The sequence below is a fragment of the Paenibacillus sp. B46(2026) genome (assembly GCF_056786355.1).
Map to the genome: position 1 here is coordinate 1,845,488 of NZ_CM165907.1, position 230,686 is coordinate 2,076,173.

Here is a 230,686-nt window from a genome sequence, read left to right on the forward strand (position 1 = left end):
GGGTGCCGTTCTCACGTTATATATTCAATACGATATTTATTACAGGCATCGGTATCGTTGGCCATGTTTTGTTGGCTTCGGCAGCTGCCTACCCACTTGCCAAGCACAAGTTTCCGGGCAAAGTATTCATGTTCCAAGTGGTCGTACTGTCACTGATGTTCACACCTGCGGTAACGGCAATTCCGAACTATATGATCATGTCTTGGCTCGGATGGATCGACACCTACTGGGCCGTCATTATTCCGGCATTTGCCTATTCACTCGGGTTGTATCTGATGAAGCAGTTCATGGAGCAAATCCCGGATGCACTGCTGGAAGCGGCCAAGATTGATGGTGCCAGTGAATACCGGATCTTCTGGTCCATTGTCATGCCCAATGTGAAGCCAGCCTGGCTGACATTGATCATTCTGCTGTTCCAGATGTTATGGGGCAGTGATGGCAATGGATACATCTATAGTGAGCAGCTCAAGACCCTGCATTATGCAGCAGGTCAGATTATTCAGGGCGGAATATCCCGGGCAGGAGCGGGTGCTGCGGTAGCACTGATTTTGATGAGTGTGCCGATCACGCTATTTATTTTCTCTCAGAGCCGAATCATTGAGACGATGGCGAGTTCGGGCATGAAGGATTAAGGGGGAACGATATGGCACGCACAGTGAAAAGATGGTTTGTTCTCCTGGCGGCAGTATCTCTGCTGCTGGTGAATGCCATGCCTGCGGCAGCCTCCCCGGCGCCGTATGAGAGGTACAACTACAACTATTGGAAAGAGGCTGTTCCCTCACCGGATGCCTACCTGCCCGAGCGTACCCTATCAGGTCGTGACCTCGGCATTAGTGAGTTCAAAGACCCCGGTGATGTGAACGTTTCTCCCTCCGGGTTGATCTATATTTTGGATAGCGGTAACAGCCGGATTATCGTATTGGATACCGAATTTAAGCTGCTGCGCGTCATCGATGGATTCATGATGGATGGCAGCAAGGAGACCTTCAACCTTCCTGGCGGATTGTTTGTGGATGAAGAAGAACACATCTATGTCGCCGATACGGGGAACAGTCGTGTGGTGATTCTGGATGGAGAAGGAGCGCTGATTCATACGATCACGAAGCCCGAGTCGGATATCCTGTCGACCCAATTCCAGTTCCAGCCCTTGAAGCTGACGGTTGACCATGTGGGCCGAGTGTACGTTGTGGCACAGGGGGTCTACGAAGGGATTATGCAGTTTGACGAGAGTGGGAAATTTATCGGCTACGTCGGTACCAACAAAGTGGAGCGGGACTACGGTGAATATATCTGGCGCATGTTATCCACCAAAGCCCAGCGTGCACAGATGGTCTTGTTTGTCCCAACGGAGTTCTCCAATGCGGACATCGACCACAAAGGATTTGTGTATGCGACGAATATTGATCCCGGCTCAAATGAACCGATCAAACGCCTCAACCCGTCTGGCGAAGATGTACTGAAGCGGTTTGGTTATGTTGACGTCAAAGGCGATATCCGGTTTCGTAACAATCCGGGTCCATCCAAGCTGATTGATGTGAAAGTGTTGGGCAATGGCATGTACAGTGTACTGGATGCGACACAGAATAGGGTGTTCACGTACGACGATGAAGGTCATCTGCTCTACATATATGGTGGCAAAGGAAATCAGGTGGGTACGCTCAAAACGCCAGTCGCGATTGAGCAATCGGGTGAGCACCACTTGGTTCTGGACCGGGGGAAGAACAATCTTGTCGTCTATGAGCCAACCCGTTTTGGTTCCCGTGTGAATGAAGCGGTGGCAATCCACTATCGGGGCGAGGACACGGAGGCCGTGAATATATGGCGAGAAGTGCTGAAGCTGAATGCTAACTATGACATCGCCTATATTGGCATCGGCAAGTCCTTATTAATGGAGAAGAAAAACAAGGAGGCGCTGGGTTACTTCGAACTTGGGATGGACCGCAAGAGTTATTCTGTGGCATTTAAGCGGCATCGGCGGGAGATGATGAAGGAACATTTCGGTACATTCCTGACCGCTGTAATCGCGCTGATTGTCATTCTGCTCCTGACCCGAGTTGCGGTTAAATGGAGACGGAGGAGGCAGGTTGATCGTGAAGCAGGATTTCATTAAGTTTCCGCTGCATCTCATTTTTCACCCCATTGATGCATTCTGGGACCTCAAGTCCGATAACCGGGGACGGCTGCTCGTTGCTTTTGCAGCGCTCGTGCTCACCATTATCATGATGATTTTGCAAAAGCAGTACGCAGGATTTCTCGTCAATTACATCGATCCTCGTACGATTAACAGCATCATCGAGATCGCCACAGTTACAATCCCGTTCTTTCTATGGTGCACAGCCAATTGGGCGGTAACGACCTTGATGGAAGGGGAAGGGAAATTCAGAGAAATCGTTCTGGCGACAGGATACTCGCTCATTCCGGTTATTCTGATCTATGCCCCAATGATCGTGATCAGCCGCTTCATGGTTCAGGAAGAGACTGCTTTTTATTATCTTTTTAATAGCATCGCGTTCTTCTGGTTTGTGTTGCTTCTGTTCATTGGCATGATGACGGTTCACCAGTACACAGTGATTAAAACAATCATTACCATGGTGCTAACGCTCATTGTGATGGGCATTATCGTATTCCTTGGCGCCCTCGTCTTCAGCATGCTGCAACAGTTGTACGAATTCGGTTATAACATTTACCGTGAGTTGATTTTTCGGACCTAAAGGAGGCGGCATCCGTGAACAAAAGGCAACGACTATATACGGTGCTGGCTGGTGGTGCAGCTGTAATCATGATTGCAGCCGGGCTGCTGCATATAAACAACAGGGGGGTTCCTGCCGTGGAAGCCGCGGCTTATCTGGATACAACAACCCAAGCCATGCCCGTCACGGAGGAACCGTTGCAGTTCCTTGGCGACTCTTCGCAGGGGGTACCTGGTATGCAACTGGTCGCTGAAGATCAGGGATTGGCCCTGTACTACAACGAGGAGACAACAGAAATTGCAGTACGTGACGGAAACAGTGGAGAGATTTGGTATAGCAACCCGAAAGAACGGGATGGGGACAGTCTCGCTTCCGCATATGAAAAAGAAGTGCTGTCCTCCCAGCTGAACGTGTCTTTCCGGGATGCGATGGGCACACTGGAGAACTTCCCGAATTTCAGTTCCAGCATCAGCAACAAGCAATTCACTGTGGGGCAGATCGATCAGGGCATTCGAGTGAACTATACGCTTGGTGATACGTCGCTTGGCATTGACGCGCTGCCCAAACTGATCAGCAAGCAGCGCCTGGAGGAGAAAGTGCTTTCCAAACTGGACGCTACTGTCGCAAGATACACATCTGCCCGTTATTATCCAACCAAGAACAATCCGGATATTCTGGAACGGCTGGATGGACAGATCTCGAAGCAGCTTGTGCTGAACAAGATGTTGGGAGCTTTTGAGACGGCGGGTTACACGGCGGACGATCTTGCTTTTGACAATCAGGAGAACGGGGTCGAAGGCGCAGGTGTATCGGATAAGCCCAGCTTCGTGATTCCAGTGGAATACCGGCTGGATCAGGGCGCACTTGTCGTAACCGTCCCTTTGAGTCAAGTTCAGGAAAGTGGGCAATATCGTATTCGGAATGTTGATTTGCTCGCTTACTTTGGTGCTGCGGATACGAAGGGTGAGGGCTACATGCTCGTGCCTGATGGTTCAGGCAGCCTGATCCACCTGAACAACGGGAAAACCAAAGAAGAACAGTATGTGCAGCGCGTTTATGGCGCAGACCCAAATGATAATTCGCTTAGTCGTCCTCAGGTTAGTGAATCAGCGTATATGCCTGTGTTTGGTCTGAAGAACGGGGAGAATGCATGGTTTGCTGTGATTGAAAAAGGGGACGGCATTGCCAGTATTTCTGCAGATATTGGAGGCAGACAGAACAGTTACAACCATGTGCATGCGACCTTCTCCCTGCGGGGTGAGGATGAATTGGAGATGTATACCTCGCAGAAAATGCAGGAGATTCAGCTGCTTAGTGAAGAGCCTTTCCGTGGAGATATCCAGGTGCGTTATCATTTCCTTCATGGAGAAGATGCCAGTTACTCGGGCATGGCCCGCCTGTATCAGCAGCAATTGATAGAGCAGGATGTATTGAAGCCACTTGCAGAACAGACGGAGTTGCCATTCTATGTAGATGTACTTGGTGCGGTGGACAAAGAGGCTTCGTTCCTGGGCGTGCCATATCGTTCCACCTTAGCTATGACCACGTACGAACAGGCCACTGAAATGGCGGCGAAGTTGCAGCAGGAGGGTGTAAACCGCGTGCAAATGCGGTATCAGGGATGGTTTGGCGGTGGAATCAGTCATCATACGCCAACCCAGGTGAAGTTGGACAGTGAAGTAGGTAGTCGTTACGAACTTCAGGCGTTGTCCGCTAAGCTTGGGCAGTCTGGCGGAGCCTTGTTCCCGGATGTGGCTTTCCAGCACATTTATCACGATGATATGCGCTTTGCTCCCTCTTCGGATGCGGCACGCTTTGTAACGAAAGAGACAGCGGAACTGTATCCATACAGTCCTGCCCTTAATCGCATGGATCAGAGCAAGGACAGCTATTATCTGCTCTCAGCGGCCAAGCTCCCTTATGTGGTGACTGAGTTTGCCGATAAATTCAATACATTGGACCTCGGCGGATTATCCCTCCGTGATCTTGGGCAAGTCCTGACTTCCGATTATCGGGATAGTCGGGTAATTCATCGGGAGACGGCGAAGAACATTGTGAAGGAACAGCTGGGACAGCTGGAACAGTCCTATCCAAACCTGATGATATCTGGAGCAAATAGCTACGCTTGGGGAAGTGCACAACATGTTGTGAATGTACCCGCAGGGTCCAGTCGGTTCAATATTACCGATGAAGAAGTTCCTTTTTATGCGATGGTTATTCATGGATACATGAACTATGCTGCATCTCCAATGAATACGTCGGGGGATCAGGATCTCCGCAAACAATTGCTGCGCAGCCTGGAGCTTGGGGCAGCTCCGTATTTTCAATGGACCTATGAACCATCATCCAGGCTGAAACTTACGAATTATGATTCGGCCTACGCAACGGAGTACGGCTATTGGGTGGATGACGCTGTTGCCTTGTATAAGCAGGCCAATGAAGTGCTGGGAGAGCTGGAGAATGAACAGATCCTCAAGCATGAACGCATTCAGGATGGCGTGGTCCGGATCACCTATACTGGCGGTACATCCATCCTTGTGAATTACAATGTGGATTCAGTTACTGTTGGTGGAACAACTGTTGGCGGGACGGATTATGTGGTGGAAGGAGTGAACCGATGAGAACCATTCGATTATCGCTGAAGTCACGGAGAGCGCTGCTTGGACTTGCATTTATATCGCCGTGGCTGGTCGGCTTCATCTTCCTCTTTGCCACGCCACTCCTGCAATCCATCCGGTTCAGCCTGAGTAATCTGTCCGTTGCTCCGGGCGGATACGTCCTGGAATACGTTGGATTTAAAAATTTCAAGGATGCGCTTCTGGTTGACGCGACGTTCAACCGGATTCTGGTTGACTCGGTTGGAGCAATGCTGCTGAATGTGCCGATGATACTGTTTTTCAGTCTGTTCACGGCGACACTGCTTAACCAGAAGTTCAGAGGTAGAACGATGGCACGTGCAATCTTCTTTCTGCCGGTTATTCTGGCTTCCAGTGCTGTAGCAGCAGCCGAGTCTGCGGGATTAATCAATCTGATGGGGGATGCGAGTGCGGTCGATGCGTCTGCAGATGGCGGGGCTTCGTTCAATGTGGTATCCATTGTGCGGATGCTGGCGGATGTGGGATTGCCGATGGCCTATGTGGATTACATTGTAGAAGCCATCATGCGGATCTATGAGATTATTAGCAGCTCAGGTGTTCAGATTCTGATCTTCCTCGCCGCACTGCAATCGGTACCGGGATCGATGTATGAGGTTGCGAAGATCGAAGGGGCGACAGCTTATGAATCATTCTGGAAAATTACATTTCCCATGGTCAGTCCGTTGATTCTGACAAATGTCATCTATACGATCATTGATTCATTTGCCGGGAGTCCAGTCACACAGGCCATCTACCAAACTGCATTCAAAACCCAGAACTTTGGCTTAAGCTCGGCGATGTCTTGGCTGTATACACTGGTGATTGGCCTTGTACTGATCGTAGTGGGCTGGGTATTGTCACGGCGGGTTCATTACAACTGACGGTTAAGATTAAGGGAGGCTTCAGATTATGGCTGCGTCAGGAACAGATCGTATGGTGGTGGTTCCGAAACAGAATTATCACATGCATCGGGTGCGAAACAAAACATCGGACCTTATCTATTCTATATTCAGATATGCACTGGTCATCGGCATTTCATTTATTATTTTGTACCCGTTATTTCTCAAAGTGTCAGTTGCGTTCAAAGATAAACAGGATATCTACAACCCAACGATTTATATGATTCCTCAGCATTTTACGCTGGATAATATCCGGCTAGCAGCGCAAGTGATGGATTACCTGCCTTTGCTGGCGAACACGTTATTGTTCGTTACCATCACAACGCTTCTGACAGCGATATCCTGTGCACTTGCCGGATATGGCTTCGCCCGGTTTTCGTTTCCGGGTAGTAATGTGCTCTTCATCCTGGTGATTCTGACTATTCTGGTCCCGACAAGTACGCTCATGGTACCGATGTATCTGCATTTCCGCAGCTTCGACTTTATGGGCATCATCCAGTTGTTTACGGGGAAGAACGGGATTAACCTGCTTAATACGTACTGGCCTTCAATGATTACGGCTGCTACGGCAGGAGGGCTGAAGGCGGGGCTGTTCATCTATATCTTCCGGCAGTTCTTCAAGGGCATGCCGAAGGAAATCGAGGAGGCTGCCCTGATTGACGGCGCAGGTGGATTCAAGACATTTGCCCGTATCATGTTGCCCAATGCAATCTCGCCGCTGATTACGGTCATTCTGTTCTCGTTTGTGTGGCAGTACAATGATACATTTTATTCGGCACTGTTCATGAGCGAAAGTCCGCTGATTTCACTGAAAGTGGCTTCTTTACCGGCTCAGGCGAACCAATTGATTCCGCAACTGATGGGCTTTGGCTCGAACTCGGGCATCAAGGCTGATCCGAACTATGTGGCGATGATTGTGGATACAGGCATTTTACTGGCGATTGCACCGCTGATTATTCTGTACCTTTTTGTGCAACGTTATTTCGTGGAGAGTATTGAACGTTCCGGTGTTGTGGGTTAACTGGACTGTTATAAGGATCGCAGTACATTTGTGATCTGATAATGTTGTTGTTGTTGTTGTTGTTTCGAGAGATGGACATGGACAGGTAAAGCCAATTGGAGGTGTTAGCTATGACGGTACGTGAGATCAGCAGAGTTCCGGTGAATAAAGCAGCTACACCCGAAGCAAAAGAGCTGATGGCGTTCCTGGTCGAACGTTATCGAAAAGGGATGTTGTCAGGCCAGCAGGATTATAGCAATCTGAACTGGATTAATGAAAATACAGGTCGGAAGCCAGCTGTGATCGGCTTTGATCTCATGGAATATTCGCCATCAAGAACAGAGCGCGGTGCGGTCTCTCAGGAGATTCGGGATGCGATAGACTGGCACCGGCAAGGTGGAATCGTGACGCTGTGCTGGCACTGGAATGCACCAACTCATCTTATCAATGAACCGGGCAAGGAGTGGTGGCGGGGGTTCTATACGGATGCGACCACCTATGATATTGCCTCCGCGCTGGCTGATACTGAATCGGAAGCATATCAGTTATTGATCCGGGATATCGACGCGATTGCAGTTCACTTGCAAGAGTTGAAGGATGCTGGTGTACCTGTATTATTCCGACCGCTTCATGAAGCAGAAGGTGGGTGGTTCTGGTGGGGAGCGAAAGGCCCCGAACCTGCCATACAGTTATATCGTTTGTTGTATGATCGATTGGTTCAAGAGCATCAGCAGAACAATCTCATCTGGGTCTGGAACTCGGAAAAACCGGAATGGTATCCGGTGATGATGTCGTGGATATTGTCAGTGTGGATGTATACCCGGAAGCAGGAGATCACAGCCCGTTGGCTGCGCGTTACGCCAACCTGCGAGAGCTTGTACAGAACAGCAAAATCATTGCACTGGCCGAGAATGGCTCCATTCCAAACCCCAAGCAGATGAAGGAACAGGATGTACACTGGAGCTGGTTCTGTACCTGGACAGGTGGATTCCTGAGGGATGGGGCGCATAATGATGTGGCGTTTTTGAAGAAAGTGTATAACAGCGAAGAGGTTATTACGCTGGATCAGTTACCGAAGTGGAGTTGGTTATAAGAACTCCACTTCAAAGCTTGTATTGGAATCAGAGAAGCGTTAGTATTCGCTGTAAGAAATAATGCGAATACTAACGCTTTTTTGGTGGCGCTTATATGTAAGTGGAACCCCTCTTCCGAGAAACATGGGAATCCGGTTCGAACAATAATCTAGTTTGACGGGTGTAACATAGCTCGGATATTGGTATATAAATTCACGCTGGAAGTGAATAAAATGTACGATTGATTCACCGTGCGGATCAGAATCCTCTTGCTTGTGCCATTGACTGGACCGATCCGAATGGCGGATGGTTCGCTGCCACCGTACGTATCATCCAGGGTAACCGATGTGATATGTGCGATGGGAATTTCAATTTTGGAAAACTGCCACCGGATGACCAGTTGATCTTCTATTTTTTTCGCGTTAACACCAAACATAGGATGACCTCCTGTGGTGATTCAAATTGTTGAAATGATCTCGTATGTCCAGTTTATCATATTTTGGATAAAATTACCTTATTAATAAAGGGTGACGAAAACTATCTAATGATTTTAATAGTCCAGATCTATCCTGTACAAAGGAGGCAAAATGAATGAACACATGGAATGCCTATCATTATTTTGATAAACGTGTAGGCCCTTTCCGCAATCTCTCCAGTCTGTCCGAAGGGGAAGCAGAGGCTGTTGCTCGAGAAATCCGGCAAGAAGGTCGAAACTTTGCCAGTCGGCGACCAGTAGAATACATGACGATTCGGAGAACACTTGAGCAGAGAGCGTATGAGCAGTTTGTTGCTAAAGGCGGGAAGCCGATACAACCATACCCTCATTACCTAACGCTCGGTGCATGTGAATGGCTAAAATCATGGTATAGGGAACCCGACCAATTAATCATTTCGTGGGATGAACTGCCTGCCGAAGTTGTGAGCTTCACGTATGGAGACCTCTTTCCAACGATGCGTTATGCTGATGAGAAACCGTACCGTAAGCAGATTTATACCAAGGATGAAATCATAGAAGTCATTCAGTTCTATGGTTGGCCTCAGGAATGGAACCGTAAAGGTGATAAGGGTCCGGAACGATATATTGAGGTACAAGTGTGGGACGAACGTATCATCCAACCGTACACACGTGACTGAGCCTGATAAGAAGAAATTTGATTTTATCTGCTATCCAGAGAAGTAATCATGCCGAGACATCGGTGTACGATATCAAAGGTGGGGGATTTAGGTAAAACCTACAGGATTAGCCATGGTACATACCGAATACAAATAGAGAAATTAGAAAACTTAAACTCCAACACAAAGGGTGTGCCACATGACGAATCTATTCGAACAATGTTCAGGTCAAACATTATCTGCCAACCTGGGATGGCTGAACGAGCCAGCAGATTGGTCCATTGAAGACGGCAAAGTAACGATAACCGTTTCGCCGATCAGTGACTTTTTCATTGATCCGGGAGGTGAGCCGGTGAAAGCCTCAGCTCCATTTTTACATACGATAATCAAGGGAGATTTCAGCATCGTCACCGAAGTGCAGGTGGAGATGAAAGAACAGTATGATTCGGGCTGCCTGATGGTTATGGTGGACGATACGAACTGGGCTAAAGTTTGCTTTGAGTATTTCGAAGAACAGCCGTCCATTCTCAGTGTTGTTACTCGTGGTAACTCGGATGATTGTGTATCATCCCCTGTAGAGGTTAACAAGCCTTATTTACGTGTAGCCCGGGCAGGCAACAGCTTTGCTTTCCATTATTCTCAGGATGGAGAGAAGTGGAAGCTGGTTCGTTATTTCGGCCTTGACTGCCCGGAAGAGATCAAAGTTGGCATTGTGGCCCAATCCCCCATTGGGCAAGGGACAACGGTTACTTTTACAGACGTACAGCTTCAACATGGAGTGACCGGAAGTGTTCGGCGGGTAAAATAATCGGACAAACGAGAGCACAACAGGACAGGTTATTGCGTTGTTTTTCAGTTATATTAGACATCAAGGAGTGATTATCAGATGAACTGGATCAACGCATTACAGGTCGCTATTCAATATATGGAAGACCACTTGCTCGAAAATATGACGATGGAGCATATTGCAGCGCAGGCTCATATTTCTCCTTTTCATTTTCAACGTACCTTTGTCTTATTAACTGATGTTACTGTAGCCGAGTACATAAAACGCAGACGATTGACACTGGCGGCACATGAGCTACTGCAAAGTGATCACAAAATCATTGATCTGGCACTTAAATACGGTTATGACACACCGGAATCTTTCTCCAAAGCATTTCGTAGACAACATGGGATCGCACCCAGTGAGGCTCGAAAGAATAGTAACTCTGTAAAATCGTATAATCGCCTGGTGATTCAAGTGAGTCTACAAGGAGCAGAGCCGATGAATTACAAAATTGTTGAGCAAGACGAATTTACGTTGGTCGGAGTAAAGCAGACTTTCTCATATGCAGATGGAGAACATCTGCAAGGCATCGGGAAGATGTGGCAGGAAGCGTGGACGAGCGGTACAGAGGATCGTTTGTTTGAACTGAACAATGGGGATATACCAGGCTTACTTGGTGTCGTTGTGGATCAGAGTGAAATCCAGGAGAAACAGATGCAATACTGGATTGCTACAACTTACGATGGTGAAGTACCGGAAGGGTTATCAAGCTTCACCATGCCTGCTTCCAAATGGAGTGTGTTTGAAGTAGAAGGCCCGATGCCGGAGAGCATGCAGCTTCTGTGGAAGCGGATAATTTCGGAATGGTTTCCATCCAATCCTTATGAGCACGCGTATATGCCAGAGCTGGAAGTATACCCGGGACCAGATCAACCGCCACAAATCTGGATACCGATTAAATAAATTTTAACCGTTTCAAACTTGATCATTGTAGCCCGTAAACACTCGGATAACCGAAGCTGTTTATGGGTTATTTGGTTATGATTAATCAGAGATTCGAAGTTGTACAGAGGATGTTCAAGCGTTGTTCATTTTATTGCAGATAGGTAAACATGATATATTGGAACGAAGGTTAACAGCTATAAGAGGACAATGAGGTAAACCGCAGGAGGCAGATATGTTATATGAGAACCCATTCATTCAGACGATCATCAAACACGAGCAATTAATGCATGACCTGCGGAGAGTTCGTAGTCTCCATTTGCCTCAAAGTTACATAGGTGCAGGATATATTCGTAATTATATCTGGGATGTTCTGCATGGATATGATCTTCGTGAACTTCATAGCGATATTGATGTTGTCTATTATGATGCGTCAGACCTGCGTGAGGAACGAGACATCCAGTTGGAGCATCAGCTTCGTGAGTTGACAGGCAATGCCAAGTGGTCGGTCAAAAATCAGGCGAGAATGCATCTGCGCAATGGCACAGTTCCTTATCATTCTACTGAAGATGCTCTTCGCTATTGGCCGGAAGTTGTGACTGCTATAGGAGTACAGTTGGATGAAGAGGATCGGGTGAACCTCTGTGCTCCGCATGGTTTGCATGATCTGTATCATCTCTTAGTCCGCATAAGTCCGTTCTTCACGGATGCTGACTATTATAATCAGAGAGTACAGAAGAAGCGCTGGCAGGAACAATGGCCGAAACTAACGATAATAACAGCTTGAATAATAAGTCATTTGCGGAATAGTGGGTACAAGAAGGAGTGTCTACGGATTTGATAAAAAAGTTCTTACACAAAAATGGACTGATCATTGATCTTGTCCTGTTGGCATGTTTTGTGGCATTTCTGGCCTTCTGGGGCCAAAGGTTTGCAGTCATGTTTTTTGGAATGATCACGGTGGCTTTTATCGTGCTAAGGCGGATCGATTATCAGAAGCATGTTATTCTGAAACGGATTATCCTTACCGGATTTGGCGTGGTTGCCGTCTCTTTTGTCATTATTGAAGCACTTGTATTCACACAGCTTGGTGCGAATGATCCGGAAGAAGCGGACTATGTCATTATTCTGGGTTCGGGCATCAGAGGAACGGAATTGTCATTGACCCTGAAACAAAGGTTAGATGCCAGTCTGGACTATATTCGCAGTCACCCTCAGACACCCGTCATTGTATCGGGTGGGCAGGGACTTGGAGAATCCATTCCCGAAGCGCTCGCCATGAAAAACTATCTGATTGAACAGGGGATTAACCCTGCCCAAGTCATTATGGAAGATCGCTCCACAAGTACACAGGAGAATATGGCCTTTTCCAAAAAAATCATTCTTGAATCCGGGTTAGAGCACCCCGAGATCATGATTGTCACCAGTGACTATCATATGTTCCGCTCCAAGTATATCGCTGCCAAGAACGGTTTTGCGGCAGAATACGGCATATCCGCCCCGTCACCGGGATATTTGAAACCGGTCAACATGATTCGTGAATATTTTGCTACGATCAAGACATTTATCTAATATGTAAACAGGACGAAGCTCGAGATATATGCTTCGTCCTGTTTGCATATGTGGATGTTATTGTTCCTTAACGTTAGGTTACTTCTCTGAAGGAACAAGTACAGCTTCGGTGACCTGGGTCTCGGAAGGAACGGCTACGATTTCAGAAGAACTCCCAGTAGAACCCACAATAGAAGGAACTGTGGCTGATTCTGCAACTTCATCCTCGAAAGACTCGACAGTAGAAGGAGCTGGCACATTTTCAGAAACTTCATCCTTAGGGAGAGCCACGATCTCAGGCGGTTCGGAAGCAGCGGGAGCAGTTACAGCTTCGGAAACTCCGGCTGTAGAGGGAGAAGCTACAATCTCAGGTGTTTCAGATACTGAAGGAACAGGTACAGCTTCAGTAGCCTCGGACTCTACTTTGACTGTATGGTTTGATGCCCAGACTGCGGTGGAAGTACTTACTCCTGTAATAAGCAATAGGGCTCCCATACTTAACATCCAGTGTTTCTTTTTCAGTTTTTTTACATTAAACATAATCATCAATCTCCTTTTTAATTGTTTGCCTTCACCCGATAGGGATGCACAAAATTGAGCAGGCATTTCCTTGGTTCCCGCCATCACATTTAAAATCGTCTCACCATATCGTCTTCGCTCTTCATGCGACATCTCTTTCACCACATCTTCATCACAGGCCAACTCGCTCCAGGTATGAATGTCCCGGCGAATCATATGAATCAGGGGATTGAACCAGTGCAGGGCACTAACCCCCAAGGTCACAGCCTTGACCCACAGATCTTTATGTTCTAGATGTACCAACTCATGATGAATTACCATGCTGATGTCCATTTTCACCGTATTTTCGGGTGGCAGATATATCGTTGGTTTAAACAAGCCAACCAGTATAGGGCTTCGTACTAGAGTGCTGTGAGCAAGCGTAATATTGCGTTTGAGACCCAAAGCCTCTTTGATTAATGGTAGCTGTATAGCTGCTTCACTATGACAGAGGACTGGGGTACGTGTACGAGATAATTCATTCAGAAATCTTCGATAACAGTACACTTGCCATGCAGAAAAACCAATGACTCCAATGCCCCATACGCATAACAAGAACCAGGCTGTAGTTACCGAAATAGTTTGTTCCGGGATAAACGTTCCTGTAAGTTCACCCGAAGCTGCTGCATTCTCCGTACCCGGTACAGTTGATGTAGGAGGGAATGCAAAACCCAAAAGCCATGAAAGGCCAAGAGATACCGGGAGCAGATAGAACAAGAGAGCCATTTTACCGAGTCTGTAGAGCCACTTGGTCGGAAAAACAGACACGGGTATAAGTCGTAGTGCCAAAATACAAACAGAAACGATACTTCCCGCCATGGTCAGGCTGCACAGAATTTCAAAAAAGATGTTCATCATCTGCACCTACTTCTCCGAAAGCCATTTTTTCAGTTCTGAAATGTCATCGTCTGAAAGCTTGTCGCCATCATACATGGCCGAAACCAAATTCTTGACTGAACCTTGATACAGTCCATCAAGAACATGCTGCGTTTCCTGTAGTTTGTAATCTTCGGGCTTTAGAAGGGGCTCATAATCATTGGTTCGTCCACGTCTCGTGACGGTAAGTGCGCCTTTATCCACCAACCGTGACAAAAAAGTAGACATAGTCTGCGCTTTCCACGCTTTTCCTTTATCAGCGAAGATGTCTAATAGTTCTGTCGAGGTGACGGGTGGATCGCATGACCATATAACGACCATTAACTCCATTTCTGTTTCGGATAATTTTTGAATCTGGTTCACAGTGAACACTCCTTAACATCGTTATGCGTCCATAACGATCGTATTACTACACTACGTAGTACGTATAAACTACTACAACTCGTAGTGGATAGTCAAGTTATCCTGATAGATGATTGCCAAACCATGTTATAATATAGGTCATTAATAGAAGAACGATGTAGGAGTGAATGATCATTACAGCATATCAATTACCTGCTCTTTATGAGCAGAAGAAAGTTTCAATGCAAGAGATGGAAGAGATTGTACGCCTGCTGGCCCAAGCACCGCTACTATATGATGATGGACAGAGCATTCAGGTCCAGGATTACATGGGAGGATTGGAGATTGAACTTGAGCATAAGGTACGTCGTGCAGTGAACGAGTTGTATGAACTGGCTGTTCAGGCCTGCCGCGCCTTCGCTGATCCATTGGCGTACGAGCAACTTCAGGATGCGCTTGGGTTACAAGCCGAGTTATGGCAGGAGGAAGTGCTTACTCTTGCGAAGTGGATGGACTGGCTGAAGCAGATCAGTGAGGGAAAGAAAACACTGCCAGAGTACAACTTTACAGCGATGCTTGGGACTTTGCCGGACGGATTCATGATCCATGATTTTTATGATGAACTCCGATATCAGCTGGAACAAAACCCTGCAAACGCATGGGCCATCGAAGAGCGGGATCGCTTGTACGCAGCCCTGGGTGTGAATTAAATCAAACCAAATGGTCAGCGGCGGTGTTTAATCTAATATCTGCATTTTGCATGCATAGAAGCATTCCAATCTATATCTTGCGAATTCTTTACCCAGTATGGGAAATGAGGGGATACCGTGAAGAAGGTTGTATTGGCTGGTGGAACGGGATTTGTTGGACAGGATTTTGCCCAAAGGTTCAGAAAGCTGGGTTATGAGGTGTTGATCATCTCGCGTCAGCCCGGTCATATCGCCTGGGAAGATCGTGCTGGAATCATAGAGGCACTGGAAGAAGCAGAGATGCTGATTAATCTGGCGGGTAAATCGGTGAACTGCCGTTATACGGATGAGAATCGCAAAGTCATTCTGGAATCCAGAACCCGTACAACGCGCATTCTCGGCGAAGCTGTCCTGGCTTGTAATCATCCTCCCAAACTATGGATTAATTCGAGTACGGCGACCATATACAGACATGCTGAAGATCGTCCCATGACGGAAAAAGAGGGCGAGATTGGCTCCGGATTCTCGGTCGACGTTGCCAAGGCATGGGAACAGGCTTTCTTTGAATTCAGTCTGCCGTCTACGCGTCAGATTGCACTGCGGATTGCAATTGTGCTGGGCGAGGGCGGCGTGATGGTGCCCATGACGAACCTCGTCCGTTTTGGACTGGGAGGATCGCAAGGCGCAGGAACACAGCAGTTCAGCTGGATTCATATCGAGGATCTCTTCCGCATGGTAATTTATCTGCAAGAGCATCCACACTTGAATGGTGTGTTCAATGCGTCCTCTCCGCATCCGGTGACGAATCGGGAGTTAATGGCGCGTCTGAGAGAACAGATGGGTGTTCGGATCGGACTGCCTTCTCCTCGCTGGATGCTTGAACTGGGCGCACGTTTTATTCAGACCGAGACGGAACTGGTTCTCAAAAGTCGTTGGGTGATTCCCGAGCGAATGGAGAGGGAAGGATTCACGTTCACATACGGTACACTAGATGCCGCTCTTGCCGAGATTTTGAATAAGAAGAAATGACACTTTATACAAAAGAAAACACAACAGGAAGGGCAGAGGCATCTGCCCTTCTGTTATATTCTAAAGCCTTGTGAAATTGGCGTTTCGCCATTTTAGGTGGAGGATTCATTTTATATATATGTTCAACTAAACATTAACACGGTAACGGAGAGGGCAGAAATAACTTGAAGAAGCGAAGCGTGCGCCTAAAAGCTTTCTGAAAGAAAGCTGCATCGGAAGCATATGCTTATCCTCGGATTTTCCCTTTTTAAGAAGGGAATCAAGAAATCTGGGGATAACAGCGATCGGAAGGTTGTTCTGTCATCGGAGTATCCGTGTAATACTTATTAGCTGAACTTATAGAGGTTTTTCAAAAAGCCCGCTTTTGATTACGAAGGATGCCTATCGGCATCATCAGCATCGAATATGGAATTCAGCCGAAATAAGTGGGTGCTTACGAAGTATGTTTCCTTCGGAAACATTGCGGTTGCTCACGTAGTTTTCCTACGCTCCGCTACTCCATTTCTAGCTTCATCCCATCTTCTCGGTACTGAAAACCGGTCTTTTTGAATACGAACTTATATTAATCAGTCAGATGAACAGAAAGAGGTTGGGGAAATGCAACTTAGAAGAGTAAGGATCGCGGGAACAGGGAAATACCTGCCTGAAAAGGAAGTCACCGATGAGGAACTGGATCTCCGCTTGGGCGTGCCTGCTGGATGGGTCAACAAAGCAACAGGCGTAGGTGTACGCCATTATGCTACGGGTGAAGAAACGTCCTCTTTCATGGGCGCGAGGGCAGCCGAAGCTGCATTGGCGGATGCAGGACTGCAATTCGGAGATATCGACTGTCTGGTGTGTACCAGTGGCACGAAGGAACAACCTTTGCCCAGTACGGCGGTGTTTATCCAGCAGGCCATGGGGCAGCAAGATTCGGGCGTACCTGCCTTTGATATGGATGCAACCTGCCTTAGTTTCCTAAACGGACTGGATGTGATCTCCTATATGGTAGATGCCGGACGTTATCAGCGAGTACTGCTCGTTGCCACTGAGATTGCCTCAGCGGGACTAAATTGGTCGGATAAAGAGAGTTCGGCCCTGTTCGGAGATGGAGCGGCCGCCGTCATTATTGAACGTTCGCCTGAAGGATCATCGTCACAGATTGTCCATGCTTCCCTTCAAACCTACAGCCGAGGTGCTCGCTTCTCGGAGATTGCAGGTGGAGGTACACGGCTGCATGCTTCGAATTACAAGGCAGATCAGCCGGAGCCCTACCTATTTCATATGGATGGACAGGCCATCTTCCGCATGGCTTCCAGACTTTTGCCCGGATTCATCAGTGACATGTTGCAGGCGACCGGGAATCGGATGGAGGATTTCCAATTGGTTATTCCTCATCAGGGGAGTGCCATGGCGATGAGATTGATCCGTAAGAAGCTCAATATTGCTGAAGATCGGTTTATGGACATCACACGAAATCACGGCAATACGATAGCGGCATCCATCCCGATGGGTCTGCATGAAGCGATTAGACAACAGCGTATTCAGCGGGGAGATCGGGTGTTGATGATTGGCACGGCTGCCGGATTATCATTGGGAGGACTCATTTTTGACTACTAGATCTGGGGAAACCGGACATCGTCCATCTGCTTCTCTCCGTGTGCTGCTTACAGGCGGAAGGGCTCCCGTAACGCTCGATCTGGCACGCATGCTTCATCGGGCTGGCCATCGGGTCTATGTTGCGGAGAGTGCCGTACAGCATCTGACCAGATCATCCGGTGCAGTGGAACAGTGCGCTGTGGTCCCATCGCCGCGTCATGACACACGTGCTTATCTGGCGGAGCTGGAACGGTTGGTTCAGGATTGGCAGATCGACTTGTTGATCCCGATGTGTGAAGAAGTCTTTTATGTGGCTCAAGGGGCAGACAGACTGCGTTCATACTGTCGTGTTCTGGTTTCTACACTGGAGCAGCTGCATGAGCTGCATCATAAATATAACTTTATTCAGCTTGCAGGGTCACTCGGTCTTTCGGTTCCAGATACACGCCTGATCAATAGTCAGCAGGAATGGATGGAAGCTCAGTCTGTTCTGGAAACGATGGGAGATTGGGTATGGAAACCGGTGTATTCCCGCTTTGCCGCCAAAGTACGCATGCCGATATTCATCGCAGATGACATTGGGGCAGGGATTGATCACGAAGGTAACGCAAGCCAAAAGAGGTATCGACATTTACATAACGATCCTCCGGACGAAGGGCAATTATCCTCCATTTCGCCTTGGGTTGCACAGGCCTACATTCCCGGTCAGATGTTATGTACATACAGCATAGCTCACGAAGGGCAACTGGTTGCACATGCCACCTACGACAGCCGCTATCGTACAGGTAGCGTGGGAGCCAGTGTTTTTTTTGAACAGGTGGAACATGAAGATGCCCTTGTGTGGGTGAGACGATTTGTTGAGGCAACGGGTTTTAGCGGACAGATTGGGTTTGATTTTATAGAAGGTCCGGATGGGCAACTGTACGCGATTGAGTGTAATCCGAGGGCAACGAGTGGGATTCATCTGTTTCATCCCGGAGGTGACTTGGTACGTGCGCTGACTGAACCGGAGACGTTGGTCAAGGAAAGAAAAATGATCACGCCCTCACGGGGCAGTAAAGCCATGCTTATGCTTCCCATGCTGGGAAGCGGGGTGCAGCAGTTCTTCGGCAAAGGGAAGCTCCGTGCATGGATAGCTGCGTGGCGTGGCGCCAGGGATGTGGTCTATGTAGGGCAGGATATCCGGCCTTTATTGGAACAATTCGGAGTAGTGCTGGCCGCATGGCGTCTGGCAAGATCGCAGAAGTGCTCGCTGACTGAAGCTTTGACTCACGACATAGAATGGAACGGTGAACAACAATGAATAGAGCATTGGTTACAGGAGCTACGGGATGTCTGGGCAGGCACCTCGCGATACGACTTGCAAAAGAGGGATGGGAAGTCACCGGTATGGGCCGACAGCCAAAGGTTGGTGCAGAACTTGAGTTGGCAGGAATCCGATTCCTCAATGGAGATATACGCGATGAGGCAGCAGTAAGCGAAGCGTGTGAGGGGCAGGATATGGTGTTTCACTGTGCCGCTCTATCATCACCATGGGGCCAATATCGTGACTTTTATAGCAGTAATGTAGAAGGCACACAAAACCTCATGGATGGCTGCCTGCATAATGAGGTACAACGATTCATACATGTCTCGACTCCAAGTATATATTTTAACTACATACCGCGATATAACGTACATGAGAATGACCCGTTGCCATCCAAACCAGCCAATCATTATGCAGCCACGAAGCTTCTCGCTGAGCAGGTTGTGATGGAGGGGCATGCGAAGGGACTTCCGTCAATCATGATTCGACCGCGAGCCATTTTTGGTCCGTATGACCAGACGTTGTTTCCCAGAATTGTCGCAGCGAACGCAAAATCGGGCGTGCCCATGATCGGTGGTGGACAGGCGGTAATCGATCTGACATGTGTGGATAACGTGGTGGATGCCTTGTTGTTGTGCCGCGATGTGGATGCAACAGCACTCGGCAGAGCCTACAATATCTCCAATGGCGATCCGAGGGCGTTCGGTGAGTTGGTAAGCAGCCTGTTTGGCATGCTGGATATGCCTCTGCGTCGTCGAAACATTCCTTATCGGACGGCATATGGTGTGGCAGCATTGCTGGAGCGAGTTCATGGCTTTATTCCTGTGTTGGGTGAACCTCCATTAACACGGTATACAGTCGGCTCCTTATCCATTCCACAGACGTTGGATATTACGGATGCACGGGAGCGATTGGGGTATGTCCCTCGGGTGTCCATTGAACAGGGTTTACAACAATTTGCAGACTGGTGGAGGGCTGAATCATGCTGACGACAACTCCGGTAGAACTATATCTGGGTGCGGCGGGTTACTGCACACATCCAGAGTTTCTGACGCTGCGCGGTGGTCGGTTGAGCCCTGTGCCTTTCCCGGCAGGATTTGCCTGTATCATTCATCCCGTACATGGACCGATCCTGTTGGACACGGGATATAGCTCTCGTTTTTTTACGGAAACGGCTCATCTGCCTAACGCACTGTATCGTCACATTACACCAGTGATCTATCGTGAAGAGGATAGTGTCGTTCATTTTCTGGCTGGGCTTGGACTGAAAGCTTCGGATATTCGTTATATCATCCTCTCACATTTTCACGGTGATCATATCGCGGGTGTGCGTGATTTCCCGGAGGCACAGTTCATCTATCTGCCAAGAGCCTATGATGCTGTGCGCTCACTCGGTCCAATTGCGGCTGTAAAGGCAGGTTTTCTTGCCGGGCTGTTGCCCGAGGATTTTACGGCTAGGTCCTTGCCTGTTACGCGTCTTCCTGAGCATTGGACAAGAGCGGGGGAAGCGTTCCCTTTTGATGAGGTCTACGATATCTTTGGCGATGGCAGTCTGCTGGGGGTGGATGTATCCGGTCATGCGGAAGGCATGATGGGACTCCTGCTGCGTACAGAAGAACATGACTATTTTCTCTGCGCGGATGCGGTGTGGTCGAGTCGGGCTTTTCGTGAACAGCGCAGACCGAATATACTCGCTGGGATCATTATGTCGGATCGACAGGAGTATGGACGAAACTTTGACCGACTGGTTCAGCTGCATCAGCAGTTTCCCCACATTCGGATTGTGCCGAGTCATTGCCGAGAGGTACTGGATGCTTGGGGTGCAGGAGGGCAGAAACGATGAGTAATACCTTTCGTATTGTGGTTCATTATGCGCTTGCACGTGGACTGCGAACATGGAAAACGCGAGAACAACTTGAGCGCTGGCAAGAGCGCCGGATTATTCGGCATGTCCATCAGGTCCGTGCCCGATCCCCGTTTTACCGGAAGTGGTGGGGTCGCGTGGACGCATCCGACTGGAGAAGCTTTCCGTTGATTGACAAATCGATCATGATGCAGCATTTCGATACACTGAACACGGTGGGCATTACCAAGGACGAAGCGCTGGCTCTTGCAGGCGAAAGTGAAGAAACGCGTGACTTCAAACCATCCATTCAGGGAGTGACCGTTGGATTGTCCTCGGGTACATCAGGGAACCGGGGAATTTTTCTGGTAAGTGATGGGGAGCAGGATGCTTGGACGGGCACGGTGCTGGCCAAGTTGCTGCCTGGTGGACTGTGGAAACCTGCGAAGATTGCATTTTTCCTGCGGGCCAACAGCAATCTGTACGAATCGGTACAGCGTGGCAAATTGCAGTTTCAGTACTTTGATCTGCTGGAGCGTGTAGAGAACTTGGTGAAGCGGCTGGAAACTTACCAACCTACCGTGTGGGTGGCTCCCCCATCCATGCTGCGTCTGTTGGCGGACGCCTATGTGGCAGGCCACCTGACCGCTGTACCGGATAAAATCATTTCGGTTGCCGAGGTGCTGGACCCTCTGGATCGCAAAGTGCTGGAAAACGTCTTTGGACAGACCGTTCACCAGGTCTATCAGTGTACAGAAGGGTTCCTCGGTGCGACATGTCGCCATGGCACACTGCATTTGAATGAAGACATCGTGCATATTGAAAAAGAGTTCATTGATCCGGCCACCCGGCGGTTCGTGCCCATTATTACGGACTTCTCCAGAACATCACAGCCGATCATCCGGTATCGGCTGAATGATATTCTGACCGAAGCAGCGATGCCATGTGCCTGTGGTTCCCCGTTTACCGCCATTGAGCGGATTGAAGGCCGCTGTGATGACACGCTTAATTTTTCACAACTACATACGGGTGAGGCGGTACCGGTCTTTCCGGATTTCGTCACCCGTTCGGTCATCGCGGCCTCGCCGGATATTGAACATTATCGTGTGGTGCAGCAGGGGGACGGAACATTGGAGGTGTCCCTTCGGCTTGGCGGGAGCGCAATGGTAGATCAGGTTGAGGCTGGTGTGCTGGGGGAACTGATGAAGCTGGCCGCCCGGCTGGAATGTACGTTGCCTGAGATCAGATTTGTTCCGTATACGTTCGAACCGGGAATCACGAAGCTGCGGCGGGTGGAGAGAAAGCTTCATTAAGACAGCTGTTTAGAAGTGCGGTATGTACGAGATGAACAGCGGCGCAGGATTCCGTGGGTGAGTGAATACGCGGAATGGCAATCTATCAGGGGAGAGCAGGTGGCTGAAATGACAGTGGTGGCCTATAAGATAGGGGACGTACAGCAGGGGATGCGCACAGAGGATATAGGAAAAGAGGAGACGAGGGTAACCATACACTCCAATTTTGGTGAACATGACCCAGTGGCCCTCATTACAGGCACATCCAGTGGTTTCGGGTTGCTTACCGCGATCACTCTTGCCAAGCAGGGATATCTTGTCATTGCTACGATGCGTGACCTGAGTCGAAGACATGAATTAGCAAGCTTGGCTGAACAGGCGGGGATATCTGAACGATTGCAATATGTACAATTGGATGTAACCGATTCTGAATCCGTGCAGAGAGTGATTGGGACAGTACTGCACAACCATGGCCGAATCGACATGCTGGTGAACAATGCGGGATTTGCGGTGGGCGGGTTCATTGAGGAAGTATCAATGGAGGATTGGCGACGACAGATGGAGACCAATCTGTTTGGATTGATTGACGTTACACGTGCGGTCCTGCCTGTGATGCGTGAACAGAAGCAGGGATTGATTATTAACTTGTCCAGTGTTAGCGGTTTGTCTGGTTTTCCAGGATATGCTCCCTATGCTGCCTCCAAATTCGCTGTGGAGGGATTCACGGAAAGTCTGCGACATGAGATGTCTTCGTTTGGCGTTCGGGTGGTATTGGTTGAGCCAGGCGCTTATCGTACGCCGATCTGGAATAAAGGTTTGGGTGAGATTCACCGGAGCGAGGACTCTCCGTATAAGCATAAGCTGGATGCGGTTCTTCGTTATTCCAAACATGCGAGCGAGACGGCCCCTGATCCACAGGAGGTAGCAGATCTGATCGGTCGAATTGCACGGATGCGTGCACCAAGACTTCGATACGCGCTCGGAAAAGGTTCGCGTGTGCTCATCATAGGCAAAGCACTACTACCGTGGAAGTGGCTGGAGCGGATTATCGCCCGTGGATTAAAATAGAGATTAGACAGGAGCCGAAATTGTACAGTTTGCGAATGGGAGGGGTTAGACATATTCGAATTTATTGTCATTATTTTGCTTCTTATTATTGTGGCCCTGCTCCTTCATATCAATAGCAAGCTGCCAGCGCGTGACCGGGTGAAGGAAGCGTTGGAACGGGATCGGAATCAGCAACATAACCAGAATGCTCCAAATTAAAAAAGCGGAGGTTACCAATGAAAATTGCATTCGTTTTGTTTGATGGACTGACTTTTCTTGATTTTGCAGGATTTTATGATGTAATCAATCGGTTGAATTTCTTTGAACAAACCAAAGGAACGACGTGGGAAACCTGTGCCATGACAGATCAGGTCACGGATGAATCCGGTTTAACGTTGAAGGTGGACCGAGTGAAGCCTGACTTGGCGGAGTATGATCTCGTGTTTATCCCGGGAGGCATGGGAACACGTAAGCTTCGATATGACGAGGCATTCGTAGGTTGGCTGAGTCAGGCTGCGTCTGTACCTTTGAAGGTTTCGGTGTGCACAGGCTCACTGCTGCTGGGTGCAGCTGGTTTTTTATCCGGCAAAAAAGCAACGACACATCCTCATGCATATGATTTGCTTCAGCCTTATGTCGCTGAGGTGATTCCGAAGCGTATTGTAAAAGACGGAAATGTAATTACTGCCGGTGGGGTAGCAACATCTATTGATCTGGGGATTTATGTTGTTGGGTTGCTTGCAGGACAGGAAGCGGCAGCGAATGTAAAACTTCAGATCGATTACCCTTATCAGATGCAGGGAGTGGTCGAAGAATGAGCAAAGATGGCAAGCTAGAGACCTATATCATTCGTAATATTCAACGGGATGAAGCAGACGTATACTGGCCTTTGCGACTGGAAGCACTGAAAACACATCCTGAAGCCTTCGGGGCTTCGTTCGAATTGTCCATTCAGATCCCCATGAATGAAGTGCAGGAACGCATACATAATGAACCCGACGATTATATTCTAGGCGCATATACAACAGAAGGAACACTGGCGGGAATGATGGGGTTCAAAAGGGAACACGGCCTGAAACTCAGGCACAAAGGCATGATCTGGGGCGTCTATGTTGCTTCGCAATATCGGGGATGTGGGCTGGCTTCGCGCTTGCTCCGCGAGGTGCTGGATCGGGGAAGACATCTGGAGGGCATCAAGCAGATTAATCTGAGTGTAGTGACAACAAATGAATCAGCCCGACGTTTATACGAGCGATATGGATTTGAAGTTTATGGCATCGAGCGTAACGCATTGGAAGTCTACGGTCAGGGATATGATGAGGCGCATATGAATTACTTTTATACGGAGCATTCAACATTGAATGAAGATATCACAGCAGGTGGGGTCCTATGACAGATCAAGTTGAACTTGAGATCGGCGGTGTTTCCTTTGTCTTGAGAGAGTCTCATTCTTTTGATTGGTTGCAGCCCTTGGGTACGGTCTTTCGTGTATTCGATCAGCAGGATTCAGGTAATCTCTCCTTCGGTATTGTGCGAGAGGATGGAAAGAGATTGTTCGTTAAATATGCGGGAGCACATACCATTCATGCGAATCATACGGGAAGTCCCCCGGAAGCCATTCGTAATCTGAAATCATCTGTTTCCGTTTACGAAGATTTGGCGCATGACACGTTGATTCGACTAACGGATCATTTTGCAACGGTTGAGGGTTATGCCTGTGTATTCGATTGGGTGGATGGGGAGTGTCTACATTCCCACTGGTATTTTCCGCCTCCGGCCAAATATGAAGATCCGCGTTCGCCCTATTATCGGTTCAGACAGCTTCCAGTGGAGACACGCATTCGGGCGATGGAACAGATTCTGGATTTTCATATCGAGGTGGAACGGAGAGGTTATGTGGCTGTTGATTTGTATGATGGCAGTCTGATCTATGATTTTGACAGAAACTTTATGAAAATTTGTGATATCGACTTGTATCGAAAGGGCTCTTTCACCAATACCATGGGGCGTATGTGGGGATCTTCCCGCTTTATGTCTCCGGAGGAATTTGAGATGGGTGCACTCATAGATGCTATTACCAATGTATTCAATATAGGGGCCATGGCGTTCGGGTTGCTTGGTGGGGAGAAAGATCGTTCTTATGCGAGATGGGATGCTGGAGAAGCGTTGTATCAAGTTGTAAAGCGCGCGGTGAGTGCGGATCGGTCCGAGCGGTACGCAACGATTGCGGAACTTGGTGAGGCATGGAAAAAAGCTTCCATGCAAGGTCAATGAGTGGAGTGGCATAATTTTCGCAAATGTGCAAAATCAAGTCGTATCCGCACCGGAAATCCCGTATAATGGAAATTAATTAGGGGGTGCAGATGATGTGCAGATATGCCATGTCAGGACCATACAAAGACATCTATTCCTGTTTCAACTGTCGCAAATCATTTAAACAAGTTTCCAGATACGACGTGAGCCCTGAGGTGGCTGCAAAGCTTGAATATAAGTGTCCGCAATGTACCGCATCTATGATTAGCATGGGACAGGATTTCCAGGCTCCGAAGCAAAATGATACCAAACAATGGACCAAAGTGATGATGCTGTATCGTCATGGCTTTACCTATCATAATTGTGGGTGCGGGGCTGGATACCGCCCTGCTGATTTACGTGAATTGCCCGAATTTCTGGAGCAGCAGGAATCGGGTAAAGGCAGTGTAGGCGAACGATTATTGCAAAGGTTAACTTCATAGTTATGATTCTAAAATCGAACCTGTCGTCTATGGAGATGTTGAAGATACAGGCGAGCACATTGTATACAATCAACGAGCAACAGCGTCTCTTATGCATTAACGAGCCGGGTGGTGGGCAGGCTCCAGCCCTTTTTATTGGCATGACTTCTGCCGGTTCACTGATCTATTACCATGAGCAGTTACCGCCGGATCTAATGGATGAGTTGGGTAAGGATATCGAGCTTCCATTGGATATTCCGAAACTGATTCGAAAGGTGGAAACCTTTGAACCAGTCAACCGTGTGTGGATGGGACCAGCCTATGCTTTTCCTGAGACATCTGATGAGTGGAACATAAAAGTTCAGCTCATTGGTCAGGAGCAGTGTTATTTGCTGGCGGAGCATTTCCCGGAATTAGCAGATCACCTACATGAAAAAAGCCCTGTTGCCGCTTATGTTGTTGGGGATTCTGCTGTGGCAGTGTGCTGCTCTGCAAGGGTCTCCAGTCATGGTGCGGAAGCGAGTCTGTATACGGCACCCGGTTATAGAGGACATGGATATGCAGCGGAGACGGTAAAGTGCTGGCAGTATTATGTCAAGGAGCGTGGACGCATGCCGATCTACAGTACATCCTGGGATAATCTTGCTTCACAGCATGTTGCCCGTAAACTGGGGTTAATTCAGTTTGGTGTGGATTTCAGCATTACAACTCTGAATTTGAAGAAGGGCTGTGATGTCCAATGATCCGCAATTTCGTACAAAAGGACCTGCAATATGTCATTGAAGCGCATATCCGTATTTATCGAAATGAGTATAATTATGATCATAGCTTTGCTGAATTTATCACCCATGCGGTGAATTCGTTTGGACTTTCAGGCAATCACGCGAGGGAGATGTTATGGATTGTTGAGTTAGATCAGACAGCTTCCGGCTCCGTAGGTGTTACTCCGGTAAATGAATTTACGGCTCAACTGCGCTGGTTTCTGATTGAACCGGAAGCTCGTGGTGCAGGATGGGGCGGGAAGCTTATCGAACAGGCCGTTCTTTTTGCAAAAGAAAAGGGCTACACTTCTATTATCCTGTGGACCAACGACTCTTTGGATGGAGCCCACAGATTATATCAATCTGTGGGCTTTGAAGTGAAGGAAGTCCGCAAGCAGATGTTGTCAGGCCAGGAGCTTACCGAGGAGAAATGGGAACTTGCTCTATAACTGGAACAGGGGCTTGATTATAAAAGCCTGACTTGTTCCATTAACTCTCTTTGTTGAAAGGAGTGGCACAGTGAATCGTAGAAGACTGATTCTGGGTTTGTTATCCGTATGTACAGCAGTGACGGTAGCAGCGTGTTCGACTCGGACAGAAGACCAAGTATTATCAGCAACTACTGAAGGCAACTTGCAGCAGATGGTTAGCAACCCTGTCCTCCTGACCAGCAGCAATCCCAATGATTATATTGCTGGTAACCGGGAGGTTTACGAGGACATCCTGAATACGGGTGAGGCTGGACTGCATCTCCTGCTACAGCAGCTCGAATCCAGTCCGGATAATGGTCTCAAGGAATGGATCATGGCTCAGGCAAGTACTGAACTGCTTGGACAGCATAACCCTGTAGAGGCGTGGCATAGTGGCAAGGACTGGCTCAGGCAGTATAAAATGAACGTAGAGTAATGGTTTATCATCCATAGTATTTGACATAGCGGAAGTAATGGAGGGGGCGGAATCGATTCTGAAGAAGCGATCAGAAGAACGATCCGTAACCGGAATGGTTCCCGCAAGTCGTCAAGCACTGTAGTGTGTGATGAGCCGGAAGTACAAACCTCACCTCCAGTCAGCATGAGCAGCGTTGAGAGGTTCCTGGAACCCGAAAGAATACATTATAGAGGTGAAATCCTTGACTAAGAAAATTACATTTTTTGATTCAGGCATCGGTGGTTTAACCGTTTTGCATAAGGCCTTGCAACAATTCCCGGAAGAACAATTCCTGTATTATGCGGATACCCTGCATGTTCCTTATGGAACCAAGTCTGCGGATGAGGTCAGAGGCCATGTTTTTGATTGCGTGGAAGCAATCGTTCAGCAGGATGTTCAAGCCATTGTGATTGCTTGTAATACAGCGACCAGCCTGGCTGTTAAGGATCTGCGCGCCAAGTACGATATCCCGATCATTGGCATGGAGCCTGCGGTGAAACCAGCCGTAGAGATGAATCGCGATAGCGGGAAGAGAGTGCTTGTATTTGCTACGGCCCTCACCTTGAACCAATCCAAGTATAACGAACTGGTATCGCGTGTTGATGATCACCATAGTGTGGATTCCATTGCGCTGCCCGAACTTGTGGAGTGGTGTGAACACCTGGATTTTGATCCGAGCAAAATCGCTGATTATTTCCGGTTCAAGCTGGCAGATCTCGATCTTTATGGGTATGGCACAGTGGTGCTTGGCTGCACGCATTATCCATTCTATACGTCCATTCTGCGCACGGTTCTGCCAGATCATATACAGATTATTGATGGCAGTACAGGTACGGTGAACCATCTGAAGCAGCGGCTTGGACTGGTGGCTCAGCATGGAGACAGAACAGGGGAACAGGTCACTTTCCTCAGTTCATCAGGCCGACCGGAAGAGCAGGAGAAGATGTACAGTGCACTCCAATATCTTGAGAAGAACTCCATGTAGGTTACACCATAGGAGGTGATAGCTATGCAGTCCATTTATCTTATCCGTCACGCCAAGGCTACGGGGCAGGAACCCCATGCAGAGCTTACAGATGAAGGGATCAGGCAGGCCGAAAAACTTGCAGATATCCTGGCTCATCATTCCATATCGTATATTGTATCCAGTCCATGGAAAAGGGCCGTTCAGACAGCTATGCCACTGGGCATAGCAACGCTGCAACATATACATATGGATGAACGTCTCCAGGAGAGAATACTTAGCTCCGTTAATCTGCCTAACTGGATGGATGTGCTGAAACGTACATACGATGATGTGGATTGGGTGGAAGAGGGTGGGGAATCTTCCAGAACCGCGGCTGCAAGGGGAATCGCACTCCTGGAAGAGTTGTGGACCAGACCGGAACAGCACGGGGCCGTAGTTACACATGGGAACTTGTTATCCCTGCTTATTCGTGAGTATGAACCATCCTTTGGCTATGAAGAGTGGGCCAAACTTGCTAATCCGGATGTGTATGTGCTTGAGCGACAACGACCAGATACAGGACTGCCCACTATTCGCAGAATATGGACTGATTGAACAGCAAAAAGAGTGCTCCAGCGATTATTCATATCGGCCAGAACACTCTTTTCGTTTATTCATGGGGCATGTTTACAATGCGGCAATCATGATCATAACCCAGCCAGCCAAAAATGCGACTCCGCCGATCGGGGTAATGGCTCCCAATTTGCGAACACCTGTTACACTTAAAGCGTACAGGCTGCCAGAGAACAGGATGATTCCGGCGAACATCAGCCATCCGGCAAGCATGACGAGTGAAGAGGATTCGAGACGGTCTGCCAGCAGTCCGATCAGGATGATCCCAAGTCCGTGAGCGATATGATACTGAACACCGGTTTCGTAGATTTTGATCATGTCAGCGGATAATTTGCGCTTGAGCGCATGTGCGCCGAATGCACCCAAAGCGACAGCCAGGAACATCATCATACTGCCGAGGATAATCAGGGTTTGCAATGTGTTTTTCTCTCCTTTTAAGGGTAATTAGGTACAACACCAAAGTGTCGTCCTCCCCGAATGCTATTTACAATTTGCGTAATTGTATCTGCCCAATGGAGTGATCGGCTTCCTTTTTCAGAATCAATCTGGCCCGTCCTTTGGTGGGTAAAATGTTTTCATGCAGGTTTTTGGCATTGATATCCTGCCAGATCTGATTGGCTGTCTGAACGGTTTCCTCTTCATCGATATTGGCGAATCGTTGATGGAAAAAGGAATCCGTGTTCTGGAACGCTGTATTGCGGAGCAGCTTAAAGCGCTCAACGTACCAGTGTCTTATATGCTCTTCTTCCGCATCAATGTAGATGGAGAAATCGAAGAAATCACTAACCAGCAAAGGCGTTTCCTTTTTGATCTGAAGTACATTAATGCCTTCAATAATGAGAATATCCGGTTGACAGATCTGCTTCTCTTCCCCTTGAATGACATCGTAGGCGAGATGAGAGTACACCGGTGCTTTCACTTCGGGTTTGCCTGATTTCACATCGCCCATGAATTGAATCAGGGATTTAATATCATAGCTTTCCGGGAACCCCTTACGGTTCATGATGCCCTTCTCTTGCAGCACGGCATTGGGGTATAAAAAACCGTCGGTTGTGACAAGGTCAACCTTCGGGCTATTCTTGCCTCTGGCGAGCAGTGCCTGAAGCAAGCGGGCCGCTGTACTTTTGCCCACGGCAACACTTCCCCCGATTCCAATGATGTAGGGGGTGGGGAGAGCTTCTTTTTTCATAAAGGAGGCCGTTAGTTGATTCAGCTCTCGTGAAACTCTTGCATACAGGTCAATAAAGTGGGTAAGAGGCAAATATATATCTTCGACTTCTTGAATCGATACCTCTTCATTCAATCCCTTTAACTGTTCTAATTCGGCTTCCGTCAGTGGAAGAGTGGTCTGATGTTCTTTAAGTTCAGCCCATTCCTTGCGGTTAAACTCGATGTAAGGAGAGTATAAATTCATGAGATCCCGCTTTCTGTATGTAATATAATTGTGGACACAAGCTTTAGTGTACCAAATTTCAAGAAACTGACAACACTTTTACATTGTGCATTCCATAATGCCTTTCGTAAAATTGGAGCGAAAAGCAACTTATAGGAAAGTGTAACCCAATTTATGTTAAAGTCAACGTATACGATGCGGAAGGGTGACAGCAAATGATCTTATATGAGAGAGAGCATGATTTTGTTTTGACCGCACAGCATGAGCATGGATTAGTAGCCGGAGAGATGGCTTCCCACTGGAAAAATGAATTATTAGCCGATGCTGCGCATCGGGATGAATTGATTCTAGCGGCCAGAGAACATGACCGGGGCTGGATTGAACTGGATTCGTCTCCGTTCTGGAATGATTACAGTCAATCGCCGTATTCGTTTCGTGACTTTCCGTTGCGTCCGCGTTTTGTATTCTATCATAAAGGGATTGAAGAAGTTCGTCAGAAAAACCTCTACGCCGGATTATTGTGCAGCTTGATGTATACGGAGCTGTTTCAGAAAAATCTGGGGGCCAATGCTCAGGATGATGAAGACATCCGAGAGTATCTGCAGCAAGAACACGAACGTCAGCTGAGTTGGGAGAAACAGCTTGGTGGTGATGCTGAAGCACTGAAACAGAGGCTGCAAAGTGATGTGGAGATCATGCTTTTCTGTGATCAGCTCAGTTTGTTTCTCTGTATGGAGGAACCAGGAACACCTGCTGCGCGTTATGATTTTTTTGCAGAAGGGCTCAGTTGTACGTTTGATGCCTGTTCCAGACAACCGATTCAGGCGGAGTGGTTATCCAATGAAAAAGTAGGCCTGTCGTTTTTTCCGTTTGATGAGGACTTTACAGTCGTTTTGCCTTATAAATCGGTGCCAAAGGCAAGTATCCGCAAATTCGGTATGCAACAGGCTTATCGCCGGGCTGAATGGAAGGAACGCCGTGTGTTGATTACCGAATTGAACTGAAAACTGGAAACTCCAAGCTTGGGGAATGAGCAGCATAGAATATCACAAAACAGGCGGGCTTCTGATGTTACAGGGTGTCCGCCTTTCGTATGCACATATATTATCGTGGACGATACTGCGAGAACAGTGAAAATACCGATGAATCAGAGTGGGAATAAAGAAGGAAAACACAGGTTATTCCCAGAAATGTTAGTGTACAACTTAGAAAAGCACTTAGCGGGAGGGCAAATATGACTACCAGAATAGAGATATTAACGATGTGTATGGTCTGGGACAAAAAGAATGATCAGGTGTTATTGATGAATCGGCCGGATCGCAAAGGTTTTCCGGGATACATCGCTCCTGGGGGGAAGGTAGATTTTCCAGAGAGTATCGTGGATGGTGCTGTGCGGGAGGTTCTGGAGGAGACAGGGCTGGCGGTGAATGAGATTACATATAAAGGACTTGATGAGTTCTGTGATCCCGAACAAGGATTGAGGTATATGGTATTCAACTATCTAGCGACTTCATTCGAGGGCGAGTTATTGCAAGATCCGCCCGAAGGCGAACTGTTATGGGTGCCAATGAAGCAGGTGTCTGAGCTGCCTATGCAGGATTGGTTCGCTGAACGTCTCCCGCGTTTTTTCCAGGCGGGTACCTTTGAGCGGAGCGTGATCTGGGAGAAGTCATCTGGACGTACGCTTCAAGAGACATTTATGGTGTATAGCGATTCGGTTCTTGAACAGAGTGAGATCCGATAAGCTAAAACGTCAGAAGGAGGAAAAAAAATCATGGGATACCAGCATGCCCTGCAAGGATACATTGCGGCGACGAATACACATCAGTTTGATGAAGTCAGTAAATGGTTATCGCCACATGCCGTATATTGGTTTACGGAAACGACCTGTACTACCCCTAACGAAATTCGGGCTTATTTTGAGAACGCTTGGGAAACAGTCAAGGAAGAAGTGTACAGTGCTGAAGATGTTAAGTGGATTACGACTAGCAAAGATCAGGCAGTATGTATTTATACCTACCACTGGAAGGGAATTTATCAGGGAGAACCTGCTTATGGAAAGGGTCGGGCCACGAATGTGTTTGTTGCTGGGCTTGATGGGGAATGGAAATTAATCCATGAGCATTTAAGCTTGGGTTAGGATAAAAAGAATGCCTCATAATGTATCATCCATATCTATATATTTATATCCAAATATTATGATATAATGAAGTTTACTATTTTTATAGGAGATGACTAGTCTGTGGGTAATAGTGTGTGATTAATAGATTGAGTAAACTAGTTTGTTGAAATGAAGAATGATATATTTGTGGATTTGCCATACATAGGCTTCTGCAAACAGGACGTAAATGAATATTGTACGATGAAAAGGTGGAGATTGGCATGAAATTGTCGTTCCGGATTTTGGACTGGGAAGAAGAGAGACCCTACGAACTTTTATTGATGGCTGATCCTTCAAAAGCAATTGTGGATGAGTACCTGAGTCGGGGTGTTTGTTTTATTGCCGAATATGAAGGAGAGATGGTTGGGGAGTTCGTATTGTTGAAGACTCGTCCAGAGACTGCGGAGATTGTTAATATTGCCGTACAGGAAGAACTGCAGGGACAAGGTGTAGGCAAACACATGATTAAGGAAGCGATGGAAGCTGCACGTAGATTGGGCTGCCGGATTCTCGAGATCGGGACGGGCAACTCGAGCTTTCATCAATTGAAGTTATACCAACGTTGCGGTTTTCGCATTATCGGGGTTGATCGTGACTTCTTTGTGAGGCATTATGAGGAAGAGATTATAGAGGACGGTATCCGCTGTGTGGATATGATCCGTATGGCCATAGATCTGGATGCTGTTACAGAGGATGAAAACGAAAGGAAGAGCCCTTAAGTGAATCGGTATACACATATTGGGGTATATGGCTTGGTCGCTTGGGAGGACCGATTTCTATTGATTCATAAGGCCCGCGGAGCATATCAGGGGCAATGGGATTTACCAGGCGGAAGGCTGGAATTTGGCGAGCAGCCAGAGACTGCTCTTCATCGTGAGTTTGAAGAAGAGACGGGCCTGACCCATCTACAAGTGATGATTTGTTCTGCGGAGTCTACGGTACTGGAATGGGTGTATCAAGGTGAGCCGGAAGAGCTGCACCATATCGGGATGTTGTATGATGTTGTTTTGACCACAGCCAGTCAACCGGATCATATCAAAAAAGAACCCGATGGCGAAGATTCGCTGGGCGCGGATTGGTTTACACTGGAGCAGATTAGAGATCTTTCCTTAACGCCGTTTGCAGAGTATATGATTAACCAAAGTACATCTTGATGCGCATCCTCAACTTTATTGTTAACTTAAATTTGCTGAATCCAAAGAAGCTGCTCGGATAATTCATGTCTGGGCCTGCTTTTTGCTGCGGGTCTCCTGAAGAAAACCCCAATTATTTGTTGAATGTGACGTCAAATGGTTAATGTTTAACTTGACGGTTTGTTTTTGCACATAATGGACCACAATTCAATTAAGGAGGTAAAATGGGAGAACGTATGCCTATTTGGTTGTAATTAAGCGTTCGTTGTTCTACTCAAATTGATCGATTTATTCGATTCATCTAATTTATGCATCAATTGAACTAAAAATAGGAAATGCTCCTGAGCGTAAAAGTTTATAGAATAGATATTAGAACATGGACTTCACTTGAAGAAGAGGAGAAAGTGTAACCTTCGAACGGATCAGGACAGTATTCGACATCTGTGCGACGGTATATACAATCATTGTTTTACTTTGATTTTGAAAACGCAGACAAACCTTGACGGGAGCGTCGGACTAACGTTACTACCACCAACAGCACGATTATTGGACTTCATGAAAAATTTCGCTTAAAATGTTGAACGAACGCAAATTACGGCTTAGTCAATGATTTCCGTCAAAAACTTATGACTAAATCAAGACGGAGGGAACGTCGATGACGATCGTGGAAGGCAACAAGAAGCCCTGGGAAAGTTACTATGGCCCCAATATGGGATACGTACAGGAACAATATGAATTATTCACTCAAGACCCTGGTTCGGTTACACCGGCTTATCGTGAACTATTTGAACAATGGGGTGCACCGCCGATGTCTGGCAGGGATGCACGCACAACCTTGAATTCCGGCAACGCCCAATCGGCTTCCGGAAGCGTAGACATTCAACTATTACAGAAAGCGGTTACAGCGGGTAAACTGGTATGGAACATCCGTACCTATGGTCATCTTGCTGCAGATATAGATCCGCTTGGAATCAGTGAAGATACAGACACATCTTTGCTGGAACCTCAGCATTTTGAATTAAACGAAGAAGATCTGAAAGCTTTGCCTGCTTCCCTGATCTGGGAAGGTGCAGATGGGCAGACAGCAACCGGATGGGATGCAATCCAACGCTTGCGTCAGATATACACTGGACCCATGGCCTATGAATTCAGTCATGTGCACGAAGTTCAAGAGCGTGAGTGGCTGAATCGTCGTGCGGAATCCCGGACATCACCGGCTCCACTTACGCCGAAAGAACGTAAGGCTTTGCTGGAACGTTTGGTTGAAGTTGAGCAATTTGAAGATTATCTTCACAAAACATTTGTTGGGCAGAAACGTTTCTCCATCGAAGGTAACGATGTGCTTGTACCGATGCTGGATGAAGCTGTTCGCATCATGGCAGAAGCCGGATCAAGCCACATTCTGATGGGTATGGCCCACCGTGGACGGTTAAATGTACTGGCTCATGTTTTGGGCAAACCGTACAGCAAAATTTTCTCTGAATTTCATCATGCTCCGAACAAAGATTTGGTTCCATCGGAAGGTTCGACTGGAATCAACTACGGTTGGACGGGGGATGTCAAATATCATATGGGTGCCAACCGTTTTGTAAAAGATGGGGAAACTGTACAGGCACGCCTTACTCTGGCAAATAACCCGAGCCATCTGGAATACGTTAATCCGGTTGTACAAGGGTTTGCACGTGCGGCTCAGGATGACCGTCGTGACCCAGGATATCCGAAGCAGGACGTGACGAAGGCAGCTACTATTTTGATGCATGGTGACGCAGCATTCCCTGGAGAAGGGATCGTTGCGGAGACGCTCAACTTCAAGGCCTTGCCAGGTTATCAAAATGGCGGAACCATTCATATTATCGTCAACAACCGTCTGGGTTTCACTACAGATAGCAGTGATTCCCGTTCAACGTACTACGCAAGTGACCTTGCTAAAGGGTACGAAATTCCGATTGTACACGTGAATGCGGACAATCCGGAAGCTTGTATTGCAGCCATTCGCATGGCAGCAGAGTATCGTAATCGTTTCAAAAAGGATTTCCTGATCGACTTGATCGGTTACCGTCGTTACGGCCATAATGAGACCGATGATCCCGAAACGACGCAGCCTATCGTCTATGACAAGGTGAAGAACCATCCAACGGTAAGTCACTTGTATCAGGATCAGTTGAAGCAGGAATCCGTTATTGATGATGCTTCCATTACGAGCATTCGCGATGGAGTAATGAACAAATTAAAAGAAGCTTATGACCAGATGAAGAAAAATGAAGTACATGAATATTACCAGCGGAAAATCAGCGAGCCGGAAGCTGTTACAATTACGCCTACTGCGGTACCGCTTGAGAATCTGCGCAGCATTAATGCCGATCTGCTGAAATGGCCTGAGAATTTCAATGTGTATCCGAAGTTACAGCGGATTTTGCAGCGCCGGAGCACTTCCCTGAATGAAGGGGAAAAAGTGGATTGGAGCCTTGCGGAGACACTCGCATTTGCAACCATTCTGGCAGATGGCAAACCGATTCGGATCAGTGGACAGGATGCCGAGCGTGCTACATTCGCTCATCGGAATCTGGTACTGCATGACTCGGAGAACGGAGCAAAGTTCTGTCCGTTGCATCACTTGCCACAGGCAAAAGCATCTTTTGCGATCTATAACAGTCCGTTGTCCGAAGAATCCGTCGTTGGATTCGAATACGGCTATAACGTATATTCACCAGATACATTGGTCATTTGGGAAGCTCAATTTGGAGACTTTGCCAACTGTGCACAGGTTATATTTGACCAGTTTGTATCAGCGGGCCGTGCCAAGTGGTCTCAGAAGTCCAGTCTGGTGATGTTGTTGCCACATGCGAATGAGGGTCAGGGACCGGAGCATACAAGTGCTCGTCTGGAACGCTTCCTCCAACTGTGTGCAGAAGACAATATGACGGTTGCCAACTTGTCGAGTGCTTCCCAGTACTTCCACTTGTTGCGTCGTCAAGCCTCGTTGACTGAAACGGAAGATGCTCGTCCACTTGTGATGATGTCACCGAAAAGTCTCATTCGTAATCCGCGTGTTGCATCACCGGCAGTCGAATTCAGTGAAGGCAAGTTTGAGCTTGTACTGGAGCAAGCTGGACTGGGGACACAGCCGGATCGTGTAGAGCGAATTATTTTGTGCAGTGGCAAGATTGCCATCGACCTGGATGATGCTATTGAAAAAGATAAAGCAGATCGGTCATGGCTTCACATTATCCGTGTGGAACAGTTGTATCCGTTCCCGGCAGAAGAGATCAAACGTGTACTCGCACGTTTCAGTAATGTAAAAGAGTTAGTATGGGTACAGGAAGAGAACAAAAACATGGGTGCCTGGACATACATGGAGCCTCGTCTTCGTGAAGTCGCCCCGGAAGGCACAACCGTTAGATACGAAGGTCGCCCGGAACACGCAAGTCCTTCCAGCGGTTATCAGCTTGTGCATAGTATGGAACAACAACACATTATTACATCTGCGTTGAAGCAAACGACGAAGAATAATATTCCACTGGGGAGGTAACAGCTGTGAGTGAAATTAAAGTACCTGCAATGGGTGAGTCTATAACTGAGGGAACTGTATCCAGATGGATGGTCAAAGAAGGAGAACCCGTTAATCAGGGAGATGTGCTTCTTGAACTGGAAACGGATAAAGTAAATATTGAGATCAGCGCAGAAGAAAGTGGTGTGCTGGAGAAAATCATTCGTCAGGAAGGAGAGACGGTAGAGATCGGTGAAACGATCGGTACACTCTCCGCTGGATCGGGAGGAGGAAGCGGTGCACCCGCTTCCGAACCGACAGCAACGGAAGAGAAAAAGGCTGCTGCACCTGCACCTGAAGCTCCAACACCATCGGCACCTGTTGCCGCAGCGCCGGACTCATCTGATAGCGCCAAGACAGCTTCGCCGTCCGCCCGCAAGCTTGCACGTGAACGTGGTATCGAGCTGGATCAGGTTCAGAGCAAAGATCCGATTGGACGGGTATACCAGGATGATGTGAAGAGCCATAACAATCAGGCGCCTGCTCCTGCTGCTCCACCTGCGAGTAAAGCTCCAGCAGCACCAAGTGCTCCGGCAGCTGGAAGCTCCACCTATACCAAACCAGTGGAGCGTCAGCGGATGTCTCGCCGCCGTGCGACCATTGCCAAACGTCTGGTAGAGGCTCAGCAGACAGCGGCCATGCTGACTACGTTTAATGAAGTTGATATGACTGCGATCATGGATGTACGTAAACGCCGTAAGGACAAGTTCAAAGAGAAACATGAGATCAACCTGGGCTTCATGTCCTTCTTCACCAAAGCGGTTGTGGGAGCTTTGAAAAAATTCCCTACAATCAACGCAGAGATTGATGGTGAAGATGTTGTTCTCAAAAAGTATTATGATATCGGCATCGCCGTATCTGCGAAGGAAGGACTCGTTGTACCAGTTGTACGTGATGCCGATCGTCTGGGCTTTGCCGAGATCGAGAAGAGCATTGCAGACCTGGCATCCAAAGCCCGTTCCAACACGCTGGCGTTATCTGATCTACAAGGTGGAACGTTCACCATCACCAATGGTGGAACATTCGGTTCCTTGTTGTCTACGCCAATTCTGAATACACCTCAAGTGGGTATTCTGGGGATGCATAAGATTCAGCTTCGTCCAGTGGCGATTGATGCAGAACGGATGGAGAACCGTCCAATGATGTACATCGCGTTGTCCTACGATCACCGGATTATCGACGGTAGTGAAGCGGTACGTTTCCTTGTGACCGTGAAAGAACTGCTTGAAGACCCGGAATCGCTGTTAATTGAAGGTTAATCCATAAGTTATAACCTAGCTATTATTCATATCGTTTAACGAGAAAGCCCCTGAACTGGAGCGCAGCGTAAGCTGTACATCCAATTCAGGGGCTTCTTGTGTTTCGTTTTATTTGTTATGGAATGACTACTTACATAGATTCAGATATTGCAGCAGGGCTCACTGCACGGTGGTATTCACTAGAGTCAGGTGTATTCCGCTCCAGCCAGTTCAGAACGTGCTGGGCCACTTCGGCCCGGTTTGTCTCATGCAACATTTCGTGGCGTCCACCCGGATACAGGTGATACTCAATATTCTCCAAGTGAAGCTTCTTATACTGGGAGACCAGATTAAGAACACCTTTGCCATGAAGTCCAACAGGGTCTTTCTCGCCTGAGAACAGATATACGGGTTTATGTTTGGGGATGCGCTCCATATTGTGTGGGAGATGGACTTCAAGCAGTAATTTGAAGAAGTCGCGGAAAAAGCCTGCTGTACAGACCGCTCCGCACAGGGGATCATCAATGAACCGTTGAACTTCTTGCGAATCCCGTGACAGCCAATCAAACGGTGTCGTCGCAGGGCGAAAAGAGCGATTGAATCCACCAAATACGATCGCGTTGAGCAGCATGCTGGGATGACTGGCCCCCTGAATGCCACACTGCAAGAAAGCCAGTTTCTCCCCCAACCGTAGGAGACCGCGTCTGCCATTCGTTCCGGATAAAATAAAGGCATGGTACTGCTCATGACCAGCGTACATGAGATGCTGTACCAAGAACGAGCCCATACTGTGTCCCATTAGAAACAGGGGCACCCCAGGGTTCTCTTTGGCGGCAACTTCGCCCAGATTAATCATATCACTCGCCATCCAGCGGAAGGCATCGATACCAGCATTGCCAAGCAGATTGGGATTCTCGACAGTTTTGCCATGACCCCGATGGTCATTGGCATAGACCGCGTAGCCGTGTCTGGTGAGAAATTCGGCGAATTCGGCGTATCGGGCCGCAGTCTCACCCATGCCATGTGCAATTTGTACTACGCCCTTAACGTTACATTCCGGATCGGGAAGCCAGCGGTACACATGAATACGGGTACCTTCACTACCGACCAAGGCAAAGGTAGATTCCTGCATCTCGTGTAATTCCTCCTTCTCAGGTTACATATAAGCTTGATTTATGGCAGATAAGAGCGAAGAACAGTCGTATTCCCATCTAATGTATAAGAACCCAGATTGGCTGGCAAGAGATAACATTGTCCAGCCTTCAATTCAATGTTGTCTGATTCAGCATGAGCCCAAGAGAGTGTTCCGGCGCCTTCACAGACTACGAGAATCGTGAAGCTGTCAGGACTTGTAGAGAGTTCCCAACGTTCAGTTACAATCCCTTTTTCCACCACAAAATAAGGGCATTCCGCAAGCTTGAGCCATTCACCGGGAGTGGCGTTATTTGTTTTCATCGTTGAGGCACCTGCGCCCTCATAGGCGGTGACATTCAATGAGTCTTCAACATGCAACTCACGTGGTTTGCCATCCAGGCCTGGACGATTGTAATCGTATATCCGGTACGTCGTATCCGAGTTTTGCTGGATCTCAGCGACTACCACACCTGCACAGAGTGCATGTACTGTTCCCGCAGGGATAAAGAACGTATCTCCCGCCTCAACAGGCACCTGACGGAGGGTATCCATCACTGTACCGTTCTCCAATGCTTCTTTTAAAGTTGCACGATCCACGCCGTCATTCAAGCCATAGATGATATGTGCGCCCGGTTTTGCGTCGAGTACATACCACATTTCTGTTTTGCCAAGCTCGCCAGGAGGAAGTGCCTCATACTCGTCTGTTGGATGAACCTGAACGGACAGATCATCGTTGCAGTCAAGCAACTTAATCAGAAGGGGGAAACGGCCGCCTTTTTCGGAAACGCCTTTAGTTCCAAGCCATTCGGTGCCCAGTTGTTCACGAACTTCATCCAGACCCTTCCCAGCCAGGGCTCCATTTAATACCTTGGTTGTACCGTTGGGATGATCCGCAATCATCCATCCTTCTCCGATATGTCCTTCAGGGGGCGTAAGGCCGAATTGCTCCAGAGCACGACCGCCCCACACACGTTCTTTGAATTCAGGTTGGAATTGTAATGGATATGGCGTAGACATCAGTAATCTCTCCTCTAGTATATGAAATGGTGGATCGCTTTAATCAGTCATGGGCATGTAGTCGCCATGAACAAACAAGTGAATACGTTTGCATATGTTTATGTAGAACACAGATCGCATGAACGCTGCATGAACGAATAAAAGAGAATGCCGAGATTGGCTCTCCTCGCGATTGTGTCTAGTTTATTGTATTTGGTGTAGAAAGGAAATTATTTTTTCTCGATTCCGATCAGAAAAGGCGAGGTTTCTCGCTGCAACTGGCGATACATCACAACCTGTGCCTGTTCTACCGGCAGGGCAGAGGACCATTCCAATACGGCTTCCGCTTCCTGTGACCCTCCGTCATGACCGGGGTAGAGCACAACCGTAATAATTCCGCGAGGACGTAATAATGCCAGTGCAGCCTCAAGTGCAGCAATTGTGCTGTCTGTCTCGGTGATGATGGAGGAATCTGCACTTTCTGAAGGCAGATATCCCAGATTGAACATGACCGCACTAACTGCACCCACCCATGACTCAGGAACCGCTTCTGCCATTCGATCATGGCTTAGTTGAAGCATGGAGATGGAGCCAAGCTTGGCTTCGTCGTTTTGTTTCCGAATACGGGCCTGTGCCAGCGTGAGGGCTTCACTTTGAACATCGAATCCAATGACTTGACCACGTCTGCCGACTTGTTGTGCCAAAAATAGTGTGTCTGCTCCTGTGCCAACCGTTGCATCTATGGCCAGATCACCTGGCTGCAAACGGGAAGCAATCCACTGATGAGCACAGCTGAGAACCGAGAGAAAGCCCATCTATGAACGCCTCCAATACTTACCTTGCCATGAGTCCCGCTCTAGCAGCTCACGATCAATGGAATTCAACACTTCCCATTTGTTCAGAGACCACATCGGTCCAATCAGCAAATTACGAGGAGCGTCGCCTGTAAGACGGTGTACGATCATTTCCGGTGGAAGCATCTCCAGTGTATCTACGATCAGCTTGATGTACTCGTCCTGTTCCAGAAAACGTAGAAGTCCGGCTTCATATTGCTTCACCATCGGCGTTTTGCGCATCAGATGCAGCAGGTGAATCTTGATGCCCTGCACATCCATATTGGCGACTGCACGTCCGGTGTCCAGCATCATCTCGTGTGTCTCTTGAGGCAGACCATATATGATATGTGTACACACACGTATATTCCGTTTGCGGAGTTTCTCAACCGCTTCTTCGTAACACTTCGTGTCGTGCGCCCGATTAATCAATGTTGATGTGGAATCATGGATCGTTTGAAGGCCCATCTCAACCCACAGATAGGTGCGTTCGTTCAGTTCAGCCAAATAATCAACAACGTCATCTGGCAAACAGTCCGGTCGAGTGGCAATTGATAACCCAACAACACCGGGCTGCTGTAGAATTTCTTCAAAATATTCGCGCAGCTCCTCAACTGGAGCATACGTGTTCGTATAGGCTTGGAAGTAGCCAATATAATGGGCTGTAGGCCACTTTAGGTGCTGTTTATCTCGAATCGTATTGAACTGGGTGACCAGATCTTCACGTCTGCTGCCAGCAAAATCGCCTGATCCACGCGCACTGCAGAAGGTGCAACCACCTTTGGCGATGGAACCATCCCGGTTCGGACAGGTGAATCCGGCATCCAGCATCACTTTGAACACCTTATTGTTAAATTGGTCTCGCATCTCATAATTCCAGGTATGGAATCGTTTATCTCCCCACAACAGAGGGGACTGTAATGCAGGTGCATTCATCTTCAGGGTACTCCTTTGGCTGTCTAATTACAGTAATCATACGTGAACAAAAGAAGAAGCGCTATGCGATTTCCGTCATAGACGATCGATAGCGATTATAGGTGTCTTCATGAACTTTTATCATTGTATCAAAAAACTGAAAAAAAAGGGAATCGAAACGCAAAAATAGGCCGTGAAATCAAGGTTTTCTCCTTGCTATAGTTTACACCTTGTGTTATATTTAAATCAGCGTCAGACACCATCTAATGGGTACTATTCATCATAGCATTTGCATCAATGTTGACGTCATGGACCATACTATACCGTGAGGTGATATGAATGAATTCCCAAGTTAAAAACAATCAGTTGAATCATGTGTCTGTAGAACTGACGGCAGAAGAAGCGCTGGCTTTAACAGGTGTTCGTTTTAATGGAAATCCGAAAGTGAAAGCGGCTGCAAGACAAAAAGTTCGCGATGCTTTCGAAAAGACATTTGATTTTTCACACCAAGATAAGGTAGACTATGAACTACTAAAGTAGTTGGACCCCAATTCCAAATAAATCGAAGAGGGAATCTTTGAGATTTGCCCAAAGTGGCAGATCCGAAGATTCCCTTTTCATTGCTCTTTACAATTTGCCAGTTCTTCGGCAAAATAAGTCTGAGACAAGTATGGGACAAACGGAGGAATAAAATGCGTTTACGTGGCAGAAAAGGGATAAGAGAAAATCTGGAGCAGCAAGTCGATCTTGTTGTACTGGACCCCAAGCAGCACAAAGGAAAATGGTCTGAACTGTTTGGCAATGACCATCCGATCTTCGTGGAATTTGGTATGGGTAAAGGTCAATTTATCAGCCAAATGAGTTATAAATATCCGGAATTTAATTTCATCGGTATTGATATGTATGATGAACTGGTGCGTCGTGCCAGTGAGAAAGCTCGTAATGCGTGGAGTCAGGCTGATGTGGAGACGCCTCCGAACCTGAAGCTTGCGCTGGCGAACATCGAACAGATCGAGGAAGTTTTTGAACCGGAAGAACTGGAACGCATTTATTTGAACTTCAGCGATCCTTGGCCAAAAGCCAAGCATGCACGTCGTCGGTTGACGCACCCGCGCTTCCTGAAGAAATACACGGAATTGCTTAATCCCAAAGGACAGATTCATTTTAAAACCGATTCGGAGACGCTGTTTGATTTCTCACTCAACGCCATTTCTGATTTTGGCCTGCAAATGACAAACCTGTCTTTGAATCTGCACCGTGATGGATTGAACGAAGAACATGTGATGACGGAGTACGAGCAGAAATTCATGGGTAAAGGTATGAACATTCACCGGGTTGAAGTGATTGTGGGTGAAGAGGCCTTGCGTGAGTATCAGCAGACACGTTTGGACAAGTATAAAGTTCGTGAAGCTTCTGATGAGTCTGGTGAAGATCAGGAACAGGAATAAAATCTAACTTAAACTCATTAAAGAAGAGCGACACATGAGGTGAATGGTTTCATTCTCATAGGTCGCTCTTTTTTTGCATTAACAATCGATGTGCTATACTCCATAAACTCAAGTCTGGGATGATTTCAAAAGTTCTCTGAATGGAACTCTTTGCGGCGATAATCGTTCGGTGTGACGCCGTTGAACTTTTTGAACATGCGATAGAAGTATGAACTGTTGGTGAATCCGGTCCTTTCGGCAATATCGGCAACGGAGTTCTCTGTCTCCACCAGCAGATGCTGCGCCTTGGCTATGCGGGTTTCGTTAATCACGTCCGTGAGCCCTTTCAGGGTGAGCTGTTTGTAGAGCCTGCTCACATAGATGGGCGACATGCCCAACTCATCTGCAATGGAAGTTAGACAGAGATTGGGGTCCGCATAGTCCCGCTCAATAATGCCATTGATTTTACGAATCAACTCTTCATGCTTCAGTGTACGTTTCTCCTCAACTTTGGAGCCAAGCTCATGAAACATCCGATAGAAGTGTTCATGTACCTCACTGATGTCCTCAGCGTCTTTGACAGGCAGCATTAGACCATCTGAGGCTGAATCGAGTGTGAGCTGATTATTCTTCTTAAGGGTATTTCGTACATGATTCAGTGTCATTGTCAGATGGGATAAGGCTAGCTGGAACACGGTAAAAGGGTATGCGGCGGTCTCGCCGACAATGTCTGCATAGACTTGTTTGGCTTCTTTTGTCTTGCCTGTCATCAGGTAATCGACAAGTTGTCTTTCCTTACCAGCCGGGAATGCGTACTCCTTGGTGTGATAAGCCATGATGTCAGAGGTATAGATCAGACAGCCCGGTCCCATGAACAAACGATGAAGTGAGGCTTCGGCTGATCTGGTATAGGATGCAATACTGTCTTCCAAAGAATCTTCTTCCGTGCCGATCGTACAGGAGAAGGAGCATTTCAAATGTGTCATTACAGCAGCCTGCATCATACGTAGCAGCTCTTCGATCCGGTTATGAGCAGATTGCCCAAGTTCATAGCTTTCCGCTTTTTCATTGAAAATGAGTGTGATCAGATCACCGCCCATGTCCACAGCTTCCGCATTGTAGTGGAGATCGGCTGTCTCGGTGCATATGTTCATCATGGCGTATTTTACAAGCTGGGTCTCATCACGATACGTTTCACAGAATTCGGTAAAATGGTCAATACGCAGCAATACCAGTCTGGATGCACGCTGAACATCAATGGAGGAACCATAGAACTTCATCCGTTCTTCCAGCATACCTCCGGTTACTGTTTCGCGGCCCTGCAGGGCCCCTCGTAGAAAATCCTGCCGTAACAAATGAAGACTGCCACGTCGCTCTGCTTCCATGACACGCAATCGAACGAGCACCTTATCAATCGGATGATACAGTTTTCGGGACACAAGGTAGGAGAGCAGTAAACCCGCGATGAGAAGTCCAACACAAAATAGAACGGTATGTGTGCGCATACTCCGTATATCTGAGGTAATCAGATCATACGGTGTTATTCTCACATAACGCCAGCCTAAGTCATCGGGAGCGGTGTACGTAATGAGTGATTTTTCCCCATCGACCTTCTCGGTGAAGTAAGCGGACTGCTGCGTATCCTGCATAATCGGCTGCATAAAAGCTTCGCTGGAGAGATTTTTCATCAATGCACGGTCACCAAAGTCAGATAAAAGATCCCCATTCTCATTCACGATAAAGGTCTTGCCTGGTTGATCCACAGCATTCATATTTGGACTGAGCCAATCATCCTTGATATTAACGATGACAGCATAGTTTAGCTTCGCGTTGTCATTGATCGTGTCATAACAGAGGTAGGTGTAGCTGTTAACCTCTGTTGCTTCAGTAGAGCCGACTTGATAGGTACGCGGGATGGGCACAAAGGGTTTATAGTCATGGAAGCGTTGGAGAATGCTTGAAATCCCCTGATCGTCGATCTCTGAGCTGGATTGCTGCCCATTGCGTACTTCGTTGGAACTGATGAAGAATTCATTACTTTTAGAGTTAAATACATAGATGGATTCAATAAAGGGAAGGGACATGCGGTAGTTGTCGAGTTGCTCCATCGCCGATGTGATCTCATAAATATTTGGTTTGGAATAAAGTAGTAATGAAGAGATGGTGTAGTCCTGATAAATCTGATATGACAATGATTTCGCAGTCTCCGTCATTTTGGCCACTTCACGGCTGGTTTGAGTAAGACTGTTCATATCTGTACGATACACCTGGCGAAGCGCAATCCGATTATAGTTGACATACAAAATAGAAGAAGCCACAAGCAAGGTAGCGACCGTACTGATAATAATGCCGATCAGAATCCGTGTGAAGACCTTCTGACTGTCCTCCGAACGTTTACGCATTCTTCTTCCCCCTCGGACCTCCTGTTTTGGGTGAACAACATAGAACTTCATATACATACTTTAGGCTTCATATATGGATGAGCAGAAGAGCAAGAGTATCTTGAATTATATATTATGTATGCGTTTACATCAATGCTGGACAGGCTGTTTTGCCTGTTTTCTCTACAGAAAGTTCAACTTTCGCTGGATTGTTCACTAGGTGTAGCCTATGCACGATATCAATATTTGTGAACGGATGTGTGTGAATGTCTGTTCATTTCATGGTTCGTTCATTTTGTTCATAGTTCATTTCGCAGAATCGTTCATTTTCTGACGAGAAGCTTCAGTATCCGTGAGCGAAGAGAGCATCTACAATAAAAAGAGAGCTCCACCACGCAGCACCGCAAGAAATTCGGGAGGGATCGAGCCATGCTCAAAGAATTGAACAAAAACAAAATCATGTTTCTGATGTTGTTGCCCACGCTGATCTTTTTTCTGATTAACTCGTATTTTCCGATGGTCGGCATCTATTATGCGTTTACCCGGTATGATTTTGAAGGCGGATTATTTGGCAGTCCATTTGTCGGTCTGGAGAACTTTAAGTTCCTGTGGCAATCCGGAATGCTGTTGAAACTCACAACCAATACCGTGGGTTACAATCTCGCCTTCATTATATTGGGAAACGGTCTGGCGATCTTCTGTGCGATTATGCTTAGTGAAATCCGGGGCAGGTTATTCAAAAAAATTACGCAATCCGTCATGTTCTTGCCGTATTTCATCTCATTTGTACTATTAAGTGTAATCGCTTACAACATGTTTAACTATGAGTCAGGTTTCGTGAACACAGTGCTCAAACGTTTCGAGGCTGGCCCGGTCGACATTTATAACACACCCTGGATCTGGGTGTTTCTGATCATCATCTTTTATCTGTGGAAAAATCTTGGATACAGCATGGTCATCTATCTGGCTGCCATAACGGGGATCAGTGACGAGTATTATGAAGCCGCTCGAATCGACGGGGCCAATATTTTTCAGCGGATCTGGTACATTACGGTACCGATGCTGAAGCCAACCTTTGTCATCCTGCTGTTGTTCTCGCTCGGCAGCATTATGAAGGGGCAGTTTGACCTGTTCTATCAACTGATCGGCAACAACGGGGTGCTGTACAACGCAACAGATATTATTGATACGTATGTGTATCGTTCACTGAAAGTAACGTTTGATATCGGGATGGCAACGGCTGCTGGTCTGTATCAATCCTTGTTCGGATTCATTTTGATCATGACCGTCAACTATATTATCCGCAAAGTAAATGAGGACTACGCCTTGTTCTAGAACGCCCGCAGGGCAGGAGGGAGAACGATCATGAACACGCCAATGAATACTCACACGCGAACGAATACTCGTCTCAGAGATTCGGAATTCACTTTCATGTTTCAACTGATTTCCTACAGCTTCATCATCATTTTATCGATCATGTGCCTGCTGCCGTTTCTGCTGATTCTATCTGGTTCATTCAGCAGCAACGAGTCTATTGTGAGGGATGGCTATCACCTCTTTCCAACGGACTTTTCCCTGGAAGGCTATAAGATGGTGTTTACATTCCCTACAAAGGTACTCAAGGCTTATGGGGTAACGGTCTTTACAACGGTGGTGGGGACTACGCTTGGACTGTTCCTCATCACGATGGCCGGATTTGTGCTCCAGCGTAAGGACTTCAAATATCGGAACACATTCTCGTTTTTTATCTACTTCACAACCCTGTTTGGTGGGGGACTTGTGCCTTGGTACATTATGCTGGCGAACTACTTCAATCTCATGGATACGTACACCGTACTGATTTTCCCGGGGTTGATGACGCCATTCCTCATTATCCTGATGAAAAACTTCATTCGTTCGGCAGTGCCGGATGAGTTGATTGAGTCCGCCAAAATTGATGGAGCGAATGACTTCCGGATCTATTTCAGCATTGTGTTGAAACTGGCGATGCCTGGTATCGCAACCGTAGGTCTGTTTCTCGCACTGGGTTACTGGAATGACTGGTTCACCTCATCTCTCTTCATTAACAACCCGGATATGTACCAACTGCAATTTTATCTCTACAACACGATGAACACGATTACATTCATTGACCAGATGGCGATTGGCACAGGGATTACGCTCAGTCAGGATGTGCCTACTGAATCAACCAAGATGGCAATGGCGATCGTTGTAACGGGACCGATTTTGTTCCTGTATCCGTTTGTACAACGTTATTTTGTCAAAGGACTCACCATTGGTGCAGTGAAAGGTTAGAACGTGAACACGCTGTGGGTATCAGGCCATTGACATCATTTCCGGTCTGAAACATGGCGAGTCTGCGCTAACATATAAAGGTTCACCACAAAAAGGGAGGATGCGTATGCGTAACAAAACAATTCGGCACCTGTCTCTGGTACTTGCCCTGATGTTGTTCGCCGGGGTGCTTGCCGCGTGTAATAACGGTTCGGGGGGATCGACGCAAGGAAGCGAGCAGGGAGGAACATCCGAGAACAAAGGCGAGAAAGTCACGCTTCAATTTTACATGCTTGGGGATGCTCCGAAAGATCTGCCTGTCATTGAATCCGAGATCAATAAGCTGGCGGAGGCTGATCTGAACGTCAATGTGAAATTCAACTACACCTCCTGGACCGACTGGGATCAAAAATATAAACTGCTGCTGTCTTCCGGACAGCCGATCGATCTGATCTTCACAGCGGATTGGACATTCTACCAGTCCTATGCCAAGAAGGGTGCGTTCCTGCCATTGGATGAAATGCTGCCAACAGCATCACCAGCACTGAAGGCTCATGTACCTGAGGATATGTGGAATGCTGTCAAAATCAATGACAAAATCTATACAGTTCCATCAACTTGGATTGAGTATGTAACCGAGGGAATTGCGTACCGCGAAGACTTGCGCGAGAAGTACAATCTTCCGAAGCCAGAATCGTTGGAGACGCTCGAAGCGTATCTGGAAGGCATCAAGGCTAACGAACCTAATATGATTCCGATTGCGGATAGTAATGCCAACCATACCCATGGTATTCGTCAATTGACATCCAAGCTGGTTAATACAGCAGGTCAACTTCCATATGGACTGGATATTATGTATGATACACCATCAACCGTGACGTCCTATTGGGGATCGGCGCAACATCTGGAAGACCTGAAAACATACAAACGCTGGATGGACAAAGGTTTATTCCCGAAAAACGTACTGAATGTAAAAGATACCTCCAACTCACTGCTGCAAAATGGAAAAGCGGCTGTTGTTCTGTCCGGGGAGAACCCCAACAAATTTAATGCAGATGTAATCAAGGTTCAGTCTACGCATCCAGATTGGAAACTGGCTTATTTCCCTTACCCGAATGCGAAAGGGTTTGCACAACCGGTTCACCCGATCCACAATGGTTTTGCGATTCCGCGTAGCAGCAAAAACCCGGAAAAAGCATTGGCATTTTATGAGAAACTTGTGACAGACAAACGATATAATTGGTTGACTGAATACGGCGTTGAGGGCAAAAACTTCGAGGTAGATAATGGATACTACAAAATGATGGGTGATGCACAAACGAACGGCTTCCCACGTGAGGGTATGAATGGCTGGGCATGGCGTAATCCGGAATTCATGCTCTATGATAAAACCTTTGATGACGTGTTGACCATGTTTGAAGATCTCGACAAAATCAAAAAGCCTGATATTTATACCGGATTTGCGGAAGACTGGACACCGTACCAAGCCGAGAAGGCTGCATTGGAACAAGTGGAAAAACAATATTTGTATCCGCTTAATGTAGGTTTGGTGGCAGACGTAGAGGCTGGACTGAACACATTTATGGAGAAGGCAAAACAAGCAGGATTGGAAAAAATTCAGGCAGAATACACCAAGCAGTGGCAGGAGTACTTGAAGTCAGCTGGCATTCAATAGTTTGTACTTTCCTTCATAAGAAAAGGTGCCTTCCGATTCGAAGGCACCTTTTCGATGTGGTTGCAGGCTTGTTTGAAGTCGTTGGTTAGAGGCGTGATTGGATGAAGTCAGCCGGAAGCAGCATCCTGTTCGGATAAATTCATAAACGGGCCTCTTCTGCGGATGAAGGACGAACGTCCTCCAGCAGGTCAATAATACTTTGAGCGCTCTCCATCGGATGAACTTTGGCGATTTCCGACAGATGGCGTTTTCGTTTACGTACGATATCCGGATAGTGATGCAGCAGCTTGTTCATCCATTTGACCACTACGTCGAGCGAAGTTATGGGTTCTCCCAAACCTCTTGCGGTAAAATAATGGACGTTTTCTTCTTCCTGACCAGGTATAGGGTTGTGGAACAACATTGGAATTCCTTTGGCCAAGCCTTCGCTGCATGTCATTCCCCCAGGCTTGGTGATCAGCAGGTCGGATACTTCCATCAATTTGTCGACTTCGTTGGTGTACCCAATAATATGGATGTTTTCTTTGCGATACATCGAGTTCTGTTCCATGCTGATCCGTGCTTTATCATTGTGACCGAGACAGAAAATGATCTGAATATCTTCATGCCAGCGTGTCAGTAGCGGATGGACCAACTTGTCACTGAGCATCCCCCAACCCCCACCCATTACCAGTACAGTGGGCATGTTTTTGAGATTAAATCTGCTTCGGATCTCATCTCGACCGGGATGCTCCCAGAAGTTTGGATGTACGGGAATGCCTGTGACTCGAATTTTGTCTTTAGGTACGCCACGCAACATTAGTTTGGACTTAACCTCATCTGAAGAAACCAGGTAAAGGTCTACTTCACGGTTAATCCATGTCCCATGTGCATCATAATCGGTAATGACTGTGCAAAGGGGAACCTGTACACCCAGTCGCTTCAGTCTGGATATCACAGCACTTGGGATCGGATGGGTGCAGACGATCGCATTGGGACGTAACTGACGCACGACGCTACGTGTATGTGTATAGAACAGTTTATGCAGCGCTAGCGTTGTAAGCCGGTTCAATGATTTTTTATATTGATGCCTGTATACGTACCCGACGAGTTTGGGCTGGTTAGTAACCGTTTTTTTGTATGCCGTTATAATAAGAGGTGCAACCTTGGGATTTAAGAAACTTCCCAGTTCAAGCACTTTCGTCTGCACGTCTGGCGACAGCTTTCGCAAATGGCTGGACAGTGCATAGGCGGCTTGAGTATGACCCGTACCAAAGCCTTCAGATAATAGTAATATTCTTTTTTTCTCCACGCTTGCTTCACCTGTTCCTGCTAGGTTTTTCTGAGTCTAACATATCGGCTTTAAGACCAGAATGCAACTGTTGCAAGTGCGACTAAAGTACCTATTGTGGCACCTGCCAGAACATCGGAAGGATAGTGTAATCCCAGATAAATTCGAGAGAATCCGACAATAAGGGCCACAGGCAGCAATGTTAGCAATAAGATCGGTTCAGTGGTCATAAATGGAACCGTGACCGAAAAAATGGCAGTCGTGTGTCCTGAAGGAAACGAGTGGTCCGTCAGGGGATTACGGAATGTAATGGTATCCGGCAAGGCCAGATAAGGCCGAATGCGAGGATACAATTTTTTCGCGATGGCTACAGGAATATGGCTGACCGCAAGAGCGATACAAGCCTGAAGTCCTGTTGTGCTCCATGGAGCTGGAGCCAGCAGCCAGATTAACAAGGATACTGCGATAGAAGAAGTTGCCCCACCCAGATGGGTGAAATAATACAGCCAAAAATTCATAAAACGATTATGAAGTCGGCCGTTAATCCACATAAAAACATTTCGATCATAATCTTGAAACTTTAAGAATAAACGGCTCATATTGGCCTCCTGCCAGTCAGGCCGCCCGTAATGGCGGCAGTATTTCCGGTGAATTTCTGCATCCGGTTTCGTCCTGATTAGTATATAACCGTTTTTCGCGAACTTGAGGTTATTTCAGGTATATGTTTATCATATTTTTAAATGTTGTCCTTTTCAAGAAGAACCCATGTAAAGAACGTAAAATTCATGTTAAAGAGTGGATAGATATCCATCTTAACATTTTGACTTGAGTCAGCCAAAAAAGATACAATGATTCAATATGACTGAAATGAGGTAAAAAAAAGTGAGTTTTGTTTTAAACTTTTTGAGGTCTGTTTGCGTTATTTGTTATAGAGCCTCTGACGAAGAATAACATGCTGATGAAAAAAGCAGGGACCTCAGAAATAAAAATCAAGGAAACGGCTGAAAATAAGATATAACAGGCATGAATGCGAGGTTGTGGTATCACAAAGTGTTTATTCAGCGTTTAAAGATCACATTTCTGCTTTAGAAAGTGGAATTGGGGTTTTGACAAATGACTGAAAAGAATACAGAATCGATAAAGCAGCCAACTGATAGCTACCAAGCTTTGAAACATTGCCTGAACTATTCGCGTAGTACACAAAAGAACAGGGTCATATTCTGCAGATCAAAAAAAAATAACTTGCAGAATCAGGAAGAGAAATGCTTTAGTAAACTGGGTTTCGAAAAAAAGGGGGTAACAGAGAACGATGTTGGACGCTATATTCGTCACGATGCAGGTCATTCTGGCACTGCTAGCCGTGTACCAATTCACGTTTTCGCTGTTCGGTCTGATTAAGAAAAAGAAAAAGAAACATTATCCGGCGACAAAATCTTTCGCTGTACTCGTCGCAGCACACAATGAGGAACAGGTCATTGGTGCCTTGATGGAGAACTTGAAACAACTTGATTATCCGGAAGATCTGTATGATGTGTTTGTCATCTGTGACAACTGTACGGATGGAACGGCACAGATTGTCAGAGAACATGGGTTAAATGCCTGTGTGCGTACCAATGCCGATCTAAGAGGTAAAGGGTATGCCATCGAATGGATGCTTAAGTACCTGTGGAAATTGCCACGTCAGTATGACGCAGTTGTCATGTTTGACGCGGATAACCTGGTTGACCGTAACTTTTTGCTTGAGATGAATGATGACTTGAACAATGGTTCGCGCGTTATCCAAGGATACATTGATACGAAAAATCCGGAGGATTCCTGGATTACTGCAGCATACGGTGTATCTTACTGGTACATCAACCGTTTGTGGCAGTTGTCTCGTCATAACTTGAATATGGCGAATTTCCTCGGAGGAACCGGAATGTGCTTCGAGACCAACCTGTTGAAGGAAATTGGCTGGGGCGCAACAAGTCTGGTTGAGGATCTGGAGTTTACGATGCGCAGTGTGCAGCGTAATGTGTACCCTGTTTTCAACTATGACGCCAAAGTATTTGATGAGAAGCCATTAACATTCAAAGCTTCAGCGAGACAACGTCTGCGCTGGATGCAAGGTCACTTTACAGTTGCGCGTAGATACTTCTTCCCACTGCTCTGGCAGTCCATTAAGGAAAGAAGCCTGGTGAAATTTGACCTTGCTATCTATGGAGCCAATGTCTATGTTGTGTTGCTTACGTTCCTGATGACGGCTGTGATGTGGGTAGACATGGCTATATTCAGTGGTCCGCACATCGCTAATATTTATGGGTACTTCCCGCTATGGGTTGGATTTGTGGCTATTGGTCTGAATATCCTGACGTTCCTGTTGTCGATGGCGTTAGAGAAGGTTACCTTTGCCAAAGTTTATCTATATCTGATCTTGTTCCCGATTTACCTGTTGTCATGGTACCCGATCACGTTCTACGCTTTTTTCACACAGAACAACAAACAGTGGAGCCACACGCAGCATACGCGTGTTGTGCGATTGGATGAGGTACAGAGCAAACAAGGGTAAGGAATACGCGTGCGAGACTTTGTCGACATCAGATATAACAAATGTATATTTAGAAAAAAGTTGTGAAGATGTTGACAAGGTATGTCGTGGATGTTATAGTATTCAAGTGCGTTAAAACGAATAGCGAATGGAATCACAAGTAGAAGTCCGACTTCTCACCTGATCAACACTATGTTGGCTGGTCAACGATCCCAATAATTTATGAAGTGTATACTCATGAAGAATTGTGTTGATTACAGGGATGTCGGTAGCTAGACCGGCATCCCTTTTATTTTTGTGTAACAGGATATTCAAAATGACCTGGAGGTGGATAGTTATTAGTAAAGATCACATGATTAATGATGAGATTCGGGCGAAGGAAGTGCGCCTTGTCGGAGCTGAAGGAGAACAAATTGGGATTACGCCCATTCGCGAAGCACTGCAAATGGCAATTGATCTGAATTTGGATCTGGTCAATGTGGCACCACAGGCTAAACCGCCGGTGTGTCGCATCATGGACTATGGCAAATTCCGCTATGAGCAACAAAAGAAAGACAAAGAAGCCCGTAAGAACCAGAAAATTGTTGATATTAAAGAAGTATGGTTCCGTTCCAATATTGAGGAGCACGATTATCAAACGAAGCTTCGTAATGTAGTTAAGTTTTTGAACGAAGGCGACAAAGTGAAATGTTCTGTTCGTTACCGCGGACGTGAAATTGCACATGCCGCGATTGGTCAACGGATTTTGGAACGCGTTAAGGTAGAAGTTGCAGAACTTTGTACTATTGAACGTCAACCGAAATTGGAAGGCCGCAGTATGATCATGATTTTGGCTCCTAAAGCCTGATAACATTGGAGGAGGAAACACAAAATGCCTAAAATGAAAACACACAGCAGTTTGAAAGGACGCTTCAAAATTACCGGTTCCGGTAAAGTCCTTCGTTACAAAGCTCACAAAAACCACTTGCTTTCCCACAAATCTAAACGTGCTAAGCGCGTTCTGAACGGTAACCCAGTTATGGCTGCCGGGGATGTTAGACGTTTGAAACAAGGTTTGGCTAACCTTAAAGGCTAAATTTAATTAGTACATTCCGTATGGGGGATCGGCTACGGCCGTACACATACCACGGATACATTTATATTTATTTGGGAGGTTCTTTAATATGGCAAGAGTAAAAGGCGGTTTTGTAGTACGTCGTCGTCATAAAAAGGTTTTGAAACTGGCAAGAGGTTATTTCGGTTCCAAACACCGTATCTTTAAAACAGCAAACGAGCAAGTAATGAAATCCCTGGTATACGCATACCGTGACCGTCGCAACACGAAACGTAACTTCCGCAGACTGTGGATCGTTCGTATCAATGCAGCAGCACGCATGAATGGTTTGTCTTACAACAAACTGATCCATGGTTTGAAACTTGCTGGTGTAGACATGAACCGCAAAATGTTGGCTGATCTGGCCGTTAACGACATCAATGCGTTCAACTCTTTGGCTACTGTAGCTAAAGGCAAAATCAACGCTTAAATTGTATGATACAAGCCGCCGTACCTATATGGCGGCTTTTTTTACGGCTTTGAGGGAATTCGGAGATGAATCTCTGAAGGAGTAGAACGAATAGGCTATAGTCTGGAAGGGAACAATGAGACCAGACAACTGATGAATAACAGACTATGGGAATACATAAAATACGAACGGTGGAATAATACAAATGAAAACAGGTAAAATCCACATATCACTAAAGTTAACGGCATGTTTTTGTTACATAACATCACATTGTTGTGACGTTAGTGTGTTAAAACGCTAAATTATTAAGCGTTTTCAATAAAAAAAGAACGAAAATATGTGATATTTGGTGATGAAACATCTGGATTTTAACACTGGTTGATTGTATAATCACCTCTAGTAGGCTAGTCCTAATTTTTCTCTCCATGTCATAATGTTTGGTTTTTCGACAGATGCTTGGATGCTTCAAGGGTGAGAATGCGCTTTTAATGTCGAAGAAACCATACATTCTGCATAAAAGTCATTCCTGCTATCTGTTAACCGTGCAATTGTAGGCTGGATTGGAATGAGGATATATCATTAAGGGGGAAAAAGAGAAAATGAAAAAGATGCTCAGCTTGTCTTTGGTAATGTTGCTGGCGGTATCGGTTATGCTCGCAGGTTGCGGTAGCAAACCGAAAGAAGAAACAAATGCCGGAGGAGATACAGGTGGCACACCCACTGAAGCGAAATCCGATCTCAAAATCGGTATGGTTACTGACGTAGGTGGAGTTAATGACAAATCCTTTAACCAATCCGCTTGGGAAGCTCTGCAAGCGACTGAAACAGAAACAGGTACTGCAGTTAAATACCTGCAAAGTAAATCCGATGAAGAGTACATTCCTAACTTGAACGAATTCGTTAAAGGCGGATATGACCTGACTTGGGGTATCGGTTTCCAATTGGCTGATGCAATCAAGACGGTTGCTGAGCAAAACACGGAAGCTAAACTTGCGATCATTGACAGTGTAGTTGATGTTCCTAACGTTAAATCCGTAACATTTGCTGAAGAAGAAGGATCTTACCTGGTTGGTGTTGTAGCTGGTCTGACAACGAAATCCAACAAAATCGGTTTTGTTGGCGGTATGGACAGCCCACTGATCAAGAAGTTTGAAGTAGGTTTCAGAGAAGGCGTTAAAGCTGTTAATCCTGATGCTGAGTTCATCTCCAACTACACAGGTGCTTTTGATAAACCTGACCTTGGCAAAGCAGCAGCTGCTACAATGTACAACCAAGGCGTAGATATTATCTTCCACGCTTCCGGTGCTACAGGTAACGGTGTGTTCAACGAAGCAATCGCTCGTAAGAAACAAGGTCAAGAAGTATGGGTTATCGGTGTTGACAAAGACCAATCTCTTGAGTTTGGTGATGAAGTAACACTGACTTCCATGATCAAAAAAGTTGACGAAGCTGTTAAGCGTGTTAACCAGGAAGTAATCGACGGTACATTTGCTGGCGGTTCCGAGAACCTGACATTGAAAGAAAACGGCGTAGGTATTGCTGATACTTCTACTGCTAACGTATCTGCTGATACACTTGCAAAAGTGGATGAGTACAAAGAAAAAATCATCAGCGGCGAAATCAAAGTACCTACTGAGTAATTTGATCCTAGTCGCATAAAAATAAATCATCAGGGCCGGTCTTGACCGGCCTTATGATTGCAAGAACAGGAACATTTGATCAAGTCATCATAACAATTGTACAAGGTCACTGTGTATCAACGCTCCGGTAGGAGCTTTTCTTTCGTTTGCGGAACCACACTATATCAGTTATAAGGGTGATTACATGGGTGCAGCAACCCCCGTCGTTGAGTTAAAACAAATTACGAAGCGTTTCCCAGGCATTGTTGCCAACGACGCCATCAGCCTTCAGCTTCGTAAAGGCGAGATCCATGCGCTACTGGGCGAAAACGGCGCTGGTAAGTCAACGTTGATGAATATTGTATTTGGTCTCTATCAGCCAGATGAAGGTTCCATTGAAGTGAATGGCAAGCCTGTCATCATCGACAGCCCTAACCGAGCGATCGATCTTGGCATCGGCATGGTGCATCAGCACTTTAAGCTTGTACAGCCGTTCACGGTAACAGAGAACATTATTTTGGGATCTGAACCAACGAAGGGTCTCAATATTAACTATAAAAAAGCAGCCGCTGAAGTGCAGCGTCTGTCTGAACAGTATGGACTCAAGGTGAATCCACATGCCAAGATTCATGATATCTCTGTCGGAATGCAGCAGCGTGTAGAGATTGTTAAAACGTTGTATCGCGGTGCAGACATTCTGATTTTTGACGAGCCTACAGCCGTATTGACTCCTCAAGAGATCAAAGAACTGATGATCATCATGAAGAAGCTTGTAGCAGAAGGCAAATCGATTATTTTGATCACGCACAAACTGAAAGAGATCATGGAAATCTCCGATACGGTAACGATCATCCGTCGGGGGAAAGTCATTGATTCGGTCAAAACATCGGAAACCAATCCCAATGAACTGGCAGAGAAAATGGTAGGTCGGAATGTCACATTCAAAGTGGACAAAAAACCGGCTACACCTGGAGCTAATGTGCTTGAAGTTAGTAAATTAACGGCCAAGAATAAAGAAGGTATTTCGGTTCTGAACCAACTTAACCTGAACGTACGTGCAGGAGAGATTGTCGGAATCGCAGGCGTGGATGGTAACGGGCAGAGCGAACTGATTGAAGCTCTTACCGGCCTTCGCAAAGTAGAGAGCGGTTCGATTCTTTTGGAGGGCAAGGAGTTGTCCAATCATTCTCCGCGTCATATTTCGGAGTCGGGTGTAGCCCACATTCCGGAAGATCGACATAAACACGGACTTGTCCTTGATTTTTCAGTGAGTGAAAATATCGTTCTGGAATCGTACTATAAAGCACCATACACCCGTAAAGGGTTCCTTAACTTCGATGCGATCAAAAAGCAGGCGAAGCGGCTTGTGGAGGCATTTGACGTGCGTACACCAAGCATCGAGACCAAAGCTCGTTCCTTGTCCGGAGGAAACCAGCAGAAGGCCATTATCGCCCGTGAGGTGGATAAAAACCCTGAACTGCTTATTGCTGCGCAGCCAACCCGTGGTTTGGACGTAGGGGCTATTGAGTTCGTGCAAAAGCAATTGATCGCACAACGCGATCAAGGCAAGGCTGTTCTGCTGATTTCATTTGAGCTTGATGAGATTATCAATGTATCTGACCGAATTGCTGTCATCTATGAAGGTCAGATCGTTGGCGAGGTGCTGCCGGAAGAAACCAATGACAGGGAGCTCGGCTTGATGATGGCGGGCAGCACCCAAAAGAGAGGTACTGCGCATGAATAACGTATTGAAATGGTTTACCCGAGATTCATTTATTTTGCCTGTAGTAGCCATTGTTATGGGTCTGATTCTCGGTGGGGTTGTCATGCTGATCGGCGGCTACAATCCGATTGAAGCCTATGGCGCATTATTCACCAAGGTGTTTGGAGACATGTACAACTTTGGTGAAGCCGTACGGGAAATGACACCACTGATCATGACTGGACTTGCATTTGCATTTGCATCACGTGCAGGGCTGTTCAACATCGGGGGAGAAGGTCAATTTCTCGTTGGTATGACTGCTGCAACGTTTGTTGGCGTGAAATTTGCAGGTTTGCCGATCTACCTCCATGCGCCTCTGGCTTTGATTGCCGGAGCACTGTTTGGTGGTCTTTGGGCAGCTATTGCTGGTTATCTGAAAGCGACACGTGGGGTCAATGAAGTTATCAGTAGTATCATGTTGAACTGGATTGGTCTGTACCTGGCCAACCTTATCGTTCGCCAATTCTTGCTGTTGAAGGGCGAGAATCGTTCCGTGGATATCAGCGAATCGGCTTCGATTAGTCTGACATGGCTCTCTGAACTTATGGGCAACTCCCGTGTACACATGGGGACGTTGATTGCCCTTGTGATGGCTGTGCTCTTTTATATCTATATGTGGAAAACAAAACAGGGTTATGAAATCCGTGCGGTAGGTTACAACCCTAATGCAGCTGAATATGCAGGTATGCATGTTAACCGGAATATCGTTAAAGCCATGTTCATCTCTGGTATGCTTGCCGGTCTTGGTGGTGCATTCCAGGTACTTGGGGTGTTCCAATACCAAACCGTAATGTCCGGTTCGCCGGGAACAGGTTTTGACGGAATTGCGGTTGCCCTGATTGGCTTGAATCATCCGTTTGGGGTGTTACTGGGTGCAGTGCTGTTCGGTACCCTCACGTACGGATCTGCAGGTATGAGTTTTGCTGCGGATGTTCCGCCTGAGATTATTCGGATTGTGATCGGTTCGATTATCTTTTTCATTGCGGCACAAGGCATCGTGCGCTGGATACTTAAACCGTTCTATTCGAAGCGTAAGAAAGAGAAGGTGTTGTAGATGGACTTGTTGACAATTGGGCAAATTATCAATACGACGCTTGTCTTTGCTACGGCATTGATTTTTGCATCACTCGGCGGAATCTTTTCTGAAAAATCAGGTGTAACCAACCTTGGACTTGAGGGTTTTATGGTCTTTGGTGCTTTTGCAGCTGGAATCGGGGCACATTATGCGCAAGAAGCGGGCATGGGTGGAACAACATCGGCCTGGATGGGTATTTTGCTCGCGATTGTATTGGGCGTACTGGTATCGCTGATTCATGCCGTTGCGTCTATCACATTTAAGGCAGACCAGATTATCAGTGGTATCGTCATTAACTTTTTGGCAGCAGGAAGTACGTTGTACTTGGTTAAATTGTTGTTTGAAGGTTCTGGTGATTCCCCGTTGGTGCAAGGGTTCAGCAAGTTTGATGTGCCGTTCTTGAAAGATATTCCTTTGCTTGGAGAAGCCTTCTTCAAGAACGTGTATCCAACGACATATCTGGCCATTCTATTCGTATTCCTGACGTATTACATCATGTTCAAAACTCCATTTGGTCTGCGCCTTCGTTCTGTAGGTGAACATCCAAGTGCGGCAGATACGGTTGGTGTTAAAGTGCGTCGTTATCGCTATGTTGCCGTTATGATCAGTGGTGCGCTTGCGGCCATTGGTGGAGCTGCGATCACGTTGACGACTACAGGTACATTCTCACACAATACGGTTTCCGGCCAAGGTTATATTGCCATTGCAGCTATGATCTTTGGTAAGTGGAATCCGATTGGGGCCTTTGGTGCGGCTGTGTTCTTTGGATTCTCTCAAGCGATCCGGAACTATGTGCAGTTGTTTGAATGGTCACAAAGTATTCCCCAGGAAATTATTTATATGCTGCCATACCTGCTTACCATCATCGTTCTCGTTGCTGCGGTTGGACGCTCTTCGGCTCCGTCTGCACTCGGTGAAGCATATGATCCGGGTAAAAGGTAACAACCTTCAGCATATCAAGTTAGATATCCAATGATTTGATAAAAGGGTCCGCCTTGTGCGGGCCTTCTTTTGTTTTCCTGAAATGCCCATCCACTTTATCACGCTTACCTTGGTTCTCGTGCAAATACCCATATTTTCAGGTAGGGACAAAGAAACAGGCGAATCCAGTCATGGACGAATACACTGTTTTGAACGATCCGAGGAGGAGGGGGAAGTATGAAACAACAAGTTACGCGTGATGAAGCGATGAAATTAATAGGCAAAAATATTGTTGCAATCAAAAAAGACGGCACTCGGGTTACGGGAAAGCTGTTGAAAGTATCGGGTAACAAACTGGTACTGAAGCGTCTGAATGGCAAAAAAGTACGTACAAAAGCGATTCTGCCACTGGTATTATTTGATCTGCTCGCTATTGCCACACTGCCTTATGCTTATGGTCCTGGCCCCGGCTTTGGTCCCGGATATGGACCTGGACCGAAGCCAGGCCCTGGATATGGTCCGGGTTACGGACCGGGATATGGACCTGGAGGACCTGGAGGACCTGGGGGTGGATTTGGACCGGGTCCTGGATTCGGCCCTTATGGTCCAGGTCCACGTCCACCAGGATTTTTCTAGGACATTCTATAATCTTTTTTCCATTTCGTAGCAGCGGCTTATCATAATGTATCGAATCGCACTATAGCCATTTTTTTGATAAAACTGAAGGCCTTTGGTATTGCCTTCATCCACCATCACTTTCGATCTTCTACAACCCCGGGAAGCCGCAAAGCTCTCTGCTTTGAACAGCAAAGTCTGGCCGAAACGTTTGCGTTGCTCTTTCGGACTAACAGCCATCATATCAACATAGAGCAGTTCACCATGCATGAGAAAATGGATGAATGCAACAGCAGCTTTGTCTGGCTCCGGCGAGACAACAAAGGTCATGCCCCTGTTCATTCGCAGGGGTATTTCTTTGCGGATTTTATTAATTTCTTTTTCACTCATGTGAGAGAGAGGCACAAGTTGAGTGTCAATCAGCTTCATGATGGCGCCATCATCCAGCTTGGATGCGCGTTGCCGAATCACCATGCGGAGCCTCCTTTCAGGACCAGTCGTGCTGCTCGTATATCCTATGCCCGAAGGAAGATAAAAGGTGACTGAATGAAGCGCTGAGTTTAGGGAAACCTTATAGGCTGAAGAGGGCGGAAGGAAGGTTCTCTGAATTTTTATGCAAAACAGGTATTGACTTATCGGTTGGAGGAATCATATAATGTTCCTAACATTTAACGAGAATATTTCATCGGCTATGAAGAGGACGAAGTTTTAAGGGCTCTTTTGCTCAGAGAGTGGCTGGAATTGCTGAAACCACCACCATTATCCCTTATATACGAGCTCACCTCGGAGCTGTTTTCCTGAAAAGCACTGGATGTCACTCCTTTCGCGTATTAGGGAAAATCGTATGTCTGCGTTACAGACAACAGGTATGGGAAACGACTATGTTCGTTTGAGCTATCGTTTTGTTGTACCTGGTAAGGTCCGTTATTGCGAAATTTCGGACAAAGTTGGGTGGTACCACGGAAGCAATAACCTTTCGTCCCTCGCAAGCATGAACTTGTTTGCAGGGATGGAAGGTTTTTTTTGTAACTTTAAATGTCAGAATGATGTAAATTCCGAGAGGAGGATGACTGATGGGAGCTCAAATTCCAGAAGTACGGTCAACAGATGAATTACGTGAAAAATGGATGAAGCCGGAGGTCATTAGCGGATCAGAAATTCTGCTGAGAAGCTTGTTGCTTGAAGGTGTAGATTGTGTATTTGGTTACCCGGGCGGTGCAGTGTTGTACATTTACGATGCGATGTATGGTTTCGAGGATTTCAAACACGTTCTCACTCGTCACGAACAAGGTGCAATACATGCAGCTGACGGATATGCACGTGCAAGCGGCAAAGTGGGTGTCTGCATCGCTACCTCCGGACCAGGAGCAACGAATCTGGTTACCGGTATTGCAACAGCGTATATGGATTCAGTACCACTCGTAGTCATTACGGGGAACGTCATTTCGAGCCTGATCGGTTCAGATGCATTCCAGGAAGCGGATATTACCGGGATTACCATGCCAATTACCAAACACAGTTACTTGGTGAAAGATGTAAAAGATCTGTCCAGCGTAATTCATGAGGCGTTCCATATTGCCAACACGGGTCGTAAAGGTCCTGTACTGATCGACATCCCGAAAGATGTATCAGCGAACAAAACATTGTTTGAACCGACAACTGAACCTGTTATATTGAGAGGGTACAATCCACGGACAGTACCGAACAAACTGCAGGTTGACCGTTTGGCTCAGGCCATTCAGGAAGCGGAACGTCCAATGATTCTGGCCGGTGGCGGTGTGGTATACTCGGGTGGACATGAAGAACTGTTCGAGTTTGTTGAGAAGACAGGCATTCCAATTACAACTACACTTCTTGGTCTTGGCGCATTCCCGAGCGGTCATGAATTATGGACGGGTATGCCAGGTATGCACGGAACGTACACCTCCAATCAGGCCATTCAAAAAGCGGATCTGCTGATTAACATCGGCGCACGATTCGATGATCGGGTAACAGGCAAGCTGGATGGATTTGCTCCACATGCCAAAATCGTTCATATCGATATTGATCCGGCTGAGATTGGTAAAAACATCGCAACGGATATTCCAATCGTTGGTGATGTGAAGACGGTACTGGAGATAGCCAACAAAGAAGTTAAGCGTGCAGAGCGTGCAGATGCATGGAGAGACCAGATCAAACAGTGGAAACAAGAGAAGCCTTACAGCTATACGGACTCAGACGAAGTGCTGAAACCTCAGTGGGTTGTTGAAATGCTGAATGATACAACCAAAGGTGAAGCGATTGTGACTACGGATGTGGGACAACATCAGATGTGGGCAGCACAATATTACAAGTTTAATCAACCACGTTCATGGGTCACTTCGGGTGGTCTCGGAACGATGGGCTTTGGATTCCCTTCTGCCATTGGTGCTCAGATGGCCAATCCGGACAGACTCGTTATCTCCATTAACGGTGATGGCGGAATGCAGATGTGTTCCCAAGAACTCGCGATCTGTGCCATTAACAATATACCGGTAAAAATTGTGATCATTAACAATCAGGTACTTGGAATGGTTCGCCAATGGCAGGAACTCATCTATGAGAACCGTTACAGCCACATTGACCTGGCAGGAAGTCCGGATTTTGTAAAACTGGCTGAAGCATATGGCGTGAAAGGGTTGCGTGCAACGAATAAAGAAGAAGCGGCGCGGGCGTGGCAGGAAGCTCTGGATACACCAGGACCAGTCGTTGTAGAATTCGTGGTACGCAAGGAAGAGAATGTGTATCCAATGGTTCCGCAGGGAGCAACAATTGATCAAATGCTGATGGGGGATGCTGAGGAATGATTAGACATACGATTTCAATATTGGTTAACGATCAGCCAGGCGTCCTTCAGCGGGTATCAGGGTTGTTCGGTCGACGCGGATTTAACATTGAAAGTATTACAGTGGGTCAATCGGAAGAACCAGGACTCTCCCGGATGGTTATTGTCACCATTGGTGACGATAAAACGCTGGAGCAGATTGAGAAACAATTGTACAAAATCATCGATGTCATTAAAGTGGTTGATTTCAGTCTGAAACCGATGGTAGCTCGTGAACTCGCCCTGATCAAAGTGAAGGCAGAGCCTTCCGAGCGTCCAGAAATTCTGGGTGTGGTGGAAACATTCCGCGCATCCGTTGTAGATGTTGGTCCAGGCAGCCTGATTGTGCAGGTGGTCGGAGATACGGACAAAATTGATGCGATGATTGAATTGCTCAAGCCATACGGCATTCGCGAATTGTCCCGTACAGGCATAACTGCATTGGTACGAGGCAACGTATAAGACTATAATGAATGAAGAGGGGACGACAGATAGCTAACATATACAGTTGATCTTATGTGAGAGTGTCAGTCCCTTAACAGTTTTAATCTAACATTTTAGTGATGTAACGCTTGAAAATATAGCTACATTCCCGCATTAATGGGCGGGTGTCTGAACGGATCGGATCAGACCAAAAGACGCTTTCGACATTCCAAGTGAGCCGGTCCCTTGAGACACCCGCTCATTAATGAAGGGTTCTTTACAATACAAAGGAGGACTTATAAACATGCCAGTAACTACTTATTATGAACAGGATGCAGAGCTTAACGTATTGAAAGGAAAAACGATCGCGGTAATCGGTTATGGTAGCCAGGGCCACGCCCAAGCCCAAAACCTTCGTGATAGCGGATTGAACGTAGTCATCGGACTTCGTGAAGGTAAATCCTTCGACACTGCAAAAAATGACGGATTTGAAGTTCTGTCCCCGGCTGAAGCAACAAGCCGCGCAGATGTAGTTCAAATCTTGCTTCCTGACGAAACACAAGCTTCTGTATACAAAAACGAAATCGAACCAAACCTGAAAGAAGGCGCTGCATTGCTCTTCTCCCACGGTTTCAACGTTCATTTCGGTCAAATCGTTGCTCCAAAAAACAGCGATGTATTGCTGGTAGCTCCTAAGTCCCCTGGTCACATGGTACGTCGTACTTATGTGGAAGGTTTTGGTGTACCGGGCCTGATCGCGATCGAGCAAGATGCAACGGGTAAAGCGAAAGAAATCGGTTTGGCATATGCTAAAGGTATCGGTTGTACACGCGCAGGGGTTATCGAAACTTCCTTCCGTGAAGAAACAGAAACAGATCTGTTCGGTGAGCAAGCTGTTCTGTGTGGTGGCGTGAGTGCGTTGGTAAAAGCTGGATTCGAAACATTGACAGAAGCGGGTTACGCTCCTGAAATGGCATACTTCGAATGTCTGCACGAACTGAAGCTGATCGTTGACATGATGTATGAAGGCGGACTCTCAAGCATGCGTGATTCCATCAGTAACACAGCTGAGTACGGTGACTATGTAACTGGACCTCGCGTGGTAACTGAAGATACGAAGAAAGCAATGAAAGAAGTGCTGACGGATATCCAACAAGGTAAATTCGCACGCGACTTCATTCTGGAAAACCAATCCGGACGTGCATTCTTGACAGCAACTCGTCGTAACGAAGCTGAACACCCAATCGAAGTGGTTGGCGGACAATTGCGTGAGATGATGCACTGGATCAAGAAGTAAGCATTAACTTTTAGAACATGCACTTTAAGGTATTGAAGCAAACTTAGAGCTTTAACTGGGAATAGCGGCCGTGCTTATGCGTGAGCCGCTATTGCTGGTTCAGAGAAACATTATAATACAAGTACAGGAGGTGCGAAGCGTGCGTAAAATCTATGTATTTGACACAACGCTGCGTGATGGAGAGCAATCCCCGGGAGTCAATCTGAACACTCGTGAAAAGGTGGAAATTGCCCATCAGCTCGAGCGGCTTGGCATTGACCGGATGGAAGCGGGTTTCCCGGCGGCATCTCCAGGTGACCTGGCAGCTGTCAATGCAGTAGCAAAAGCGGTCAAAAATGTGACCGTAATTGGCTTGTCCCGTTCCAGAGAGCAAGACATTGATGCGGTTAAGGAAGCACTTAAAGGCGCACAGGACCCGTGCATTCACGTTTTCCTGGCAACTTCGCCTATTCACCGCCAACATAAATTGCGCATGGACAAAGGGCAGGTCCTGGATACGGCTCGTTCCGCGATTCGTTATGCAAAGAAAACATTCTCGAAGATCGAATTCTCACTTGAGGATGCAGGTCGTACCGAGTATGATTTCCTCGTGGAAATGGTGAATATGGCTGTTGAAGAAGGTGCAGCCGTTGTGAATATTCCGGATACGGTTGGCTACCTGAGCCCATATGAATACGGAAACATTTTCAAACATCTCAAGGAGAACGTACACGGCATTGAGAAGGTACAGCTGAGTGCCCACTGTCATAATGACCTGGGGATGGCGACAGCCAATACACTTGCAGCCATTCTCAACGGAGCCGATCAGATCGAAGGCACGATTAATGGCATTGGTGAACGTGCAGGGAACACGGCGATCGAGGAAATTGCTATGGCGCTGGAGACACGTCAGGAATTTTTTCAGGCGAAAACATCGCTGCAGTTATCTGAGATTGCACGGACCAGTCGTTTGGTTAGCCGTTTGACAGGTATGGTGGTGCCTGGAAACAAAGCCATTGTTGGGGCGAACGCCTTCGCACATGAATCAGGAATTCACCAGGACGGCATGCTGAAGGAAAAAACAACGTATGAGATTATGACTCCAGAGTCCATCGGTCTGAAGGAAAGCAAGCTTGTACTGGGTAAACATTCCGGTCGTCATGCCTTCCGTGAACGTTTGATTGATCTAGGATATGAGCTGGAAGAAGAAGCATTGAATCGGGCTTTTGCCCAGTTCAAAGAACTGGCTGATAAGAAGAAAGAAGTTACGGACGAAGATCTGCTTGCCGTAATTGAAGAGAAATTGCAGGATGCACCTGAGGTGTATAAACTGGAATCGATCTTTGTTACGTACGGAGATGAATCGGTACCAACGGCCAAAGTCCGCATTGCGACGCTTGACGGGGATACGGTTGAGAAGCAAGCAGAGGGTAATGGATCGGTAGATGCAATCTACAATGCGATTGACCAAGTGAGTGGGGAAGAGGTAACGTTGTCTGACTATTCTATCAAATCGGTAACACATGGTAAGGATGCATTGGGCGAAGTACATGTTGTGCTGACTCAAAATCAGGTTTCGGTACAAGGACGTGGCGTAAGCACAGATATATTGGGTGCAAGTGCACGTGCCTATGTGGACGGTCTAAACCAACTGATTGAGAAACGTAAAACATACACGAATCGTGTAAACGTGAACCTGTAGGTTCCGGTGCAGCCAGCACAAACCCTTCATTGAACTGAACTTCAAGCTGGAACGCATGTAAACTGGGAGGATGGTCTATCTTAATCTTAATGGATATAGTAGATCGTTCGGCCTGCTTTGTCCCGTTCAGTGAGGCACGTAAAGAGTCTGACTCTCCTGTGGAGGGTCAGACTCTTTGCTTGAATTTATATAATTATGGCAGTGAAACACAGTACATTTTCTACGATTACCTATGGCATTGGCTTACGCTATCAAGTTATTACCACGCGTATGCATTAGGTGCATGTCCACCTGGACCCGGGAAAATCTCATCCAGACGTTTGAGCACAGCTTCATCCAAAGTCACGTCCAGACATTTGAGTGCGGTCTCAAACTGTTCCAGCGTACGTGGTCCGATAATTGGGGCAGTCACTGCAGGATTGGCTGCAACCCACGCCAAAGCCACCGTATCCTGTGGTTCACCGAGATCACGACAGAGTGCTGCGAAGTCTTCAAGCTGAGTCTGTTGCTGCTCAATCCGTCCCGCGATGCCGCCGCTGCGTGTTCCTTCCAGCTTCTGCAGCGCATTACGTCCCAGTAATCCACCATCCAGTGGACTCCATGGAATGACACCGAGGCCAAGCTCTTTGGCGGCAGGCAGTACTTCCAGCTCAGGCAAACGACAGTTGAGGCTATATTTATGTTGTTCGGATACCAGGCCGAGGAAATGGCGATTCTTGGCTTCACTTTGAGCGATTGCTATCTGCCATGCCGCAAAGTTACTTGACCCTACATAACCGATTTTACCTTGATGAACGGCATTCTCGAATGCGCCCCATAGTTCGTTCCACGATATGGCAGGGTCCACGTGGTGCATCTGATACAGCTCGATATGATCGGTCTGCAAGCGGCGGAGGGAACCCTCCAGATGACGTCTGATTTTGTAGGCGGATAATCCGGCTTCGTTGTTGGGGCCATCTGTATCATCATGCATGGAGCCATAGACCTTGGTCGCCAGAACCACTTTTTCACGTCTGCCACCACCTTGACTGAACCAGCGTCCGATAATTTCTTCGGTAAGACCGGAATTTTCACCCCAGCCGTAGATGTTAGCGGTATCAAAAAAGTTCACGCCTGCATCGAGTGCTGCGTCCATAATGCGGAAAGCTTCTTTTTCGTCTGTAGCAGGCCCGAAATTCATGGTACCGAGACAGATTCGGCTGACCTTGAGACCTGATTTACCCAAATACGAATATTGCATGTTGCTTATCCCTCCTGCGTACCTGATTTGAATTCAGCTATAGTTTAACCCAGCCGGGAGGTCAGAACAACTTGTGAAGGCTAATCTCTATTGGCTTATAGGTAAAATCTATTAAAGTCATAGATTGTATATCTTGGTCAAATGACCTTGGAATATGATACAAAAGAGAGAGTTAATATGAGACGTTACTTTTATGAATAATTAATGAATGAAATATAAGGAGTGGACAACCCATGGCAGACGTGAAAAAAATTGCAGTTATCGCAGGTGACGGAATCGGCCCTGAAGTCGTAGCTGAGGCTGAGAAAGTTCTTAAACGTATGGAGGAAGTATTCGGTTATCGTTTTGAGACAGAGCATGCGCTGTTTGGTGGAATTGCGATTGATGAGAAGGGTACACCTCTTCCTGAAGAAACGCTGACAGTATGTAAAAGTGCAGATGCGGTCCTGCTTGGAGCAGTTGGCGGTCCGAAATGGGATAACAACAGCAAGGAGCTTCGTCCGGAAACGGGCCTGCTGGGTATTCGCAAAGCACTTGGATTGTTCTCGAACCTGCGTCCGGCTGTCGTATTTGATTGCCTGAAGGATGCTTCAACTCTGAAGCCTGAAGTACTTGAAGGTACAGATCTGATGGTGGTACGTGAGTTGACAGGTGGCATCTACTTCGGAGAGAAGTTCAGACGTGAAAGTGCACAGGGCGAAGAGGCTGTGGATACGTGTGCATATAATGTAACGGAAGTGGAGCGGATCGTTCGTCAGGCATTCGAAATTGCACAAGGACGTGGCAAAAAGCTGGCTTCTGTAGACAAAGCCAACGTATTGGAAACGTCCCGTCTCTGGCGTGAAGTCGTGAACCGGGTAGCACCGGATTATCCGGATGTTGAACTGGAGCATGTTCTTGTAGACAACTGCGCGATGCAATTGCTGCGTCGCCCAGCCAGCTTCGATGTTATTGTAACGGAAAACATGTTCGGAGATATCTTGAGTGATGAAGCAGCGATGTTGACAGGCTCCATCGGCATGCTGGCATCTGCATCATTGGGAGAAGGCAGCTTCGGACTCTATGAGCCGGTACACGGTTCTGCACCGGATATCGCAGGTCAAGGCCTTGCTAATCCGATTGCAACCATTCTCTCTTTGGCGCTGATGTTCCGTACAACCTTTGGTTATGCAGAAGGCGCGGACGCCATTGAAGCAGCTGTGTCGGATGTATTGAACGCAGGACACCGCACGAGTGATATTGCTGTAGACAAGAGCACAGCGATCAGCACGACCGAAATGGGCGATTTGATCGTCGCGGCTATTCAAAAACAAGCGTAATTATAGGAGCAACAACAAGACAGCCCTTTGTTTCCAATTATGGAATGTACAGAGGGCTGTTCCTTTATGATTTTGCCACGAAAAATCCTTATTTATAATGATTATAAAAAAATAATGTTTATAATCTTGACTTTGGGAAGTCCGGATGATAACATTTTACTTGTACTTGTTATCAAGTATCAAATCATTTTATTACAGGAAAAGCGTTCGCGTTTTTCTTGATGATGAGCAATCCGTATGGATGCTTACATAATCCCAAAGGAGGAATTTTTAGTTATGGCAGAACGTTTGGTTGGTAGACCAGCACCAGATTTCGCAATGGAAACAGTATCGGGAGACGGACAAGACTTTGGTTCCGTTAAACTGTCCGATTATCGTGGCAAATGGCTTGTATTCTTCTTTTATCCTTTGGACTTCACATTTGTGTGCCCAACTGAAATTACAGCTTTGAGCGTTGCTTCTGAGCAATTCAAAGCTTTGGATACTGAAATCCTTGGCGTAAGTGTAGACTCCGTACACAGCCACAAAGCATGGATTAACACACCTGTAGACAGCAATGGTTTGGGTCAATTGAACTTCCCACTGGCTTCCGATATCACGAAGCAAGTGGCTAAAGATTACGGCGTTCTGATCGAAGAAGAAGGCGTAGCATTGCGCGGTCTGTTCATCATCGATCCAGAAGGCGAACTGAAATATCAAGTGGTTAACCACAACGATGTAGGCCGTAGTGTTGAAGAAACACTTCGCGTACTGCAAGCACTGCAATCCGGCGGATTGTGTGCAATGAACTGGAAACCAGGCGACACTAACCTGTAAGCCAGATTAACTTGAACGGTTTTTGTTCAAGCCCTCATCCCGTTAGGGATTGAGGGCTTTTTGCACCCTTTTGCCGGAAGTGATCACGAAGTTAATCAAAAGTGTTTGAACAAGCAGCTAAACGTGTTAATAATATATTAGAAGAAAGTCTTGTTTTTATCTGTTGAAAGAGGAATTGATGGCCTTCAAGGCGAATAGGGTATGGAAACCCGGTAAATATTCCGGTGCTCTGCATTTATAATCTGTACATGAATGTGATACACTGATGGAACTATTCCTTTTTGGAAGTGCTGGAAGTGTACGGGATGGCATGTTTAACAAAAAAGTCCCGGCACGTAATAAGGAGGGTGAACAAAAATGAGTTACTGTTGTGGGGCAAGTATGGTTGGAACGAAGGGCACGCTGAAGCATTACCGCACCCAGGTTCATAATGTTCCCCTGCTGTTTTGCCCGGTGTGTCATCGGGTTGAGGTACATTATAAAGTTGAAAATGAATATGAAATTCTGGCTGAATATGCGCATGGAGACGGTGCATCCGAGATCGATTTTCAAGATTATGTAACAGAAGATGAGGATGCGATCTTCGAAAACTGTGTAAACCGTGAGAGTGAGGATGCCATGGTCATTGTGCAGCGCCAGATTGATATGGCTCTGGATTTGCTCAGGCTCGCGAAAGAAACCAAAGACGAGAAGTGGGAAAGTGAACTTAAACGTCGATTAGCTGTGATGAGTCAGCGCAGACTGAAAATTCAGCATAATAAGACCGGACTATAGATGATCTCGGATATATCATAAAGTAGAGATAATAAAAACGAAGCTGATTTGCCTATTGGGTGAAACGGCTTCGTTTTTGTGCTTTATTCTGGAACTAATTCGAGGTTTTTTTTAAAATAATTTCCATTCGACACTTTCTCCGATTGACTCTCTTCTATAAACTTGTCTATGATAAAAACAGACTTGCAAAAGAGGCGGAGCAAAAAATGTTCGTGTTTGGGAATAGGAGAAGGTCAGAATGGAACAAACGTATATGATTTTCCGGATCGATTGTTGGTTACCGGGAATAGACCAGCTTGAGTTCCGGACATGCCATCCATATTTTCGGCTCAGCCCCCCCAACGAAAGGGCACCGGTAATGAACAATAAAATCGGCCCTTCCTGTTTCTGTGATGATATGATGTCCGAATGGCAAGTTTATCATTTACGTGAAAAGGAGGAACCTGACATGATTAGTGAATTTCAGGATACAGTGCCTCAACCAACGGATGGATTCCCGCCTGTGCATCTGGATTACAACAAGTACGAGAATGTACTCGAGCATCTGGATAGCGGTATTATGTTGTTTGACAGTCACGGTGTATTGACGTTTATTAACGTTCAGATGGCAAAGTTGTTGGAGCTTCCAAGAAGTCTGTTGAGCGGCTGCACCCTGATGCAAATGCTGCATCATCCGCAGATGAGCCGATTCAAGAAAAAGAAAATTTTACGTATCTATCGGGAAACCATTTTTCATCGTAAGCGCTATCATGAGTTGATTGATGAATACGGAAGGCATTGGCTGGTTACTGTGACGTACGGTGATCAGATGGATGGCGACTTTTTATTCAGCGTCAAAGATGTATCTGATTATAAACAAATTGAACAAACTGCTTATCAAAATGACAAACTTGCGATGCTGGGGCGGATTTCAGCATCTATTGCTCATGAAATTCGTAATCCGTTGACTGCAATCCGTGGGTTCATCCAATTGCTCAGGCCCCATTTGCTGCAGCTCGGCAAAGACGAGTACGCTCGAATCATACTGACGGAGATTGATCGGGCGAACGACATCATCTACGAATTTTTGAATTCTTCCAAACCGTCAGCACCACAGAAGACCGTGATGTCCGTCGACTCTTTGCTCAAAGAGGTGGTCTTGCTGACAGAAAGCGAAGGTTTGATGAAGGGATGCGAGATCATACTGGATGAAGGGGATGCCCCGCTGAATGTGTCCATTGATGTCAAACAGATTAAGCAGGTTATTTTGAATATGGTGAAAAATGCAATGGATGCCATTGAGGAAGTTGGCGAAGAACATACGGGTCTAATTCGAATATCTACCGCCACGGAAAACAAGTTTGTGCAGATCTCCATCGCGGATAATGGTCATGGGATGGACCATAACACGCTTGTGCGTCTGTTTGATCCATTCTTTACGACCAAGGAGAGCGGAACAGGGCTCGGACTCTCGGTGAGTTATCGCATTATCAAGAACCATGGAGGTACCATCTCGGTAGATAGCAAAAAAAGCGAAGGTACGCGGTTTAAGATTATGTTACCCTTGGTTTTTTGAGAATAATGATGAGTAAAGGAGTCGGCCAATGGCCGTCTCCTTTGTTTTTTGTTGCCACTTAAGGTTATAGTTAGTAATGAATGCGAATACATAAGCTCCATTAACGGAAGGATGGGAATGCGATGGATATCCAAGGAATGGAACAAATGAATCAACAATTGATGAATCATGTGGGAAAAATCATTGTGGGGAAAGAGCATACCATAGAACTGGTGATGACCGCGATCATAGCGTCAGGACATGTATTGCTGGAGGACGTGCCAGGTACCGGAAAAACGATGCTTGCCAAATCGGTAGCCTCTTCATTGGACTGCACATTCCAGCGTATACAGTTTACACCAGACTTGCTTCCATCTGATTTGACAGGTATTCATTTCTTTAATCAAAAAGATGGAGATTTTGAATTCCGACCTGGCCCATTGTTCGCCAATCTTGTACTGGCCGATGAGATTAACCGGGCTACGCCGCGTACTCAATCAAGCTTGCTGGAGTGCATGGAAGAGCGTCAGATCAGTATCGATGGTTCAACGCGACAACTGGAACGGCCATTTATCGTTATAGCCACTCAGAATCCCTTAGATAACCAGGGAACTTTTCCGCTACCTGAGGCACAGATGGATCGTTTTATGATGAAAATTCGTATGGGTTATCCAAGCAGTGAAGAGAGTGTAGAAATTCTGAGACGCACGGTGGCAAGCCGCTCTGTTGACGATTTGTCGGCTGTGATCAGCCGTGAAGAACTTTTGAAGGCACAGGATATGTATAAAACAGTTCAAATCAACGAAGATTTGCTACGATATATTATTCAGTTAACCGAAGCGACAAGACAACATCCGGAGCTCTCGCTTGGCGTAAGTCCACGAGGGGCTCAGGCATTACTCAAGGCAAGTCAGGCCTGGGCTGCACTGCATGGCAGAGACTTTGTTTTGCCAGATGATATTAAAGTTCTGGCGGAACCTGTGCTGGCCCACCGACTTGTATTCCGTAACCGGGTCAGACAACAAGAGGGCTTGGCGGAGCGTATCATCCAGGAGCTTCTGAATCAGATAGAAGTACCCACAGAGAATCTCGCTACAAGCGGGCGCTAGTCTTATGGCATTATTATGGCTTGTCCTTGTTGGAGGCATTGTCGTTGGGATACACGGTGTATGGTTCGGACGACCTGCACTACGAAAGCTCAAGTACAGCAGACAATTCAGCAAGCTGCGTTGTTACGCTGGAGATGAACTTGAGATGGTGGAGACGATAACGAATGAAAAACGAGTCTCCGTACCGTGGCTCAGACTTGAATCGATGATGCCTGTGTCGTTTGTATTTCGTTCCGGCTCGGGTATGGATATTAGCCAAGGAGAGATTTATCAGAATCATAAGAGCATTTTTACACTGAAACCTTTTACTCGTATTACACGCAAGCATCCGTTTGTATGTACTCAGCGTGGGATCTATCCACTCAATACAGCAAGCATGACAGGGGGAGATCTCTTTGGCATATGGCGCTCCACCAAACCGATTCCTTTGCATATGTCCATGGTCGTGTATCCTTCATTAATGAATACAGAGGATCTTCCGGCGATCTATCAAGTGTGGCAGGGGGAAGTGGAAGTGTCGCGATGGATCGTCGAAGATCCGTTCCTGATTCTGGGTGTTCGTCCCTACGGTGCAGGCGATCCCATGAATCGCATTCACTGGAAAGCGAGCGCACGTACGGGTGAATTACAAGTCTACAAGCAAGGATGGACAGCAGATCCGCAATCCTGGATTGTAGTCAACATTCAGGAGTCGGCAGATATGTGGAGTGTGGTCACTCGTCCGGAAAAGATTGAACGGGCACTTCGTTACGCGGCCACGGCTGCAGTGGATGCCATCGGAAGAGGGTTACCTGCAGGCTTCGCCCATAATGGTTATCATGTGGGTGGAGGTCGGGATGCACTTCGAATTGAGCCGGATTATGGTACACCTCATCTGGAGAGGCTACTGGAGGCTATGGCAGAGACAGAGTTGAAATGTATGGTGCCGATGGAGCAATTCCTGAATGATGAAGTACGTCTGAATGAAGAAGCGCAGCAAATCCGCAGCTATCTGTTGATTACATCCTATGTATCTGCCGCTATGGAGCACGAGATTGCACGTCTGCACGAACAAGGACATCGCGTGACGATTCTGCCCGTAGAGGACATGAAGGGCGATACGAAGGCGGTGAGTGCATGAGGGACAGACATACAGCGACTATCAAGGCGCTCATAGCGATGATGGCTGTCATGATGGCGGGCATATACCTTTTTCCAATATTTACACTCGCTTCATTCTACGCAATGGAACATTTGCCGTACACATTATTCATCCTGGTTGTTCTCGCGGGTTGGTTGGGACAATTCATTCAGCATAAAATTCCGGGTTATCGTGAGAAAAGTACATTCATTCGTGGAGTAACGGCACTCGTCATAGGATTTCTCTTCGCACTCTTTATTGGGATGAGCCTCATTCTCCCGTTGCCGGATATCATCACACTGGCACTGTGTGGAGTCATCTCGGTTTATGCAGGTCTGACCTTCGAGCCAGCCTTTCATTCTGTTTTGTTATGGCGCTTGCAGATTATGGGGATAATCAGTGCGATCGTGCTTACGGTTGCTTCGAGCCAGTTGCAATTCATGCAGCCATTGCAAGCCTACACGATATGGATCTATATTGCTGGAGTGATCAGCTTTGCCTTCTGGCTGGTTGGACGATATATGCTACAACTGGACCGGGCAATACTCAATGACGGCAAGCGTAAATTAGTACTGCGCGATTTTGCGCGTGCGAATCATCAGCGCTTCATGTGGATGTTTATCGTGATTGTCGCCATTGGTGCTTTTCCAAGTCTGGCTGCCTGGTTAGCACCGCTACGAGACCGGCTGCTCGCATGGATCAGGGCATGGTTTGGCCCGATTTCCAGCGAGGAGCCACGACTACCCATGGACGACCCCAATCAGCCGTTAAATATCCCGAAGGAGTGGAGAGAGCCGCCCTCAGAGCCCTCAATCTTCTGGAACATCCTCGGATGGGTAGTGATGTGTGCTGTAGCAGGAGCAATCCTGTGGCTGCTTCTGAGATTGGGACAAAAGGCGATAAACAGACTTATGGATCGATTCAAGGGGATGTTACAACCCGGTGAAAAGAAGGCAGAACCACGGACGGAGTATATCGATGTCAGTGAGACGCTTGATGCGCCAGCAAAAGTCCGAAAGAATTGGTTTCGGAAGAAAGAAGCGCCACCAGTACAGGATGCTGAACGTATCCGATATTACTATCGGACATGGATGGACAGGGCTGCTCACCGAGGAGTGGGAATACAGGGGACGTATACTCCGCTGGAGGCTGCACAGACCATTATTCAGAATGGTGTGAAGCCGGAAGAAGATGAGTTGTCTAAGAGACTGCCAGATACGTATAATGCCGTTCGTTATGGAGAGAAAGCTCCTGATGGCAACGATATGGTTGAGATTGATCGAATCTGGAAATCTTATCGAAGTAAATAAGGCCGGAATCCCTTTACTTTTCTTGTCACGTTCAAGTATCATGAGAGGAATACACAAGTTGGTCAGAAAAGGAGCAGACATTAATGAAGACAAATCATTGCAAAATTGTAGATTGTACGATCCGTGATGGCGGATTGGTGAATAATTGGGACTTTAGCGTGGACTTTGTTCAACAGCTGTATGCTGGATTGAATGAAGCTGGCGTTGATTATATGGAAATTGGATATAAGAACTCTCCGAAGTTGCTGAAAGGTGCTGAGGAAGCAGGACCTTGGCGTTTCCTGAATGATGATTTCCTACGTAAAGTTATTCCTCAAAAAGGCAATACCAAACTGTCTGCACTGGTTGACGTTGGACGTGTGGACGAGAATGATATCTTGCCTCGCAGTGAAAGCATGCTGGATCTGATCCGGGTTGCGTGCTACAGCAAAGATGTAGACAAGGCACTTGCACTGGTTCAAACATTCCATGATCGTGGTTATGAAACAACACTTAATATTATGGCCCTCTCCAATGTTATGGAGAATGAGTTGCTGGAAGCTTTTGAATTGATCAAAGAAAGCGCTGTGGATGTTGTCTACATTGTAGATTCGTACGGTAGCCTGGACCATAATGATGTGAAATACCTGGTAGAGAAGTTCAAGACCCACTTGCCTAACAAGCGTCTTGGCGTTCACACACATAACAACATGCAACTTGCGTTTTCTAATACATTGGTTGCGGCGGAACTTGGCGTTGAACTGCTTGATGCTTCTGTGTATGGTATGGGACGTGCGGCAGGTAACTGCCCAACGGAATTACTCGTAGCTCATCTGAAAGGTACGAAATACAATTTGCGCCCAGTACTTGGTGTATTGGAACAGTTGATGGTACCCCTCAGAGAAAAAGAAGAATGGGGTTACATTCTTCCTTACATGATTACAGGTACATTGGACGAGCATCCACGTTCGGCCATGGCGCTTCGTTCATCGGAAGACAAGGATAAGGTTGTTGATTTCTATGATAAATTAACAACACCTGAAGTGAATTTCGATAAGTAATATAGTTATAAATACAGTTGCAAACTAGGAAAACATGGACTCCACCTGGAGATCCATGTTTTTTTAGTTCTTAATGCCTTGTTTTTCTCCATTTTTATGAATAAATATTCCTAGGAGTAACTATTTTTTAGTTCACGTATACAGAATTAAATGTTATTATGTACCAGATAGCATGTGAATGCATGTGAATTGAACGTTGGTAAATATGTTTTTTGTCGAATTGTGTAGAAGGTTTGGTAAGATTGGTTAATGTAATTCAGGATAGGTGATCCCGGGAAGGAAAACACGGCATGAAGGTTAATCTGCAAGATCAGAGAAAAATGGGTTGGGTCGCTATATGCGGCTTATTGTGTTTCCTCGCAAGTCAATGGTTTCGTTCTTCTTCAAGCCCTGATCTGATCATATCGGGTTACCCGGTTTTGACACTCTTGAGTGGGTTCGCTGCGGCGGCGGCTTGTATCGGCATTTATAATCAAAGCTGGTTGTTTCGGACACAGAAGCTGACCCTTCGGAGGGTGTTATTAACAACACTCTTTTTACTAATTGGTCTGTTTGAAGTGGTTCATATCGTTTCATTTGCAGAAGAGATTCCTAACGGAGCGATGATGGAATCAGAGTTCTCCTTGATGATGTCAACTATAGGATCTTTGGTATGTTCAGTAGGTTTGCTGTTCGTGTATACCTTAAATGAGAAGGAAATTGCATTACCGCGCAAATTCTTACTGTTCAGTGGGACATTAGGTACCTTTGTTATTTTATACACCTTGGCTATTCAGGAATGGAGCATGCTGCCCAACATGCTTGAGGGTGAAGTGTTAGGTGGATTTTTCACCCGGGTTCATTTTATGGTCGGATTGCTGTATGGCATTACCGCAGTTATTTTGTTTGTACAATGGAAAAAAACCAGAGATGGTGACTTGCCATCTATTCTATGTGGCATTCTGTGTTTCTTCTATGGTGAATGTTATTTTATTTCCGCAACTGGAGTGAACGATCTCAATCTGCTGTTGGGATTGCTCAGTAACTGTATGGCCTATTTTTTCATCCAAAAAGGGTTGTACACGTCCGTGGTGGACACGCCGTTCCTGCAGCAGCAGGTTGCTGAAGCCAAGATGAATTATATTGCTCATCATGATGATGTGACAGGGCTTCCGAACCGCCGTCGCCTTTCACAGCGGTTAAAAATGATGATGGATGATGCCGTGGTACAGGAACAGCTTGTTGGTGTGCTGGTTCTGAATATTAATCGTTTCAAGACCATTAATGATTCGCTTGGACAGCAAGCAGCAAACCGGGTTCTGCGTCAGGTTGGTCAACGTCTGAAACATTTGTCACTTCCAGGAGAAGAGGTATTTGGCTTGGGAAGAGATGAGTTTGCATTGACGATGACAGATTTCAGTACAACAGATACAGCATTGCGGCGGACAAGATCCATTCTGCAACTTTTTGAGAAGCCGGTCCTGGTTGATGGCAATGAGTATCATCTTACGCTTGGAATCGGCATAGCGATTTTCCCACACGATGGTGAGTCACCACAGGAGATTATTCAGAATGCCGATACAGCGCTGCATAATGCCAAAGAACAGGGAATGGAATTAAATCGTTATGCCCATGCGATGCAGATGAAAGCCCAGGAGCGTTTGCAGCTTGAGAACGATCTGCGCAAGGCATTGGAACGAGGCCAATTCTACCTGGTCTATCAGCCGCAGGTTAATCTGCAAAGTGGGCTGATTGTCGGCATGGAAGCACTGGTACGCTGGCAGCACCCGCAACGGGGCTCGGTATCTCCGGCGGAATTCATTCCCCTGGCAGAAGAGAGTGGGCTGATTGTGCCGCTTGGCGAATGGGTGCTTCGTGAAGCTTGTGCCCAGAACAAGCTATGGCAGGAAGCCGGTTATCGTAAACTGTGTGTTTCGGTGAATCTGTCCATGAGACAGTTCAGGCATTCTCATCTATTGGACAATATCAATGGCATTCTCAAGGAGACAGGGCTTGAGCCTGTATGGCTAGAACTGGAGATCACGGAGAGTATGACATTTGATAAAGATCGGGCATTTGAGCAGTTGCGTAAAATTAAAGAAATTGGTGTGCATATCAGTATTGATGATTTTGGAACGGGATACAGCTCGTTACATTATCTGAAGGACCTGCCGATTGATCGGCTCAAGATTGACCGTTCGTTCGTTAATGAAGTCATGGAGGACAGCAATAACGCTGCGATTGTATCTACCATTACTTCAATGGCGCATCATTTACACCTGAAAGTGACAGCTGAGGGCGTGGAGAACGAAGACCAGATGGTCTTTCTTCGCAATCAACATTGTCATGAGGCTCAGGGGTATTTCTTCAGTAAACCGATTGAGGCCGCTGATTTTGAGGAGAAGTTTTTAAGAGATGTGGATAAACCCACAGGATAGCGAACAGCGGGGGCGCGTGAGTGCTCCTGCTTTTTTTAATATGGATGCGTAATAAAAAAATGGTAAATACGACTTGCATGCTATGAAGGATCATGGTATATTATTCTTTGTAAAATCACTGTTAACTTCCTAATGGAAATTAACCTTAAATCGTCATTCATGCGGGTGTAGTTCAATGGTAGAACTTTAGCCTTCCAAGCTAATAGCGTGGGTTCGATTCCCATCACCCGCTTAATTAAGCAGTTTCAAAGCCCTTGCGATGCAGGGGCTTTTTCTTTTGCTATAAAGAAATCTGAGGGTAACAGCGATCAGAAGATTGTTCTGTCATCAGAGTGGCCAGTGTAAGAATTTAATAGTTCTGATTATATAACCTTTGCTTTTTTACAATGATCTGGTACAATAACGGAGAAATTGATACTACACATGAATGAGAGGTAACCATACGTCCCATGAAGTAAAACACATGAATTAAACCCCAGTTAACTGCAGACGGTTTTATAACGCAGTCAGCCAGAGCGGCTGAGCAATGAGGGGATTCGTGTGTCCAAATTCAGCTATGGGATCAGGTATGGAACCAGTAAGCCTTTGAGGTTTACGTGTACCCTGTATTTGGGGTTTCTTTGTTCATGCCGTAGCTTACCTTAGATCTGTCTTTGAATGCTTGATCCAACCCTGAATTGCCAAACCGCCGGCTGATGCCAGCGGTTTTTTTTGTTCAGCAAAAAGGATGCAGGAAGGATGAGGCCTCATGATGACATTGGTACGCTTACATGAAGTATCAAAAGAGTGGAACGGCAAAGAATTGTTTACAGGATTGAATCTGGAGATTAATGAGGGCGAGCGGCTCGCCATTCTAGGTCGCAACGGATGCGGCAAGACAACGTTGTTACGTATCATTTTGGGTGAAGAGCATGGTGGTGGACGGATTGAACGTCATATCCCGCAGCAGGAATGGGGGTTCATGCGTCAGCGCTCGGAGATTGAGACGGGGATGAATGTATTGGATGCGGTCCGACGTGAGAGCGGTCAGATCTATGAAGTGAAACGGGAACTGGAGGAACTGGAACAACGCTTGAGCATCAGCAGTGAGGCTGATGATGAGCTGCTTGCAGCCTATACACAAGTGACGGGGCAATATGAACAGTTGAACGGTTATATGTGGGAGACCGAAGTAGAGAAGGTACTGACACGCCTTGGATTGTCCGCAGAACATTGGAACAGACCCTATCATTCCTTAAGCGGTGGGCAAAAAACAAAGGCCCGTTTGGCGGGTCTGCTTGTCAGCAAGCCCAAATTCCTGATCCTGGATGAACCGACGAATCATCTGGATGAGGGAAGCATGCGCTGGCTGGAAGAGTGGTTGTCCTCATATGAAGGTACGCTGTTATTTGTATCTCACGATCGTACGTTTATTGATCAGGTAGCCACAGGAGTCATTGAGTTTAGTGCAGAGTCTCTAACCAAATACAAGGGCGGATACTCCGACTATAAGATCCACAAAGAGCGTGAATTACGGGAACAGGAAACGATCTACCGCAGGCAGGAGTTGGAACGTAAGGCGCTGGAAGAGACGATTCGAAATTATCAGGAATGGTTCCATAAAGCGCATAACTCTGCGACTGATGTGGAAGTGAAGATTACCCAGAGCTTCTACAAAGCCAAAGCCAACAAAAATATTTCACGTTACCATGCCAAACAAAAACAGTTGGAACGATTGGAGCAGGAACGGGTGGATAAACCTCGTGAAGCTGCCAAGTTGAACATGGAACTACAGATGAGCACACTGGCTGCACGCCAGCTGCTTGCGCTGGAAGAGGTGAGTTTTTCGTATACAAGTAACCAGCCATTGCTTCGCGACCTTCGAATCACTGTGGAACGCGGAGATCGGCTTGCTGTACGGGGCCCTAATGGAACGGGCAAGACGACACTGCTGAAGTTGATGATTGATGAGCTGGAACCCTCGCAAGGCAAGGTAACACGGCATCCACAGCTGAAAATCGGTTACTTTTCACAGGAACTGGAAGGACTTCCCGAGGATCAGACGCTTCTGGATAGCTTGCTTACCCTTCCATCCATGACACAAAGTGCGGCACGGACCATTCTGGGATGTTTTCTGTTTTCCAGGGGTGATGTTTTCAAGCGGATCGGGGATTTGAGCATGGGGGAAAAGTGCAGAGTGGCGTTTCTGAGGCTATACTTTGGCGGAGCCAATCTGCTGGTGCTGGATGAACCGACCAACTATCTGGACATTGATACCCAGGAAGTTATGGAGAATGTATTGAAACAGGCTTCTGGTGCTTTGGTGCTTGTATCTCATGACCGGATGCTGACGAAGTCACTCGCGAATCGGTTGTGCGATCTGGAGACTGGTGGCACAGCAACGCTGTTCGAAGGAGGTGTATCCGATTGGGAGCAGTCCAGCAAACTTCGGGAGCAGGCGCTGGAGACCCGGGAATCCGATGACGAGCGGTTGCGATTGGAGATGCGCTTATCCGAGTTACTTTCTCCTGTGAGCACTGCTGGAAAAGACAGTCTGACACAGCCCGAGCATTCGAATGAGCGAGCAGTCGAGGCAGCTGAGATTCGCGAAATCCAGCAGCGCCTGAAACAATTGAAAGATAAGGGTGCAAGCATAAAATAGAACATGGACGGCTTGCTATTTCGATCTATTTTGCATATAATTATGAACGATCATCGATGATTACATCGATATGGGTATAACAAGCAAACGTGATGATGGAGATAAGTAAGCAGTGCCTCTGGACAGGGAGGAAGCGCCGTAGATTGAGAGCGTTTCTGTAGAACAAGGCTGCCGAAATTCACTCCGAAGCGGTTCCCTGAACCTGTTTGAGTGTAAACACAGACAACAGTAGGGGCAAACGGTTAACGGTCGTTATTCCGTACAAAGTGAGACAGAACAAGTTGCAGACCGAATGAGTCGTGCAGCAATGGATGTCTAACAAGGGTGGTACCACGGTCTTTTCGTCCCTTCAGGGGAGAGAAGGCCTTTTTTTGTTGCAAAAACACCACAAAAAGGGGGCAATTACACATGAAAGAACGTTTAGAGGCATTGAAGATCGAAGCGCTGGAGCAGTTGTCTGGTGTGAATGATCCGCAGACGCTCAGTGATCTGCGTGTGAAGTATTTGGGGAAAAAGGGTGCATTGACTGAAATTTTGCGCGGTATGGGTGCGCTTAGTGCGGAGGAACGTCCAGTTATTGGTCAAGTAGCCAATGATGTGCGGGCTGCCATTGAGGAAGTGATCGACAGCAAGCAGGATCAATTCCAGAAGGAAGAGACGGCGAAGCGTCTGCAATCCGAGAAAATTGATGTGACTCTGCCAGGACGTCGTGGACGTCAAGGCGGACTGCATCCACTAACCAAAGTGGTACAGGAGATCGAAGATATTTTCATCGGCATGGGATACCGCGTTGCGGAAGGTCCTGAAGTCGAAATGGATTATTACAACTTTGAAGCATTGAATCTGCCGAAGAATCACCCGGCGCGCGATATGCAGGATTCTTTCTATGTTACAGAAGACTTGTTGATGCGTACCCATACATCTCCGGTTCAAGTACGTACCATGCAGAGCATGAAGGGCGAAGTGCCTGTCAAAGTCATCTGCCCAGGTAAAGTATACCGCCGTGATGACGACGATGCGACGCACTCTTTCCAATTCAACCAGGTTGAAGGATTGGTCATCAGCGAAAACATTCGTATGAGCGATCTGAAAGGAACCCTGCTGCAATTCGTGCGCGAAATGTTCGGTTCCCACACGGAAATTCGTCTGCGTCCAAGCTTCTTCCCGTTCACGGAGCCAAGTGCGGAAGTGGATGTAACTTGTGTGCAATGCGGCGGTAGCGGGTGTCGGGTATGTAAGCAAACAGGCTGGCTTGAAATTCTGGGCGGCGGCATGGTTCACCCGAAAGTGCTTGAGATGGGTGGATATGATCCTGAGAAATACAGTGGTTTCGCATTCGGAATGGGCGTAGAACGTATCGCGATGCTGAAGTATGGTGTTGATGACATCCGTCACTTCTACAACAGTGATCTGACCTTCCTGAAGCAATTTGGACGGCTGTAACTTTACAATAAATAGATCTGCATTCATAGAGCAAGTGTTAGGAGCGGCAACACTAATTTATAGATTAAGGAAGTGAACGTCCATGAGAGTATCGACAGATTGGCTGTCTGATTATATTTCCCTTGAAGGTGTGACGCCACAGGAATTGGCAGAGAAGATCACCCGTGCGGGAGTCGAGATTGATGTAGTGGAGAACCGCAACAAGGGTGTAAATAAAGTCGTTGTGGGTTATGTGAAGAGCAAGGAGAAACACCCGGATGCTGACAAACTGAATGTATGTGTCATTGATGCGGGCCAGGAAGAAGATCTGCAGATCGTGTGTGGTGCGAAAAATGTGGATGCAGGCCAAAAAGTAGTCGTAGCTCTGGTTGGAGCGAAGCTCCCAGGTGGATTGGATATCAAAAAAGCCAAACTGCGCGGCGTTGTCTCCCTTGGCATGATCTGTTCCGCCAAAGAACTGGGCATGAACGATAAATTGCTGCCAAAAGATCAGCAGGAAGGTATTCTCGTTCTGCCGGAACAAACGGAGATTGGCATGCCAATCAGCCAGGTTCTTGGTCTTGACGACCATGTGCTTGAACTGGATCTGACACCGAACCGTTCCGACTGTCTCAGCATGCGTGGGGCGGCTTATGAAGTGGGTGCCATCCTGGGTCGTGAAGTGAAGCTGCCGAGTCCCAAAGACCAACTGGTTGAAGCTCGTGACGCAGCTGCGAATCATATCTCTGTAGAGATTAAGGCGCAGGAGCAATGCAGTCACTATGCAGCTCGTTATGTAACTGGCATTAAGCTGAGTGCTTCCCCGCTGTGGATGCAAAACCGTCTGATGGCAGCAGGTGTTCGTCCAATCAACAACATCGTTGATATCACGAACTATGTCATGCTGGAATACGGTCAACCGTTGCATGCATTTGATGCGGATAAGCTGGAGAAAGGCCATATTGAAGTGCGGATGGCCAACGAAGGTGAAACGATTGTTACGCTGGATGGCCAGGAGCGCAAGCTGGAGCCGCACATGTTGCTCATCACAGATGGCGTGAAGCCTGTAGCCATCGCTGGGGTTATGGGTGGCGAGAATTCCGAGGTATCGGAAGGCACGGTGAATCTGTTGCTGGAGTCCGCCAAGTTCGACGGCGGCACCGTTCGGAAAACGTCGCGCCAACTGGGGCTGCGTTCCGAAGCAAGCATGCGTTTTGAGAAGGAAGTAGATCCGGGTGCGGTCATTACGGCTTTGGATCGTGCGGCTGAACTGATTCAGCGTTATGCTGAAGGTGAAGTGCACCAAGGAATCGTGGAAGCTGGCGCAGAAGCTGCGGAGAAACGTGTAATTCAATTGTCGCTGGATAGACTGAATCGTTATCTGGGAACCGATCTGTCTTTGCTTGAGGTGAAAACCATCTTCGCTCGTTTGCACTTTGCATGTGGTGATGCTGATCAAGGATTGCTGGATGTGGAAGTACCAACACGCAGAGGGGATATTACGCTCGATGTAGACTTGTTTGAAGAGATTGCACGCCTGTACGGATACGACAACATTCCAACCACATGGATTGAAGGACCGACGACTCCAGGGGCATATACACGCTCTCAAGCGATGCGTCGCACCATTCGTGGATTGCTCTCAGGCAGTGGCTGGCAGGAAATGATCAGTTACTCCTTTGTACACCCGGATAAAGCGACACTGTTCCCGGCATTGACACAAGGCAGTAAAGCCGTGAAACTCGCGATGCCTATGAGTGAGGACCGCAGTGTGCTTCGTACGAGTATTTTGCCGCAAATGCTGGATGCAGCGGTGTATAACATGAACCGTAAACAGGACTCACTGGCTGTATTTGAAGTGGGCAATGTGTTCTTCACTGAAGAAGATCAGTTGACCAAGCAACCACATGAGATTCCGGTACTGGGCTTGTTGCTCACTGGGAATCGTGCAACTCAGCAGTGGAATGTTGGAGCGGAGAAAGTAGACTTCTTCGATCTGAAAGGTGCCCTTGAGCATCTGTTCGCCTATGTGGGTCTGGAACAGCGCATTCGTTTGGTAGCAAACAGCCCTGAAGGATTCCATCCGGGACGTTCCGCATCGGTTTATCTGGAAGGGAAGGATGGCGGGGAAGGTACATTGATCGGTACATTGGGTCAATTGCATCCGGAACTGCAACAGCAGTATGATCTGAATGATGTATATATCGCAGAGATTGCACTTGAATCAATCTACAGTGAAGCGGACGCTGACATTCGTTATCGTGAACTTCCGCGTTTCCCGGCCATGGAACGTGATATCGCGGTTGTTGTGAGTGAGGATATTGAAGCTGGGGATATGCTGCGCGCCATTCGTGAATCGGCGGGTGAATTGTTACAATACGTACAGGTATTCGATGTGTTTACTGGCAGTAAACTGGGTGAAAACAAGAAAAGCGTGGCGATGGCACTGGTGTACCGGAATCGTGAACGTACACTCACCGATGAGGAAGTTACTGAAGTTCACGCCCGTGTAGTGGCTCGTCTGGAAGAGCAATTCGGAGCGGAATTGCGTAAATAGGACAGAAGAAGATTTTTTGAACAAAGATTAGCAGGAATTGTTTGAAGTCACATCGAATCCTTAGCATTAGAGGATCGATGTGACTTTTTTGTGATTACAGCTTAGAATCAACATACAGACTTGAAGGAGGGCACAACTGTGACTACACCTGATCGTACACGCGTCACCGTAGAGATCTACGGGACTTCCTATAAACTGGTTGGCAGCAGTGCCGACTATATGAAACAAGTAGCTAACCTGGTAGATGAGCGTATGAGCGCGATCTCCAAGCAAAATTCCCGTCTGGATACTCCGCGTATTGCGGTACTGGCGGCTGTACATATGGCTGAACAGTCTCTTCAGACTCAGGAAATCCGGAATGAACTGAAGATGCTTACTGGAGAACGTACAGAACTGAGAAACGAATTGAATCGGTTGAACGCCATACAAAATGAACATCAACAAGAATTGGAACGGCGAGACCAGTCTTTTGCTGAATTGCAGAAGCTGAAGCTCGAAGCCGAACAGGCCCTGCAAAAGGCCGAAACGGACAAGCAAGCAGAAATGGCCAAGTTAAACAAACTGCTTGAGCAGGAGCGTGCCCAGGCAACGGAGCGATTGCAGAAGTTGCAGGCTCAAACTACGGCACAACTCAAAGAAGCAGAAGCCAAGGGAACGAGACAGCTCAAGGAAATGGAAGAAAAAGCGGCAAATCAGCTTAAAACTGCACAGGCACAGGCCGCTTCTCAGCTAAAAGAAGCTCAGAACCGTTCTGCAGCGGAATTGCAGCAGGCGCAGGCCAAAGCTGCGGCGCAATATAAAGAGTTGCAGGACAAGAGTGCAGCTCAATTAAAAGAAGCCGAAAGCCGTGCCGTTGCAGAACGTCAACAGATTGAAGCCAAGGCTGCGCAGCAGGTTCAGACAGCCAAGGAAGAAGCCGAGTCGGCCATTTTGTCCGAGTTGGAGCAGGCAGAGAGCAATCTGAAGAAAGCTCAGGAAGAAGCGGCACTGCGATATCATGAACTTCAGCAACAGATGGAACTTCGTCTTCAACAGGCTGAAGAAAAAGCGCTGCAACAGACACAAGAGCTCACGGATCAGGCGAATCAGGAACGGGCTGACTTGCAGGAACAAGCGGAGCAAAAGCGCCTGACTGAGATAAATCAGTTAAATGCGGAGTTCAAGGCGTTATCCGAGCAGTTGGAACTCGAATGGATGGAGAAAGAAGCAGCCCTCGAGGAACAATTGCAGCAAGCCAAGGAAGCAGCAGCGTCCCAGGCAACAGAAGCCGCAGCGGCGGCAGAGGCCTTATTGCAAGAAGAACGGGGCAAGCTCAAGCAGCAGCTTGAGGAACAACGTAAACAGGCGGAGACTAAACTATTAGATGTCGAAGAGCAATTAGAAGAAGTGATGACCCAGCTCATCAGTGCACAGGACATGGTTGCAGAGCAAGAACAGCAGCTTCAGCACGAGCGTGGTCAATTGGAATCGTTACGTCATGAGCATGGGGTCCGTAAACAGGAGCAGGAAGTTCAGACTCGCCGAATTACGGAACTGGAGCAGCAACTGGAACAGTTGAAAGAGGATCGTTCCCAGTTACAGGAGCTTCTCCGTGAAACGGAACAGGCTGCCCAGCAATCTCGTGATGCACAGCAACAATGGAAGCAGAAGTATAATGAAACTGTGGATAGAGAATCCTCTCTCACGGCCCAGCTACGCAAACTTCAGGAGCAACATGCACAGCTTGAACAGGAAGCTCAAAAGCTTCGTGAGGCTGAAGTGAAGTCGGAAGAGGAACAGCGCAGACTGCAAAAAGTGCTTGAACAGGCTCATGCTGCGGTGCGTACATTGCAGCATGAGATTGGCACACTTACGGAACGTGAGCAGTCCTGGAAGGACCTTGCTGAGCAGCGATTGGCTGAGATCGGAGACCTGGAGAATCAGATTCTTGAAGTTGCTGAACAAAATGAAACGTTGGAGTCTGGTGTGCAATCCCTCCATGATGAATTGTCGGTGGTGAAGGAAGAGTCTCGTTTCAACCATGAAGAGGCTGTGCAATACCAGAAGGATGCAGAGCTTTTGGAAGAGAAACGCAAACAGCTTGAAGTTGAGCTAAATGTTGTTCGGGAAGAGCTGAACCAACTTCAGGATAATTATAAACAAATCCGTAACGATTACAGTGATGCATTACAACGGGAAGAGAATTACAGTTCCAAGCTGGATGAATTGAGTACGGAGAAGCAAGAGATTGTGAGCGCACTTGAAGAAGCAAGACAGACTTCAGCGAAACTTTCCGAGCGCTACTCCGAGCAAGAGAGCCGGCTGGCCCAGACCGAGGAAGAAGCATTGGAGTGGCAGATCAAACACGAAGAACTGTCAGTCAAACAGGCTGAGTTGGCATCCCGTGTGGAGCAGTTGACGAGACGTGAAGAAGAACTTCGCTCAAGCGTTGAACAAGCAGAGCAGAACGACCAGGTGTGGCAACGCCGTGCAGATGAATGGGCTGCTCAGGAACAATCCTGGCAGGAACGCTGGGCTGCACTTGAGAATGAACTGACGGTTTGGAAGAGAGAAAGTGCGGCAAGTAGCGAGTTGCTGGAGGGACTGGAGCAAGAACGACAGCAGCTGGACAAGTTACGTGCAGAAGCAACCCTGGAGAAACAGACCATGGAAAATGAACTGCTTGAGATGGGAGAGCGTTACGAACTAGCGGCCAATCAATTACGTTTGTTACAGGTTGAACGCGAAATGGAGCAGGAAAAGGCAGAGCATCTGAATAAGGAATATCGTCAGTTGCATGATGAATATACGAAATTGCAGACGGAATATAACGAATGGATTGAATTGATTGAACAGGACCAGACCTAGCGGATTGATTGTAGCAGAACTGGCTCGTGTGCAACGCACTCTGGTACAATTTGTTATACTAAAGAAGGAGCTCCCGTCGCTGCGGGGGCTCCTTGTCTTGAATACTATTCTTCAACGATAATTTTGGAGATCATGCTACTGTGTCCGGAACCACAGAAGACCGAACAGGACATTTCAAATTCACCGACTTTGTCCGGGGTGATCACTTTGGAACTATTTTTGGTGTCGAGCATAAGATTCAGCTCCGGCACGAGTATACCGTGATTTCCGTTTACATTTTCATAAACAATGTTAACCGGGACACCTTTTTTAAGATGGTACTCGGGTTGATCAAATTCGTAGTTGCTTGCCTTGATCACCAGTTCTTCACTGGCTGTAACTCCAGCATCCGATCCGTTGCTGTCAGAGTCTGCGGACTGATTTGCTCCTCCGCATGCAGTGAGGACCAGAATTAACATACAGGCAGCAAGCCATGTTATGCCTTTCTTCATCATGTGCCTCCTTAGGGTAATATGGATAAGATGTGAATGATTGCTCCAGTCATCATACCGCAATATGTGGATGCCTGTACACGCTGCGTATGTCGTTTTTTTGAAAATTGTATGTGTTTGTTGCACTATCGTTACGGTCCGAATGAAATAAACCTCTTCCGGCATAGGCCTTCAGAGGTTTAGGAGTATTCATGGGTACGAAAAGGAGAAGCTGGTATTAGCTTTTGGAGCTTCGTCCGGCATCAAAAGGGGTGGATACGGGAATGAACAGATCGATAATCCCGATAACCAGCGCAGCGAGAATGGCACCGAGCAGGCTGACTTCAACATGATCTACAACATATTGACCAAGCCAAATCACCAGTGCGCTAACGATAAATCCGACAATACCACGACCAAACGGGTTGACCCTTTTGCCGAAGATACCTTCAACGATCCAGCCAAGCAGGGCAATGACAAGAGCAAGCAGCAGAGCGCTCCAGAAGCCACCAACGGCGAATCCGGGAACGATCCAGCTGACCACCATTAATACAATTGCTGCGATGACAAATCGCACGACATGTCCCAGGAAATTCATGGTGTTTACCTCCTTTTATTCGGATTGAACTGAGCAGGGCAACTCCATGGGGCTGGAGAGGTTGCACAATCCTGACACCTGTAGTTTGTGGTGCTATGGTTGAAGTTATGTGTGGAAGGATTCGTTAAATAGCGTAAGAAAGTTTCTTTCGTTATAATACAGATATAGTTTGGAAGGAGTTGTACACTTGGACACGAAAATTTTACACACACTGGAATATCGCAAGATTTTAAATACATTGCTTAGCTTTGCCCAGACGACAATGGGCAAAAAGAAAGCGGAGCAACTTGAACCGATCAGTGAACTTGAAGAAGTGAAGCGGTTGCTGCAGCAAACCGATGAAGCATTCACATTTGATCGTCTGAAAGGCTCGCCATCTTTTGGAGGGATTGTAGATATTACGGCCTCGATCAAACGTGCTGAAATTGGAGGAACGCTTAATCCTCACGAACTTTTGGGAATATCCAATACGACCTTTGCTGCACGGCGATTGAAACGCCTGATTGCCACTCTGCATGAAGATGAGACGATTGAATCCTTGTTTTATATCAGCGATCAACTGTCAGAGCAAAAAACGCTTGAGGATGCCATCAAAATCTGTATCGACGATAATGCAGAAGTTGCCGACAGTGCAAGCGTAACGTTGGCGCAGATTCGTCGTGAGCTTAGAGGTGGAGAAGCACGGATTCGTGAGAAACTGGATTCCATGATTCGATCCTCTACCGTATCCAAGATGCTGCAGGATCAGCTCATTACGATCAGAGGGGATCGTTTTGTTATCCCGGTGAAAGCGGAATATCGTTCATACTTCGGTGGGATTGTACATGATCAATCCGGTTCAGGCGCAACATTGTTCATCGAGCCGGAATCTATTGTTGCAATGAACAACAAATTGCGCGAGACCCGTATTCGGGAAGAACGTGAAATAGAAATTATTTTGCAGAAATTGACGGCACTTGTCAGCGAACAGGGAGAATGGCTGCTGTATGATGTCGACTTGCTGGGATCGCTTGATTTTATCTTTGCCAAAGCACGTCTGGCTCGTGAGCTGAAGGCAACGTTGCCCCGCATGAATGACCGCGGATTCATCAAACTCAAAAAAGGGCGTCATCCGCTGATTCCGATTGAAAATGTGGTCCCAATTGACATTGAGCTGGGTAATGATTACACATCCATCATCGTGACAGGTCCGAATACGGGGGGTAAGACGGTAACGCTCAAAACAATTGGATTGCTGAGTCTGATGGCGATGTCCGGTTTATTCGTTCCGGCAGAGGATGGCAGTCAGTTATGTGTATTTGATGCGATCTATGCAGACATTGGGGACGAGCAGAGTATCGAGCAGAATCTGAGTACCTTCTCCAGTCATATGACAAACATCATTCGCATTCTGAAAAACATGACACCGAAAAGCTTGGTATTGCTCGATGAACTTGGAGCAGGAACAGACCCGGCTGAAGGTTCCGCACTGGCAATCTCTATGCTGGAGCATATGCACCGGACGGGCTGTCGCATGGTTGCAACTACCCATTACAGTGAACTGAAAGCATACGCATACGAGCGTAAAGGCGTCATTAATGCCAGTATGGAATTTGACATTAATACACTGAGTCCAACCTATCGCCTTCTGGTGGGTGTACCTGGACGAAGTAATGCATTTGCCATTGCAGAGCGTCTGGGGCTGCCGGGTTACATTCTCGACTACGCTCGTGGCGAAGTGAAGGAAGAGGATCAACGGATCGAGCACATGATTGCTTCTCTTGAAGAGAACCGACTTACCGCAGAGCAAGAGCGTGAGAAGGCGGAGATCTTGCGTCAGGACATGGAGAAATTACGCAGTCGTCACCAGACTGAACTGGAAAAGCTGGAACAGCAGCGTGATCGTCGGATTGAGAAAGCAGAAGAAGATGCACGGGGCATTGTGGACAAGGCTCGTGCGGAAGCGGAGAAGATTATAGCAGATCTTCGCCAGTTGGCTATGGAAGAAGGTGCTTCCGTGAAGGAGCACAAACTCATTGCTGCCCGCAAACAGCTGGATGAAGCTGAACCGGAGAAACGCAGGAAAATCGTCAAGAAGACGGCAGCAGCACCGAAGACTCGTGCCATCGGCCCTGGTGATGAAGTGCTGGTCTATAGTTTGAATCAAAAAGGCCATGTTGTGGAGATGTCGGGTAGCAAAGACGCGATGGTGCAGCTGGGGATTATGAAAATGAAAGTATCCCTGGATGACTTGGAACTGCAGCAATCAGCTCCCGCAGCCAAACCGAAACAAAAACCGGTAACTGGCATGAAACGCACGCGTGATGACAATGTGAAGAGTGAACTGGATCTGCGTGGTACCAACCTGGAAGAAGCCCTCATGGAGACAGACCGTTTCATTGATGAAGCTTTCCTCGCCAATTTGGGCCAAGTGTATATTATTCATGGTAAAGGTACAGGGATTTTGCGTTCCGGTATTCAGGATTACCTGCGTAAGCATAAACATATTAAAAGTTACCGGCTGGGCAATTACGGAGAAGGCGGGAACGGTGTGACCGTCGCAGAATTGGAATAGCCGGACCATGAATCAATGATATTCTGCGGCCTTATTCATGAAGGTCGCAGATGGAGAGAGGGGAACGGTGCGTGAAAGAAAGCATTGACCAATTGCTGTCTCATCCCTTGGGGATGGTACTCGGTTTTTTCTCGGTAGCGATTATGGAGCTGCTTATATTTCTGGCTTGCTTCGAACTGGTGACCAAATATAAATGCTGGACGGAGATCAAGAAGGGCAATATGGCCGTTGCCATGGCGACAGGAGGAAAGATCTTCGGGATCTGTAACGTACTGCGTTTCAGCATACAGTCTAAATCTTCGGTGTATGAAGCCATGACATGGTCGTTTGTCGGATTTATTCTTCTGCTCGTTGCCTATTTTCTGTTCGAATTCCTGACACCCGTCTTCTCCATTGATAAGGAGATCGAAGCGGGTAACCGAGCTGTCGGATTGATATCCATGATTATTTCCGTCTCATTGTCGTTTGTTATTGGCGCGAGCATTATCTAGGAGGACCGTCATGAAGATATTGATACGGATTCTGTTTGCAGCATCGATTGTGTTCTTTGCCATCGGTGTCATCTATGTAATGAATACATGATTATTTGAAAGAGAAAGGTTGATTCAATATGGAAACAACAGTATGCCCTTGGTGTCACACGGAGATTGTATGGGATGAGGAACTCGGTCCTGAAGAAGAGTGTCCATATTGCCACAATGAATTGAAGGGATATCGTACGCTCAACATTGACATCGGTGATGAAGAGCATGATGAAGCTGACGATGACATTTATGATGTGAACCATGCAAACGATGAGAAACAGACTACGGATCTTTCAGATCTGTGGGGGGATGAAGTTGAGCTTAAATTGCCTGAGTTGCGAACGTTAACCAAATACGCGGATGAAGGTAATGACCTGATTCAATATGAACAAGGTGTCCAGAAGCAACTTGATCATCAGGAAGAAGTGCCGGAGTGCCCGAATTGTCGGGAATTCATGATTCTCACTGGCACTCAAGCTGCAACGCAGGATAACTTTACTCCAGTTGCTAACGCAGCTTCGGGTGAAGGCTCCCTATTATCACCACCATTTACGGTTCAAACTTATGTGTGCTCGGGATGTTTCCAAGTGCAATACAGTCTGTCTGAGAATGACCGCCTGCGTCTGATTAAGAACCTGAGTGCGCATAAATAGATAGCATTCGGAAATGCATACCAATTTCAAAGCAATCTTGAAGATTCATCATGTTTTCCTCTAGCTTGGGGCACGTTAACCCTGAGACCTACCTGTATACAGTTCACTTCAGGTGGATTAAGGAGGAGCAGATGAAGATTACTTTAGGCCGACAATCCATTCTGCTTTTGGGCGTGAATGGATTGTTTGCGTTAGCCGGAGCGCTGTCGGGAACCTTTTTGAATGTGTTTCTGTGGAAAACCCGTCCGGATTATGCCATGTTGGGTTGGTTCACCATCAGTCAGCAATTGGCCATTGGACTCACGTTCTGGCTTGCTGGCAAATGGGTCAAGGAACACAATAAAATGAGTGCTTTACGACTAGGTACTGCACTGTCCGGGCTTTTCTATATGGTTGTCCTCTGGGCCGGTTCCAAAGCTGTAGACTGGATTTGGCCTCTGGGCATACTACTGGGTTGTTCTCTGGGGCTATTCTGGATCGCATTTAATGTCGTGTATTTTGAAATAACGGATCGGGAAAACAGAGATCTATTCAATGGCTGGGTCGGATTACTTGGCTCGCTGACAGGAATTATAGGTCCATGGTTCTCCGGTCTAATTATTACCCGAATGACGGACAATACAGGGTATCGGCTCATATTTACGGTATCACTCGTCATTTATGTTATCGCGGTAGTCTTTAGTTTTTTTCTCAAAAAGAGAAAGGTAAGCGGAACATACCGCTGGTCTGAACCCTGGATACAGCTATCCAAACCGGATAGCCCCTGGAGGACCTTGGCTTTGGGTTTGTTCGCTCAGGGTGCGCGGGAAGGTGTCTTTGCCTTTTTGATTGCTCTGCTTGTATACGTGGCTACTGCACAGGAGTACAAGTTGGGACAGTTCTCACTCATCACTTCTGCCGTGGCATTACTAAGTTATTGGGCAGTGGGGAAATGGTTTAAACCACAGTATAGATCGAGAGGGATGTTCATCGGAGCTCTGATTCTGCTGATTGTGCTGATTCCTCTTCTGTGGAAAGTGACCTATGTTACGCTGTTAATCATGGGGATTGGAAGTGCAGTTGCGATGCCATTGTATATTTTACCTATGATATCAGCGGGATTCGACATGATGGGTACGAGTGGCGAAAATGTGGAGAAAAGGGTTGAACTTGTCGTATTGAGAGAGTTATGTCTGATGGTTGGCCGACTTTTCGGGTTGATCATATTTATTATAACGGTCATGAATACTCCGTCTCTACGCATGTTAACCTGGCTTATTATCGTTCTGGGTGCTTTTCCGCTGATCGGATGGTTCTTTATGCGTAAATTATTGAATCGGACGGAAGGTCAAGAGTCGTCGGGTTAGCAGCCTTTCAATACTTAAACAGGGTACAATGCAGGGAAAGAGAGAACTTTCCTTGTACTGCGTACCCTGTTTGTATTTGTATTGGTTCAGTTGTTGGTTATACAGGAGATGGTTTACTTGTACGTGTAAGTGAGAATAGATCCATATCAGGGTTCTGCTTGCCCGTAATGGCATCCACAATCAGGGAGGCAGCAATCATACTGTATACGGTACCATTGCCTCCATACCCTTCCACAAAGTACGAATTCGGATAATCTGGGTGTGGACCGATTAACGGAAGACCATCATGGGTGCTGCCAAAGGCAGCTTCCCAAGCGTAATCAACTTCGAGATCAGGTAATGGAAAATACTCGGCAATCTTCTGCAACAAAATCTCACCTTTGTGAACCGCCTTGATGGCCCGTTGCTCTTCTCGAGGACGATTCTCATCCAGTCCACCAGCAATAATTCTTCCGTCTGGAGTCGTGCGCATATATAGATAAGGTCGTTCCGTCTCCCATATCATGCATCGCTTATACCAGCTGCTCAGATCCTGTAGTGGCTTGGTAGCGATGGCATATGTGCTTAGCAGGTATGCGCCTCTGTCCTTTTTGATTTCTTGTGTTTCATAGCCTGTTGCGAAAATAACATGTTTGGCACGTACAGTGCCATGAGGTGTGTAACATAGGACACCATTTTCATCGTAATCACAGTGGGTGAATTCACTATGAGTATAGACTTTAGCTCCTTGACGTGAGGCTGAGTCGAATAGTGAATGAACCAAACGATACGGATTAACCTCAGCATCCCCGCTTGTGTATAGTGCAGCGCGTTTGCTGAACGGGAACAATGAACTGATTTTTTCCTGATCCCACAGCTCTACATCAAATCCATAATGTTTCAGGTTACGATATTCTTCCTCCAGCAACGGTACATCTTCCTCGTGACTGGCGCAATACAGACTTGTGCGAGGCACAAACCAAGGATCAATCTCAAGCTTCGATGAAATCTGTTCAAGATGGTGCATGGCATCACGGCATAATTCGTAGAATCGAACACCGCGTTCTTCTCCAAATGTCTGGATACAAGAGGTGAGCGTTTTGTCGTTCGCATATTGGAGCAGGCCCATATTTGCCATGCTGCTGCCATGACCGATATCTCTTTTGTCAATAACAACGGTATCAATCCCCTGATCTATCAGAAGCTTGGCAGAGAGTGCGCCTCCCATTCCACCACCGATAACTAGGCAATCACAGGACAGATTTTCTTTCAAAACAGGATAATGAGGATGAGAATCAAAGGTGGTTGGCCAGAACGTTTCCCCGTTAATAAGTTCCACAATTAATCACCTCTGTAGAATGTAGTTGAAGTATACTTTTTCAGGTTAGGGTAACAATAAATTCGCAATAACTTTAGATTAAGGAGGTCAGACATACATGCAAAACTCACAAATGCAAGCCCTGAGCCCGAAGGAACTGAACTATATCGCGGATTCAATTTCCAATGAGGAAATGCTGATCAAACAATGTGCAGCTACAGCCTCCATCACACATAATCCGCAAATTCAACAGGCACTGAATCATTATGTTCGCTCACATGAACAGCATCTGAACACGCTTGTCAATGCACTGCAGCAACATCAATCACTTGCACCAGCGCAATCGCAGTAAAGCTCAAAACAATGACAAGTCATTCCAAAGCATAGGAGGAAAATACGTGTACACTCAATCTTTGTCATCTGGTGGGAATTTTATGCAAGAACAAGATTTGTTGAAGTCGATTCTTGCAGATTTAAGACGAACTTCACGTGAATATACAACAGCAACTACTGAATCTTCCTGCCCCACGACCCGTAGAATGTTCAATGATTTAACGAACGATACATTAAGATTGCAAGGTGAGCTGTTCAATCTGATGCAACAAAACAACATGTATTCTGCATCGTCCAAAGCACTTCGACAGGATGTGGATAAACAAATCCAGTCGGCACACCAGACCCAACAGAAGTGTCAGCAATTCATTCAAGAAAAGAACACGCAGAACAGTTCATATAGCCAAGCCCCTAATGTGCCTCAGCATCAGCCGAATTACGGTAACCCTTATTACATGTAACCAGTGGAAAAGAGGTTTGAAGCACCTAACGACCCAGGACCATACCACCGCTTGCCTGAATTCAGGGCAGGCGGTCTTTTGTCTTTGCATCAACGTTAAATTCATGTAATATAAGTATTAATTCATTTTCAGGAACCTGGATGACGCTGGAGGGAAAACCATGAAAGATTTGAACGATCTGCAATTAAAAGTTCTGGATCTGCTAAAGGAAGACGCGAGAAGGACTCCCGCACTGCTGTCGACGCTGCTGGGGGAGTCGGAAGGCAAGATCAAGAACGCCGTGGCACAGCTTGAACAAGACCACGTCATCGTGAAATACGCAACCGTCGTGAACTGGAGTAAAATAGATGATGAGAAAGTAACGGCCCTGATTGAGGTGCAGATTACGCCGGAGCGTGGTCGTGGCTTTGAAGGGATTGCTGAGCGCATTTATCTATACCCGCAAGTGAAGTCCGTATATCTCATGTCAGGTGCATACGATCTGCTCGTTGAAGTGGAAGGTGGCAACCTGCGTGAAGTCGCTAATTTTGTGTCGGAGAAATTGTCTCCGATTGACTCTGTACTTTCAACCAAAACGAATTTTATTCTTAAAAAATATAAGCAGGACGGGATTATCTTTGAAGACCATCAGGAAGACAACCGTCTCATGATCTCGCCGTAAAGGAAGATGTGTCATGATAGTGAATGAACAGACAACCGGGAACAACAAGAATATGACATCTTATCTGGCACCTCTCGTGCAGCAGATACCTCCATCCGGAATTCGCAAATTTTTCGATCTGGTTGGAGACAACAAGGATATTATCACATTGGGCGTGGGTGAACCTGACTTTGTTACACCTTGGCATATGCGTGAAGCCTGTGTATACTCGCTGGAAAGAGGTATGACCAGCTACACATCCAACGCAGGCATGCCGAAGCTGAGAGAAGCCATCAGCGATTATCTGGATACTCAGTTTGATACCAAATACGATCCAAAAGATGAGATTATTGTTACCGTGGGTGGCAGTGAAGCGATTGATCTGGCTTTGCGCGCATTAATTGTACCTGGCGACGAGATTCTCATTCCTGAACCTTCGTACGTGGCCTATTCACCAATCGCTTCGATTGGTGGAGGTATACCGGTCGGTGTTGAAACCTATGCGAAAGATCAGTTCAAGCTAACGGCTGAAGCCCTTGAAGCAGGCATCACACCGAAGTCGAAAGTGGTTATTCTGTGTTATCCGAGTAATCCAACAGGGGCCATCATGACCTATGAAGAGTGGCTGCCCATTGCTGAGGTGATTAAAAAGCATGATCTGATCGTGATCGCGGATGAAATATATGCTGAATTAACCTATACGCAAAAGCATGTCAGCTTTGCAGCTATTCCTGACATGAAGGAGCGGACCATTCTCGTAAGCGGATTTTCGAAAGCTTTTGCAATGACAGGTTGGCGGATCGGTTACATGTGTGGTCACCCTGAACTTATTGCAGCCATGCTCAAAATCCATCAGTATACGGTAATGTGTGCGCCGGCCATGGGCCAGGTTGCTGCACTTGAGGCATTGACGAACGGTCTGGGTGAGAAAGACCGGATGGTAGAATCGTATAATCAGCGCAGACGTTTAATTGTGCAGGGATTTCGGGATATCGGACTCGATTGTCATGAACCTCAGGGAGCATTCTATGCATTCCCGAGTATTCAAAAGACAGGCATGAGTTCGGACCTGTTTGCCGAGCGATTGTTAACGGAGAATAAAGTTGCTGCTGTTCCTGGGAATGTTTTTGGCCCTCAAGGTGAAGGCTTCTTGCGCTGCTCGTATGCTACTTCCGTAACCCAATTGAATGAAGCATTGGAACGAATCGGAAACTTTGTTTACAAAGTGCAAAAAGAGGGGTAATACTAAAATAGAATCTTTTAACAGATGTGATATTGTTAACTCTGGAAAAAAATAACTTTCTTTTACAAAATATTGTGATATAATTTCAATTTGAAATAAGTTTTCATATATTTGGAAACCATTTTTCCAAGGAGGGGTTGGCTTTGTTTTGTGTTGAATATGATTTACCGACTAATCGTGGGCACTATCTGGCAGAAGGCGATCATGGCGACCGATGGTCGGTGAAACCTGATCACGCATCTTTGCATGACATTTCCTTGGAAGATGAGATTCATATGCTTCGTCGCAAGATGGAACAGATCTTCCTTGAAGAGAAATCATTCACATCCGATATTGTAATTGAAATCAGCAGTTTGCTTGATTTAAAGATTAATGAATACATGAAGGCTAATCCGATTAAAGGGAAATGACGTTTTCGCTGGATTTGAAACGTTTCATTAATCGAGTTAGAACAGGAGACCTGAGAGGGTCTTCTTTTTTGTGTGTAGAGCAAGGGGTATCCCCCGATAAGCCAGGTTATTTTTTTGCGTGGAACAATTGTGATATATTGGACATAGGAGACTAAAGGGGGAACTGGAATGAAGAGATTTTGGGGGCTTACAGCGATCATTTCTGTTATTTTTTTGTTGGCTGGTTGTGGGGGTAAGGATGGATTTTCTGTTTTTATCATTGATAACCAAGGAAATCCATCTGTGATCTCGGAGCAGTTGCAGGCCAATCTGCAACAAAAACTGGGCGAGGAGCCCAAGGTGGAAGTGATCACCAGTGCGATGTATGATGTTCAGAAAATAATGGTAGAGTATGCGGCTGGGGGACATGATATCTTCATATTGCCTGAATCCGACATGAAACAATACGGAAGTAATGGTTCCAATGTTCCGCTTGATGATACCTTTGATCCCAAGAAGTATGAACGTGGTGTATTTGAAGGCGGGGTCTTAGTGGAGCAAGGTGAAGGAGATGCAGGTTCAGATCTCAAGCAAGAATCACATCTTTACGGCATTCCACTCGAAGACATGAAGATGTTTAAAGATGTAGAATATGCTGCAAGTAATCTATTTGCCACCATTCCGGTATCAGCTTCCAATGTCGAAGAATCCAAAAAAGTGCTGAAGGCGCTAACAGAGTAAACGAAATACAGAATGGCTATGGAAGGAGGGAAGCGGATTGTTGATTACGGTCACAGGCGGCATAGGTAGTGGTAAAACCCGGTTTGCCCTCAAGTACGCAGCCGGGATTAGCCGGGAGGGTGTATATTTATCCACTGGTGATCATGATCCCGTTATTCCCGAATTGCCATCCGCTCATTATCGTGCCATTCATGCCGGGAACGGTCAGCATCTGACAGAGGTGATCACCCAGATTAATCGGGAATCCAATCTGTTTTTGGCGGATCAGCGAATTGTAATTGTAGACAGTCTTACCTCCTGGATGGCTGCCGGCTTCAGGGCCACAGAGGATCTGAATCACCAGCGTGCAGAGACACAGCTTCTGCTTGATGCATTATTGTCTTATCAGGGGAAGTTGCTTGTGATTACCAATGAAATGCATGGCACATTGCATCCTACAGAGGAAGAACGAATATTTACAGCGAGAATGGCTTCGGTTAACCGGATGCTGCAGACACATGCTGAAAAGATGTACATGCTGGTATCCGGTCTGGCTATCGATCTTAAGCGTCAGGGAATGCGAGATGAAGATGAACGGTAACGAGATGACATAAACGGGTGATATGAAGAAGCCTCCTCGACCACGAAATGGTGGCGAGGAGGCTTTATTTATTTAGTCTATCCTTCTTTTATTTCTACTTTTTGCTACGTCTGATCCACCAGATGATACATCCGATGACAATGATGGCCAAAATAACATACACGATAATGGAATAGACGTCCATAAAGTGCAAAATGCTCGCCCATGATGCGCCGAGCGCAGCGCCAACGGAGACAAGAATAACATTCCAGATCAATGTACCAATGGTTGTAAAGAGAAGGAATAAACCAAATTTCATATTGGACATGCCTGCGGGAATGGAGATAAGACTACGGACGAGGGGAACCATTCGGCAGAATAATACGGTCCACATGCCATATTTGTCAAACCATGCATCGACACGGTGAATATCCTCTTTTTTGATGCGCAGAACATGTCCCCAGCGTTCCACAATTTTTTCAAGGCGTTCGACGTCAATGAGTAGACCAATACCATACAGGATCACAGCACCAAGGACGGAGCCGATGGTAGCCGCAATAATAACACCTGGAAGGGTGAGACTGGTATAGGTGGTCATGAATCCGCCAAACGGCAAGATGATTTCAGATGGAATTGGGGGAAATACGTTCTCAAGAGCAATAATGAGTGCAATGCCTATGTAGCCGTATTGTTCCATGAAATCGGTTATCCAGTTTTGCATAATCGTCTCCTTTACTTTTGGTTTCCTTCGATTTGTCGTATACTCGGCAGAGCACACCAATTCTTATATACGTGTAAAGCGATAGACGGGTTTCTGAAAAAATGGCATTCCCGTATTCATTATTATATTACCAATTGGAGGGATAACGATGGGCATATATACACGAACAGGTGACGAAGGACAGACTTCGGTCATCGGTGGACGCGTCATCAAGGATGATGACCGAGTTGAGGCTTATGGCACGATTGATGAGTTGAACTGTTTTGTTGGCCAGGCGATCAGCCTTATTGACTCTGCTCAGGGGCAATTTGAAGATCTGCGTGAACATTTGCTGGAAGTCCAGCAGGAACTGTTTGATTGCGGGTCGGATCTGGCCTTTGTGCGAATTAGTGAGACCAAATATAAGGTGAGAGATGAAATGGTCACGCGTTTGGAACAATGGATCGACCAGTATGATGCTGAGAATCCAAAAGTGGAACGATTCATTATTCCTGGTGGCAGTCAGCTGTCTTCTGCTCTTCATGTGTGCCGTACTGTATGTCGTCGCGCAGAGCGTCGCACGGTAACACTCGGACAACATACAGATATTAATCCGTCTGTACGACGGTATCTAAACCGACTGTCTGATTACTTCTTCGTGGTTGCACGGACGGCCAATGCGAGACAACAGGTGGCGGACATTGAATATGTGCGGAGCAAAAAAGTATTCCGCCGCAAAGAATGAGCCACTACTATTCGCCGATTGTCTACACGGTGACCGAACAAGAGGATGGCTGGCTGCTGAAGACCGTGCTTCAGCGCCGGTTGCTGGTGTCGCGCAAGCTTTTATCCAAAATCAAGCTGACCGAGCAAGGTGTCATGCTTAATGGAGAACGTGTATACATTAGCGTCAAGGTAGCTGCGGGTGATGTCGTTGAAGTTCGGATGGAGCAAGAGGAATCGGATGATATATTGCCCGAACCTATTCCTTTTACCATTCTGTATGAAGACGAGCACTTGCTTGTTGTAAACAAGGATGCGGGCATCATCGTTCATCCGACACATGGACACTATACAGGTACTTTGGCGAATGGCGTTGTTCATTACTGGAAATCCAAGGGCGAGCGCTTCCGGTTCAGACCGATTCATCGGCTTGATCAAGAGACGTCAGGAGTGCTGGCGATAGCCAAGAATCCTTATGTGCATCAGCATGTGTCTGAACAGATGATTGCTGGAACGGTGGACAAGAAATATATTGCACTTGTGCACGGCAGCCCTGTCCCGAAACAGGGATCAGTGGATGGCCCGATTGATCGTGATCCTGAACAGCCACACCGCAGAATCGTGACACCTGATGGTTACGCTGCAAGAACCTTGTACACAACCTTAACACGTTGGGCAGAAGGCAGCGCCAGTGCGATAAGTCTCAAGCTGGAGAGCGGGAGAACCCATCAGATCCGGGTACATTTGACGTCCATCGGCTGCCCATTAATCGGTGATCGAATGTACAAGACACTACCTGTGCACGAGATCGATGAGCAGACCATGGCTGTTCGGGAAGAACGGGACAGCTGGATCGAACGCCAGGCATTGCATGCTTGTGAATTGACGTTTGAACATCCAATTCTACAGGAACGCATAACGTTCCAGGCTCCTTTTCCACCAGATATGGCTGCGCTAGAGAAGCGTTTGAATGATAAGGCAGCTCCCAGAGAAGAACTGTAGGAAGCTGCGACGAGAGCCTTAGTTCTACACACTGTGTCGAAGTTTCCTTCACTGCCCGTCCTGCTTGGGAGCAACAATGATTGGCTATTCCATGTGAGGGGGGCTTAAGGCACCCGAACAACATGCCGTAGGCTAATCTTTATGGTTCTATGGTTAATGTATTGATGTTTAGCATTTTCATGTTAAATCTTTTGAGATTTCAAATCTTTCAAATCTTTTGAAGCTTTTAAAGATATTAAAGCTGTAAGATTTTGATCCCAAAAAATATAGCGAATGAGTGTTTTTGATCTCATTCGCAAAAATCAGTAAAATTACATGGCGATGGTATCGATTTGGAGCGACTTTTGGATTTGCGAAGCAAACCAAGGGAAGCGACAAGTCGAGACCATCGCCACAGGAGGCAAATCAATGAGCAACTTAAAAGTATATCAATATGCCAAATGCGGCACATGCCGCAAAGCTGTAAAATGGCTTGAAGCTCAAGGACACGAGCTGGAGCTAATCCCTATTTTTGATACGCCGCCATCGGAAGCGGAATTAACCGAGCTGATCCAACAGAGCGGACTGGAAGTGAAGAAGTTTTTTAATACGAGTGGGGAAGTATATAAAGAACAACAATTGAAGGACAAGCTGCCAGGTATGTCAGCCGATGAACAGATTCGTTTACTGGCTTCCAATGGTCGTCTGATCAAACGTCCAATCGTTACGGATGGAGAAAAGGTGACGGTTGGTTTCAAGGAAGAAACGTATGAGCAGGAATGGAATAACGCATAAATATGCTGAATATCAGCCTTGAATTGTTCAAAATTCAGGGCTTTTTTGGCTGAACGATGCTTGGCTGAACTATGCTATAATGATAGAATTAGTTTCGATAATTTATATGCTAGATTTAGATAGGAGAGAACAAATTCAAGTGAATCAACGTAATGAACCTACTTTGTTACTGGTAGACGGTATGGCGGTGTTGTTCCGTGCTTTTTATGCGACATCTGCGAGCGGATATATCAGACGTACAAAGGCAGGATTGCCTACCAACGCAGTCTACGGATTTATCCGTTATTTCTGGGATGCGGTTCAGACTTTTGGGCCAAGTCATGTTGTATGTTGTTGGGATATGGGCGGTAAGACGTTCCGCGGTGAAGAATATGCAGCTTACAAAGGCAACCGGGCCGAAGCTCCGGATGACCTGATTCCCCAGTTTGCCCTGATCCGTGAAGTGATGGATAGCTTGGGTATTCCGAATATAGGTGCACAAGGATTCGAAGCCGACGATTGCATCGGAACGCTTGCTAAGTATTACACCGAAGAGACAGATATGAATGTCATGGTACTGACGGGTGACCATGACATGCTGCAACTGATTAATGACCGCACGAGTATCATTATTATGAAAAAAGGCCATGGCAACTACATGGTGTACAACCCCGAAACGCTCATGGCAGAGAAACAACTTACACCTCGTCAAGTCATTGACATGAAGGGTCTGATGGGAGATGCCAGCGACAATTATCCCGGAGTACGGGGAATTGGTGAGAAAACAGCGTTGAAGCTTGTACAGGAATACGGCTCCATTGAAGGGATTTTGAGCAACATGGATAAACTGACCCCTTCGGTGCGTAACAAGATTGAGAATGATCTGGACATGCTTCATCTGTCCCGCAAACTGGCAGAGATTCATTGTGCTGTTCCGGTTGCCTGTGCGCTGGATATCTGTGAATTGCGTCTTGATCCGGATATGGTGATGGACAAGTTTGAACAACTTGAGATGAAGAGCCTTGGCTCTTGGATGGGAGTGGCAATAGGGTGAGCAACAAGCAGAACGTACGAACAGGCAAAAAGTGGTGGACAGGGGCTATGGCCCTCGTCCTGGCCTTGCCTGTGATTCTTTCGGGAGCAGTAAGTGCGCCACAGACAGTGGATGCCAAAGCAGCAATTAGCACCAAAGTACAGAAAGTAAAAGCAGCAGGACGCAATTTTACCGTGCAGACGGTTACGATTCCAAAAGGAACACCGGTTACTGTGGGACTGGCGAAGAAACAAGTTGGCCAGACGGCAACACTGCCATCGATTGTGAAAGCCTATGGCGCACAAGCAGCCATTAACGGAGCATTTTTTGAAGCGTATAACGGAGCACCAGATCCATATGGCATGTTAATAGCAAATGGCAAGGTCATACATATTGGAAGATACGGAACATCCATCGGATTTAAGGAAGACGGCTCGGCGATCATGGATTCACTTCAGGTGAGCCTGACAGGTAAAGTGACAGATACGAAAGGCAAATCACGCAGTTGGTATGCGACCTTTATTAATCGAACACCTTCAGCGAATGCCAGCATTACAATGTTGTATACGCCTGAACGAGGTGCGACAGTCGGTTTCAAAGGTGGTACTGCGGTTGTCATGGAAAACGGCATTGTGACCAAAAAGGTGCCAAACACCAATGTAGCGATTCCTAAGAATGGCTCGGTATTGGTCTTCACCGGCAATCAGAAGTCTTCTTCGGACCGTTTCACTGTTGGTTCAACCGTAGAAATGAATTATAAGTATACGAACGCAGCAGGCAAAGAGATCCCTTGGCAAGATGTAGTGACCGCTGTTGGAGCAGGACCACGTCTGGTGAAAGACGGCAAGGTAGCTGTAAATCCGGCGAGCGAAGGTTTCAAGGATGCCAAGATTCTTACCGCGTCCGGAGCCAGAAGTGGTATCGCGATCATGGCGGACGGTTCTGTTATGCTGGCTACCGTTTCCGGAGCGACAGTTAAGGAGTGGGCAGCGGTGATGCAGAAACTTGGTGCCAAACAGGCCATGAATCTGGATGGAGGTGCATCCTCAGGCATGTATGCCGGGGGTAAAATGCTGACTTCTCCGGGCCGACTCTTAAGTAATACGCTGGTATTTGGTGGCTCTGTGCGTTAAAAGAAAGTGATTATGGGAGGTATGATGCAAATGACACTCACATCTGATCAAAAGCTGGGGGAAGGCAACACAGCTGTTCTGGCCATTAATGTAGGACTGCCGCGGCCGCTTCCTGGCCAAAAGCGTGAAGTGATGAGCGGCATTGTGAAACATCCTGTATCCGGCGCGGTTTTCCTGTCATTCACTGGAATGACAGGGGATGCGCAGGCGGACCTGGTGCATCATGGCGGACCTGACAAGGCCGTTTGTGTATACGATTACAGTCGTTATCCGACGCTCGAACAACGGATGGATCGCAAGCTGGACTGGGGAGCTTGTGGTGAAAATTTGACGGTTGAGGGCTGTGCCGAAGAAGATGTCCGGATTGGTGACGTGTACGAGTTGGGCGAAGCCACAGTGCAGGTCAGTCAGCCCAGACAACCTTGCTTCAAGCTGGGTGCGCGGTATGATTATAAGGAGCTGCCTGTTTATTTTCAGGAGAGCGGACATACCGGCTTTTACTTTCGTGTATTGCAAGAAGGGGAGGTACGGCCTTCGTCGATATTTCGACGAATCAGCACCGATCCTTCATCCATGACAGTTCTTGAAGCCAATCGAATTATGCATCAGGGGAAAGAAGATGCCGAAGGTATTCGGGCGCTGTTGGCCATTCCTGCGCTGTCAGATAGTTGGAGGCAGACGTTAATGAAACGATTGTCCAAGCTGGGGATGGAGTAGCAGGATAATTATAGTGTCATCAAGTATAGCAATATCAATTCCTTATAAACTAACTTGGGAGTGTGACTAACATGACGATCTTAGGCGCAATTGAAGCAGGCGGAACCAAATTTGTATGTGGTATTGGCACGGAAAATGGAGAAGTTCTTGAACGCGTAAGTTTTCCAACGACAACACCGGAAGAGACAATGTCTCAAGTGATTTCTTTTTTTGAAGGCAAAGGCATTGAAGCTTTGGGCGTAGGTTCATTTGGCCCGATTGATCCGATTGAAGGAAGCCCAACGTATGGTTATATCACAACAACACCCAAACCACATTGGGGACAGTACAACCTGATTGGCAAGCTCAAGGAGCATTTTGATGTACCGATGACATTTGACACGGATGTGAATGGTGCGGCACTTGGAGAAGCAACCTGGGGCGCTGCACAAGGTCTTGAAAGCTGTTTGTATATCACTGTGGGCACAGGCATTGGTGCAGGCGCTGTGGTTGGCGGCAAAATGGTCCATGGATTGTCACATCCAGAGATGGGACATATCATTGTGCGCAGACATCCGGAGGATACATACGAGGGTTTCTGTCCGTATCATGGGGACTGCCTCGAAGGTCTTGCAGCTGGCCCGGCCATTAACAAACGTTGGGAGCAACCGGCTTATGAACTGCCCGCAGATCATAAAGCATGGGAGATCGAAGCACATTACCTGGCACATGCACTGATGAATTATGTTCTGATTCTCTCTCCGCAGAAAATCGTAATGGGTGGCGGAGTAATGAAGCAGGAGCATCTGTTCCCGATGGTTCGTAGCAAACTGCAAGAGTTGCTTGCTGGATACGTTCAGCATCCGGCACTTCAATCTGACATTGACCAGTATGTTGTTTCACCAGGACTTGGTGACAATGCAGGGCTGTGTGGTTCGCTGGCGCTTGCCAAATTGGCGTTGAACAAGTAGAGCAATAAGGGATTGACGAATTTTACCATTGTGGTATGATATGGGCAACAGCATAGCACGGTTAATGAGGAAGCACCTCTCTTGCATGGATTTTGCAGGAGAGGTGTTTTTTGTGCTGCCTGCAGGTAGCATATCTAACTCGTATAAGCTGAATATTCAAAGGGAGGGAACGAAAATGGAAGTCATTTTTATGAACAGATTGTCCAGAATGTCAGATCAGAACGCAGAGTATGCGCAGCTATGGATTGGGGAAGAGGAAGATAGCTGGCAGCTGGGATGGAGCCGCTATGAGGAAGGGGAGCGCGAGGACAGCATCTGGTACGAAGGGACCTCTTGGGAGGAGCTGCTTCATATTTACCGTCATCAGCTTGCCATACAGATGAGTGAGGGGTACCGACCGCAGTTGCAGGGGTTATTTCACGAGAATGATGATCTGAAGTCACGCAGTTATGGTGGGCAGCGACTCCATTGTTACAGTGAACTATACGGCAATGAGCAGTTATACACGGATCTGTGCACATGGCGCAGGAAGAGAGCTGTATCTGATCGGAAGGCACCGTATTTTATTGCAACGAACCGTCTGTTGCGTTTGATCAGTGCCTTTGTTCCGCAGTCGATGGATGAACTGATGCAGCTGCCCGGCGTAGGGGAGAGCAAAGCAACCGAGTATGGTGCGGAATGGATGGAGATTACGAACGGGTTGGAGCGTTCAACGACATTCCCACTGGACTGGGTATACACGGCTCTGAAGGAAGAAGAGTATGAGAGCTGGTTATACAAGCAGAGAGAGCAGAAGTACAAGCAGGAACTCGACAAGTTCACCACGCGCAAGCAGGTGCTTGAAGGCATGAAGGAAGGGTATACGTTAGAAGAGATTGCTAATCGATCCGGATTATCCCGACGCGAATTGATAGAGCTGTTGGAGACACTGGATCTCGAAGGTTATGACACCGATTGTCTTCTTGATGTAGAACTGGCAGTTATGCCTGAGAACGAACAAGAGGCCGTATGGAGTGCGTATGAGGAGCTGGGAGATACGTTCCTGAAGCCGGTATTACATAAGGTGTATGGAGGAGAGAAGCCCGACGGAGGAAGTCTGGAGCAGGTCTATGAAAGATTGCGTATGATTCGAATCCGCTTTCGTCGGCATGCAGAGACAGAGCAGAATGTAGGTTAGGTGTAGGATATAAAAAAAGACGAGGCGGATCTCCAACAGGAGTGCTTCGTCTTTGTTATTTCATACGGGTTCATACCCAGTCTTTCTTGCGGAAAATGAAGAACATGCTCAGACCCAGCGTAACCATCAGGCCAATCACAACAAAATAGCCGTATTTCCAGTTAAGTTCTGGCATATTCGTAAAGTTCATACCGTATATCCCTGTAATGACCGTAAGCGGCATGAAGACCGTAGTAATGGCGGTAAACACACGCATGATCTCATTCGCCCGGTTTGCAATACTGGATTGATAGGCTTCTCGCAAGTTGCCCATCAGGTCGCGGTATGTTTCAAAGGTTTCAGATATTTTGACGGCATTCTCATAGATGTCACTGAAATACTTTTGCAGTTGATCATCAATGAGACGCAGATCTTTTTTGTTCAGTGTGTTAATGACCTCTTTCTGAGGTCCAAGGACTTTCTTCAGCCACAGAATCTCACTGCGTAGCCCGATGATTTCATTCAAATGTGATTTTTTGGTGTGCATCAGAATGTCTTCCTCAAGCTTCTCAATTCGAGCTTCTATTCGGTCACCTACGGTGAAATAATTATCAACAATCAAGTCAACCAGCAAATACAGCAGACGATCGGGTGTACTGATTTCCTGTTCCCACAGGATTGGTTTCAGTGTGCGCAATTCGCTGACCTTCTGTTTCGTAACACTTATAATGAAATGTCTGCCGAGGAACAGGTTGACCGCACGTAGAAAAATCTCTTCATCATCGAAACGAATGCTATTAATCACAATAAAATAATGGTTCTCATAAATTTCAATCTTCGGACGTTGTTCTTCGTCACTGAGACAGTCTTCCACAGCCAGATCATGCATCAAGAACAGCGGCTGAAGTACCGCCAAATCGTCTACATCTGCATCAATCCAGTAAAATCCTTCCGCTGGTGGAGTCAGCGCCTGCTGAATGTCGTCCACCGGAATAAATACACCGTTGTTTACCAACCGGATTTTCATCGTTAATCTACTCCTTCTGCACCCGCCAAGCTGGCGGATATTATCATTATGGGCGCAAAAAGAACAAATCAGCCGGTCGGCAGCGGAGCCTGGAGATCAGGGCTGCGTTCACTTTATAATCAAACGGAAGTTACGTCCCGCTGCCGGCATGCTGATGTCAATTCTCTATGCAGTTTGTCGGAATTCGGCTGCCAGTCAGGCCTCGGGTCGCCATCCATTTAATATGTCACCTCTCACATAAGGGTTTATAACACCTTGTTTAGTATACCGCTGGTACAAGGTGCTTTCAAGCGCAAAAATGTGTCTATTTCGCGCTCTGAGGCAGTGTATGACAACAGATGATGAACGGTTCCGATCTGGAAAGCAGACATTGAACTGCACCTTGACGTGAGGGCATTAATGTAATAAAGTAGACGGTGAACCATATTCAATTACAATCTAATACAGCGAAATCTTATCAAGAGTAGGTGGAGGGACTGGCCCGATGAAACCCGGCAACCGGCGGTATACCGCACGGTGCTAATTCTTGCAGCGACCAAGTGCCCAATTGGCACTGTTGTAACTGAGAGATGAGAGAGGCGCATATCTATTTACATATGACCTTTCTCGAAATCCGAGGAAGGTCTTTGTCATATGCCCCGACTTCTCAGCAGTGATTTTCGCTAAGGAACTTGAGGTTGTCTGTAACTTTCTTTGGATGGACGTGTAATCCAATATATGTAGACAAACTCATGGCAGCCTATAACTGTATTGATGTGGACACATCAAGCCAGCGGTAGCTGCATCTATCAATGCACAAGGAGGAGTTAGACTTACCATGCCAATCAAAATACCTGATACTCTGCCAGCAAAAGAAGTACTTGAAGGAGAGAATATCTTCGTCATGGATGAAACTTCTGCTTACCAGCAGGATATTCGTCCACTCCGTATCGCTATATTAAACCTGATGCCTACAAAGGAAACGACGGAAACACAATTGCTTCGTCTGGTGGGAAATACACCCATTCAGGTGGATGTCGTTCTGGTACATCCCAAATCCCATACGTCAAAGAATACGTCTCAGGAATATTTGGATTTGTTCTATAAAACCTTCGATGAGATTGAGCACCGCCGTTTCGATGGCATGATTATTACGGGTGCCCCAGTGGAACAGATGGATTTCGAAGACGTGAACTATTGGAATGAAATCCAGGAGATCTTCGAATGGACCAAAACCAATGTGACTTCAACCCTGCACATATGTTGGGCTTCCCAGGCAGGTTTATACCATCATTTTAACGTACCCAAGGTTGCACTTGATGAAAAGTGTTTTGGCGTTTTCCCACATACCATCAACAAACCCCATGTTCCGTTGTTGCGTGGATTCGATGAAGTATTCAACGTCCCACATTCCCGTCATACGGAAGTGAGACGCGAAGATATTGAAAAGAATGAGAATTTAGAGATCTTGGCTGAATCCGAGGAAGCCGGTATCTTCCTGGTTGCCACCAAAGACGGCAAACAAATTTTTGCCACAGGACATGCCGAATATGACCCATTCTCATTAAAGTGGGAGTATGACCGGGATGCAGCGAAGGGTTTGGATATCGCATTGCCTAGACATTATTATCCGAATGACGATCCTTCCCGTGTGCCACCGGCTACTTGGCGCGCTCATGCCAACTTATTATTCTCTAACTGGCTCAATTACTATGTGTATCAAGAAACACCTTACGATATTGGCCCGCAAATTTAATCGAAATTACAGGAGGATGCAGCAATGGAAGACAACAGCAAGTTGAAAATCGAAAGCCGCTTAGCACAAATTGGGTCCATCAATGAACCGGTAACAGGCGCCATTAACTTTCCGATCTATCAATCCACTGCGTTTCGCCACCCGAAGCTTGGACAAAGCACGGGATTTGATTATATTCGTACGACCAACCCAACTCGCAAAGTGTTGGAAGAAGCGGCCGCAGCGCTGGAGTCCGGTGATGCAGGGTTTGCCTGTAGCTCGGGTATGGCCGCGCTGCAAACCATCTTTGCCATGTTTGGTCAAGGAGATCATCTGATTGTATCGCTGGATCTGTATGGCGGAACGTATCGTCTGTTGGAACGTATTCTGTCTCGTTTCGGCGTAACGGCAAGCTATGTGGACACGAATGACCTTGCAGCATTGGAGAATGTTCGTCAGCCGAATACCAAAGCTGTATTCATTGAGACACCAACGAATCCACTGATGATGATCACCGATGTGGAAGCCGTCGCTTCCTGGGCGAAAAGCTACAACCTGTTGACCATTGTTGACAACACGTTGTTGACTCCATTTTTCCAGCGTCCGATTGAACTGGGTGCTGATATCATCATTCATAGTGCTACCAAATATCTGGGCGGACACAATGATGTGCTGGCCGGATTAATCATAACCAAGGGTGAGGCATTATCTGCAGAAATGGCGTTCCTTCATAATTCCATTGGAGCGGTATTGTCTCCAAGTGACTCTTATCAGTTGATGAAAGGCATGAAAACGCTAGCTCTTCGCATGGAGCGTCATCAGCACAATGCACTTACCATTGCCAAATACTTGCTTGAGCATCCGGCGGTGGTTGAAGTGTATCATCCAGGCCTATCCGATCATCCGGGGTATGAAATACAGAATAAACAATCCAGCGGTAACACAGGTATCTTCTCTTTCAAAGTGAAGGATGCACGTTATGTTGAACCGTTGCTGCGTCATATCAAACTCATTGCTTTTGCTGAAAGTCTCGGCGGAGTGGAATCACTCATGACTTACCCGGCAGTACAAACTCATGCGGATATACCGCTTGAAATTCGTGACGCTGTAGGTGTGGATGACCGCCTGCTTCGGTTCTCCGTAGGTATTGAACATGCGGATGATCTGATTGCAGATCTCGGCAATGCGCTGACAGCAGCGCAACAGGAAATTGAAGGAGGCGTGCACTCATGAGTGAGTCCAACAACAAGCCGAATTCCGAGCTGAAATTTGATACGAAATTGCTCCATTTCGGCGATGAGATCGACAAAACGACTGGGGCCTCCAGTGTACCGATCTATCAAGCATCCACATTCCATCATTTTGATATTTTTAATCCGCCTCAACATGATTACAGTCGTTCGGGTAATCCGACACGTCAGGCATTGGAAGATTACATCACACTGCTGGAAGGTGGAGCACGAGGATTCGCCTATTCATCCGGGATGGCTGCAATCTCCAGCGTGTTCATGATGTTCTCCGCAGGGGACCACATGATTGTAACGGAAGATGTATATGGAGGTACGTATCGGTTGCTTACTTCCATATTAAGCCGTATGCAGATTGAGACGACCTTTGTAGACATGACCAATATAGATGAAGTAAAAGCGGCACTCAAGCCGAACACCAAGGCAGTTTATATGGAAACACCGTCTAACCCGACCCTGCGTATTACGGATATCGCTGCCGTGACTGACTGGTCGAAGGAACATGACCTGATCACGATTCTGGATAACACCTTTATGACACCGTACTATCAGCGTCCAATTGAGCTTGGCGTGGATATTGTCGTACATAGTGCTACCAAGTTTCTCGGGGGTCACAGTGATGTGTTAGCGGGGTTAGCTGTTGCTCGCACGGAATCACTTGGCGTACAACTGAAACAGTTGCAAAATGGACTCGGAACTGTACTCGGGGCACAAGAATCCTGGCTTCTGATGCGCGGGATGAAAACCTTGGGGGCTCGTATGGCTCATAGTGAACAGAGCACAGCCAAACTGGCCGCATGGCTTAATGAGCGCAGTGATATTGCCGCTGTCTTTTATCCTGGGCTGGAGGATCATCCGGGCCGCGAGGCACATGAGCGCCAGTCAACAGGATATGGAGCTGTCGTTTCATTTGACGTCGGTTCAGGCGATCGCGCAAAAGCGGTTCTTAACCGGGTGAAGTTACCCATTGTTGCTGTAAGCTTGGGAGCTGTGGAGAGTATTCTGTCCTACCCAGCGATGATGTCTCATGCGGCAATGCCGGCTGAGGTTCGCCGTGACCGTGGCATTACAGATGGATTACTTCGTTTCTCGGTAGGTCTGGAAGACATTGATGATCTGATTGCCGATTTGGAACAAGCACTTCAGGAATCCTAAAAAAGTGGGCAATCGATTACGCCTATGCGTATCGTTTAATATCAAATCAATTTGATTTCATATGTAAACATTTTTACTTATTTTTAAAGCACCTGTTCATAAGGTGCTTTTTTTCACATGTAACCTGTGTTACGATATGTGGAGTACAGAAATGCGATGTTGCCACCTGAACTTGCTTCTCTTGAGCAAGTTGGGACGGATCGTTATATAATTTCTCTTCATGAGGGAGGCTTTTTTACGATGAGTACGGTAGACCGTATCTTAGATAAAGCCCTTCGGGGCGAACGTTTGGACTTGGAAGACACGATTCAGCTATTTGAATCGAATGAAGTGGACAAAATCGGGGCAGCTGCTAATGTCATTATGAAACGCATGCACCCTGAACCATACAGAACATTCGTAATTGGGCGTAACGTCAACTACACGAACGTGTGTGATGTGTACTGCCGTTTTTGTGCTTTCTACCGCAGACCTGGTTCGGAGGAAGGATATGTTCTTCCAGATGAGGTCATTTTCCAGAAAATTCAGGAAACAGAAGATGTGAATGGTACCGAGATTCTGATGCAAGGTGGAACAAATCCGAATTTGCCTTTCAGCTATTACACAGACCTCTTGAAAGCCATCAAGGAGCGTTTTCCGAACATCACGATGCACTCTTTCTCACCAGCTGAGATTATGAAAATGGTTGAAGTATCCGATGGTCTTACATTGGAAGAGGTTGTACGTGCCATTCACGAAGCTGGACTGGATTCCTTGCCTGGCGGCGGCGCTGAAATTCTGGATGACCGCACTCGTCGGAAGATCAGCCGCTTGAAAGGTTCATGGCGGGATTGGATGGACGTTATGCAAACTGCACACCGCATCGGCATGAACACCACCGCAACGATGGTTATTGGCCTTGGTGAATCGATGGAAGAGCGTGCATTGCACTTGCTCCGTGTACGTGAAGCTCAGGACGAATGTATTGCGAACAAGTATGATTCCGAAGGTTTCCTGGCGTTCATTCCTTGGACTTTCCAGCCAGACAATACAAACCTTAAGCTGGAGCGTCAGACTCCGGAAGAGTACTTGAAGACTGTAGCCATCAGCCGCCTGGTGCTGGATAATATCAAGAACATTCAATCCTCTTGGGTAACGATGGGTCCTGAGATCGGTAAGAAGTCGCTTGAATTTGGCTGTAATGACTTCGGTAGCACCATGATTGAAGAGAATGTTGTATCTGCTGCTGGTGCAACTTACAAAGTTAACATTGAATCCATTCTGCGTTTGATTCGAGAGTCGGGTTATATTCCGGCACAACGTAACACCCGATACGAGATTATGCGCATGTTCGACGAAGAGAATTCCGTGCATGAAGATTTCGTAATGCAGAACTAATCCTGATTATTTAAATACTACTTCCATAACTGCTGATCGTTAGATAAGTATTTATGAAGCTAAGCCCGCTGACTACTCCGTTTGGAGAGACGGTGGGTTTTTTGATTTCTTTCTGCGGTTCAAGGTCATCAAACAGTACATGTTACGCAATTGGCGATATTTTATATTGAAATCGAACTGTTACAATGAAAGGGAACTTGTGTAGTCAGACACGCTGGAAGGGGTAAACCAATGAAGAGAAGAACACTTGGAAAGACGGAACTGGACGTACCTGTATTGAGCTTTGGAGCATCCTCACTCGGTTCTGTATTTCGTGACATTGACCGGGACGAAGGGATTCGCACTGTGCATGCGGCCGTAGATGCGGGGATGAATTACATAGACGTTTCGCCGTACTATGGACAGACGAAGGCAGAGTCGGTGTTGGGTGAGGCCATTCGCAGTTTGCCGCGCAGTTCGTATATTTTATCTACCAAAGCCGGACGGTATGGAGAAAATGAATTTGATTTTTCTCGTCAGCGGATTCAGGATAGCGTGCAAGAGAGTTTGAACCGACTGCATACTGATTATATTGATATTCTTTTCCTGCATGATATTGAATTTGTACCGGCTGACATCATCGTAGAAGAAGCCTTTCCAACGTTGCTACGTTTGAAAGAGCATGGAGTTATTCGTCATGCGGGGATCTGCGGATTGCCGTTGCCGTTGTTCGAGAAGGTTCTGCCACAGATCGATGCGGACGCCATTATCTCGTACTGTCATTACTCATTGAATGATAACTCATTGTTATCGTTGTTGCCTTTGTTGGAAAAGAAAGACATTGGCCTCGTGAATGCTTCGCCTCTCTCTATGGGCTTGTTAAGTACCCGAGGGGCTCCTGTCTGGCATCCGGCAGATGAACGGGTGAAACAGCTCTGTCTGAAGGCTGCCCGCTTCTGCGCAGACCAAGGCAGTGACATTGCCAAGCTGGCCGTGCAGTTCTCTACGGCGAATGAACGAATTCCAACAACACTGGTCAGCAGTGCCTCTCAGCGTAATATTGTCAATAACGCAGCTTGGATTGAAGAACCGATTGATCAGAGTCTGCTGGAAGAAGTGTTGCGCATTCTGGCTCCACTGCACAATGAGACGTGGTCAAGCGGACGTCCTGAATATAATGCGAAGTACAGCACATGACATCAGAAGCATCCAAGGGGGAACAACGATGAGAGCTATTGTATGTGAAGAAATAGATCAATTGAAGCTCCAGGACCTGCCTCAAGCGGAACGAGCAGAAGGAGAGGCGTTGGTTGCCATTCGGCGGATTGGTATCTGTGGAACGGATCTGCATGCGTACAAAGGCAACCAGCCATTCTTTACCTATCCCCGCGTTCTGGGTCATGAACTGGCGGGTATTATTGAAGAGATCGGTCCGAACGATGCCGGGTTACAGCCTGGGGATCAGGTAAGCATAATTCCGTATCTGCACTGCGGCCACTGTGTTGCATGCCGCAGTGGAAAAAGTAATTGCTGTGTGTCCATGCAAGTCATGGGTGTGCACGTAGACGGAGGTATGAGAGAAAAAATCAGCGTGCCTGTCTCACATCTGCTCTCAGCAGAAGGCTTGACGCTGGATGAGACGGCAATGGTAGAACCATTAAGCATTGGAGCCCATGCCGTCAGGAGAGCAGGAATCAAGCCTGGTGAGCATGTGGTTGTGATTGGAGCAGGCCCCATTGGACTTGGTGTGATGGCATTCGCCAAACAGGCGGGGGCGCGTGTTATTGCCGTTGATCGGAATCTGGACAGACTGGAGCTTAGCCGGACTTGGGCTGGAGCGGCTGACTTGGTTCAGGCCAATGAACTGACTGTGCAGCAAGTGGCTGAAATCACGGGAGGTGACTATGCTACAGCTGTCTTCGATGCAACAGGTAACGTGAATTCCATGAATGAGGCCATTCAATATGTGGCGCATAGTGGTCAACTCATTTTCGTGGGACTGGTGAAAGCGGATATTACCTTTCATGACCCCGAATTTCACAAGCGCGAGATGAGCATACTGGGCAGCCGAAACGCAACCCGTGAAGATTTTGAACATGTACTGTCGAGCTTGCGTCAAAAGAAATTAAGCATGGATGGTTATATCACACACCGAGTGGAATTTGATGAGTTACCTACTGCAATAGACCAATGGCTATTGCCAGATTCACATGTAGTCAAAGCCATCGTTGAACTATAATAACAAGTAAGTCTGATAACAGAAAAAACGCTCTCTGACCTTGTTGGACAAAACTGTTCATCCATAGGGTAAGAGAGCGTTTTTTTGTGTTTTTTATTTTTCCGGATTCGTCACAATGCCTGCGTGTGGATCAATGTGACGTACAATGGATTTTAACCAGATCATCTCCAGGAAGTGAACTTCATAATAAAGTGCACCCGGGATCTGCTTGATCCACCCTTCAGCCACACCGAGTTGTGTTGAGTCAGAAGCTGCTTCCAGCGTTCCAGGTTCACGGCGCAGCCGTTTGCGTACAGCTTTTTGAACTTGAGAGCTTTGTGTGGTCAAAATGCATATTTTGCGTTTGGAAGAGAAGCCCCTGAACGCGATGTACACCATTTCATAAGCAATAAGGTAGGCGATTACGGAATACATCGCTTGGTCCCAGCCAAACACAACACCAGCGGCTGTCAGTATCAACAAGTTAAGAAGCATGATTATTTTTTCGATAAGCATCCGTTTCCCGCTAAATACACGTTCAGGTGGACGGGAGGACGGATCACCGATTTCCAGCGTATCCAGTGTTCCACCATACCGCACGACAAGCCCGATTCCGAGACCGAGGCATAATCCGCCAAACATGGCGGCAGTCAGAGGGTGCTCTACAAGAGGCGGCATGGGATGAAGCACAATGGCACCGATCGAAAAGACAACCAGACCCAGAACAGTAACCAGTACAAATTTCTTCTGCACAATTTTGTAGGACAGAAATATAAACGGAACATTGAATAGGAATAGGAACAATCCAATCCTCATTTCGGTCCAATGGGCGAACAGTGAGGATATGCCTGTAATGCCTCCAATAATGATCTTATTGGGGTGTAAGAACAATTCAAGTCCCACGGAGGCCAGAATTCCGCCCGCGATCACGAGTAGTAGGTTCAACCAGCGGCGGGTAGACGTTATTCTGGTCTTGGCGGTGTTTGGCACCGGATTAGCCGATATCAGAGGTGCTTTCATAGGTCATCCTCCTTTGTGCGGCTTTCGAGCGATTCTCTCCTGGGTTAATCACAGAAAGCTCGGCGTGGAGCCGCGAGGTACGATTGTATGCGTGTTCTGTACCGCATAGTAATTATCCTTCTTTCTGCAAAACCTTCGGCGCTTCTTTCTTTTTCCGATTATCTTTGAACTTGAATATTTTATCTAAGATTCGGAATACATGCTTGGACTCTTTGGTTAATAAAGGACCTAGAATGGCCAGAATCAGGACATACAAGGCAGCAAACGGTTGAATCAGTGGCAACAGTCCTCCGGCTTTACCCATGTTGGCCAAGATGATGGAGAATTCACCCCGTGACACAATGGTTAATCCAATATTGGCCGACGCTTTAGGAGATAGTCCTGCACTGCGTCCAGCCAGCATGCCTGCCAGGAAGTTACCGAACAATGTAATAACAACAGCAATCAGAGCCAGCCATACGGCTTCGCCACCTAAGGACAACGGATCAATGGACAATCCAAAGCTGAAGAAGAAGATGGCTCCGAAGAAGTCACGGAATGGCAGAATCAAGTGCTCAATCCGTTTCGAATGTTCCGTTTCAGCTAGCACAAGTCCGACCAGCAATGCACCGATGGCTTCAGCAACATGAATGGTCTCAGAGAAACCAGCTACCAGGAACAAGGCTCCGAACACAACGAGTGAGAATAATTCGTTTGATCGAATCTTAAGCAATTTATTGAGTAGCGGTGTTGCTTTACGTCCAAGGATAATAACAATGAGCATGAATCCGAGGGCAATAAGTGCGGACATGATGACGCCTCCGATGGAGGATGAACTACTGAGTACAAGTCCGGACAAGATCGAGATATATACAGCGAGGAATACATCTTCGAACATAATGATACCCAGTATCATTTCTGTTTCGGGATTGGCCGTTCGTTTCAAATCAACCAGTACCTTGGCGACGATGGCGCTGGAAGATATGGTGGTTATACCAGCGATAATGAGTGCTTCCGCAACCGGGAAACCTGAAGCAAAACCAAAAATCAGTCCCAGTGTAAAGTTGATCCCGATATAGATCGAGCCGCCAACAGCAATAGAGCGGCCCGATTTAATCAAACGACCTACTGAGAATTCAAGTCCGAGGTAGAAGAGAAGGAACAAAATACCGATCCGACCCATAAATTCAATAAAAGGCTGACTTTCAATAAAACGGAAGTCCAGATGCCATATGTGCATGGCATGTGGCCCAACAGCCATTCCGATCAGAATATAAAACGGAACGACCGAGAATCTTAATTTTGCCGATAAAAGGCCGGCTGCCGCAATAAGCACAAGAGCCAGACCTACTTCGAATATCAGATGATCCATCTATTTACCCCCTTCCAGTCAGGAGGAGGGATTTAAACAGTTTCTGTTGATTGCGTTCGCCAACGGCTACTACCGTAGATTCTGCACTGATAACTACCTCCGGACCTGGGCTGATATGTTTTTTGTGATTTTTCTCTACAACGGCAATTACCGTTGCCCCAGAGTTTTGACGCACGTCCAGTTCACCGATGGATTTACCGATAGATCCAAAGGATGGTTCGATTTTGTACCACTCGATAATCAGGTCGTCAAACGTAACTTCGATATTCTCAAGCTGCTTTGGTTTGTAAGTGAGTCCACCAACAATGGCAGCAATCTGTCTTGCTTCGTAATCGTCAAGCGTAATCATGGAGATGCTTTGATCGGGATCATCGTACTCGAAGTGGTACATTTCCCGGCGACCGTCATCGTGAATAATAATGACAATTTTATCACCGCTGCTTGTTTCAATCTGAAATTTTTTGCCGATTCCCGGCAAGTCTGTTTCGCGTACATCCATGGATAGTGCCTCCTTATAATTAGGGGCTGGCCACAGAAGACAGGCTTATTTCCCGAAAAAGAGTAATCTGCTGCTCAAAGGAACACAAATGATGCGGGTAAACAGAGCCAGAAATTCCTGACACAGCCATATGATTTGAGTTAAGTCGGTAAAGTGGGTATAACAAAATAGGTGTTGTCTTAAATAATGGTTTATCTAACGTGTGCTAAAAGGGTTATAAGTTATGCACAAGCACACCGTCTTAATTACAGAGGTGTCTCCATGCAAAAGCAACCTGTAAATACGTCGTAACGGCTAGCGAAGAGCGCTTACGTATTTTGGTGCCATAGGAGTGAGGGATACATACATGCTGGTGAACTTAATAGGCAGCAGAAATAATCGGCGTTTAAACAGACAATACCACGGTTTAAAGGATAGACCAATTGTTGGAATTCGCAATATCAACAATAAAGAAGTAACAAGAAAGACAGGCTTGTTATGCGTGATCGCAATAAGCTTGGACATAACTTGTGGATATTTGCGAATGACAGGTTTCTGCTGAGATTCGTGGATTTGCAACAGAACTTCCTTATTGGAAGTAGCATCAACAGACACCCCAACGGCAGATTCGGACTGCATTGGAATAGGGATGCACAAGGCTTGGAAAACGCACAAAATGATAATAATGGTGTAGTGGAGTATTCTAGGTTGTTGTCTCATTTTGGCTTCCCCCCTTTTCCGTGAAACATACTGTTATTAAAATAATAACACATTTTTGTCTTAACTCCAAACCTCTTCATAATATACTGAGAAATCATGACACGCTTTCCATCAATCCGCTTCGTATATCCCCATCGGCCTTGCCATATACTTTGAACAGGAAGGAAAGGAGTGATTCTTGTGGAACTGTTCGCCGTATGGACCGATGTATCGGGGCAAGAGGAAGCAGATCAATTTTATCGTTGTGTCAAGGAAAAAACTAAAGGTTTACATATAAGTAAAAGAGGATTTCGGCTCACCTTCAAACATAATGATGGAAGAGCAACCTGGTTGTGCAGAGGGAATGAGAATCACGAAGAATTCCAGCAATGGCTTCCCCGAATCAGTGATCTTCTCTCCCTTGGACTCGCCGACTTCATTATGGATACACAAGAACGGAACATGGTGGAAAATATGATCGCCAAAGCGTGTTCTGTCATGGATGAGCATGAGGTGGAAAAAGTCAATCGGATCTGCATGCCTCTACTATTAAATGGTGATCTGGATCAGCCTGGACTTCGGGAACGCCGCCGTACTACGTTGGCAAGTGGACTACGGCAGGATCTGGAAGATGTTCACTTTTTTCACCTTGAAGGCATTATCAATTTTCGCATACAGCCATATAAGCAGGAGCTTCAGGAATTAGTGGAGTATGCGCTGGATGAGTTCTGGATGGATCGGCAGTATGAAGAGTTTATGGGACTGTTAAAATATTTTGTATTCTTTCAGGAAGCCAAAGTACCTCTGGTCCATCTTGTACACAAGGGCATGCATGAATTTCAGGTGCTTGATGCTGGACTTAATCTGTTACCCGTGCAAAAGGATGAGCAGGTTGTCGTGGAGATGCCGGGTCTGGAACTTGAAATGGATATCGAAGATATGATTGTGAGTACACTCATCTCGATCTCTCCTGAGAAAGTTATGCTGCATACGCGTACCCCCGATCTGCCGATTATCTCGACCATATGCCAGATCTTTGAAGACAAGGTACAAATATGTCATCAATGTCCGGAATGCGAAGTGCTGCGCTCAGGATTGTTGGCAGGTCTTGACGCAAGTGATCTCGGCAATTATAATAACTGTTGATCCATGAATTTTTCATGTGTACCATTGAACCAAAAGCGTTGACAAAGACAACAACCACACGCAAGATCGGTGCAGAGAGAGGAACCCAGGCTGAAATTTCCTCCGGATATCACGTATGGTTTACCCCTTTGTAGCTGCAATTTTGAAAGTGGAGTTAGAATATCGCCTTTATTGGGGATTATCCGCGAGTAAGGATCTGCCGGGTCATGCCCGTTATCGTCATGCCAATGAGGGCTGTATTTCCGAATAGGAATGAATCAGCTGAATTAGGGTGGAACCACGAGTATATGTCACTCGTCCCTTTGCCGGGACGGGTGTTTTTTGCGTTCCTTTGCAAAATGACTGGAATAGCAATAGATCATCAGTCCAAGAACATCTGGACACGAAGGTTACATTTACAGGAGGAATGAGATAAATGGCAGTGAACATTAAATTACCGGATGGTTCGGTACGGGAGTATGCAGATGGCAGCAGCATTGAGGATGTAGCGGCTTCGATTAGCAGCGGATTGCGCAAAAATGCCGTAGCCGGCAAGCTGGATGGGATTGTGGTGGACTTGTCCACAACGCTTCATGAAGGAGCATTGGTGGAGATCGTAACTTTGGATTCACCAGAAGGACTTGAAGTAATGCGTCATAGTACAGCTCACTTGATGGCTCAAGCAGTGAAGCGTTTATATGGTAACAAAGAGGTACGCCTTGGCATTGGCCCTGTCATCGAAGATGGTTTCTACTATGATATGGACCTCGAACACCCGCTTAATCCTGAAGATCTGCAAAAGATTGAGAAGGAAATGGAACGTATTGTGAACGAGAACTTGCCGATTGTACGTAAGGAAGTTAGCCGCGAGGACGCGATTAAAACGTTTGAAGAAGTAGGCGATCCGTACAAACTTGAGTTGATTCGTGACTTGCCGGAAGACAGCGTAATTACCATTTATGAGCAAGGTGAATTCTTCGACTTGTGTCGTGGTCCTCACGTACCATCGACTAGCAAAATCAAAGTGTTCAAACTGATGAATGTGGCTGGTGCATACTGGCGTGGAGATAGCAAAAACAAAATGCTTCAACGTATCTATGGTACGGCTTTTGTGAAGAAAGCACAGCTGGACGAGCATCTGCACTTCCTTGAAGAAGCTCGCAAACGCGACCACCGTAAGCTCGGTAAAGAGTTGGAAATGTTCACATTCTCCCAACTGGTCGGTCAAGGCCTGCCAATCTGGTTGCCTAACGGTGCAAAACTGCGCCGGACTTTGGAGCGTTACATTGTGGATCTGGAAGAAAGCCTTGGATATCAGCATGTTTACACACCGGTTCTGGGTAACGTGGAATTGTACAAAACATCCGGACACTGGGAGCACTACCAGGAAGATATGTTCCCGAAAATGGTTATGGATAACGAGGAACTCGTTCTCCGTCCAATGAACTGTCCTCACCATATGATGGTGTACAAGTCCAGCATGCACAGCTACCGTGATCTGCCAATCCGGATTGCCGAGCTTGGCATGATGCACCGTTACGAGATGTCGGGGGCGTTAACAGGTCTGCATCGTGTACGTGCTATGACTCTGAACGACTCACACATTTTTGCACGCCCGGATCAGATCAAGGAAGAGTTTGCTCGTGTTATCGAGTTGATTCAAACGGTATACAAGGATTTCGGGATCAACGAATATCGTTTCCGTCTGTCCTATCGCGATCCGAAGGATACCGAGAAATACTTCCAGAACGACGAGATGTGGGAGATGTCCCAACGCATGCTGCGTGAAGTTGTGGAAGAACTTGACCTTCCATTCTATGAAGCAGAAGGTGAAGCCGCGTTCTATGGTCCGAAACTGGATGTGCAGATCAAAACAGCACTGGGCAAAGAAGAGACATTGTCTACGGTTCAACTGGACTTCCTGTTGCCTGAGCGCTTTGAACTTGAATATGTGGGAGATGACGGACAGAAACATCGTCCGGTCGTTATTCATCGCGGTGTAATTAGTACAATGGAACGTTTCACAGCATTCTTGCTGGAGAACTTTGCAGGAGCTTTCCCGCTGTGGTTGTCTCCGGTTCAGGCAAAAGTGATCCCGGTATCCGGAAACTTCGACGATTATGCGCGTGAAGTAGAAGCGAAGCTGAAACGTGCGGGAATCTCTGCTGAAGCTGATCTGCGGAATGAGAAGCTTGGATATAAGATCCGTGAGGCGCAGCTTGAGAAAATGCCTTATATGTTTGTTGTTGGTGAGAATGAGCGTAATGCAGAAGCAGTATCCGTGCGTAAGCGTGGGGAAGGCGATTTGGGCATGAAACCGGTCGATGAGATTATCGCTCAACTGAAAGAGGAAATTGCAACACGTTTGGTGTAATTGAACAAATGCTCTATCAGATAACCAGTGCATAAGTTGCGCTGATCAATCAGAAAAACGCCTGAGTGACATGGGATTGACCTATGTTATTCAGGCGTTTTTTCGTAGTGTTCGCTGTCAAAAGTATAGATTAATTGCTTTTTGGAAAACCTTTGCAGTGAGGGGGAGGTTATACAATGAAAAAGCAATTCTCAATTCAAAAGAAAACTATACGGAGTTTACTGGTTGGCTGTGTAATGTTCGCCGGAATGATGGTCACCCTGAATCAGGCGGATGCTTATACATTTGAAGAGGAAAGTGCAGTACTGCATGTCGAGAGTCGGAGCAATGAGGCTTCGATTGAAACTTTGAGCAAGTCTGATCAAGAATTTCCGGAACAGATCAGCGATCAATACAGCGATGAGGCCCAGCTGACAACCATGGTGTATATGGCTTTACTATGGTCACCGCAACCAATGGTCATTCCAAGGCCTGAGCTTCCCGAGAAACAAGTGACTGATTCAGCTATGCCGGTGCTTGCTCCGCGTTCAGAACAAGTACTGGGTACACAAAAGGTGACAGCAACGGGATATACGGCAGGGGTCGAGTCTACAGGAAAAGGACCTAAACACCCACAATACGGAATTACGTATTCCGGTGTAAAAGTACGTCGTGATAAAGAAACAGTTTCCACGATTGCAGCTGATCCAAAATTATTCCCAATGGGCTCCATTCTGTATATTCCGGGCTACGGATACGGGATTGTTGCAGATACCGGTTCAGCGATCAAAGGCAATAAGATTGATCTGTATTTCCCGACAACCAAGCAAGTGTACAAGGAATGGGGCAAAAAGGATGTTGAGGTACAAGTGATCAGACAAGGTGCTGGGAAGTGCACAGAAAAAATGCTGAACGAGTTGGCAGATGCGATCGACGTGTACAAATCCGTACCGGACTCTTGGCTGGACAAGGCCATATAATTTCACATGGTCACATGAATAACTGAAGTGCTCTCTTCACATAATACTGACTGGGGACGAACCCCGCGGTGCAGTAATGCAGCGTAAATATGAAGAGAGAGGTGATTCGTTGTGGCTAAGAAATCACAAGGGTACCAAACGCCGAACGAGAAGTACAATGCTGAGTTCGGAGAAGAGAATGCAACAGCTAAAGTGAAACAATCCGCTCAACACAAAGTACAAGATCATTTCCAAACACCTGATGAAAAATACAATGCCGAGTTTGCTGTAGAAAACACAGGCCAAACAAGCCAAGGCAAAGCAGGAAAATTCAAAAAATAATTAAAGATTCATTAAGCAAATAATGATTCAGCACCCTGGAGCAAAAGCTCCGGGGTGTTTTACATATGTGAATTTTTTACATAATTATCCTCCTATCTCAGTCTCGAGACCGAGATAACTTCCATCTGCCGCCGCTGTTCTCATTGTCCTGTCTGAGTTACACTGGATACATAATACAGACGAAGGAGACATGAGCGATGAAACGATCTACGCGTGACCGCTGGTGGGTTGGCATACCTCTTATTGCTATTGGTGCGATGATCTTGTTCAGACAATTGGGATATGACATTGATGTAGGATATATTTTCAGAACATATTGGCCGTTATTTCTGATCTGGTGGGGGGTCAAAGGAATATCCGAGATTCGTCGCAATGGGGGTTACGCCTTCATTGGACCGGTAATTGTACTGGCGATCGGTGGTTACTTTCTAGCCCGTAACCTTGGATGGATTGATTACTCTATGGGGGAGTTCATCCGTTATCTGATTCCGGTTATGCTGATTGGCGGAGGATTGTTTGTACTGATTGGGCCACGACGTCGTGATCGGAAACATCATGACAAGATGCAGCCACCTCCAGCACCTGAGCAACCTTATAAACCGTTGTCTCCGGAGGATCTGGAGATGCCATCGTCGTTTGACGAACAATTCGAGAAAACATTTGGCAAACCGAAACAGGAACAGAAGAACGATTCACATGGCCCTCTTTTCACAGGATCAACGGATTCATCATCACAAGGGCAACAGTATAAGAAGAAATATCAATCGTATAACTCTAACGATACCGAATATGGAGAACATTATGATGATGGCTGCGGAAATGGTTATGGGGATTATGGGAGTGGCAATACCATTAATAAATCGGCGTTCATCGGTGATCTGTACATGGGGCAGGAAGTATTCTCGTTGAAACCCATGAACATCTCGGCTTTTATCGGAGATACCGTAATTGATTTGACCAAAGCACAGATTCCTTACGGTGAGACGAAGATTGTCATTTCTTCATTTATTGGGGATGTGAAAGTATTTGTTCCAGAAGATATGGATCTGGGTGTGACAGTAACGACGAATTCATTCATTGGAGACATGTCATTGTTGAACCAGAAACGCGGCGGATTCCTGAGTAGTGCCCAGGCTGAAACTGCCCATTATCGTGAAGCAAGCAAAAAGGTACGGATTATTGTGAGTGTGTTTATCGGAGACGTCAAAGTCAATAAGGTGGGTTAACGCATGATTCGAACGATTCTCAAGGCAAACAAATGGGAACTGATGATGTATTTTGCGCTAACCGGTCTGATTACGCTGGGCGGATTCTATCTATTGTATGGAGAGGTACTAATGGGGGCTGGACGTCAGCGGGCGTGGACCTATGTCGCCGTTGTGGTGCTGGCCACCGTTATCACCGGGTACATCGCTGCTTTGCGGCTTCAGCGCAAGATCGATCTGCTGGATCTCAATATGTTGAAAGTGTCCAAGGGCAATCTGGCGGTTCGCATGCCTGAAGCGGACGATGCTTCGTTTGGTCGTGTGTATCAGGAGTTCAATGTCATGATGGATTCGATTGAGAAAAAGATGAGACTGCTTCAGCGCCTTGGTGAGCAGGAAGTCATTGAGAAGGAGCAAGCCTCGGAGCGGGCGGTGCTGGAAGAACGTAAACGTATGGCAAGGGATCTCCATGATACGGTTAGCCAGCAGCTGTTCGCGATGCATATGTCGGCTTCGTCCTTGCCACGTCTGCTGGAGATGAACCCGGAACATGGCGGTAAAGTACTGGATCAGTTGATTCAGATGTCACATATTGCACAGCGTCAGATGCGTGGACTTATTGCCCAACTTCGACCGGTGGAGCTGGAGGGGCGAGATCTCTCCGCGGCACTGGATAGCTGGTTTCCTGATTATTGCAGGCAGAATGGTCTTAAAGGTGTGAAAGAGCTGGAACTGGATGGCGGAATTTCGGATGCCATTGAGCACCAGCTGTTTCTTGTTATCCAGGAGGCCGTTGCCAATGTAGTGAAGCATGCAGAGGCTGGGCTGGTCAGTCTGTCCATACGGGAAAGTGAACATCAGATCAGTATGAGCATAAGCGATGATGGCCAGGGATTTTTGCAGCAGGCGGAGCGTCCGGGGTCATACGGGTTATCCACCATGCGTGAACGGGCGGAGAAGCTTGGGGGGCAAGTTCAGATTATATCGAAGCCGGGAGCGGGAACGACGGTACGGGTATTCATCCCGAAATTCCCGAACGTTCCTGAGTGAACCAGAGGGGGAGACGGAATGAGTGGTAAAGTAAACGTGATGATTGTGGATGACCATGATATGGTACGCATGGGATTGAAAACGTATCTGATGCTGGAGCCTACTTTTCATGTGATGGGGGAAGCGAGCCATGGGCAGGATGCTCTTGATCAGTTGCGTAAGTTAAATGATAGTGAAATGCCGGACTTGATCCTGATGGATCTGATGATGCCAATAATGAATGGTGCTGAAGCAACAAAAGCCATTATGACTGAATTTCCGAAGATGAAGATTGTGATGCTCACCAGTTTCCTGGAGGATGATCTTGTTGTTCAAGCGATTGAGGCGGGTGCGGTCAGTTATGTGCTGAAGACGGTATCGGCCGAAGAACTGATCTATGCTCTTCAAGGGGCTTACAGAGGCATGCCTGTGATGACAGGTGATGTGTCGCAGGCATTAACTCGGGGAATCAGACAGCGTACAGCGAGAGAGAGCGAATCAGGTCTGACTGAACGAGAGAAGGAAGTGCTGTTGCTTATTGCAGAGGGAAAGACCAACAAGGACATTGGAGAAGAATTACATATCAGTATCAAAACCGTCAAAACACATGTGAGCAACCTGCTGATGAAATGCGAGATGGATGATCGTACACAATTGGCTATCTATGCGCATCGTCAGGGCTGGGTGAAAACAAAAGGGTAAATGCTGTCATGACGGGGTAAATAATCTATTCTTACGTGCTTTTATCTCCTTTTTAATTGTTTTTAAGGTACGGTTAAGGTTTAAAGTACAAAATAAGGACAGTTAAAGAATATCTCTTGCGAATAAGAGATTGGGAGGTAGAGAGGCATGGACGAACGTAATTATAGATCGAACCGTCAAGACGAGGAAAACGAAGCTAATCATACGGAGAATCGCAATTCTTCCGGAACGGACGAATCCTCCTATTATTATTCTTATGGACCTTTTCAGTCCGTTAATCAGGAAGATACAGCAAATCACAGGGGAAGCAATAATCAGCGTGAAGAAGGTAATGTAGAGATTACAAGACCTGATCCGGTGAGACCCGTACCTACTTACTATAACAGCGAATCATCCGAGCAAGCGAAAAGATCGTCCGGGGGCGGCGGAAACGGAGATCAAGGGAATGGCGGCAAAGGCAACTGGAATTATAATAACCGCAAGCCACGCTCTTCCGTAAGATCACTTCTATTTTCCTTCATTGCCGGGATGTTGGTCATTACCGTTCTCATGTACACAGCCGACAGAACGAACATGTTCACACCGGAGACAGCACTTACGAACGCGGACAATCAAAGCTCGGGACAGGAAACATCCACGAACACAGGCGGAGGCAACAATGTAACAGCGTCGTTACTGCCAACAGGCAAAGAAGATGTTTCTTCCGTAGTAACAAGTACAAGTCCGGCTGTCGTCAAAATCGAAACACTCGCGAAGCAGTCCTCACGCACAGGTGCTGGTCAGGGTGGATCGAATACAAGTGATCCGCTGTACCAATACTTTTTCGGTAATGGCGGCGGAACGGAAGGCAATCAAGGGCAAAGCCAGCAACCACAAAGCAGTAATCAGCTTGTGCCTATGGGCATTGGTTCCGGGTTCATTTTTGACAAAGAAGGATATATTCTGACGAACCAGCACGTGGTTCAGGGTGCAGATGTGATTCAGGTTACACTGGAAAACAACAGCAAGCCTTATGAAGCCAAATTACTGGGAAGCAGCTTTGATCTGGATCTCGCCGTATTGAAAATTGAGAAAAATAGTGGTGACGATGCTTTCCCTGTAGCTCCACTGGGCGATTCCAACAGTACTCAAGTCGGTGAATGGCTTGTAGCTATCGGTAATCCTGAAGGATTTGAACACACCGTTACAGCAGGTGTACTGAGTGCCAAAGAACGTACGATCAGCATTCCGGATGAAGAAACAGGCAAAACACGTGAATATAGCCACTTGCTGCAAACGGATGCTTCCATTAACCCAGGTAATTCCGGTGGTCCGTTGCTTAACCTGAACGGGGAAGTTATTGGTATGAACGTTGCAGTAAGCGCAGATGCACAAGGGATAGGTTTTGCGATTCCATCGAGCGTCATCTCTGAAGCGGTTAAATATCTTAAAGAGAACAAAGAAGTTCCTAAAGAGCCAGTACCCTTTATCGGTGCATCTCTGATGGCCCTCACACCTGAAGTCGCTAAACAAATGGGAACAGATGTGACCGAAGGTTCAGTCGTAGCTAGCACGATCTTCCAATCGCCGGCTTACCAAGCAGATCTTCGTGCATATGACATCATCACAGGTGCGAACGGTACGCCGTACGCCACAAGTCAGGATCTGATTGATTTTATCAAGAAACAGGAAATCGGCAGTGAAGTGACATTGAATGTTGTGCGTGATGGTAAGAAGATGGATCTGAAGATCAAAATTGGAAACAAAAATGATTTTGATACTTCACAAACCACAGAACAACAGCAACGATAATATATCGGGTTAAAGATGGACAGAGCGGAAGGGTTTGTAGGCCCTTCCGTTTTTTTGCCCTCATGAAGCGGGAGAAGAAGCAGTAGGCATGGATGGAGACTCGTGCTTGAAGATGCAGATTGTGCTTCTGCCTGTTACAATGGGATAAAACGTTAGGATAAAGGAGAAAGACCATGCGCTCAACTATTTTAATTGTCGATGATGACGAAAAAATTGTGTCCATGCTCCGCCGGGGGCTGGCTTTTGAAGGATATGAGGTGCAGACCGCTTCCAATGGAGCCGAAGGCCTTAGCAAACTGATGGATAAAGAGCCGGACATCGTTGTACTTGATGTTATGATGCCGCAGATTGACGGATTTGAGGTATGTCGCAGACTGAGAGAATCAGGCAGCAAAGTGCCTGTGCTAATGCTGACGGCTAAGGATGAAGTGCAGAGCCGGGTGACCGGATTGGATACAGGGGCCGACGACTATCTCGTGAAGCCTTTTGCGTTGGAAGAATTATTGGCACGTGTTCGTGCATTGCTGCGTCGCAAGTCAGACATCGCGGGCACGCCGGACAATCGCCTGATGTATGAGGATATTATTCTGGACAATGACTCACATGAAGTATTACGAGATGGGCAACGTCTGGAACTGACTGCCAAGGAATTCGAACTGTTGAATCTGTTTTTGCAAAATCCGAGACGGGTACTATCCCGCGATCTGATTATGGATAAAATCTGGGGTTATGATTACAGCGGTGAGTCTAACGTGCTTGAAGTGTACATTGCCATGCTCAGACAGAAGACCGAAGAATACGGTGGCAAACGTCTAATCCAGACCATCCGGGGAGCCGGCTATATTCTGAGAGGTGACTCCTGACATGTCCATCCGGTTAAGATTAACCGCATGGTATTCTGGTATCCTGGCCGCCGTGCTTATTTTTTGGGGCGTTGTCATCTATGCCTTTGTGTATTTTAACTCCTATCAGGAAGTAGAACAGCAATTGAAGGTGAAGAGTGCCCGGATAACGGAGCAGATCGGTGTAAATCCTCTTTCGCAGTCGTTGGATCTGGATCCATTTACAGAGAGCCAGCTTCAGGAGGCACAAATTTATATTCAACTCTGGGATTATCAGAGTCGTTCAGGCAGAATTTCCGGTAACATGGAGAAACTGGGGATTCAGTTTCCGGTATTGAAATCTAATGAAATTCTTGAAAAGCGTGGCATATCCAAGATCTATGTGGATGGAACGCCATTTCTGGTCAACCAACTGCCTCTGTCTCTGCAGGGAACCAACGAAGTTAGAGGAATTCTTCAGGTGGGCGCCAATGTAAGTTCACAGGAGCGCTTGCTGGAAGCGTTGCTTAATATTTTGGTTTTTGGCTGGCTGGTAGCGATGGCCCTCGCTATTACCTCAGGTCTTGTTCTGGCCCGCAAGTCGATGCGTCCGCTTGTGAATGTCATTGATGCCGCGAATCAGATTCAATCGGGAGATGACTTAAGTGTACGCATTCAATATGCGGGGCCGAAGGATGAGATCGGGCGTTTGATTGAAACGGTGAATAATATGCTTGAGCGTACAGAACTGTCTTTCCGCGGGTTGGAAGAGACGAATGCTGCCCAGCGCAGATTTGTATCTGATGCATCACATGAACTTCGCACACCACTGACCACCATTCGTGGGAACGTAGACTTCCTGAAGAAACTGTGGGATCAGGAGGGAACCGACCGACCGAATCTGGATGAAGAAACGGTAAGGCAGATGTCCGTCGAAGCGTTGGAGGACATGGCTGATGAGGGCAAGCGTATGAGCAGATTGATCAGTGACATGTTGTCATTGGCGAGAGCGGATACAGGGCAGAAAATTGAACTGAATCCGATACCACTGCAGATATTGGTACAGGAAGTAGCGCGAAGATCACAATTCCTGGATCATCATGCCGACTGGCGTCCGGGTGATCTGTCGATTCTCAGTGGTATCTATGTGAACGGCAGCAAGGATTATCTGCAACAGATGCTGTTTATTTTCATCGAAAATGCATTTAAATACACGCCGGAAGGCTCTGTGACACTTGATGCTGTATTGTATAAAGGTCAGGTGGGATTACGTATAAGCGATACCGGTATCGGAATGGATCGGGATGAAGTACCGTTCATCTTTGATCGTTTCTATCGTGCAGATGAATCCCGCGGGGCTACACCGGGCATAGGTCTGGGACTTTCGATTGCGAAGTGGATTATTGAGGAACACCATGGATCGGTCGAGGTTGTAACTAGACGTGGAGAAGGAACGACCTTTATTATCTGGTTGCCGGTTGTCTTTGCTCCGCCTATCGAATAAAGGTATAATAGACAGGACTGCAATTACATCGGCAACGTTGCCGAGAAAGAAAGCGGGTGGCTACCAAGTGGAAGTACTGCGAATTTCGCCGCGTGGATATTGTTACGGCGTTGTGGATGCGATGGTGCTCGCGCGTCAAGCGGCACGCAATCTGGATTTACCACGGCCTATTTATATATTAGGGATGATTGTGCATAACCAACATGTGACGGATTCCTTTGAAGATGAAGGCATTATTACATTGGATGGTCCGAACCGGATGGATATTTTGAGCCAAGTGGAGAGTGGCACGATTATTTTTACAGCTCACGGTGTATCTCCTGAAGTGCGTAAACTGGCAAGGGATAAAGGATTGACAACAGTGGATGCAACATGCCCTGATGTCACCAAGACACATGATCTCATTCGGGAGAAGACGGCAGAAGGTTATCAGATCATCTATATCGGCAAAAAGAATCACCCTGAACCAGAAGGTGCCGTAGGCGTTGCACCAGATCTCGTTCATCTGATCGAGAAGGAAGAAGAGATCGAAGAACTGAACGTACCTTCAGGCAAAATCCTTATTACGAATCAGACAACCATGAGCCAGTGGGATATCAAACACATTATGAGCCGTCTGCTGGAGAAGTTTCCAGGCGCAGAGATTCATAATGAGATTTGCCTCGCGACTCAGGTTCGTCAGGAAGCTGTCGCTGAACAGGCAGGTCAAGCAGATCTGGTTATCGTTGTGGGTGATCCTCGCAGCAATAACTCCAACCGTCTGGCACAAGTGTCGGAGGAGATTGCGGGTGTTACGGCCTACCGTGTATCCGATGTCTCAGAAATTCAGCAAGAATGGCTGAAAGGTGTAAACAAGGTGGCGGTTACTTCGGGTGCTTCAACTCCAACACCGATTACGAAGGAAGTCATCCTTTATCTGGAGCAGTATGAACATGACAAGCCGGAGACGTGGGAAATCAAGCGTACCGTGAACATGAGCAAATTGCTGCCGCCAGTCAGAGAAAAAACACGTACACCGTAGGGCAACGAAATGTAAGTGAGCGACAAAGACTTTAATCAATAAGATGTTAATTGAGAAGAACCCTGGTACACAGAACCGAATTCGGAGCCTGTGTACCGGGGTTCTTTTTGTATATGGATAAGGAATGTGGACCTTGACGCAAAAAGGGAACTATGATATATTCACTTTAGTGGATAAAAGCTTAAAAGCGAACAAGCGTTTAAGCGTGACAGAGTTTTATATTTAATCAGACGCACGTTAAGAAAGTATTGTGCTCTCATACAAGGAAGGATGGGAATTGATATGATCGTTATTGCAGGCAAAGCTACTCCGGAGGAACAGATTCAGGATATCGTTGCAGTTATCGAAAAAGAAGGGCTTCAGGTGCATATCTCTCGCGGAGAGGATCGTACCATCATTGGTCTAATTGGCAAAGTTGAACCTAAAATGCAAGAGCATCTTCGCCAAATGAAGGGTGTTGAGAATGTCGTTAAGATTTCAAAGTCCTACAAATTGGCGAGCCGTGACTTCCATCCGGAAGATACGGTGATCTCCATCAAAGGTGTAGATATCGGCGGAAAAGAACTTGTTGTCATGGGCGGACCATGTGCGGTTGAATCCGCTGCACAGATTGATGAGATTGCCGGGCTTGTGAAAGCTGCTGGCGGGCAAGTGTTACGTGGAGGTGCATTCAAGCCGCGTACAGGTCCTTACAGCTTCCAGGGAACGGGCGTAGAGGGATTGATCATGATGGCGGAAGCAGGCAAGAAACATGATCTGCTGACCATTACAGAAGTCATGACACCTGAGTATGTGGATATTTGCGCCGAGTACGCCGATATTCTGCAAGTAGGTACACGTAACATGCAGAACTTTGACCTGCTCCGCAAATTGGGCGAGTGTGGCAAACCGGTATTGTTGAAACGTGGCTTCAGTGCGACATACGATGAATTGTTGAATGCGGCTGAATACATTCTTGCAGGCGGTAACCCGAATGTCATGCTGTGTGAGCGTGGTATTCGTACGTTTGAATCCTACACACGAAATACGCTTGATCTGTCAGCGATCCCTGTTCTGCAGTCTCTGAGCCATTTGCCGGTTATTTCTGACCCGAGTCATGGTACTGGACGCCGTGAACTGGTGGAACCGATGACAAAAGCTTCCGTTGCTGCGGGTGCCAATGGTCTGATTATTGAAATGCATACCGATCCGGATAACTCCATGACAGGAGATGGTGTGCAGTCCTTGTTCCCTGATCAATTCGCCAACCTGCTGCAGGATCTGGAGAAATTGGCACCAATCGTGGGTAAATCATTCAGCACAGCCAAACAACCGGCAGAGTTTTTCCCGGCTCGTGTAGGCGTATAATTTAAGAATCATAGTCAAGAGTCTGGATCAATTCCGGGCATCTCCTGTGGTCGTGTTCATTGCGACGGAAGCAGGTGGATGTCCGGTTTTTTGTACATTTTGCAGTTTTGAACGTATTTATTAATCAATGGTGATAAGAAATATTTATGATGTGAAGTTTTTTCCATGATTTAGGATGTGAAAGGGGTCACTTTACCGCATTAAACCGGTTAAATGTATAGTAATTATGTTGTTATATGAATTTATCATATTTATAAAATGTGAGTATATCTAACATACTCACAAAAAATACCTTACATAAGTGTTGACGATGTCATGTTTCAGAATTTATAATGACGACAGAAAAAAATTCGAATTTAGACATTTTCTTAGTGGGGTTGTTTAATGTTCGGAATATTTGGGAGGACGAATACATGTCGGTTGAAAACGTATTGAAATCAATTCAAGAGAACAACATCGAGTGGGTAGATTTTCGTTTTGTAGATTTAGCTGGTCGTGCACATCACATCTCGTTGCCAGCTTCGGCTGTTGATGCAGACACGTTCGTAAATGGAGTAGCTTTTGACGGTTCTTCTATCCAAGGTTTCCGCGGAATTGAAGAGTCCGATATGGTTATGATGCCAGATCCTGAAGCGACTTATGTCGATCCGTTCACTGCACACCCTACATTGAATGTTATGTGTGATATCTTCACTCCGGATGGCGAGCGTTATGAGCGTGACCCACGTAGCATCGCTGTTAAAGCAGAAGCTTACTTGCAAGAGAGCGGTGTAGGTACAGCGGCATTCTTCGCACCTGAATCCGAGTTCTTCATCTTCGACGATGTACGTTATGAGAGCGGTACGAATAGCTCTTCCTACTATGTAGATTCTGAAGAAGCTTCATGGAACACGAACCGCAAAGAAGAAGGCGGTAACCTTGGCTTCAAAGTTCGCACTAAAGGCGGATATGTTCCAGTAGCTCCAGTCGATACACAACAAGATATTCGTAGCGAGATGTGTCGTCTTTTAGAGGAAGCTGGCCTGTCCATCGAGCGTCATCACCATGAAGTGGCGACAGCGGGTCAAGCCGAAATCAACTTCCGTTTTGATACACTGAAGAAAACAGCAGATAACCTGCTTGCATACAAATACATCGTGCACAACACTGCACGTCAATATGGTAAAGTTGCTACATTTATGCCAAAACCATTGTTTGGTGATAATGGTAGCGGAATGCACGTTCACCAATCCATCTTCGATGGCGATTCCCCATTGTTCTATGACAAAGCGGGATATGCTAACCTGAGTGAAATGGCTCTGCACTACATCGGAGGTATCCTGTACCATGCTCCGGCACTGATCGCTTTGACTAACCCTAGTACGAACTCGTTCAAACGTCTCGTACCTGGTTACGAAGCACCGGTAAACCTGGTTTACTCCAAAGGTAACCGTTCCGCAGCAGTTCGTATTCCGGTTGCAGCTGTGACACCAAAAGGTTGTCGTATCGAGTTCCGTACACCGGACTCCACAGCTAACCCGTACTTGGCATTCTCCGCAATGCTGATGGCTGGTCTGGATGGAATCAAACGTAAAATCAACCCAACTGAACTTGGATATGGTCCGCTCGATAAAAACATCTATGACCTGTCTGATGCAGATAAAGAAAACATCCGCAGTGTGCCAGCTTCTCTCGAAGAAGCACTGGATGCATTGGCAGCTGATAACGAGTTCTTGACTGAAGGCGGCGTATTCACAAAAGAATTCATTGAAAACTACATCAACCTCAAGCGTGATGAAGCAAAAGCAGTAGCCATTCGCATTCATCCGCACGAGTACAGCCTCTACTTCGACTGCTAATCGGTCGAGGTCGGAACAGTTCTTGTTCCAACTTAAAGCCTCCGGGACACGCTCTCGGAGGCTTTTCCTTGAATTAAACAATGTAGTGCTTTAACTTTGCAGGGTGATAAAGGAATTTGATGGCCTGAATTGAACACTTCAGTGCATATTGCCCTTGAAGCAGATAGAGAATACTGATATCATAGCGATAATATTTACTTTGAGTGCATTTTGCACAAATCCATAGAGCGACTTCCAATAAGTAAGATATAGATCGAAATGATTCAATTCGTCTATACGTTGGTTGGATCAGGATGCTTCTTCCTGTCCAACTCTTATACCCGTGAGCGATTCTAATCGAATTGTGTAAAATGCTGTTTGTATGTCAGTACGGATGGAAAGGGCGGGGGATTTTATGACAAAGAGAGCGTATAATTTTAATGCAGGACCTGCGGCGTTGCCACTTGAGGTACTGGAGCGTGCACAGGCGGAATTTGTAGATTTTCGTAACACAGGCATGTCGATTATGGAGATGTCTCACCGTGGAGCGGTGTACGAGTCTGTACATAATGAAGCTCAGGAGCGCTTGTTGTCGCTTCTAGGCAATCCAAAAGGTTACAAGGTTCTATTTCTGCAGGGCGGTGCAAGCACTCAGTTCGCGATGCTACCAATGAACCTGCTCGGGGAAGGGCAGACTGCAAGTTACGTGATGACTGGCAGCTGGGCCAAGAAGGCTCTGTCTGAGGCGAAGTTGATCGGCGAGACGCATGTTGCTGCATCTTCAGAAGCAGAGAAGTTCATGAAATTGCCGGATGTTTCAAATCTGAGTTTGCCGGAACGTACGGCTTATGTGCATCTCACTTCCAACGAAACAATCGAAGGTACGCAATTTAAGTCGTTCCCGGATACTGGTTCTGTACCTCTGATTGCGGACATGTCGAGTGACATCTTCTGTAAACCATTTGATCTCAATCAATTTGGCATGATCTACGCGGGTGCGCAGAAGAACTTGGGTCCATCCGGAATCACGGTTGTTATTGCTCGTGAGGAACTGGTGGGCGAATCACCCAAAACGATTCCAACGATGCTTCGTTACAGCACGCATGTAGATAATAACTCCCTATATAACACGCCACCTTCCTTCTCGGTATATATGGTGAATGAAGTGTTGAAATGGATTGAAGAACAGGGCGGATTGGCTGGTATGGAGCAAAAAAATAAGAAAAAAGCGGAATTGCTCTATAACACGATTGATTCTTCCGGTGATTTCTACCGTGGTTGTGTCGAACCAGAAGATCGTTCCCTGATGAATGTAACCTTCCGCCTTGCTTCTGAGGAACTGGAGAAGAAGTTCATCAAGGCATCGGAGGAAGAAGGATTCGTAGGTCTGAAAGGACATCGCAGTGTGGGTGGTCTTCGTGCCTCCATATACAATGCTGCTCCTTATGAGAGTGTTAAGGCGCTCACAGACTTCATGAACCACTTTCAGAAGACAAATGGATAACAGTATAGGTACTGTGTCATAGACCTTAGTGTCTAATCCTGTGCCTTACCAGAGCCTTCCACATTGACGTGTGGAGGGCTTTTCTTTAAGATTAGAGGGTTGTCGTCAACATGAAATGAAAAGGAGATTGAACACATATGGCTTTACACATCGTTCTGGTTGAACCAGAAATTCCGGCAAACACAGGAAATATTTCTCGTACTTGTGCGGCAACCGGCACCCATCTGCATCTCGTGCGTCCACTTGGATTTCGAACAGATGATGCTACATTGAAACGGGCAGGGCTGGACTACTGGCATGCCGTTCATATTGAATACCACGACTCGTTCGCCGAGGTTCAGGAAAAATATTCGGAAGGTCGTTTCTTCTACGCAACTACGAAGGCGAAGAACCGATACAGTGATTTTAATTTTCAGGATGGGGATTTCCTCGTCTTTGGTAAAGAGACTAAAGGCCTGCCGCCTGAATTAATTGCTGCCAATCCCGATACATGTATGAAAATGCCAATGACTGGTGATGTTAGATCATTAAATCTGTCGAATTCGGCAGCCATTATTGTGTATGAAGCATTACGCCAGCTCAATTTTCCGGGGTTAGAGGGATAAATTCAGGTTATTCATGCCGACTAGAATTCGGTAAAAAAACATTTTTCAAAAAAAAGTACAAAAAATGTTTATTTCCAGCAGGATTCGACAAAATCTTGGCGAATCTATAAACATAGTACAAATGTACCTAGAAATTTAGAGTAAGATAGGAGAGGTGTGCCGTAGCTATGAAGCCAGCTGGAGTAGTTCGCAAAGTTGACCAATTAGGTAGGATCGTATTGCCTAAATCTTTGCGTAAAAGGTATCAAATGAATGAGGGAGATCCTGTAGAGATTTTAGTACAAGGGGACCATATTATCTTGGAGAGATATCGTCCAAAATGTATTTTCTGCGGATCCATCGAGGAAGTCAACGAGTTCAAAGAGCGTTACATATGCGCACAATGTTTAGATGAAATGACTCAGCTTCCACAGCACGGGTAAGAAGTAACGCCATGGGGTTTTATGACTCCATGGCGTTTTTTTGTTTTAATATCTAGCGGATAGCATAATCTCAAAATGATAAAAAGATAAAATACGTAGACTAACGCTAGTTGTAAAGAGGTAAAACCTCATTCCATACGGTATTCAGGATGCCTTGCATATTCTCTTCCTCACTATTAATACATATGACAGCTTCCTTTGAGGGAACGACGACACACAATTGACCATAAGCTCCATCGGCGCGGTAAGCGCCATGAGAACACAACCAGAACTGATATCCGTATCCTTCTCCCCAATCACCACCTCCAGTCGTTTCGATCTGCCGGGACGTAGCCTGTCTGATCCAATCCGCAGGTACAAGCTGTGTGCCTTCCCAGAGGCCCTCCTGCAGCATTAACTGTCCAAATCGACTTAGTTCCTCATTGCTTATCCATAGACCAGCACAGCCGAGCGTTACACCGAGTGGAGAGGTTTCCCACTCTACATCATGAATGCCAAGCGGCTCAAATAACCGTGGAGTCAGGTAATCTTTCACGGTTTGGCCGGTAGCAGCCTGCAGCATGGCCGAGATCATAAAGGTATCACCACTGCTATATGTAAATTGTTCTCCAGGCATCCGGTCCAGAGGCAGAGACATGTAATATTTTGCCCAGTCCTTCTCGGTCAAAGAAGCGCGTTCATCAGCCCAAAGAGGCGGCGAGTCATGGCCTGAAGACATTCGGAGAAGATCGCGTAACTTTAGTTCCTTCGGAGAGGGGAGATTGTGCTGTGCAATGGGTATATCATTATAGGCGAAATAATCACCAAGTGTAGCATCCAGATGTAACAGACCTTCTTCAATCGCAAGACCAACGGCCATGCTGGTGAAGGATTTACTGATGGAATGTTGTACCCGTCGCTGATCCCCGTCCCTGTCCCAATGGGCAAGCAAATGCCCTTTTTGTAATATGCGAATGGAGAAAACGTTCAATTGTTGTTCTGTAATTGTTTGAACGAAGCCTTTGAGTTGTATAGACATATTAACCTCCCTAATATCAGGTGAAACCTGAGTAAAATCGGTTGGTGAAACGTTTCCGTAATTTGAGTGTAAAATCAGAACCCATGTTAGTATAAACCTGGTTGGGTGTCAATTAGAGTTGTAATAGCACTGACTAAAATTTCATTTTTTCGCAATAATAGTGTCTTTGGGCGCAAATTTAGACTTGAAAAAGCATTTTTTCGAGAAAATAACGCGAAATTTGTAAAAAGGTTATTGACAGGATTTACTCATCGGGCTTATGATTTATTCGAAACGATTCGAAGAAATCGCTTCCACATTAAAAGTGTTGTAATGAAGTCCACGTGGATCAACGTTGGCTATGTTTTGAAACGATTCGAGAAAATCGTTTCGATAACCCATCGTAATACAAGGGAATCTACAACAGCCTGCAATCCAACGCCAGAGAAGCGAGTGAGTAAAGACAGCAGGCGATGATGAGAGGGGTTACATTATGGCGCATATAACGATCGAAACCGGATCGCCAACCTTATGCATGAATACCAGCATACATGTTGTGTCCAGTGACTCCGGAGAGACTTCAGGCGGTACACTATATCTGTTGCACGGGGCAGGCGATAATGCGAGTACCTGGCAGCGGTTAACCACAATTGAGATGTATGCAGCGCAATATGGCTGTACTATCATTATGCCGGAAGCGAATCGAAGCTATTACACCGATATGGAATACGGCCTGAATTACTTCCACTACATCACTCAGGAGTTACCTGAAATATGCAAGCGTCTGCTCAATCTGAATCCTGATCCGGAGAAAACATACGTCGCCGGTTTATCCATGGGTGGATATGGTGCACTGAAATGTGGACTAACTTATCCAGAGCGATATCGCAAAGTAGTGTCTCTATCCGGCGTAACGGATATCCAGACACGACTTCGTGATCCCCATATGCCAGCGACCATGATCAAGGAAATGAAAGCGGTTTTTGGAGAACGTTTACAGGTGAAAGCCGATCAGGATATTTACGCGCTGTCGGCCAAGCTGCTTGAACAGGGTGTTCCTTTACCGGATATCCTCAGTTGCTGTGGCGATAGTGACCCCTTCGTAGAGATGAATCGCGACTATGCGAAATACATGCAGGGGACTACCTTTGATTTTCGGTATGTGGAGACGCCGGGGGCTCATGAATGGAGATTTTGGGAGCACCACCTGAGAACGATGTTTGATTTTCTGTACAACGACAAGACCATAGTAGAGTGAGGAGATGCAATGTGAAACCTGCAGCCGAAGGACCTAGCAAAAAGCTGAAGGGAAACGTGAAGGGCAATTCGCTCTGGACTGAAATCTGGAAGCACCGAATGACATACACCCTGCTTATTCCGGGGCTTGTCTGGCTAATCCTGTTTGCCTACATGCCAATGGGCGGCCTGTCTCTGGCGTTCAAAGATTACAAGGCTAATCTGGGAATCTGGGGAAGTCCATGGAGCGGATTCGAGAACTTCAAATATGTTTTCCGTGATCCAACCTTTATCGACGCAGTATGGCGTACGCTGTACATCAATATTCTAAAGCTGATTATCCAATTCCCGTTCCCGATTATTCTGGCGTTGTTGCTGAATGAACTGCGGATGCGCAGAGGGAAAAAGTGGTTCCAAACCGTACTTACGTTCCCGCACTTCCTGTCCTGGATCATCGTATCCGGGGTAGTCATCAATGTGCTGGCATATGACGGACTGGTAAACAGCGCGCTCGGATTACTCGGATTGCCAACGATTAACTTCCTGGGGTCTGAATCCAACTTTGTACCAATGTTGCTGTTGACTGATATTTGGAAATCAAGTGGATGGGGCGCGATTATATTCCTAGCTGCCATTTCCGGTATTGATCAGGATCAGTATGAATCAGCACAGATTGACGGGGCTTCCCGTATGCAACAGATGTTCAAAATTACTTTACCGAACATCCTTCCAACCATCACAATCATGTTTATTCTGTCGGTTGGTGGATTGATGTCTTCCGGGTTTGACCAGATCTTCAACTTGGCAAATGCCGCTACCAAAAATGTATCGGAAGTACTCGATGTATATATCTATCGGATTACGTTCCAGTCATCAACCGATTTCTCATTCTCGACAGCGGTCAGCTTGTTCCGTTCCCTGGTGAATATGGCCTTGCTGCTTCTTGCTGACAGATTTGCCAAGTGGCTTGGCGGAGACGGTTTGTTCCGATAAGAGAGGAGGAAAAATGAGATGAGCAAGAAAGCTAACAAAAAACCGAGAATTGGTACAGAAAAAATGACACTTCTCGATTACATTATTTTTGCCGTATTACTAGTGCTTGCCCTGATGATCCTGATTCCGTTCTGGAATGTCATCATGATCTCGTTTGCAACACAAAAAGAATATGCTGACAATCCATTTTTGATGTTCCCTAAAGAATGGACATTGGATTCCTACAAGGCATTGTTCGCTGACGGAACGATTCTGTCGGGGTACAAAAATACAATTATATTGCTAGTCATTGGCTTGCCACTCAGCTTGTTCCTGACAACAAGCATGGCATATGGCCTTAGTCGTAACAAATTTCCGTTTAAGAAATTTCTCTTTTTCCTGGTACTGTTCACCATGATCTTTAATGGTGGTATCGTACCACTGTACCTGATCATGAAATCACTTCATCTTACAGGTACGCTGTGGTCCGTTATCCTGGCGGGAAGCTTCAGTGCTTTTAACATGATTCTGATGATGAACTACTTCTACACCTTGCCTGAATCACTCATGGAATCGGCGAGACTGGATGGAGCCGGAGAGTGGAGAATTTTGTTCTCTGTTGTTCTTCCGCTGGCTACACCAATTATGGCTACAATCACGTTGTTCTACGGTGTGGCTTACTGGAACAGTTGGTATGATGCGATGATATTCCTTCGAAAAGCGGATCAGTTACCGCTCCAGAATGTACTCAGAAACATTATCGTGACATCTCAGACGAATGCATCCAATGCATCCAGTGTGGATGCAGCCCAGGCAAGCAACTTCTCAATGGGCATGAAGATGGCAGCCGTATTTGTCACCATGGTACCAATTATGTGTTTCTTCCCAATGCTGCAAAAACACTTTGCCAAAGGGGTATTAACAGGGGCAATCAAGACCTGATATACGTATAGGATTTTGCAATAAAATTCTACTAAAAAACATGGGGGTAAAACATGAAAACGAACAAAAAGTTGTCAGTAAGAGCTCTCTTTGCCATCACGCTTAGTGTAGTTATGCTGATGGTGACCGCTTGTTCCAGCCAAGGAGCTTCAGGTGGTAACGAAAAAGATGCAGAGGGAAATTACAAAGACAACCTGACCATCTCTGTAGCTAACCTGACAGAAATCAAAAACGGGAACCTGGATAATGACTTCCACAAGTTCTGGACAGACAAATTTAATTTAACATGGGACTACAACTATATCGATTGGGATTCATGGGGCGAGAAGCTTCGTCTGTGGATTAACTCTGGTGACTTGCCGGATGTAGCGGTATGGAACTACGTACATGGCGATGCCATTAACAGCATTGAACAAGGTTTGTTCTACAAATTCCCGGATGACTGGAAGGAACGTTGGCCTAACGTGGCGGCAGCTTACAATTTGACGGGTCTTGGAGACAAGTTGGAAGAATTGACGGGTGGAACATATGTCCTGCCTAGACCAATCTACTTCGAGAACAAACCAGCTGACCCACTGACGAACCAAATTGGTGTCATTGCGCTTCGTAAAGACTGGGCTGAAGCGGTTGGTTTTGAACTGAAAGATGCTTATACAACAACCGAATTGAACGAATATGCTGCGCTAGTGAAAGAAAAAGATCCAGGCAAAGTGGGTAACAAACTTGTACCTCTGTCCTACAATGCGGCAGATGCCATGACAAACATGATTATGCCGAACAGTGTGCATGCCATGACTGACTCTCCATTCTACAAAGGTGAAGATGGCCAGTTCCACTGGGGGCCTTCGGATCCTGAGACACTTACAGGTCTGAAATTGATGCAAAAAGCATATAAAGATGGACTGCTTAACCCTGAGTTCTACACTTGGAAAAACAATGAAGGTCAAAATAACTTCAAAGTAACAGGTACAGCTGCAGTTACAAGTCTGGGCGGACTGGCTTCGTACAGACAAGGTCTGGACTCGGATATGAAGAAAAATCTGGGTGTGAGCAGTGATGATTTGGTCCACACAGCAATTGTTCTTGGAGACGACGGAAAATACCGTAACTTGGAGCAAGCAAACTTCTGGTCCGCACTGATCTTCAACCCTGAAATCAGCGATGAGAAATTCGAACGGATCATGGATCTGATCGATTACTCCGCAACAAAAGAAGGACAGTTGCTCATCAACATGGGCTTTGAAGGAACAGATTGGAAATACGATGAGAACCAGGAACTGGTTAGCTTGTTGCCAGAAGGAACAGTATTGGAAGACAAATATCCAGCACGTTTCGAAGGTCTGTACCTGCTCGGTGACGACTTCAGTGTTGTAAACCCTGCAATCAAAAAAGATTACCGTGATAGAGCCGTGAAATTGTTCGAAGAAAAAGCAAAACTCGGTACAGAAGGCAAATCACTTGCAGCATATGATTGGGATGTCAACCTGTACGATTCCAAAGCTAAGAGTCAAGCTTCATTCGATTACCAGAACGAATATGCCAACCTGATCCTGAAAAGCGGAGATCTGGAGGCGAACTGGAAAGAATGGGTGAACAGTAAAATGTCCCTGGTTCAACCTTATCTGGATGAGCTAAACGAGAAATTCTAGTAATCGTTCAGTAATTAATTTTGAACCCGGTGCGCGGTCTCTCCCCGAACGCAGCCGGGTTCTTTATTTCAACAACATGTAGTGGAGGATGTTATTAATGAATAACGAGCAGTTGCTAGACCTGGTGAAACAGATGACATTGGAGGAAAAAACAGCACAGCTTCTTCAGTTGACCGCCAACTTTTATGAAGGAACGAATGTTGAAGGTCAGATCACAGGACCGATGGAAGAGATGGGAATCACGGAGCAGTCCGTGGATGCCAGTGGCTCCATTCTGGGGTTGTCCGGTGCACAGGCCATCATTGATGTACAGCAAGCTTATTTGAAGAAAAGTCGTCTGGGCATTCCACTCTTGTTCATGGCTGACGTTGTACATGGATTTAAAACCATTTTCCCGATTCCGCTGGCGATTGGTTGCTCATGGGATACCGAACTCGCTGAGAAAAGCGCTGAAATTGCAGCACGTGAATCGGCTGTATCCGGTTTGCATGTAACCTTTGCACCAATGGTGGATCTGGTTCGTGACCCGCGCTGGGGCCGTGTCATGGAGACGACAGGAGAAGATCCTTATCTGAACAGTTTGTTTGCGGCTGCGTTCGTACGTGGGTATCAAGGAGATAGCTTGAAAGATGAGCCGGAGCGTCTTGCAGCTTGTGTTAAACATTTTGCAGCTTATGGAGCGGCTGAGGGTGGTCGGGATTACAATACGGTGGATATGTCCGAGCGTAACCTGCGTGAGTACTATTTGCCAGCGTACAAAGCAGCATTGGATGCGGGTGTGGAAATGGTCATGACTTCGTTCAATACAGTCGACGGTATTCCGGCGAGCGGCAACGAAAAGCTGATGCGCGGTATATTGCGTGACGAGTGGGGCTTTGATGGCGTACTGATCTCGGATTGGGCTTCCATTCGCGAGATGATTGCCCATGGCGCTGCGGAAGATGACCGTGAAGCGGCATATCGTGCCATTCGCGCAGGGGTGGATATGGAGATGATGACACCTTGTTATGTGCATCATCTGCCTGAGCTGATTGAGAGCGGTGAAGTGGAAGAGGAGCTCATTGATGAAGCCGTTCTGCGAATTTTGCAACTGAAAGAAAAGCTGGGATTGTTCGACAACCCACTGCGTGCAGCTGATCCGGAACGTGAGCGCGAGATTGTGTTCTCCAAAGAGCACCGTCAGGTATCGTATGAACTGGCAACGAAATCAGCTGTTCTGTTGAAAAATGATGGCGACGTTCTTCCGCTTCAGCCGGAAGCTAATGTAGCCCTTATTGGTCCTTTTGCACAGAGTCCAGACATTCTGGGTTGGTGGTCCTGTGAAGGAGTTAAGGAAGATGCAGTCAAGCTGGGAACAGCTCTGCAAGAGCGTCTGACGGGTGGGAAAGTTCAATTTGCCCAAGGCAGTGATGTTCATACCATTACAGCTGAGCAGATTGCTGAAGCTCTGGAAGTGGCAAGCAAAGCAGATTTAATTGTTCTCGCTCTGGGTGAAGACTCCGAGATGAGCGGAGAAGGTGGCTCACGTACGGATATTCTTTTGCCAGCGGCCCAATTGGAATTGGTTAAACAGCTCAAAACAGCAGGGAAACCTATTGCCACCGTTATTTTCAATGGCCGTCCATTGGATCTGCATGGTGTAATCGATGAATCGGATGCTGTTCTTGAAGCCTGGTTCCCGGGTAGTGAAGGCGGAGCTGCGATTGCAGATGTTCTGACAGGTGTAGTGAATCCATCTGCACGTCTGACCATGTCCTTCCCGCAATCCGTAGGTCAGATTCCGGTCTATTACAACCATTTCAATACAGGCCGTCCACTGAACCCGGAGAAGACGGAAGAACGTTATGTATCCAAATACATTGACAGCCCCAATGAACCTTTGCTTCCATTCGGTTATGGTCTCTCGTACACTTCATTCGCTTATGGTGATCTTGAAGTCTCAAGTAACGAGTTGACTGTTAATGAGTCTTTGAGTATCCAGGTACGTGTAACGAACACAGGTGAGCGCGCAGGAGTGGAGACTGTTCAGTTGTATGTTCGTGATGTAACGGGGGAGGTGGTTCGTCCTATGCGTGAGTTGAAAGGATATGTGAAACTTGCACTTGCGCCAGGCGAGAGTGGTACAGCCACGTTTACATTAAATGAAGAACAGCTTCGTTATCACCATTCCGACTTAAGTCATCGCAGTGATCGAGGCGAATTCCATATTCTTGTTGGTCCGAACAGCAGGGATACCCAAAAGAAATCATTCCGACTCGTGTAATCCGATGGATGGAAAGAGTAATGTGTCAGGCCTTTCGCTACGGAAGGCCTGATAAACATAACAGGGGAGCGAAGAATGTGGTCAGTATCAAGGATATCGCCAAAAAGGCGGGAGTTTCTATCTCCACCGTGTCATATGCGCTGAATGGCAGCAACAAAGTAACCGATGAGACGAGTTCCAAAATTTTGGCCATTGCCAAAGAGTTGAACTATGTTCCAAATGCTGCTGCAAGAACACTGAAGAAGAGGGAATCCAAAATTCTGGGTGTATTCTTGACCGATTTTAGCGGAGATGTATATGGGGACTTGCTGAGTGGCATGAAAGCCGTATGTAATGCTCAAGGTTATGACCTGATCGTGTGCAGCGGTAAACAATCCCATCGCATGCTTCCGGAACGGATGATTGATGGTGCGATCATTCTGGATCATACGTTTGCAAGTGAGGAACTGATGCAGTATGCCGATCGAGGGCACAAAATCGTTGTACTGGATCGGGAGATGGATCATCCCAACATTAATCAGGTTCTGCTGGATAACAAAGCCGGGGCGACACTTGCCATGGAGCATTTGATTGAACAGGGACATAAGAAGATCTATGTGGTGACAGGACCGGAAGGTTCGTTTGACTCTGTGCAGCGGTTGAAGGCTGTAAGACAGGTCGCGGAACGGGAAGCTGATGTGGAATGGATTGAGATCACGGGGGATTTTGAGAAGAGTGGTGGAGAACGAGCCGCTGATCAGATTGTACAGGTATATGATGGACCTGCAGCTGTATTCTGCCTCAATGATGAGATGGCTATTGGCCTGTGTGATCGTCTGGCAGAAAGTGTACTTGGTGTTGGTCAGGAGATTGATGTCATCGGATTCGACAATATTGAACTGAGCAAATACGTACAGCCGAGATTGGCAAGCATTGATTATTCCAAACGCAAGTGGGGATCACTCGCTGCTGAACAATTAATCAAGATTATTGCTGGAGAACCCGTCGACCATGAACGGATTTACGTGACACTGGTTGAGGGTGGGTCGGTGAGTGGACCCAATCAGTCTGATTCTGTGATACCAATGCGGAATGACCGGGCGGTTAGCTATTGATCCCGAGTTTGCGTCTCGTGACAGGATTGATATATCAACCGGTACAGCAAGAGACAAGGCTTAGAAGAATTGAAGCATTCTTTTAAGCCTTGTCTCTTGCTATTTCAAGGATAAAGCATTAAAAAAAGCCTCTCCGGAGAGAGGCTTGGCCTTTACAAGCCTTTTGTCTTGTCATTGTTGTAGGATGAAGTGAGAATGCCTGTAATGAAGAGAGTCAAAACGATTGCAATAATCCAGAATGTCAGTGAAAATGACATACCCTTCGCACCTCCTGCACAAGCTCATTTTCTTCTATTATAACCATTATAGGTAGAAAAGAAATGCTTCGTTCTATTATTTGTAAAATAAAAAGTGAGTAGGCACCGGTCTGAGGCTGCCATCCGAAGGGTTATTCACAACCCGATTATTCAGAATAAGCGAGGAAGATCCACCGCCATCCAGATTATACGCATCGATGACCCCAAGCTTGTACATCCGTCCTTGCAACTCTTCAAGGGTAGCACCGGAACTTCCGCCTTCATTATATCCATCGACCACAATGATCAATAACTGGTCGTCCTTATAATTGCCGATGACCGTACGTGGTGCTCGTTTGGGTGATACCTTCCACTTGTCCGGAATCGCGGTTTTGTGTCCATTCTGTAGCAGCACCGGTACAAACGTAGCCCCAAATTGCGGTTGCAGGCGATCAAGGGAGTTTTTGTCGAAGAACTTGCCTCCGACCAGCTTGCCGGCATCGTTAAGTCCTACAAAGAACAGATCTTTGAAACTGGCTTGAAACCCGTTTACGTATTTTCCGTCCATAACGGTTGTGCTAAGTGGATAACGTTTGCCGCCACTGTCAGCAAATCCGCCTGCGTTGATCCCGGCAATTGCACCGTTACGCTTCACAGCTTGCATGGTCGTCTCAGACCGTCCAGATTCGCTATCCAGAGCCATTTGCATGGCCGTAGGATCTTTTAGTTTGATCTTCATGGCATAGCCCTTATAGCTGCCAGGATTCACTCGGTACATTTCAATTGTCAGCCGATCACTGTCTACCCGTTCAAATGGAACGCCCAGCTTGGCTGAGATTCGCTTGTTATAAATGGCTTCTGGGCGATCCGCCTGAGCAGTAGCCTTCTGCACAAGTGTAGACATCGTACTCGTTGTTTTATTATAGAGCTGTGTCGTTCTTTTAATAGAAGAAGAAGTCTGGACAGCAGCGTCTTTTGCCCCCGCAAGCTCTTGGCTAATTGCTTGGGTCCGGGGTGTAATTGTATCCTCTGACAGTTCGGCAGGAATCAAACCTCCGGGTTCAAGCGGAGGACGAAGCAGCAGCAGACATAATATCAATCCAACAAAAGGAGCGAGTGCAAGCATAAAAAAACGATTAACCTGTTTGACGGGTGTAATCATTTGAGCAGGTCCATCTTTTTCTGGAGAGTCTCCAGTTGTTTTTTGACTTCGCTCAGCTGGGTATACAGTTTGTTGCTGTTATCTGTTTTGTCACTTGCATTATCCTTGGTAAAAGTCAGCAATTCATTGAAGGATTGCACCTGTCCTTGCAGGTCCGCGACTTCCTTCGATATCGTTGTTAGCTGCTTTTCGTAGTCGGTTTTTAGTGCTGCAATCTGCTGCTGATTATGTGCTTGAAGCTGGTTAATCATCTGTTGCTGGAGATGGTTACTATAATAGTATGTTCCAACGACTCCTAGTGCAATGAGAACAATCCACATTACCAGAAACAGCTTGATTGAAGATCCGGCCTTGCCTTTGGCGCTCCGGGTGTGATGGATGTCAGAGGGCGGGGCAGATGGTTTCATATCATCACTCCTGGTCATTTATAGGTACAAAAAATTTTCCAGTCCTCATTCTATCATGCCCCTATTGATTACGCAAAAATGAAATTCTTTACTTAATAGAGTAAAAAGAGATTGCATCGGAAGGAAGTCCTAGGATACAATTTCTTATAGATGCAATAAGTAGGAACTTTGGGCAGGTTTTTCGACTTTTTTAGATAGAAATGCAGGAAATTTATACTATATTTTGACCTTTTCGGGTATGGGAAGATGAACGTCATGGTGTTTTTATAACAAAATACAGTGAGAATAGAGCTTTTTTATCGGCTGCATCCTGTGTTTTTCTGTTTTTCGACATAATCCGACCTATGCTTCTTCTATACTCGGACTGTCGCATAGACGATGGAATCATCATGACAGAAGCTAGAAGTTATTTGTCCAATACATAACAGGGGGAACAACAATGAAAAAAGTATGGCAGGTGGTCATCGTAGATATCCACCCCACCAGCATGCTCGGTACAAAATTGATTTTGGAAGAGCAGCAAGATCTGACGGTACGTGGTATGACTTCGACCGGAACAGAAGGGCTCGATCTGGTGAATATTCACCAGCCTGATCTGATTCTGATGGATTATCGTCTTCCGGAGGGCCAGGCAGATCAATATATTGCCCAGATGAAGAATCTGTCGGCTCACAGTCACATCATCATTTTGACGGATGAAGACAATGTGAAGCTGTTTCGTCATCTGATGAGTCTTGGTGCAAGCGGCATGTTATCCAAACAGGCTTCCCCTAGCCAGCTGATTCATCTGATCTCTGGGTTACGTGAGGGCCATGTATCCATTCCATTGTCGTGGTTAAACAGTGCGGAGTGGGCGCAACCCGTGGAGTCTCCGACAGAAGCACGTGTAATTGAATTAACAGAAACCGAAACTTTTATCATGGAAAGAATTGTTCAGGGTGTAACCTATGATAAAATAGCGAATGAGATCAACGTTAGCAGACGTTCCATTGATAATTATCTGCGTAAAATATACGTGAAGCTGGAAGTAAACAGTAGAGCACAGGCCATTGAACGTTATGCCTTGCATGCAAGACAAACGAAGACGGGATCCTGACGAACCAGGTATGTTCTTCTAACATCACAACAGGTCAGGTGTGCATCCGGTCATATTCGATGGCAAGCAGGAATAGGTTGTAGGGCTGCGGACTGCGAGTTCAGTTTCGATAGGGATGAAAGGGGATCGGATCGATGAAATATTTCTTTGCTTCCCGTACCAACAGGCTGTTGTCATCACCGCTGAGGGATATACGTGAGATGTCTGGCAGGGATTATTTCATTTCTCTGGCAGAGGAATTGCCTGCGGAGGAGTTGTTTCCTTTCAAATTGCTGGAAGAAGCAGCGGTGTCTGTCTTTAGTTCAGGCCCTTCTGCATTGCAATATGGAGAGCCTGCAGGCTACACACCCTTAAGAGAGTGGCTGAACAAAGACTGGAATGCACGCAAAGGCATACGAACGGTACCCGAGCAAATTCTGTTGACCACTGGTACCCAGCAGGCCATCGATCTGGTGATGCGTCTATTGCTTGAGCCAGGGGACTCCGTACTGGTTGAACATCCTACATCTCCAGGCTGTCTTGAGGTTCTGGAAATGCAAGGAGCCAAGATCGTGCCCGTGATGGGTGATCGGGACGGGATACTGCCTGACCTTTTGGAGCATCACATGCAGCAGGTGAGACCGAAGCTGCTTTTTGCTGCACCCAGTTTCTCGAATCCGACCGGTGCTTTGTGGAGTATGGAGCGGCGGGAGGCTGTCCTTGAGCTATGTTCGCGTTATGGTGTACTGCTTGTGGAAGATGATTCTTACGGAGAGCTCCATTTCGATGGCCTTGAGCCAACGGAATTCTATCGTAAATATCCTTCACTCTTTGCACTGGATACTGCAGATCAGGGTGGACATGTTCTCTACATTGGTTCGTTCAGCAAAACGGTAGCGCCCGCTCTTCGAACCGGATGGGCCGCTGGACATCCCGTGTTAATTCAGGCTATGGCCTCAGTTAAACGGATTGCAGATGGTCAGTCCAGTCCGATGAATCAGCGGCTGTTGTATCAGTTGCTTGCCCATTCCCCTTTTCGTTGGAGTGATCACCTATCGATGTTGAATCGGGAGTATAAAACAAGACTCAAACTGATGCTTGAACTGTTGAAGAGACCGGGCTGGAAAGGGTGTCAGTACAACATCCCTGAGGGTGGAATGTATCTGTGGGTACAGTTGCCGGAAGGATTGGATAGTGGCGCTCTGCTTAAGGCTGCTCTGCCCAAAGGTGTATCTTTTCTTCCTGGATCGCTATGCTCCACAGGTGTACAGGATCAACGCTACATTCGATTGAACTTTAGCCATCCGGGCAGGGATGAATTGCTGCTCGGCATGAACCTGATCAGTGAATCCATATCCGAATTTACGGCTCGCAGCTGAGTCGGATCAAAATAGATTGTAGCAAAATTCAAATGAGTTTATGAACATAGTGATTACGTTATTGCATCCACTAACATTTTTATATATAATATGAATTAATGAGTTGTTGGTTTCTTTATATAAGCTGCAATTGTGGTGAGTTCAGAAAAAACACTCATATATTTTATCTAACGGGGGAAAATTCAACATGTCTAATATTTTATTCGTAAAAGCAAATGACCGTCCTGCAGATCAAGCAGTCAGCGTTAAATTGTACGATGCATTCTTGAGCGCATACAAAGAGTCCCACCCAGGTGACACAGTTACTGAGTTGGATCTCTACAATACAGATATTCCTTACTACGGCAACACTGTAATTATGGGTGGCTACAAAGCAGCAAATGGCATTGAAGCTACTGCAGAAGAGCAAAAAGCTGCAGCATTGGCTGCACAATTGCAAGATCAATTCCTTGCAGCTGATAAAGTGGTATTTGCATTCCCGCTCTGGAACTTCACTGTTCCTGCTCCACTGGTGAACTACATTTCCTACCTGAGCCAAGCTGGTAAAATGTTTAAATACACAGCTGAAGGCCCTGTAGGTCTCGTAGGCGACAAAAAAGTGGCATTGCTGAACGCACGTGGTGGCGTTTATTCCGTAGAGCCAATGGCTTCTGTTGAAATGTCTGTTAAATATGTAACTAACGTATTGGCTTTCTGGGGTATCCAAAACCCTGAGCTGGTTATCGTTGAAGGACATAACGCTGCTGCAGATCGTGCTGAAGAAATCGTTACTGCTGGTCTGAAATTGGCTTCCGAAGTAGCTGCAAGCTTCTAATAGCAATCATCTATAGAACACACAAAAAACACCTGTAGTCTCCAGTGGAGATTACAGGTGTTTTTGCATTCTCATTTTTTCGCATCCGTCACTTCGGATGATTCCGGATCAGATATGGCCTGTATTTTTCAAGTACAACTCCGCTGCTTCAGCAATGTGTGAAAGGTCGTCCTTATTTTCACCAGATACGGAATACGTTACATCAAGTTCATTAATGGTTCGTTCGATCATATCATTATCCTCAAGCATGTGTGTATGCTCGGTTAACGCCTGTACTCCCTTAATCGTCAGAATATACTTTCCACGAGAGAGGCGTTCAAACCAGCCATAATAATTCTTTTGCAGAATCGCCGCTGCAGAACCTACGCCTGTCTGTCTGGCAAGGTTGGCGGGAGAGGCTTCTCCGTTCGTTCGTAGAGCGGATGCGACGCGTAAGGCCTTCTCACGATATGCCGTGACCAGCTGTCTTCGTGTGCTGCCTCCCGTATTGTAGTCTCCGCTGCGTTCGTCGAATTCCTTGAGCAATCGTTTCCGCCGAACACCGCTTTTGCGAGCAACTTGATTGCGGCTAGTAGGGGGTGTCAGGGCGGATGGTTCGCACAGTACGTCAATCAGGGGTGATTTGGTTTTGTAAAATGTGACAGTCAGCAGCCCCAAACCAAGTTGCCTGCATAGTGCAGTCAGTTCACTCCAGCGTTGGTTCACAGCTCCGCGTTTGCTGCGATTGCGCTCGACGGCCAGATACACGAATGGACTAAGCTTCAAGCGCTGCATGCCCTGCAACAACAGGGAGAGGTTGAATGTTTTTTTCATCTCCACAATCAGTGGTTCGTCCTGATCCGATCTGACCCCTACGAGGTCACAATGTCTGACTTCCGCCTTGACGTCGAAGCCACGCTGCTCGAAGAAAGCCTTCACAGGCGAATATAATTCGGTTTCGTATTTCACTGCCATCGTCCGTGCTCCTTTCCTGAAGTGGCCTGTCTCTGGCCATACGTTGTCCGGTTTCCTGAATTTAGAACCCTCATTATATCATATTCGTTCTTTTTTTTCTGAAGGCACAAGATGTCTGATAGAACAGGGGAAAGCCAAAATTCGAAACCTTGGATTGAAAAAAAGAGGTCAACTTATCCGAATTGCCGCATAGGTATGTAATACACTTTTCACAACAAAACAAGACGTTTGGACAGAGGGTGGCGGGACTACACAGGACCGTAAGATTGGTATTCAAGCAGGAGCCGCGATTCTATTGATTTCTTCATACCATTCGGAATGGTTGACAATCACACTAAAGGAGCCATGGGAGGTACCAAGCATGAATATTTTTGAACGCGTTGCGGAACATCGGGCAGAGAGTGACCGTTTGACATGGAACGGAACATTTGAAGATTATATTGAACTGCTGAGAGAGGACCCGACTCCGGCAATGACGGCTCACGCCAGAGTGTATGAAATGATTGAATCGTTTGGCGTGGAAGAAGTTGGTGGGCATAAGCGGTACAAGTTTTTTGAGCAGGAGATCTTTGGATTGGATCGATCCATTGAAAAGTTGGTCGAAGAATACTTCCACTCAGCAGCACGTCGTCTGGATGTACGGAAAAGGATCTTGCTCCTGATGGGCCCTGTAAGCGGAGGGAAATCGACGCTGGTGACGCTGCTGAAACGGGGGCTTGAACAGTTCTCTCGGACAGAGAAAGGTGCCATATACGCCATTGATGGATGCCCGATGCATGAGGAGCCACTACATCTGATTCCACTGGAGCTTCGTCCTGAAGTGGAAAAGGAAATTGGTGTCCGTATTGAGGGTAACCTTTGCCCATCTTGCCAAATGAGACTCCGTACCGAATATGGCGGTGATATCAGCAAGGTGCCGGTGGAACGGGTCATTGTTTCCGAAGATAACCGCGTGGGAATAGGAACGTTCAGTCCATCCGATCCGAAATCGCAGGATATTGCCGATCTGACCGGCAGTATCGACTTCTCCACCATTACCGAGTTTGGTTCTGAATCCGATCCACGTGCCTATCGTTTTGATGGGGAGTTGAACAAGGCGAACCGTGGGTTGATGGAGTTCCAGGAGATGTTGAAATGTGATGAGAAATTCCTGTGGAACCTCCTGTCGCTCACGCAGGAAGGTAACTTCAAAGCAGGACGCTTCGCCTTAATCAGTGCGGATGAAATGATTGTGGCGCATACGAATGAATCGGAGTATAAGTCTTTTATCTCCAACAAGAAGAATGAGGCACTGCAATCCCGGATGATTGTCATGCCGATTCCGTACAACTTGAAGGTATCCGAGGAAGAGAAAATCTATGCCAAGCTTATTCAGCAAAGTGACATGAAGCATGTTCATATTGCACCGCATGCACTGCGGACTGCAGCCATTTTTTCCATACTTACCCGCTTGAAGGAAACGAAGAAACAAGGCATGGATCTCGTTAAAAAGATGCGCATGTATGATGGTGAAGAAGTGGAAGGATACAAAGAAGCCGATCTGCGCGAGATGCAAAATGAGTATTTGGATGAAGGGATGTCCGGCATTGATCCACGGTATGTCATTAACCGGATCTCCAGTGCTTTGATCAAGCAAAATCTTCAGTGCATTAACGCGCTGGACATTCTGCGGGCGATCAAGGATGGTCTGGACCAACATGCCTCGATCACGAAGGAAGAGCGGGAGCGTTATCTGAACTTTATCGCTCTTGCACGCAAGGAGTATGATGAACTGGCCAAGAAGGAAGTGCAGAAAGCATTTGTGTACTCATTCGAGGAATCCGCAAGAACGTTATTCGAGAATTACCTCGATAACATTGAAGCATTCTGCAACTGGTCCAAGATTCGTGACCCGCTCACGGATGAAGAGATGGACCCGGATGAGCGTCTGATGCGATCCATTGAGGAACAGATCGGGATCTCCGAGAATGCAAAGAAAGCGTTCAGAGAAGAGATTCTGATCCGAATCTCGGCATACTCCCGCAAGGAGCGCAAGTTCGAATACAGCAGCCATGACCGTTTGCGTGAAGCGATTGAGAAGAAGTTGTTCACCGATCTGAAAGACATCGTCAAGATCACAACCTCAACCAAAACACCAGATGCAACACAATTGAAACGTATGAATGAAGTCATTAAACGCTTAATTGAGGAACATGGATACACCGCAGCCAGTGCCAATGAACTGTTACGTTATGTGGGCAGTCTGCTTAATCGCTAGTCGGCAACGAACCATTCCGGATCAGGCTTCTGATGTCTGCTGTGAGGCTCCTTCACAGCAGAGTCAGAGCCTTTTTAATTCTATGAAGGTCATATTAATCTAAAAGCTGACAAATAAGGTTAATTTTTAAGAAAATTAGTTCTAATGGTATATGCATATTTAGGTATTTTAGTCTATAATCAATACATATATTTACAATTTAAAGTAATTTAGTGTTTATTAAGGAGCTGACTGAACCAGATATGAGCAGTATTTCCGCAACAAGACAGAAGCAACTTGATTACATGGGATTAACCGCAGGGGATCTAACATTGCTTGCTGAACATCGGCCTGTTTTTAAAAAAGTCGTTAATGAAGTGGTGGACCATTTCTACAATCATGTGGGGAATTATCCTGATCTGGTAGATCTGATCGCAAGATTCTCTTCCATTGAACGTTTAAAAGAGACACAGAAGATGTACTGGTTATCGATGACGGATGGAATCGTGGACGACGCATATATTGAGCAACGGATTGCGATTGGACTTGTACATTCACGGATTGGTCTGTCTGAAGATTATTATCTGGGTACCTATATGGTCTACCTAGATATTGCAACGAGCATATTCCAGCAGGTTATCCCTGATTCCTGGCATCTTGTCATTCAAGCGCTCAGCAAAATGTTCAATCTGGATTCACAGCTTGTCCTTGAAGCCTATGAGAAGAAAGAAAAAGAAAAGTTACATCAGCTTGCCGATGACCAACAACATACATTGCAGGCGATTACGCAGATTACCCAAGAGCTTACAGGCATGATTAGTGAATTAAATGAAAGTGCAATGGCTATATCGAGTGTAGCCAAAGAAACAGCGGCTTCTCAGGATCAGGCTCAAGTTCTGCTCACGGAATTGACAGGGGAGATCCAGCAGATCGGAAAAATGGGTGAACTCATTCGCGAGATATCGGATCAGAGTCATCTTGTCGGCCTAAATGCAGCAATTGAAGCTGCTCATGCAGGAGAGTTCGGACGTGGCTTCGAAGTAGTTGCCAGTGAGGTGCGCAAGCTTGCAGCCAGTTCTCGGGATGCCCAGGGGAAAATTCAGTCTAATCTGGAGCAGATCATGAAGAAACTAAGCAGTGTGCAGCAGGAGTCGGATCATACGTCTCGCGGAGCACGGAGCCAAGCTTCACGCTCGGCTGAACTCGCTGTATTTGCAACAACAATGGAGAAACTGTCTCTGGATTTGAAGAATCTGGAACAGCAGGAATAGAGCTTAAAAGCATTAGGAACCTTCCATACCGTTTCAGGCTGTTTTAAGCTATAATGGGTAGACAAACCTGCCGATGTTATAGAAAATGCAGCCGGAGACAGGGGATTTGAAAGAGGTTGAGGTGATCAGATGGCTTCTATCCATGATGTAGCCAAGGAAGCGGGAGTATCTGTTGCAACCGTTTCCAAAGTGATAAACGATTATCCTGATGTAAGTGAAAAAACACGCAAAAAAGTCAATATAGCCATCGAATTATTGAAATATCAACCCAATGTGGTCGCACGTGGACTTGTCAAACGCCGTTCATGGACGGTGGGAGTACTGTTAACGGTTCCGTTTACGAACCCTTTTGTGTCGGAGTTGCTGGAAGGGATCAAGACAGCGCTGGAGAACAGTGGATATGATCTTGTCCGGTTGTCTACTCGATTCGATGATCCGGCGTACTCGTTTATCAAACATTGCCGCAGTCGTAATGTCGATGGTGTTGTGGTATTCGGGGAAGGCAGAGAAAACGCGAGTATTCAGGAACTGGTGGATGCAGAGATTCCAACGATGTTTATCGATACGGATATGTTGGGCAAGCGTGCCGGTTACATTACTACGGATAACGCAAACGGGATCTCGATGGGTGTCAAACATCTGCATGAGCTTGGGCACCGCAAGATTGCCTATATTTCAGGGACGTTAGGACCTGCCGTAGCTAATCTGCGATTGGAAGGATATCGGGAAGGGCTGCGAGAATGCGGCATCCCGTATTCTACGGTATATCTGGAAGTCTGCGATTACTCATTCGACGGGGGAAGCAAGGCTGCCCGGAGATTGCTGGCACTTCAGGATCAACCAACGGGAATTGTCTGTGCATCAGACATGTCTGCTTTTGGTGCGATTCATGAAATTGAAAAGCATGGACTGAGTGTACCAGAAGATATCTCGGTTGTCGGGTTCGATAACACGTATTATGCTGAGGTATTCAAACCCGGACTGACCACGGTGAATCAGAATATCTATTCCATTGGCATTAAGTCCATCGAATATCTGATTGCCATGATCGAGAATCCGGCTTATTCTCCTCCCGTCGTTACGGAACCTTCCAATCTGGTGATCCGTCAGACGACAGCACCTTTAAAAGCGTAAATTTGTAATGACGTTAACACGGAGCACAGCTAATAAGCTGTGCTTTTTGTCGTTCTATATCTTATTTGGAAACATATGGTTTATGAAATAGGGAATCCTCTTCTGTCATTGTGAGTGGATATTACATGTTATTTAAGCAGAAGCTCCCTAAATATCTTTATAAATATTTTAGTGCAAGTCCTATAGTTTAACGGGTAAACAAAGTCTGCTGGCAATCGTATAATGAAAGTGCTTACAACTTTCTGTTGAATAATGTCTATCCAATCCTGCACAACGATCTTGTAACGGGCTGGCACATGACAGAACAAAGGTTACTCTTCACAAACAACCAACCAAGGAGGAGATCGGATGCATTTGAGAAAATGGTGGAGCTTGTGCTTGTCGGCTGTATTGATCTTCAGTTTGTTCCCAAGTGTGGGAACAGGAGGGACACGTGCTGCGGCTGCGGACGTTAAGACTGGCGATGATGAAGTACTGTTCGAGGCTAATTTTGAAGATGGTGTGTTGGGACAATGGCGTCCACGTGCGAGTGAGAAGCTCGATATTGTGACGGAAGTGGGTCACGACAGTACACGCAGCCTGAGAACCTCTTCCCGTACCGAAACGTTCCATGGACCCTTAATTGAAGTAATAGACCATGTACAGAAGGGCAGCACGGTTCATATTTCGTTTTGGGCCATGTATGATGAAGGACCGGACAGTCAGGTCATTAACGGTTCACTGGAGAAAGAGTACAATAACGACGCTTCGAGTCGAGAATATGCTACGTTTGCCTCTGCAACTCTGAACAAAGGACAGTGGAAAAAAATCGAGGCAGATGTGGTGATCCCTGGAGAAAATAGCGGCATCACCGGATTCCGCATGTATGCAGAGACACCTTGGAAGACGTCAGCGGAAGTGACGCCGGCTGATACGATTACTTTTTACGTGGATGATGTTCTGATTACGGAAGCCGAAAAAATTGAAATAGAGCCGAACATTCCGAATCTAGTGGATGTTGTGGGACAACACTATGCAATGGGAGCGGCAATCGACCAGTCTGCACTGGATTCGGATGATCCGCATTCCCAGCTGTTGACGAAACATTTTAATAGTATTACAGCTGGAAACTTTATGAAAATGGATGCGATGCAGCCTCAGGAAGGACAGTTTGTCTGGTCAGAAGCGGATCGTCTGGTGAACTTTGCTGAAGCCAATGACATGGAGGTCAGAGGGCATACGTTGTTATGGCATAGCCAGGTGCCAGAATGGTTCTTTACAGATCCAAACGATGCATCGAAACCTGCCACGCGGGAACAGTTGCTTGCTCGGATGAAAACACATATTCAGACCATCGTGACCCGGTACAAAGGAAAGGTTCATACATGGGATGTCGTCAATGAAGTCATCTCAGACGGAGGCGGCTTGCGGAATGAGGCCAGTAATTCCAAGTGGAGAGATATTATTGGGGATGTGGATGGCGACGGAGATGACAGTGATTACATTGAGCTGGCTTTCCGATATGCACGCGAGGCTGACCCTGATGCAGTATTGGTAATTAATGACTATGGACTGGAGGGCAGTGCAAGCAAGCTGAACGATATGGTGAAGCTTGTAGAGAAACTGCTGGCGAAAGGGACACCCATTGATGCGGTTGGGTTCCAGATGCATGTGTCGATGTATGGACCGGATGTAAAGCTCATTCGTGAGGCTTTTGAGAAAGTGATCGCTCTTGGTGTGAATGTACAGGTTACAGAGCTGGACGTTTCGATCTATTCAAGTAATTCCGAACTGGAGATGCCTGTCACAGATGAATTAATGCTGCAACAGGCTTATCGTTATCGTGAACTGTTCGACCTGTTTGAAGATTTGGGAAAACGCGGCGTAATGGACAGTGTCACAGTCTGGGGACTTGCCGATGATGGGACATGGCTTGACAATCATCCGGTCAAAGGACGTAAAGATGCACCGTTGCTGTTTGATCGTAAATTGAAAGCGAAACCAGCCTATTGGGCATTGGTGGATCCTACCACTCTTCCGATCTATCGAAATGAATGGACAGCGCCTAAGGCTAGCCCTTCTCTCCCAGATCGCAAAGGACAGGAAGATATTCTTTGGGGTGCTGTGAAAGGACTTGAAATTAATCATCTGGCAGATGGTACATCCGTGGTTACGGGTGAGGCTCGTGTGATGTGGGATGCCAAAAAGGTGAATTTGCGAGTGGAAGTGAAGGATGCCACACGTCGCAAAGGTGATCAGGTGCAGGTTTTCCTCGCGGAAGAAGTCAAGGGGACGGGCGCTGCAACTTCTAAAGCTGATCTATCTGCCAAGAAGAAAAATCCACCGCCTGCAAATGGTCAATATACGTTCAAACGGGAGGGCGGTAAAGGCAAGGATAAAAATGCTTACAGCGTAAAGGAGACCAAAACGGGATATATCGTATATGCCACCCTGCCTTTGTCAGCCGCTTTATTAACAGAGGGGCAGGTGCTGTCTCTGGATTTTCGAATTATGGACGAATATGCTGCTGGAAAGACAGCCACGATTGTATGGAACGATATTTCCAATCAGCAGCCCAATAAACCTGCCAATCGGGGTAAACTGAAGCTGGGTTCCGCCCTGAAGCACGCGAAGGTCACTTATGGCACGCCGGTTGTAGACGGTCAGAAGGATCGAGTCTGGAAAAAGGCAACATCGATCTCCACAGATGTATGGGTGCTTGGAAATTCCGGTGCAACGGCAACAGCACAGCTGCTATGGGATGAACAGTATGTATATGTGCTGGCAGACGTCAAAGATCCTTTGCGAAGCAAGTTAAGTTCCAATGCACATGAGCAGGATTCAATCGAGATTTTTATCGACCCAAGCAAAGACCAGACAACATACTACCAGGAGGATGACGCCCAGTACCGGGTTAACTTTGATAATGAGACTTCTTTTGGAGGAAATGCACGGAAAGATAGCTTCAAATCAGCCACCCGATTAACAAGTGGAGGATATACAGTTGAAGTGGCAATACCACTGGAGAGTGTTCTGGCTGAAGGAAAAAGATGGATTGGATTTGATCTCCAGGTTAATGATGATGGAGCCGGGGACGGCAAGCGAAGCAGTGTCTCCATCTGGAGTGATTCATCAGGTAATTCGTATCAAGACACTTCCGGTTTTGGCAGTCTGTTACTGACTCGCAAATAAATTATTCAGATCTGTATTTGGATGTGCCAATGTCAGGTATTAAACATCCGTGTTTCTGGAAAAAAGTGTTGATTTTCAATCCTGGGACGTTTAGACTATATACATTGATATTAAACGGGTTCCGATGTATGACACTGGCTTGAACTAAGTCCGTGTTCACAAGTCAAATGATGCGGAGGGAGTGCCTGTCATCCAGACAGTGCACTCGCTTCTTTTTTACATTTTTGCATACATATGAGGCATTTCCCGGTTGAAAGGACAGAGTGAGTGGAGCACCTACATGGTACGTACAACTTAGAACTTGTTATTTTATCCTATATCATTGCATCGTTAGCTTCTTATGCAGCGCTTGACCTTGCAGGCCGTGTAAGTCAGGCTAGCGGGGTAGCGCGGAATGTATGGCTTACCTGCGGTGCAGTCTCCATGGGTCTGGGAATCTGGTCCATGCATTTCGTGGGTATGCTGGCTTTTGTTCTGCCTACGCAAGTCTCCTATTCCACGGGTAAGGTTGTTTTATCTGTTCTACTCGCTATTGTCGCATCCGGGGTGGCCTTGAACATTGCGGGCAGACAATCCGGCAAGATCAGCAAGCTCATGATTGCTGGAGTACTCATGACTGCCGGGATCAGCTCGATGCATTATGTGGGCATGGCTGCGATGTCCACTCCTGTTACGTATGAACCAGGCATAGTGGTGTTGTCCATTCTGATTGCAGCAGTTGCTTCATTCGCGGCATTGTGGCTCATGTTTTTTTTCCGTTATCGTCAATCCAGACATACCTGGGTTTACAAGATGGGCAGCGGTCTTATTATGGGCATCGGAATCTCAGGAATGCATTATACCGGGATGTCAGCCGCACAGTTCCATCATTCACATGGCTCTATGGCAAGTTCAGACATGCAGATTGAGCCAGGCATTCTCGCCTATTTGATTGCATCAGGTACATTTATTGCATTGGGCTTAACGTTGTTCGGCATATTTATCAATCAACGAATGTCTCAGAAGGATCAACGGATTCATGAGAATGAGCAGTGGTATCAGGCCCTGTATCATAACCATTCCGATGCCATAATTTCAGTGGACAAGGAAGGTATCGTCAAAGGCATTAATGCTGCTGTAACGACGATCACCGGATACCCTGAAAAAGAGGTCATGGATCGTACCATTGATGAGATCGCTCAGCAGATCGATATCGAGTGGATAAGTGAATTTGATTCCATCGATTGGGATGATCATGGGTTGGAGCAGGCGCACTACATGGCCAAGATGAGAGACGTACAGGGTGAACTTCTGGACCTTAGTATTGTTGTAGTTCCTGTTGTCATTGATGGTACACATGTGGGAAGCCACATTTTGATCAAAGATATAACGGAAGAGAAGAAGGCTCAGGAGAGCATTCGTCACCAAGCTCTGCATGATCCGCTGACGGGGCTGCCGAATCGGCGCAAGTTGGATGACGTGCTGGCTTACACGATCCAAGCTTCGGAGGAAAAAGGGAATTCTTTTGCCGTTATGGTGATGGATATTGACCGTTTCAAAATGATTAATGATTCACTGGGACATTCCATTGGGGATGTATTTCTAAAAGAAGTCAGCAGCCGAATCATGGCAGCGATCAAAGCTTCTGATCCAAAAGCCATGGAGAATGTCATGCTGGCCCGTATGGGCGGTGACGAATTCACATTGGTGGTAACCCATGATCAAGCGACTGAGGTTCGGGTGGCCGAACTTGCGAAACAGATTGTAGAAGCCATACAGCTACCTTACCGATTAAAGGAAAATGACTTTTACGTGACAGCCAGTATCGGGATTGCGATGTATCCACACCATGGAGCAGGAGCAGATTCTTTGCTGAAACATGCGGACACCGCCATGTATGAAGTGAAGAAGAACGGCAAGAATGGTTTCCAATTCTACACCGCCCAACTGGACTTGGAGCTATATGAACGCATTGAACTGGAGGGTTACCTGCGTAAAGCATTGGAGCGCGATGAGATGGTTCTATACTATCAACCGCAGATTCGTACCGAGGATAGCCGCATGATTGGTGTGGAGGCACTTATTCGTTGGAATCATCCACTCAAAGGTCTGCTCGCACCCAATGTGTTCATCCCGCTTGCAGAAGAGACGGGCATGATCTATGAGATTGGTAACTGGACGCTACGGGAAGCGTGCAGGCAGATGAAGCTCTGGCATGTCAGTGGTGGACCGCTCATTCCGGTATCGGTTAACTTGTCCAGCCAGCAGTTCCATCAATCCAACTTGGTGGAACAGGTCAAGAATGCCCTCCATGCGACTGGGCTAGAAGCCCGGTACCTGGAGCTGGAAATTACAGAGAGCATGATGATGGATGCAACGGTATCCACGGCGATCCTGAATGAACTCACGGCACTGGGTGTCAAAATCAGCCTGGATGATTTCGGTACGGGATACAGTTCACTGAGTTATCTGAAGCATTTCCCGATTCACAAGCTCAAGATTGATCGTTCATTCGTGACGGATATTACAGAGAGCCACAGCGATCAGGCTATTGTAGCGACCATTATATCGATGGCACAGAATCTCAAGATGGAAGTCATTGCGGAAGGTATTGAGACGAAAGACCAACTGGATATTCTGATGCAGAATGACTGCCATGAGATTCAGGGATATTATTTCAGTCGTCCGCTGCCGGCTAGTGAAGTCGAGCATGACTTTTTTGTACCGCTGCGATTACAGGGTAATGGAACACCAACGGTACAATCAGAGTAAGTATATGCCAAGCGGCAAGTCCCCAGGTATGTCGGGAACTTGCCGCTTTTTTGTGTCTTATCTTTTGATGATCTTATTCACAACCTCACATAAACTTGCGGTGGTGCTTCTTGCCATCATACGTAAACCAGATCGGTTTATCCTCGACACGTGTTTCCACATGTACCGTACGTCCCCAGAGGCGATACAGATAAGGCATGGTGCGTTCCATATATTTCAGGTCCAGCTCAATGCCTTCATATTGATGCTTCAGTACGAGTTCCCCGGTCCGCAGATAGTCGGCATCTTGCACGACCAGATAAGGTGAACCCCCGTTGACACGTGAAAATACGAGTTGATCCCGTATGTTTTCCCAGGACTTGTCGGTAATTTTCCAGTCCGGGCCTTTTTTCTCAAAGACGTAGAGGTCGAGGTCCTCGGTTAATTGTTTGGTCATGTAATTGCGGATAAATGAGGTATCGGAGTCAAATTCACGCACCTCGAACATTTTGGCACGACCTTGCCCCGGTTTGCGGCCCCAACGTTCCTGTTCTTCCCGGGTTGGGTTATCCCAGCGCCGTTCAATATCCTCGAAAATCTTCAGTCCCAGATAATATGGATTCAGACTTTGTTTGGATGGCTGCACCACGGAGGAGTTGAGCTTCGCGAATTCAATCGTATCCTCACTGTTCAGATCGAGCTCGCGTATAATGCGTTGATGCCAGTAGGAGGCCCAACCTTCGTTCATGATTTTTGTTTCCATCTGTGGCCAGAAATACAACATCTCTTCACGCATCATACTCATGATATCCCGCTGCCAGTCGGTCAACACTTCCGAGAATTCCTGAATAAACCACATGACATCCTTCTCCGGTTCAGGCGGAAAGTGATGGACCTGAATACCTTCGGCTGGTGCTTCTTCGGTCTTCACATCATCAAGGGACCATAAATCATCATAGCGGCCTTCCGGCTTGGGTGCTTTCTCACCACGCTGCTCCCGCATTTTCATCTCCATATAGCGTTGTTTGTCCAAATGGCGGGGTTTAATCAGCTGTGGGTCCACATGTTCCTGAATCGCGATCACGGCATCGATAAAGGCTTCAACCGCTTCGGTACCATACTCCATCTCATAATTGCTGATGCGATCCGCCGTAGCAGCCATGCTTTCGACCATATTCCGGTTGGATTTGGAGAAGCGGGCATTGTTTTTGAAAAAATCGCAGTGGGCCAGTACGTGGGCTACGATCAATTTGTTCTGAATCAGGGAATTGCCATCCAGCAGGAAGGCATAACAAGGGTTGGAGTTGATGACAAGCTCATAAATTTTGCTGAGTCCAAAATCATATTGCATTTTCATCTTATGAAATGTTTTGCCGAAGCTCCAGTGACTAAACCTTGTCGGCATGCCGTAGGCTCCAAAGGTATAAATGATATCCGACGGGCAGATTTCGTACCGCATGGGATAATAATCCAGACCGAATCCATCGGCAATCTCCATAATCTCGGCAATGGCGTATTCGAGGTCGCGGATCTCATCTGTCATCTAACGCTGCCTCCTTCCCGTTTCTGGAAAAAGCTGCGCAAAGCTTTGTACACTTCGCCTTTTTCTTTGATCACATAATACATGAACTGATCCATCTTGATATGACGGTAAGCCGACATCAGTGTGCTGCTGCGGTTGTACTGATTCACCTCGCCGTACCCAAACATGTTGCTGCGTTTCATCAACTCGCCGATCAGCTTCACACACCGCTCGTTATCCGAGGTCAGATTATCCCCGTCAGAGAAGTGGAATGGATAGATATTGTAACTGGAAGGTGGGTATCGGCTGTCAATAATATCCAGAGCCTTCATATATACAGAGGAGCAGATCGTGCCTCCGCTCTCGCCACGGGTAAAGAACTCTTCTTCGGTCACTTCTTTGGCTTCCGTATGATGGGCGAGGAAAACAATCTCAACTTTCTCATACTGACGGCGTAGAAAACGGGTCATCCAGAAGAAGAAGCTGCGCGCGCAGTATTTCTCAAACGAACCCATGGACCCGGATGTATCCATCATGGCAATAATAACGGCGTTGGATTGTGGGATAATTTTGTCTTCCCATGTCTTGTAGCGCAGGTCATCCGGACTGATATGATGGATGCCTGGCGTACCGGTCGTAGCATTACGGCGCAGATTCTCCAGAATGGTACGTTTCTTGTCAATATTGGACTGCATGCCTTTTTTACGAATATCGTTGAATACCACCGTATGTGTCTCAATCAGGTCTTTGTCCTTCTGCTTCAGATCGGGTAATTCCAGCTCAGCGAAGAGCATATCTTCCAGTTCCTCAATACTAACTTCGGCTTCCACAATATCATGACCAGGCTGATCACCAGCTTTTTCGCCTTTGCCGGGTTTCTGCGAAGCAGCGGGATCACGACCGATGACGTCTCCGACCTGACTGTCACCGTCTCCTTGACCGACATGCTTTTGCTTCTGGTAGTTATACACAAAACGGTACTCATCCAGACTGCGGATTGGTACCTTGATGATTTGTTTTCCATCAGACATGATGATGTTTTCTTCCGTGATTAAATCAGGCAGATTCTGCTTGATGACATCTTTCACCTTTTGCTGATGGCGCTGCTGGTCCTGGTACCCTTTGCGGTGAAGCGACCAATCTTCCCGGGATACGACGAACGAGTAAGGCTGGTGTGAATTTGACATGTAGGCACCCCCCATTGATTACGCGGCACAGTTTGGCCTGTCGGTAATTAAGTATATTCACGGGCGAGGACGATATGTGATGAGAGCGGATATAAAATGATACAATTACGCAAGTTCACTTTGGAGGTAAGGTGAGTTGTAAGAACAGAACTGCTCCATTTTTTACAGAAACAGTGAACAAGTGTGATATCCTTCCTATACAATAGGAGAAAGACATCAATCATTTAATAGAGATGCATGAAAAGGAAGGATTTATGTGAATAAAAAGGCGATCAAGGCTTGGATTATGTATGATTGGGCCAACTCGGCTTACGCGACAACTGTGCTGGCCGCAGTACTGCCTGTATTCTATGCTTCGGTGGCTGCAGCAACGTTGGATACGGATACCGCCGCCTCCTATCTGGCCTATACCCATTCCATTGGCATGTTGTGCGTAGCTCTGCTAACACCGTTGCTAGGCACGCTGGCTGATTTGTCTGGACGGAAAGGCGACTTCCTGCGTGTATTTGCAATTATAGGCGTCCTTGCCACATTGGGATTCAGCGCAATCGGTGAAGGGGACTGGTTCTTTGCTTCCGCGTTGCTGGTCATATCTACGATTGGTTTTGCGGGTGGTAACACCTTTTACGATGCAATGCTGCCGGATCTGGTACCTGTGGAACGAAGAGACATGATATCCTCCAAAGGTTATGCCTATGGTTATATTGGAGGAGGTTTGCTGCTTGCGGTGAACCTGCTGATGATTCAGCAACCGGGCTGGTTCGGGATGAGCAGTACACTGGCAGGCACAAGACTTGCTTTTATCTCCGTATCGTTGTGGTGGTTGCTGTTCTCGATACCGATCTTTCGCCATGCTCCGAGACGGCCTGCATCACCGGATCTGCCTGGATCCTGGAAAGGGTATGCTGCGGTGGGAGTTCGCAGACTGCGACAGACCTTTCGTCAGATGCGGCGTTTTCCCCAGTTAATCCGCATGCTGGTGGCTTTCTGGTTTTTTAATGACGGCATTAATACCATCATTCTGATGGCTACCATCTATGGGACAAGTATAGGCATAGGCACAGCCGACTTGATGCTCGCACTACTGTTAACCCAGTTCATCGGTTTCCCATGCACTTTGTTACTGGGAGCATGGGCGCAGCGTTGGGGAGCAAAGCAGGTATTAATCGTTAGCTTATCCGTATACATATGTATCGTGATTCTGGGTTATTTCATGACACAAGCGATCCACTTCTATGTGCTCGCCGGGTTGGTTGGAGTCGTGCAGGGTGTGAGTCAATCCACAGCTCGTTCCCTGTTTAGCAATCTGATGCCGGCAGGGAGAACAGGAGAGTATTTTGGTTTTGTGAATATTACAGGCAAATTCTCTTCGATCTTCGGTCCATTTGTGTTTGGTTATGTCGGACAGATCACGGGTTCCACGCGTTGGGGCATTCTGTCGCTTATCTTCTTCTTCGTCGCGGGCATTGCTGTATTGTTAAGTGTGAAGGTACAGAAGGGAATGCAGGATGCTACACTGGCGGATCAGGAAGAAGGGCGAAATGGGAGCTTCGGAGCTCCTGGGAAAAGTTAGAATGTAAGGTTCACCTGATGATTGTTCAACGGTTTTCATATTAAGCTTCTCAACGGATTACGCATGGCTTCAGGCATTGTTCCTCACAGAACATGTTTGGAGCTTATTCGCGTTTGTGCAATCAGAACATAATTGATCATGAAATAGTGCTTAAAAGACAGACAGCAGAATACAGTGAAAGAGTAAGAATTTATGAAAAGGTGAAAATAAAAGATTGACATGATACATTTTGTATCATAGAGTAAAACTATGAATACATATTGTATCTGAGAGTTGTCGAAAGAATACATGTATTTTGCATCACTCTCGGGTAAGGTTCCGACGGAATATTGCAAAATGCTGACCTAATAGTTTGCGTAGTAATCGTTTTGCCAAACACAAAAGTAGAGTCTGGTCTATCCCGGCTGCATGCTTATTTTATTGAACAGAGGAGAGGCTGCCATTGATCGACGCTCAAGGTAACGGACTTGTTTTCTTACTATGTGTTCCCCGCAGTGGTAGTTCATTATCCACAGTCATGCTGCAAAATCACAGTCGTATATTTGCCACCCAGGAAATGTGGTTTCTGATGAGTCTTGTCGATCTGCCAAAAACGGATTCACGCGCTTATGGTGGCAGCTCCATCATGCGTCAGTTCTACAATGCCATGGTATCCGAGGATGTCTTCGAAAAGGCATGCAGAAGTTTTGCTCTTGAGATCTACAATGGATTCCTGGAAGGGAGCGGAGCAGACTTCATCGTTGATAAATCTCCGCGTTATTATTACATGCTTGAATGGCTGGATCGTCTGTTTCCACAGTCCAAGCGCATTCATCTCCAGCGAAATCCTCTGGCCATAGCAGCATCATTCAAAAAGGTAAACCGCCATACAGGTGAAAGATTCGACCTGACTCATAGTCTGCAGAGCTCCAAATTAAATATGAAATCTGTAGATCTCACACTTGGTATGCTCCGCTTGAATGATTATTTTGCCGAACCGCATGCGAATGCATATGAATTGCAATATGAACAATTGGTCGCCAGACCTCAAGAAGAACTTGAGAAATTATGCTCATTCTTGGGAATTCGATATGAACAGGGTATGGAGCAGTATGGACAGTTTCTGGACAGTGCAAAATCTGACATGTTCTACAGTATGGGCGTGGGGGATCCATTCCTCTCTTCACATCAAGAGGCTCATCAGGGTTCCGTTAACAACTGGAAAAACATATTGGAATCCCAAGAAGTTGAACTGTATTGCCGTGTGATGGGAGCGGATCTGTTCCATCGGATGGGGTACAGTGACCAGTTGGCGGAAGCTGAACAATGGACGGGGGTTCGTTATGAAGCAAGTCCGGATCAAGAGGTCATTCAGCGAATCACGCATCAGTTGACGACAGCGACCGGTTGCGAGTGGCAGCAGCACTATCGGATGCAGCCAGTTGATTCTCTCGTTCATGATTCCCATGGTAATCGGAATGATTCAGTTCTCGAAGAACCGGAAAAGATAGATCCCACACTGGCTGCACTGGCAACGATCAGGCAGCTGCAGGCCGCACTACGGGCGGCAGATCATCGTCTGGAACGGGGATACAGTGAGCGGGAACGCTTGAAAGTCCAGCTGGCCGCTGCTCAAAGCAAAATACAGCGCATTAAATCATGGGTACCATTCGGTCATCAGATCAGCGCTTGGGCTTCACAGCGCAAGATACTTCGGGGAGGAAAGTCATGAGCGCCATAGCAGGAATTGTTCACAACGATGGTCAGCAGGCGTTATGGGAAGATAGCTGGCGCTTGTACGCAAGCCTGGGGCATGTCCCTGCAGATACGACAGGGGTATGGAAAGGTAATGGGGCGTTCCTTAGCTGTCATGCCCAATGGATTACACCGGAATCGGTTAGCGAGAAGTTGCCTTTATATGATGAAGAGAGTGGTCTGACCATCACGGCAGATGCCATTCTGGATAATCGGGAACAACTGGCAGATCAATTACAGATATCCAGAGCTGAACTGGCTTTGTTGGCGGATAGTGAACTGATCCTGCGTGCCTATCAACGCTGGGGAGACGATGTGGCTGTCCGATTGCTAGGGGATTTTGTATTTGCCATCTGGGATGATCGTAATCGCAAATTGTATGCAGCGAGAGACATTACAGGCATGAGATCTTTTTATTATCGACATGATGGTTCACGTTTTGCTTTCTGCACACTCATGAATCCGTTGCTCGGGCTTGAAGGGGTACATAAAGAACTTGACGAGACCTGGTTGTCTGAGTTCCTTGCCATTCCTGACATGCATGATTCAGCAGATATCAACTCGACCGTATATCAGGGAATAAGCCAGCTGCCTTCTGCACACATACTTGTCTTCCGGGACGGGAGGCTGGAACTGAAGCAGTATCATCGCTGGGATGAAGTGGAGCCTCTAAGGCTTAAATCCGATGGTGAGTATGTAGAAGCGTTTCGAGAGGTCTTTGGGCAGGCGGTCGGATCACGACTACGAACTCACAGGCAGGTGGCTGCTGCATTAAGTGGCGGGCTAGACTCGGGAGCCGTGGTTGGTTTTGCTTCCGGAACACTGAGAAGTCAGGGCAAACGGCTGCATGCTTATAGTTATGTTCCCGTGCGAGATTTCACGGATTACACGTCGAAAACGTTGCTCGCTGACGAGAGACCATTCATACGTTCGACCATTAATCACGTCGGTAATATCACAGAGAACTATCTTGATTTTGAAGGCAGAAGTCCCCTCAGTGAAGTGGACACCTGGCTCGACATTATGGAAATGCCCTATAAATACTTTGAAAATTCGTTCTGGATACGTGGTTTCTATGAAAAAGCGAGCCAGCAGGATGCAGGCATTCTGCTCACAGGAGCACGCGGTAACTTCACCATCTCCTGGGGGCCAGCTCTGGATTATTACGCCAGTTTACTGAAAAGTGGCCGTTGGTACCGCTGGTTCCGTGAGATGCAGCAGTATAGTGAGCGGACCGGGATGCCTTTCTCCCGTATTGCCAAGATCACAGGGCGAAAGGCATATCCCGAATTCTTCAAAACAATGTCCAAGGGAGCCAGTCAGGCCTCATCCGTACAATTGATCCATCCTGATTTTGCTCAAAGAACAGGTGTACTGGAACGACTCAAATCCATTATTGTTCTGCAGGGTGGTGCCCAGGCTGATGCACTCAAAGTACGTGCCGAGAAATTCAATAACCTGGCCATTGCGAACAAAAACGGCGCTGTAGCCACAAAATGTTCTCTCCGTTATCGGGCTTGGGAACGTGATCCGACGAGTGATGCCAGAGTCATTCGATTCTGTCTGTCCGTACCGATTGAACAATATGTGAGACAAGGGACGGATCGTTCATTGATTCGCCGCGCTACTTCACCGGAGTTGCCTGACAAGGTCAGACTGAATCAGCGGGTACGGGGTGTACAGCCTGCCGATTGGCTGCATCGCATCATCCCGAATTGGGATGCATTCACTGCTGAGTTGCGTGCCTTGTGTTCTGACAGCAAGGTTGCTGGCATATTAAACACGGAGCGCATCAAGTCTGCCCTGGCGAATTTTCCAAGTCCGAGACCGGAGCTAGCTTCCCACCCGGATTTACGGTTGATGATGCATAGTCTGATTGTATATCGATTCATTCGAAAATTCTGAATGATTGCACTTGAAAGGAGGTGAATACGATGCAAATGGAAAAAAAGGAATGGCAAGCACCAGCTCTTGAAGTGTTGGAAGTCAATCAAACGATGGCCGGTACTGGCTACAGACAAATTGACTGGATCACGGTTCACGATGCGGATCTGTACGATCCAACTTCCTAAGTTATTAAGTTTTATGAAGTGTCATCATACTTAAAGGGCGGAAATGGAACCAATCCAGTTTCGCCTCCGCCCTTATATTGAGCAACATGAATATAAGGGTTTTTTTTACATTTTATTACGAAGGAGGCGTCTTTCATTGTTGCCTGTGCATTATGTAGCGTATGGCTTGCGCTGGTCGAGCCAAATTCCGATGCCTGAACTGCAGTGCGTACCCGAGGGTGCAGAGCACAATGCTGATGCCGTAGATGTACACATTGAGTCTTCAGATCTGAACCCATTGTGGGAGAGCTGGGATGTTGGCAATGACAACTTTGTGGCGCGGGAAGGCAGCCTTTTTTTCAAAATCGAAGATGCAGGCCTGTTTCTAATGGAGCATGGAAAGCGTATCGTTGTATCCCCTCCGCCAGGAGCGGATGAGAAAAAGGTCAGATTATTCATCCTGGGCACCTGTATGGCGGTCATTATGATGCAGCGTGGCATCCTTCCATTGCATGGTAGTGCAGTGGTTATTGATGGCTGGGCTTACGCATTTGTCGGACATTCGGGGGCAGGTAAATCGACGTTGTCGGCTGCACTGGCATCACGCGGATATCCGCTTCTTACCGATGATGTTGTCGCACTGACCTGGGATGCCGGAGGAAGAGCTATCGTATCACCTGGTTACCCGCAACAGAAGTTATGGCAACCCAGTCTGGATGGCTTCGGCATGAAGGAGCAGGATTATGCAACGGTTCACGCGGAGATTACGAAGTATGCGATACCTGTTCAGCATTATTTTCATGGAATGGCCGTGCCACTAGCGGGGGTATTCGAACTTGCTCCACAACCGGAAGAAGACCATACGTCCGTTCAACTGGTTGAAGTGACGGGGCTGGAACGATTGCATGTATTGTGCTCTCATACGTTCCGTGGTGGACTGGTTGCAAGACAAGGGCTGGCACAGTGGCTGTTCGAGACCGCCTCCAGACTCTCGGTAAGTGTGGAAATTGGCAGATTGACCAGAACTGGTGCTGAATTTACAGCATTTGAGATGGTGGATCGGATCACAGATCATATACGTAAAGGAGTGCATTCAGGACAATGACAGCGACTACGCCGATGAATGTGGAAGACCGGGTAACCCGGAAGGAAGGCAATCTGGTTAGTGATATGGGTAGTGAGAAAGTCATGATGAGCATTACCACTGGAAAATATTATAATCTCGGGAGTACCGGTGGGCGAATCTGGGATCTGATCGCAGAGGAGCGGACGCTGGGTGAAGTTGTTGAGGTGCTTGCTGCGGAGTATGAGATTGAGCCAGATGTATGTCGTGAGCAGGTGGTGCAATTCCTGGAACACCTCTCCCGTGAAGGATTAATCGACGTTACTCGCGGAGTATAGAACATGCTGCGAAAAATAAAGGCTTATTTCTCGCTCCCTCGCGCGATACGTCGACTGGTATGGGAGGCCTATATCCTCCTTGGCTGGGCACGCATACAGAAGGCTATGCCATTCGCCAAAATTGCACCAGGGCTGGGGACGCCTATGGTTGAAACACCGATGACCGGGCTGGATCGCAGTGAGGTGATCGCTATACGGAATATTTCCAAGGCGATTATGATCGCCAGCAAATATACGCTATGGGAAAGCCGCTGCCTTGTAATGGCGATTGCCGGGATGAAGATGCTTGAGCGACGCAAGATAGGGAGCACGTTATATATGGGGACTGCACGGAATAAGCAAGGACATATGATGGCTCATGCCTGGCTACGAAGTGGGAAATTGATCGTGACCGGAGCTGATACTATGGACCAATATACGGTTGTCGGCGTGTTTGGCAAACGTTGTCCGGAGAAGGGATCTGGGGAGATTGTCTATGACACATGAAATTGAACTCTATTCATCAGGATTTCCGAAGGAGCTTAAGCTGATTTTGAGCATGATTAGAGGTGATCTGACGGCTCTAACCCCTGAAGAACTCCAGATGCGTTTGCAGGGAACGGATTGGCAGCTTTTTCTGCGGCTTGTGTATCATCACCGCTTGTACTCTATCCTCTACTTGAAAATGAAAGAAAAGAACTCTTCGATTTTTCCGGCAGATGTTATGGAGAGTCTGAGACAACAATACACGGCCAATACGTTCCGTATGTTACATCTGACAGCAGAGATGGAGCAGGTGTGCGGAGCATTCCGAGAACGTGGCATCCGCAATATTACCCTGAAGGGACCAGCGCTGGCTCATGATCTCTATGGGGATGTATCCATGCGAACCTCGAAAGATCTGGATATCCTGATTCCATTGGCTGATGTGGAAGCGGCCGAAGGTATTCTTACGACTCTTGGTTACGTGTGCAAGGATGGAGAGCGAACAGCTACGGTTGACAGCTGGAAGTGGCGTGAACACCATATCTGTTACACCCATCCGGTCAAACGGACTCAAGTCGAGATTCATTGGCGACTCAACCCGGATTCGGGGAAAGAAACCGATTTTGAATTGCTGTGGAAACGCAGCCGGTTCAGTTCATATACACAGACCCCTGTCCGCATGCTCGAACAAGAAGATCTGTGGGCTTATCTGGTAACTCATGGCGCACGGCACGGATGGTTCAGACTACGTTGGTTGCTGGATATCGACCAGATGATTCGAAGTATGTCAATCGATGTGAAGAAAGTAGAACGCCGTCTGAAAGCGGAGGGACGGTTATCCATTGGTTCGCAGGCGCTTTACTTGACCGCGGATTTGTTGAACACGCCGCTGGATGCAGCGTACAGGTCTTTGATGTCCTTGAGTGACCGTACAGGCAGGCGATTAGCCAGCGAAGGCGCAAAATTCATGAATGACATGCTCGAAAGTCCGGCTGATATGAAAAATTATCAATCGTATCTGTTTGCTCTTCGAAGTACCAAGCAGAAATGGTTCTTTTTTATTGAACGTTTGTATCCAAGTACATGGGATGTGGATCAATTACCGCTTCCGCGTTCATTGTTTTTTCTGTACTTTCCGTTACGTCCGTTTCTCTGGTTCTGGCGGCGCATTAAAAGGTATACGATGACGGAAAGGGGTAAAGTATGATCTCCGAATTAAAGTACTTCATGCGAAAGTTGCATCATGTCACGGGGCCCATTTTATACTGGAATCTGCTGGGGATGATCTGTATCAGTCTCATGGAAGGGATCGGCATCTACATGCTTGTTCCGATGCTGAGTCTGATCGGCATATTTGAGATGGGCTCCACAGGCTTGAACATTCCCTGGATTGGAGAAGTGTTGAATCGTTTTTCTGAGAATAGCCAATTGTTACTCGTATTGTTCACCTTTGTGTTGATTGTCTCCGGACAGGCCTGGATGCAGCGTCTCCAGACGATCCGTAATACTCGAATCCAGCAGCAATTTGTGCGAACGCTGCGCATGGAAACCTATGGTGCCATTATTATGGCGCAATGGTCATTTTTTCTCCAAAAACGAAAATCCGATTTTAACCATATATTAACCACTGAACTTGCACGTGTGAGCCAAGGAACGAGCATTATGCTGCAAATGGCAGCCTCTCTGATCTTTACGGGCATTCAGATTGGTCTCGCTTTCTGGTTATCCGCCAAGTTGACGGCACTTGTGCTGGTCTGTGGATTGTTATTATTTTTTGTCTTGAGAAAATTCGTCAAGCGGGCCAAGCAGATCGGGGATCAGACCTCTGAATTCTCGCAAAGTTATTATAATGGTATTACCGAGCATTTCAATGGAATCAAGGATATTAAGAGCAATATGCTCGAACGCTCACACATGAACTGGTTTGAGCGCATGTGCAGACAGATTGAACGCAACGTCATTCAATTTAGCCAATTGAACAGTGGAACACAGCTCATTCATCGAATGTCCGCGGCTGTCATTATTGCGGCATTCATCTACCTGTCTCTCCGTGTAATGACGGTACCTCCCGCAAGTTTGCTGCTCATCATTCTTATCTTTTCCCGCTTATGGCCAAGGTTTACGGCAATTCAGTCCAATCTGGAGTACATCAGTTCGATGCTGCCTGCATTTCGGGTGGTAAGAGAACTACAAGCGCAGACGGCGAAAAGTCGTGAGATCAGCGAAGAGATTGCTTCAGCAGGAGGTGCTGGATCTGATGGGATTCAACCTATGGAACTGAAGGAATCCATCACGTGTCAGGATGTTTGTTATCGCTATGAGGGAAGTGATACGTACTCATTGATGAATGTGCAAGCTTCTATTCCCGCAAGGGGTATGACCGCAATTGTGGGCAAATCCGGAGCAGGCAAGAGCACGTTGATTGATCTGATTATGGGCCTTGTCAGACCTGAGAGTGGTCGCATTTTAATTGACGGTGTACCTCTGTCAGAAGAACGATTACTGAGCTGGCGAAGTTCGATCGGATATGTCTCCCAGGACCCATTTCTGTTTCATACGAGCATTCGTGAGAATTTACGTCTGGTGGATCCGAATGCAAGTGAAGAACAGATGTGGCAAGCATTGCAGTTTTCATCATCTGCGGCTTTTGTACGGAAGCTGCCTCAGGGCCTGGATACGATCATAGGTGATCGGGGTATTCGGCTATCCGGGGGGGAACGTCAGCGATTGGTGCTTGCCCGGGCTATGCTGCGTAATCCTTCGGTATTGGTACTGGACGAAGCGACGAGTGCACTGGACAGTGAGAATGAACAGTACATCCATGAGGCACTGGAACGATTGAAAGGACATGTGACCATTATCGTGATTGCACATCGATTGTCTACAATCCGTACGGCAGATCGTGTGATTGTGCTGGATGAAGGTCGCGTAATTCAAGAGGGCGGATATCAACAGTTATCTACTGATCCGGTAGGGACGTTCAGAAAGCTTCTTAACATGCAAGCGGGTGTTGTGGGACAGTAAGTGAGTTGACATCAGAAGAAGTTCAAACTTGATGATCGAGCATGTGTATCTTCTTTTGTTTATTCGTTTATCGATGGTATAACCAGTAATGATATCACGTAAAGAGGCGCGCCACTAAGGGCGCGCCTTTCATGTAAGTAGGTTCGTATAATGAGCAAGGATTAAGGAACCAGTGCTGTATTGGAAGGGAGCGGAAGCTGGAGAGCACCGATCTGCTCCAGATGCTGTATGATCTCTTGCACGGCTTCCTCAATGGAGAATTGCTCCGTATCGATGATGAATGAAGGAGATTTAGGTACATCATAGGGGGCGGAAATGCCTGTGAAATGCGGGATGTCACCGTTACGTGCTTTTTTGTATAGACCCTTGGGATCACGCCGCTCACATTCTTGGATTGAACAGCGCACATAGATTTCAATGAAATCATCCGGTTCAAATAATTGTCTAACCATCTCCCGATCCTGTTCATGAGGAGAGATAAAAGCCGAAAGTACAAACAACCCGGCATCTACCATTAACTTCGATACTTCCCCAATTCGGCGCAGATTTTCTTGACGATCGGCAGCTGTAAAACCAAGATCGCGGTTCAGTCCATGACGTACATTATCCCCGTCCAGAACATAACAGCTTACGCCTTGTTCATAGAGATACTGCTCCAGGGCAAATGCAAGAGATGACTTGCCTGCACCGGATAAGCCGGTGAACCATATGGCTCGACTACGGTGGCCATTGTGTTTCTCCCGGTCTTGTCTATCAATGCTGGATGATTGCCAGGTTATATTGCGCTCTTCCTTCGACATGAGTATCCCGCCTTTTCCCTACCATGATATGTATAATATTTTAACATATTTTCAAGATTATAGCACCTTACAGATTTCTTCATAGTAAGCGTGAATCGACAAAATATCGGGTATAGATGTAGTACATACATAGCAGGAGGAACAATGTCATGAGCGAAAACATACAAAACATACAAGTTGGATTCAAATGCCCGGATTGCCAGCAGGATGTCCGAGCGGAATTTATAGATGAACAGGTCAGCACGGTTCGTTGTAAAGGTTGTGACAGAGCGTATACGCTATTGAAGCCAACCATCGGTGATGAGATTCTACTTGATTGGGAGCAGGAGGCTTTGTATCACAAGCTACGGGCAGAACGGTCTGAACTGGATAATCACAATATGTCTGCCTTGATTATCAAAGTTATCGAGCTGCTTACATGGCGTGATCGGGGAGATGGACAGACCCGTGCCATACAGACCGTGAGGGAGTGGCTTGCTTCCAGTGGAAAACCCCAGACCTTGCTGGAATTGTTCCATCAAACTCCGCCACAACCTGAAAATAAACGTTTCGATTGATGCCCAATTACATACATTAGCCGTTCCTGTGGCATATTACCTGAAGGTGTTCGTGTGTGCAATCGACGAACCGAATTTTCAGGAACAGGAGCGGATAGAATGAAGCGAATGGTTCTATACATACTGTTAGGACTGTTATCCATCAGTATGGTACCGGCACAGGTCGATGCATCGCCGGTTACCGGAGCTTATCACTTTGGCTTCAAGAAAAGCCAGAATGGTCAGCTGCCCTCGATTGATCAGGAAGGCTTTAAATCGATCTTACAACATAACGATGCCATTTTCCTGGGGGATACGAAACAGAAGGAATTGTATCTCACGTTTGATAACGGGTATGAGAATGGATTCACACCTGCGATACTGGATGTTTTGCGTGCCAAGAAGGTACCTGCTGCTTTCTTTGTGACAGGTCATTATCTAAAGGATCAACCTGAGTTGGTTAAACGGATGGCGGCTGAAGGTCATATTGTGGGTAATCATTCATGGAGTCATCCGGATATGACCCGCATCTCCAATGAGAAGCTTAGAGAGGAACTGGAGCAGGTCAAGTCGGAGGTGAATCGGTTGACGGGTCAACAGGCGACCTTTTTGCGACCGCCGCGCGGAATTTTTAACAATCGTACGCTTGCAGAGAGTCATGCTCAAGGGTATGTGAACGTGTTCTGGTCTGTTGCCTACAAAGACTGGGATACCAATGTACAGCGTGGTGCACAATATGCTCATCAACAGGTGTTGAAACAACTCCATCCGGGCGCAGTCATTTTGCTTCATTCGGTATCCAAAGACAACACCGAAGCCCTGGGTTCCATCATTGATGAGGCTCGCAAGCAAGGATATGCATTCAAAAGTCTGGATGATCTGCGGACCAAAAGTTATTGATCCATTATCATCATGACCAATTGGCTAGACTAAGTCCTTCCGAAGTTTAGCTAAATGTAAAGGGCATCCTGAGCGATGAAGCTCGGGATGCCCTTTTTAGGTTGTATCGGTATGTTGGTCGCAATCGTTAGATGTGACCCCATACAGATCCAGAATCCCCAGAATTCAGATGAGAAGGATTCTGGGATATTACAAGATGTTGTGTGTAATTCTAAAAAACGGTGTTATAGATGATTCCGATGGTTTTGGGACCGCAATGACTGCATACTACACAACCAGCAGTGGTTAGTTCAACTCGGGCACCGGTCTGCTCCTGCAAAGACTTCTGCAAGTCGAGCGCATCCTCTTCTGCCATCGTATGCACAACGATCAGCAGGTCTGGATCAATCTGATCCTTTGCGCTGAGCGTATTATTCAGCATTTGTTCCAGAGCTTTCTCCCGTTTTCCGCGCACTTTATAGGCAGGTGCCATCTTACCATCCGTTACCCGGATGACAGGACGGATCTTGAGCAGACTGCCAATCAGGTTCTGCATGCCCGAACAGCGTCCGCCTTTATGCAGATACTCCAGTGTATCGATGACAAACTCCGTGCGTACATTTGGTTTCATCGCCTCAATCAGGTGTGTAATCTGAGTCAGGTTTTGTCCTTTATCGGCAGCATGTACAGCTTTCATCACCATCAGCGCAATTCCTGATGAGAGATTCTGTGAGTCAATGACAGAAATTCGACCTTCCGGGAACTCGGAACTCGCTAGTCGTGCATTTTGATAGGTAGAGGAAAGTTCAGAAGATAAGCTGATATATAGAATCTCATCCCCTTGATCTATGTAAGGTTGAAATGCCGTCATGAAATCAGCGGGGGAAGGTGCAGCCGTTTTGGGAAGACGCCCATCTTGGCTGACACGCTCATATAGCTGTTCAGGCTTAATCTCAGCACCGTCTTTCAGTGATTCTTCACCGAACACCACATATAAGGGGATGATGCCGATATCGTGCTGCTGGATCCATTCTGGAGCCAGATCACTTGTGCTGTCCGCAAAAATTTTGATTCGTGACATGTCAATCTCCTTTGAAATACAATAATTTTGGCGAAAAATATAGATTATACTTATGTGTAAACCCATTCATTTTATTATAAGGAAACATGACGCTGATGCAAACCGTTACATCAGCGTCATGCCCACCAAAATAAGTCCAACGAATAGCAGAATCATGATTCCATTTAATATGGTTCCGATCATGGCAAAGACTTTCTTTCGATTCTTGAGGACCAGACCAATAATTCCGAGGATGCTTCCGGCCAGATTGAGAATCAGACAGACCAGAATGGCTAATGAAGCTAGAATCACTGCTGGATGCAAGGCGAGTTCTTCTGCCTGCAACGGGGTGAGAACTCCGATTGACTCGTTTATAGCCATGGCGGCAATGAAGAATATCAGAATATAACCTAAGATTGCAAGCAATCCAATGACAAAGCTGGCAATTCCAGGTCCAGAATGTTTTAGTGGAGCCAATGGTTGCCTCTCATAATCCGGTGGATATGGTTCATAGATATTGTTATTGTATTGATCTGCATGGTTAGCATTCTGATCCGTGTTGTTGGAACCTGAATTGTAGGAATTGTGATTATCCATAATTGTAATATCCCTCCCTTAATCATTGTACTGAGTGTTATTAACCTAATCGGTGTGAATTGATTCTCCTTAGAATAGAACGATGGCATACCTGTCTACTTTTCCATAATTATCGATAAAAATCAAGGATTTGCGCCAGTTTTCTACGATATATAGGGCAGGGAAAGGGCAAGTAAGTATAAACAGACATATAACTCTTCGTAGCTCCGAGCCGACTGGTAAAGGTGGAGTGGATTCGCTACAATAAAGGGAGTGAAGAGTTGAATTAAGGGAGAGAACTTACATGCAACGAAGATGGATGATGCTTGGAGCTGTATTAACCATGCTATCTGTGGCAATAGGTGCGTTTGGTGCACACATGCTCAAGGATGCGATTGGACCGGCTGCCATAGCTACATATGAGACGGGTGTGCAGTATCACATGATTCATGCACTTGCTTTGCTCATTATCGGCTTGACGGCGGGTCAGCTTGGGGCATCGACGAAGCTAAAATGGGCAGCGCGTTTGTTGTTTATCGGAATTATCGTGTTCTCGGGCAGCTTGTATGTGCTTAGTATTTCCGGTATCAAGATTCTGGGAGCCATCACACCGATTGGTGGGGTAGCTTTTATTGCCGGCTGGCTGTTACTCGCAGTGGACGTATGGCAGCGAGGTAAGGATCGCTCCTAATTCAGGAAGAGGATCGCCCTGTTTCGAATCGGGACATATGAAAAATAACGTTTATATCGTGATTTTAATCATCAACTCAAAAAAGCAACTTGTGTGAGAATTGTATGTTAAATTCCCACATGAGTTGCTTTTTTGATGGTTTGGATCACATAGGTTACAGAAACTCATCGATTTCATTGGTTCGGAACGTATACACCTGTTTTTCATCGACATGGTAGATACTTACCACACTTGTATCCCGATCAAAATTCAAAATGCGGCATGGAATGCTCTGATGTTTACCGTTCTTGTTATTGACAACAATACGGGTGAGTTTATTCTCTTTAATGAGCGTGTCAATCCACGCATCAAATGAATTTCCATCGGTAACATTGGATGTTTGGGGGGCAGGTTTATTCTCACTAGCTGGTTTTTCTTGCTGGTTCTGTGTTTTAGCTGGAGCAGGTGAGGCAGGTGTCTGTGTTGCAGTTGACGCTTTCTGTGCTGCGTTGGCTTGTGATTTTTTACGTTCGTTGTGAAGTGTGACGAAGGAGTCCTTCTTGGACTGGAGTGTCGCTTCAATAATTTTGCCAAGCTCTATGCCGGATTGAATCCGAAAGTCCGCGATTTGTTCCTCTTTGTTTATGAACTCCAACAGGGACTGCAGTGCCAATGCATTTGAGCGGCTCTTAATAAGTATATCGACATTAAATAAAAAGCCGATTTCCTCTTGATTGGATAAGGTTTCTTTCATTCATCCCAGCCCCGTTAAAAGATATGTCAGCTAAAAAAACGCTTCAATACACTATATCATTAAAATGGTGATAATCATAGTGCTAGAGACGCAGAAATATGCAGAAAAGAGATATACCGAGACCCGGAATGCCCCTTATTTTCTCCCCATAACAAAGCCAATATTCTACCTTTTTCATCCCCTGATCATCCTGTTTACCTGCGTCGGTCGTGCGAGTCTAATCTATAATTTATTTAATCAGGACAGGAAGCAACAGGGGGAATCGGCATGGGCAATGCATATCAGGATCGATTGAGATACGTCTATAAAGTTACATCTTCCAGAATTAGAAAAGCGGATTATAATCTCCGTCTTACCTATCAAGAAGCGACAGTAAATGGAGAATTGGCATCTATTGGAAGCCATCAGGTGTTTCGTTTTATAGATCGTATTCGAGGCTACAAGGAGAGGGAACAAGATCTGGCTAGAGTCAAGCTGGAAATCCAACAATTAAAAGCCTTGAAAACCAATGCTGGGCATAAAAGAACAATGAAGAAATTACATGAAGAACTGAAAAAGCTGAAATTTGTCGATGATTACTTGCTGGTGGTCATTGAAAACAATAAAGAATATGACCGACTGAATTCATCAAAAGCCTTCTCTGTTAACGGCAAAAAATATAAGCGGTTATTGGCTACGACAGGTGGAGCCAAAAGTTCAACGGTCATCTATGTGAGTGAGGATATTCATCCGCTGTTGGAGAAAAGATTGAATAACGGCAGAGATCCCAATAAGGAGCTGGTTCCTGCCAAACTGGAGGCATATAAGGCCCTGGCTTGCAGCACGAGCACACCTGTGTCACATCCCAAACGTGTATTGGTTGTTCAGGATTGTATAACCGAATTTGGCGCAGACATTATTCAGATTGATGATACCGAGACAGATTACCCTCGCATTGAGAGTAGGAAAAATGAGCCTATTCAGATGAATATGAGTGACGGATTTGGTCTTATCTCTCCCGCACTTAGTGAACGATGGGCAACAGAGCTGGGACATGCATATATCCCAAGTGGCTTCTGTATCCGTAATAGCTTCTGTAAAGGTATGGTCTTTACATTTGATTATCACGAATTTGCTGATCGAGTTGCAGGCAAGTATATGGTGGACGATGCCTGGGGGAATCCTGTGGATATTCGAGAGGTAGACCTGATCATCACAACGTCCATGCTCAAACTATGGAGCTCGTACAACAGTATCGACGATTACCTGTTATGTTGCGGTTATTATGGATACACGTTCAGCGTAACGAAGGTTACACCCGAAGAACTGGAGGATGAGCGTCATTTAAACTACCAGTTTATTCAGTCACTCCAATTGGATGATAACGAGATTGGTGAACTTATTCGTCCCACGGTAGACTCGATTAAAGATGTACTAGGTGAAGACTATCGCAAGGCACTGTTATTTCTCAAAGGAATTCACATCCATGAGAACGACTACAGAAATAGTCCAGATGATTATATTAAAGGGCTGATGGTAGACCCACGACTTATAGATGATCCTTTTGTGCGCAACAAAATTCATACCTTAATACGTAAGCGAATGAATGAAGCCAAGATCGGAGTTCTGAGAGTTAAAGGCAATTTCAGCATTATATCTGGCGATCCCTATACATTGTGTCAGAGCATATTTGGCTTGTCTTTAACAGGATTGCTGAATTCAGGTGAGTTTTACTCCAGATATTGGAATGAACGCCATGTGGACCGCGTAGCTTGCTTCAGAGCTCCGATGACTTGTCATAACAATATCAAGGTGCTTCGTTTTCAAAATACAGATGAGATGCAGCATTGGTATCGTTATATGAACACGGTCACGATCTTAAATTCATGGGATACGACGACACATTCTTTAAATGGTGCAGATATGGATAGTGATCAGGTCTTAACTACAGACAACCAAACGATTCTTGGGGCAATTCAGGAGCTTGATGCGATTGTATGTGTACAGAAAACCTCAGCCCAAAAAATTCCGGATGAGAAGGATCTAATCCAGGCTAACAAAGACAGCTTTGGTGATCTTATCGGTTTTACAACGAACAAAATCACGTCGATGTTTGATGTATTAGCCAATTATGAGGAGAATAGTGCAGAATATCAGGAAATGATGTACCGAATTCAATGTGGTCAGCATTATCAACAAAATGCCATTGACCAGGCCAAAGGGATTGAATGTAAAAAAATGCCGAAACACTGGTATGATATTCGCGCTGCGGTAACGGATGAGTCAGCCTTGAAAATGGTAGCACACAAGAAGCCTTATTTTTTCATATACAATGACCCGGAGCAGAAAAAAGAATATACCACCTATGTAGAAAAAACGAGTCAGAAGTGTTTGCAGCTATTTGGCTTAACTGTCGATGAATTAGTTTCGAAGAAGGAGCTATCTCCCGATCAGGAACAGTTCCTGACACAGTATGAACAGAGAATGCCTGTATCCAAGGCACCTTCTGTGATGAACCGGCTATGCCTTCAAGTGGAAGACGAGTTCAACAAGTTAAAGTTAAAACAGACCGCAAGTCCGTTTGATCACACGATATTGATGAGTACCAAGAAATACTCTAAGGCTCGTTATAAAGAGATTCAACGATTATATCAGATGCATAACGAAGAATTACGTAGCTATATGACCAATTTGCGCAAGAGTAAGGTGAGAAAGGAAGAAAGATCAGCCCGATGGCAGTTGTTTGTTTCACGCTTTAAGGAGCAGGCGCTGGAAATCTGCAATAACGAAGAAGATTTGTGCAATATGATTGTGGACATGTGTTATCGAAATGCGGAGAAATCGAAGCAATTTGTATGGGATGTTTCGGGAGATCAGATTATTCGCAATCTATTGCTCAGCAATGATCACATCATCCATTATCCGGTTAGAGCCCCGGACGGCGACATGGAATACGCGGGACAAACCTTTAAAATGACCAAAACGCATGTGAAGGAGCAACGTCTTGAAAATCATTCTGAATGAACGTCATCATGCCGAGCAGGCAATTGCACATGGGGAAATGGATAAGAAGCCAACTAAGACGTTGGCATGTCTGATCAAATATGAATTTGAACAAGGGAAGAGCGAGCATGAAGTTCATATGTCATTAGACCAATTTATGGCTCAACACTACCCAGATTATAATACTGTTCAATGGGATACGTATCTAACACGTGTCATCAGTCAGACCATGAACTGGATAAAAAAGAGAAAAGAAGATCAGAAAAGTACAATGATTGAAATTAATAAAATACCGATAACGGTTGCTGAACTCCAAAAGATCAAAGCATTAAAAAGCATACGACTAGAGAAATTAGCATTTGTAATGCTGGTATATAGTAAAATCAACAACCTTATAAACGAAAATAGTACGTATTGGGTTAATAACGATTTGAAAGAAGTATACAGTGATAGTCAAATGGCAGTTAGTAAAAAGGATCAAGGGCTGTTGGTGTATAAACTGATTCAACAGGGTTATCTCATAGGAAGCAAGCGAGTTGATTCAACAAATGTACAAGTGCAGTTTGCTTGCGAGAATGATAACATTGCTTTTTATTTAGAGCGTTTCGATGATTTTGTATTAGAGTACCTACGATGGAAAGGGGAGAATATTAAGATCTGTACCATCTGTGGAAAACGCATGTTGGCCAAGTCCAATCGAATGAAGTATTGTAAGGACTGCAAAAAAGCTGGATATCATCAAGCGGGCCGTACTTACCTTGCATTTGTCTGAATGAGAAGTTGAAGGAAATCATGGTCATATTGATCATGGTTTCCTTTTTTAATTTCTGGTCTGCGATTCGTTAGAAAATACCTTCTAAGCCTGTCACACCAAGGGTTTCCACGTTTGTTCAAGAGAGTGTTTAGTGATAGTCAAGGTAAAAGACTCCCATGAAGGGACCTTTGCTGTCTATTTAACATTTATGTAGAAGGGGGACGTCAATTGGAAATGAATCCTAGTTGTTCTGCCAAAAGTTATTTTAAGCAGACACAAGTCAGGGCTGCTCCATTACTCAAAAAAGAAGGTGCTGTATGGTTCGATCCACATTCATTCAATTAAGTAGCACGAGAGAAAAGATTATTGATAAATTGCTGACGTCAAAGGATCTGATGAAGGCTGTTGCTTATGATACAGCGGACTATCTAGAACAATCCATTGTAGTTGATCCGAAACAATACATATACAAACGGATTTTCCCGCACCGGTGCATTCCCGGTGAAAATGAAGATGTACTGAAAACTGTAGTTTCTATCTCACTTGAGAATATTCTACCTGTTCAGCATCAGTATAAAGCAGGAATTCTGTGTTTTAATGTATACACTCATCGTCAGCTATGTCAGTCCAATAGTGAGCTGTTACGCACGGATTATATTATCAGTAAAATTGATGAACTTTTCGCCAGGAATCAAGGTTTAGGCTTGGGACGATTGGAGTTTTATAAGATGGATGTTCTGGATATAAACTCTAACTACTATGGGGATAGCATTGCCTATCGCATGCTGGATTTTGCTTGATGAATGTACAGTACATCAAATTAAGAACGCTGGCTAATAAGCCTATCGTATTTCAAGGTCTTAATATTTTTCCCAAGTCACTGGATGCAATCGTTGAAGAAGGGTATGAGAACTTTAATGAAAAGCTAAATCTGGTCAGTCTTAGGATAGAGGATATTTATCCATCCCTTTCACTGAAAGAGTATGATGGTACGTTGATCGAACTACTATTGTACAGCAGGAACGAAAGCTTGGTTGCTACTTATCTGAATGCCTTTCATTATTTTCTTAACGTTGCAATTCAATTCAATTATTCGGATTCATGTATTATGGCTGGTGACATCAGCTTGTCCTATTCGGATCTGGAACATATCGTCAAAATTATTCAGATTCAACATTGTGTAGTGACTAAGCAGGATGATGATTTCAATCCACTCAATGAGCGAGCAAGTGCATTAAGAGAAAAGATGCTTGCACGAAAACGCAGAGTGCGTGAATTAAAAGAAAGTTCATCGTCGGAGGACGCTTTAACTTTTACCGATTTGATATCCATTTTGAGTTCTAACGCCAATGGAATCAACATTCTTAATGTATTTGATCTGAATTTCTTTCAATTCAATGATCAATTTAATCGCATGAAGCTATTAGATGATTATGAAGTTAACATCCAGGCTTTATTGCACGGAGCTGATTCCAAAAGTATCAAGTTAAAACATTGGATTTCTCCATTAAATTAACAAGCAGAGTTACTAATCAAATTAAACTATATAAAACTATCGGAGGTATTTTTTTATGAGCAGATATGGATCACGTGAAATTTTGGATGTAGTATTGAAAGATGTTAAGACTGGTGAACCCGTCGTTTATTTGGAAAGTTTGACGACATCGTCGATGGAGTTTGCTGGACAGACCGTATATGCACGTGGTGGAAAAGGGCATCCGAAGCTAATTGGTTGGGATTCCGAGAAAGATGTAACCATGACAATGGAAGATGCGTTGATCTCCAAAGAATCCCTCGCTGTTCTTACAGGATCTAAATTTGTAAAAGGAACCAAACCCGTGCATAAAAAAGAGGTTCTTGAAGTGAGTAAGACAGGAGAAATCAAACTTAGTCATGCCCCACTTACATCCAAGTTGGCACATTTCTTCAAAACATCAAACGGTTCATCTATGGATGCCAAACTTACTGCCTCTCCTATTACAGGTACTACTGTGACATTTACAGAGTCCACTCTCAATGAGGGAGATAAAGTTATTGCTGATTATTACTACGCAGCGCCAGATACCACGCAAAGTATGACGGTTGCTTCGGATGTGTTCCCAGGGACATACCTTCTTGAAGGTACGACGAATTGGAAGAATGAAGATGGCTTCGACGTAGAGGCTGTGTACACTATTCCTAAACTGAAAGTAATGCCTGGATTCTCGATTGGGATGGCATCAACGGGTGATCCGCAACCATTTACATTTACTTGTGAAGTGCTGAAGGATACTCATTCCAAAGCCATGGTTGTTATCGACGTACTGGAAGACTAAAATTTAGGTGCAAGGATGGGGCTGGACCATAATTGGTTCAGCCTTTTTCTGTGATTATCCCAAGTAGCTTGAGCATTTTACAGAATTATATCACCTCGTCATATGCTTGAAATGTTGCGTGTCTTCATTCATGATCATGCGGCTTTTTCTATGTTTCGCCTGATATCATTAATAATTTGCTCAAGTACAGAGCCGTAATATCAGGGAGTTCTCATTTTAATCGGACCATTAAATCAGAATCAGGAGTGATCATATTGACTACGACAAAAACAAAAAAATTAACAGCGGCAGCTTTAAGTACGCTAGATGCAAAAAACAATCAGCGCAAAACGATTTATGTAACAGACCAACAGTATGAAGTCCAGATTCACACCTTTTTTCGGAAATCGCTAATTGATAATGTGAACACCAATTATTTATCTCTAATCGATCAACTTAGACAGAAAACAGATGTTACAGATCAAGTCATCAAAGATACAGTTGGGTTGTATAACACACTTCTTCTAAAAGAGTTCTCAGATCTTCCGATTCCTAGAAAGCTGGATGTGGAGAAACTCATCAAGGTAACAAACATGTTGCTAGATAACGGAATTATGGAAGAAGTACTAACACAGTTCCCGGATGTGGAACTTAGAAAGCTTGAAGAACAGTTCAAGGCATTGCAAAAGAAAATGGCCGCAATGGTATCCGAGTTGGCTGTGACACGTGCACAACAATCAACGGACGAGACTATTTAACGAAATACATCTATAAAAGGAGAATACTCATGTTAGTGTTTTTGAAAGCAAATCTGGAAAAACACATTGTATTCCTTCACCAGCTCAAGCTGGAAGCCAAGGAAAGTCGTATACGGACTCGGTTTAAAAAAATATTGATTGAACACTATCAGCAGTTTCATGAAGAAATGGAAGAGCTGAAAGAGCAACATATGTTAAAGAATGAAGACGGCAGTTTTGTCATGAGAACTGGCAGTATGGTTCCTCGAGATTCACTAGTACTACAAACAGAGTTGCAGGAGTTACTGGAAGAGCAAGTGATGATCGAGTCCACTGCTGAACGTATGCCAATGTTACAAGCGATGTACCGAATCCTGCAGAGTTGTTCATTGCATTTGGAGGGAGAAACAGCGGATGTCTACGACCAACTGTGTGAACAGTTCGAACAATACGCAGAATAGGGGCAATTCATTGAATTGCTTCTTTTTGTTATAAGAGGAGCGATTCATGAATGCAGAATGAACTGGATTTAAATATAAATACCAATCAAGTAATTACAGATCTGAATAAGGCCCTTCGAGAACTTTCAAATAAAATGAACAAACTTGAGGTCAAAGTGGATTTTGATCAAAGTTTTGTACAAGGATTGAACTCTTATGCAGAGGGCTTGAACAGGTTGAATCGTACCATGGTTCAGAATCAATTGATGATGCAGAGTTCATTAGATGAATATAAACGAATTCAGACGATTCAAGAACGTCAGCGTCATATGACGGATGCTGAGACAGCAGCTTATGAGAAACAACGCAAATCCATTAAACGTCTGGAACAAGAACTAGAAGGCTATACAGTGACCAAGAGTAAAGCAAACAAGAATCAATTAGGTGAAATTACCGGTTACTCTAAAACATATAAAAATGATGCAGGTCAACTTCTTACAGTGAATACCAATAACGATGGTGAAGTAAAAAATTACGATAAAGTGATGGAGCGTGTAGGTCAACAGCAACGTCTCCTTAATCAACAAAACCGTTTGAATCAGCAACGTGAAATCATTCTCAGTGAAGAACAGGCCACGCGCAGAGCTTTGGAACAGCAAACAAGCCGAAACAACGAGTCCAAAGATCGAGCACATCAGCAAGCACTACAACAGAATGCAAAAATGGATACAAACCTGCGTAATTCCATTAAGGAAACAGAAGAAAGAATCGCTCAGGCAAGTCAAAAATACAGTTTGAATGGAACGGTATCCAATGGGTTGAGATCTCTAAGCAATGAAATGCTGACACTTAACTCATCCATGTCTACGGTTGGTTATAAAGCATCTGCGGAGCATTTAGCTAGAGTCAATGAGCAGCTTAAAGCAACTACGCGCTCGTCTTCTGCAGCAGGTGGAGAAATCAAAACCTTGGGTGAAGTTATGCAGGGTGCCTCAACCATGGCTGGGGGGTGGATGAGAAATGTAACCTCATTGATTCAGCCCATGGATGTCTTAAGAAAAGCAGTTCAATCCATCATTCAAATGGATGGTCAGATGAATCAGTTAGAACGAACAATAGGGAAGTCATTCAACGAAGATCGAATGTTGGATGGTAGTATCAATATCGCTCAATCTACGGGACGTAGCATGTCTGAGGTAAACGGGAATTTAATCGGCTTTGCCAATCAGGGATTTAACGAGTCAGATACACTGAGTCTTGGGAAAGCTGCAAGTGTGTTTCAGAATATATCTAACTTGACACCAGGTGATTCGGTTAATACGCTTACTGGTGCAATGGCTGCATTTAACATCGAAGCTAATAAGAGTATGGGAATTGCGGATAAGCTCAAGGAGGTTAGTGGGAACTACGGTGTTTCAAGTAAGGATCTGGCATTATCCTTAACTTCAGCTGGCGCAGCAGCCAAATCCTTTGGGGTTTCGATTGAGGAGCTATTGGGAAATACAGCAGCTATTAGCAGTATTACTCGGGAAAGTGGAGATGTCGTCGGACGAGGACTGAAGGCGATATATACTAGAGTTGGCTCAGATGAACAATCTGCCGGGGCTCTACAATCCGTAGGGATCTCCAAAGCTGACAAAGATGTGATCACGGTACTTGATGAACTTGCGGGAAAATGGAATCAGTTAACGAAAGCTCAGCAACAAAATACGGCTTTCAGCTTGGCAGGACAAGATCAGACAACAACGTTTACTGCGTTGATGCAGAATTGGCAGACATCAGTGAATGCATCGGAATCAGCCCTACATTCGCAAGGGGCGGCAATGAAAGATAATGAGCAATATATGGGATCACTCGGCGCACGAATTCAAAATATGCAGACCGCTTGGGAGTCACTCACACTTGCGCTGGGTAACGCATTGGTATCAGACAGCATTATCACCATTACTTCACTTGTTACCGGTTTACTGAACTGGATGGCACAACTAAATAACAGCTTTGCATTATTTGGCCTCTTAGGCATGGCCGTAGGTTTGTTAAGCGCGTCTTTACGAATTTTGGTAGTGGAGATTGCGAAGGCCGTTCTTGGTTTGATGGGAATTCCTGCTGCAACTATTGCAGCGAGTGCGGGTACCAAAGCGTTGAGCATGAGTCTTACTATATTAAAAAATTCTTTTAAGGCATTACTAGCTAGCACTGGTGTAGGACTTGTGTTTGCGCTTATTGGTACCGGTTTAGAGTGGTTAATGAATAAGTTCTCAAACGCGACTCAAGCCACCGAGGATTTTTCTGATAAAACAGAAGCGCTGAACCAGAAAGTGTACGATCTCAATGGTTTGAAATCTTTGTCAGCAGAGTATGAGGAACTCTCAAACCAGAGTTCGCTTAATTATGAAGAAAAAACAAGGCTTGCTCAACTTGAAAGTGAATTGTCTACCAGATACGGAATTACAACTCAGTCACTTAACGGTCAGACCAAATCTCTGAGTGAGAATACAGAAGCAATTAAAGGGAAAATCGAACAACTAGAGACAGAAATTGAAAACGAAAGATTCAAGGCTGAATTGGCATATAACAAACAGTCAAGGGACATTGAGGGAAGAATAACTGGTAATAAAGAAAAAATTAATAACAAGGAGGAAGAAGTAAAGAAATACAAGTCTGATACCTATGATTATTGGCAAAATGAATTAAAGAAGTATAATCGGATGGGTCCAGAAAATTATAATCAGACTGATTACAATAAGGCTGTCAATGAAAGTGAATTTGCTGCTCAAAAATATGAAGAATTGCGTCAAGAACTTGCCGATTTAAATCAAGAGTTCCAACAAGATATTAATATTAAAGCCGATGCAATCAAAGGAGCTTATCAGAGCTATATAGATCTACAAGAAGCAGAAGGGATCGAGGTTAAGGCATCAACCCGAAAGTTTGTCGATATCTATGTTGAAATGGCTGCTCAAAGTGAAGCTACAGCTACGGAAATTGGTGAAGATGCCAAAGAAATATTTAACGCTCTCCAGAATCATGAATTTAAGACACCAGAAGAAGCAATGGCTTTTCTACAGCAGTTGCCTAACGTTGGTGATATGACTATAGATACGTTAAATAAAGTTAATCAAGCAATCGCTGAGATTAATTTAGCACCGTTAGAGGAACCTATCAACGTAAATACCGATTTAAGTAAATTCACCAGTGAGGTCAATAGTGTTACCTCAGAGATTGGCAAATTGAACTCTGTTATTCATGACCTATCCAAAGGGCAGTCTCTGTCTGCAGATGAGATGAATGCATTAATTCTGAAGTATCCCGAACTTGCTAAGCATGTGAAACAAACCAAAGATGGCTATACAATTGAAAAATCAGCCTTGGAAAACTTGAAGAAAACCAAGGTTGATTATTTCAAAACATTAGAATTGCTAGGTCAAAATGAGCTGATTAATAATAACCAAGTACTGGCAAGTAAACTGAAAGCTTGGGGAATTGAAATCAAAGCCATTACGACGGTTGCGGAACTAAATGCTGCAAAAGCCCAAGTCAGGTTAAAACTGGCTGCAGACGTTGAAGTTGAGGATTACACAGGATTAGGAACAGAAAATCAGGGGATGCGTAACAAATTTAATAAGGATCTCCAGAATCTTGCAGCCCCTTATGAAGAATTTTTAGTAACTGTACATAACACAAATGCCACTATGAGTGCATTGACATCATCACTTGATTCTTTGGGTATTAGTAATGAGAAAAACGCGGGGTCCTCTGATAAGGCTGCAAACTCCGCCAAACAAGCCAATAACACATATACAGAAACCACGGAGGTTCTGACCGAACTTCAGAAACAAATTCAAGGTGTAGATAAATCCTTGGATGATCTTCACAACAGACAAAAGAATATGGAAACCAGTTCAGCTGCATATCGAAAATCTTTGATGGAAGAAAACTCTTTATTCGAACAGAAGAAAAACCTTATTGAGAAAGGTATACAGAACCCGGAGAAATTAGTATCTACCAAAATAAAAACAACCAAGCAATCAGAAGATGCAACATCTGAGAGCGTTTTTACTGCAGCGAAAACAACAGGTAGTTACGCAGGAAAATATGCTAACTATATTAACAAGTATGCTGAGCAGTATAAGGTCGACCCGAATATGATTGCGGCAATTATACAAACAGAGAGTAGATTCAAGCCTAATGCCATGTCTCCGGTAGGAGCATCAGGACTTATGCAGTTAATGCCTCCTACAGCCAAAGGATTAGGGGTAAAAAACAGTTTTGATCCTGAACAGAATATTAAAGGGGGAACCAAATACTTTTCGGATCTTCTAAAAATGTATAAAGGTAATGTTGAACATGCTCTGGCTGCGTATAATGCGGGTCCTGGAAATGTAAATAAGTGGATTAAGAATGGTGAAATACATAATATTCCTTTTTCGGAGACGAAAAAATACGTTCCCAATGTACTTAATAACTATGCTTCTATTTCGGGAATAGCATCTATAAACTCTGAATCATCCACCCCAAAAAGTACAGGTAATACGTCCGTAATTGTACCAGCGACGTTAGATGAAAAGAATAAAGCAGTAGAAGAGAAGCAGAAAGAATTAAAAGATATTTCTAACCTACAAATCGATAATCGGTACAAGCTAATCGATTCCTGGGCTGAATATTACGAATTGGCAATCGATAAAGTACAGACAAAGATCGCAAAATCTACAAGTAAACAATCCATGTTATACATTAATTCTGAGGAATGGCGCAAAGAAGAACAGTCACAAATTAGTTATGTTGGTCAACAAATTAAATTGAGAGAGCAAGAGATAGCCAAGATTAAGCAACTGCTTAAAGATAAGAAAATAACTTCAGAAACGTATAATAAGCAAATTGCAGACCTGGGATCAAATAACGTAGAGGATGAATCTCAAATTTATGCTAAAAGAGAGAAAGTGATAGATTCATATATCGGAAGTTATAATGACAAGCTTTCGGAACAAGATCATCTAGTTTCTCTTTCAAATGCAAAATTGAAGACTATGACGGAAGGATCTGCAGAATATAATAAGGAACTTGCAAGCCAAATTCCTGTTCTACAAGAGAAAAACCGTATCACAGAAGCAGAGATTAAATATGTAGAGCACCTGCTTTCAGGTGGCAAATTAAACGCTGATCAGACCGTTAAATATACCAATACGCTGAAAGATTTAAACATAGCGCTAATAGACAACAATTCAGCTATGAGTGACGTAAATGAGAGATTACAAGCCTTGCGTGAAAATGCCGCAGACAAAATTATTGAAGATTTCAAGAAAGTCATTGAGCAGCAGCGCGACTTTGCTATCGATGCCATTGATGAGCAGCGGAAAGCTGAAGACGAACGTCATAAAGAGCGAAATAAACATCTGGATGATGAGCAGAAGAAGTTCGAAACGCACATTAATGCACGGCTAAAAGCACTGGATCGTGAAAATTCTTCTGTCGATTATGAGGAAGAGTTGACCAAGAAAAAGAACGAACGTCAGAAAATTGTGGACAAACTTAACGTTTTATCTTTGGATAACTCCATGGAGGCTAAGGCAAAACGAAAAGATCTGACAGAGCAACTCTCAACCGTAGATGAGGAAATCGCTAAGTACGAACGTGATCGTGAAAGAGAGCTTGTTAAGCAGGGACTACAGGACCAACTTGATGATCATAAGAACTACACAGATAAGCTAAAAGAAGAAGATAGCGATCTTCATGAGGCAACGCTAGCTAATCTGGATGATGAGAAGAAGAAAACAGAACGTTACTACAGGGACATCCTTGAGGACCAAAAGTATTTTTATGATTTGAAGCAAGGATTGATGAGTAACGATGCTGCAGTCGTCAGTGCAAAATTAACCGAAATAGGAGACAGGTATAACGAATTATTTGCTAGCATTAAGCAGCATGCATTTGAAACCTCTCAAGAAATGCAGAACATGACGTACAACTTTCAGCAATCGATGGAAGGCATAGGGAAATTTAAAGCAGGAGACTATTCATCATCCGATCCAGGATCACAGGGTAACAATAATAGTGGATCAGCCAATGAATTTAAAATTCAAGGCACGATGGAAACGAGAAAAGCATGGACACATTATTTGAGTAATAAGGATCAGGCCGAAAAAATCCGAAAAGAAATGGCTTTGTATAATTCAGATTCATATAAATATCAGCAACTGGAAAAGGATTTCAAAAAACTACAAGAGGAGAACCAGGGATACCGGGACAAATATAAATTCCCTGACAATAGCTTCGCGGAACTGGCTAAGCTAAATATCTTCTCTGCGAATACTGGTGGTATGACTCCGTCGTTTGCAGGAGGAAAATTCCTGCTTGCCCATGAGAAAGAGTTGATTCTGAATCAATCGGATACATCCAATCTTCTGAAGATTGTAGACGTTGTTCGGGGGATCACAGATCGAATCAAGACCGGTCTTGATTTCAGTACATTTAAATTTTCTGAGAATAGAGTTGCCGGAAATACAGATAACCGAATCCAGATTGATAAAGTTGAAATTATGGCTAAAGATAACGATACCGGATTGAACTTGCTTGGGAAATTCGAAGAAGCGTTGAATAACAAATTAAAGTGGAGAACCATTTAGGGGAGGGCAGAAGCCCTTCCTTTTATATTTGCAGAAAGGAGTGAAGCCATTGCCAGGTGTTATAGACTATCTTAGAAAACCTATACAGCCCCAATATTTTTTAGCAAAGCCGAATCGGGAGATCATTAGTAAAATGAGTGAGATTTGCCATGACTCCATGAGTGTACGCTTAAATGATGTTAGCGAGTTATCGTTCTCTATACCGTACCAACTGGATATTGCCCATGTCTTGCACAGAAACAAAAATGTAGATCTGATCAAAGAACGATATTTAATAAAAATGGTGCAAGGTACCAGGATAGAGTGGTTTACGGTAAATAGCTTAGGGGATGATCTGGGTGATGCGGACATGTTAAACGTCCGTTGTTACTCTCTAGCAAGGGAATTGTCAGACAAGCGTATCCATAGTTATCTTGCAGAATCGTATCATGCAGAACAAGTGTTGACGGAACTGCTGGCCAACACGCTTTGGAACATTGATTATCTGGATGCCGATTTTAAATTAAGTTACAGGACATTCGATTTTTCATCTAACAGTGCGCTTGAGGCTGTATTCTCAGTAGCAGAGACATATAACGCGATTGTTCATTTTAATACAGAAAAACGACTAATCAGTATGACCAAGCCAGAACTGACTGGAATTAATCGAGGACTCACCGTGGGTTATGGGAAATTGTTAAAAAGCATGAATCGAGAGACAAGTGCTGAGGAGATGGTTACGAGATTATATGCCAGCGGCAGAGATGGTTTAGGAATTCAGAAAGTGAATCCTACAGGACAGAATTATATTGAGAATTTTGGCTACTGGTTGTATCCGTTTGAACGCGATTCTTCTCGTAAAGTTATTACCTCAAGTCTTTGGATGTCTGATGGACTGTGTCATGCTTTACTTGATTACAATAACTTGGTTGAGTCTAACAAGGAGAAATTCAATCAGTACCTGGATCAACTCCAACAGTATGAAAAGGATCTGATTCCATTACAGATTGATCTGAACAAGTTACAAAACGACGAGGCTGTTTTGGAGGAAGTGACACTTTCCCAACAGTTTGCTGATAAAATGTTTTTTGAAAAATTTACTCATTCGGGCAACTCATCTCGAACATTTCAACTTAATTCAGATTATGCATATGCTGTCATGATACGACTTGAGCCTGCTGCTGGAGTATCCATTTCAGTGAATGGAACATGGGTCAATGCAGTATCTGGAAAATGGACGATGCTAACCAGATCTAAGGGGGCTGATTCGGTTACGGTAAGTTTAAACGGGGGTGCAGCAAGTTGCTTCATTCAGGTAAACACTATAAGCCTGGGTGAATACGAGACCTCTTCCAATGAAGCTACCATTGTGGATCGATATAGTTTGGATCAGAAAAAGAACCAGATCTCCCTGAAAGAGGTCGAAATTTCAAACCTGAACAGCAAGATTATAGCGGTTAAGCAACAAATTACACAGCTACAGACCTTATTAACGGCTGAGAACAACTTTTCCTCAGAGCAACTACAGGAGCTCAACTACTTTGTTATTGAACGAGAATTTAATGAAGACAAGTACATTGATGAAAAGGATCTGTACGAGGCAGCTCTTGAAAAATTCAGGGAACTACAGGTACCACAACTATCTGTGGATATAGATATAATTAACTTTCTGGAGATTGTGGAGGAACAGCTTAATTGGGATAAACTCAATCTTGGGGATTACGTCAATGTGAAATATGAATCAGTTGGTATTGGTGTGACCGCCCGTATTAGTGAGATTCAATATAACTATGATTCGTCTTCCATCAGTCTAACATTATCCAATATCAAAAATGTAAATGATGAGTCTACCCGAATCGAGAAGTTTCTAAATGAAACCAAGAATACCTCGATCATTGTTGATACCAATAAGACAAAATGGGGTCAAGCGGTTGTTGATTCATCTGACATGAGCAAGCTGTTCGACCGATTCTGGAATAAGGTTACGAATGAAATTAATATGTCCATTAACAACACAGTGGATATTAACAACAAGGGGATTACCATTACTGATCCGGATGATCCATTACGTTTTCTACGTTTGACAAACGGTGCACTTGGCCTGACACGATCAGGGGGGCTGAGATATGAAACGGCCATTACGGCAGATGGACTGATTGCTGAAATGGTGTTAGGCAAGATCATTCTGGGTCAGCGGGTTGTGATAGGAGATACAACTGGTGTGTTTACCATTGAGGGGTCCAGATTGATGATTGATGACCGTTGTGGACGTGAAGTCGTGAAGCTCGGATTGCTCTCGGAACAACCGGATCGTTTTGGATTTTTCCTGAACAGGTATGGTACCTCTAACTGTAATGATACGACCAAAGTTAATCGCGTTTCTATGACAGCGGAAGAAGGATTCATTATCGAACGTTTTCGTAACGGGATTGCTGATAAAACATTCGGTACTTCGCTTGATGGGGATTTGTTTGTCAAAGCTGGCGTGGATGATCAGGTCTTTACAATAGATAAAAATGGTTTAGCTCTCGGGTCCAGTGTATGGGCGAGGGCTCCTTTTCATGCGGATTATTACGGTAATGTCTGGATGAATAAACTGTATGCAGATTCAGCAGAGATTCAAAACTCTTTGTTCAAAGATGGCCAGATCGAGGGATCATCATTAACCTTGCGAGATGGGGCCGGTGTGATGAAAATGTTCCCATTGAAAGGATTCTGGGCTGGCGCAGAAGAGTTTGAAGATGCTGTTGCGTCCATTGCCATGGACGGTACTGCCAAATTCAAAAAGCTGAAGATAACGGATAATCAAAACACGCTGTTGATTGATTCGGAGCAACGTAAGATATTCATGAATCAATGGGACATTGTAGGTGCGGGAGCGATCGATGCAGAACTGATCGCTGCAACGATGGTTACGGCAGAGGATGGTTTCATAAGTTCAATCGTGTCTGGCAAAGTTTCGACTTTGACGCGTGCGGCAGTACAAGGATGGTCCAACTATATCAAGATTGAAGGGAAAGAGTTAACCTTTCTGACGAGTATGGTTGAGGCGGGAACGGGTACACATAAAGCGTTATCGGATGGGCGCAAGTTATATTGGCGTAATGCCAGTCAATCTGGTGAAATGACAACGGATGTAACCAGCTGGCCAGTGATGGTCTATGGAATGACAGACAAGACCAAAATGAAGCTGTATTTTGAAGGAGATGGACAGACAGCCTATCCGATTATTAGTATGGGTGAGGGAGATGCAAGGCAATATGGCAAAGGTCTAATAACCAAACCCAATGGGTCCCTCGAACTGTTATATTCGGCACAATCCAATGGAAGAGGAAGAAGTCTGAAATTCATGGATGACAAAGTGATTATGGAGTCTGAATCCGGACCAGTTGAAGTAAGCGGCAAAGAAATTATTTTCAAAACAGAAGCCGGTTCAACCATTCATATGAAAAACGATGGTGATATTGAAATCAAGGCTAATCGCAATATTAAAATTAACGGCCAACGTATAGACCTGAATTAACAGTAGGTCTGGAAAGGAGGTGATTACGATAACCATTCGGGATGCACTGTATTTTTCGTATGCAGGCCAAAAATCTGTGGATTTTGGTATCATTAACGTCAATCTTAGCAGTGGTATGTTGGAAGAAAACTTTGCTCCTTCCCGGAGTATTGTAGAAGAGAAGATCAAGGGAAGGGATCAACCTTATTTTATGAGAACTGAGGTTGAACCGCTACAATTCTCGGTCTCTTTTGCATTTGAAGAGAGTTGGGACTCAGACAAGATCAGGGAAGTGGCGAGATGGTTAACGCAGCATGACTATTATCAGGAATTAACATTTACTACCGAGGAAGGGGTGAATCCTGAAAGGATTTTTTATGCACTCGTTGTAGATGAAGCAACACTTATACACAATGGACTGAGGGAAGGTTACATTACATTGACGTTCAGGTGTGATTCACCGTATGCCTACTCCCCGGTAATGACAACGCGAACGTATGAATGGAAAGACCGGATCTATGAGTGGAAACCGACTTTTCAAACAGGGATAGATTCCCAATCGGTGATTGTGAATTCAGAAGGTCATCTCACCTTAAATACGAACCGACCTAAATGGAGCGATTACCCCAAATATACAACATGGATTGAACTGAACTGAATTCGGAAAGGAGAGAATTATGTCAACAAATACATCCAAGCTTCAATTAAAAATACCAGCGTTTACAGATGAGATTGAGAACACCATTCGAGATTTGGGTGAAAACTTTCAAAAGTTGGACCAGATATCCGATGACTTTGTAACAGACATCCCTATTCGCGGAGACTATCTGCAAAATGCGACATTACGTAATGCCAACTGCGTATATGGCAGTTATTACGGTTGGGTAAACACACGTACTGGTAAAGCTGCTCCTAAATGGGAGAGTGTGCATTCTTACAAAAATGGAGATTACATCGTGCCAACGGTGGATAATGGTCATGTGTATCAATGCATCCAGTCCGGTTACTCTGGTTATCGGGAACCTGTTTTCCCAATATCAGAAGGGGCTGAATTTCAGGATATTCGGGCAACGAGTCAGTGGGCTTCAACCACCCTGTATCAGAAAAATGATATGGTGTTGCCTTCAATAGATAACGGCAGGTACTACATATGTATCCAGGCAGGAGAGTCCGGTGATCAAGAGCCAACATGGACTACGATTGATGGAACAACAACGTATGACAAGAATGCAGTCTGGTCCACCCATCGAATCGCAAAATGGAAAGAAATCGGTTCAGCTGCCTGGTTTCGACCTTTTGGGAAGATTGAGTAGGTTTTTATATGGCTAATTGGCTGTCAGTAACACATCAGAAAGGTCATTATATATCTGGTCCAATTCAGATTCCTATTGAATCGGGAGGCGTATTAAGTCGGGTGAATTGGGTTAGTGAAGTTAGTTCGGAGAGTTCCAGAATTACCATACAGACGAGACATTCAATGGATGGAATGGAATGGAGTGCTTGGGAAACGTGCATCAATGATGGAACTGTACCTGGACTGAATGAAGACACAGCGGTCAATCAGCATCATTTTATGTATCGTGTCTTGTTTGATACAAATGACTTGAGTAAATCACCGAAATTGAAAGAAATCACTTTTTCGTTTGAACCGGTTCTTGTGCTGTTCAATAAAGGAGATCAGGTCTGTAAGCCTGAAATTTGGATTCACAAGCAAGGGAACGGTGACTTTCAGATTGACAATCAGTCCCGGCATGCTGAAGTGTTTCGTTTCAAGAATCTGGTGCATGATGAGGAAGTGTATGTGGATAACGAGAGACAGCATATAGAATCCTCTCTTCCCGTAACGTATAGATATAAGGATTTTAACGATCAATTTCTAAGTTTGTCTGTGGGAAAAAATATTTTGCGTGTTCGTGGAGACGCACGAATCCAGTTCAGATATCAATTCAAGTTGTTACAGTAGGAGGTTATATGACTGGAGTAGCTTATAACGGTTCAAGTGTAAGTCAGACAAGTAAAAGTGGGCATGTTACATACGACATTGAAAATTGGATTGAACGTTTTTGTAGAACTAGGGACGAAGAAACAGGTTTGTGCTTGGACTGGGGCGGTGGAATTTGGACATCAGCTGGTAGTGGAAGCACCAATGCAGTCATAACCTCATCGGGGACAGTATCCAACTCCACGGTATATGTGAACGGACGGGCAGTTACATGTGTGAACGACCCCTCTCCAGATACATGGACGGCAAGTCCTCCTGTACCAACGAGTAATGGCTCAACAAGATATATTAACATACGACCCTCGACATCGGGTAGTGGACAGGGAAGAGTTGCATCAGGGAGTACGACCGTATTTGCAGGAGCTAAAGCCATTGGCAGTGTCAATTCAACGGTTACCACATCCTTGGGGACTTCGGCCCGAATCACGACTGGAAGCAGCAATGTATATACAAACTGAGTATTAAACGAAAGGAGGTGAACTATTGTCAAATTTACATACACATATGCAGTATAATGATCCCCTCACAATTATTGCTCGCAAGGGAGATGCTGTAGATCCATTTGTGGATCGGACAGATTCGTTACCAGTCATTAATAGCATGATCACTTTACTTGAAATCCCTTCATCTACCGATAAGGTTGTTATTAGTGGTTTTGTTGAGATTGACCAACATGTATATGAGAAAAAAGAGAAGTTGGCAGAGAATGAGTTTCTCGTTCATTATGGCATGGGTACCATTCAATTTCACCCTTCTCAAGAAGGGAGGGTTCATCTATGTCGTTATAAAGGTAGAGGACTCATTATGTATCCTGCTTCACGAATCTATGCAATGATTACACGTAATCCGGATGTTATCAAAACATTGCAAGATTTTATAGAAGAATCACAGCGTAAGCTGGATGAGACGCAGTTGGCGATGGAACGAGTAGAAGAAGTCATTCAGCAATCCATAGACCAGACCGGGCAAGCCCGGCGTGCCACGGATCATGCCAACCAGGTAGCAGATGAAGCGTTAGAAGCTGCAAATCGAGCAAAAGATGCCTATCAAACCACTCGACTCGTGTATAAAAGTCCGGTATCGGATCTTCGTGAACTGCGGGACACCTATGCTTTTCCTGAGACAGGCTGGACGGTCCAAACCTACAAGGATGGCAAAAGATACCGTTATGATGGAAACAACTGGATTGAAATTGATGTGTTTGGCCAGAATTTGCAGGTAGTTAATCCTTATAAGGATGGCTTAATGAGTATAGCCGAGCATCTGAAGTTAAACGAAATTCCACTGGAAGTCCAAGACCGTGTAATTGTATTTTGCAAAGAGTCTTATGTCTTTCAGGAAGTCATAGGGGTAGTAGCTCCTTTCCCATTTCATGGAGAGATCCTGGATGTGAAGGGTTTTTGTGGCGTCTATGGAGAAACAGAAACAGAGATCAGAATTGAGAAATCCAGAGATCTAATCAACTGGGTGGATATTATGGACTCTCCATTGGAGTTTAATGCACTAGCTCATGTTGACAACAAAAAGGCGAAGTTTAGTAGCAAACAAGTTTCGGCAGGGGATTTATTTCGGATTCAAATTATCAAAGCAGGACTTGATATTCAACATCTTACAATTCAATTAACCATACGAACATAAAAAAAGGAGATTGATTATAATGACACAACCAATTATTACATGGATGGACGCAACACATAGCAAGGAGATTGTAGCACCGTTTGATTATGGTGTTATTGATGCAGATACCAAAAGTGAAATTCGTATTTTTAATGTGTGGAACAACAAAGGTGGTGCGACGGATGTGTCAAAAATGGAGGATTGCACCTTTACAACACGGGATATGGATGGGGGCACTGGTGATACGGTTAAACACGATATTGAAGCTGTTAAAAACAACTGGTTTCATGTGCAAGTGGACTCACTTGGGGAGAACGATTTGGATGAAGAGAGCTCTCGTGTAGGCAAGGACTTTTCGAAGCCTATTGGAACTACGGGCAAAACTACGCTGGATCATTCAGGAACACCTTATGCAACACCGCTAGTACCGGGTGCAAAAGAGATTTTGGGAGTCAATAACAATGGAAATCAACAAGACGCGGCGGGTAACTATGTAACGCTGTCTATTCAATGCGAAGTACCCTTGAATGCTCGTAGTGGTAAACAAGAGTTCAAGAAACGTATCTCCTATCGTTACGTTTAAGAAAAGTTAATGATGCAGACAGGCTATTATAGCCTGTCTTTTTATTTATCTATGAGGAGGAAAAACTGTGATTTTAGGTCAGAAACAGTACTCTCGTTCACCTGTATCTCAAGCTTATATATGGATTGCAGATTATTATGATGGAACGTATCTGAGTGAGTATGATCTTCAGACACAACATTCACACCGCTTTTATGACATCAACAAAGAGAAGTTGGTGTTATTCGGATTGATGGGCCAAGGATCCCAAGTTTATTACAATGTTGCCAATGGGGTCTTTCACATTAATGCTGATCGTTACTCCATATCTTATGAATGTGAGGAGCAGGAGTACCCTTTAACCGGGAGAACGTTTGTATACAATGACATCATTCAATTCAAGAATGGGTCCTCAGAAGCGAATATGGCTGGATTTTCAGGGCAAGCAGAGGCTTTCAGAAATACGATTGAATGTTTTAACTTTGGTTACAAAAAAACAATGAACCTGAATGATGCACAAATTAATTTTCAATGTGTATGTTCCTTGCCTTTAAAGGAATCCGTATTCTTTCAAATAAAAATTTCTTCTAACCTGGACTTGCCTGGGCAACTCGTTATTCGTAAAAACGGGTTTGTCGTAGACCGAATCATAGCCCCTCTGAAGGCAAATCATGCAGGGATCATAAACTGGGACATTCGTTGAGTTGGATTTTGAGATGAGATAGGTGGTGAGAGTATGGCAATTCAAGAAATTACACTGGATATAGATCTATCTGTAGGTGTTTTTCAAGATACGATAGTTGAGGAACAGAGGTTGAAATTAAGAGAACTGGGTCATGATGCGGACGGGAATTCAATCTATCCTGCTACTGGATCTTGGGAGTCCACTCCCATTCGGATTCAGGATAAGATTGCTTCATTGAAAGGTGTGGCTGCAAGTGTAGACGTAGTGGATAGAGCATCATACAAAATCTACTGGAGTACATCTGAGGATGGTTATGAGTGGGGGGCGTATGAGGAAATCGTAGCAGATGTGACTGCTCCTAAATCTCCAGCAAAGTATGCGAAGGTGAAAATTGAGATTTTTGCAGAAAAGAAATATTCGAATTTCTACATAGACGATTTTAACCAGAAGGATAAATACAGTAATCCTTTTATTGAAAGTGATTCGGGTTCACTAGGGCTGAAGAGAAAATATCAATTGAACATGGAACAAGCATCTGACACTCCAACAGGCATGGTGTTACGTCAAAAGGTTGAACAAGCGAAATTTAAGAAAGTAGATAGAATCAGAGTGAGTAAGGGGTGATTTTATGGCAGCTCCAGCGACTACAGGGCAGTTGAGAGAAAAGCTTTCTGATATGGAAATCGGAGATTATATTATTTGGAAGTACGATAATACAATAACTGGATATATTTTTGGAGGAAGCACAACAGGCTATACAGAAATTCCACTAACAGGGACTGCAATAGCCAGTATGCCTTTGAAATATTTTTGGTATGCCATCAAAGTGGACAAAGGGCTACTAATAGCAGATCGATTGACAAGTCATACGATAACTTGGGATTGGTTAAATGCAAGACAATTTGTCGAAGGATCGCCGCGCATTATAAGTGAAACATCAGGTATTATTCGTTGCCCAAGTGGGGGTGTAATATATGCAGACGCGAATGGGCAAAAATCAAATTCAGATTTAGGTTTTGGAGCATTTCCCTCTATAAATGAGTGGGACAAGTATCTCATTAATTTTCCTGTAAACAAGATTCTGTCAGGAAAAATTCTAGATGATGTTTTTCATCATTTAAGTAATTATAGCTGGTGCAAAGAAACACCGAATTATGGCACATGGAGAGACAAAGCTGGAAATTCGACTACAACAGCATCTAATAATCAGCGCATTGGAAGAGGTAGTAATACCAGGGCACAGTGGAGTGACATAAACTACTCTGCAAGTGGTGGTTCATATGCCACATGGGGCTTTCGTCCAGTATTTGAATATAGGGAGGTGTAGTAAATGGCAGTATTAGGAGATCAATTAAATAACCCCGAAAGTGGATGGCAGAGGTACGATGATACGAATGACATGATTGTGTACACAGGTACATGGTTAACAGAAACGCTTGCTGGAAACTATAATGGAAGTGCAAAGTATACATCGACCAGTGGATCAACGATGAGTTTTACTTTCTATGGAACAAAAATAAGAATTATTGGTGGTTTGTATTCAGGTAGAACGACAACAGCTCAAGTTATTATTGATGGAATAAATGTTGGAATAATCAATGAAGACTCAACAACCTCAAGAACGAAGGCTTTGGTCTTCGAAAAAAATGATCTGTCCCAAGGTAAACATGTTGTTCAAATTAAAACAGTAGACAACAAAACACTAATTCTCGATGCAATTGATGTAGGTGAAGATGGATACATGACTAGAAGTATTGGAGTTGTGTTAACAGCACCTGACGCAGGTTGGAAGAGGTATGATGATAACAATTTATATTTCAACATAACGAATGTGCCTTCGATAACACACGCATCAGCTTATGGTGGAACAATTAGATATATTGCAATTGCTAACAATAGTAAAATTCAATTTGAGTTCCAAGGAACAAAGATTAGATTTATCGCTAGTACTGGTGTGTCTAATTATAGTCCATCTGTAGGTGTTAAAATAGATGGAGTCGAGTTTGAATACAGTTTAGCTATAAACACGAGTCATCAAATTTTTGTCTTTGAGAAGCTAGAACTTGAAGACAAAAGGCATACAGTTGAGATTTATACAAAAGACAGTTTGTCGTTCTCGTTTGATGCTATAGACATTGATTCCAATGGTCAACTTATTACTACTGTTGGATCGCAAATACCAATACCAGAGGAGGGTTGGAGAAGGTATGATGATAGTGTATCTTCTATTAAATATGTTGGAAACTTCACTAACGGTGTTGGTGCTGGTGCATACAATGGATACTCTAATTACACTTCAACAATAGGTGACAAAATTGTTTTTGATTTTGAAGGAACCAAACTAAGATTAATTGGAGCACGATATACCAATCGAAGTGATTTAATTGAAGTTTACGTTGATGGAAAATTGCATGGAACTCATTCGCAACTAGGGTCAGAACTTGCACAAGTACTTCAGGTTGAAATTGTGGGATTACCGAAAGCAAGACATCAAATAGAAATTGTGAATAAGTCCAGTGGGTCAACGACTACTTTTATGGCTCTTGATGCAATTGATATTGACCTAGATGGTCGTTTGTTCCATCCAGATGAAGTTGCAAATATTGCTGAACTTGAAGTTGGTAAGCGGATCAGATGCAATTACGTTTCGAATACTTCTGGTGTGGCAGGAGAGTTTAAAAATTTAGGAAAACAAACATCTGACTTTATATCAACAACATCTGTTCCAAGTTCGCCTAGCGGTGATTTCTATTTCATTGTTGCTGACGAATACAATAAAAAGAAGATATTGATTGCAGACAGACCTATTCAAGCGGCTATCACATGGGATGCATTAAATAGCAATGGTCTTGTGTTTGGTGTTCAAAAGGATTTAGGAGTGAAGAATTATATGTTCGTTGCAAGACTCCTATCTGGTGGATATTCGGCGGCAGACAAAGACAATGAGTGGGATCAGTACATTGTCAACTCAACGTTAAATGGTAATATTATTGCTGGAGACGATAGAGTATGGAATTGGAGCGCAGGATATTCCTTAGCAAGCACAACAAATGCTAATAGTGCAAACAGAGTTCGAAGAGGGGCAACTACGGTTGCAACATTTAGTGCGGCGGCTTCTTCATCTACATCTTCTAGTGGATATAGACCATTATTTGAACTAGAAACTTTGCCAATGTTTAAATCATTCATCAAACATGATGGGTCGTATAAAAAATATGTGCCAAAAGTTTTTATTGAATCGAATGATAACGCGATACCTGTCATGACCTCTAACACATCTCCATCTGGTGTAGCAAGTGCAAGTAGCATAAATAGTGTAAGTTTCGATGCTTATCAAGCGTTCAATGGCATTCAGGATGAACGATATGGATGGGCTTCTCTAACGCCTGTAAGTTGGTTGCAATATCAATTCCCAGCTAAGAAGATTATCTACAAGTATTCTCTTGCTATGAGAACTAATGGAACCTATTATGTTACTGGTGAACCACCAAAATCATGGACATTTGAAGGCAGTAATGATGGCATTAATTGGATTGTCTTGGATACACAGACTAACAATACGACATTAGCCAGAGGATCGATAGAAGAGTATAGAATCAATAACTCAGATGCTTACATTCATTACAGAGTTAATGTGAGCGCCAATCAGGGAAATGCATCCATAACAGTAATTGCAGAGTTGAAAATGTTTGAGAAAACACCAAAAGATGAAGTAGTTGGATGGAATACAATTTCCGCAACTTTACCTTCAGAAGACACTTTTATTAATGAAGGAATGGACGATCTATCTGTATTAGATAGAAAAAACGAAGTTTTCGTTCAGACCATGACTGTCAATGGATCGCTAGGATCAGGTAAGTTGTTCAAAGGGAATATTGATCTGAAAAAGTATTTCGAAATAACAGGTGTAAGTGTGAAGTAGGGCTTGAATGCTCTACTTCTTTTTTTATGTAAAATAATGATTACAATTAGAAAGGAGATGATCGAATGGCATTATTACCATATCCCTCTGATACTAGCAAAAGGTTAAAGTTAATTGTAAATGACTATAAAAGTTCGCAGACAGGGGTAATTCCTCAGTCTTTGGAAGATGGAGATGTTACTAATGCGTCATCTTCAATGTATTGGCTTAACAATACTACACAATATCTTGATGTCAACTTTAATGAAGAAGTAAACATTTGGAGATACCCAATTGAATCTTATTCTGGTTATACAGGTAAACTAAAAATTCAAGTTTGGAATGGAGTCAGTTTTGTGGATTTCCCACAAACTGAAGCCGTATTAACAACCGAATTAAAATGGACGAAGTTATTTACAAATATACCTAGAGGAAGATATAAGTTTCTATGGGACAGTGGCACATACAGGGGTGATGCAGAGTGGTTTGTAGAAAGAGTTGTTAAAAATAAAATCTTACTTTCATCTAATAGCAAAACTTATTCAGTAGCACCAACAGTTTATGCGACAGAAACAGCAATCCCACAAATGACATCCAATATCACTCCTAGTGGTATGGCGTTTGCTAGTAGTGTTTATGGCACTGGCTATGAGCCTTGGAAAGCGTTTGATAGAAATGTAGGTGATTACTATAGTCAGAATTCAATTAAAACAGGGCATTTGGGTTATGAGTTTAGCAAACGTGTCGTTATAGGAAGATACACACTAACCGCAAGCACTAATACGTTCGCTCCTAAAGATTGGACTTTCGAAGCTAGTAACGATGGAGAAGTTTGGACTGTGTTAGATACACAAATAAATCAAAGCTGGACAGCGAACAATACAGACAAAGAGTACACTATTGATATTAATAAAACAAATAGTTATAAAATGTATAGGCTGAATTGGGGTTCTAATAATGGTGGCGGGTATGTCATCATCCGTGAGTTTAAGATGTATGAACGAATGCCATTTAATCTACTGGAACTATCCAACCAATCAGAACAAACCTTTATGAAGTGTGGTATGGAACCAACAATTAATCCATCACAGTTTAACGGTGTAAAATCTATTGAATCTAATTCTATTGTTTACGAATCAGGCAAAATCTTTGAACACACAATTGATATGTCAAAACGTAAAGCGCACAAGATTATATTAGGCTAATATTACAGAACACATCTAAATACAAGATGTGTTCTATATAGTTTTTGAAAGGAGATGGAAAATGAAAATATTGAATGTCACTCTAAACCCAAATGATATGGGAACTGGGATTACATTAAGCAACGGTAATTTATCATTCAGTGCGGCTACCCCTAGACAAGCTGTTCGTGCCACTCATGGTAAGACTACTGGAAAATGGTATTGGGAGGTTAAACTTGATAGTGGTGCAACAGCAAACGTAATTGGAATTTCAAATAAAAGTTTCCCCCATTCCTACCCAGACACCTCCCCTTATTGGAGATCGCTTTATGCAATAAATGGTGTTATTTTTCCCGGAAATACATCTTATGGATCAGGTTGGGCAGTAGGAGATATCATCGGTGTAGCACTTGATCTTGATAATGGAACATTAGGTTTTTATAAAAATGGCTTAACTATGGGGATTAGCCATACAGACATCAAGGATTTAGGGGAGGTTTACCCTACAATTGCCACTATGAGTACAAGTGTCAAGACAATCACATTTAATTTTGGAGGAAAACCATTCGCTTACAACATTCCTTCCGATTTTAATGCTTACAATATTGAGATGACTAATAAATTCTTGATTTCAACAGAAGGTGAGTCGCATTCCATCTTAGATGGACGAAAAAACACTGATACATCTATACCTATAATGACATCCGATACTGCACCATCTGGCAGGGCTTTTGCAGGAACTGTTTATTCGACAAACTTTCCTCCTTGGAAAGCATTCAATGGTATTGATGATGCCGAAGGATATGCTTCGCTCAGTGGTAGTGGTGGAGTGGGATATTTAGGATATGAATTTCCAAATGCTATCTCTTTGTATAAATATGTAGTTCGATCAAATGACTCAGGACACCTAAACAAAATGCCTAAAGATTGGACTTTTGAAGGTTCAAACGATAGTGTGAATTGGACTGTATTGGATAGACAGGTCGATCAAACGTGGACAGTTAGATTCACCGATAAAGAATATATTTTAGATGATTCTTGGCACAATATGAAATTTAAAATGTATCGATTAAACTGGACGGCGAATAATGGTTTTGCGACCTATACAGATGTGAATGAATTGAAAATGTTTGAAATAATCGTACCAAAGCTTGCAAAAGTTCCTTCGTTATCAGAGAGTTACTTTAATAAATATGGAATGAGCAAAGGAGTCGATATTGATTTACACAGCAGTATTGTATCGATAAGTGAAATAAGTGATACATCAGAACTATTGGGACCAGGCAAAGTCTTCAAACAACCAATCGATAGGTCAAAGCGTAAAGCGCACAAGATTATATTAGGCTAAATTTATGAACACATTTATATGGTGTGTTCTATTTGTTTTTGAAGGAGATGATGAGTATGCGGATTAGTCCAATAGAGAGATCACCAAACTGGACTATTGATCAATCTGGTTTGACTGCTACAAAGTTGAATACCTCTATCTATGATGGACTCAGAACAACAGAGGGCTTCTCTTCAGGAAAATGGTATTGGGAAGGAAAACATATTTCTGATGGAGGAACAGCAAGTGGATTTGGTGTCGTATTGTCGAGTGCAGACATGAAGATTACTTACGGCAACAACATAGTTACTGCTGGCGTAAACCATAAATACTATTTTCGGAGCGGGGTACTATACAATCCTCAAGTTAACGGAAACAACACAATTGCCAATGGAGACATTATTGGTATTGCCCTAGATCTAGATGACTCTTCAGGCACAGTACAATGGTATAAAAATGGTGTTAAACAACCACAATCATTTATAGGATTAAAGTCGTTAGGTGCAACTTGGTATCCTGCATTTATGGCTTTTAATGCATCATCTATAGAGTTTAGATTTACCAAAGAGACAATTTCATATCCTATTCCTGATGGATATCGGCAAGCAGAGAATTATAATAAATTCTTGATTTCATCTGGTGATGAATACTATAGCATTACAAATAAATACAAAGATAATGCTATTCCTGCAATGACATCTAACATTACTCCATCAGGTGTTGTTGATGCAAGTTCGACTTACACAACATTTTATCCTTGGAAAGCATTTGATAGAATTGTTGATCCAAATGGATGGGTTGCTAATATCAATGTTCTAACTGGATGGTTAAGTTATGAATTTGATTCACCTAAAATAATTTCCGCCTATTCAATTCAAGCAGGAAACACTCCTGTAAACAGACCTCCAAAAACTTGGACATTTGAGGGTTGGGATGGATCAGAATGGGTTTTATTAGATTCGAGAATGAATGAACCCAACTTTGCTGGAGAGGAATATCGTCTCTATGAATTTAAAAATAAGGTTGCTTATAAGAGATACAGAATTAATGTCACTGCGAATCAAGGCGCTGGAGACTTCTTGGCGATTGGTGATTTAGGTATGTATGAACTCGATAAATACATATCTTCCGTAGACAATTCAGAAACAAGTTTTCTTGAACATGGGATGAACAAAGGAATGATTATTGATTTGGAGGATGAATTCAGCGAAAGAAGGTCATTGGTTAAAGTTAGTGAAAAAATCGGTTTAGGCAAAGTCTTCAAGCAAAAAATCGACACAAGTAAAACACCAATCAAGAGAGCATCGATCACATAAGTAAATGAAATGAACTATCTATTTATAATTCAGAAAGGAGTTGGGGTGACAAATGGCAACTTTAGGTCAAGCACTACCTTTTCCAGAAAAAGATTGGATTAGACACGATGATACCAGCAATATTTTCAAGTATTCTAGTGGATTCGTTTCCTCTCCAAACGCTGTATATTACAACGGAACTTCTAGGCTTTCATCGTCTATAAATTCAACTGTAGAGTTTCAATTTGAAGGCACTAAGATTAGACTACTTGGCAATAGTCATAATATGGGATCATCTAATATCTCTATTATGATTGACGGAGTTACTGAAATTTACAGCCAATATAACCAAAATTCTGTCCTTCAGCAAGTATTGTTATACGAAAAAACATTGAGCAGAGGTATTCACACAGTTAAAATAACAACAAATGACGCTTATTACGTTCTTTTTGATGCAATAGACATTTATGATAAGAAATACTATAATACACTTTTTCATTTTAGTGGGTCATATTACTATTATTCAAATTCATGGAACAAGCTATCTAACAATACACCAACGGAGCAAGATTACATTGACTATGGGATGGACGACATCTCCATCATACCTGAATCCGCATGGTCACAACTCACTGGCGAAGTCGAATTATGCTACTACACGGATGACCTAACAAAAACAGAAGTATCCTTTAATATCGAAACAGAACCTTTTACTCTTGAAGAGGAGTGGGCAGACAAGGATATTGAAGTACTTTATTATACTGATGATCCATCGATAACAGAATCAGTGGTTACAATTGAAACTGATCCCTTCACCCTAGCCGAAGAATGGGAAGACAAAGAGATCAAAATCATCGAATACACCGATGACCCAAATCAAACCGAATCAACGATTACAATCGAAACCGAACCATTTACCCTCTACGATGAGTTGGGTGATAGTGTGGATGTTCTATACTACACGGACGATCCATCCAAAACATCAGCAGAACTAAATATCACGGCTAACTACTCCCCATTGGATGAACTTGAGGGAGATTTTGACGTGGTTACGTGGACGAATGATGAAGAAGTAATCGCCGGAAATCGGGACATGGTGCTGACATATAACGCGCTACCGTTTGAGCAATTAATTGTTCAACCAACCGACATAGCACTCTATGGAGATCTGAAAAAGATTGTCGCTACGAAAGTAACGGAGAACAGTCCGGAAGGTATATTAAGAATGGCAGCTTCGTTCGACTCGGGGCTCACATGGAAAACATACCGTTTCAACAAGTGGTTCGATATGGATATCCAAAATACAACCCTATTCAAAAGAAAAGGAATGAATCTGGACACACTCAACGCCATCCCTAAAAAGGATCTAATAGATTTAACACGAATCGCCTATTACTTCGATAGCAGTAAGCATTATGAAAATAGCTATTCGCTGGACGAAGTGAAGATGATCGTTGATGCGCCTCGTAACGCAGTGGAGTTTAGAGATATGTCACTGCAACTTTTAAACACCACTGCCACAATCAACCTGACCTTCTCTGGTAACAAACTTACAGGTGTGCTGAATGATGGAGATCAGGGCAAGGTTAAGTACCGCGTGTTGTTGAACGGGAAAACGTATTATCCGGCAGACGGGAATTTTACGCGACTAGCAGCTTCTCCATTCGATATTGAACTCAATATTGACGAAAGAGATGTTAATTATGGCGTAGAGAATACATTGAAGGTTGAGTTTCAGGACTATTGGGGTGCCGTAGACTCCTGGGAAACCAAGTTTATCGGATCGTATTCAGGATTAATGTTTATGGACGAGTCGGGAGATTTTCTTTCAGATACCTTTGGCGGTATTTTGAAACAACTCGATTATGGGGTGATCATTGCCGGACAGACGACGTTAACGAAGAAAGTCAGAATCAAAAACTTGCTTGGATATGCTGTGGATCATGTTTACCTGGAGATGGATAAGAAACAGGAAACGGATGGTGTTGAAGTCCAACTATCCAGACAGGCCGATCCGTTTCTTCCGATCGATTATCTGACCTATGGTCTGATTCAACCGGAGGATAGCATCGATTTTTATATTCGTATTGCAACGGATATTCATGCCAAGCCGAATCCTAATGGTAATTTTGAAATGAAGGTCACAGCAGACCGGGTGTAGCTCTCAATACAATGAGACAGGAAGTGAGTGGAATTAATAACGGGGAGACTCTATTAGATAGTTATATACATATTAAAAGTCCGGAAAATCGTTTTGCAGCAAAGTATATCCTGTACAATCAAGTCGATGAAGAACTGTCTTCGGTCCTAATAGCTGCTACAAGAAAAGTGTCCGAGATCATCTCCAGTGTATCCGTACGTATCAGACGGTCACAGGAATTGAGCAATTCGCTATCGGTGATGTACAGGTCACAAGGAGATCTGAACGCAATCATTCAAGCGGCATCCAAAGTTGATCTTGAAGGCATGTTGTACGTTCGGCCACATAACCGTGCACACGGCAAATATGAATTACTGGAAGCACCGCGTGTAACTGTTAATCTTAAGCCTGTTGCTGATGCAACCACGCGAAGTCAAACTCACTTGCAGACGATCAACTTTGGTGATACACAGCGTATGATGATCGGCAGAGACGAGATGGAGCAATTCGAATCATTTATACATTTTGGTGATCTGGAGACCAGAATACCCGATCTGCTATATCTGGAAGAAGCTAAATTGAGGTTATATTACACAGGAACCCTGGCACCTGGAGCACATATTGAGCTGCATCAGCCTGATACACTGTGGCGGGAGTACGGGATTACGTATGCGAACAGACCTCAGTCCGTTCAGCTCTTATCGTCCAGTTATATCATTAATAAAACTGAACGTTATGTTGAGTTCGATATGATGGCATTACTCCAAATGTGGAGAGAAGGCATTCTTTCAAATGTTGGAATGATTATTCAGTCTAGCGGTAACACGCCGATATATTTCAACACTCGTGAGTCTTCCAATCCACCTGTTTTGCAGATCGAATATATTACTTCTCAGATCTATTCCATCGGTCGAACCGAAATTGAAAGTGAAGTTTTTATTTATGGTGCAGGTCGCAAGGAGATAGCTTCAACGTTAGTTGTACACAGTGATATTGGTCTGGACTGGCTCAAATCTCAGTTGTACGTCCACCGCTATGAGGATCATATGCATCATGATATACCTCAAGTAATCGCAGTCAGCCGTCCGGACCTGGATATAGATCTGACAATAGCTAAACGTATAGATGCGGAACTGGATTCGAACATTTCTATTGCTGAGAGTAGGACAGAAGAGAAGGAAACATGGGTTGCTGTTTCTAAACCCGAGCTTCATTCGCAGTTCATTACCGCCATACGAACAACTAGAGATACAGACGGCAAACTTGCCGTTAGAACAGGTCTGGACGACGACAAAACTGTAGAAATCGCAGTGTCTCATCCTGACTTACCTTCAGTTATTACGGTAGATAGACAAATGTCTCTGGTCAGTACGTTAACGATATCACAGTTATTCGATGATGGACGGGATACAAGTTTAATTGTATCCATACCTGATCTTCATGCTTCATTGGAAGTCTCCAATTATATAAAAGCAACTTCAACGTTGGGGTCTTTGCTAACGGTCATGTACGACGGTGATTCGACTGTGATTTCGGAGATTATGGTTAATAAACCTGATCTGAATAGCGTTTTTCAAGTCAGAGCATTAGATCATGATGAGAGGGCAGGCAGTCTTGAGATTCCTTATCTGGAAGAACAGCCTGGGCAATTATATATCTCCAGACCTGATGTACTTTCCAGTATTGAGGTCAAGTATATGGATGTTTTGGAAAGCCACATTAGTATCAAGGAAAGAGAATACTTGGATGGATATCTTCAGGTGCGAGAGTGGAAGGATATGCAGTCTACGGTAGATGTGAGACAGATTGTGGACATGGCGACTGAAATGACAATTTCCAAGCCTGATCTGGCCGCTTATGTCCTGCCAAGAGTTATTGCGAATGAAGAGTTAGATTCGATCACAAGTATCCGTAAACGGGATGCCAGTGATTTGGTGACCACAGTGATTGTGAAGAGTCCAGGAAATCAAGCGTATTTTTACATTTTATAAAATGAGTTAACTATCAAAGAGGGCGTTGCCCTCTTTTTTTTGCGTTTAGGCTTTGCCCAACTCTAAGCATCTGTACTTTATTGTGTAACAGTCGTCTTCTCGTTATGATACAATGTGTTCATCACATATTAAGGAATGAAGAACATGCGTCAAGAGGACAGCGTATTTGAACAGATTATGAAGCAGAAGAGATTGAAGCCTATCAAACCTGAAACTATAAAACTTCAAGTTAAACCAATACATAAAAAGAAATTAGCTCAGGAGCAATTAAGTGAATTGGATGTCCCGTTCAAAAAGTTGGTAGCTGAATCAATAGACCGCAGTGTACTTCATAGACGTGTACTGGGAATTAGAAGAGAGTTAACAGAGATAAGGCGATTAAAGAATGATGAGCATACGTTTTAAGGTAGGCAGACTTTGACTCACCTTAGATGACACTTTATTTCGTTCTAATTGGGTTTAAACCGCATGGATAGAGGCTATTTAGACTAGTTAGTTTAATGTTGGCGAGGGTTACTGATGCTGTAAGAATTAGAGTAATATACACAGATTATAATTTGAAGTATGACCTTGATGAACTTATAGACGCTCAAAATATAAACGATTATTATGAGAGCTGCTTCATTTCTGAGGTGGCTTTTTATATTCCAATGAAAGCATATTTCTACTATCTAATTCTGCGAGAGGAATAACCAATAATGTATTATGAAAGTATGTAGTCAGATTCGAAGTGAACATTGATTTAGCGATAAAGTTTGTCTATAGTATAAGCCATTCTATCCCTAAAAGAGATTCAAATTTAAATATATTGTTACGGAATCATGACTTTAACTGTCTGAATTGTAAGTACCTAGATTTTCTCAAACACGGTATTTTGCCGTATACAACGAGCACAACCAGCTACAATGCCTAATCGAATATGACGGTAAGTAGCATCACGAACTAATCGAATACTTCGGTGGAGAAAAACAATTCCTAGAGACCCAAAAACGCGACAAAATAAAAGACGACTACCCCCACTAATACGCAGCCCTTACTGGGACTTCAAGAACATCGACTCAATACTCACTGAGCGATTGACTGAATAGGGTGTACTCTCCCCAGCGTTAGTTGAAGTGTAACCTAGTTCATCTTTAGTGCCAATCGTGTACATTTATAGTAGGAAGATATTCCAAATTATAGTATGATTGGGCTAAAGGGGCTGAAATGAATGAGATCCATTGGAATCAGGGTATCGCCATCTGAAGTTAATTATTGTATCACTGAGAAGACAGATGGTGTGGTAAGTATATTGGGCTATGATAAAATTATCATCCCAAAAGCATTGGATGTGCCAAGCCAATTGGCTTATGTAAGAACGAATCTTAACTCCATCTTCACAGAGTTTGAAATCGTTAAAGCAGGAATACGTGTCCACGAGGGTAACACGATGAATCTAAGTATTGAGCGTATTTACTTAGAGGGAGTAATTCAAGAACTTTTAGCTGACTGTACTGTACATAGATATTTTCTTGGAAAGTTGTCGTCTATAGCTAAACTGATTGAAGAGCCTTTAGCAAAGGTAAAAGAATATGTAGAGGGCGATGACTCTCTTATTGAGATTGCAGGAGTGTCAAAGTCAGCAAAGGGTGTTCGAGAAAGCATCATCACTGCATTGGCCGCGTCCGAACTTGAAAATGAGGTGATTTCGCAATGAATCCTGTTATAACATCTCTGACATTTCACTTAGGTGAGGAAATTGGTGGCGAAGGTCTTAATTCAAAAACTTATTTAGCCCACGATCCTCAATTAGACGCAACGATTGTTGTAAAAGCGATGACTAAATTCTCCTTTAATGACCAACTGGAGTATTATAATGAATCGAAGATGCTATACAGCAGCAGACATCCCAATATAATGGTAATAAACTATGCATGCGAAGATGATGATCATATTTACCTCTCGATGCCTTATTATGCTAAGGGCTCATTAAACTCTCTTTTAAACAGAAAGTATTTGACTGTTAGAGAGATCATAAAATATTCTCTTGATTTTTTGAGTGGACTGCATTACATTCATACCAAGTCATTGATACATTTTGACGTAAAACCCACTAATATAATCATTAATGACTCGAATCGTGCTCTCATTACTGATTTTGGTTTATCTAAATATTCTGATGATGATGGTTTTGCATCCTTTGAGAAAGTATACAGGAGACACTACGTTCCTGAGGCATTTGTCACCACTGATCACACAAGTCAATATGATATTTACCAAGCGGGATTGACTTTATATAGAATGTGTAATGGGAATGATGACTTCAACACGCAGTGTATGGATCTTAGCCGAGAAAGCATATCTAATGGCACCTTCCCAGCACGTGATAGATTTCTCCCCCATATTCCAAATGGACTTAAAAGATGTATAAAAAAGGCATTGGAAGTCAATCCAGATAAGAGATACCAAACAGTAATTGAGCTTATGAATGCAATAAGTGCTGTTAATGAAAATCTTGACTGGACATATACTAAAAACGATGATATCGAAAAGTGGTCATTTGATTCTGAAAAGACGATTGACTATCTAACTCTTCAATTCGTTGGTGATAAATGGGTTACTAAAGGAGAAAAATACTCCAAAAAGACTAATAAACCATCCAACATCACAAAATATAATGCTAAATATGAAAGCAAAGATGAAGCATACAAACAAATCGCGAAACTCCTCAAAGAAAAATAAGATCGCACGTTCGCCTTTTGTGTGGTATAATATGAGGGAAGGAGGGTTTCTTATGAAAAGTGTCATAAAGCAATCGAATGGTTCTTTGACAAGAGGCAAACTTGCCAACCCCTTCTCTCACTTACCAATGTCTGAACGACTTAAAAAGAGAAAATCGATTGACCTTCGTGACAACTACGTTGTTATTGAAGACAATGATGGATTTGTAAAAGTAACTCCGATTGATAAAACTAAAACTTTTTGATTATATAGCTCCATAAATTTGCTACCTTCTTATGAGGGTGGCTTTTTATTATATGTTCATGTTGATGATTATCCAATTTCTTTTCATCGGTCTTAACAATGTGATTCCTCTTGAATTATATTGTACAAGAAAGGAGGCATTGAAAGTTAAATAGCAAGACATAGTTACACAATACATAATCAGATGAGCTGAGCTAGTTGAGATAAGTTGATGAAAGGCTGGAATCCCGCCTGTGAACAGATGAAGGTGGACTGTCGTCCAGTAACCATAAATACTTATAGCGTGCAAAAGGATATTGGCCATGGTATGACGCTGACTAGGGACTATACTTAAGCTTGGGGAATTGAATTGGTAACCAAGGCAAGACATCTGCACAGAAGTTTGTAGACGTACACGAAAAAGGGATGGATAGGTAGAATAGTTACTATGAGTTTATCTGATGCAGATTTTGATCATCCAACGGGACTAAGTAGACAGGTTAAACTACAAGATCCTACTAACATAATTGTAGATGTGTGTAAATTAGCTAAACAAATATTCCGACACTATTGGGACGGGCAACCCTCTAACCGTCAGAACTGTAAGTACCTACATTTTCTCAAACACGGCAGGTGTCCACACGACAATACAGAATGAGGCATACAATTATCGTGACCTGTGGAAGAGGAGGTGGATCGGGACATTATGGTGACGATGGAGCCCATTGTAGTTGGAGAACATGTATTAGTTGGGGTAGAAGTCAAGCTGCCCAAAACAACGTTGCTGACCATTAACACATCCAAAGGATATATCATGTGCGGAGCACTCGACGTGGGATTACTTAATGAGAAGCTCGGGGATCGCAAAATTATTGCGGCTCGGGCGGTTGGTGTGCGTACTCTGGAGCAATTGTTGCATGCACCTATGGAGTCGGTGACAACAGAAGCCGAGGCCATGGGCATTACGGTTGGCATGACGGGTGTAGAGGCTTTGTTGAAAATGATCTAATGACTAACAGAAGGGCCCCCCATGAGGGAAGCCCTTCTTTAGCGTCTTAATATAGAGTCTCGCACGTCGTAGCCACCAACGCTTACACGAACTCTTCTTAAATACGCTTATTAAGTTAAGCTTCTTCCTTAGCAAACAATGCAGCCAGGTTTTCCTTGAAAGGTGCGCGAACCACGCCTTTCTCCGTAATGATCGCTGTTACATATTCGTTAGGGGTTACGTCAAATGCTGGATTGAATACTTTAATACCTTGCGGTGCTGTGCGTTTGCCAAATCCTTCAGTTACTTCCTCAGCAGCACGTTCCTCAATTGGAATAAGATCTCCGGATGGAGTAGACAAGTCGATGGTTGACAATGGGCTGGCTACATAGAACGGAATATTGTGAGCCTTGGCAAGCACGGCCACGCTGTAGGTTCCGATCTTGTTAGCTACGTCGCCATTTGCAGCAACACGATCTGTTCCGACGATAACGGCTTGAATCCAGCCTTTGGACATCACCATGCCTGCCATGTTATCACAGAGCAGCGTAACGTCAATGCCGGCTTGCTGTAACTCAAATGCGGTCAGGCGTGCACCCTGAAGTACAGGACGAGTTTCGTCTGCGAATACTTTCAGGTGAATACCGCGTTCCTGCGCGAGATACATTGGAGCGGTTGCCGTACCATATTTCGCTGTAGCCAGTCCGCCTGCATTACAGTGGGTGAGCACACCCATACCATCTTCGAACAAAGGCAGTGCATTCTCGCCGATCATGCGGCATACTTCTTCGTCTTCCTTCTGAATCAACAGCGCTTCTACTTCAAGAGCATCATTGCCCTCTTCCAGACTCAGGCCGGACTCAATGACCTCATTTGCTTTTTGCATCATGCGATCCAATGCCCAGAACAGGTTTACCGCTGTTGGACGGGAAGTAGCCAGATGAGCACATATGGATTTTACGTGATCCAACCAGCCTTGAATGGTCATTCCATCGTATGATTTGGCACCCAATACAACACCAAATGCAGCAGCAATACCAATCGCCGGAGCACCGCGTACTTTCATGGAGTGGATGGATTCCCATACTTCCTCGGGTGTATACAATTTCAACATGAGGATCGTTTCGGGCAACAGACGCTGGTCAAGCATTTCAAGCTTGTCCTTTTTCCAGATGAGAGAGGACAGAGGCTGATAGTCAGGGGTTGTCATGGATGGTTCCTCCGTTCCTTATGTTAAGCCTTAGTAGTTGTTACAGCGGTAGATATAATATCGAGTACTTCACCGATGGTATTCAAGCGACGATTGTTCTTGATTAACGCTTTACCAATGGCCAATGATTTACGCTGAGAACGTTCACGTTCAGTCGCATCCGAAATGGTATCTATATCCGCCACGTGAGCGAGCCCCACGATCCGACGAACCATTTTGGCACCTGCAAATCCAATCGAATCTCTGAATAATTGTTGCACATACAGATCCTGGTACCCTGGCGCTTTCGCCATCGGATCAATTAGGTCACTAACCCAGAGGCCACGGAAACGGAATTCGAATTCAGTCCATACATCACGAACCATATTCAGTAAAAGCGTTTCACGCTCACGCAAAGCAGTCTCATCCTGAATCCATCCTGGCAGGGATGCGTAATTCAAGAGCAGATTTGCAAGGACTGCACCGACATCGAATCCCATGGGACCGTAATACGCAAATTCGGGATCAATGACCTTGGTCGATTCAGGTGTAACAAAAATACTGCCTGTATGCAGATCTCCATGAAGCAGTGCCTGCCCATGTGTCAGGAATTTTTCCCGCAACAAGGCCACTTCAAGGTGAAGTTCTCCGTCTGCGCGAAGGGCTTCAGCCTCGTCTTCAATGGAAGCATCATAATTATTCTTCTCAGCGATCCGGTAGGGTTCATCAAAGATCAGATCCTCCGTTATTTTGCATTGGTCCGGATTAATGAATCTTCCCTGTTGTTCCTTCTTCAATTGCTGATCCATGCCCAAGTCGGATGTAAAGAACAGCGTTCTTGCCATGAATTCCCCAATATGCTGTGCAAAAAGAGGATAGGAAACACCTTCGATCAGGCCTTTGCGCATGATCACATGATCACTCAAATCTTCCATAACCGTTAATGCGAGGTCATCATCGTAATGATACACTTCGGGTACCATCCCTGGACACAGACGATACTCTTCCTGAAGAATTTCACGTTCAATTCGGGCACGTACCAGAGAGAGTGGCCATGATTCTCCAACCACTTTCGCATAAGGAAGCGCCTGTTTGATAATGATACTTTTATCGGAGTTCTGATCCGTGATGTGGAATACCAAATTCAGATTGCCGTCGCCGATCTCATGACAATCCAGATTCGCATCTGCGGCAAATGGACCCGGTAATGTTTTGGCCAGTTCAATTGCATCCTGGGGGGTAAAAGGGCGATACTGGGACAAAGGTGCCACCTCCATATATATGAAGAAACAGGAAAACCCACTTCTTTGCTTGGTATATGTCAGTATATCGGAAATAGCGCGGTTTTTGAACTTTTTTTTGAGACAAGTCAAGTTGATTCTGATTCGAACTTCGTGTTCAAGGGTAAAAACAAATAGGCCGGACAGTTGAGAGAAACGCTGTTCATAAGCCTCTCCGCTACCAAGCGGTGACACATTGTTAACTCTCTGTTATGCATTGCGGGACAACCTGCTTATCATGGCATGACAGACTAATTTTAAATAAAGGATGGGATTAATATGGCTACAAAAAACAAAACAGATCAAGCAAAATCGGTGGAACAAGTACTTAATCGTCAGGTGGCTAACCTGAACGTATTGTATGTTAAAATCCATAACTATCATTGGTACGTTAAAGGACCTAACTTCTTCACGTTGCATGTGAAATTCGAAGAATTCTACAACGAAGTTACGGTACAAATGGATGAAATCGCTGAGCGTATTCTTACGCTGAAAGGTAGCCCAGCAGCTACAATGAAAGAGTACTTGGAGCTTTCCTCCATTCAGGAAGCAGCAGGTGGCGAAGACGCGAAGACAATGGTGCAAAACCTCATTGAGGACTTCGCTACACTTTCCAACGAATACCAAGAAGGTATCGATGTTGCTGATGAAGCTGAAGATCAACCAACATCCGATATGCTGACAGGCTTCAAGGCTGACCTTGAGAAACACATGTGGATGCTTCGCTCTTTCCTGGGTTAATATAGCCAAGATTCTGCCTAATACAAGTGGGTCTCTTACGTAAGCTTTCTGAGCTAGGATCTTTGTTGTCAGAAACGCCCTGAGCGTCTATACTGCTGACAAGAACGATTGGGGAGGGAACCGCTTATGTTAGAACCGACGATACCGGCTTTAAAAGAATGGGCTTCTGCAATCAAAGCACTGGAAACGGGTCGCCAAATTATGGTGATGCGCAAAGGTGGGATTGTAGAGGAAACCCGACATTTTGAGCTGAAAAGTCCGGCGTTTTACCTGTATCCGACTTATGAACATCAGCGTAAAGAACTGATTAAGTCCTCGGATCAATCCTATGTTGAAGAATCACTGGCCGAATGGGTGCCCGAAGCTTCGACAATCCGTATTACTGCATATGCCGAAGTAACGCAGGATCTGGAGATACGAGATCAGGAGATGCTGGATCGACTTCTTGACTTTCATATGTGGACAGCGGATTTTGCCGAAGACCGTTTGAAATGGAAACGGAAAGATCCGCTCCATGTATTGATTTTACGTGTGTACCTTTTGAAAGAACCGATGGAAATCCCGGTATTACCTGAATATAATGGTTGTCGTTCCTGGATTTCCATTCCGAATGGTCCGGTGCCGCGCGAAATGACGCCGGTGGTAGACGTTGCGGATTTTGACGAACAGGTACAGAAGATTAATGAAATGCTCAAAATGTAATGTTATTAACGGAAGGACTTGTCCATGATATGGATAAGTCCTTTTTAATTAGCGGAGAAGAATCAGATAAAAGGTTGATTTACCGTGATTTTTCTCACTGTACATTTCTGCTGAAGATGTTTTCTCATTTGATTCAATCTGGTATTTATTATAGAATCAGAAAGAATAATGTTTCGTGCAAGGAATATACACTCTTTGGGAAATGACTTGATTATCATTGAGAATCAGTTTAGAATTATTCTAAAGTGTTCTTCCTTTACAGAATCAAGTACAGGAGAAATTCAGGGGAAGCCCTGTTCAGATATAATAGGCGCTTTTTCGTTTTCGACAGCAAATATCAAATTAATCAATGGAGGGAAACAATACACATGGCTACGAATTTCGTCATTGAAGGTCTGAAAGCGACGATCGAAGGTAAGGAAATCCTGAAAGGCATCAACCTGGAAATGAAAGGTGGAGAAATCCACGCAATTATGGGACCGAACGGAACAGGTAAATCAACTCTGGCTTCTGCATTGATGGGCCACCCTAAATATGAAGTAACTGAAGGTACAATTACACTTGATGGTGAAGATGTATTGGATATGGCTGTAGATGAGCGCGCACGTGCAGGTCTCTTCCTGGCTATGCAATACCCAAGTGAAATTGCGGGTGTTACCAACTCCGACTTCTTGCGTAGTGCAATTAACGCACGCCGTGGTGAAGGTAACGAGATCTCCCTGATCAAGTTCATTCGTCAAATGGAAGGTAAAATGAAAGAACTCGACATGAACCCTGAGTTCGCTCATCGTTACCTGAATGAAGGTTTCTCCGGTGGTGAGAAAAAACGTAACGAGATTCTGCAAATGATGCTGCTTGATCCGAAAATTGTAGTACTTGATGAAATCGACTCCGGTCTGGACATCGATGCTCTGAAAATCGTGGCTGATGGTGTGAACGCTATGAAGAGCGAAGATCGTGGCTTCCTTATCATCACTCACTACCAACGTCTGTTGAACTACATTACGCCTGACTATGTTCACGTAATGATGCAAGGTCGTATCGTGAAATCCGGCGGACCTGAATTGGCTCACCGTCTGGAAGCGGAAGGGTATGACTGGGTAAAGGCAGAGCTGGGAATTACAGACGAAACTGTAGGCCAAGAAGCGTAAAGACAAAACGGAGGAGGATTAATCAATGACTACACAAACAATTCTTCCGGTTGAATCTGAAGCGCTTCGCGCCTTGTCGGAAAGTAACAATGAACCCGGCTGGTTGACCGAACAGCGGCTTGAAGCCCTTAAGCTTGCGAGTGGTCTTGCGCTTCCTAAACTGGAAAAACAAAAAATCGAACGCTGGAATGTCAGCGAGTACGGAACATATAAAACAAGTGAGGCCATTTCTTCTTTAGAAGAAGTACCTGCTTCCATCAAAGATCTGGTTAAAGATCAAGCTGAGGGTAGTCTGGTTATCCAGCGTAATTCCGGTACAGTGTACTCCAAGTTGTCTGCTGATTTGGCGGCAAAAGGAGTTATCTTCACGGATCTGGCTACAGCGGTTCGCGAACACGGTGATCTGGTAAAAACGTATTTGAACACAGCAGTGAAAGCAGATGAGCATTCCCTCGCTGCATTGCATGCAGCACTTTGGAATGGCGGGGTTTTCCTCTATGTTCCGAAGAATGTCGAAATTGAAGTGCCGCTGCAAGCAGTCCTGCTTACGGATGATGCATCTGCAACGTTTGCACCTCACGTGCTCGTGGTTGCTGAAGCAAACAGCTCTGTAACTTATGTGGATAACTATGTTTCTGGCGAATTGTCCGCACCTGTTTTCCATAATGGTGTTGTGGAAGTATTCGCAAAATCTGGTGCTAAAGTACGTTTTGCATCGGTTCATCAACTGAGTGTGAATGTGACTGATGTTTCATTCCGTCGTGCAGTGTTGGAGAATGATGCTTCAATCGAGTGGATCGTTGGTGAAATGAACAACGGTGATACAGCGAGCAACACGATGACCGTGCTCAAAGGCAATGGATCAAGTTCTGATTCCAAAGTCATCGCTGTGGGTTCCGGTTCACAGAAAATCAACTACACCACAGAAGCTCGTCACTTCGGTAAGAATACGCCAAGTCAGATGATTACACGTGCAGTAATGCGTGAAGAAGCTTCTGCAATCATTAACGGGATCACGAAGATTGAGAAAGGTGCTACCAAAGCCGATGGACAGCAAACAGAGAAAGTGTTGATGCTGAGCCCTAAAGCTCGTGGAGACGCTAACCCGATCCTTCTTATTGACGAGGATGATGTAACAGCAGGTCACGCGGCTTCTGTTGGTCAAGTCAATGCCGAGCAGATTCATTACTTGATGTCGCGCGGAATTAACCGTACGGATGCCGAACGCCTGATCATTTATGGCTTCCTGGCTCCGGTGGTGGCGGATATTCCTCTGGAAGCACTGCGTACCCAATTGCAGTCTCTCATTGAACGGAAACTCGGACAATGAACCCGTCCATTCGCGAGCAGTTCCCGATCCTCCACCAGGAAATTAACGGACACCCGCTCGTATATTTAGACAGTGCTGCAACTTCACAGAAGCCTCATGCTGTGATTGAAGCAGTCAAACATTATTATGAGTATGAGAACTCCAACGTACACCGCGGTGTTCATACCCTTGGAAGCCGTGCAACAGACGCCTACGAAGGCGCTCGTGAGAAGGTAGCCAAGTTTATCAATGCCCGTCGTACACAGGAGATAATCTTTACTCGCGGGACAACGACAGCCCTGAATCTGGTGGCTTCATCATACGCCCGCGCCAATTGCAAAGAAGGCGATGAAATTGTTATCACGCAAATGGAGCACCATAGTAACCTGATTCCTTGGCAGCAGGTTGCCAAGGAGACAGGTGCAACATTGAAATACATCCCGCTTCAGCCTGACGGTCATATTGAATTGGCTGATGTCGAGAAGACGATTACAAACAATACTAAAATTGTAGCCATCGCTTATGTATCCAATGTTATGGGTCTGATCCATCCTGTGAAACAAATTGCTGAAATTGCACATCGCAATGGTGCTGTCATCGTTGTTGATGGCGCACAAAGCACACCTCATATGAAGGTGGACGTTCAGGATCTGGACTGTGATTTTTATGCATTATCCGGTCATAAAATGTGCGGACCAACCGGGATTGGTGCACTCTACGGCAAAAAGGCGCTGCTGGAGTCCATGGAACCGATTGAGTTCGGCGGTGAAATGATCGATGATGTGGGTCTGTACGAATCCAACTGGAAAGAGCTTCCCTGGAAGTTCGAAGGTGGAACCCCGATTATCGCAGGTGCGGTAGGGTTGGGAGCTGCCATTGATTTTCTGGAACAGATTGGTATGGATGAGATTGCACATCATGAAAGTGTGCTGGCAGCTTATGCGACGGAACGTCTGGCCGAAATTGATGGGTTAACCATCTATGGCCCAGCCAAGCGGCATGTGGGTGTCGTTACCTTTAACCTGGGGGATGTTCATCCACATGATGTAGCAACTGTGCTGGATGCGAGTGGCGTAGCCATTCGTGCCGGACACCATTGCTGCCAACCGCTAATGCGCTGGCTTGAAGTTAGCTCAACAGCTCGTGCCAGTTTCTATCTATACAATAACGAACAAGATGTAGATCGGCTTGTCAGCGCCTTAATCCAGACAAAGGAGTATTTTGGCGATGCAACTTGATGATCTGTACCGACGTGTTATAATGGACCACTACAAAAACCCGCGTAACCGCGGAACATTTGATAATGACGCTGTCACGGTGAATTTGAACAATCCAACGTGCGGCGACCGGATTTCACTGCAAATTTTACTGAAAGACGGAATCGTTCAGGAAGCCAAATATACGGGTGAAGGCTGCTCCATCAGCATGTCCTCGGCATCGATGATGACGGAGGCTGTCAAAGGCAAAACGATGGAACAGGCACTCGATATCGCTAACCGTTTTTCCTCACTGATGAAAGGTGAAGAAGTCGATTTCGACGATTATGAAGATCTCGAAGCCCTATCCGGTGTGAACAAGTTCCCTGCACGCATCAAATGTGCCACTCTGGCCTGGAATGCATTACGC

The 230,686-nt window shown here is 45.5% G+C and carries 205 protein-coding genes, 1 tRNA gene, 1 pseudogene and 1 riboswitch (2 of these 208 cut by a window edge); of the genes and pseudogenes, 172 read left to right on the forward strand and 35 right to left on the reverse strand.

The genetic code is table 11. The features are described 5' to 3' along the window. The 7 genes and pseudogenes from AC1S8V_RS08480 to AC1S8V_RS08510 form a co-directional block, all read left to right on the forward strand. Nucleotides 1-632, forward strand: partial view of a carbohydrate ABC transporter permease gene (locus tag AC1S8V_RS08480; RefSeq protein ID WP_482073256.1) — the 3' portion only. Its footprint begins 232 nt before the window's first position; the window shows 632 of its 864 coding nt (coding positions 233-864); its start codon lies off the left edge, out of view; the stop codon is at nt 630-632. An 11-nt stretch (nt 633-643) separates the two neighbouring features. Next, nucleotides 644-2,110, forward strand: a complete 1,467-nt coding sequence (locus AC1S8V_RS08485) for a gluconolactonase (protein ID WP_482073257.1) — start codon at nt 644-646, stop codon at nt 2,108-2,110. After that, nucleotides 2,091-2,711 (forward strand): YIP1 family protein, encoded by a 621-nt coding sequence (locus AC1S8V_RS08490; RefSeq protein WP_482073258.1) that lies wholly within the window; start codon nt 2,091-2,093, stop codon nt 2,709-2,711. The genes AC1S8V_RS08485 and AC1S8V_RS08490 overlap by 20 nt, the downstream gene beginning before the upstream one ends. Nucleotides 2,712-2,725: 14 nt before the next feature. Continuing rightward, a complete protein-coding gene (locus AC1S8V_RS08495; RefSeq protein ID WP_482073259.1) occupies nt 2,726-5,311 on the forward strand; it encodes a DUF5696 domain-containing protein in 2,586 nt (861 codons plus the stop codon). Next, nucleotides 5,308-6,207, forward strand: a complete 900-nt coding sequence (locus AC1S8V_RS08500) for a carbohydrate ABC transporter permease (protein ID WP_076327086.1) — start codon at nt 5,308-5,310, stop codon at nt 6,205-6,207. The genes AC1S8V_RS08495 and AC1S8V_RS08500 overlap by 4 nt, the downstream gene beginning before the upstream one ends. 28 nt (nt 6,208-6,235) lie before the next feature. After that, on the forward strand, nt 6,236-7,246 hold the full coding sequence (locus AC1S8V_RS08505; RefSeq protein WP_482073260.1) for a carbohydrate ABC transporter permease: 1,011 nt from the start codon (nt 6,236-6,238) through the stop codon (nt 7,244-7,246). Nucleotides 7,247-7,422: 176 nt separating this feature from the next. Continuing rightward, nucleotides 7,423-8,318, forward strand: a pseudogene (locus tag AC1S8V_RS08510) (glycosyl hydrolase). A 149-nt stretch (nt 8,319-8,467) separates the two neighbouring features. On the opposite strand, the gene AC1S8V_RS08515 reads toward AC1S8V_RS08510, so the two are convergent. Next, a complete protein-coding gene (locus AC1S8V_RS08515; RefSeq protein ID WP_482073261.1) occupies nt 8,468-8,734 on the reverse strand; it encodes a SunI/YnzG family protein in 267 nt (88 codons plus the stop codon). A gap of 155 nt (nt 8,735-8,889) precedes the next feature. Between AC1S8V_RS08515 and AC1S8V_RS08520 the strand changes: the two genes are divergently transcribed. The 5 genes from AC1S8V_RS08520 to AC1S8V_RS08540 all read left to right on the forward strand — a co-directional run bounded on the left by AC1S8V_RS08520 (nt 8,890) and on the right by AC1S8V_RS08540 (nt 12,694). Beyond that, on the forward strand, nt 8,890-9,432 hold the full coding sequence (locus AC1S8V_RS08520; protein ID WP_482073262.1) for a hypothetical protein: 543 nt from the start codon (nt 8,890-8,892) through the stop codon (nt 9,430-9,432). Between the two features lie 178 nt (nt 9,433-9,610). Continuing rightward, nucleotides 9,611-10,219: a DUF1349 domain-containing protein gene (locus AC1S8V_RS08525; protein ID WP_482073263.1), complete on the forward strand. Its 609-nt coding sequence runs from the start codon at nt 9,611-9,613 to the stop codon at nt 10,217-10,219. A gap of 78 nt (nt 10,220-10,297) precedes the next feature. Further along, nucleotides 10,298-11,143 carry an AraC family transcriptional regulator gene (locus AC1S8V_RS08530; RefSeq protein WP_482073264.1) on the forward strand — a complete coding sequence of 282 codons (846 nt, stop codon included), beginning with the start codon at nt 10,298-10,300 and terminating at the stop codon, nt 11,141-11,143. A gap of 214 nt (nt 11,144-11,357) precedes the next feature. Beyond that, a complete protein-coding gene (locus AC1S8V_RS08535) occupies nt 11,358-11,909 on the forward strand; it encodes a nucleotidyltransferase family protein (RefSeq protein WP_482073265.1) in 552 nt (183 codons plus the stop codon). 50 nt (nt 11,910-11,959) lie between these two features. Next, nucleotides 11,960-12,694, forward strand: coding sequence for a YdcF family protein (locus AC1S8V_RS08540; RefSeq protein ID WP_482073266.1), 735 nt, complete (start codon nt 11,960-11,962; stop codon nt 12,692-12,694). Nucleotides 12,695-12,772: 78 nt separating this feature from the next. Here the strand turns inward: AC1S8V_RS08540 and AC1S8V_RS08545 are convergent, their stop codons facing one another. Together AC1S8V_RS08545 and AC1S8V_RS08550 are read right to left on the reverse strand one after the other, a co-directional pair. Next, a complete protein-coding gene (locus tag AC1S8V_RS08545) occupies nt 12,773-14,089 on the reverse strand; it encodes a M56 family metallopeptidase (RefSeq protein ID WP_482073267.1) in 1,317 nt (438 codons plus the stop codon). A 6-nt stretch (nt 14,090-14,095) separates the two neighbouring features. Next, nucleotides 14,096-14,470 carry a BlaI/MecI/CopY family transcriptional regulator gene (locus AC1S8V_RS08550; protein ID WP_482073268.1) on the reverse strand — a complete coding sequence of 125 codons (375 nt, stop codon included), beginning with the start codon at nt 14,468-14,470 and terminating at the stop codon, nt 14,096-14,098. Nucleotides 14,471-14,637: 167 nt separating this feature from the next. On the opposite strand from AC1S8V_RS08550, the gene AC1S8V_RS08555 reads away from it, so the two are divergent. The 18 genes from AC1S8V_RS08555 (at nt 14,638) to AC1S8V_RS08640 (ending at nt 29,196) form a co-directional block, all read left to right on the forward strand. Continuing rightward, a complete protein-coding gene (locus AC1S8V_RS08555; RefSeq protein ID WP_482073269.1) occupies nt 14,638-15,159 on the forward strand; it encodes a hypothetical protein in 522 nt (173 codons plus the stop codon). A 117-nt stretch (nt 15,160-15,276) separates the two neighbouring features. Beyond that, a complete protein-coding gene (locus AC1S8V_RS08560) occupies nt 15,277-16,167 on the forward strand; it encodes a TIGR01777 family oxidoreductase (protein WP_482073270.1) in 891 nt (296 codons plus the stop codon). A gap of 597 nt (nt 16,168-16,764) precedes the next feature. Next, entirely contained in the window at nt 16,765-17,766 is a 1,002-nt protein-coding gene (locus AC1S8V_RS08565) for a beta-ketoacyl-ACP synthase III (RefSeq protein WP_482073271.1), read from the forward strand. Further along, a complete protein-coding gene (locus AC1S8V_RS08570) occupies nt 17,756-19,048 on the forward strand; it encodes an ATP-grasp domain-containing protein (protein ID WP_482073272.1) in 1,293 nt (430 codons plus the stop codon). Before AC1S8V_RS08565 ends, AC1S8V_RS08570 begins: the two co-directional genes overlap by 11 nt. After that, nucleotides 19,045-20,040, forward strand: coding sequence for an NAD-dependent epimerase/dehydratase family protein (locus AC1S8V_RS08575; protein ID WP_482073273.1), 996 nt, complete (start codon nt 19,045-19,047; stop codon nt 20,038-20,040). The genes AC1S8V_RS08570 and AC1S8V_RS08575 overlap by 4 nt, the downstream gene beginning before the upstream one ends. Then, nucleotides 20,034-20,894, forward strand: a complete 861-nt coding sequence (locus AC1S8V_RS08580) for an MBL fold metallo-hydrolase (RefSeq protein ID WP_482073274.1) — start codon at nt 20,034-20,036, stop codon at nt 20,892-20,894. Before AC1S8V_RS08575 ends, AC1S8V_RS08580 begins: the two co-directional genes overlap by 7 nt. After that, on the forward strand, nt 20,891-22,207 hold the full coding sequence (locus AC1S8V_RS08585; protein ID WP_482073275.1) for a F390 synthetase-related protein: 1,317 nt from the start codon (nt 20,891-20,893) through the stop codon (nt 22,205-22,207). Before AC1S8V_RS08580 ends, AC1S8V_RS08585 begins: the two co-directional genes overlap by 4 nt. Nucleotides 22,208-22,306: 99 nt before the next feature. After that, nucleotides 22,307-23,254 (forward strand): SDR family oxidoreductase, encoded by a 948-nt coding sequence (locus AC1S8V_RS08590; RefSeq protein ID WP_482073276.1) that lies wholly within the window; start codon nt 22,307-22,309, stop codon nt 23,252-23,254. Between the two features lie 75 nt (nt 23,255-23,329). Further along, entirely contained in the window at nt 23,330-23,452 is a 123-nt protein-coding gene (locus tag AC1S8V_RS08595; protein WP_482073277.1) for a hypothetical protein, read from the forward strand. A gap of 17 nt (nt 23,453-23,469) precedes the next feature. Further along, on the forward strand, nt 23,470-24,051 hold the full coding sequence (locus AC1S8V_RS08600) for a DJ-1/PfpI family protein (protein ID WP_482073278.1): 582 nt from the start codon (nt 23,470-23,472) through the stop codon (nt 24,049-24,051). After that, the gene (locus AC1S8V_RS08605) at nt 24,048-24,626 is read left to right on the forward strand and encodes an N-acetyltransferase family protein (protein WP_482073279.1); all 579 of its coding nucleotides are present in this window, start codon (nt 24,048-24,050) and stop codon (nt 24,624-24,626) included. Before AC1S8V_RS08600 ends, AC1S8V_RS08605 begins: the two co-directional genes overlap by 4 nt. Beyond that, on the forward strand, nt 24,623-25,507 hold the full coding sequence (locus AC1S8V_RS08610) for a serine/threonine-protein kinase (RefSeq protein ID WP_482073280.1): 885 nt from the start codon (nt 24,623-24,625) through the stop codon (nt 25,505-25,507). Before AC1S8V_RS08605 ends, AC1S8V_RS08610 begins: the two co-directional genes overlap by 4 nt. 239 nt (nt 25,508-25,746) lie before the next feature. Further along, nucleotides 25,747-25,968, forward strand: coding sequence for a hypothetical protein (locus tag AC1S8V_RS08615; protein WP_482073281.1), 222 nt, complete (start codon nt 25,747-25,749; stop codon nt 25,966-25,968). Between the two features lie 2 nt (nt 25,969-25,970). Continuing rightward, nucleotides 25,971-26,690: a GNAT family N-acetyltransferase gene (locus AC1S8V_RS08620; RefSeq protein WP_482073282.1), complete on the forward strand. Its 720-nt coding sequence runs from the start codon at nt 25,971-25,973 to the stop codon at nt 26,688-26,690. Then, nucleotides 26,687-27,157, forward strand: a complete 471-nt coding sequence (locus AC1S8V_RS08625; RefSeq protein WP_482073283.1) for a GNAT family N-acetyltransferase — start codon at nt 26,687-26,689, stop codon at nt 27,155-27,157. Before AC1S8V_RS08620 ends, AC1S8V_RS08625 begins: the two co-directional genes overlap by 4 nt. A 70-nt stretch (nt 27,158-27,227) precedes the next feature. Further along, nucleotides 27,228-27,614 carry a hypothetical protein gene (locus tag AC1S8V_RS08630; protein WP_482073284.1) on the forward strand — a complete coding sequence of 129 codons (387 nt, stop codon included), beginning with the start codon at nt 27,228-27,230 and terminating at the stop codon, nt 27,612-27,614. Between the two features lie 223 nt (nt 27,615-27,837). Further along, on the forward strand, nt 27,838-28,620 hold the full coding sequence (gene murI, locus AC1S8V_RS08635; protein ID WP_482073285.1) for a glutamate racemase: 783 nt from the start codon (nt 27,838-27,840) through the stop codon (nt 28,618-28,620). Between the two features lie 24 nt (nt 28,621-28,644). After that, on the forward strand, nt 28,645-29,196 hold the full coding sequence (locus tag AC1S8V_RS08640) for a histidine phosphatase family protein (RefSeq protein ID WP_482073286.1): 552 nt from the start codon (nt 28,645-28,647) through the stop codon (nt 29,194-29,196). Between the two features lie 72 nt (nt 29,197-29,268). Here the strand turns inward: AC1S8V_RS08640 and AC1S8V_RS08645 are convergent, their stop codons facing one another. Together AC1S8V_RS08645 and coaA are read right to left on the reverse strand one after the other, a co-directional pair. Beyond that, nucleotides 29,269-29,631, reverse strand: coding sequence for a DUF423 domain-containing protein (locus AC1S8V_RS08645; RefSeq protein ID WP_482073287.1), 363 nt, complete (start codon nt 29,629-29,631; stop codon nt 29,269-29,271). A 67-nt stretch (nt 29,632-29,698) separates the two neighbouring features. Then, a complete protein-coding gene (gene coaA, locus AC1S8V_RS08650; RefSeq protein ID WP_482073288.1) occupies nt 29,699-30,628 on the reverse strand; it encodes a type I pantothenate kinase in 930 nt (309 codons plus the stop codon). 194 nt (nt 30,629-30,822) lie between these two features. Here coaA and AC1S8V_RS08655 point away from each other — a divergent pair, with 194 nt between their 5' ends. The 7 genes from AC1S8V_RS08655 (at nt 30,823) to odhB (ending at nt 38,707) form a co-directional block, all read left to right on the forward strand. After that, on the forward strand, nt 30,823-31,611 hold the full coding sequence (locus AC1S8V_RS08655) for a DUF3891 family protein (protein WP_482073289.1): 789 nt from the start codon (nt 30,823-30,825) through the stop codon (nt 31,609-31,611). A gap of 230 nt (nt 31,612-31,841) precedes the next feature. Further along, nucleotides 31,842-32,351 (forward strand): NUDIX domain-containing protein, encoded by a 510-nt coding sequence (locus AC1S8V_RS08660; RefSeq protein WP_482073290.1) that lies wholly within the window; start codon nt 31,842-31,844, stop codon nt 32,349-32,351. A 30-nt stretch (nt 32,352-32,381) separates the two neighbouring features. Continuing rightward, entirely contained in the window at nt 32,382-32,747 is a 366-nt protein-coding gene (locus tag AC1S8V_RS08665) for a YybH family protein (protein WP_482073291.1), read from the forward strand. A gap of 242 nt (nt 32,748-32,989) precedes the next feature. Next, the gene (locus tag AC1S8V_RS08670) at nt 32,990-33,487 is read left to right on the forward strand and encodes a GNAT family N-acetyltransferase (protein ID WP_036610208.1); all 498 of its coding nucleotides are present in this window, start codon (nt 32,990-32,992) and stop codon (nt 33,485-33,487) included. Then, on the forward strand, nt 33,488-33,922 hold the full coding sequence (locus AC1S8V_RS08675) for an NUDIX domain-containing protein (protein WP_482073292.1): 435 nt from the start codon (nt 33,488-33,490) through the stop codon (nt 33,920-33,922). 634 nt (nt 33,923-34,556) lie between these two features. Next, nucleotides 34,557-37,430, forward strand: a complete 2,874-nt coding sequence (locus AC1S8V_RS08680; protein WP_482073293.1) for a 2-oxoglutarate dehydrogenase E1 component — start codon at nt 34,557-34,559, stop codon at nt 37,428-37,430. Nucleotides 37,431-37,435: 5 nt separating this feature from the next. Beyond that, complete coding sequence (gene odhB / locus AC1S8V_RS08685; RefSeq protein ID WP_482073294.1) at nt 37,436-38,707, forward strand: 2-oxoglutarate dehydrogenase complex dihydrolipoyllysine-residue succinyltransferase; 1,272 nt, start codon at nt 37,436-37,438, stop codon at nt 38,705-38,707. Nucleotides 38,708-38,837: 130 nt separating this feature from the next. Here the strand turns inward: odhB and AC1S8V_RS08690 are convergent, their stop codons facing one another. The 4 genes from AC1S8V_RS08690 to mnmL all read right to left on the reverse strand — a co-directional run bounded on the left by AC1S8V_RS08690 (nt 38,838) and on the right by mnmL (nt 42,585). After that, complete coding sequence (locus tag AC1S8V_RS08690) at nt 38,838-39,818, reverse strand: alpha/beta fold hydrolase (protein ID WP_482073295.1); 981 nt, start codon at nt 39,816-39,818, stop codon at nt 38,838-38,840. A 41-nt stretch (nt 39,819-39,859) separates the two neighbouring features. Continuing rightward, nucleotides 39,860-40,837 carry a type I phosphomannose isomerase catalytic subunit gene (locus tag AC1S8V_RS08695; protein WP_482073296.1) on the reverse strand — a complete coding sequence of 326 codons (978 nt, stop codon included), beginning with the start codon at nt 40,835-40,837 and terminating at the stop codon, nt 39,860-39,862. Between the two features lie 209 nt (nt 40,838-41,046). Then, nucleotides 41,047-41,631 (reverse strand): tRNA 5-(aminomethyl)-2-thiouridylate-methyltransferase MnmM, encoded by a 585-nt coding sequence (gene mnmM / locus AC1S8V_RS08700; protein ID WP_482073297.1) that lies wholly within the window; start codon nt 41,629-41,631, stop codon nt 41,047-41,049. Beyond that, entirely contained in the window at nt 41,632-42,585 is a 954-nt protein-coding gene (gene mnmL / locus AC1S8V_RS08705; protein ID WP_482073298.1) for a tRNA modification radical SAM protein MnmL/YtqA, read from the reverse strand. Nucleotides 42,586-42,903: 318 nt separating this feature from the next. Between mnmL and AC1S8V_RS08710 the strand changes: the two genes are divergently transcribed. Together AC1S8V_RS08710 and trmB are read left to right on the forward strand one after the other, a co-directional pair. Continuing rightward, on the forward strand, nt 42,904-43,104 hold the full coding sequence (locus AC1S8V_RS08710; RefSeq protein ID WP_482073299.1) for a hypothetical protein: 201 nt from the start codon (nt 42,904-42,906) through the stop codon (nt 43,102-43,104). Between the two features lie 152 nt (nt 43,105-43,256). After that, complete coding sequence (gene trmB, locus AC1S8V_RS08715; RefSeq protein WP_482073300.1) at nt 43,257-44,012, forward strand: tRNA (guanosine(46)-N7)-methyltransferase TrmB; 756 nt, start codon at nt 43,257-43,259, stop codon at nt 44,010-44,012. 125 nt (nt 44,013-44,137) lie between these two features. On the opposite strand, the gene AC1S8V_RS08720 is transcribed toward trmB, so the two are convergent. After that, a complete protein-coding gene (locus AC1S8V_RS08720) occupies nt 44,138-46,393 on the reverse strand; it encodes an AraC family transcriptional regulator (RefSeq protein ID WP_482073301.1) in 2,256 nt (751 codons plus the stop codon). A gap of 408 nt (nt 46,394-46,801) precedes the next feature. Here AC1S8V_RS08720 and AC1S8V_RS08725 point away from each other — a divergent pair, with 408 nt between their 5' ends. The 3 genes from AC1S8V_RS08725 (at nt 46,802) to AC1S8V_RS08735 (ending at nt 50,321) form a co-directional block, all read left to right on the forward strand. Beyond that, entirely contained in the window at nt 46,802-47,707 is a 906-nt protein-coding gene (locus AC1S8V_RS08725) for an ABC transporter permease (protein ID WP_017689672.1), read from the forward strand. 96 nt (nt 47,708-47,803) lie between these two features. Beyond that, complete coding sequence (locus tag AC1S8V_RS08730; protein ID WP_422395271.1) at nt 47,804-48,667, forward strand: carbohydrate ABC transporter permease; 864 nt, start codon at nt 47,804-47,806, stop codon at nt 48,665-48,667. 100 nt (nt 48,668-48,767) lie between these two features. Further along, complete coding sequence (locus tag AC1S8V_RS08735) at nt 48,768-50,321, forward strand: ABC transporter substrate-binding protein (protein ID WP_482073302.1); 1,554 nt, start codon at nt 48,768-48,770, stop codon at nt 50,319-50,321. Nucleotides 50,322-50,460: 139 nt separating this feature from the next. Here AC1S8V_RS08735 and AC1S8V_RS08740 read toward each other — a convergent pair whose 3' ends face one another. Both AC1S8V_RS08740 and AC1S8V_RS08745 read right to left on the reverse strand, forming a co-directional pair. Continuing rightward, nucleotides 50,461-51,612: an MGDG synthase family glycosyltransferase gene (locus AC1S8V_RS08740; RefSeq protein WP_482073303.1), complete on the reverse strand. Its 1,152-nt coding sequence runs from the start codon at nt 51,610-51,612 to the stop codon at nt 50,461-50,463. A 50-nt stretch (nt 51,613-51,662) separates the two neighbouring features. Next, nucleotides 51,663-52,190: a phosphatase PAP2 family protein gene (locus tag AC1S8V_RS08745; protein ID WP_458462918.1), complete on the reverse strand. Its 528-nt coding sequence runs from the start codon at nt 52,188-52,190 to the stop codon at nt 51,663-51,665. 710 nt (nt 52,191-52,900) lie between these two features. Between AC1S8V_RS08745 and AC1S8V_RS08750 the strand changes: the two genes are divergently transcribed. The 9 genes from AC1S8V_RS08750 to AC1S8V_RS08790 all read left to right on the forward strand — a co-directional run bounded on the left by AC1S8V_RS08750 (nt 52,901) and on the right by AC1S8V_RS08790 (nt 61,633). Beyond that, nucleotides 52,901-54,139 (forward strand): glycosyltransferase family 2 protein, encoded by a 1,239-nt coding sequence (locus tag AC1S8V_RS08750; protein ID WP_036610177.1) that lies wholly within the window; start codon nt 52,901-52,903, stop codon nt 54,137-54,139. 331 nt (nt 54,140-54,470) lie between these two features. Next, entirely contained in the window at nt 54,471-54,965 is a 495-nt protein-coding gene (gene infC / locus AC1S8V_RS08755; RefSeq protein ID WP_145321407.1) for a translation initiation factor IF-3, read from the forward strand. Between the two features lie 24 nt (nt 54,966-54,989). After that, nucleotides 54,990-55,193: a 50S ribosomal protein L35 gene (gene rpmI / locus AC1S8V_RS08760; protein ID WP_017689665.1), complete on the forward strand. Its 204-nt coding sequence runs from the start codon at nt 54,990-54,992 to the stop codon at nt 55,191-55,193. An 88-nt stretch (nt 55,194-55,281) separates the two neighbouring features. Further along, nucleotides 55,282-55,641, forward strand: a complete 360-nt coding sequence (gene rplT / locus AC1S8V_RS08765) for a 50S ribosomal protein L20 (RefSeq protein ID WP_017689664.1) — start codon at nt 55,282-55,284, stop codon at nt 55,639-55,641. 578 nt (nt 55,642-56,219) lie between these two features. Continuing rightward, nucleotides 56,220-57,260: a BMP family lipoprotein gene (locus AC1S8V_RS08770; RefSeq protein WP_482073304.1), complete on the forward strand. Its 1,041-nt coding sequence runs from the start codon at nt 56,220-56,222 to the stop codon at nt 57,258-57,260. Nucleotides 57,261-57,444: 184 nt separating this feature from the next. Continuing rightward, nucleotides 57,445-58,983: an ABC transporter ATP-binding protein gene (locus AC1S8V_RS08775; RefSeq protein WP_215076982.1), complete on the forward strand. Its 1,539-nt coding sequence runs from the start codon at nt 57,445-57,447 to the stop codon at nt 58,981-58,983. Next, entirely contained in the window at nt 58,976-60,055 is a 1,080-nt protein-coding gene (locus AC1S8V_RS08780) for an ABC transporter permease (RefSeq protein ID WP_482073305.1), read from the forward strand. The genes AC1S8V_RS08775 and AC1S8V_RS08780 overlap by 8 nt, the downstream gene beginning before the upstream one ends. Then, nucleotides 60,056-61,018, forward strand: coding sequence for an ABC transporter permease (locus tag AC1S8V_RS08785; protein WP_482073306.1), 963 nt, complete (start codon nt 60,056-60,058; stop codon nt 61,016-61,018). It begins immediately after the preceding gene. A gap of 216 nt (nt 61,019-61,234) precedes the next feature. Next, the gene (locus tag AC1S8V_RS08790) at nt 61,235-61,633 is read left to right on the forward strand and encodes a hypothetical protein (protein WP_482073307.1); all 399 of its coding nucleotides are present in this window, start codon (nt 61,235-61,237) and stop codon (nt 61,631-61,633) included. 6 nt (nt 61,634-61,639) lie between these two features. On the opposite strand, the gene AC1S8V_RS08795 is transcribed toward AC1S8V_RS08790, so the two are convergent. Next, a complete protein-coding gene (locus AC1S8V_RS08795; protein WP_482074433.1) occupies nt 61,640-62,083 on the reverse strand; it encodes a GNAT family N-acetyltransferase in 444 nt (147 codons plus the stop codon). Between the two features lie 602 nt (nt 62,084-62,685). Here AC1S8V_RS08795 and ilvB point away from each other — a divergent pair. From ilvB to AC1S8V_RS08815, 4 genes are all read left to right on the forward strand, one after another. Then, nucleotides 62,686-64,437 carry a biosynthetic-type acetolactate synthase large subunit gene (gene ilvB / locus AC1S8V_RS08800; protein WP_145319858.1) on the forward strand — a complete coding sequence of 584 codons (1,752 nt, stop codon included), beginning with the start codon at nt 62,686-62,688 and terminating at the stop codon, nt 64,435-64,437. Further along, entirely contained in the window at nt 64,434-64,916 is a 483-nt protein-coding gene (gene ilvN / locus AC1S8V_RS08805) for an acetolactate synthase small subunit (RefSeq protein WP_024628317.1), read from the forward strand. The genes ilvB and ilvN overlap by 4 nt, the downstream gene beginning before the upstream one ends. Before the next feature lie 265 nt (nt 64,917-65,181). Beyond that, nucleotides 65,182-66,174 (forward strand): ketol-acid reductoisomerase, encoded by a 993-nt coding sequence (ilvC, locus tag AC1S8V_RS08810; RefSeq protein ID WP_036669754.1) that lies wholly within the window; start codon nt 65,182-65,184, stop codon nt 66,172-66,174. A 139-nt stretch (nt 66,175-66,313) separates the two neighbouring features. Next, complete coding sequence (locus tag AC1S8V_RS08815) at nt 66,314-67,855, forward strand: 2-isopropylmalate synthase (protein ID WP_482073308.1); 1,542 nt, start codon at nt 66,314-66,316, stop codon at nt 67,853-67,855. A gap of 259 nt (nt 67,856-68,114) precedes the next feature. Here the strand turns inward: AC1S8V_RS08815 and AC1S8V_RS08820 are convergent, their stop codons facing one another. Then, nucleotides 68,115-69,095 carry an aldo/keto reductase gene (locus tag AC1S8V_RS08820; RefSeq protein ID WP_482073309.1) on the reverse strand — a complete coding sequence of 327 codons (981 nt, stop codon included), beginning with the start codon at nt 69,093-69,095 and terminating at the stop codon, nt 68,115-68,117. Between the two features lie 233 nt (nt 69,096-69,328). On the opposite strand from AC1S8V_RS08820, the gene leuB reads away from it, so the two are divergent. The 14 genes from leuB to zapA all read left to right on the forward strand — a co-directional run bounded on the left by leuB (nt 69,329) and on the right by zapA (nt 90,001). Further along, on the forward strand, nt 69,329-70,414 hold the full coding sequence (gene leuB / locus AC1S8V_RS08825; RefSeq protein ID WP_482073310.1) for a 3-isopropylmalate dehydrogenase: 1,086 nt from the start codon (nt 69,329-69,331) through the stop codon (nt 70,412-70,414). A gap of 276 nt (nt 70,415-70,690) precedes the next feature. Next, entirely contained in the window at nt 70,691-71,230 is a 540-nt protein-coding gene (locus tag AC1S8V_RS08830; RefSeq protein ID WP_036610146.1) for a peroxiredoxin, read from the forward strand. 357 nt (nt 71,231-71,587) lie between these two features. After that, nucleotides 71,588-72,004, forward strand: a complete 417-nt coding sequence (locus tag AC1S8V_RS08835) for a hypothetical protein (protein ID WP_017689649.1) — start codon at nt 71,588-71,590, stop codon at nt 72,002-72,004. A gap of 448 nt (nt 72,005-72,452) precedes the next feature. Then, entirely contained in the window at nt 72,453-73,559 is a 1,107-nt protein-coding gene (locus AC1S8V_RS08840) for an ATP-binding protein (RefSeq protein WP_482073311.1), read from the forward strand. A gap of 122 nt (nt 73,560-73,681) precedes the next feature. Next, nucleotides 73,682-74,647: an AAA family ATPase gene (locus AC1S8V_RS08845; protein WP_482073312.1), complete on the forward strand. Its 966-nt coding sequence runs from the start codon at nt 73,682-73,684 to the stop codon at nt 74,645-74,647. 4 nt (nt 74,648-74,651) lie between these two features. Next, nucleotides 74,652-75,767, forward strand: a complete 1,116-nt coding sequence (locus tag AC1S8V_RS08850; protein ID WP_482073313.1) for a DUF58 domain-containing protein — start codon at nt 74,652-74,654, stop codon at nt 75,765-75,767. Beyond that, nucleotides 75,764-77,077 carry a hypothetical protein gene (locus AC1S8V_RS08855; protein WP_482073314.1) on the forward strand — a complete coding sequence of 438 codons (1,314 nt, stop codon included), beginning with the start codon at nt 75,764-75,766 and terminating at the stop codon, nt 77,075-77,077. The genes AC1S8V_RS08850 and AC1S8V_RS08855 overlap by 4 nt, the downstream gene beginning before the upstream one ends. An 83-nt stretch (nt 77,078-77,160) precedes the next feature. Next, nucleotides 77,161-78,117, forward strand: coding sequence for an aldolase catalytic domain-containing protein (locus AC1S8V_RS08860; protein WP_053780435.1), 957 nt, complete (start codon nt 77,161-77,163; stop codon nt 78,115-78,117). Nucleotides 78,118-78,407: 290 nt separating this feature from the next. After that, nucleotides 78,408-80,534, forward strand: a complete 2,127-nt coding sequence (locus tag AC1S8V_RS08865; RefSeq protein WP_482073315.1) for a bifunctional diguanylate cyclase/phosphodiesterase — start codon at nt 78,408-78,410, stop codon at nt 80,532-80,534. A 161-nt stretch (nt 80,535-80,695) separates the two neighbouring features. Beyond that, a tRNA-Gly gene (locus tag AC1S8V_RS08870) sits at nt 80,696-80,766 on the forward strand. 516 nt (nt 80,767-81,282) lie between these two features. Continuing rightward, a complete protein-coding gene (gene abc-f / locus AC1S8V_RS08875) occupies nt 81,283-83,175 on the forward strand; it encodes a ribosomal protection-like ABC-F family protein (protein WP_482073316.1) in 1,893 nt (630 codons plus the stop codon). Nucleotides 83,176-83,583: 408 nt separating this feature from the next. Next, the gene (gene pheS, locus AC1S8V_RS08880) at nt 83,584-84,618 is read left to right on the forward strand and encodes a phenylalanine--tRNA ligase subunit alpha (protein WP_047842255.1); all 1,035 of its coding nucleotides are present in this window, start codon (nt 83,584-83,586) and stop codon (nt 84,616-84,618) included. An 82-nt stretch (nt 84,619-84,700) separates the two neighbouring features. Continuing rightward, the gene (gene pheT, locus AC1S8V_RS08885) at nt 84,701-87,154 is read left to right on the forward strand and encodes a phenylalanine--tRNA ligase subunit beta (RefSeq protein ID WP_482073317.1); all 2,454 of its coding nucleotides are present in this window, start codon (nt 84,701-84,703) and stop codon (nt 87,152-87,154) included. Nucleotides 87,155-87,292: 138 nt separating this feature from the next. Beyond that, the gene (zapA, locus tag AC1S8V_RS08890) at nt 87,293-90,001 is read left to right on the forward strand and encodes a cell division protein ZapA (protein ID WP_482073318.1); all 2,709 of its coding nucleotides are present in this window, start codon (nt 87,293-87,295) and stop codon (nt 89,999-90,001) included. 104 nt (nt 90,002-90,105) lie between these two features. On the opposite strand, the gene AC1S8V_RS08895 is transcribed toward zapA, so the two are convergent. Together AC1S8V_RS08895 and AC1S8V_RS08900 are read right to left on the reverse strand one after the other, a co-directional pair. Continuing rightward, nucleotides 90,106-90,495: a cupredoxin domain-containing protein gene (locus AC1S8V_RS08895; RefSeq protein ID WP_482073319.1), complete on the reverse strand. Its 390-nt coding sequence runs from the start codon at nt 90,493-90,495 to the stop codon at nt 90,106-90,108. A 214-nt stretch (nt 90,496-90,709) separates the two neighbouring features. Continuing rightward, the gene (locus AC1S8V_RS08900; protein WP_036610114.1) at nt 90,710-91,069 is read right to left on the reverse strand and encodes a phage holin family protein; all 360 of its coding nucleotides are present in this window, start codon (nt 91,067-91,069) and stop codon (nt 90,710-90,712) included. Between the two features lie 187 nt (nt 91,070-91,256). Between AC1S8V_RS08900 and AC1S8V_RS08905 the strand changes: the two genes are divergently transcribed. The 4 genes from AC1S8V_RS08905 to AC1S8V_RS08920 all read left to right on the forward strand — a co-directional run bounded on the left by AC1S8V_RS08905 (nt 91,257) and on the right by AC1S8V_RS08920 (nt 96,146). Next, complete coding sequence (locus AC1S8V_RS08905; protein WP_482073320.1) at nt 91,257-93,623, forward strand: endonuclease MutS2; 2,367 nt, start codon at nt 91,257-91,259, stop codon at nt 93,621-93,623. A gap of 50 nt (nt 93,624-93,673) precedes the next feature. After that, nucleotides 93,674-94,114 (forward strand): DUF350 domain-containing protein, encoded by a 441-nt coding sequence (locus tag AC1S8V_RS08910; protein ID WP_482073321.1) that lies wholly within the window; start codon nt 93,674-93,676, stop codon nt 94,112-94,114. 119 nt (nt 94,115-94,233) lie between these two features. Further along, on the forward strand, nt 94,234-94,800 hold the full coding sequence (locus tag AC1S8V_RS08915; protein WP_482073322.1) for a hypothetical protein: 567 nt from the start codon (nt 94,234-94,236) through the stop codon (nt 94,798-94,800). 131 nt (nt 94,801-94,931) lie between these two features. Further along, the gene (locus AC1S8V_RS08920) at nt 94,932-96,146 is read left to right on the forward strand and encodes an MFS transporter (protein ID WP_482073323.1); all 1,215 of its coding nucleotides are present in this window, start codon (nt 94,932-94,934) and stop codon (nt 96,144-96,146) included. A 97-nt stretch (nt 96,147-96,243) separates the two neighbouring features. Here the strand turns inward: AC1S8V_RS08920 and AC1S8V_RS08925 are convergent, their stop codons facing one another. Continuing rightward, on the reverse strand, nt 96,244-97,464 hold the full coding sequence (locus AC1S8V_RS08925) for an NAD(P)/FAD-dependent oxidoreductase (protein WP_482073324.1): 1,221 nt from the start codon (nt 97,462-97,464) through the stop codon (nt 96,244-96,246). A 97-nt stretch (nt 97,465-97,561) separates the two neighbouring features. Between AC1S8V_RS08925 and AC1S8V_RS08930 the strand changes: the two genes are divergently transcribed. From AC1S8V_RS08930 to AC1S8V_RS08960, 7 genes are all read left to right on the forward strand, one after another. Beyond that, nucleotides 97,562-97,795, forward strand: a complete 234-nt coding sequence (locus AC1S8V_RS08930; RefSeq protein ID WP_047842262.1) for a hypothetical protein — start codon at nt 97,562-97,564, stop codon at nt 97,793-97,795. A gap of 46 nt (nt 97,796-97,841) precedes the next feature. Beyond that, nucleotides 97,842-98,237 (forward strand): spore coat protein, encoded by a 396-nt coding sequence (locus AC1S8V_RS08935; protein ID WP_124113698.1) that lies wholly within the window; start codon nt 97,842-97,844, stop codon nt 98,235-98,237. Nucleotides 98,238-98,397: 160 nt separating this feature from the next. Then, nucleotides 98,398-98,898 (forward strand): Lrp/AsnC family transcriptional regulator, encoded by a 501-nt coding sequence (locus AC1S8V_RS08940; RefSeq protein WP_482073325.1) that lies wholly within the window; start codon nt 98,398-98,400, stop codon nt 98,896-98,898. Between the two features lie 13 nt (nt 98,899-98,911). Further along, nucleotides 98,912-100,120 (forward strand): aminotransferase class I/II-fold pyridoxal phosphate-dependent enzyme, encoded by a 1,209-nt coding sequence (locus AC1S8V_RS08945; RefSeq protein WP_145146723.1) that lies wholly within the window; start codon nt 98,912-98,914, stop codon nt 100,118-100,120. 188 nt (nt 100,121-100,308) lie between these two features. Continuing rightward, the gene (locus tag AC1S8V_RS08950; RefSeq protein WP_186327769.1) at nt 100,309-100,530 is read left to right on the forward strand and encodes an aspartyl-phosphate phosphatase Spo0E family protein; all 222 of its coding nucleotides are present in this window, start codon (nt 100,309-100,311) and stop codon (nt 100,528-100,530) included. A gap of 168 nt (nt 100,531-100,698) precedes the next feature. Beyond that, complete coding sequence (locus tag AC1S8V_RS08955) at nt 100,699-101,250, forward strand: type 2 periplasmic-binding domain-containing protein (RefSeq protein ID WP_145319815.1); 552 nt, start codon at nt 100,699-100,701, stop codon at nt 101,248-101,250. A gap of 37 nt (nt 101,251-101,287) precedes the next feature. After that, nucleotides 101,288-101,830 (forward strand): bifunctional adenosylcobinamide kinase/adenosylcobinamide-phosphate guanylyltransferase, encoded by a 543-nt coding sequence (locus AC1S8V_RS08960; protein WP_482073326.1) that lies wholly within the window; start codon nt 101,288-101,290, stop codon nt 101,828-101,830. Between the two features lie 94 nt (nt 101,831-101,924). On the opposite strand, the gene AC1S8V_RS08965 is transcribed toward AC1S8V_RS08960, so the two are convergent. After that, nucleotides 101,925-102,530: a DedA family protein gene (locus tag AC1S8V_RS08965; protein ID WP_482073327.1), complete on the reverse strand. Its 606-nt coding sequence runs from the start codon at nt 102,528-102,530 to the stop codon at nt 101,925-101,927. 148 nt (nt 102,531-102,678) lie between these two features. Between AC1S8V_RS08965 and AC1S8V_RS08970 the strand changes: the two genes are divergently transcribed. From AC1S8V_RS08970 to AC1S8V_RS09005, 8 genes are all read left to right on the forward strand, one after another. After that, entirely contained in the window at nt 102,679-103,254 is a 576-nt protein-coding gene (locus AC1S8V_RS08970) for a cob(I)yrinic acid a,c-diamide adenosyltransferase (RefSeq protein WP_482073328.1), read from the forward strand. Beyond that, nucleotides 103,251-104,234: an RluA family pseudouridine synthase gene (locus AC1S8V_RS08975; protein ID WP_482073329.1), complete on the forward strand. Its 984-nt coding sequence runs from the start codon at nt 103,251-103,253 to the stop codon at nt 104,232-104,234. The genes AC1S8V_RS08970 and AC1S8V_RS08975 overlap by 4 nt, the downstream gene beginning before the upstream one ends. 408 nt (nt 104,235-104,642) lie before the next feature. Then, nucleotides 104,643-105,008: an arsenate reductase family protein gene (locus tag AC1S8V_RS08980; protein ID WP_145319805.1), complete on the forward strand. Its 366-nt coding sequence runs from the start codon at nt 104,643-104,645 to the stop codon at nt 105,006-105,008. A gap of 139 nt (nt 105,009-105,147) precedes the next feature. After that, complete coding sequence (locus tag AC1S8V_RS08985) at nt 105,148-106,041, forward strand: 5'-3' exonuclease (protein ID WP_017689620.1); 894 nt, start codon at nt 105,148-105,150, stop codon at nt 106,039-106,041. Beyond that, nucleotides 106,038-107,153 (forward strand): phosphodiester glycosidase family protein, encoded by a 1,116-nt coding sequence (locus tag AC1S8V_RS08990; protein ID WP_482073330.1) that lies wholly within the window; start codon nt 106,038-106,040, stop codon nt 107,151-107,153. The genes AC1S8V_RS08985 and AC1S8V_RS08990 overlap by 4 nt, the downstream gene beginning before the upstream one ends. Nucleotides 107,154-107,183: 30 nt before the next feature. Next, nucleotides 107,184-107,870: an MOSC domain-containing protein gene (locus tag AC1S8V_RS08995; protein ID WP_482073331.1), complete on the forward strand. Its 687-nt coding sequence runs from the start codon at nt 107,184-107,186 to the stop codon at nt 107,868-107,870. A 71-nt stretch (nt 107,871-107,941) separates the two neighbouring features. Continuing rightward, nucleotides 107,942-108,820: an ROK family protein gene (locus AC1S8V_RS09000; protein WP_482073332.1), complete on the forward strand. Its 879-nt coding sequence runs from the start codon at nt 107,942-107,944 to the stop codon at nt 108,818-108,820. Nucleotides 108,821-108,995: 175 nt separating this feature from the next. Then, nucleotides 108,996-109,997: an HRDC domain-containing protein gene (locus AC1S8V_RS09005; protein WP_482073333.1), complete on the forward strand. Its 1,002-nt coding sequence runs from the start codon at nt 108,996-108,998 to the stop codon at nt 109,995-109,997. Between the two features lie 70 nt (nt 109,998-110,067). Here AC1S8V_RS09005 and corA read toward each other — a convergent pair whose 3' ends face one another. Further along, on the reverse strand, nt 110,068-111,003 hold the full coding sequence (gene corA / locus AC1S8V_RS09010; RefSeq protein WP_482073334.1) for a magnesium/cobalt transporter CorA: 936 nt from the start codon (nt 111,001-111,003) through the stop codon (nt 110,068-110,070). Nucleotides 111,004-111,454: 451 nt separating this feature from the next. After that, nucleotides 111,455-111,579, forward strand: a riboswitch (SAM riboswitch). Between the two features lie 241 nt (nt 111,580-111,820). Here corA and metA point away from each other — a divergent pair. The 6 genes from metA to AC1S8V_RS09040 all read left to right on the forward strand — a co-directional run bounded on the left by metA (nt 111,821) and on the right by AC1S8V_RS09040 (nt 118,714). After that, nucleotides 111,821-112,738, forward strand: a complete 918-nt coding sequence (gene metA, locus AC1S8V_RS09015) for a homoserine O-acetyltransferase MetA (protein ID WP_253432811.1) — start codon at nt 111,821-111,823, stop codon at nt 112,736-112,738. 24 nt (nt 112,739-112,762) lie between these two features. Then, the gene (locus AC1S8V_RS09020; RefSeq protein WP_482073335.1) at nt 112,763-113,950 is read left to right on the forward strand and encodes a PLP-dependent transferase; all 1,188 of its coding nucleotides are present in this window, start codon (nt 112,763-112,765) and stop codon (nt 113,948-113,950) included. Continuing rightward, entirely contained in the window at nt 113,947-115,119 is a 1,173-nt protein-coding gene (locus AC1S8V_RS09025; RefSeq protein WP_482073336.1) for a trans-sulfuration enzyme family protein, read from the forward strand. Before AC1S8V_RS09020 ends, AC1S8V_RS09025 begins: the two co-directional genes overlap by 4 nt. 240 nt (nt 115,120-115,359) lie before the next feature. Continuing rightward, nucleotides 115,360-116,496, forward strand: coding sequence for a cyclic dehypoxanthinyl futalosine synthase (mqnC, locus tag AC1S8V_RS09030; protein WP_482073337.1), 1,137 nt, complete (start codon nt 115,360-115,362; stop codon nt 116,494-116,496). 231 nt (nt 116,497-116,727) lie between these two features. Continuing rightward, nucleotides 116,728-117,672, forward strand: a complete 945-nt coding sequence (locus tag AC1S8V_RS09035) for an aldo/keto reductase (protein WP_482073338.1) — start codon at nt 116,728-116,730, stop codon at nt 117,670-117,672. Between the two features lie 28 nt (nt 117,673-117,700). Then, on the forward strand, nt 117,701-118,714 hold the full coding sequence (locus tag AC1S8V_RS09040) for a zinc-binding alcohol dehydrogenase family protein (protein ID WP_482073339.1): 1,014 nt from the start codon (nt 117,701-117,703) through the stop codon (nt 118,712-118,714). A 93-nt stretch (nt 118,715-118,807) separates the two neighbouring features. On the opposite strand, the gene AC1S8V_RS09045 is transcribed toward AC1S8V_RS09040, so the two are convergent. The 4 genes from AC1S8V_RS09045 to AC1S8V_RS09060 all read right to left on the reverse strand — a co-directional run bounded on the left by AC1S8V_RS09045 (nt 118,808) and on the right by AC1S8V_RS09060 (nt 122,262). Next, nucleotides 118,808-119,713 carry a YitT family protein gene (locus AC1S8V_RS09045; protein ID WP_482073340.1) on the reverse strand — a complete coding sequence of 302 codons (906 nt, stop codon included), beginning with the start codon at nt 119,711-119,713 and terminating at the stop codon, nt 118,808-118,810. A 112-nt stretch (nt 119,714-119,825) separates the two neighbouring features. After that, nucleotides 119,826-121,064, reverse strand: a complete 1,239-nt coding sequence (locus AC1S8V_RS09050) for a cation:proton antiporter (protein WP_482073341.1) — start codon at nt 121,062-121,064, stop codon at nt 119,826-119,828. Nucleotides 121,065-121,068: 4 nt separating this feature from the next. After that, nucleotides 121,069-121,563 (reverse strand): cation:proton antiporter regulatory subunit, encoded by a 495-nt coding sequence (locus tag AC1S8V_RS09055; protein WP_036610059.1) that lies wholly within the window; start codon nt 121,561-121,563, stop codon nt 121,069-121,071. 294 nt (nt 121,564-121,857) lie between these two features. Next, complete coding sequence (locus tag AC1S8V_RS09060) at nt 121,858-122,262, reverse strand: hypothetical protein (RefSeq protein WP_482073342.1); 405 nt, start codon at nt 122,260-122,262, stop codon at nt 121,858-121,860. Nucleotides 122,263-122,433: 171 nt separating this feature from the next. Here AC1S8V_RS09060 and AC1S8V_RS09065 point away from each other — a divergent pair, with 171 nt between their 5' ends. From AC1S8V_RS09065 to AC1S8V_RS09140, 16 genes are all read left to right on the forward strand, one after another. After that, on the forward strand, nt 122,434-123,387 hold the full coding sequence (locus AC1S8V_RS09065) for a putative sporulation protein YtxC (RefSeq protein WP_482073343.1): 954 nt from the start codon (nt 122,434-122,436) through the stop codon (nt 123,385-123,387). Between the two features lie 415 nt (nt 123,388-123,802). Further along, entirely contained in the window at nt 123,803-125,740 is a 1,938-nt protein-coding gene (gene thrS, locus AC1S8V_RS09070) for a threonine--tRNA ligase (protein WP_482073344.1), read from the forward strand. A gap of 176 nt (nt 125,741-125,916) precedes the next feature. After that, entirely contained in the window at nt 125,917-126,699 is a 783-nt protein-coding gene (locus tag AC1S8V_RS09075; protein WP_482073345.1) for a 3D domain-containing protein, read from the forward strand. A gap of 111 nt (nt 126,700-126,810) precedes the next feature. Beyond that, nucleotides 126,811-127,020 carry a hypothetical protein gene (locus AC1S8V_RS09080; protein ID WP_482073346.1) on the forward strand — a complete coding sequence of 70 codons (210 nt, stop codon included), beginning with the start codon at nt 126,811-126,813 and terminating at the stop codon, nt 127,018-127,020. A 197-nt stretch (nt 127,021-127,217) separates the two neighbouring features. Beyond that, nucleotides 127,218-128,246, forward strand: a complete 1,029-nt coding sequence (gene liaF, locus AC1S8V_RS09085; RefSeq protein WP_482073347.1) for a cell wall-active antibiotics response protein LiaF — start codon at nt 127,218-127,220, stop codon at nt 128,244-128,246. Between the two features lie 3 nt (nt 128,247-128,249). Next, a complete protein-coding gene (locus AC1S8V_RS09090) occupies nt 128,250-129,275 on the forward strand; it encodes a HAMP domain-containing sensor histidine kinase (RefSeq protein WP_264929978.1) in 1,026 nt (341 codons plus the stop codon). A gap of 18 nt (nt 129,276-129,293) precedes the next feature. Then, complete coding sequence (locus AC1S8V_RS09095) at nt 129,294-129,956, forward strand: response regulator (protein ID WP_336760708.1); 663 nt, start codon at nt 129,294-129,296, stop codon at nt 129,954-129,956. Between the two features lie 147 nt (nt 129,957-130,103). Next, the gene (locus AC1S8V_RS09100; RefSeq protein WP_482073348.1) at nt 130,104-131,747 is read left to right on the forward strand and encodes a S1C family serine protease; all 1,644 of its coding nucleotides are present in this window, start codon (nt 130,104-130,106) and stop codon (nt 131,745-131,747) included. Nucleotides 131,748-131,920: 173 nt separating this feature from the next. Further along, on the forward strand, nt 131,921-132,610 hold the full coding sequence (locus AC1S8V_RS09105) for a response regulator transcription factor (RefSeq protein ID WP_482073349.1): 690 nt from the start codon (nt 131,921-131,923) through the stop codon (nt 132,608-132,610). A 1-nt stretch (nt 132,611) separates the two neighbouring features. Then, complete coding sequence (locus tag AC1S8V_RS09110; protein ID WP_482073350.1) at nt 132,612-134,072, forward strand: sensor histidine kinase; 1,461 nt, start codon at nt 132,612-132,614, stop codon at nt 134,070-134,072. Between the two features lie 67 nt (nt 134,073-134,139). Next, a complete protein-coding gene (locus tag AC1S8V_RS09115) occupies nt 134,140-135,093 on the forward strand; it encodes a 4-hydroxy-3-methylbut-2-enyl diphosphate reductase (RefSeq protein ID WP_482074434.1) in 954 nt (317 codons plus the stop codon). A 282-nt stretch (nt 135,094-135,375) separates the two neighbouring features. Beyond that, entirely contained in the window at nt 135,376-136,440 is a 1,065-nt protein-coding gene (aroF, locus tag AC1S8V_RS09120; RefSeq protein WP_036610039.1) for a 3-deoxy-7-phosphoheptulonate synthase, read from the forward strand. 413 nt (nt 136,441-136,853) lie between these two features. Beyond that, nucleotides 136,854-138,278 (forward strand): type I glutamate--ammonia ligase, encoded by a 1,425-nt coding sequence (gene glnA / locus AC1S8V_RS09125; RefSeq protein WP_074094318.1) that lies wholly within the window; start codon nt 136,854-136,856, stop codon nt 138,276-138,278. Between the two features lie 394 nt (nt 138,279-138,672). Then, on the forward strand, nt 138,673-139,761 hold the full coding sequence (serC, locus tag AC1S8V_RS09130) for a 3-phosphoserine/phosphohydroxythreonine transaminase (RefSeq protein WP_482073351.1): 1,089 nt from the start codon (nt 138,673-138,675) through the stop codon (nt 139,759-139,761). A 137-nt stretch (nt 139,762-139,898) separates the two neighbouring features. Beyond that, on the forward strand, nt 139,899-140,366 hold the full coding sequence (gene trmL / locus AC1S8V_RS09135; RefSeq protein ID WP_211081130.1) for a tRNA (uridine(34)/cytosine(34)/5-carboxymethylaminomethyluridine(34)-2'-O)-methyltransferase TrmL: 468 nt from the start codon (nt 139,899-139,901) through the stop codon (nt 140,364-140,366). Between the two features lie 167 nt (nt 140,367-140,533). Continuing rightward, complete coding sequence (locus tag AC1S8V_RS09140) at nt 140,534-140,788, forward strand: AbrB/MazE/SpoVT family DNA-binding domain-containing protein (RefSeq protein WP_036610032.1); 255 nt, start codon at nt 140,534-140,536, stop codon at nt 140,786-140,788. 106 nt (nt 140,789-140,894) lie between these two features. On the opposite strand, the gene AC1S8V_RS09145 is transcribed toward AC1S8V_RS09140, so the two are convergent. Beyond that, entirely contained in the window at nt 140,895-141,806 is a 912-nt protein-coding gene (locus AC1S8V_RS09145) for a serine hydrolase domain-containing protein (RefSeq protein ID WP_482073352.1), read from the reverse strand. Between the two features lie 472 nt (nt 141,807-142,278). Here AC1S8V_RS09145 and AC1S8V_RS09150 point away from each other — a divergent pair, with 472 nt between their 5' ends. The 6 genes from AC1S8V_RS09150 to AC1S8V_RS09175 all read left to right on the forward strand — a co-directional run bounded on the left by AC1S8V_RS09150 (nt 142,279) and on the right by AC1S8V_RS09175 (nt 149,941). Then, nucleotides 142,279-143,043 (forward strand): alpha/beta hydrolase, encoded by a 765-nt coding sequence (locus AC1S8V_RS09150; protein WP_482073353.1) that lies wholly within the window; start codon nt 142,279-142,281, stop codon nt 143,041-143,043. 11 nt (nt 143,044-143,054) lie between these two features. Further along, nucleotides 143,055-144,014: an ABC transporter permease gene (locus AC1S8V_RS09155; RefSeq protein WP_215076918.1), complete on the forward strand. Its 960-nt coding sequence runs from the start codon at nt 143,055-143,057 to the stop codon at nt 144,012-144,014. A gap of 18 nt (nt 144,015-144,032) precedes the next feature. Next, nucleotides 144,033-144,935, forward strand: coding sequence for a carbohydrate ABC transporter permease (locus AC1S8V_RS09160; RefSeq protein WP_315936721.1), 903 nt, complete (start codon nt 144,033-144,035; stop codon nt 144,933-144,935). A 53-nt stretch (nt 144,936-144,988) separates the two neighbouring features. Then, entirely contained in the window at nt 144,989-146,584 is a 1,596-nt protein-coding gene (locus AC1S8V_RS09165; RefSeq protein WP_482073354.1) for a type 2 periplasmic-binding domain-containing protein, read from the forward strand. A gap of 97 nt (nt 146,585-146,681) precedes the next feature. Continuing rightward, nucleotides 146,682-148,847 (forward strand): beta-glucosidase BglX, encoded by a 2,166-nt coding sequence (gene bglX, locus AC1S8V_RS09170; RefSeq protein WP_482073355.1) that lies wholly within the window; start codon nt 146,682-146,684, stop codon nt 148,845-148,847. Between the two features lie 77 nt (nt 148,848-148,924). Then, nucleotides 148,925-149,941: a LacI family DNA-binding transcriptional regulator gene (locus AC1S8V_RS09175; RefSeq protein WP_482073356.1), complete on the forward strand. Its 1,017-nt coding sequence runs from the start codon at nt 148,925-148,927 to the stop codon at nt 149,939-149,941. A 333-nt stretch (nt 149,942-150,274) separates the two neighbouring features. On the opposite strand, the gene AC1S8V_RS09180 is transcribed toward AC1S8V_RS09175, so the two are convergent. Next, nucleotides 150,275-151,339, reverse strand: coding sequence for a phosphodiester glycosidase family protein (locus AC1S8V_RS09180; protein WP_482073357.1), 1,065 nt, complete (start codon nt 151,337-151,339; stop codon nt 150,275-150,277). After that, nucleotides 151,336-151,746: a uroporphyrinogen-III C-methyltransferase gene (locus tag AC1S8V_RS09185; RefSeq protein ID WP_062833490.1), complete on the reverse strand. Its 411-nt coding sequence runs from the start codon at nt 151,744-151,746 to the stop codon at nt 151,336-151,338. The genes AC1S8V_RS09180 and AC1S8V_RS09185 overlap by 4 nt, the downstream gene beginning before the upstream one ends. A gap of 439 nt (nt 151,747-152,185) precedes the next feature. On the opposite strand from AC1S8V_RS09185, the gene AC1S8V_RS09190 reads away from it, so the two are divergent. From AC1S8V_RS09190 to AC1S8V_RS09200, 3 genes are all read left to right on the forward strand, one after another. Beyond that, complete coding sequence (locus tag AC1S8V_RS09190) at nt 152,186-152,842, forward strand: response regulator (protein ID WP_482073358.1); 657 nt, start codon at nt 152,186-152,188, stop codon at nt 152,840-152,842. Between the two features lie 134 nt (nt 152,843-152,976). Beyond that, nucleotides 152,977-154,200, forward strand: a complete 1,224-nt coding sequence (locus AC1S8V_RS09195) for an aminotransferase-like domain-containing protein (RefSeq protein ID WP_482073359.1) — start codon at nt 152,977-152,979, stop codon at nt 154,198-154,200. Nucleotides 154,201-154,387: 187 nt separating this feature from the next. Beyond that, a complete protein-coding gene (locus AC1S8V_RS09200; RefSeq protein WP_482073360.1) occupies nt 154,388-155,014 on the forward strand; it encodes an FMN-dependent NADH-azoreductase in 627 nt (208 codons plus the stop codon). A 108-nt stretch (nt 155,015-155,122) separates the two neighbouring features. Here AC1S8V_RS09200 and AC1S8V_RS09205 read toward each other — a convergent pair whose 3' ends face one another. Continuing rightward, nucleotides 155,123-155,968, reverse strand: coding sequence for a DUF2161 domain-containing phosphodiesterase (locus AC1S8V_RS09205; protein ID WP_482073361.1), 846 nt, complete (start codon nt 155,966-155,968; stop codon nt 155,123-155,125). Between the two features lie 361 nt (nt 155,969-156,329). Here AC1S8V_RS09205 and AC1S8V_RS09210 point away from each other — a divergent pair, with 361 nt between their 5' ends. The 5 genes from AC1S8V_RS09210 (at nt 156,330) to AC1S8V_RS09230 (ending at nt 166,531) form a co-directional block, all read left to right on the forward strand. Continuing rightward, nucleotides 156,330-158,225 carry a PrkA family serine protein kinase gene (locus AC1S8V_RS09210; protein WP_315936714.1) on the forward strand — a complete coding sequence of 632 codons (1,896 nt, stop codon included), beginning with the start codon at nt 156,330-156,332 and terminating at the stop codon, nt 158,223-158,225. A 242-nt stretch (nt 158,226-158,467) separates the two neighbouring features. Continuing rightward, nucleotides 158,468-159,475 carry a protoglobin domain-containing protein gene (locus AC1S8V_RS09215; RefSeq protein ID WP_482073362.1) on the forward strand — a complete coding sequence of 336 codons (1,008 nt, stop codon included), beginning with the start codon at nt 158,468-158,470 and terminating at the stop codon, nt 159,473-159,475. Between the two features lie 129 nt (nt 159,476-159,604). Then, nucleotides 159,605-160,609, forward strand: coding sequence for a LacI family DNA-binding transcriptional regulator (locus tag AC1S8V_RS09220; RefSeq protein ID WP_482073363.1), 1,005 nt, complete (start codon nt 159,605-159,607; stop codon nt 160,607-160,609). A gap of 348 nt (nt 160,610-160,957) precedes the next feature. Further along, entirely contained in the window at nt 160,958-163,780 is a 2,823-nt protein-coding gene (locus AC1S8V_RS09225) for an endo-1,4-beta-xylanase (protein ID WP_482073364.1), read from the forward strand. A 267-nt stretch (nt 163,781-164,047) separates the two neighbouring features. Beyond that, a complete protein-coding gene (locus tag AC1S8V_RS09230; protein WP_482073365.1) occupies nt 164,048-166,531 on the forward strand; it encodes an EAL domain-containing protein in 2,484 nt (827 codons plus the stop codon). Between the two features lie 85 nt (nt 166,532-166,616). On the opposite strand, the gene AC1S8V_RS09235 is transcribed toward AC1S8V_RS09230, so the two are convergent. Further along, nucleotides 166,617-168,053, reverse strand: a complete 1,437-nt coding sequence (locus AC1S8V_RS09235) for a SpoVR family protein (RefSeq protein WP_482073366.1) — start codon at nt 168,051-168,053, stop codon at nt 166,617-166,619. Continuing rightward, complete coding sequence (gene yhbH / locus AC1S8V_RS09240) at nt 168,050-169,219, reverse strand: sporulation protein YhbH (RefSeq protein ID WP_482073367.1); 1,170 nt, start codon at nt 169,217-169,219, stop codon at nt 168,050-168,052. Before yhbH ends, AC1S8V_RS09235 begins: the two co-directional genes overlap by 4 nt. Nucleotides 169,220-169,475: 256 nt before the next feature. On the opposite strand from yhbH, the gene AC1S8V_RS09245 reads away from it, so the two are divergent. The 9 genes from AC1S8V_RS09245 (at nt 169,476) to AC1S8V_RS09285 (ending at nt 179,467) form a co-directional block, all read left to right on the forward strand. Then, nucleotides 169,476-170,792, forward strand: a complete 1,317-nt coding sequence (locus AC1S8V_RS09245) for an MFS transporter (RefSeq protein WP_482073368.1) — start codon at nt 169,476-169,478, stop codon at nt 170,790-170,792. A 442-nt stretch (nt 170,793-171,234) separates the two neighbouring features. Further along, entirely contained in the window at nt 171,235-172,503 is a 1,269-nt protein-coding gene (locus AC1S8V_RS09250; RefSeq protein WP_482073369.1) for a sulfotransferase family protein, read from the forward strand. Next, nucleotides 172,500-174,431 (forward strand): asparagine synthase-related protein, encoded by a 1,932-nt coding sequence (locus AC1S8V_RS09255; protein WP_482073370.1) that lies wholly within the window; start codon nt 172,500-172,502, stop codon nt 174,429-174,431. The genes AC1S8V_RS09250 and AC1S8V_RS09255 overlap by 4 nt, the downstream gene beginning before the upstream one ends. Before the next feature lie 29 nt (nt 174,432-174,460). Then, nucleotides 174,461-174,598 (forward strand): paeninodin family lasso peptide, encoded by a 138-nt coding sequence (locus AC1S8V_RS09260; protein WP_174806426.1) that lies wholly within the window; start codon nt 174,461-174,463, stop codon nt 174,596-174,598. Nucleotides 174,599-174,734: 136 nt separating this feature from the next. Beyond that, nucleotides 174,735-175,682, forward strand: a complete 948-nt coding sequence (locus tag AC1S8V_RS09265) for an aldolase (protein ID WP_482073371.1) — start codon at nt 174,735-174,737, stop codon at nt 175,680-175,682. Continuing rightward, complete coding sequence (locus tag AC1S8V_RS09270; protein WP_482073372.1) at nt 175,679-175,978, forward strand: lasso peptide biosynthesis PqqD family chaperone; 300 nt, start codon at nt 175,679-175,681, stop codon at nt 175,976-175,978. The genes AC1S8V_RS09265 and AC1S8V_RS09270 overlap by 4 nt, the downstream gene beginning before the upstream one ends. A gap of 3 nt (nt 175,979-175,981) precedes the next feature. Next, nucleotides 175,982-176,464, forward strand: coding sequence for a lasso peptide biosynthesis B2 protein (locus tag AC1S8V_RS09275; RefSeq protein WP_145319683.1), 483 nt, complete (start codon nt 175,982-175,984; stop codon nt 176,462-176,464). Next, nucleotides 176,454-177,650, forward strand: coding sequence for a nucleotidyltransferase domain-containing protein (locus AC1S8V_RS09280; RefSeq protein ID WP_482073373.1), 1,197 nt, complete (start codon nt 176,454-176,456; stop codon nt 177,648-177,650). Before AC1S8V_RS09275 ends, AC1S8V_RS09280 begins: the two co-directional genes overlap by 11 nt. Beyond that, nucleotides 177,650-179,467, forward strand: coding sequence for an ABC transporter ATP-binding protein (locus AC1S8V_RS09285; protein ID WP_482074435.1), 1,818 nt, complete (start codon nt 177,650-177,652; stop codon nt 179,465-179,467). Before AC1S8V_RS09280 ends, AC1S8V_RS09285 begins: the two co-directional genes overlap by 1 nt. Nucleotides 179,468-179,628: 161 nt before the next feature. On the opposite strand, the gene cysC is transcribed toward AC1S8V_RS09285, so the two are convergent. Continuing rightward, entirely contained in the window at nt 179,629-180,267 is a 639-nt protein-coding gene (cysC, locus tag AC1S8V_RS09290) for an adenylyl-sulfate kinase (protein ID WP_482073374.1), read from the reverse strand. A 149-nt stretch (nt 180,268-180,416) separates the two neighbouring features. Here cysC and AC1S8V_RS09295 point away from each other — a divergent pair, with 149 nt between their 5' ends. Both AC1S8V_RS09295 and pdaA read left to right on the forward strand, forming a co-directional pair. Beyond that, nucleotides 180,417-180,824, forward strand: coding sequence for a hypothetical protein (locus tag AC1S8V_RS09295; RefSeq protein WP_482073375.1), 408 nt, complete (start codon nt 180,417-180,419; stop codon nt 180,822-180,824). A 99-nt stretch (nt 180,825-180,923) separates the two neighbouring features. Beyond that, complete coding sequence (gene pdaA, locus AC1S8V_RS09300) at nt 180,924-181,703, forward strand: delta-lactam-biosynthetic de-N-acetylase (protein ID WP_482073376.1); 780 nt, start codon at nt 180,924-180,926, stop codon at nt 181,701-181,703. Between the two features lie 211 nt (nt 181,704-181,914). Here the strand turns inward: pdaA and AC1S8V_RS09305 are convergent, their stop codons facing one another. Both AC1S8V_RS09305 and AC1S8V_RS09310 read right to left on the reverse strand, forming a co-directional pair. Then, complete coding sequence (locus AC1S8V_RS09305) at nt 181,915-182,763, reverse strand: DegV family protein (RefSeq protein WP_482073377.1); 849 nt, start codon at nt 182,761-182,763, stop codon at nt 181,915-181,917. 105 nt (nt 182,764-182,868) lie between these two features. Beyond that, complete coding sequence (locus AC1S8V_RS09310; RefSeq protein WP_482073378.1) at nt 182,869-183,339, reverse strand: hypothetical protein; 471 nt, start codon at nt 183,337-183,339, stop codon at nt 182,869-182,871. Between the two features lie 283 nt (nt 183,340-183,622). On the opposite strand from AC1S8V_RS09310, the gene AC1S8V_RS09315 reads away from it, so the two are divergent. Next, entirely contained in the window at nt 183,623-184,009 is a 387-nt protein-coding gene (locus AC1S8V_RS09315) for a DUF423 domain-containing protein (protein ID WP_458126121.1), read from the forward strand. 154 nt (nt 184,010-184,163) lie between these two features. Here AC1S8V_RS09315 and AC1S8V_RS09320 read toward each other — a convergent pair whose 3' ends face one another. Then, nucleotides 184,164-184,742: a hypothetical protein gene (locus tag AC1S8V_RS09320; protein WP_482073379.1), complete on the reverse strand. Its 579-nt coding sequence runs from the start codon at nt 184,740-184,742 to the stop codon at nt 184,164-184,166. 267 nt (nt 184,743-185,009) lie between these two features. Here AC1S8V_RS09320 and AC1S8V_RS09325 point away from each other — a divergent pair, with 267 nt between their 5' ends. The 30 genes from AC1S8V_RS09325 to AC1S8V_RS09470 all read left to right on the forward strand — a co-directional run bounded on the left by AC1S8V_RS09325 (nt 185,010) and on the right by AC1S8V_RS09470 (nt 222,709). Then, nucleotides 185,010-187,745, forward strand: coding sequence for a hypothetical protein (locus AC1S8V_RS09325; RefSeq protein ID WP_482073380.1), 2,736 nt, complete (start codon nt 185,010-185,012; stop codon nt 187,743-187,745). Further along, a complete protein-coding gene (locus AC1S8V_RS09330) occupies nt 187,726-188,496 on the forward strand; it encodes a hypothetical protein (RefSeq protein ID WP_482073381.1) in 771 nt (256 codons plus the stop codon). Before AC1S8V_RS09325 ends, AC1S8V_RS09330 begins: the two co-directional genes overlap by 20 nt. A 299-nt stretch (nt 188,497-188,795) precedes the next feature. After that, a complete protein-coding gene (locus tag AC1S8V_RS09335; protein ID WP_482073382.1) occupies nt 188,796-189,278 on the forward strand; it encodes a hypothetical protein in 483 nt (160 codons plus the stop codon). Next, on the forward strand, nt 189,278-189,994 hold the full coding sequence (locus AC1S8V_RS09340; RefSeq protein WP_482073383.1) for a hypothetical protein: 717 nt from the start codon (nt 189,278-189,280) through the stop codon (nt 189,992-189,994). Before AC1S8V_RS09335 ends, AC1S8V_RS09340 begins: the two co-directional genes overlap by 1 nt. A gap of 55 nt (nt 189,995-190,049) precedes the next feature. Beyond that, complete coding sequence (locus tag AC1S8V_RS09345) at nt 190,050-190,793, forward strand: hypothetical protein (RefSeq protein WP_338593105.1); 744 nt, start codon at nt 190,050-190,052, stop codon at nt 190,791-190,793. A 254-nt stretch (nt 190,794-191,047) separates the two neighbouring features. Then, a complete protein-coding gene (locus AC1S8V_RS09350; RefSeq protein ID WP_482073384.1) occupies nt 191,048-191,530 on the forward strand; it encodes a hypothetical protein in 483 nt (160 codons plus the stop codon). Between the two features lie 29 nt (nt 191,531-191,559). After that, nucleotides 191,560-191,970, forward strand: a complete 411-nt coding sequence (locus AC1S8V_RS09355) for a hypothetical protein (protein ID WP_482073385.1) — start codon at nt 191,560-191,562, stop codon at nt 191,968-191,970. A gap of 50 nt (nt 191,971-192,020) precedes the next feature. Further along, nucleotides 192,021-198,572, forward strand: coding sequence for a phage tail tape measure protein (locus tag AC1S8V_RS09360; protein WP_482073386.1), 6,552 nt, complete (start codon nt 192,021-192,023; stop codon nt 198,570-198,572). A 40-nt stretch (nt 198,573-198,612) separates the two neighbouring features. Further along, nucleotides 198,613-202,074 carry a phage tail spike protein gene (locus AC1S8V_RS09365; protein ID WP_482073387.1) on the forward strand — a complete coding sequence of 1,154 codons (3,462 nt, stop codon included), beginning with the start codon at nt 198,613-198,615 and terminating at the stop codon, nt 202,072-202,074. 19 nt (nt 202,075-202,093) lie between these two features. After that, the gene (locus AC1S8V_RS09370) at nt 202,094-202,711 is read left to right on the forward strand and encodes a distal tail protein Dit (protein WP_482073388.1); all 618 of its coding nucleotides are present in this window, start codon (nt 202,094-202,096) and stop codon (nt 202,709-202,711) included. A gap of 19 nt (nt 202,712-202,730) precedes the next feature. Continuing rightward, nucleotides 202,731-203,366, forward strand: coding sequence for a hypothetical protein (locus AC1S8V_RS09375; RefSeq protein ID WP_482073389.1), 636 nt, complete (start codon nt 202,731-202,733; stop codon nt 203,364-203,366). 8 nt (nt 203,367-203,374) lie between these two features. Further along, entirely contained in the window at nt 203,375-204,016 is a 642-nt protein-coding gene (locus tag AC1S8V_RS09380) for a hypothetical protein (protein WP_482073390.1), read from the forward strand. 8 nt (nt 204,017-204,024) lie between these two features. Next, on the forward strand, nt 204,025-204,513 hold the full coding sequence (locus AC1S8V_RS09385) for a hypothetical protein (protein ID WP_482073391.1): 489 nt from the start codon (nt 204,025-204,027) through the stop codon (nt 204,511-204,513). Between the two features lie 46 nt (nt 204,514-204,559). Beyond that, nucleotides 204,560-205,693, forward strand: a complete 1,134-nt coding sequence (locus tag AC1S8V_RS09390; protein WP_482073392.1) for a hypothetical protein — start codon at nt 204,560-204,562, stop codon at nt 205,691-205,693. 19 nt (nt 205,694-205,712) lie between these two features. Then, nucleotides 205,713-206,255, forward strand: coding sequence for a hypothetical protein (locus tag AC1S8V_RS09395; RefSeq protein WP_482073393.1), 543 nt, complete (start codon nt 205,713-205,715; stop codon nt 206,253-206,255). A gap of 67 nt (nt 206,256-206,322) precedes the next feature. Beyond that, complete coding sequence (locus tag AC1S8V_RS09400) at nt 206,323-206,937, forward strand: hypothetical protein (protein WP_482073394.1); 615 nt, start codon at nt 206,323-206,325, stop codon at nt 206,935-206,937. Nucleotides 206,938-206,970: 33 nt separating this feature from the next. Beyond that, nucleotides 206,971-207,543 carry a hypothetical protein gene (locus AC1S8V_RS09405; protein WP_482073395.1) on the forward strand — a complete coding sequence of 191 codons (573 nt, stop codon included), beginning with the start codon at nt 206,971-206,973 and terminating at the stop codon, nt 207,541-207,543. 4 nt (nt 207,544-207,547) lie between these two features. Beyond that, the gene (locus AC1S8V_RS09410; RefSeq protein ID WP_482073396.1) at nt 207,548-208,246 is read left to right on the forward strand and encodes a hypothetical protein; all 699 of its coding nucleotides are present in this window, start codon (nt 207,548-207,550) and stop codon (nt 208,244-208,246) included. Between the two features lie 3 nt (nt 208,247-208,249). Next, entirely contained in the window at nt 208,250-210,841 is a 2,592-nt protein-coding gene (locus tag AC1S8V_RS09415; RefSeq protein WP_482073397.1) for a hypothetical protein, read from the forward strand. 65 nt (nt 210,842-210,906) lie between these two features. Further along, a complete protein-coding gene (locus tag AC1S8V_RS09420) occupies nt 210,907-212,025 on the forward strand; it encodes a discoidin domain-containing protein (protein ID WP_482073398.1) in 1,119 nt (372 codons plus the stop codon). A 61-nt stretch (nt 212,026-212,086) separates the two neighbouring features. Continuing rightward, nucleotides 212,087-213,352, forward strand: coding sequence for an SPRY domain-containing protein (locus tag AC1S8V_RS09425; RefSeq protein WP_482073399.1), 1,266 nt, complete (start codon nt 212,087-212,089; stop codon nt 213,350-213,352). 56 nt (nt 213,353-213,408) lie between these two features. Further along, nucleotides 213,409-214,647 (forward strand): hypothetical protein, encoded by a 1,239-nt coding sequence (locus AC1S8V_RS09430; protein WP_482073400.1) that lies wholly within the window; start codon nt 213,409-213,411, stop codon nt 214,645-214,647. A gap of 565 nt (nt 214,648-215,212) precedes the next feature. Next, entirely contained in the window at nt 215,213-216,787 is a 1,575-nt protein-coding gene (locus tag AC1S8V_RS09435) for a hypothetical protein (RefSeq protein WP_482073401.1), read from the forward strand. Between the two features lie 11 nt (nt 216,788-216,798). After that, a complete protein-coding gene (locus AC1S8V_RS09440; RefSeq protein ID WP_482073402.1) occupies nt 216,799-218,757 on the forward strand; it encodes a CBM96 family carbohydrate-binding protein in 1,959 nt (652 codons plus the stop codon). Between the two features lie 135 nt (nt 218,758-218,892). Then, entirely contained in the window at nt 218,893-219,162 is a 270-nt protein-coding gene (locus tag AC1S8V_RS09445) for a hypothetical protein (protein ID WP_482073403.1), read from the forward strand. Nucleotides 219,163-219,967: 805 nt separating this feature from the next. Further along, complete coding sequence (locus AC1S8V_RS09450) at nt 219,968-220,453, forward strand: hypothetical protein (RefSeq protein ID WP_482073404.1); 486 nt, start codon at nt 219,968-219,970, stop codon at nt 220,451-220,453. Next, the gene (locus tag AC1S8V_RS09455; protein ID WP_482073405.1) at nt 220,450-221,478 is read left to right on the forward strand and encodes a serine/threonine-protein kinase; all 1,029 of its coding nucleotides are present in this window, start codon (nt 220,450-220,452) and stop codon (nt 221,476-221,478) included. Before AC1S8V_RS09450 ends, AC1S8V_RS09455 begins: the two co-directional genes overlap by 4 nt. A 52-nt stretch (nt 221,479-221,530) precedes the next feature. Continuing rightward, entirely contained in the window at nt 221,531-221,722 is a 192-nt protein-coding gene (locus AC1S8V_RS09460; protein WP_482073406.1) for a hypothetical protein, read from the forward strand. Nucleotides 221,723-222,130: 408 nt separating this feature from the next. Beyond that, a complete protein-coding gene (locus AC1S8V_RS09465; RefSeq protein WP_482074436.1) occupies nt 222,131-222,358 on the forward strand; it encodes a DinB/UmuC family translesion DNA polymerase in 228 nt (75 codons plus the stop codon). A 48-nt stretch (nt 222,359-222,406) separates the two neighbouring features. Further along, the gene (locus AC1S8V_RS09470) at nt 222,407-222,709 is read left to right on the forward strand and encodes a YunC family protein (protein ID WP_017689545.1); all 303 of its coding nucleotides are present in this window, start codon (nt 222,407-222,409) and stop codon (nt 222,707-222,709) included. A gap of 115 nt (nt 222,710-222,824) precedes the next feature. On the opposite strand, the gene mtnA is transcribed toward AC1S8V_RS09470, so the two are convergent. Together mtnA and mtnK are read right to left on the reverse strand one after the other, a co-directional pair. Beyond that, nucleotides 222,825-223,898 (reverse strand): S-methyl-5-thioribose-1-phosphate isomerase, encoded by a 1,074-nt coding sequence (gene mtnA, locus AC1S8V_RS09475; protein WP_482073407.1) that lies wholly within the window; start codon nt 223,896-223,898, stop codon nt 222,825-222,827. Between the two features lie 23 nt (nt 223,899-223,921). After that, the gene (gene mtnK / locus AC1S8V_RS09480; protein ID WP_482074437.1) at nt 223,922-225,139 is read right to left on the reverse strand and encodes an S-methyl-5-thioribose kinase; all 1,218 of its coding nucleotides are present in this window, start codon (nt 225,137-225,139) and stop codon (nt 223,922-223,924) included. A gap of 297 nt (nt 225,140-225,436) precedes the next feature. Here mtnK and AC1S8V_RS09485 point away from each other — a divergent pair, with 297 nt between their 5' ends. The 6 genes from AC1S8V_RS09485 to sufU all read left to right on the forward strand — a co-directional run. Further along, a complete protein-coding gene (locus AC1S8V_RS09485) occupies nt 225,437-225,898 on the forward strand; it encodes a Dps family protein (protein ID WP_482073408.1) in 462 nt (153 codons plus the stop codon). Between the two features lie 126 nt (nt 225,899-226,024). After that, nucleotides 226,025-226,600 (forward strand): DUF1802 family protein, encoded by a 576-nt coding sequence (locus AC1S8V_RS09490; RefSeq protein ID WP_145319637.1) that lies wholly within the window; start codon nt 226,025-226,027, stop codon nt 226,598-226,600. 368 nt (nt 226,601-226,968) lie between these two features. Further along, nucleotides 226,969-227,751, forward strand: a complete 783-nt coding sequence (sufC, locus tag AC1S8V_RS09495; RefSeq protein WP_105407839.1) for a Fe-S cluster assembly ATPase SufC — start codon at nt 226,969-226,971, stop codon at nt 227,749-227,751. Nucleotides 227,752-227,776: 25 nt separating this feature from the next. Beyond that, nucleotides 227,777-229,081, forward strand: coding sequence for a Fe-S cluster assembly protein SufD (sufD, locus tag AC1S8V_RS09500; RefSeq protein WP_482073409.1), 1,305 nt, complete (start codon nt 227,777-227,779; stop codon nt 229,079-229,081). Next, nucleotides 229,078-230,298, forward strand: a complete 1,221-nt coding sequence (locus tag AC1S8V_RS09505) for a cysteine desulfurase (protein ID WP_017689538.1) — start codon at nt 229,078-229,080, stop codon at nt 230,296-230,298. The genes sufD and AC1S8V_RS09505 overlap by 4 nt, the downstream gene beginning before the upstream one ends. Further along, nucleotides 230,288-230,686: the 5' portion of a Fe-S cluster assembly sulfur transfer protein SufU gene (sufU, locus tag AC1S8V_RS09510; protein WP_017689537.1), read on the forward strand. It continues 33 nt past the right edge of the window; 399 of the gene's 432 nt are visible here — the first part of the coding sequence; it begins with the start codon at nt 230,288-230,290; the stop codon falls past the right edge of the window. The genes AC1S8V_RS09505 and sufU overlap by 11 nt, the downstream gene beginning before the upstream one ends.

Bases quoted from the DNA above. Each gene is read 5' to 3' on its own strand.
- AC1S8V_RS09420 (WP_482073398.1), top strand. From the start codon at position 210,907: ATGGCATTATTACCATATCCCTCTGATACTAGCAAAAGGTTAAAGTTA.
- AC1S8V_RS09315 (WP_458126121.1), top strand. From the start codon at position 183,623: ATGCAACGAAGATGGATGATGCTTGGAGCTGTATTAACCATGCTATCT.
- AC1S8V_RS08670 (WP_036610208.1), top strand. From the start codon at position 32,990: ATGAAATTGTCGTTCCGGATTTTGGACTGGGAAGAAGAGAGACCCTAC.
- pheT (WP_482073317.1), top strand. From the start codon at position 84,701: ATGAGAGTATCGACAGATTGGCTGTCTGATTATATTTCCCTTGAAGGT.
- infC (WP_145321407.1), top strand. From the start codon at position 54,471: ATGATTAATGATGAGATTCGGGCGAAGGAAGTGCGCCTTGTCGGAGCT.
- AC1S8V_RS08655 (WP_482073289.1), top strand. From the start codon at position 30,823: ATGATCTTATATGAGAGAGAGCATGATTTTGTTTTGACCGCACAGCAT.
- AC1S8V_RS08605 (WP_482073279.1), top strand. From the start codon at position 24,048: ATGAGCAAAGATGGCAAGCTAGAGACCTATATCATTCGTAATATTCAA.
- AC1S8V_RS08945 (WP_145146723.1), top strand. From the start codon at position 98,912: ATGATAGTGAATGAACAGACAACCGGGAACAACAAGAATATGACATCT.
- AC1S8V_RS08910 (WP_482073321.1), top strand. From the start codon at position 93,674: ATGGAGAGAGGGGAACGGTGCGTGAAAGAAAGCATTGACCAATTGCTG.
- sufD (WP_482073409.1), top strand. From the start codon at position 227,777: ATGACTACACAAACAATTCTTCCGGTTGAATCTGAAGCGCTTCGCGCC.
- AC1S8V_RS09075 (WP_482073345.1), top strand. From the start codon at position 125,917: ATGAAAAAGCAATTCTCAATTCAAAAGAAAACTATACGGAGTTTACTG.
- AC1S8V_RS08565 (WP_482073271.1), top strand. From the start codon at position 16,765: ATGCAACTTAGAAGAGTAAGGATCGCGGGAACAGGGAAATACCTGCCT.
- AC1S8V_RS08980 (WP_145319805.1), top strand. From the start codon at position 104,643: ATGAGCAACTTAAAAGTATATCAATATGCCAAATGCGGCACATGCCGC.
- AC1S8V_RS09275 (WP_145319683.1), top strand. From the start codon at position 175,982: ATGCTGCGAAAAATAAAGGCTTATTTCTCGCTCCCTCGCGCGATACGT.
- AC1S8V_RS09055 (WP_036610059.1), bottom strand. From the start codon at position 121,563: ATGGATGTACGCGAAACAGACTTGCCGGGAATCGGCAAAAAATTTCAG.
- yhbH (WP_482073367.1), bottom strand. From the start codon at position 169,219: ATGTCAAATTCACACCAGCCTTACTCGTTCGTCGTATCCCGGGAAGAT.
- glnA (WP_074094318.1), top strand. From the start codon at position 136,854: ATGTCGGTTGAAAACGTATTGAAATCAATTCAAGAGAACAACATCGAG.
- AC1S8V_RS09255 (WP_482073370.1), top strand. From the start codon at position 172,500: ATGAGCGCCATAGCAGGAATTGTTCACAACGATGGTCAGCAGGCGTTA.
- AC1S8V_RS08665 (WP_482073291.1), top strand. From the start codon at position 32,382: ATGGGATACCAGCATGCCCTGCAAGGATACATTGCGGCGACGAATACA.
- AC1S8V_RS09110 (WP_482073350.1), top strand. From the start codon at position 132,612: ATGTCCATCCGGTTAAGATTAACCGCATGGTATTCTGGTATCCTGGCC.
- AC1S8V_RS08640 (WP_482073286.1), top strand. From the start codon at position 28,645: ATGCAGTCCATTTATCTTATCCGTCACGCCAAGGCTACGGGGCAGGAA.
- AC1S8V_RS08515 (WP_482073261.1), bottom strand. From the start codon at position 8,734: ATGTTTGGTGTTAACGCGAAAAAAATAGAAGATCAACTGGTCATCCGG.
- AC1S8V_RS08520 (WP_482073262.1), top strand. From the start codon at position 8,890: ATGAACACATGGAATGCCTATCATTATTTTGATAAACGTGTAGGCCCT.
- AC1S8V_RS09305 (WP_482073377.1), bottom strand. From the start codon at position 182,763: ATGTCACGAATCAAAATTTTTGCGGACAGCACAAGTGATCTGGCTCCA.
- AC1S8V_RS09345 (WP_338593105.1), top strand. From the start codon at position 190,050: ATGAGCAGATATGGATCACGTGAAATTTTGGATGTAGTATTGAAAGAT.
- liaF (WP_482073347.1), top strand. From the start codon at position 127,218: ATGAAACGATCTACGCGTGACCGCTGGTGGGTTGGCATACCTCTTATT.
- serC (WP_482073351.1), top strand. From the start codon at position 138,673: ATGACAAAGAGAGCGTATAATTTTAATGCAGGACCTGCGGCGTTGCCA.
- AC1S8V_RS08745 (WP_458462918.1), bottom strand. From the start codon at position 52,190: ATGAGCCGTTTATTCTTAAAGTTTCAAGATTATGATCGAAATGTTTTT.
- AC1S8V_RS09295 (WP_482073375.1), top strand. From the start codon at position 180,417: ATGAGCGAAAACATACAAAACATACAAGTTGGATTCAAATGCCCGGAT.
- AC1S8V_RS09375 (WP_482073389.1), top strand. From the start codon at position 202,731: ATGTCAACAAATACATCCAAGCTTCAATTAAAAATACCAGCGTTTACA.
- leuB (WP_482073310.1), top strand. From the start codon at position 69,329: ATGGCAGACGTGAAAAAAATTGCAGTTATCGCAGGTGACGGAATCGGC.
- AC1S8V_RS08865 (WP_482073315.1), top strand. From the start codon at position 78,408: ATGAAGGTTAATCTGCAAGATCAGAGAAAAATGGGTTGGGTCGCTATA.
- AC1S8V_RS09310 (WP_482073378.1), bottom strand. From the start codon at position 183,339: ATGGATAATCACAATTCCTACAATTCAGGTTCCAACAACACGGATCAG.
- AC1S8V_RS08610 (WP_482073280.1), top strand. From the start codon at position 24,623: ATGACAGATCAAGTTGAACTTGAGATCGGCGGTGTTTCCTTTGTCTTG.
- AC1S8V_RS08915 (WP_482073322.1), top strand. From the start codon at position 94,234: ATGGAAACAACAGTATGCCCTTGGTGTCACACGGAGATTGTATGGGAT.
- AC1S8V_RS09415 (WP_482073397.1), top strand. From the start codon at position 208,250: ATGGCAGTATTAGGAGATCAATTAAATAACCCCGAAAGTGGATGGCAG.
- AC1S8V_RS08485 (WP_482073257.1), top strand. From the start codon at position 644: ATGGCACGCACAGTGAAAAGATGGTTTGTTCTCCTGGCGGCAGTATCT.
- AC1S8V_RS08780 (WP_482073305.1), top strand. From the start codon at position 58,976: ATGAATAACGTATTGAAATGGTTTACCCGAGATTCATTTATTTTGCCT.
- AC1S8V_RS08710 (WP_482073299.1), top strand. From the start codon at position 42,904: ATGAATTCCCAAGTTAAAAACAATCAGTTGAATCATGTGTCTGTAGAA.
- AC1S8V_RS08835 (WP_017689649.1), top strand. From the start codon at position 71,588: ATGAGTTACTGTTGTGGGGCAAGTATGGTTGGAACGAAGGGCACGCTG.
- AC1S8V_RS08580 (WP_482073274.1), top strand. From the start codon at position 20,034: ATGCTGACGACAACTCCGGTAGAACTATATCTGGGTGCGGCGGGTTAC.
- AC1S8V_RS08600 (WP_482073278.1), top strand. From the start codon at position 23,470: ATGAAAATTGCATTCGTTTTGTTTGATGGACTGACTTTTCTTGATTTT.
- AC1S8V_RS08735 (WP_482073302.1), top strand. From the start codon at position 48,768: ATGCGTATGCGTAACAAAACAATTCGGCACCTGTCTCTGGTACTTGCC.
- AC1S8V_RS08725 (WP_017689672.1), top strand. From the start codon at position 46,802: ATGCTCAAAGAATTGAACAAAAACAAAATCATGTTTCTGATGTTGTTG.
- aroF (WP_036610039.1), top strand. From the start codon at position 135,376: ATGATCGTTATTGCAGGCAAAGCTACTCCGGAGGAACAGATTCAGGAT.
- AC1S8V_RS08525 (WP_482073263.1), top strand. From the start codon at position 9,611: ATGACGAATCTATTCGAACAATGTTCAGGTCAAACATTATCTGCCAAC.
- AC1S8V_RS08790 (WP_482073307.1), top strand. From the start codon at position 61,235: ATGAAACAACAAGTTACGCGTGATGAAGCGATGAAATTAATAGGCAAA.
- AC1S8V_RS09165 (WP_482073354.1), top strand. From the start codon at position 144,989: ATGAAAACGAACAAAAAGTTGTCAGTAAGAGCTCTCTTTGCCATCACG.
- rplT (WP_017689664.1), top strand. From the start codon at position 55,282: ATGGCAAGAGTAAAAGGCGGTTTTGTAGTACGTCGTCGTCATAAAAAG.
- AC1S8V_RS09470 (WP_017689545.1), top strand. From the start codon at position 222,407: ATGGTGACGATGGAGCCCATTGTAGTTGGAGAACATGTATTAGTTGGG.
- AC1S8V_RS08690 (WP_482073295.1), bottom strand. From the start codon at position 39,818: ATGCAGGAATCTACCTTTGCCTTGGTCGGTAGTGAAGGTACCCGTATT.
- AC1S8V_RS08965 (WP_482073327.1), bottom strand. From the start codon at position 102,530: ATGCAAAACTGGATAACCGATTTCATGGAACAATACGGCTACATAGGC.
- AC1S8V_RS08530 (WP_482073264.1), top strand. From the start codon at position 10,298: ATGAACTGGATCAACGCATTACAGGTCGCTATTCAATATATGGAAGAC.
- mnmL (WP_482073298.1), bottom strand. From the start codon at position 42,585: ATGAATGCACCTGCATTACAGTCCCCTCTGTTGTGGGGAGATAAACGA.
- AC1S8V_RS08575 (WP_482073273.1), top strand. From the start codon at position 19,045: ATGAATAGAGCATTGGTTACAGGAGCTACGGGATGTCTGGGCAGGCAC.
- AC1S8V_RS08840 (WP_482073311.1), top strand. From the start codon at position 72,453: ATGATTAGTGAATTTCAGGATACAGTGCCTCAACCAACGGATGGATTC.
- AC1S8V_RS09325 (WP_482073380.1), top strand. From the start codon at position 185,010: ATGGGCAATGCATATCAGGATCGATTGAGATACGTCTATAAAGTTACA.
- AC1S8V_RS09020 (WP_482073335.1), top strand. From the start codon at position 112,763: ATGGAAGACAACAGCAAGTTGAAAATCGAAAGCCGCTTAGCACAAATT.
- AC1S8V_RS09435 (WP_482073401.1), top strand. From the start codon at position 215,213: ATGGACGACATCTCCATCATACCTGAATCCGCATGGTCACAACTCACT.
- AC1S8V_RS08730 (WP_422395271.1), top strand. From the start codon at position 47,804: ATGTTTCAACTGATTTCCTACAGCTTCATCATCATTTTATCGATCATG.
- AC1S8V_RS09095 (WP_336760708.1), top strand. From the start codon at position 129,294: ATGAGTGGTAAAGTAAACGTGATGATTGTGGATGACCATGATATGGTA.
- mnmM (WP_482073297.1), bottom strand. From the start codon at position 41,631: ATGGGCTTTCTCTCGGTTCTCAGCTGTGCTCATCAGTGGATTGCTTCC.
- AC1S8V_RS09040 (WP_482073339.1), top strand. From the start codon at position 117,701: ATGAGAGCTATTGTATGTGAAGAAATAGATCAATTGAAGCTCCAGGAC.
- pdaA (WP_482073376.1), top strand. From the start codon at position 180,924: ATGAAGCGAATGGTTCTATACATACTGTTAGGACTGTTATCCATCAGT.
- AC1S8V_RS09225 (WP_482073364.1), top strand. From the start codon at position 160,958: ATGCATTTGAGAAAATGGTGGAGCTTGTGCTTGTCGGCTGTATTGATC.
- AC1S8V_RS08785 (WP_482073306.1), top strand. From the start codon at position 60,056: ATGGACTTGTTGACAATTGGGCAAATTATCAATACGACGCTTGTCTTT.
- AC1S8V_RS09190 (WP_482073358.1), top strand. From the start codon at position 152,186: ATGAAAAAAGTATGGCAGGTGGTCATCGTAGATATCCACCCCACCAGC.
- AC1S8V_RS09490 (WP_145319637.1), top strand. From the start codon at position 226,025: ATGTTAGAACCGACGATACCGGCTTTAAAAGAATGGGCTTCTGCAATC.
- AC1S8V_RS09405 (WP_482073395.1), top strand. From the start codon at position 206,971: ATGGCAATTCAAGAAATTACACTGGATATAGATCTATCTGTAGGTGTT.
- AC1S8V_RS08895 (WP_482073319.1), bottom strand. From the start codon at position 90,495: ATGATGAAGAAAGGCATAACATGGCTTGCTGCCTGTATGTTAATTCTG.
- AC1S8V_RS09380 (WP_482073390.1), top strand. From the start codon at position 203,375: ATGGCTAATTGGCTGTCAGTAACACATCAGAAAGGTCATTATATATCT.
- AC1S8V_RS08975 (WP_482073329.1), top strand. From the start codon at position 103,251: ATGAGCCACTACTATTCGCCGATTGTCTACACGGTGACCGAACAAGAG.
- AC1S8V_RS08500 (WP_076327086.1), top strand. From the start codon at position 5,308: ATGAGAACCATTCGATTATCGCTGAAGTCACGGAGAGCGCTGCTTGGA.
- AC1S8V_RS08920 (WP_482073323.1), top strand. From the start codon at position 94,932: ATGAAGATTACTTTAGGCCGACAATCCATTCTGCTTTTGGGCGTGAAT.
- AC1S8V_RS09235 (WP_482073366.1), bottom strand. From the start codon at position 168,053: ATGACAGATGAGATCCGCGACCTCGAATACGCCATTGCCGAGATTATG.
- AC1S8V_RS08615 (WP_482073281.1), top strand. From the start codon at position 25,747: ATGATTAGCATGGGACAGGATTTCCAGGCTCCGAAGCAAAATGATACC.
- AC1S8V_RS08620 (WP_482073282.1), top strand. From the start codon at position 25,971: ATGATTCTAAAATCGAACCTGTCGTCTATGGAGATGTTGAAGATACAG.
- AC1S8V_RS08820 (WP_482073309.1), bottom strand. From the start codon at position 69,095: ATGCAATATTCGTATTTGGGTAAATCAGGTCTCAAGGTCAGCCGAATC.
- AC1S8V_RS09385 (WP_482073391.1), top strand. From the start codon at position 204,025: ATGACTGGAGTAGCTTATAACGGTTCAAGTGTAAGTCAGACAAGTAAA.
- AC1S8V_RS09425 (WP_482073399.1), top strand. From the start codon at position 212,087: ATGAAAATATTGAATGTCACTCTAAACCCAAATGATATGGGAACTGGG.
- AC1S8V_RS09450 (WP_482073404.1), top strand. From the start codon at position 219,968: ATGAGATCCATTGGAATCAGGGTATCGCCATCTGAAGTTAATTATTGT.
- AC1S8V_RS09460 (WP_482073406.1), top strand. From the start codon at position 221,531: ATGAAAAGTGTCATAAAGCAATCGAATGGTTCTTTGACAAGAGGCAAA.
- AC1S8V_RS09210 (WP_315936714.1), top strand. From the start codon at position 156,330: ATGAATATTTTTGAACGCGTTGCGGAACATCGGGCAGAGAGTGACCGT.
- AC1S8V_RS09060 (WP_482073342.1), bottom strand. From the start codon at position 122,262: ATGAGACAACAACCTAGAATACTCCACTACACCATTATTATCATTTTG.
- AC1S8V_RS09445 (WP_482073403.1), top strand. From the start codon at position 218,893: ATGAAGAACATGCGTCAAGAGGACAGCGTATTTGAACAGATTATGAAG.
- AC1S8V_RS08860 (WP_053780435.1), top strand. From the start codon at position 77,161: ATGAAGACAAATCATTGCAAAATTGTAGATTGTACGATCCGTGATGGC.
- sufC (WP_105407839.1), top strand. From the start codon at position 226,969: ATGGCTACGAATTTCGTCATTGAAGGTCTGAAAGCGACGATCGAAGGT.
- AC1S8V_RS09025 (WP_482073336.1), top strand. From the start codon at position 113,947: ATGAGTGAGTCCAACAACAAGCCGAATTCCGAGCTGAAATTTGATACG.
- AC1S8V_RS09160 (WP_315936721.1), top strand. From the start codon at position 144,033: ATGAGCAAGAAAGCTAACAAAAAACCGAGAATTGGTACAGAAAAAATG.
- AC1S8V_RS08995 (WP_482073331.1), top strand. From the start codon at position 107,184: ATGACACTCACATCTGATCAAAAGCTGGGGGAAGGCAACACAGCTGTT.
- mtnA (WP_482073407.1), bottom strand. From the start codon at position 223,898: ATGACAACCCCTGACTATCAGCCTCTGTCCTCTCTCATCTGGAAAAAG.
- AC1S8V_RS08625 (WP_482073283.1), top strand. From the start codon at position 26,687: ATGATCCGCAATTTCGTACAAAAGGACCTGCAATATGTCATTGAAGCG.
- ilvB (WP_145319858.1), top strand. From the start codon at position 62,686: ATGGGAGCTCAAATTCCAGAAGTACGGTCAACAGATGAATTACGTGAA.
- trmB (WP_482073300.1), top strand. From the start codon at position 43,257: ATGCGTTTACGTGGCAGAAAAGGGATAAGAGAAAATCTGGAGCAGCAA.
- AC1S8V_RS08850 (WP_482073313.1), top strand. From the start codon at position 74,652: ATGGCATTATTATGGCTTGTCCTTGTTGGAGGCATTGTCGTTGGGATA.
- AC1S8V_RS08930 (WP_047842262.1), top strand. From the start codon at position 97,562: ATGCAAAACTCACAAATGCAAGCCCTGAGCCCGAAGGAACTGAACTAT.
- thrS (WP_482073344.1), top strand. From the start codon at position 123,803: ATGGCAGTGAACATTAAATTACCGGATGGTTCGGTACGGGAGTATGCA.
- AC1S8V_RS09195 (WP_482073359.1), top strand. From the start codon at position 152,977: ATGAAATATTTCTTTGCTTCCCGTACCAACAGGCTGTTGTCATCACCG.
- abc-f (WP_482073316.1), top strand. From the start codon at position 81,283: ATGATGACATTGGTACGCTTACATGAAGTATCAAAAGAGTGGAACGGC.
- AC1S8V_RS08535 (WP_482073265.1), top strand. From the start codon at position 11,358: ATGTTATATGAGAACCCATTCATTCAGACGATCATCAAACACGAGCAA.
- AC1S8V_RS09180 (WP_482073357.1), bottom strand. From the start codon at position 151,339: ATGATTACACCCGTCAAACAGGTTAATCGTTTTTTTATGCTTGCACTC.
- metA (WP_253432811.1), top strand. From the start codon at position 111,821: ATGCCAATCAAAATACCTGATACTCTGCCAGCAAAAGAAGTACTTGAA.
- AC1S8V_RS09105 (WP_482073349.1), top strand. From the start codon at position 131,921: ATGCGCTCAACTATTTTAATTGTCGATGATGACGAAAAAATTGTGTCC.
- trmL (WP_211081130.1), top strand. From the start codon at position 139,899: ATGGCTTTACACATCGTTCTGGTTGAACCAGAAATTCCGGCAAACACA.
- AC1S8V_RS09045 (WP_482073340.1), bottom strand. From the start codon at position 119,713: ATGAAAGCACCTCTGATATCGGCTAATCCGGTGCCAAACACCGCCAAG.
- AC1S8V_RS09220 (WP_482073363.1), top strand. From the start codon at position 159,605: ATGGCTTCTATCCATGATGTAGCCAAGGAAGCGGGAGTATCTGTTGCA.
- cysC (WP_482073374.1), bottom strand. From the start codon at position 180,267: ATGTCGAAGGAAGAGCGCAATATAACCTGGCAATCATCCAGCATTGAT.
- AC1S8V_RS09320 (WP_482073379.1), bottom strand. From the start codon at position 184,742: ATGAAAGAAACCTTATCCAATCAAGAGGAAATCGGCTTTTTATTTAAT.
- coaA (WP_482073288.1), bottom strand. From the start codon at position 30,628: ATGAATTTATACTCTCCTTACATCGAGTTTAACCGCAAGGAATGGGCT.
- AC1S8V_RS09395 (WP_482073393.1), top strand. From the start codon at position 205,713: ATGACACAACCAATTATTACATGGATGGACGCAACACATAGCAAGGAG.
- AC1S8V_RS09390 (WP_482073392.1), top strand. From the start codon at position 204,560: ATGCAGTATAATGATCCCCTCACAATTATTGCTCGCAAGGGAGATGCT.
- AC1S8V_RS08970 (WP_482073328.1), top strand. From the start codon at position 102,679: ATGGGCATATATACACGAACAGGTGACGAAGGACAGACTTCGGTCATC.
- AC1S8V_RS09410 (WP_482073396.1), top strand. From the start codon at position 207,548: ATGGCAGCTCCAGCGACTACAGGGCAGTTGAGAGAAAAGCTTTCTGAT.
- AC1S8V_RS08845 (WP_482073312.1), top strand. From the start codon at position 73,682: ATGGATATCCAAGGAATGGAACAAATGAATCAACAATTGATGAATCAT.
- AC1S8V_RS08545 (WP_482073267.1), bottom strand. From the start codon at position 14,089: ATGATGAACATCTTTTTTGAAATTCTGTGCAGCCTGACCATGGCGGGA.
- AC1S8V_RS08770 (WP_482073304.1), top strand. From the start codon at position 56,220: ATGAAAAAGATGCTCAGCTTGTCTTTGGTAATGTTGCTGGCGGTATCG.
- AC1S8V_RS08955 (WP_145319815.1), top strand. From the start codon at position 100,699: ATGAAGAGATTTTGGGGGCTTACAGCGATCATTTCTGTTATTTTTTTG.
- AC1S8V_RS09505 (WP_017689538.1), top strand. From the start codon at position 229,078: ATGAACCCGTCCATTCGCGAGCAGTTCCCGATCCTCCACCAGGAAATT.
- AC1S8V_RS09150 (WP_482073353.1), top strand. From the start codon at position 142,279: ATGGCGCATATAACGATCGAAACCGGATCGCCAACCTTATGCATGAAT.
- AC1S8V_RS09335 (WP_482073382.1), top strand. From the start codon at position 188,796: ATGGTTCGATCCACATTCATTCAATTAAGTAGCACGAGAGAAAAGATT.
- AC1S8V_RS08555 (WP_482073269.1), top strand. From the start codon at position 14,638: ATGATCATTACAGCATATCAATTACCTGCTCTTTATGAGCAGAAGAAA.
- AC1S8V_RS09205 (WP_482073361.1), bottom strand. From the start codon at position 155,968: ATGGCAGTGAAATACGAAACCGAATTATATTCGCCTGTGAAGGCTTTC.
- AC1S8V_RS08660 (WP_482073290.1), top strand. From the start codon at position 31,842: ATGACTACCAGAATAGAGATATTAACGATGTGTATGGTCTGGGACAAA.
- AC1S8V_RS08720 (WP_482073301.1), bottom strand. From the start codon at position 46,393: ATGCGTAAACGTTCGGAGGACAGTCAGAAGGTCTTCACACGGATTCTG.
- bglX (WP_482073355.1), top strand. From the start codon at position 146,682: ATGAATAACGAGCAGTTGCTAGACCTGGTGAAACAGATGACATTGGAG.
- AC1S8V_RS09050 (WP_482073341.1), bottom strand. From the start codon at position 121,064: ATGGATCATCTGATATTCGAAGTAGGTCTGGCTCTTGTGCTTATTGCG.
- AC1S8V_RS09355 (WP_482073385.1), top strand. From the start codon at position 191,560: ATGTTAGTGTTTTTGAAAGCAAATCTGGAAAAACACATTGTATTCCTT.
- AC1S8V_RS08585 (WP_482073275.1), top strand. From the start codon at position 20,891: ATGAGTAATACCTTTCGTATTGTGGTTCATTATGCGCTTGCACGTGGA.
- AC1S8V_RS09090 (WP_264929978.1), top strand. From the start codon at position 128,250: ATGATTCGAACGATTCTCAAGGCAAACAAATGGGAACTGATGATGTAT.
- AC1S8V_RS09100 (WP_482073348.1), top strand. From the start codon at position 130,104: ATGGACGAACGTAATTATAGATCGAACCGTCAAGACGAGGAAAACGAA.
- rpmI (WP_017689665.1), top strand. From the start codon at position 54,990: ATGCCTAAAATGAAAACACACAGCAGTTTGAAAGGACGCTTCAAAATT.
- AC1S8V_RS08830 (WP_036610146.1), top strand. From the start codon at position 70,691: ATGGCAGAACGTTTGGTTGGTAGACCAGCACCAGATTTCGCAATGGAA.
- AC1S8V_RS09185 (WP_062833490.1), bottom strand. From the start codon at position 151,746: ATGAAACCATCTGCCCCGCCCTCTGACATCCATCACACCCGGAGCGCC.
- pheS (WP_047842255.1), top strand. From the start codon at position 83,584: ATGAAAGAACGTTTAGAGGCATTGAAGATCGAAGCGCTGGAGCAGTTG.
- corA (WP_482073334.1), bottom strand. From the start codon at position 111,003: ATGAAAATCCGGTTGGTAAACAACGGTGTATTTATTCCGGTGGACGAC.
- AC1S8V_RS09140 (WP_036610032.1), top strand. From the start codon at position 140,534: ATGAAGCCAGCTGGAGTAGTTCGCAAAGTTGACCAATTAGGTAGGATC.
- ilvC (WP_036669754.1), top strand. From the start codon at position 65,182: ATGCCAGTAACTACTTATTATGAACAGGATGCAGAGCTTAACGTATTG.
- AC1S8V_RS08855 (WP_482073314.1), top strand. From the start codon at position 75,764: ATGAGGGACAGACATACAGCGACTATCAAGGCGCTCATAGCGATGATG.
- AC1S8V_RS09035 (WP_482073338.1), top strand. From the start codon at position 116,728: ATGAAGAGAAGAACACTTGGAAAGACGGAACTGGACGTACCTGTATTG.
- AC1S8V_RS08750 (WP_036610177.1), top strand. From the start codon at position 52,901: ATGTTGGACGCTATATTCGTCACGATGCAGGTCATTCTGGCACTGCTA.
- AC1S8V_RS09145 (WP_482073352.1), bottom strand. From the start codon at position 141,806: ATGTCTATACAACTCAAAGGCTTCGTTCAAACAATTACAGAACAACAA.
- ilvN (WP_024628317.1), top strand. From the start codon at position 64,434: ATGATTAGACATACGATTTCAATATTGGTTAACGATCAGCCAGGCGTC.
- AC1S8V_RS09005 (WP_482073333.1), top strand. From the start codon at position 108,996: ATGGAAGTCATTTTTATGAACAGATTGTCCAGAATGTCAGATCAGAAC.
- AC1S8V_RS09200 (WP_482073360.1), top strand. From the start codon at position 154,388: ATGTCTAATATTTTATTCGTAAAAGCAAATGACCGTCCTGCAGATCAA.
- AC1S8V_RS08900 (WP_036610114.1), bottom strand. From the start codon at position 91,069: ATGAATTTCCTGGGACATGTCGTGCGATTTGTCATCGCAGCAATTGTA.
- AC1S8V_RS09485 (WP_482073408.1), top strand. From the start codon at position 225,437: ATGGCTACAAAAAACAAAACAGATCAAGCAAAATCGGTGGAACAAGTA.
- AC1S8V_RS08940 (WP_482073325.1), top strand. From the start codon at position 98,398: ATGAAAGATTTGAACGATCTGCAATTAAAAGTTCTGGATCTGCTAAAG.
- AC1S8V_RS09260 (WP_174806426.1), top strand. From the start codon at position 174,461: ATGCAAATGGAAAAAAAGGAATGGCAAGCACCAGCTCTTGAAGTGTTG.
- AC1S8V_RS09280 (WP_482073373.1), top strand. From the start codon at position 176,454: ATGACACATGAAATTGAACTCTATTCATCAGGATTTCCGAAGGAGCTT.
- AC1S8V_RS09270 (WP_482073372.1), top strand. From the start codon at position 175,679: ATGACAGCGACTACGCCGATGAATGTGGAAGACCGGGTAACCCGGAAG.
- AC1S8V_RS09340 (WP_482073383.1), top strand. From the start codon at position 189,278: ATGAATGTACAGTACATCAAATTAAGAACGCTGGCTAATAAGCCTATC.
- mqnC (WP_482073337.1), top strand. From the start codon at position 115,360: ATGAGTACGGTAGACCGTATCTTAGATAAAGCCCTTCGGGGCGAACGT.
- AC1S8V_RS08680 (WP_482073293.1), top strand. From the start codon at position 34,557: ATGACGATCGTGGAAGGCAACAAGAAGCCCTGGGAAAGTTACTATGGC.
- AC1S8V_RS09360 (WP_482073386.1), top strand. From the start codon at position 192,021: ATGCAGAATGAACTGGATTTAAATATAAATACCAATCAAGTAATTACA.
- AC1S8V_RS09430 (WP_482073400.1), top strand. From the start codon at position 213,409: ATGCGGATTAGTCCAATAGAGAGATCACCAAACTGGACTATTGATCAA.
- AC1S8V_RS09000 (WP_482073332.1), top strand. From the start codon at position 107,942: ATGACGATCTTAGGCGCAATTGAAGCAGGCGGAACCAAATTTGTATGT.
- AC1S8V_RS09455 (WP_482073405.1), top strand. From the start codon at position 220,450: ATGAATCCTGTTATAACATCTCTGACATTTCACTTAGGTGAGGAAATT.
- AC1S8V_RS09440 (WP_482073402.1), top strand. From the start codon at position 216,799: ATGAGACAGGAAGTGAGTGGAATTAATAACGGGGAGACTCTATTAGAT.
- AC1S8V_RS08505 (WP_482073260.1), top strand. From the start codon at position 6,236: ATGGCTGCGTCAGGAACAGATCGTATGGTGGTGGTTCCGAAACAGAAT.
- AC1S8V_RS09215 (WP_482073362.1), top strand. From the start codon at position 158,468: ATGAGCAGTATTTCCGCAACAAGACAGAAGCAACTTGATTACATGGGA.
- AC1S8V_RS08695 (WP_482073296.1), bottom strand. From the start codon at position 40,837: ATGTCTACGCCATATCCATTACAATTCCAACCTGAATTCAAAGAACGT.
- AC1S8V_RS08775 (WP_215076982.1), top strand. From the start codon at position 57,445: ATGGGTGCAGCAACCCCCGTCGTTGAGTTAAAACAAATTACGAAGCGT.